Source organism: Streptomyces sp. NPDC052396, assembly GCF_044593195.1.
GTDB lineage: Bacteria > Actinomycetota > Actinomycetes > Streptomycetales > Streptomycetaceae > Streptomyces.
This window is the reverse complement of the sequence record NZ_JBIUAW010000011.1, coordinates 55,359-235,460: the sequence shown is the minus strand read 5'-3', so window position 1 is coordinate 235,460 and position 180,102 is coordinate 55,359. Positions and strand designations below refer to the sequence as shown.

The window sequence follows — 180,102 nt, the reverse complement described above, 5'->3', positions numbered from 1 at the left end:
CAGGACGCCACGATGTTGGCCACCGGGTCGTAGATGTCCCACGAGGTGCCGTCGACGTGGAACTCCTTGAACGTCGGGTCGATGATCTGCAGCAGGCCCTTGGAGGGGATGCCCATCTGGGCGTTGATGTCCCAGTTGTTGATCGCCTGCGGGTTGCCGGTGGACTCACGCATGATGTTGCGCTTGATGCCGTCGTAGGAGCCGGGGATGCCCTTGGCGTGCATGACGTCCAGCGCCTGGTTGATCCAGCCGTCCAGGTTGTCGGCGTACACCTTGGGCGCCGGGGCGACCGGGGCGACCGGGGCCTGGATGGGCGCGCGGGCCTCGGAACGGCTCGCGGCGGCCGCGGCGGCGCGCTCCTTGGCAGCCTTCTCGGCCTTGGCCTTGGCCTTGGCCTTGGCCTTCTCGGCCTTGACCTTGTCCGCCTTGGCCTTCTCGGCCCGCTCCTTGTCCGCACGCTCCCGCGCGGCCTTGGCGGCCTTCGCGGCGGCGTCGGCCTTCTTGCGCTCGGCGGCCTGCACCTTCGCCTGGGCGGCGGCGGCATCGGCCCGCTTGGCCAGCTCCGCGTCCTGGTCCTGGCCGAAGGACTTCGCGTTGAACGCCACCGGCTTGACCACACCCGACTGCTCGGCGGCGGACGCGCCACCCACCGCGGTGAACACCACGGCGGCCGCACCCGCGGCCGTCAGCGCGGCGGCGGAAATCTTGTGGACCTTGGACAGACGGGTATAGCCAGAGTGGTTGGAGCGCATAACGAAGCAGGACCTCGATTTCGATCGCGGGTGCCGCAGCGGCCGGAAGCCCGGCAATACGGAAGGCGCCGTATCCGATCCACGGCGCCCTGCGGCCCAGCCATTGTTAGCGGCCCGGAAAGCCCGGGACAAGACTGTGACCTACTACCGCAGACCGCATAGAAGCGCGCCAAAACCCGGAATACGGCCGAAATGCGAGGGACTACAGCACTAAGCACTTCAGTAAGTGATCTGCGTCCCATGGCCTGGCTCACAGCGCGCGCCGGCCGGGAGCCCCGTGGGGCACCCCTCAGGCAGCCGCCGGCAGCTCCGCGAAGGCGTGCAGGATGTGCCCGCCCGGGGAGTTCTCCGGGCCCAGGTACCGGCCGTAGCGTGCGGCGGCCTCGGTGGGGCTGATGGACTCGGCATGCCAGCCCATGCCGGCCAGCCGCTGGTCGGCCGGGGGCCGCCGGTCGCGGTGGACCAGCTGGGCGAGGTCGATGCGCGAGCCGGTGTCCCGGGAGGCCCGGGCGGTGGCGGCGACCGCCTTGTCGATCTCGCTGACCTGCTCGACGGCCAGCCGGCTGCCGGGGGCGGACAGGCGGTGGATCTCCTGGAAGAGGCGTTCCTCGGCGTCCGCGGGGAGGTAGGGCAGCAGTCCTTCGGCCAGCCAGACGGTGGGCAGGGAGCGGTCGAAGCCGGCCTCGCGCAGGGCCGTGGCCCAGTCGTCCCGCAAGTCGACGGGCACCGGCCGGTGTTCGCAGGCCGCTTCGGCGCCGCCCTCGCGCAGCACCCGGAGTTTGAAGTCCAGCACGGCGGGCTGGTCGATTTCGAAGACCATGGTCCCCTGCGGCCAGTCCAGGCGGTGGGTCCGGGTGTCCAACCCGGAGGCGAGGATGACCACTTGGCCGATTCCGGAGCGGGCGGCTTCCTGGAGGTAGTCGTCGAAGGCCCGTGAACGGACGCCTATGTAACGGGACATGGCGGCCCAGCCGCCGTTGGGCAGCTCTCTGACCTCGGGGTCGTCGGCCGAGCTGGGCATGGGTACCGGGGAGCGCGCCTCGGTCAGGAACCAGCCGGCGAACCGGTCAACTATCAAGGCGTCCGGGCGGCTTGTCTCGATCGCCCGGCCGGCCGCCACCGCCAGTGCGGTGATGCCGGCCCCGGTGACGATGTCCCACTGCCCGGTGTTGCGCACGTCTTCCACTGACAACCTCCCGTTACCCCTATACGCGAGAACGCTGGACGACCTACCCCACCCGAAGGCGAGGCATGTCGTCCAGCGTTCAGCGTGGGGCTGGAGCGTCAGTGGTGACGGCTGGCACGCGCCAGGGCGCGGACGAAGCGGTTGGCGTCCACGGTGCCGACGCCGGTGGCCATGTCGTAGCCCTTGACGGCGGTGTAGCCGGTGACACCGGCGTAGCTGTTGTTGGTGCCGTCGGCGACGTCCACGATGCCGGTGGAGCGGTCGTGGGCGGAGCGCGCGTTCAGCGCGTACAGGGCCTCGTTGATGTCACCCACCCGCTTGCCGGCGGCCTGGTCGGCCAGGGCGATCACGCCGGAGAACAGCGGGCTGGCCTCGCTGGTGCCGCCGGTGATCTCCCAGCCGACCGCGGTCGGGTCGTAGCTGGTGTAGATCCAGGCGCCACCGTCGACCGCGGCGGCCATGGAGACGTCCGGGGTGCCGCGGCGGTCACCGACGACCTTCTTCACGCTGTTCTGGAAGGAGGGGCGGGTGAACACGTGGGACTGGCCGCCGCCGCCCGCGCCGTGGTCGTTGTAGACGCTGTCCGGCTTGACGCGGTCGCCCTTGTCGTTGAGGTGCAGCTGGGTGCCGCCGATGGAGGTGACCAGCGGGTCGGAGGAGGGCCAGGAGTTGACGCGCTCCTTGTAGTAGCCCTTGCCGTCCGCGGTGTTGTCGGTGGCGCCGCCGTCACCGGAGGAGGCCAGCACGGTGACATGCTTGCGGGCGGCCTCCTGGAAGGCGTACCGCAGCTTCTTGATGCTGGAGAAGTCGCCCTTCTCGAAGCCCGGGAAGGTGTTCTCGGTGGCGCCGAAGCTCTGCGTGATCACATCGCCGACGCCCTTCTTGATCATGGCCTGCTCGGCGTCCATCATCTCCGGCAGACCGGTGGTGCCCTCGGTCTCGGCGACCGCGGTCTCCACCAGGACGATCTTGGCGTCCGGGGCCACCGCGTGGGCCATCTCCACGTCCAGGGTGGTCTCGCCGGCCCAGCCCGTCATGTCGGCGTTCTTGGGGTCGAACGTGGGGACGTTGCCCCACTTGACCACGTCGACCTTGGTGCTCTTGATGCCGAACTGCTTGCTGTACACGTCCAGGTCGTGCTGGATGGTCGGCGAACCGAAGGAGTCCACGATCACGATCGTGCGGCCCTTGCCGGTGATGTGCGACTTGTAGAGCGAGTTGAGGTTGTACGCCTGGCGGTACTGCAGCGGGTTGTAGCAGTTCAGCTTGAACTTGGCCTGGCACTCCGCGATGGACAGCGGGGTGCTTATCCCCTTGGCCAGCTCGTGCCCCGCGATGGCCGGCTTGGCGAAGGTGTGCGGGATGGTCGCGGCCTGCGCGGTCCCGGTCTGCGGGGCGGCGGTCAGCGCGGCGGCGGCGAGGGTGGCGGCGACAGCCGCGGTGGCGGCGGTACGCGGCCGGGGACGAGCAAGGCGCATGGAATCTCCCGTGAGTGGGCGGAGCCGCTGAGGCGGCTGGGCAAGATCCCATCGGGAGGTCATGAACAGAACAAGAGCCTTGGTCTCTTGATGGCGAACGTTTTACCTGAATACGAAGATGCTTACGACCGGCTTACCCGGGTACGCGCGGGCAAGTCCGCTTCGGCGGTCTCCCGAAAAGCACCAGACAGCACCAAAGGGTTGAATAACTCCATGGACGGAAGAAAGCCGCCAAAGCCCGGCCGCGCCGGATGGCAGCGAGAGAGCACTCCGGCCACCGACCGGCTGCTGCGCACCGTGCTGCGCCGCCGGAAGAGTCCGCTGAGCCTCGAAGAGGTCATGGTCACCGACCGCCCCGAGGTGCATCGCGCCGTCTCGGCCGCGGCGCTCGGCAACATGATGGAGTGGTTCGACTTCGGGGTGTACGCCTACCTGGCGGCGGTGCTGGGCAAGGTCTTCTTCCCCGGCAGCTCCCCCGGCGTCCAGGTGATCTCGGCCTTCGCCACCTTCGCCGCCGCCTTCCTGGTGCGCCCCCTGGGCGGACTGGCCTTCGGGCCGCTGGGCGACCGCATCGGACGGCAGAAGGTGCTGGCGGCCACCATGATCATGATGGCGGTGAGCACCTTCGCCGTGGGCCTGCTGCCCGGCTATGCCACGGCCGGCCTGGCGGCCCCCGTACTGCTGCTGGTCTGCCGCCTGGTGCAGGGCTTCTCCACCGGGGGCGAGTACGCCGGGGCCACCACCTACATTGCCGAGTACGCGCCCGACAAGCGCCGTGGTTTCCTGGGCAGTTGGCTGGACTTCGGCACCTTCGTCGGCTACTCCCTGGGCTCCGCGCTGGTGACCACGCTCACCGCCACCCTGGGTACGGACACCATGACCGACTGGGGCTGGCGGCTGCCCTTCCTGCTGTCCGGGCCGCTGGGGCTGATCGGGCTCTATATGCGGATGCGGCTGGAGGAGACCCCGGCGTTCCGGGCCGAGGCATCGGTGGGCATGGAGCCGGGCGGCGACGACACTGAGGCCGCCCACCGGGAGCACGCCGAGGAGGCCCGCCAGTCCGGGCACGGGCGGCTGAAGGAGACCTTCACCAAGCACTGGCACGCGGTGCTGATCTGCATGGGTCTGGTGGTGGTCTACAACGTCACCAACTACCTGGTCACCTCCTATCTGCCGACCTATATGACCGAGACGCTCGGCCGGGACGCCACCACCTCCCAGCTGCTGATCCTGGGCACCATGCTCGTGGTGGCGCTGACCATCACCACCGTGGGCCGCTATTCCGACCTATGGGGACGCCGGCCGGTGTTCATGACCGGCAGCGCCGCCCTGGTGGCCCTGGCGATCCCCGCGCTGCTGCTCATCCGGGCCCATGGCACCCTGCTGCCGGCCCTGGGCTGCCTGATCCTGGGGCTGCTGCTGGTCTGCTTCGCGGGCACCGCCGCCGCCACCCTGCCCGCGCTCTTCCCCACCCGGCTGCGCTATGGCGCCCTGTCGGTTTCCTACAACATCTCGGTCTCGCTGTTCGGCGGCACCACCCCGCTGGCGGTCTCCGCCCTGATCGAGAGCACCCACAACCAGATGATCCCGGCCTACTACCTGATGGTGGCCGGTGCCATCGGCTTCGCCTCCGCCTTCTTCCTGCACGAGACCGCCGGCCGGCCGCTGCGCGGCTCGGGGCCGATGGTGGAGAGCGAGGAGCAGGCCCGGCAGCTGGTCGCCCACAGCCGGATCGAGGCCGGGCGCCGGGCCCGGGAGACCTGGCTGCGGCTGCGCCACCCGGGACACCGGCACCACGACCGTCCGTGACCACCCGCCGCGCGGTGCGCGGGAGCCGCGCGGAGAATGGAAGAGGGGGCACCTCAGGCGTGGGCGACCACTCGGAGGCGAGGAGCGAAGAAGGAGGACCCATGTCCGATGACGCGATGGGCGACGAGGTCTATCAGCCGGTCCGGTCCGACGACCGGGACAACCCCTCCGACCTCGACCTGGAGAACGCGCTCGGCCGGGACGGCCTCGACAGCATTCTCGACGAGGGCTACTCGCCGCCGGAGCGGCCGCTGGCCGTGAATCACTACGGCACCACCGCGCGGGAACAGCGCGAGGGCGAGACCCTGGACCAGCGCCTGGCCGAGGAAGTGCCGGACATCACCGTGCCCGACGGCGACGGCATCGGCGACGAGAGCGACAAGGCGGGCGAGCCGCTGGACGAGGAGGTGGGCGATGCCCGGGCGGGCCGCCTCATCCCGGTGACCGACCGCATGCCGCCCCGCCGCAACGATGTCTTCGCCCGCGATGTGGGCATCAACGGCGGAGCGGCGTCCGCCGAGGAGGCGGCGATACACATCATCGACGAGGAGGCGGGCGCCGAAGGGGAGTTGTGAGCGCGCAGCCGCTTCCCCTTTGGCAACCTCTTTGCGGAATTCCGCCAACCACCGCCGCCGAGCGGGCAGTTCGCGGCCGCCCGTAACGCACCGCGCGCATATTTCGCTGGAAAATGCGGAAACCCACTCACCGTTGGCCAGGCTTCCCTACGCTTCCCCTTGTCACCGCGCAGTTGCCCGGATCAAGGGGATTTCCATGCCCGGAATCGAAGAGTGCCTGCTGGATGTCATGGCCCTGCCCGGAGCCCGTGGCGCGGCGGTACTCGACTGGGTCAGCGGTCTGGCCCTGGGCACGGCCGGCGACGCTCCCGACGACGACCGGGAGGCCGCCGCCGCGGAGACCGCCGAACTGGCCCGGCTGGCCGCCGAGCACCAGGCCATCGGGGCCCGCGGCGAATTCCCGGTGGAGGACGTCATCGTCACCACCGGCACCGACTTCCATGTGCTGCGGTTCGTGGAAACCGGCTTCGACAGCAGCGTCCTGATTCACTTATGGCTCGACCGGACGCACGCCAACCTGGCCCTGGCCCGATTACGGCTGGGCCACCTGGCGGCGGAACTGGTGCTCAGCTGATGCCCGGCCCCTGCGCCGTCCTGCTCGACCTGGCCGCCCGGCATGCCACCGGCGCCCTGCTGCGCGACTCCGGCACCCTCTACCTGGCCGACGGCGCCGTGGTGCACGCCGAGAGCCCCGCCGCGCCCGGGGTCGGCACCCTGCTGACCGTCGGCGGACGGCTCACCGACGACCACTGGCGCGGCGCCATCGACCGCGCCGGAGCCCTGCGGCAGGTGGGCCGCTTCCTGGTGGACAGCGGCCGGCTCTCCTGTGGCGAACTGGAGATCTGCCATCTGTCCGCCCTGTTCGACGCCAGCTACTTCGTCCTGGCGGCGGCCCGGGGCGGCCCCACCCGCTTCCGCCCCGGCGCACAGCACTGGTTCGGCCGGCTCCGCCCCATCACCGCCGGGGCCGTCGAGCGGGAGAGCCGGCGCCGCACCGCCCTGCTCAACGGGCTGTGGCCGCACCCCCAGGTGGACACCACACCCGTGGTGCGCCGTACCGCGCCCCACTCCCCCGCCCCCAGCCGCCGCCAGCGGGCCGTGCTCGGCCTGGCCGACGGCGTACGGACCCCCAGTGACATCGCCCGGCTGCTGGGCCGCCCGGCGTTCCACACCCTGGTCGACATAAGGCGGCTGGCGGCCGCCGGCCATATCGACACCCCGGCCCTCGCCCCGCCGTCACCTCCCGTCACCCCCCTCGTCCCCTGGAGCGCGGACGCGGCGGCCGTACCGGACATCGCGCTGCTGCGCCGCATTCGTGACGCCTTGGAGGCACGACTGTGAATCCCGGCCCGGACCGTGTCCACCCCCCGATACCCGCGATATCCGCAGCGTCATGAGGCGGATGCTGCGTCAGCGCGCTGGAAGGAACCGGCTGATGACCGTGGACGCCGAAGTAGGCAAGGAATTGCAGCGACTTCGGGCGAGAGTGCCCCATCTCACCGGTGCCCTGGCGGCCACCGTCGATGGTTTCGTGCTCGCCCATGACAGTGCGACGCCCGAGGCGGAGAGCGTGGCCGCATTGACCGCGGCCGCACTCGGCGTGGGAATGCGGCTCACCGACGCCACCGCCCAGGGAGAATTCCGCGAGTTGCTGGTACGCGGCGAGCGGGGCTATGTGGCCATCTATGCGGCCGGCCCCTCGGCGGTGGTGACGGTACTCGCCGAACCACGCGCCAATGTCGGCCGCCTCCAGCTGGAGGTCCGCCGGTGCAGCGCCCAGATAGCGCAGCTCGTGGAAAGTTCCCTGGGCCGCGCCGAACGCCGCTGAACTCCCCTTGATTCCCCCCATCGTTGACACATCCCAAGTGAAAGGAATCACCACAGCCATGGCCATGAACATCGAGACCGCGCTGAAGGAAGCGATGACCTCCATCGAGGGCACGATAGGCGCGGCTCTGGTCGACTACACCAGCGGCATGGCGCTGGGTACGGTCGGCGGCGGCAAGGACCTGGATCTGACGGTGGCCGCGGCCGGCAACACCGATGTGGTCCGGGCCAAGGTGCGCACCATGGAGATGCTGGGCCTGCAGGACGAGATCGAGGACATCCTCATCACCCTGGGCGGCCAGTACCACCTGATCCGGCTGCTGACCGGGCGCAACGGCAAGGGCATGTTCCTCTACCTCGCGCTGGACCGGTCCCGGGCCAATCTGGCCATGGCCCGGCACCAGTTGAAGTCCATCGAAGGGGGCCTGGAGGTCTGACGCCGGGCTGTGCGTCCGGCACCCGGCTCCCCTGGCAGCCCAGCGGCATCCGGCCCGGCGCACAGCCGTCGTCCTCGGCCGTCTTCGCTCCCCGTGTCCGCGCGGGAACGAAGGCGGCCCAAGTTGCGGGCCTATGGGGCGAGATACCGGTAACGTTCCGGCATGCGGCCAAGGCCCTGCACCAGTCTGCTGCTCATCCTCCTCGCCCTCGCCGGCTGTTCCTCCGGCGGTACGGCGCGGGTGCCCGCCACCCGTCCCCCGGACACGCCCATCTGGTCCAGGGAACGGCTGGCGCATGCCAGGCCGCTCGGTCACCACCCCGGGGTGTCCCACACCGCCCGGGCGACGCTGTCCAATTCCAGGGTGGGCGCGCTGTTCTCGCACGACACCTCGGGCGATCACTTCTGCACAGCCAGTGTGGTGTCCAGCCCCGGCAAGTCCCTGCTGATCACCGCGGCGCACTGTGTGCACACCGGGGCGGGCGGCGGCTACAGGCGGGACATCGTCTTCGCCCCCGGCTACCGGGACGGGCGGACCCCGGACGGCATCTGGCAGCCCGCCGCCCTGGTGGTGGACCCCCGGTGGACCGGCTCCGGGGACCCCGACCTCGATGTGGCCTTCATTGTGCTCAAACCGCTGGACGGCAAGCACATCGCCGATGTGCTGGGCACCAATCGGCTGGGCGTGGACCGGGGCTTCGGCCACGACGTACGGATCACCGGCTACCCGGAGGGCGGCAACGAGCCCATCACCTGCGGCAACCGGATCAGCCGGCAGAACGATCACCAGATGCGGATCGCCTGCACCGGCTACAGCGGCGGGACCAGCGGCAGTCCCTGGGTCACCGACTTCGACCCGGACACCCGCAAGGGCTCGGTGATCGGGGTCATCGGCGGCTACCAGAAGGGCGGCGACAGCGACGACGTCTCCTACAGCCCGTACTTCGACGCCGCCGTCCGCCGGCTCTACGACCGGGCCGTGGCCCAGGAGGGCAAGGGCTGAGCCGCGTCATCCCCCTCATACCGGGGTGCCAGAACCGCCTTGGCACCCCGGGGTGACGCGGACCGGCCGGCCGCGCCCCTAGCTTCCGCTCCGGACCTCACCCCCACCGGAAGGAAGCCCGGCCATGACCCTGCGCATATCCCGGCCGCCCGCGCCGCGCGCCCTGGCGCGGCGGGTGGCGGACCTGACCCCGCCCGGGCGTGACCGGGCCGTCGACGCCCTGCGGGCCTTCGCCATCCTGGGGGTGGTGCTGGGCCACTGGCTGGTCACCGCGCTGGTCTCGACCGGCGGCGGGGAACTGCACGGGGACAGCCCGCTGCGGCACATGCCCTGGCTGGCGCCGGTGTCCTGGGTGTGCCAGACGCTGGCGCTGTTCTTCTTCGTCGGCGGGCTCTGCGCGGTACGCGGCTACCGCTCCGCGCGCCGCCGGGGTGCCGGCTACCGGCAGTGGGCGGCCGGCCGGCTGGGCCGGCTGGCCCGCCCGGCCGCCGTGGTGCTGGTGGTATGGGCCCTGGTCACGGGGGTGCTGCTGGCGCTGGGTGTGCCCGGGGGAACGGTACGGACCCTGGTCAACCTGGTGATCTCCCCCATGTGGTTCCTGCTGGTGTTCGCGGCGCTCACCGCCGCGACCCCACTGGTGGCCCGGCTGCACCCGGGGTGGCCGCCGGCCGTGGTCGCCGTGGTCGACCTGGCGCGCTTCGCCCTGGGCGGACCGGCCTGGCTGGGCTGGGTCAATGTGGCCGCCGGCTGGCTGGTGCCCTTCACCCTCGGCGCGGTCTGTGCCCGGGGCGGGCTGGCCGAACGCTACGCGGGGCTGCCCCTGCTCCTGGGCGGGGGCGCGGCGACCGTGGCCCTGGTGCTGTGGGGCGGCTACCCGGCGAGCATGGTCGGGGTGCCGGGGGCCGCGGTCTCCAACCTCAGTCCACCCACGCTGGCCGCGGTGGCCTTCGGTCTGGCCCAGTGCGGGCTGGCCCTGCTGCTGATGGAGCCGCTGCGGCGGGCCCTGCGCAGGCCGCTGGCCTGGGCCGTGGTGGCCCTGGCCAACCTCTGTGCCATGACGGTCTTCCTCTGGCACCAGACGGCCATGATGGCGGTCACCGCCCTGGGCCTGGCGGTTGGGCCGCTGCCCGCCCTGCACACCGCGCCGGACGGTCCCGCCTGGGCGGCGCTCCGGCTGCTGTGGGTGCCGGTCTTCGGGCTGGCCCTGGCGGCCTGCTGGGCGGTGTTCCGGCGGTTCGAGCGGCCGTCCGGGCGGGGGCGCGGCATACGACGGACCGGTACGGTTCACGGCGCCCACCACGGCGGAGGTCTCCGGCCGGCGGTGCGGCTGCCGGCAGCCCGGCCGCTGTCTCCTCGACCGTCTCCGACGGCTCACTGACCGGGCGGGATGCCGCGCGAAAACCCCGCCGGGCGGCGGCGCCGGGACGGCCTGGGCCGGGCCGTTACCCGCGCCGGAGGTTCCCGGCCGGCAGTCCCGCTGCCAGCAGCTCGGCCACGGTCTCCTCGACCCGCTCCGACGGCCCGCTGACCAGGGCGAGGTGTCGCGAGAAGTCTCCTCTCCGGGCGGCCGCCGCCGTCTCCCGGGGTGGCACCAGCCGTGCCCAGGGCGAGCGTCGGCCGAGCGCGGCGGCGTCCGGGTCCAGTGGCCGCCCGGTGCCGGGGAACACCGGCACCGGGCGCCGGCGTACGGCCAGTTCCTCCAGCAGGGCCTGGGCCGACGCCCAGCCCCAGCCGCCCGCCACCAGCAGCACCGGCCGGGCCGGCGGCACATCCTGGAGGGTGGGTCCGCCGCCGGGCGGGCCCAGCCGCAGGATGTCGCCCGGCCTGGTGTGGTCCACCAGCGCCTCGCTCACCCCGCCGGGGCCCGCCCGGCGGATGTGGAACTCCAGCTCACCGTCCGGCCGGGGCGCACCGGCCACCGCGTACGGCCGCCATGCCTGGGGCAGCAGCGGGGACTCCAGGCCGGCGTACTGCCCGGCCCGGTAGGGGTAGGGCTCATGCGGCCTGACCCGCAGCCGCGCCCGGCCGGGGCCGGCCGGCTCATGGCCGGTCACCGTGGCCTGCCAGGCGGTGGGTTCGCCCACCGCCGCCTCGGCGCCCGCCACCATGGCGGCCACGGCGAAGCGCAGCATCCGCAGCCAGGCCCGCTCCATGGTCTCGGTCCACCGCGCCCCGGCCGTAGCGCGCAGCGCCTGGCACAGCGCGGTCTCGAAGGCGGCGAAGTGCGCGGGCCGCACGCCCAGTTTGCGGTGGTCACGGCCCAGCCGGGCGAAGGTGCGCTCGATCTCCTCCGGTTGGTGGAGCTGCTCGGTCAAGTAGCGGAAAATGTCGGCCAGATGCTGCCGCTGGAAGGCCATGGACTGGGGGAACAGCGTCCGCAGCGCGGGCCACTGCTCGAACAGCGCCGCATACAAGCGGGCGATCAGCTCCTCGAAGGGGGTGACCGTGTCCAGGTACCGGTGGATCACTGCCTGGTCGGCCGCCCCGTCGTAGGGCGGCCGGCCGCCGGCCGGGTCCGGGGCCGTGGACAGCAGGCGCCGGCGTAACCGCATGGCGTCATGCCGGGCCAGCAGGGCGTGGTACTCGGGTCTCACGGTGTTCATGAGGCGGCAGTATGGCACTGCCCCCGAGTGCCCTAAGGGCCCCGCCCACCAGGGCCGTTGGGCCCTGGACGGCCGACGCCGTTCACACCCCGCCCGGCTGGCGGGCCAGCGCCGCCCGGGCGGCCTTGTAGGCCGTGGCCGGGTCGGGTGACGGGCCGGGAGCGGGACGCCAGGTGCCCAGCCAGTCGGTGAAGGGGTACCAGCGGCCGTCCGGGCCCAGCCGGAGCTGGACGCGGGCGCCGCGGTCGGTGAGGCGGTTGTGGTCGCGTTCCAGGGTGGACAACTGGGCGGGGCGGAAGGGCTGGATGGCGGCCTCGGCCCGGGCCAGGGCCTCCGGGTCGGCCGGCAGGCGGTGCACGGTGACCTGGATGCCGTCCGGGCCGCCGTACTCGAAGGCGGCGCTCAGCCGGCGCAGTTGGCCCGGCGCCAGGCCGAGGCGGCCGGCCGCCTCGGCGGCCCAGGGCGCCCCCGGTGCGGTGGCCAGCAGGCGCACCGCGTCGGTGAACGGGTCCTCGGCCGGCGGGGAGTGGTCTCCCTGGAGCAGGGCCTGGGCGCGCCGGGCGGCGTCGCTGGCCAGGGCGCCCAGCACGGTCAGGGACGGGGCCGGGGCGGGCGGTTCCTGGAGGTCGCCGTCCAGTAGGGGTTCGCCCGGTGGGATGCCGGAGTCCGGGGGCGGCAGGGCGCGTTGCGGGCGGTCGCGCCAGTGCCGGTAGGCGTCCTCGGCCGGGATGCCGTCCTGGTCCGCCGTGGGTGCGGCGTCGTATCCGTCGAGGTGCCGGCGGAGGTGTTTATGAGCGCGCCCGCGCAGCGAGAACAGTACGGCCGGGGCGGTGCGCAGCCGCTGGGCCAGGGCATAGCCGAGCGCGGCGGTGTGCGGGCAGATGCCGGGCCCGGCACCGCAGTTGCACCGGAAGGAGAGGTCGGTGGCGGGCGGGACCAGGGGAATCCCGGCGGTGCGGGCGGGGTCGGTGAGGGCGTCGGGGAGGCGGTCGGTGCGCAGCACGGCGGCCAGTGCGGGGTCCTGGGCGAGGGCGTCGTGGATCCGGTCCCAGGCTTCGGTGCCGAGCACCAGGACGTCGATCACCGGGCGGATCCTGGCCTGGACGCCGGGGACGGGGATTTTGGTGGTGACCAGGCCGGCGCTGACGTTGAGCGGGCCCAGGGTGCCCAACTGGGCGCGGCCCTCGGCCAGTACGGCCGGGTTGCCGGCGGCGGTCTCCAGGGCCGTGGTCCAGGTGTCGGCCCAGCGGGCGGTGGGGGGCCGGCCGTCCGTGCTCATGTGTTCTTCCCCAGGGTGACGAGGTCGGCGAGTTCCCGGTCGGTCAGGGTGCCCAGGGCGCTTTCGCCAGTGGCCAGGACGGCGTGGTGCAGGGCGCGTTTGCTCTCCAGCAGGGCGGCGATCCGGTCCTCCACGGTGCCCTCGCTGATGAGTTGGTGGACATGGACGGTGCGGTGCTGGCCGATCCGGTGGGCGCGGTCGGTGGCCTGGTCCTCGATGGCGGGGTTCCAGGTGCGGTCGTAGTGGATGACATGGGTGGCGCGGGTGAGGTTGAGCCCGGTGCCGGCGGCCCGCAGGGAGAGGATCAGGATCCGGTGCCGGCCGTCCTGGAAGGCGTCCACCATCTCCTGGCGCCGGGCGGCCGGGGTGGCGCCGTGCAGGAACAGCGGGTCCAGGCCCAGGGTGTCCAGGTGGCTCTGGAGCAGCCGGCCCATCACCACATAGCTGGTGAACACCAGGGCGGATTCGCCGCGTTCGCCGATGGTGGTCAACAGCTCCTGGAGGGCCTTGAGTTTGGCGGACCGCTCGGCGAACGGCGGCTCGGCCGCCGCCGGGGGTGTGGTGCGGTGGTGCAGATAGTGGGCGGGGTGGTTGCAGATCTGTTTGAGGGAGGTGAGCAGTTGGAGCACCATCCGCTGCCGGCCAAGGCCGGCGGAGCCCCGTACGGCGGCCATCGCCTCGCGTACATTGGCCTCGTAGAGCGCGGCCTGTTCGGCGGTGAGCTGGACGATGCGTTCCTGGTGCACCTTGGGCGGGAGCTCGGGGGCGATACCCGGGTCGCTCTTGCGGCGCCTCAGCAGGAAGGGGCTGATCAGGCGGGTGAGCCGGCGGGCGGCCGGGGCGCTGGTGTCCCGTTCCACATCGCGTGCGTAGCGTTCGCGGAACCGGGGCAGGGTGCCGAACAGGCCGGGGTTGGCCCAGTCCAGGATCGCCCAGAGTTCGTCCAGGGTGTTCTCCACCGGTGTCCCGGTGAGCGCGACCCGTACACCGGAGTGCAGTTCGCGCAGGCAACGGGCGGTCTGGGTGCGGTGGTTCTTCACATGCTGGGCCTCGTCGGCCATCACCAGGCCCCAGTTGACGGCGGCCAGCCGCCGGTGGTCGCGGCGCAGGATGCCATAGGTGGTCACCACGATGGCCGCGTCGGTCAGTCCGGCCAGCGAGCGCTGGTGGCCGTGGTAGCGCAGCACGGGGGTGCCGGGGGCGAACCGGGCGGTTTCCCGGGCCCAGTTGGTGACCAGGGAGGATGGGCAGATCACCAGGGTGGGGCCGGTGTGGCCGTGTTCATGGCGGTGCAGGTGGAAGGCGAGGGAGGTGAGCGTCTTGCCCAGGCCCATGTCGTCAGCCAGGCAGACGCCGAAGCCCAGGTCGGTGGTGTGGGCGAGCCAGTTGAGCGCCCGGTGCTGGTAGTCGCGCAGCTGGGCGCGCAGGGCGCGGGGCGCGGGCACCGGGCGGGCGGCCTCTCCGCCACGCAGGGTGGCGACCACCTCGGCCAGGGCCCCGGCCGGCTCGCAGGCGTAGTCCCGGCCGTCCACGGTGACCGAGCCGGACAGTGCGGCGGTCAGCGCGGCGGCGCCGGTGAGCGGCTCCAGGCCGCGGTGCCGGGCGCGGCGGGCGGTGTCCGGGTCGACCAGGACCCATCGGTCGCGCAGTCTGACCAGCGGGCGGGCCGCCTCCACCAGCCGGTCCATCTCGGCCTCGGTGAGCGGCTGTCCGTCCAGCACCAACTGCCAGCGGAAGTCCAGCAGCTGGGTGAGTCCGAAGCCGCCGTGGGCCGTGGTGCCGACCACTGTGCGGGTGCCCAGCGCCTCGCGCAGTTCCGCCGGCCACTGGACGCGCAGGCCGTGCCCGTCCAGCAGGGTGCCGGTCTCGCCGAGGAGTTCCAGGATGTCGGTGGCGGTCAGGGACAGGCTGTCCGGGGGGTGTTGGTCGGCGAGCCGTTTGAGCGGGGGCCAGTCCTGGGCGGCGCGGCGCAGCGCGCGCACCGCCCGGCGCAGGGCCGGCTGGTCCAGGGCGGGTGTCCGGTGGCGGCCGGTGAGGAGTTCGGCGGCCGGTTCGGCCCGGTCCGTGCCGGGCGGCTGGAGCAGCAGGGTGGCGCGCAGCCGTCCGGCCTCGGCGTCCGCCGGGGCGGGGGGTTCGACCCGGAGGACCAGGTCGGGGGTGATGCCGCCCTCGCAGCGATCGGCCACCGCGTCGGCCCACAGCCGCAGTTGGGGGGCGGGGCGGGCGGTGGTTCCCAGGTAGGGCAGGTCGCCGAAGAGGGGGGTGGCGCCGGGGGTGCGCAGCAGGGCGTCGGCCAGGGCGTCCAGGAACTCCCGCAGGGCGCGGCCGGGTGACGGGATGTGCGGCTGGGGGCCGGCGGCCGTGCAGTGGGCATGCGGGGGCAGTTGGGCCGCGAGCCGGTCCAGGGCGAGCCGGGTGTCCTCGGGCAGTGGGCCGATGCGCCAGGTGTCCAGGCCGGCCGGGGTGAGGGCCGGGTGGACCAGCCGGGCGGCGATCAGGCGCAGTCCGGTACGGGCGGCCCGGGCCCAGGCGCGCACGGTGGGGTGGACCGCCGGTTGTCCGTCCAGGTCCAGCAGGATGGGTACGGCCTGGGCCAAGGGCAGGGCCCAGCCGTTGACTTGGGCCGTCCGGATGCCTTCGGGCCGTTCCAGGGCCAGCTGGTGGCGGGCCGGGGTGAGCGGCGCGGGCGGTGGCTCGCCGGGCATGGGGCTGCCGTCGGGCCGGTGGATCAGCAGGCGGGCCTGGGGCGGGGCCGGCGCCGGGACGAAGACCAGCGCGCATCCGGCTCGGAGCGCCTCCAGGGCGTGGGCTGCGGCGGGGCGGCCGGCCGCCGGGGTGCCGGACGGGGGTACGGCTCCGGGCGGCCGGCGGGGCGCGGGGGGGGGGGGTGCCGGACGGGCGGCGGGCACTGAACGGGAGTCGGGGGCCGGGGGGTTGGCGGCGGCCGGCGGTCCGGCGGTCTGGCTGAGCGCGCCGATCAGGGCGCGGGCGGCGGCGATCCGGGCCTCGGCCTTGGAGGCGGCCCGGCCCTGGGCCGAGACCTCCGCCCGGCGGCCCCGGTAGTCACAGGTGGCGGTGCAGGTGACGGCGGACCGGGAGCCCGGGCGGCCACGGCCGAAGGTATAGCCGGGCTTGGTGATGACTTCCAGCTGGGTGTACTTGTTGAGCAGCTTCAGCGGGTCGTCGCCGGCCTTCAGCGGGGCGACCTTCTTCTCGTTCTCCGGCCGGTCCGGGACCGTCACCCGGGGTGGCTCCAGTCCGGCCAGGCGCGCGAGCAGGTCGACGGCGGCATAGTGCCGGGCGACCTTGCGGCTGAGGGCCTGCCGGGGGCCGCCGGTGTGGGAGCCCAGGCGGGCGGTGACGGTGTACCCGGGTTCCGCGGCCTGCTGCCGGTAGTCGGCTCCGGGCCGGCCGTCCTGTTCGGCGTGCCAGGTGAGCAGGGTTTCGGCGGTGGGCGGCATTCTGGCCACCAGGGCCAGGGCCGCCGCCCGGGCCGCCGCCCAGGGCGGGCCGTCGGTGTGGAACAGCAGGAGTTCCAGGTCCCGGTGGCGCAGGCGGCTGGCGGAGGCGCGGCGCAGGATCTCCTCCAGCAGTTCCTCGCCCGGCCCGGTGCCGTCGGTGGCGCGTTGTCTCAGCAGGGCTTCGAACTCCTCGCCGGGCAGGCCGGGTTCCAGGGCGCGGGCGGTGCGGGCCGGGGTGGTGTCCGGGGCGGCCGGCCGTGGGGTGACCCCGGCCAGCCGGCACAGCAGGGCCAGCTGGGCACCCTGCCGGGCGGCCTTGCGGCTGTCCGCCCGGCAGTCGGGGCCGCGTACCGGACGGCCGGGCGGGCCGGTCAGGGCGGTGGCCCGGTGTTCGGGTGCTCCGTCTTTGGGCGCGTCGGTGACCACGGGCGGCGGCCAGGACTCCAGCTGCGCGTGCAGCAGCAGGAGTTGACCGGCCGCCTCGCTGTTCGCGGCGACCTGGTCGATGGCGGCCTGGCGGGCGGGGTGATCGGGTGCGACCAGGAGCAGCAGGCGCAGGTCCCGCAGGCTCAGCCGGCCCTCGGCCGCTCTGCGGACGACTTCGGCGGTGAGGGCCTGGGGGTAAGTGCGCCGGGTGCAGGCCGACTTGAGGGTGGCATGCCACCGCTCCGCGTCCAGGACGCGGTAGTCGGGATGGTGGTCGTTGTGCACAGAGGTCAAGGGCGACTCCTCTCCGGATTCCCGGAGGAGTCAACCAGAGCGGCGGTGGGGCCGGGGGCGGAACGGGAGGCCGTTCGTACGGAAGAGACACGCCCCGCAGGGGCGTTCGAACCCTTTCCCTGATGCCGACCGCCCTACGCGGCCGTCCTACGCGGCCGCCTCCGCGAGCACCCGCGCCCCGCGCCCCGGCGTCATATCCAGCGCGCCCAGCGCCCATGGCACCGTGATGCCCGGCATCACATGCCGGTAGAGCGCCGACACATGCCGTTCCAGGTCGTGCAGTTCATCCAGGGCCCGCGCCATCATATGGATCCCGGCGTAGCAGGCGACCACCAGCCTGGCCGTCTCGGTGGCGTCGACCTGGGGCTGCAGTTCCCCCTGCCGGCCGGCCTCCGCCAGCAGCTCGATGCCCCGGTGGGTCCAGTCCCGGTAGGGGCTGGTGCGGTTGAGTTCGCACTCGCCGCTCTCGCCGGTGAGCCGGATGCTGCCGCGCAGCAGGACGGAGTGGGTGAGGCGGTGGGCGAAGACCATGCCCAGGTCCACGAACTCCTGGGTGCGCAGGGCCTGCGGCACCGGCGGCGGGGCGTCGGCGGCCTGGGCGTCGATGACCGCGCGAGCCAGCTCTTCCTTGGAGTCGAAGTGGAAGTACAGCGCTCCCTTGGTGACCCCGGCCAGTTCCAGGATGTCGGCCACCTTGGCCGCCGCATAGCCGTGCTCGGAGAAGACCGTGGCCGCGGCCTCCAGAATCGCCCGCTTAGTGCGAATTGCACGACTCTGCATCGCCATCGGCTACTTCATCCCTCTCACCGGCCCACCACAGCCGGGACACCATCCCCGTCCCGGCGATGCTCCAAGGTTAAACCGATGCTTATGGTGATGTTTGACCGGGCTTATACAGGCCCATATTCAGACACGGGATCCAAGAACGGCGGGCGCCGCGCGCCCGCCGTCCCCCGGACCTCACATGGCCGTCACTTGGAGCGGAACACCGCCTCCTGCACATCGGCGGGACTGTCGAACCGGTCCTTCTTCAGGTCGGAGATCTTCTCCACCACGTCATTGCTCGCCCGGTTCTTCCTGGCGACTTCGACCAGGTGCTGCTTGTCGGTGGGGTAGTGCGCGTTCTTCAGCGCCTTCTGCAGCTCGATGGGGTTGGTGCCGGCCATGAAGACCTCCTGTGTCGTGTATCCACCGCCGCCCGAGAGAACGGCCGCGGCTACGCCGGGTACCCGGAAATATCCGGACTAATCACCCGACTTCTCCGACTCCCCCGGCTCCCCCGACGCCTCCAGCAGCCGTGGCGGCGCGGCCTGCCGCCAGGAGTCCCGCAGGATGTCCCGCAGCTCCGCCAGATCCTCCAGGGCGGCCAGCCGCACCCGCACCCAGGCCGAGCTCGCCTCGTGCGGCGGCACCCAGAACTTCTCCGGCTCGGCCGCGATCAGCTCGGCCCGTTCATGCCTGGGGCAGCGCACCGCGATGGAGCTCTGGTCGTCGGGAACGGTGAGGAACATCTTTCCGGCGACCCGGAAGGTGGGCATGTTCCATGCCTCCTTCTCCACCGTCTCCGGCAGGGACAGGGCGAAACGGCGCACGGCGCGGGCGTCGATGATCATGTCGCTACGGTAGTGGCAGCAGTCACGCAGGATCTTCCCGCGTTCGCGGCGGTGCGGGACGACCAGGCCGGTGTCGCGTAGCCGCCGGCCGCGACGACGACCTGGCGGCTGGTCCATTGAGGACGAGGGCGGCGCGGGTGATCCCGCCGATATTGATCCATGCCGCGGCCGTTGATTCGTGGTACCGGGAGCCACTGGCCGCCGAGTTGCGCGACCGGGGCCACGAGGTGGTTGCACCGGACCTGCCGTGCGATGACGAGTCGGCCGGGCTCGCAGAGTACGCCGACACGGTGGTCGAGGCGATCGGCAATCGGACCGAACTCGTCGTCGTCGCCCACTCATTCGGCGGTTTTACCGGTCCGCCGGTGTGCGACCGGGTGTCGGCGGACCTGCTGGTCATGCTCCAGGCCCAGGTTCCGGCTCCGGGCGAGTCACCGGGTCACTGGTGGGACAACACCGGTTACGGGCCGGCCCGGCAGGAATCCGACCGCAGCAGGGGCGTCCCGGAGGGGACCGAAGAAGACCCACTCCCCCTTGTGCTGACCGACACCCCGGCCGCCCTGGCCTCCGAGTTCATGCGAAGAATGGTCGCCGAACGGCTCGGCTTCCAGCCGGACGAAATGCCCGGCGACCACTGCCCCTTGCTCGGCCACCCGGAGGAACTGGCCGACGGGCTGGAGGCGTACCGCGCCGCACTGTGATCGACCCGCACTCGCCCTTGCCGCCTTGAAGGCATCCCGCGCCAACGAGCCGAGCCCCACCACAGGCTTTGGATGTTCCGTTGTCAGAGGCCGGTGGTATTCCTGATCCATTGCCGCTCGGTCATGCCGTTCATGGGAGCGAAGAGCGCATGAGCCCAGGTGTAACAGCTGCCTTCTTGCGTAGGGTCGGGCGGAAACCCATTTGGCCAAGAAGCGGTATCCGTGACCCCGATCACCTTTTCAGTCACAGTTACGTTTCCGTTGGCATCGCTCTCGGTATAGATTTTGGTCACCGGCCCGCCAGAGTCTCCGTACACTGCGCAACCACCGGCGATTCCACAGCCAGTCCCCTCACTCCCGATGGTGGATGAGTCATAGCTCATTACCTTCCGCCGCGCCGACCTCGGCTGCGTGAACTTTCCGCTGCCTGGCCCGTAGCCAGAGGCGGTGACAATATCGCCGATCGCAGGCTCTGGATCCGTTGCATCAGCCAGCTTCATATAGCCGCCTTGATGCTCGCCATCTCCACTGGGAACCGGCATTACATCAGCGGTTTTCAAGAGTGCCACATCCGCCCCGTCCGGAGAGCGGTCGATTTCAGTGACACTGTGCCAACTGGCACCACCGTCTTCACTGACGGACATGCTTACACTGGACTGGTTCTCCCCGGTGCAATGGTTCGCAGTCAGGATCCAATTCTGCCCGATCAGCGAGCCACTACAGCCCCACGCTCCAGTCGAGCTCTGGCCGTAGATTTCAACTACCGCGGTGGGAAGCGGCATTCCGCTTCCACCTTCGACCGCATCGGCTGAGTACCCCGTCCCAAAACATAGCGTGGCAGCGGCTCCTGCCATCAGCGCGACTTTTCCAGACTTACGCATACTTGCCCTCCTCTACCGTTGTTTTGAGTCCGGCTCTACGGGGTTGTATAGACAACCGTCCACGCCTGGCCAGCGGAATTATTTGGACTGTCTACCACCACCGTCGAGCCCACTGCGGTGCCACAGCTTTCAAGCGCCTTCCCTGTAGCCTGACTGACGATGGCGTAAACGGCCCGACCAAAGGCGTCGGTAGATGTCTGCGTTACGGTCCACTTTGTGTATTTGGCGTTCGCTTGGTTTGGATATGCCACCATCTTGACCGGACCAGTATCAGTCGGGGCTGCCAGCACAAGTACCGGGTTGCAGCTGTCACGGATGGTCGCAGTGCCGTCTCCGTTGTCGTCGAACATCCACCTCTGCGAAGCATGATCCGAGTCGAACGCACCCATATCCGCATAACCCGTGGCGTTGGCGCACGCACCCTCCCTTTCCAGGGCGGATACAGGGCCGGCGTCAGGGTTATTGTTACTGAGACTGTGATAGTGGTTGTCTCCGACAATAGAGTTGCCCAACTGCTGCGGCACGGCATTACCGGGCCCAACTGCCGTAGCCTGCGCGGTGACTCCGGCCCCCCAGAGCAAGCCGGCCATCACCATGGGGGCGAAAAAGAACCGCCTCCGCCGAACCAGATTTTTGAACATGCCAAACCTCCTGCTGATCGATGGGACATTGGCGTGCAGTACCCGAGCTGCGAGACTTCTCGGCCGCCGATACCGGCCACGCAATCGTTGCGACTTTCGCCGGCACCAACAGCCGCCCCGGGCACAGGAGTTCCGCATGAGTGACGGTGCCGGGCTCAGACGGATGCGCTTGCCCCGTCTCCGCGGGGTGCGACCACCGATGGATGTCGGATCAACCTCCCTGACAGGAAGGTGACTTCACAGTCGCCCCTCCGGGGCAGACAGGCTGTAGCTCTCGTCCACCACCATCCGGGTAAGTAGAGTTGGGCGATGCCCAAACTGGAGCAGCTGCGTGCCGGCCATGCCCCGGCCGTCCTGGCCTTCGAGCTGGCGAACCGCGCCTACTTCGCCGCTTCGGTCTCCGACCGCGGCGATGAGTTCTTCGACGAGTTCCCCGACCGGTACAGCGCCTTGCTGGCTGAGCAAGAGGCCGGCATCAGTGCCTTCTATGTGCTCGTCGCTGAAGATGGCTCGGTTCTGGGCCGGTTCAACCTGTACGACCTCGAAGACGGCACTGCCGAACTCGGCTACCGGGTCGCGCAGCAGGTCGCCGGCCGCGGCCTGGCGACCGCGACAGTCCGGGAGCTGTGCCGGCTAGCGGCGGTGCGGCACGGGCTGCGCATACTGCGGGCGGCCGCCTCCCACAACAATGCGGCGTCCCAGAAGGTGTTGACCAAGGCCGGGTTTGCCGTGGTTGGCCCCGCTGCGCCGGCCGATCTCGGCGGTAGGTCAGGTACCTGGTACCAGCGAGACCTCCAGTTGTAGACCGTGATCCGGCTGATGGGCCGGCCGCGCAAGAACTGCCGACGTCAGCCATACCAACGGCTGTCTGCCCCGCACGCCCATGTCTTACCCGAAGAATCTGTACGCGTGTCGCCGACGTTGTAGTACCTGCCTTCCCATGAGCAGCCACTTTCCTTGGCATGAGTAGCGAGACGGGCAGGCTCCTCGATGGCCGACGCGGGAGCGGCCGCAGCGGCCAGGGCACCCGTACAGGCAACCGCAGCCGCAAGGTGACGAAGTGAAAACATTGCATTTCCCTTCAGTTCATTGCCGATGAGAGCGGCAAAGCGGCGGGCCCGAAGCGTGTAGCCTCAAGCCCGCCACCAGCCCCAGTCATGAGGGCCGCAGGGTCTTAGATGCCTGATGTCGTCCTGATCCAATCCCGCACATCCGAGATTCGAACACCACCAGAGGTACAGTGAATTCGGTCATCAAGCGAGGCACCATTCACATACGGACTGCCATAGGAATGCACGGCCACCACCTTTTCAGTGCCATTAAAGTTGTGCACTACAGGACCGCCGGAGTCACCCCCCAGCGTGCATGTTCCTGCCCGGCAATCATTCCCTGAATAGGTGATGGCCTTATTGGTCGCGTCATACCCGGTGACCTTTGCATTTCCTTTGTGGAGCAAGCGGACATTATTCACCCATGGCTGGCCCCAGCCGTATACGGTCTCGGTATCACCGACAGCCGGCACTGCGTCATTTGCATCGGCTAGGGTCAAAAATCCACCCTGAGGCGCGGGAACTGCATTCTGCAGGTGGTACAGCGCCACGTCTGCATCCCCTGAGGTAACTGCTCTGTCATAGGCGTAAGGGGTGTTGGAGTCATACCCGCCATCACCGCCTCCCAGGTAGATACTGCCGGGATAGATTGTCCCGTCAGGCTCCCACTGGACGCAGTGCCTCGCTGTCAGCACCCACTGACCGCCGATGAGCGAACCACTGCAGTTGTAGCCACCTGGTGAGTTGATAAAGATGAACACAGCCGCACGATGCCCCGTTTCCAATTGCCCGCCACTCACCGCATAGGCGCCGACGGAGTTCTGGGTGCACAGGGCCACCGCAACCCCGGCGATCATCGCAGCGTTTCTGAGCTTACGTACAACAGCGCTCTTCGCTTGGAACATCACTACCTCCTGTAATCCGGCGAGCGTACGGAGATCAGCTCAGGACAGTCCACTGCTGACTGGCGGAATTATTGCTCGGGTCGACCACCACCACGTTGTTGCAAATATCCAGTACGCTCCCGGTGAGATTGCTGGTGATGGTGACAAGCATTCTATTCTGGGAATCGGTTCCCACCTGGCTGACCGTCCACTTCTGGGTGGAAGGGTTCGTGTCTGAGGTTTGCATGTAGACCGGGCCCCCGACTTGCAGGGGATTCGTGCCGGCAATATTGGAATTGACATAGTTGGGATCACTCAGTGTGCGCGGCGTGTTGGCGGTGCAGCCATCGGAGATGGTCACCGTGCCGTCCTGGTTGTCCTTGAACATCCAGTACTGTGAACCGTCGCCGGCCGGCGCGACGATGGCATAGCCGGAGACCGCTCCGGCGCATCCGCCCTCCCGTTGAAGCACCAAGTTACTGTTGCCCGCATTGGCGAGGACGTGCCACTTGCCGTCGGCCAACGGCGGTTGCGCGGGACTGCTTGAGCCGGCGGCGTGTGCGGCTCCGCCATTAACTGCCAGCAGGCATACGGCGAACACCGCGGGAAACACTCGGAATCTGCGCCAAGACGCTTGATCAGGCATGCGAGAACCTTTCTTGTATTTATCCTGTGTCGGTCCGGGCAGCGGGCAGGGCCGAAGGGCTGCCTCCCCGCTGCCTGGACAGGGAACACGGCACTGTGAGTTCAGGACTGGAATGTCCAACTCTGAGTGCTGGAACTGGAGTTGGCCGGGTTCACCACCACCTGCGCGTTCGCGTTCGCGTCCGGCGCACTGTCGAGGACATTGCCTGATGCCACATTGGTAAGGGTGAGCAGGCCGTTTTTGTGTGTGACGATCCGCCACTTCTGGCTGTTGTTGTTCGGATCGAGAGGAAGCACCTTCACCTGTGCGCCGGCGGACCCGGGGTCGGTCAGCGTGCCGGGGGTCTGACCGCTATAGGTGCAGTTGTCGGTGAAGCTCACGGTGCCGTCGGAGTTCGGGGTGGCCTTCCACTGCTCCGACGTGTACGTCGAGTTCCATGTGTCGAGCACGGCGAGGTCCGTCGGCTGGCTGCAGTTGAGGGCCGCCCTGACCGCCGTACTCGCCACACCCGATCCTGGCGAGGACCCTCCGGTCCTGTTGTTCGTGATACCGAAGTACCCGCTGTTGCCGGAGTTGCCGATCCGGTACATGGCCACGCCGTGCGCGTTCACATAGGCGCTGAGCTGGTTGTTCTGGATGTAGGTATTGGCGTGCTGCGCATCCCACAGTTCCGTGGGGACACTCGTGGTGTTGGGCACATTCAGTGCTGCGAGGTTGACCGAAACATACTTGCCCTGGCTGCTGGCCGGGTCATCCCCATTGATGAACAGCACAGCCGTATCACCGTTTGCCAGCGGTCGCTTCAGCACCCGCGTGGAGCCGGTGGCGGTAACTTCCGAATCGGCGACCTGCGTTGCCGGCACGCCGAGCGGGTCCTGGTCGACATTGATGACGTCTTGCTTCTTGTAAATGCCAAGGGAATTCGAATCGATACCGGTCAGGTCGACACCGGAGATGAGCGGGGAAGCCATCATCGAATAGACGGACATCTCCGTGCGCGACTGGTCATCGCTGACCTTGCTGCCGCCACTTCCCCCTTGGTAGCCGGCCCACATCATATCCATGTCGTTCCAGCTGGTGGGCCGGACGTTCTCGGGATACGCCAACGACTGGTCCAGCTGATTCATGATGCCGTTGTAGTCGCCGGCCGAGCGGTCACCGCCGGTGCGGCACAGATGTGCCACCTGGCCGCACCAGACTCCGGTGGGCGAGAAGCCAGGAGCGCGGTACTGATAGACCGAGTTCTGGTTGTCCGTATAGTCGATCACCGGGTCGCTGAAGGCGGGATCGCCGGGATTGACGCTCTGCAGAATGCTCTTGGAGCCATAGTGGTTGGGCTGAGCCGAGACGCTTACCGTCACCTTGTGCTTGCCCTGGGCCGCAGCGGCCCGGTCCAGCGCCTGCTGAAAGGCCTGGACCCGCGCGTACATGGACTGGCCCAGCTCCTTGCCCTCGCCATGGGTGGTTTCGGAGCCAACCGGAATGTCCGGGCCCGACCACACGGGGCACGAGTCGTACTTCACATAGTCCACCCCCCAGGACACGAAGTCCGTGGCGTCGGTGTCCTCATGGCCCAGGCTGCCGGGGTGGCCTTGGCAGGTCAGATATGTACTTGTGGAATAGAGGCCGAACTTCATGTTCTTGCTGTGCGCATAACTCGCCAGTGCCGCGATCCAGCCCTTCCCGTCGGGGAAGTTGGTCGCGCTGTTGGGGTCGTTGGGGTCGTATCGAGGAACAAGGTGCCCAGAGCTCAGATCGTTCCCGGTCCCGTCGGTACCCGGCACAGGGTTGTTATTGGCGTCGTACAGCTGCCTTCGGTGATCGGAGCTGCTCGTTTTGAGGGGATATCTTCCTGAGCTGTCATAGATGCTGCCGTCCGACTTGATCTGGTCGCCATCCCGGGCCGCCGCGGACCAGCCGTCGTCGATCGTCACCGTGTCATACCCGGCCTGCACCAGGCCGTTGGCGCTCATGTAGTCGATGATGTTCTTCACTTGCTGTTCGGTCACATTCGTACCGAAGGCATTCCAGGAGTTCCAGCCCATCGGCGGAGTAAGTGCCAGGCCATTGCCCAGCGCTGCGGCGGGTGTGGCGGCACCGAAGGTGGCCAGCCCCAGTCCGGACGCGGTCATGGCCGCGCTCAGCAGGAGGCTTCGCAGCCGGAATCTCGGTCGGCTGTGAACTCTCCTGAAAGGTTTCCAACTCATTGATCCTCCAAATCGCGACATAAGGCAGTTCACAGGTTTCATACGGCGGATCCGCCTACAGAACACCGGAGTCAGGAAGCCGTCCATGGACCGGGGCGCACCGCCCCAAGGATGGGATTGGCAGCGATCGGCGACACCTTGACAAACGCGCCGCGGTGCGGGGCTTGGATGACTTTGCCGTTGCCGATGTAGATCGCCACATGAGTGGCGTGTGCAAAGTAGACGACCAGATCGCCGGGGCGCAGGCCGGACAGCGGAACCTTGTGCAGCCTGCGCCATTGCTCCTGGCTTGTTCGTGGAATGGCTACTCCGGCATGCCGCCACGCCTGGGTGGTCAGCCCCGAGCAGTCGTAGGCTTCCGGGCCCTGTGCACCCCACTCGTATGGCTTTCCCAGCTGCTGGAATGCGTAGCCGATCGCCTCCCTTCCGCGCAGCGAGAGCTCACCGGGATGAAACCGACGGCGCGGGCGGGTGAGCCGGGCTGGAGCAACCATCGGACCCATGGTCCAATGCCCGTGCATTTCGCGGTAGTTGCCGGAGCCGACCGCCTGCTCCGGCATGGCGGCCACCGGCTGTACGGACATCCCGGCAAAGGCGGCCAGGGCTGACAGACAGCCGGCCACCTTGACCGGCAGTGTCCTTCTCATACGGGACATGCGCTCTCCTCCCCCTTGAAGCCCGACCTCGGCCGGCAGCCTCGGGCGACGGCATCGGATCCGGGGGTGTGCCGGGAGCAGGCGTAGGCCGCCACCGCCGATTCGCCGGTGGGGATCCCGCCCGGAGCGATGGCGGGCGCATCACAGGACCTTGATTACGTACTGTGACAGGGCCCCTTGTTCCCGCCAACCCTCCATTTTGATAGGGCCGGTCGCTGATGGGAGCCACATGATGATGCTGTGCATCGGTGCTGTCGGCTTCGTGGTCACCGTGTCGCCGGAGCGCACCGTTGTTGTCCCTCAATCTGTCGTAGGGAAAGGGACAGCGGAGACAATCGGCTTGACGAAGTTCACAAGCGCCGGTTTCCCGGCAGTCGTTTCATCTTCCGGTAATCGCCCGGCCGGTGCACCATGTCCCCCAAGTCCTGCCCGAATGCCCGTAGTTCGACATCGTTCAGGTCAAAGGGGTTGTAGCTCACCTTCACCTGCATCCCGGTGAGCGCCGGATCCACCTCGTAGGTGTTTCCGTGGAAGCTGATGGTGGCCTCCTTGGTCACCGTCTTCGTCTGGGATCGCAGAAACGCTTCGCGCAGGTCGGCCGGCGAAGGGAGCCGCGCCGGCTTCCCGATGGAGGCCAGCCAGCGCTCGATCGGAGGCTGTCCGGTCTCCGGATGGGCCGTACGGTGGTAGACGGACTCCACCCAGGCCGCGAACACCCTGTTCAGCTCGGCCGGATGGACAACGGCCTGGGCGACATGGCCGCTCAGGCCGGCCAGGAAGCGCTCGCACAGCAGGCGGGAGGAGGATTCGCCGCTGCCGTGCTCACATGGCCGCGCCGGCCGGGCGTGCGCCAGCCGGATCGTCAGGGTGACGCAGGCCTTGAGCAGCCAAATGTCCAGGGGTGCCGGTCCGTTGGGTACCTGGATGGATTCCGGGACCCCGTAGGCGGCGAGCGCGGGGCGCAGGGCGCCCGCCAGGCGAAGCGGGTCTTCCGCATAGCCGAAGCGGTACCCCACGACCGCACGGGAGTGGTCGTCGATGAAGGCGAAGAGCCGGGTGTCGCGTCCGCGGATCTTCGGTCCGGGACAGGCGATCCCGGTCCAGCGTTCGTTTCCGCCCGGGGTGTCATGCCGGGCGGACGGACCGCTCTTCCTCGGCCGGGAGACGGCCAATCCGGCGGCGGCGAAGTGTCGTTGCAGGGTGCGGTCGGTCGGTGACCAGCCATGCACTGTGCGCAGGATCTGCTGGACCTGGGCGGCGGTACGGGAGGGGTTCTCCCGTTTGAGTGCGATCGCCAGTTCCAGTACCTCTGCCGGAGTCCGTGGCACGGCTCTGCGGGGTTCGGGCACCAGCGCGGCGAAGCCGCCCTTGCGATAGGCCCGTGTCCAGCGGTCGATTGTGGCGCGTGAGATGCGGACTCGCCTGCCGGACAAGTCGGTGTGTTCTCGCCCGGCCAGCTCCCGGGCGAGTTTCCCGCGTTGGCGTGTCGTCAGTGCGGGGTCCATCAGCGCTTGGACCAGGGAGTAGCGGAAGAGACCCGCCTGCCGGGCCCTTTCGGTCCGCCGACAGGCTTCGTCCTCGCTCGACGACATCGGCACTCACACCCTTTCTCCTCATTCCGTCCACCTATCACGGACAGTCGCGATCAAGACTGGAGCCATCCCTCGGCTCCGCCCAGAGGCGGCATGTGTTGATCAACTTTTTGAAGCGGCGCATGCCAGGAGTCGCCCGCCCGTCACCCGGCCGGCGAACCGCCACCAGGACGACGCGCCGGCAGCACCCCCCTGGCGCACCGCGGCCAGATAGGCGGCCACGACGGCCAACACCGCGTCCAAGTCCGGCGAATTACCGGTGTCCCAGTGCGCCGGGACACCGGTGCGCACGGCTACGACGAGGCTGAAGAACCGGTGAATGGCCTTTGCCCGCCGGGCGAAGCGCCGGATCCAGCCACGGACCGTGCCCTCGGCCCGTCCCAGGCGTGCTGCGATCTTCCGGTGGCCCATCCCCAGTGCCGACAGCTCCAGCGCCGTCCCGATCACCTCCGCCGTGTCGGCTCGCCGGGGCCAGAGGCTGTCGGCCAGCAGCACATGCGTGGTCGCACACTTCGAGCAGCGTGCGCGGCGGGGCCGTACGGACAGCCGGGCACCATGGGCGCCTCTTACTTGCCTTCGCCGGCCGTACCCCCATGGCGCCAGGGCCGCCCCGCACCGCGGACATCTCATGTCGCCTTCCATCAACCGCCGTTCAACCAGCCGTGGATCGTCGTCAACCAACAGCACTCCGCACCTCCACTCCCTGCACACCGTGTCGTCGCACACAAAACAAATCGGAATTTCCAGCAAATCCACGGATGCTGCTCACCATGAATGTCGCCGGACCCGTTTACGTGCTCGGGCAGAAGGCGCACCGAGATCAATTACGGTGACGGACAGCTTTACCACACGATGTCGAACACAAGCCTTCTTGAATCACCGCAAAAATCGCAACACACGATCATCTAAGTTCTCTCTCGCCTATTGCACAAGCAGCCGGGCCGTGCTCCACTGTCGGTCGTCGAACGGGCGCCGCCCGAAGACCTGATTTCCACGTATTCCAGTCCGAGGATGCAATGTTGGAAAGAAAATTCATGTTCTGTGACGCGCACTCGGACGGTGCGCATGCCATGGTCAGGGCATGTGACCGTTGCCTGGAGAGAACTCGGGATCTCCTCAGTGAATTTCCCCGAACCTACGCGCATGTGCGCATGGAGCTGGAATCCCATCGTCCAGGCATTTCCGTGTCGACTCGTCGGCAGGTTTCCCTGCGCCACCCCAAGGGGCCGTCAACTCCTTTGAACATCGGTTTGCTTGACCTTGCCGACCGTATGGTGCATTCGCTCCGGCTCTGGGCTGATGACGCACTTCCGCCTGCCGCGGCACCCGGTACCGCGCAAGCCGGCCGCCTTGTGCCGAGTCTGTGCAGCATGCTGGCGACGGGCCTGCCCAAAACTCTGGGAAACGACAGATTCATTGCGCTCGCCGGAGATGTCTGGACCGTCCATGAGTCCGCCCGAACGGTGTTGGGATGGTCTGAAGCCACAGATCGGCTCGCAACGCCCTGTCCCGCGTGTGATCTGCGCTCGCTCGCCCGGACGCACGACTACCGCGTCCAGTGCCGATGCTGTCCGGCCTGGTGGACCAGACGGGAATGGGAAGCGTTCACCCAGCGAAGCTCCGCCTGACTCGGTCCCCGACGACTGGTGCCGGCCGTGCTCCGAGCACAGCCGGCACCCAATGCCTGAAGTACGCCGCAATCCCCGTGCATCACCGCAACGCCGCAGGGCGGGCCGGGCCCGGGCAGTGGCTGAGCGCCTCTCGCAGAGCCGGCAGAATCGACGCCGCATCCCGCAGCGGCAAGGGGACTCTGTCTCTGCCCGCCCATGGCGGTGTATCCCAGCGAACCCCGGGCGAGGGCGGCAGGGCGAGCCACTGCGTGGGTCCCGTGGTGACCCGGACTCGCTGGTCAAAACCGCGCAGTTGGACTGCGGACCCCGGGGCCACCAGCACCGTGACCGTCTTTTGGGACGTGGCCAGAGACGGCACCGGAACGCCTCGGTCCAGCTCGACCATCAGGGCCATGCCCACGGTGTGGGGCATGGTCAGGGCGTCGAACGCGGCGCAGGTGGCCACGACGGCCGTGGCCGGACCGGCGAACTCCGACCCGAATTCCGACGGCGCCAAAGGTTCAAGTCCGGCCAGCGGATGGGCCCCGGGAGTCGGGCACCGACCGGCCTCGGGGTCCTCTTGGCACGTACAGTCACCGCACGGCCAGACGCGGTGGCCGCGTACCAAGGACCAGCCCAGAAGGTCCGCATAGAGGTGTGCAGAGGTCTTTGCGCTGAGACGGTGCAAGCCGTCGCTCATAGGGATCACCTTTCCTGGAAGACCCTCATGCCATATCGGGCTTGTCTGACGGCGGTTTCGTGGGTTCGCCGGCACGCCGCGCCCGCCGGTCCCGTTCCACCGCAAGTACCTGGTCTTCTCGATAGAGGAGAGGACCGCTCCGTCCCTGCCTGCCCACCGGGGCGAGATACCCACGTCTGACCCACTGCCGAATGCAGGCAGCGGAAACCTTCGCGATTTCTCCGGCTTCTTCTCCGGTGACCAGCCGGTACTGCCACCAGCCGACCGGGAGTTCAGACGGAAGGAACGCCTCCGAGTTGCGCTTCATCACCGTGACCGATTCCTCTCCTGGCTTTCGTTCTGCGTATCAGCGATCTGCGCTACCAGGGAATCCATGAGTCTCTTCAGACTCTCCATACGGACAATGATCCTCTCCACCTCTCCGGACGACTGCGCAAAGCACTCGTCAGTGCCGGACGGCAGGTTGCATCTCTCATTCCTCACCTGCAGTGCAAGGTCCACCAGCCGGCCCAGCGACGCATCCAGTCGTGCCGCCGAGGTCTGGACCTCAGACAGTGTGGACAATGCGAACCGATGCAGAACCTGGCGTCGATCGAGAAGAATTTTCCGGCCCCGCCAGTTCAGGTAGCTTTCCACACTCGTGCGTTCAGGCATCGCTTCCCTTTCCAGGATCGTGACGCCTCGTCCGGTTGGCAACGCCTGTCCGCAGCGGTGGCACGGAGTCGGCGTCGTCCCGGTCGGCGGCCGGTTTCCCAATTCCTTCGCCGAATCCGGCGATTGGCCGGCCTGCCCGCGAGGGGGACGAGGTGGCTGCGCATGACCACGGAGGCCCGGACAGGAGCACACCCAAAACCGCGGAGCGAATACGGCGTCAGCCGCCTATCCACCGGGAAACATCATGGCCTGCGAAACGGTCCAGGGCGTGCGGGCACAACCGGCGGGAGCCTCGTGGCCGAATGTGACAGCTCACGCGCAGTACGTCAACCCACTCCTTGGGTTTCTCCGATACGGAACAGGCCCTCATTCCAGGGGCGTTCGAAACAGACTTCCATGCGGCCATCCGCTCGCATTGACACCCGGCATCCGGAGTGTCACACTCCGTACCGATGGTGGCTCTGTGTGCCTGGCCTCGCTGACATCGCGACAATCCCGGTGTACAGAGGCGGAGTTGAGTACCACCGCATCCTCTGCCCGGCCATGCCAGGCCACCACCTCGATTCCTGTGCCGGACCCGGCCGTCAACGCCTCCTGCGCTGCGCTTCCCGCGCGGCCTGTTCCGCATGCTTGCCGGTGTAACCGCCTCCGGACATCAGTCAACCGCTCCGCGGACAAGTGCTGTCCGCCCACCGGAAATTCCTTACAAGTCCTCAGCTGACGAGGGGAAATGATGACATGGATGCACGCACCATGCCGTTGTGGCGAGAACTGGCCCGGATGGACGATCTCCCGTCCGCCGCTACCTCAACCGTCGTCCATGCCCTGGTCAGTCCCGTTAACGGTTGCCACGGTTCCGGTCGCCATATGGAGCACTGGCGCCGGGAGGCCCTCGGTAAGGCGCTCGTCTCCCTCCTGCCCCGCGCTGCCTCACCGGACCTGCAGGCCCGGCTCATCAAAGCCAGTACCCGGGACGAGATCATCACGTTGATCGCCACCGGTGCCCTGCCCGCGGATGGCCTCCCCATCGTCACCGCGGTGCACGGTGTCTGGCCGGAGCTCATCGCCACACTCGCCGGTCAGAGCGGGCAACTGGCCAATGCCGTCCGTCTGCTGGCGAGCCTTGACTTCGCCCGACTCGGCGAAGTGCTCACCTGGTGGCATCTCACCGGATCAGAGGTTCCCCATCCTCTGGCCGAGGCAGTCTGCCGTCGTCTGCTCGAGCCCCTCACGGACGAATACCCCCCGCCCCAAACGCACCTGGACTGGGTGCAGCGCCTGGTCTACGGCCACGGAGACTGGCTGGGCACATACGACGACACCCCCTGGCGGATCCTGGAGGCCCACCCCGAGTTGTGGGCGCGCCTGGCCGTCCACTCCCGTTTCGGACGCTGGGTCCAGCATCTCCTCCTGGAACGCGCCGATACCGATCTGCTGGACGGGGCACTGCTGAGTACCTGCCTGCCCGTGGCCGTCTGTCCGGAGCTCACCGGCCTCCCACGACCGGGGCTCACCGCACGTGAGCGCCTCCGCCGGCTGGCACATCGGGTTCGCAGGCATCCACGGCTGCTGGCCCTGGTACCTCACGACATTCATGCCGCGGCCGCCGACTGTGTGACCCGTGGCCGGCTGCTCAGGCTGCCCCGCAAGCGGGCCCAGGACATCGTCGCCATCGCTGAGGACCTGGCCGTCGTCGGCGCCGAGCCACGGCATCTCACCCGGGCGGTCGCTCTGTTGGCCGGGCTCCCCCGGCCCGTCGTCGTCGCCGACCTCCCCAGTCTGCGCGGGACCGCTTGGTACACCTCCGCGGAGGAGGAGTCCCACCGGCTGCTCGAACACCGCGACCAGCACCTACGCGCCCGAGCGCTCGCTCATGTCGCAGCGAATCCAGCGGTTCCCAGCACGGTGATGACCGACGCCCTGACCTCCCTGCATCCTGCCGAACTCACCTGGATCCGCCGCTTTCCCGGCACTCCGGTCTGGTACGCGCAAGTCGCGGCGGCCATGCCCGTACCCGAGGACCAGGGCGTCCTGCGGATCGTCCCCGACCAAGAGCTCGACGCGCACCCGGCTCCAGCCGTTGTGCTCCAGTCCTGGCTGGACACAGCGCGCTCAACGAACTTCTGGGTACGGGAGCGTCTCTACTCGGCGGTGCTGCGGTCGCGCCACCGCACCGAGAGCCTGCTGCGGCAACTGCCCGCCCGGCACATCCTCACCATGGGTCCGCCCGAAGTGACCGCGGGCTTGGTGCTCGCCTTCTGCGGCAGCGACCCCGTCCGCTGGGCAGCTCTGGCCGAGGCGCTCAACTCACCGATGGGGGAAGCCCGGAGCTTCGGCGAATTCCTGGACCGAATCGCCCTGGCCGCCGCACGACAAGGACGAGGTGCTTCCCCGGCCGGCGGCCAGCCACCGGCCATCTCTTCGGGTGCGTCCGCGCAGTGCGCGTACCGCGGCGGCGATTCCGGCTCGGTGATTCCTCAACCCACCAGCCGGACCTAGGAGATCGGGGCATGCTCGCCGTTCCCGTCCCCTGGACCAGCCGCCAGCTGGAGATCGTCGCCGGGATGGCCCGCGGACTCTCCACCACGGAAATCGCGGCCGAGATCGGTGTACAGCCGTCGACGGTGAAATCCCATATCAAGAAGATCTCGCACAACATCGGGATGTCCACGCGCGCCGGCATCGTCGGCTACGCATGCCGCCACGATCTGCTGCGCGTGGCACCGCCTTGTCTGCCGCGCCTCCGGACGGTCCTCTCCCACCGGCAGAGACGGATCCTGGACGGAATAAGCCGCGGATTGACGAACAAAGAGATCGCTCGGGAGATGTATGTGTCCACGGACACGGTGCACACCCATGCGCGCCACCTCTACAAGGCCATCGGCGTCAAAACGAGAACCGAGGCCGTCGCAGTCGCTCACCAGTTGGGCCTGCTATGCCACGAGCAAACGGAGAACCGCGAACGATCGCCGGAAGGCTGAGAGTCGGATGGGCAGATGCGGACGCCCGCTGGGCGGGCTCAAGGGCAAGAACCGACAGGCAAACGAACTGGCCGGATTCCTGCGTGACTTGACCGCCGGTGTCACCACGCGGGAGCTGGCACAACGCTACAACACCGGAAGAACGATCTGGAGCGACTACCGCTCCGGTATCCGGCTCATCCCATTGCCACGACTCGAGCAGATCGTCGACGACCGGTTTTTCGGGGACCTGCCGGGACACGCCGTCTTCAAGGCCACGGCACGCCATCTCTACGCCGAGGCCGTCATCGCCCGGAAGGCATCACGGCTGAACGCCGGTGACCAGGGCGGCACCACCGGCCCGGAGGTGGGCGGAGCGGGCGAGTAAGGGCTGGGCATCGCCCCTGTCCGCCGCACCCACGCATGTTCCCTGCCCCTCGGACGGTCCTGAGGGCGTAACAAGGAGTGATTCGGCTATGAAGGCCATCCGTCAGCGCATGATCCAGGTATCCAGGTGGCCGGTCTGCCTCGGAATGCTCGTCGCCTGCCTGGCCGTCGGCACCTTCGGCAGGCCTGTGGTCCATGAGGCGCGTATGGGCAGTACACCATTTGAACGTGCGGGCGTTCCTCCCGGGGCTTCTCACCCCAGGCCATGGCCGCCCGCTGCCCCATCTCATGTCGCTACCGGGTCACCCGGCGAAATCACGGCAGAGGCCGATGAATCCGGGATCCCGGCCACGGCATTGGCCGCCTATCGTCATGCCGAGCGCCTCGAAGCGATCGCGCGCCCGGGCTGTCACCTGCCCTGGGAACTCCTGGCGGGAATCGGCGAGGTGGAGTCCGGTCACGCCCGGGGTTACGGTCTCCACCCGGACGGCTCGACCGATCGCCCGGTCCTCGGCCCTCGCCTGACCGGTGGCCCGTTCGCCGAGGTCAGGGACACCGACGAGGGGTACTGGGACGGCGACGACGCATACGACCGGGCGGTCGGGCCCATGCAGTTCCTCCCGGCTACCTGGATGGCATACGCCTTCGACGGCGAGGAGGAAGGGTTCAAGGATCCCGACAACTTCTTCGACGCGGCAGCAACGGCCGCTCATTACTTGTGTTCCGAGGGCGGCGACATAAGGAACGAGGCCGACCGTCACCGGGCCCTGTTGCGCTACAACCCCTCGGAAGACTATGCGCGTTGCGTTGTCGCCTGGATGCGAACCTATGCGGACGGCAAGGCGCGTCCGGCGTCCGGCGCTCCCGACGTCCAGCGCTCACCGCGCCGTCCCGCGCATTCCGTACCACGGCCCAAGTCCACACCCAAGCCCAAGTCCACGCCGATGCCGATGCCGATGCCGACGCCCACGCCCACGCCCACGCCCACGCCCACGCCCACGCCCACGCCCACGCCCACGCCCACGAACCGTACCGACCGACAACACCGCGGAGCCACGCCGCTTCACACCACGCGCCCCAAGCCGGCCGAGGCGGCCCCGTACACCCCCAAGCCCGCCGAGACCCCATCCAGCACGTCCAGGTGCGAGGAATCCCCCCTCGGCCGGGACGGTACCGAGCCGCCGGCGGACAAGTCCTCCCCCAGCCCGTCCACCGACAGCCCCCACACCGCTGTCACCGCTCCGCCGACCGCCTCACCCTCCCCAGCCGCTCAGGCTCCCAACGGCCCTGAGCCCGAGGGTGTCTGCCGAGTGCCCGGCGAGCGGTTCGTCCCGGCCCAGCCCACCGGGCGTCACCCCATGGCCCTCGAGGCCCCGAGTCGCACCGCACCCGACGCTACGACGGGCTTCCAGACCTCCCCCGGTCGTTCTGCAGCTCCCACAGCTCCCGGAACAGGCCCGGGGTGTCCACCAGTTCCCGGAAGGAACCCTGCTGGATGACCCGGCCCCGGTCCAGCACCACAATGCGGTCGGCGACGGCCACATTGGCCAGCCGGTGGGTGACCAGGACCACGGCCCGGTCCCGCGCCATGGCCCGCAACCCGGCGAAGATGCGGTGCTCGGCCCGGGCGTCCAGGGCGCTGGTGGGCTCGTCCATCACCAGCAGCCCGGCCGGCCGGTGGAAGGCGCGGGCGATGGCGACGCGCTGCCACTGGCCGCCGGACAGGTCCACTCCGCCGAACCACTCCCTGGCCAGCAGGGTGTCCAGACCGCTGCGCAGCCCGGAGACGACCTCGTCGGCGCCGGACTGCCGGGCCGCGCGCAGCACCGCCTCGTCACCGCCGTGCGGCTGGCCCAGGGTGATGTTCTCCCGGGCGGTCATCGGCCAGTGCGCGTAGTCCTGTGGCACCACCGCGGTCTGCCGCCACAGCGCGTATGGGTCCAGTTCCCTGGTGTCCACCCCGTCCCAGCAGACGCTGCCGTCGGTGGGCAGATAAAGGCCGGACAGCAGCTTGCTCAGGGTGCTCTTGCCGGAGCCGTTCTCCCCCACCAGCGCCAGCACCTCGCCCCGGCGCACGGCCAGGCTCACCTTCTCCAGGGCCGGGCGGTCGGTGCCGGGGTAGCGGTAGCCGACCGCCTCGGCCTCCACGGCGTACGGGGCGGCGGGCCGCACCGTGCCCCGGCGCACCCGGTGCCCGCCCGCCTCCTCGATGAACTCGGCCCAGTCGTCCAGGTAGAGCCCGGTACGGAACAGCCGGGTGCCGTAGGCGACCATGCCGCGCAGTGAGGAACCCACCGTGCGCAGCGCGAACACCGCGGTGCCCGCCGAGGCGACCGACATCCGTCCGGTGGCCAGCAGCATCGCCAGGGCCACCCACACCAGGGCGGAGGCCACTCCCCCGGCCAGCGCGCCGGCCAGCGCGTAGCGCGCGCCCCGGTTGACCGCCCGGTCGGTGGCGCAGTCGATGCGGGTGCCGATGGCCCGGTAGCGCTCCAGCAGGAAGTCCGCCATGGTGCCGGACCGCAGCTGATCGGCCGGGCGCTTGTCGGTGACGTACCAGCGCAGGTGGTTGAGCACCCGGCGTTCGGCGCTCAGTGCGCGGGAGGTCTGGTACTGGATGCGGGCGGCCTTGATGCCGGCGATGCCCTGCGGCAGGGTGGCCAGCGCCAGCAGCGGCAGCAGCACCGGGTGCAGCAGGGTGACCACCCCCGCGGCGGCCACCAGCGAGGCGACACAGGACATCAGGTCCTGGGCGTCGGTGAGCAGATCGCGGGTCGCCTCCGCGCCCCGGTCGGCGGCCTCGCGCTTGTCGTTGAAGCCGGGGTTGTCGTAGGCGGCGAGCTCGGCGTGGATGGCGGCGTCCAGCATCTGCATCTCCGCCTCCCGGGAGATGCGCGGGGCCAGCCGGCTGGAGATGTTGCCCACCGCGATGGCCAGCAGGGCGCGGGTGCCCGCGGCGGCGGTGAGGACCAGCAGGGAGGGCAGCGCCTCCCACAGCCGGTCCTGGATATGGCCGGAGGCGATCAGCGCGGTGATGGTACGGGTCGTGGCCAGCAGCCCGAATGCCTCCAGGGCCGCCGAGACCACCTGGCACACCAGCAGCAGGACCACCGCCTTGCGGTCCACCCGCCAGGCCAAGGACAAGGCTTTGCGCACCAGTTGGGGCAGCCGGCGGCTCATCGACCGGGCGGTCATGGGGTTGTTGGTGAAGAGGTTCAGGCTGTGGGAGTTGTACCGTAATTCTTCTCCCGGGTTCTCGGTGGTCGCGGATGCCACTGCATGCTCCCTTGTCTCTCGACCGGTTACGGCATGGGCGAGTGCACGATGCCGTACGGTGCCGGGAACGCACCGCCGAATGGATTCAATCCACTCGAACGTGGGCCGTGCGGTAGACATCTGGCATGGCTGCCGAAGAGCACGGAATGACGACCGAGGACATGCTGCGGGCCAACGCGGCCAACTGGGACGCCCGTACGCCGGTGCATGTCGCCAGTGAGTTCTACGGCCTGGACGGCTCACGCACCGCCGAAGACTGGTTCGCGCCCTTCGAGTGGGAGGACCTCGGCCCGCTGCGGGATCGCCGGGTACTGCATCTGCAGTGCCATCTGGGCACCGAGACCCAGGCTTTCGCCGAGCGCGGGGCGCTGCGCACGGTGGGGCTGGACTTCTCCGCGGCGTCCGTGGCGCAGGCCCGCCGGCTGGCGGCCGAGGCGGGGCGGCGGGTGGAGTTTGTGCTCGCCGACGTCCATGACGCCCAACAGGTCCTGCGGGGGCAGGAATTCGACGTGGTCTACACCGGTAAGGGCGCCCTCTGCTACCTGCCCGACCTCCTTCGCTGGGCGCGGATCGTCCAGGAACTGCTGCGGCCCGGCGGCATGCTGTACCTGGTGGAGTTCCACCCGATCCTCAACTCCCTGGGCCCGGTGCCGCGTCCGGGCGAGGACGGACTGCTGCTGCGGCACGACTATCTGGCGGGCCGCGGCGCCATCCGGGGCGACTCGCCGTACACCTACACCGACGGTCCGGCGCTGGCGGGCGCCACCACCAGTTATGAGTGGCGGCACGGCGTGGGCGAGATCTTCACCGCGCTCACGGCCGCCGGCCTGCGTCCGGACCTGCTGCGGGAGACGGACCTGCTGCCCTGGAAGCGCTTTGGGAGCATGGAGCCGGCGGAGGGCGGCTGGTGGCGTCTGCCCGAGTCACAGCCGCGGATCCCTTTGATGTTCGCGCTGCGGGCGGTCCGGCCCGCGTGATCGTCGCGTCCGCCGGCGGGCGGCTATGGCCGGCCCCCGAGGGGCCGCTCCACGGTCAGGCCGCCTGTTGTGGCGGCCGCACATACGGACGGTCCCGCTCGGCGACCGCCTCCCGGGGACCGGCCGCCCGTAGCACCACCTCCAGCGACCGGTCCGGGTCGGCGGTGTAAATCCCGCTGGCCCAGGCGGCGTTGGCCTCGACCACCGCCCACTCCCCCCGCACCAGCCCGATGTCCACCACGATGGCGGAGGGCAGCGTATGACCGTACCCGGCCAGCAGTCCGGCCCCGTGGGCGGCGGCCTCCGGCGACAGCGGGCCGGGGGCGAGCCTGCCGTGCTCGGCGTAGCGGCTGCCGGTGTGCACCCTTCCGTCCAGCAGGTGCAGCCGGTACTCGGCGGTGAACTCCACCACATCGCTGACCAGGACCAGGGTGTCCGGCTCCACCGCGTCAGGGCCGGGCAGCCGGGATCCATCGGCGTAGACCCGGGCCGGAATCCCCTTGTCATTGGGTGACTTGATGAAGGCGGGCCGGCGCAGCCGGTATGCCTCGTGGATGGGCATGGTCCGGATCTCGCGCCGGGTGCACTCGCGCGGCAGCCGGGACAGCCAGTCGGGCGGGGCCTCGAGCGGGGCGATCCCCAGCCGAGGCGCCACGGCGTCCGCGAAGCCGGGCCCCGCGTGCAGATGCCGGGCCCGCAGACCGGGCGGCACGGTGAAGTCGGCCAACTGCACGGTGCGCAGGCCGCATTGGCGGGCGGCGGCGCGCACGGCCCGGGCGGAGGCGGTGAGCCGGGGTGGCAGGAGCAGGGTCATGGCACCCGATGATGGTCCGGGGTCGACGGCCCTGACCAGCGAATTCTCCCGACGGGCGGGCGGTGCGGTCAGGCGCCCGCCACCGGCGCCGCCTCCCGCCCGCCGATCCGGGACGACACCACCCGGGCGGCCAGCGCCAGCGACGCCACCGTGGCGCCCGCGACAATGAAGGAGCCGCGCGGCGAGACATCGACCAGCAGGGGCAGCAGCAGTATCCCGACCACGCTGCCCAGGCGGGTCGCGGTGTGTTCCACCGCCATCAGCCGCAGCCGCTCGGCCGGGGGGAACAGTCCCAGGCGGGTGCGCAGGGTCACCGTGGCCATGGGGGCCACCAGGCCGGTGGCCAGCGACATCACCTCCAGAGCGGAGACCCGGCCGGCCAGGCCCATACAGGCCGTCGCGACTCCGTCCGCCGCCCAGGCCCCGCAGCACACCGCCAGCCAGCCGCCGGGCCGCCAGTTGCCGGCCAGGGGGTTGCCGATCAGGGCGCCGACCCCGACGGCGGCCGTGACCAGGCCATAGACGCCGGCGCCGGCATCGAAGCGGGTGGCCAGCAGCACCGGTATCCCCACGGTGGTCACCGCCGAGCAGAACGGCACCAGGCCGTGCACCGCGATGGCCAGGGCCACCTGGGGGTGGGTGCACAGCAGCGGCCAGGCCCGCACCGGCCGTACCGCGCCGGGCTGTTGGCCGTCGGCGGCCGGGGGGCCGCTCCCGGCCAGCAGCAGCAGGGAGAGAGCGGAGACGGCGAACACCGCCCCGTCCAGGACAAACAGCTGGATCTTGGAGAACCAGACCAGCAGTACCCCGGCGCCGGCCTTGCCCGTGATCCGGGCGATCCGGCTGGTGAGGTCGAACAGGCCGGTCACCTGCTGGACCCGGTCCGGCTCGGCCAGCCCGGGCACCAGGGCCTCCAGGTTGGGGTCGAAGAGCGCCCCCAGCGTCCCCAGCAGCAGCACGCCGGCCAGCAGGACGGCCAGGCCCCGGCCGCCGGGGGTCCATACGAAGGGCAGGGCGGCTGCAACGGCCGCCCGTACCGCGTCGAGTCCGGCCAGCGCGCGGTAGGACAGGAAGCGGACCACCGCCCGCCGCCCCACCGCGCCCAGGACCACATAGGGCACCGACTCGGCGACCGCCACCAGCCCCATCAGCGAGGCCGAGCCGGTGCCGGCGTAGACGCTCCATATGACGGCGACCGAGTAGAAGTGGTCGCCCAGCACCGACAGGCTGCGCGCCAGCCACAGCACCAGCACCCGTCGCCGTCGCAGTAGTCGCAGGTACTCCATGCGCCCTCCCGGCCGCACGACGCCAGACCGGGAACAGCGAGCGATCCCGGCCGAACCGCGCACCACAGTAAACGGACCAAGAGGGGCGAGTCCCAACTTTCGCTGATATCACGCCCGATCGTGGCACATCGCGGCGATTCGGTCAGTGGCCGGGCTTGGTCAGCAGCAGCTCCGTGTTGTGGTCGGCCGGGGCGCCCAGGCGCACCGCCGGGGTGCCATGGGGGTCGTTGTAGGACAGTTCGCGGTAGAGCGCGGCCAGGCCGGCGTCGGAGGTGTCGCCGAAGTCGGTCTCATAGTGGGCCGCCGACTCCACCAGGGTGGTGAACAGCGAGAGGGTGCCATCACCGTTGTCGGCGATCTCGATCAGCCGGGCGTGCTGCGGGAAGTCGATGTGCGAGGCGGTGTTGATCTCCCAGAAGGCGCGCTCGGGGGTCGCGTGCCCATGCGGCAGGATCCGGTTCTGGTGGGTGTGGCCATTGACCCAGGCCGCCACGTTGGGATAGCGCTGCAGCAGGTCCACCACGGCCTTGCCGTCATGGCGCTTCTCGAACAGGTGGTGCGGGTCGGGCAGCAGATTGCCCATGCTGGCGCTGGTGTGGTGGCTGAAGACCACGATCAGCTGGTCCGTCTGCCCGCCGCGCACCGCCCGGCCGTCGCTGTCGTACCAGTGACCGCTGTGGGCCCGCAGGACCGACTCCAGCCAGGTCAGTTGGGCGGTTCCAATGGAACCGTCCGCGAAACCGGCCGGGTTGGTGGTGTCCAGGCTGATGCCCAGGACTCCCTCCGCGATGGGGAAGGTGTAGTAGAGCCGTCCCTTGGCGACATCGGCGGCGGAGAAGCCGTGGCCCACCGGACCGGGGCCGGTGTGGGCGGGGTTGAGGTGGGCCTTGGCAAACTCGGTGGGCGAGAACGGAGCGCGCCGGGCGTCCGGGGTGATGTGCCGGACCGGGCCGCCGCTCTTCAGCAGCTTGGCGAGCCGCAGGATGGCCTGGGCGGGGTCGTTGCGCAGGGCGTCGGCCAGCTTGGCGGCCTCCGCGTCGTCACAGCCCTCCAGCTTGCGGTCGCCGGTGTAGAGGGAGTGCAGCAGACCGAGGTCGGGCAGGGTGCCCTCGATGCTGTCGTCATGGTTGCCGATGGTGGTGTACCAGGGGGTGCGCAGCCCGGGCGCGGTGAACGGCCGTCCGGCGGCACCGAGGAAGCCCGGCACCTCGGGGAAGCCCTTGGTCTTGAAGGAGTCCCGGAAGGAGGACTCCGGGTTCCAGAACTCCGCACTGCCGGAGTTCTGCACGCCCTCGTAGCGGGTGGTGTCACCGCTGTTGGGGGTGATCCGGCCGCCGCTCATCACCTGGAGATACCAGTCGAGTTCGACCAGCTCATGGTTGTCGGTGTTGTCACCGGTGGCCATCACCATGGAGAACGGCAGGCCGGTGAACGGGCCGCCGGACAGCGAGTTGATCCGCTCGACCAGGGCGGAGGCACCGCGCACGGTGAGGGCCTCCTGCGGGCGGTAGGCGGCGCCGTTGAACGGGGCCAGGTACTCGAAGCGCACCGGCGACTCGGTGTCATTGAGGTGCAGGTCGGTGAACTGGACAAAGGAGGCGAGCCCGGTGCGCCGCCCGTCGCGCGCCGCGCCGGCCTGCGCCAGGTCGGTACGGACCACCAGCGGCCAGCCCGGGCCGGAGCGCAGCCGCTTGTAGTCGCCGCTGCCGGTCGGCGTGGCCGCCTGCTCCAGGGTGGTGCCCTCGATGCGTACCGCCCGGGCGGCGGTGCGGGCCACCGCCCGGTCCAGTGCCGCCGCGGACGCGAACCGGCCGTCGGCGAACGCGAGCGCCGCCGCGGAGGCCGCGGCGGCGGTGCCGGTGAGGAAGTGGCGTCTGCTGTACGCGGGCATGGGAAGTCTCCTGGAATGCCTGGTTTGTCCGATGACAGGGCGCGCGGGCAGGCAGAACTCAGGCCAGACGCCCACTATTTACCGGTGAGTAATGATGGGCGGGCCAGGGTGGAGACGGCAGTCTGGATTATGTGAACGGTTGGCAAAGGAATCGTGTCGGTGACGGCTTGCGTCCGGGGTGCGCCGGTGGGTGACCGATGAGGTCCGGGGCGGCGACCGGACGGTCCGGGCCGGGGGCGCAGGCCGCCTCGGGGTGTCCCGCATCCGGTGCCATCGGGCGGGCCGGCCGCCGGTCCGCCCATGCCGGCCGCCGCCGGACCGCGGCGGCCCCGCACCGGCGACGCCGGCTCACCGCATCATCAGCGCCAAATCGGCCGCCCGGCCCACCGGTTGGGGCCGAACCGCCCCTTCCCTGGGACAATGCCCCTACGCACCGGCCCCGGGGGAATCCACCATGCCCACTCCTCGCCCACCCCTGCTCTTCCTCGATGTGGACGGCCCGCTCAATCCCTATGCCGCACACCGGACCCCCGTCGGATACACCGCACGGCGATTCGGGCGGACCGGGCCGGCCGGCCGTCATCTGCCGGGACAGGGCCGGCTCAACCCCGGGCACGGGCCCCGGCTGATGGCCCTCGGCTGTGAACTGTGCTGGGCCACGGCCTGGATGGACGAGGCCAACACCTGGATAGGGCCGGAGCTGGGGCTGCCCCGGCTGCCCTATGTGGACTTCGGCGGCGGGCTGTTCGCCGAGCGTCCCGACGGGGTGCACTGGAAGACCGCCGCACTGCTGGCCCATGCCGCGGGCCGGCCCTTCGTCTGGGTGGACGACGAGCAGACCGAGGCCGACCACGCCTATGTCGCCGCCCGCCATCCGGCGCCGGCGCTGCTGCACCATGTCGACCCGCGACGGGGCCTGGCCGATGCGGACTTCGCCGCCCTCGCCTCCTTCGCCGCTTCGCTGGGCAGTACCGCGAACCGTTAGCCTGAGGGCACAATGAACCGATTCTGCACGCCTTGGGGTGACCTCGAGCTCACCCGCTTTCCCGAGGACCCCCGCGACCCACTGCGCGCCTGGGACTCCGCCGACGAGTACCTGCTGCGCCATCTGAAGGGAATCGACGGCGAGCCCGTCGACATGTCCGGCACCGTGGTGGTGCTGGGCGACCGCTGGGGCGCGCTGGCCACCGCGCTGGCCGGCTTCGGCCCGGTGCAGATCAGCGACTCCTATCTGGCCCAGCAGGCGACCCGGGCCAATCTGGCCCGTAACGGCCGCCCGGCGGACGCGGTGCGGCTGCTGTCCACCCAGGACACCCCGCCGCCGCGGATCGACGTCCTGCTGGTGCGGGTGCCCAAGAGCCTGGCCCTGCTGGAGGACCAGTTGCACCGGCTGGCACCCCGGCTGCACGAGGGCAGCGTGGTGGTGGGCACCGGCCGGGTCACCGAGATCCACACCTCCACGCTCAAGCTGTTCGAGCGGATCCTGGGGCCGACCCGGACCTCGCTGGCGGTCCGCAAGTCCCGGCTGATCTTCTGCTCGCCCGGCGCCGTGGCCGAACGGGGCGACAACCCCTGGCCGTACCGCTACACCCTGGGCGCCGACGCCGGTGCGGCGGCGGGTCTGAGCGTGGTCAACCACGCCGGGGTGTTCTGCGCCGACCGCCTGGACATCGGCACCCGGTTCTTCCTCCAGCATCTGCCCCGGCACCGGGGCCCGGCGCGGGTGGTGGACCTGGGCTGTGGCAACGGCGTCGTCGGCACCGCCGCGGCGGTGGCCAACCCGGCGGCCGAGACGGTGTTCATCGACGAGTCCCACCAGGCAGTGGCCTCCGCCGAGGCCACCTTCGCCGCCAACACCACCGGCGGTAAGGCCGAGTTCATGGTGGGCGACGGCCTGTCCGCGCTGCCGGACGGTTCGGTGGACCTGGTGCTCAACAACCCGCCGTTCCACACCCATCAGTCGACCACCGACACCACCGCCTGGCGGATGTTCACCGGCGCCCGCCGGGTGCTGCGCCCCGGCGGCGAGCTCTGGGTGATCGGCAACCGTCACCTCGGCTACCACGCCAAGCTGCGCCGGCTCTTCGGCAACTGCCAACTGGTGGCCAGCGATCCCAAGTTCGTGGTGCTGCGCGCCGTCAGACGGTGACGTCCGCCCAGGGAACGCGCGTCAGGAGGTGACGCGCTCCCGCTCCCGCTCGCGTGGCCGCTCGGGCTGCTCCGGCCGCTGCGGCCGGGCCTTGGGCGGCCTGCGCATGGCGGCCATGGCCACCCCGGCCAGCACAATCAGTCCGCCCACCTGGGCCATCGGGGCGGGCAGCGTGCCCAGCAGCACCGCGTCCAGCAGCAGTGCCGCGACCGGCACCGCGTAGAGCACCAGACAGCTGGTGGAGGCGGTGGCCGCGTGCAGCACCCGGGACCAGGTGCAGAAGGCCAGCACCGTACAGCCCAGCCCCAGCCAGAGCACCGCCGCGCTCTGCTGCCCGCCGGCGGTGACCGCATGGGCCGCCGCGCCGGGGGCGCAGACCAGCAGGGGCAGCAGGCCGAAGAGGCTGCCGTAGAAGATGCAGTCCATGCCCGAATAGCGGGCCAGCAGGGGCTTTTGCAGGATGAAGGAGGTGGCCTGGGCGGCTGCGGCCAGGATGATCATGGCCATTCCGGTCTGCGATCCGCCTCCGCCGCCACTGGCCATCGCCACCACCAGGGCTCCGCCCAGGGCGACCGCCAGCCCGGCCAGCCCCCAGGCCCCCGGCCGTTCGCGCAGCACCAGCATGCCCAGCACGGTGGCGAAGACCGGGCTGGTGGCCACCAGCATGGCGGCGGTGCCACCCTCCACATGGCGCTCGCCGGCGTACAGCAGCAGCTGGTAGGCGGTCATTCCGGTGAGGCCGAAGCCGGCCATACGCAGTAGGTCCGGCCGGCGCAGCCGGCTGATGCGGCCGGTGCACAGACTGGGCAGCAGCAGCACCAGGGCGGTCGCCAGGCGCAGCACCGCGATATCGGTGGGGGCATAGTCGTGCAGGGCGATGCGTATCGCCGGAAACGCCGATCCCCACAGGATCGCTGTCGCGGCCATAAAGGCCCAAGGAGTCGCCGTCCGGCGCTCGCCCGCCACGGGAATACCGCCCCTCGGTCGAAGAGAGTTCGAAGAATGTCGGGAGACGTTCTCGAAGCTACCGAGCGGTGAGCCATAAGTCGAATAATGAATTCCGCTACGAAGCCAAAGAATTCCTTTGAGCATTGGGCCGCGCAGGGCGCCATGGGGAGGCGGGCCGGGGTCCGGCCGCCACTCGCCCGCAGGGCGGCGTGGTCCGGCGGGGCCCCGGCCCGGCCCATCGCCGGTGACCGCGCTCGTCCGCTCGCCGCCCGGCGGCACACACGGTGCGGTGGGGCGCCGGCGCCGGGGATGCGCCCGGCGCACCGGCTCCTCGACCGGCGGGTCTCCCCCTTGGCTTCGGGGGCGTCCCGGCGGTCGGCTGAGGCAGTGCTCCGTGGTGGCACACCCTCCCCTCCCGGAGCGCCGACGCTGCCCTTCGCGACCGTGCAACTCCTATGATTCCAGAGCGCATTCATTCAGTCACCTAGGGTAGTCGGGTGGTTGGGGTGCGGCTCGGTTCCGCGCGCCCCGGCGTGCGGTGGGGGCGCGCGATGGCACAACTCCCGCTGACGGGACGGCGATTCAACACCAAAACCGCCAATTCCGGACCGACATCAGCGAATCAGGCCCCTGGCCATGGCTCACGCCACCCCGGCCCCGTCCACCATCAGCCGCTCATCCAGAAAGCCGGTGATCTTGGCCGCAAAGCCGGCCGGGTCCTCGCCCGGGGCGCCATGCCCGGCGTCGATCTCGGCGTAGCGGGAGTTCGCTATCCCGGCCAGCAGGGCCTGCTGCTGCTCCGCGCCGATCAGCCGGTCGTGCGCGCTGGCCAGCACCAGCGTCGGGGCGGTGATCCGGCCCAGCGCCGGGCGCAGGTCCACGGTGCGGTCGACCGCGGTCTGCCGGTCCGTGCCCGGCGCCAGAACTCCGGCCAGGGTGTGCACCAGCTCCTCATGGGCCGCGGCGTCCACGCTCTCCCAGTAGCGGGGGCCGAAGGCCATCAACGGGACCGTCCGGGCGAACAGCCGGCTGCCATGCCGGGCGTCGGCCGCCAACAGCTCCAGCCAGTAACGGAATTCGGCGTCCATCCGGACGTCGGTGTGCACCCAGCCGGCGTGCATCACCAGCGAGCGCACCCGCTCGGGCACCGTCGCGGCGGCCTGGGCCGCGACCACCGCCCCCAGGGAGTGCCCCACCAGATGGAAGGAGTCCAGCCCGGCGTGGTCCGCCACGGCCAGGACCTGGCCGGCCAGGTCGTCCAGGGTGAGCGGGCCGCCGTGGTCGGTGGTGTCGCCCGAGCCCGAGTAGTCCAGCGCGACCACGGTGAAGCGGTCCGCGACCGCCTCGGTCAGCGGCTGCCACTGGGTGCGGTCGGCTGCGGTGCCATGCACCAGCAGCAGGCCGGGACCGGTGCCGGTGATGTCGTAGGCGACGGTGGACGGGCCGCCGCTGAGCTCAACGGTGGTCTGGCGCATGGTGGTTCTCCTTGTTCGTGCTTTCGCTCGCTGCCCCCACCTCATCGCGATCCGTGCCCGCGACCAAGGAGTGAATCGCGCATACACTCATCACCGATCAAGATCAACGGGATGTTCGACGGGGTGGCCATGGAGATTCGTCAGCTGCACTACTTCCTGACCGTGGCGGAGGAACTGCACTTCCGGCGGGCCGCCGAGCGGCTGCACATCGTGCAGTCGGCGGTGAGCCAGCAGGTGCGCCGGCTGGAACGGGAACTGGGCGTCGATCTGTTCGACCGCAGCACCCGCACCGTCCGGCTCACCGAGGCGGGCCGGCGTCTGCTGCCGCACGCCCGGGAGGTGCTGGCCGCCCAGTCGAGGGCCCGGGCCGCCATGGACGAGCTGCGCGGGGAGGCGGCCGCCACGCTGCGGCTGGGCACCAGCGAAGGGCTGGGCGACCGGCTGGAGACCGTGCTCGCCGAGTTCGCCCGGCTGGCCCCGCTCGCCCAGCTGGAACTGGTCACCGCACCCCAGCCGGACCGGCTGCGCGCGGTACGGTCCGGGGAACTGGACGCCACCCTGCTGCGCGGCGAGCGGCTGGAACCCGGCCTGGAACTGCTGCCGTTGTGGCAGGACACCCTGGTCGCCGGGTTGCCCGCCCGGCACGATCTGGCGGTGCGCGGCGAGATCAATCTGGCCGAACTCGCCGGACTGCCGCTGCGGCTGGCCACCATGGAGCGCAATCCGGCGCTCCATCAGCTGATGCTGCGCTGCTGCCGGGAGGCCGGCTTCGAGCCGGTGCTGGGGCCCGAGTTCACCACCGCCCAGGACACCCTGGCGACCATTGGATTCGGCAAGCCGTCCTGGACGGTCTTCTACGCCTCGCACGCCCGGCAACTGCCGGTGCCGGGCGTGGTGTTCCGGCCGCTGCGCAACCCCACGCCGGTGCTGCGCACCTGCCTGGCGGTCCGTCCGGACCCGCCCCGGGCGGAGCTGCGCGCGCTGATCGAAGCGTGCAACGCGGTGGACACCGCCGGGTCCACCGCCCCTCCGGAGCGTGCGAGGACCGCTGAGCAACCTGCGTAAGCGGGGCAACGCCTTTGGCCAGAACAGAACCCACGGACGACTCCGCGAGCGTGCCAGGCTGAGTGCTCGCCGCCGACCGGGCGGAGGACAACTGACGCCGGACAGCGAGAGGTTCGGAGCTTCAGGCGGGTCCCTCCCAGGGTCTGCTTGATCATCCGGACGGTGTGCGAGCGCCCGCCCTGCGGGGGCAAGATCCACGGGGGCCGGGACCGGCTTGCGCGTCACCCGGTCCGAGCGCATCCGGCCGAGACCTCCACCGGCAGACCGCGCAGGAGGTGAGCCATGCGCGGGGCGTCGTACCCGGCGTCGAAGACGATCAGGATGTCGCGGTCGCCGTAGTGCCACCGGCCCATCTCGATCAGGTCCTCGACCACCCGGCGGACCTGGGCGGCGGTGACCTCGGCGACGTCGTCGGCCGGGCCCAGGGCCACGGCGTCCAGCAGCCGGCACCAGGAGGTCCGGCCCGGTTCCAGGACGGCGACGAACGAGTAGGGCCGGCCGGGCAACCAACTGGTCCGAGGCTGATGTCCACCGCAAGGACCGGGCGATGAACGACAAGCTCAGCAGGCTCGTGCAAGCCAGTCGCTGTCCAGTCGACGGCAGTCGAGGGGCACGTACCCGTATGCCTGATGATCTACGGATGGACTTGGATGACATGCTGGTGGGCCACTGGAGCAGCCTTCCGTTCTCCTATGGCGTCATGGAAGCCTCCGAGCTCGGGTTCCTCGCCGACGGACGGGGATGGAGTTCGTGGTTCAACGTTGGCGGGCTGTGCGTTACACGCTTCACCTGGCGGTGCCCGGAACCCGGTGTGCTGGAACTGCGTACTCGGTGGATGGTGCAGGGAACGCCCGATCAGGAGGCCGATGCCCCGATGTTCGCCTCAATGGAGCCGGCCCTGCGGCTGGAGGAGGTCACCCGGCATGAGTACACCATCGCGCCTGCTGTACCCATGCCAGGTGCAGAGGCCCTGATGGCAGTCACCTTCAAGGAGCCGGTCGAGTTCTGCCATGAATTCGCCAGGGGGGAGACTCGGATCCGGCCCGAGGAAGACCCCACCCACCAAGTGTTGCCCTACCAGTAGCCAACTCGGCCGCATTCGATGAACGGACGACTGGATCGCAGGAGAACGGACATCTCTGCCTGGATGTGATCCAGCGACTGCTCCGGCCGTCGGAGCGGCGGAGGAGGTCGTCGTATTCACCGCAGGTGAGGGCGTAGTTGGTGTGGTAGCGGCTTGCTTGGCTCCGGGGCACCGGGCGACGGTACCGGCTGGGCCGCTTCGCGGCGGTAGCCGCCGGATCGCTGCACCGATACGCCGGCACATGCCCGGCCGCGTGCGTGGCCGCCATCACCGCCGCCGTCGCCGGCGGCGCGGTTCCCGTTGCCAAGGTCCTCAAGCTCAAGAAGTTCATGACGCCAAGGGCGAGGAGACGATCAGCGAACTGGGCCCCCACCTTGGTGGTTTGGCATCAGCCATGCTCGGTGTTGACTCGATAGGGAAGCAGTGCCGCCGACCGGGGAGCCCCCATCTCATGACAAGTACCAAGACACGCACGACAGCCCTGATCACACCGGTCACACAGGAAGCACAGAACGAGGCGAAGACCCTGGCGGGCCAAGGCCGCACGGCCCAGGCCGTCCGCCGGCTACGCAAGGACTCCGGCCTCGGCCTCCATGTGGCGCCCGTCGCCCTGGACTTGCTCACCCAGGGCCACACACTGCCCACCAACTACCGACAGGCAGTTGATGCACTGCGCCAGTGCGACGCCCAGCTGGTCGGCGAGATGGCGAACCTGCTGCACAACAAAAACCAGGACTCGGCCATCAAACTGCTCCGGGAACGGACCGACATCGACCTGGCCGGGGGCTACCACCTCGTCAGGGAACTGGCAGCGGAACCCGACACGCGCTGATGGGACCTGCCGGGTCGTAGAGACTCGGTGCCGTAGCCGCCAGCAGGTGAGCACTCACGACGCCGGAAGCTTCCGACTTCTGTGGTCAGACCGTGCCCCTGCTGGTCGGCCGGAAGGCCATGACCGCTGATGGGGTGGCGTGCCCGCCGCACCGGGCGTGAGCACTGGATCCATTAGGCCGCGCGCCGTGTCTTCCGCAGGCTGCACGCCAATGAAGTACCTGATCAGGGAGGCAGACTTGTTACTGATCGGCGACGACTGGGCCGAGGACCACCACGACGTCGAGGTCCAGGACGCCACCGGCCGCAGGCTGGCGACCGCGAGGCTGCCGGAAGGCGCGAACGGCATCACCAAGTTCCACGAACTCGTGGCCAAGCACGCCGAAGGGTACTTGATCCGGCCGACGTGGTCATCGGGGTCGAGACCGATCGCGGCACGTGGGTGCAGGCCCTGGTGGCCGCCGGCTACCAGGTCTACGCGATCAACCCGCGGCAGGTGGCCCGGTTCAAGGAGCGGTACGGCACCTCCGGTGCCAAGAGCGACAAGGGCGACGCCCACGCGCTGGCCGACATGGTCCGCATCGACCGTGCTCAGCTGCGGCCCATCGCCGGGGACAGCGCCCGGGCCCAGGCCGTCAAGGTCGTCGCCCGCGCCCACCAGACCCTGATCTGGGAACGCACCCGCACCTTCCAGCGGCTGCGCAACACCCTGCGCGAGCACTTCCCCGCCGCCCTGAGCGCCTACGCCAGCCTGGAGCTGACCAGCACCGACGCCCTGGAACTGCTGGTCCAGGCGCCCACCCCGGCCGCGGCCGCGAAGCTCACCCGCGACCAGATCGTCGCCGTCCTGGCCCGAGCCCGGCGCCGTGACCGGGACACCAAGGCCGGGGCGATCCAGACCCCACTGCGCGAGAAGCAGCTGGAGCTGCCCGGGCCGGTGGCCGCCACCACTGCCCACGCCCGACTCCTGCTCGCCCTGAACGAGCAGATAGCCGTGATGGAAGAGCAGGTGAAGACACATTTTCTCGCGCACCCGGATGCTGAGATCTACCTCTCCATGCCCGGCATCGGAGAGATCACCGGCGCCCGGGTGCTCGCCGAGTTCGGGGACGACCCCGCCCGCTACAGCTCTGCCAAGGCCCGCAAGAACTACGCCGGGACCAGCCCGGTCACCCGGGCCTCCGGCAAGAGCCACACCGTCCAGGCCCGCTACGTGCGCAACAACCGGCTCGCCGACGCTCTCCAGCGCCAGGCGTTCTCCGCCCTGCGCGCCTCACCCGGCGCCCGCCGCTACTACGACAAGCAGCGCGCCCGCGAGGCCGGCTACAACTCCGCGCTCCGTCACTCTCAGCTCGGCAACCGGCTCGTCGGCGTCCTCCACGGCTGCCTCAAGACCCGCACCCTCTACGACGAGGCCACCGCCTGGTCCCACCACGCCCCGCCGCAGGCCGCCTGACCGGCGTGAGGCGGTCAGGCCTCGTCGAGACGGAAGGCCAGGCAGACCACGGAAGTCTCGTCCTCAACCGGGGTGCCCAGGCGATTCCAGTAGCGGCGGTGCCCGGCGCGCCATGCCTCCAGCGAGGCGTCGCCCTCCCCCTCGGCTCGGGCATGCTCCCAGGTCACCTCGCTGAAGGGCTTGACCTCCACACCGGTGATCTCGATGACGGCGATGGATCGTCCCTGGTCGTCCAGCAGTGCCATCCGTTCGCCGAGGTACTCCAGGCCCTCGGTTTCCTTGGCGTAGTCCTCCAGCAGACCGGTGGTGGTGGTCTTCCGCCCGGCCAACACCAGGGAGTTCAGCTCTGCCCGCATCCCGTCCGGAGTACCGAGCTCCATCGAACGCATGCCGTTGACCCGCGGCCACACCTGTCATCACCTCTCTTGCCCGCCACCGACAGGCGGATCGTCTCCACCCGACGATAGGAGGAATCCGCCCCTGCGACCGACCGTCTCGCTCACGAAACCCCCAAGGTCACTTGCACAGCAGATCCGCTTGACGCCCGAACGACATGGGGTGTCTGACCACAGTGGCCAGCACTTCCAACCGGGTTCGGGCCGGCACCATGACGTGAGGCCCGTCTCCAGCGCGGGGACGAACGAGTACGGCCAGCCGGGGATGAACTGGTGAGCGTCCATAGACGCGGCAGAACAGGCGGTCCGGACTGGTCGGCGCGTCGGGACGCAGCCACGGGGAGACATCGACCGCCAGGATCAGGCGCCCGTCGGCGGCCTTGGGCTGCGGCAGCATGGCCAATGCCTTCCGCAGCCCGCCCATGTTGATGCGGCCGCAGTCCAGCGCGTCATACAACGCACCGTGCCCACGTCGGTGTTCAGCGAGCGGCGTCAGGTCAACCGGCGAGGTCACCGGCCCGCCCTCGCAGAGCATCGCGTCCGTGAGCTCGGGCAAGGTGTCAAGCGAAAGCCGCCCCCACGTCCGGCAGTTCCCTCCCTGAGCGATCAAGCTCGAGGGACCATTCGGCCAGCCGCACCCTTCCTCGGACACCGCCGTTGTCGAAACGGGCCGGCAGGCCGTACGTGACGATGGGCGCGTACGTACCGAGCTGCTGGAGGCGGCTTACGCGGAGCCGCGCTTGCGGCAGTTGTTCCCCTGCTCCCTGGTCGAGTCCCGCCGCTGACCGACTGCCGCGCCGGGCATGGGCGTTCACCGTTGGCACCATGTGCGTCCGGGCCGTACGCCGGATCCGCGCTCCCGGCGTGCGCCCGGGCCGGCGGCGCACACCACCGGCCTGGGTAAAGGACTGACCATTGGTGGCACAAGCAAGTCTTTTGCGGAGGGGTTGGCACGTGTCTCAGCCTGGCATTTGGCCTAGGCAGGACCGCAACCCGGTGGCAGGAAGTTCGACCACCATGGCGATGGCCTCTTGTGCTGTGCCTACCGGGCCCACTGTCTCGGTGCGGAGCGGTCCGGAGACCCAATAGGTTCCTTCGGCAGCGGGCTGGACGTAGGGCGGTCTGGTGGTCATGGGCGGACCGATGAACGCCGACGCCATTGATGAGTACCCGGGCCTGAAGCTGGAACGCGAACTGCTCGCCGAGGCGGTACACGCCTGGGTGCCGACCCTGGGCATCTGCCTGGGCGCCCAACTCCTCGCGCGTTCCCAGGGCTTGCCGGTGGTGGCGGGTGGCCCCCCGGAGATCGGCTGGGCGCCGCTGACCGAAGTGGACGCCGATGACCCGCTGGTGGGGCCGCTGGCCCCATGGGCTTTACCTCTTCTTGCCTCATCGCTCCCCAGCCGGCGGCGATTGCCCTCCGGAGCCGGGGGCACGTCCAGCAGGGTGCGGACCTCCTACACCCTCGCCAGGGCCCCCGGGGCGCTCCCGGTGGCCGGTCATGCGTTGCCGCTGCTGCGCGATCCGCTGCGTTTCTTCGCCTCGCTGCCCCGGGTCGGCGACCTGGTGCAGGTACGCGCGGGGCCATACCGGGCGGTGGTGGTGTGCGACCCCGAGCTGACCCGTCAAGTCCTCCTCAGCGACCGGCTGTTCGACAAGGGCGGGCCGCTGTACGACCGGATCCGGGAGGTGGCCGGGGACGGTCTGGCCAGTTGCCCGTACCGGGAGCACCGGCGCCAACGGCGGCTGCTCCAGCCCGCGTTCCATCCGGCGCGGCTGCCGGGCTACGCCCAGGTGGTGCTCCGTCACGTGGCCGGGGTGACCGGCCGCTGGCGTGATGGCCAGGTCATCGACGCGGTGACCGAGACGCTGATGATCAGCGCCCGGGTCACGGCGGCCGCCCTGTTCGGGGACCGGGTCTCCCCCGAGGTGCTCGGCCGGCTCATCGAGGACTTCGTCGTTGTGGTGGCCGGCATTCCGCGCCGTGCCCTGCTGCCCTGGCCGGTGGACCGGCTGCCCACGCCGGGCAACCGCCGCTACGAGCGGGCGCGTTCCCGGCTCCGTACCACGCTCCACCGGCTGATCGTCGAGGGCCGGGCCGGCGACGCCCGGGGCGGTGGCCTGCTGTCCCTGCTGCTGACGGCGGGCATCGACGGCCAACGGGGGCTGTCGGACGGGGAGATCGGCGACCAACTGGTCACCTTCTTCGCCGCCGCCATGGAGACCACCGGCTCCGCCCTGGCCTGGGCGCTGCACCTGCTGGCCGGCCACCCGGAGGTGGAACGGCGGCTGCGCGCGGAGGTGGCGTCCGTGACGGGTGACGGCCCGGTGGCCCCCGGGCATCTGCCCGGGCTGGAGCTGACCGGGCGGGTCATCACCGAGACCCTGCGGATCCGTCCGCCCGTATGGCTGCTCACCCGGACCACCACCGCCGACACCTGCCTGGGCGGTCATCCGCTGCCGGCCGGAACCACCGTGGTCTTCAGCCCCCATCTGCTGCACCACCGCGCCGACCTGTACCCGGAGCCCGAGCGCTTCCTGCCCGACCGCTGGCTGGGCACCGGTCTCCAGCGGCCCAATGGGGCCTATATCCCCTTCGGCGGCGGCCCCCGCAAGTGCATCGGCGACTCCTTCGCCCTGACCGAGGTGACGCTGGCGCTGGCCGCCGTCGTCTCCGCCTGGCGGCTGGAACCCCTGGACGGCCATCCGGCACGCCCGGTGGCGAGCGTGGTGCTCAGCCCTCGCCGGCTGCCGATGCGGGTGATCCGGGCGACGGGACGCTGACCGGGCGGGCCCGGTCAGGCGGTGCAGCGGGCCCAGCCCGAGGTCACCCGCACCTCGCCGTCCGGGCTGACGCACAGCGACTGGCAGTCGTCGCCGGCGATCGGACCGCCCTTGGCGAAGGCCGCCGTGGCATGGACATCGGCCCAGGTCAGGCTGGGGCCGACCACGGTGACGGAGAGCAGGGCGCGGGCCGGGCGGCCGGTGTGCGGGTCGGTGATGTGGTGGCCGCGTTCGGCGCTGCCGGAGGTGGCGACGGCCAGGTCGCGGCCGGTGACGGTGGTGAGCAGCCGGCCGGGCCGCCGGGGGTCGGCGATGCCGATCCGCCAGGGCACACCCGGTGCGGCCTCGCCGCTGAGCTGGAGGTCACCGCCGCCGTTGACACAGCTGTTGCGGGCCCCGGCCGCCCGGAGCATCCGTGCGGCGCGCTCCACCGCCCAGCCCTTGACCAGGCCGGAGGGGTCGAGCCGGCCGGCCGCGGTGGGGCTGAACCAGCCGTCGGTGCGCCGCTCGGCCCGGGCGCACAGGTCCAGGACCTCACCGACCTCGGCCGGACACTCCCCGACCGTGGTCTCGCCGCGCGCCAGCCGGCTGATGGCGCTGGCCGGGCGGTAGGTGGAGAAGACCTCGTCCACCCGGTGCAGCCAGCGGACCGCCTCGGCCAGGGCCCGGCCGATGGCCGGGGTGAGGGGGTCGCGCAGGTCGAAGGAGAAGACCGTGCCCATGACGTGCTCGATATGGCGCGTGCCGCGCGGGCGGTCAGACACCGGCCTGGTCCAGGGCGCTCTGCAGGGACTGGGCATAGCCCTCGCTGGTGTAGCTGGCCCCCGAGACGGCGTCGATGTGCGCGCTCTGGGCGCCCAGTGCCTCCTGGGTCAGCCGGGGCAGGGTATAGGAGGCGATCTCCTGGTCCCGGCCGTTGTCCGAGGGGGCCTGGAGCACCCTGACCCCGGTGAGCCGGCCCTGGCTGATGGTGGCGGCGACCTGGACCGGGCCGTAGCGGGTGTCGATCACCGAACCGGTGAAGGTGCCCGTACGGCTGCCGCCCGGAACATGAGCGGGCGGGGAACCGGCCGGGCGCGGTGCGGCGACGGGCGGCGGGGTGTGCTGGTGCGGCTTGAGTGACAGCAGCAGCACCACACCCGCCAGGGTGGACAGCGTGGTGATGACGGCTCGGCGCATGCTCGGTCTCCGGGCGGGTCTCGGCAGGATGCGGATCGCGGATGGGCGGGTGCGCCGGAAGGCGGCGGGTGCGTCAGAAGGCGAAGGACTCGTGGTGGATACGGCGGCGCGGTACGCCCGCGCCGCGCAGGGCCTTGGCCGCCGCGTCCGTCATGCCGGGCGGCCCGCACAGATAGACCTCGTGCTCGGGCAGGTCGGGCAGCAGGCGCAGCAGCGCGCGGGAGGTGAACGGGACGGGCGGGTGCGCCCCGGCCGCCGGTTCGTCCACCGCGTAGTGGACGCGGGCACCCCGCGCGGCGGCGATGGCGTCGAGTTCGCCGCGCAGCACCAGGTCCTCGGCGCGGCGGGCCCGGTACAGCAGCGTCACCTCGCCCGGGAGGGTTTCGAAGAGGGCGCGCAGCGGAGTGATGCCGACGCCGCCGCCCAGCAGCAGGGTCTTGCCGGTGCCGCGCCCGGCGGCCGCGGTGAAGCCGCCGTACGGGCCCTCGGCCCAGACCCGGGTGCCGGGTGCCAGGCGGGCCAGTGCCGCGCTGTGGGTACCGGCGGCCTTGACGGTGATGCGCAGCAGGCCGTCCTGGACGGGCGCGGAGAGCGAGTAGGGGTTGGCCGTCCACCGCAGGCCGCGGGCCAGGAACCGCCAGCGGAAGAACTGGCCGGGCTGGGCGCCGAGTTGGTCCAGATGTGCGCCGGTGAGGTACACCGAGACCACGCCGGGGCCCTCGGGCCGTACCTGGACCACCCGCAGCCGGTGCCGCAGGGCGCGCCGGACCGGCACCAGGAAGCGGTACCAGAGCAGCAGTGCGGCCACCGACAAGTACAGGCCGTACCAGCCGAGTTGGGCCTTCTGGTTGCCGACGAAGTCGGCTCCGTCGGCCAGTTGGTGGCCGAAGGCCAGGAAGACGGCCAGATAGGTGGCCCAGTGCAGATAGTGCCAGGTTTCATAGCTGAGCCTGCGGCGGGCGGCCCGGGCCGAGATCACGCCGGTGCCCAGCAGCAGCAGAAAGCCGGCGGTGCCCTTGAGCATCTCCGGATAGTCCAGGACCAGGGAGACCGTCTGGCCGGCGATCCCGGTGTGGGTGGTCAGGGAGTACCCCAGGATGATCAGCAGGGTGTGGGCGAGCGCCAGGCAGACCGTGTAGCGGCCTCCGGCGGCGTGCCAGCGGGCCAGCCGGTCGGTGCCCACCCCGCGGTCGATCATGGGCACCCGGGCCATCAGTGCCAGCAGGACCGCGCAGGAGTAGCCGGCCAGCAGCCCGGTGATGCGCCCGGCCCCGGTGAGCCAGCCGGCCGGGCCGACCACCGCTCCGGCGTCGGCCCACCACAGGCCGATGACCCCGGCGGCGCCGGCGGCTATCAGCAGCTGGGCGGCAGGCGGGGTGAGCCGGGCCCGGTGGGTGCGGTCGGCCATCTCGTCTCTCCCCTCGGCGGTGGCGGGCCGCCAGCTTGGCAGCGGTTTCTGTGAGTTCCCTCTGAGCCGGCGCCCCGGGCGGCGCTTCAGAGGGAACTCATAGGAACTCCGGCGCCGGCCACCCCTCGCGGCGGGGGATCCTGGAGGGACCATGGAGAACCACATCCCGCCCCCCGCCCTGCTGCGCCCCGACGGCGACCCGGTAAGAGTGCTGGTCGTCGACGATGAGGCGGACCTCACCGAGGTCCTCTCCCGGGCTCTCCGCTACGAGGGCTGGGCGGTGCGCACCGCCGGGGACGGGGCCGGGGCGGTGGCGGCCGCCCGTTCCTTCCGCCCGGACGCGGTGGTGCTGGACTGGATGCTGCCCGATGCCGACGGGCTGTGGGTGCTGCGCGAGATACGCGCCGAGCTGCCCCTGGTCTGTGTGCTCTTCCTCACCGCCCGGGACTCGGTGGAGGACCGCATCGCCGGGATCACGGCGGGCGGCGACGACTATGTGACCAAGCCGTTCAGCCTGGAGGAGGTGCTGGCCCGGCTGCGCGGGCTGCTGCGCCGGGCGGGCATGGCGGCCGAGCCGGGCGGCAGCCGGCTGGTGGTCGGCGATCTGGTGATGGACGAGGAGGCGCGGGAGGTCAGCCGGGCGGGCAGGCCGGTGGAGCTGTCCCGCACCGAGTTCGAGCTGCTGCGCTTTCTGATGCGCAATCCGCGCCGGGTGCTGTCCAAGGCGCAGATCCTGGACCGGGTCTGGTCCTATGACTTCGGCGGCCGGGCCCATGTGGTCGAGCTCTACATCAGCTATCTGCGCAAGAAGATCGATGCCGGCCGGGAGCCGCTGATCCACACCGTGCGCGGGGTGGGTTATGTGCTCAAGGCGGGGCCCCGGTGAGGCTGCCGCGCCCCGCCCTGCCCCGTACCCTGCGCGCCCGGCTGACCGCCGGCCTGGTGGTGCTGCTGGCGCTGGCCTGTGCGGCGGTCGGGGTGACCACCGCGGTGGCCCTGGAGAGCTTTCTGGTGAGCCGGCTGGACCAGCAACTGGCCGCCTCCCAGGGGAAGTTCGCGGCGAGCCTGGAGCACGAGGCGCGGCCGGACGCCGACAACCGGCCGGACACCCGGGGCCAGGCGGACGGCACCTTCGGGGCCCGGCTGCTGCGCGGCGAGCCGACCACGGCCGCGGTGGTGCGCGAGCAGAGTGACGCCGCCGTACCGCTCACCGGTGACGACCGGCGCGCGCTGGCCGCCCTGCCGCATGACGGCCGGGCACGCGGGGTGCGGCTGTCGGCGCTGGGCCACTACCGGGTGACCGCGGTCGCCGGTGATGACGGGGACGTGCTGGTGACCGGGCTGCCGCTGCACCGGGTGGAGGAGGCGGTGCACCGCCTGGAGCTGGTGGAGGGCGTGGTGTTCGGGACCGCGCTGGCCGTCACCGGGCTGGCCGGGGCGCTGTGGGTGCGGCTGTCGCTGCGGCCGCTGCGCCGGGTGGCCACCACCGCGACCGAGGTCACCCGGCTGCCGCTGGCCAGCGGCGAGGTGGCCATGCCGGCCCCGGTCCCGGACACCGATGTGCGCACCGAGGTGGGCCAGGTGGGCGCCGCGCTCAACCGGATGCTCGGCCATGTCGGGGACGCGCTGGCCCGACGGCACGCGGTGGAGGAGCGGCTGCGGCACTTCGCCGCGGACGCCAGCCATGAGCTGCGCACCCCGGTGGCCACCGTGCGGGCCCATACGGAGCTGGCGCTGCGCCACCCCGGGCCGGTGCCGGAGGAGGTGCGGCACGCCCTGGAGCGGATCCAGTCGGAGTCGCGGCGGATGTCCGGCCTGGTCGACGATCTGCTGCTGCTGGCCCGGCTGGACGCCGGCCGGCCGCTGGCCCGTGAACCGGTCGATCTCACCCGGCTGGCGCTGGACGCGGTGGACGATGCCCGGGTGGCCGCCCCCGGCCATCACTGGCTGCTGGATCTGCCGGAGGAGCCGGTCACCGTCACCGGTGACCCGCACCGCCTTTACCAGGTGATAGCCAATCTGCTGGCCAACGGGCGGGTGCACACCCCGTCCGGCACCTCGGTGGAGTTGCGTCTGGCCGTACTGGCGGAGGGCGTCGAGCTGACGGTGGCGGACGACGGGCCGGGGATCCCGGAGGCGCTGCGGCCGGAGGTCTTCCAGCGCTTCACCCGTGCCGACCACAACCGTTCGCGCCGCACCGGCAGCACCGGCCTGGGCCTGGCCATCGTGGAGGCGGTGGTCACCGCGCACCGGGGCGGGGTGGAGGTCACCAGCCGCCCGGGGCGCACGGTCTTCCGGGTCCGTTTCCCGTCCGGCGGCTGAGCGGACATGCGCGTCGCGCCCACCGGCGGGAGGATCAGGACAGAGGCCCGACAGCGCGGAGTTCACTCAGTGGAGGCGATGGCCACGTGACACGACCGGTATCCGCCGGGGTCGACGGCTCCCCGGAAAGCCTGGCCGCGGCCGTCTGGGCCGGGCAGGAGGCGGTGCTGCGCCGGGTGCCGCTGCATATCGTGCATGCCGACGGCGGCCCGGACCCGGCGCAGCGCGACTGGGCCGCGGCCCGGATCGAGGCGGTCTGGCAGGAGCTGGGCACCGCGCATCCCGGCCTGCCGGTGGAGGTGCGCCAGGAGTCGGGGGCGCCGGCGGAGGTGCTGCTGGCGGCGGCCGGGCGGTCGGAGCTGCTGGTGCTGGGCTCGCGGGCGCTGGCCGGGCAGCAGGGGTTTCTGCTGGGGCCGGTGAGCCTGTCGGTGCTGGGGCGGGCACCGGGGCCGGTCACGGTGGTGCATGAGCCGGAGGTGCCGCCCGGACCGGCCGCCGGCCGGCCGGTGCTGGTGGGCCTGGATCCGCAGGGGCCGGGCGAGGATGTGCTGGCCTTCGCCTTCGCGGCCGCCGCCCGGCGCGGCGTGGCGCTGCGGGTGGTCCGGGTCCGGCGTACGGAGCAGAGCACGGGCCTGGTCTGCGGGGAGGCCGAGGCGCTGGCGGAGACGCTGCGCGCGCACCGGGAGCACTGGCCGGCCGTGGAGGTGGACGAGTGGCTGCTCACCGGCTCCCCGGCCCAGCATCTGCTGACCGCCGCCGAGGACGCCGACCTGCTGGTGGTGGGCCGGCATGAGCACCGGCCGGCGCTGGGGGTGGGGCCGGTGACCCATGCGGTGCTGCACCATGCGCGGTGCCCCGTGGCCGTGGTGCCGCACAGCTGACCGTCCGATTCCCGCCAGCGGCCGTCCGGGCCGTCCGGTGAGACTGGCGCGGTGATGACAACTACCGTGGCCCATGAGCCCATTGAGCCCAGCATTCTGTACTTCGGCACCCCCGTGGTGCTGATCTCCACCCGGAGCGAGGACGGTTCGGCCAATCTGGCGCCCATGTCCTCCGCCTTCTGGCTCGGCTGGCGGGCCGTGCTGGGGCTGGGCCGCAGCTCCCAGACGGCCCGCAATCTGCTGCGCGAGCGGAGTTGTGTGCTCAACCTGCCCTCGGACGCGCAGGCCGGGGCGGTGGACCGGCTGGCGATGACCACCGGCGCCGATCCGGTGCCGGCGCGCAAGTACGAGCGCGGATACCGGTATGTGCCGGACAAGTTCGGCCGGGCCGGGCTCACCCCGGTGGCCTCGGAGACGGTGGCGCCGCCCCGGGCGGCCGAGTGCCCGGTGGCCATGGAGGCGGTCGTCGAGGCGGTGCACCCGGTCGCCGGGGACGATCCCCGGCAGCCGGGCTCCGTGCTGGCCTTCGAGGTACGGGTGCAACGGGTCCTGGTGCACCCGGAGATCAGGCTCGCCGGGACGGAGGACCGGATCGACCCGGACGCCTGGCGGCCGCTGATCATGAGCTTTCAGCGGCTGTACGGGCTCGGGGCCGAGGTTTATCCCTCGACCCTGGCCGGTATCCCGGAACGCTGGTACCGCAGCCCGGATGTGGACCGGGCCCGGGCGGTCACACCGCTGTCAGCCGCCACAGGGAGGTGATCTCCGCCGCCCGGGCCCGGTGCAGCGGGTCGGCGGGGTCCATGGCACGCGGGTGCCGGGGTCTGGTCTCCAGCCGGCCCAGCACCCGCAGGCCCGCCGCCCGGACGGCGTCCATCAGCTGTTCCCGGCTGCGCAGGCCCAGATGTTCGGCCAGGTCCGAGAGGATCAGCCAGCCTTCGCCGCCGGGTGCCAGATGAGCGGCCAGCCCGTCCAGGAAACCGTGCAGCATGGCGCCGCCCGGGTCGTAGACGCCTTCTTCCACGGCGGAGGCCGGACGGCCGGGCAGCCAGGGCGGGTTGCACACCACCAGGTCGGCCCGGCCCTCGGGGAACAGGACAGGGCCGCACACCTCGATCCGTCCGGCCAAGCCCAGCCGCTGAACGTTCTCCCGGGCGCAGGCCAGCGCCCGGGGGCCGGCGTCGGTGGCCACCACCTGGGGCACCCCACGCCGGGCGAGGATCGCGGCCAGCACTCCCGTTCCGGTGCCCAGGTCGAAGGCCGTTTGGTGCCGGGCCGGCAGCGGGGCACGGGCCACCAGGTCGGCGTACTCGCCGCGCACCGGGGCGAAGACGCCATAGTGGGGGTGGATCCTGGCGCCCAGGGCGGGCACCGGCACACCCTTGCGGCGCCATTCAAACGCCCCTATGACGCCCAGCAGTTCACTGAGCGCCACCGCCATGGGCCCGCCGGACGGGCCGTATGCCGCGGCGCAGGCCCGCCGGACGTCGGGGGCCCGGCGCAGGTCCAGGGTGTGGTCCTCGTCCAGCAGCACCAGCAGTCTGCTCAGGGTCCGGGCGCGGTGGCCGCGCGCCCGCCGGTGCAGATGGAAGGTCTGTGCCGGGTCGCCACCGGCCGGGACGGGCTTGCGGTCGACCCGTCGGCCCATGGCCGTCAGCAGCTGCCTGGCGTTGGGGTAGTCCCCGCGCCACAGCAGGGCGGTGCCTTCGCAGGCCAGCCGGTGGGCGGTGGCCGCCGTCAGCCGGTCGTCGGCGGCAATGACCCGCCGGGGAACGGGGATTCGGCTCTCCGAGTGCCAACGGGCGTGGTGGGGGAGGTGGTTCTCGGTCCAGTGCAGGATGGGAGTCGTCGGCGACGACACGGTGTACTCCTCGGAAGGGAACGTGCGGGGGCACGAAGAGCACTTCGAGGAGCGGGAACGGACTCTCAGACGGGCATGGGCCGCCGCTCCCGCGTCGAAGTGCGGGAGGAGTCACCGAGAACCAGTCCTGGGACCATGGAGATCATGGAATGGAAGCCTCCCACAGCGGGTGCCGGGCGGCAACTCGGGGGTATGGCGGGCTCAGGAGCCGGAGGTGCCGAAGGTCTGCCCCGAGAAGTTCTGTCCCTGGAAGACCGGCCCGTCATAGCTGCCGCCGCTGATGGTGTTGTTGACCGTGACCGAGCCGGCGGCCGGGCCGTCGTCCGGGGCCACCTCGTCGAGCAGCCGCCGCAGTTCGCGGGCCGCTTCCGGGTCGGTGCGCAGCACCCGGCGCAGCCGCAGCCGCCACTCCTCCTGGATGTCGGCCGCCGCCTCCTCGTCCCCGGCCTGCCGGGCGGCCACCAACTCGGTGCGGGACGCGGCCAGTTCCTCCTCGGCCCGCCGGGTGTCGCCGCCCCTGGAGACCAGGCGGGCCAGCCCTCCCTTGACCTGCTCCCAGGCATCGGTGGCCATGCTCCGCACCAGTGCCGTCGCCCCCGAGACCGCCAGTGCGGTCAGTTCCGCCTCCATGGGCTCCCCCATCTCGCTTGCCTGTGGCCCACCGTAGTGGCGTGGGCACAGTGCGTCGAGCGGATCTCCGCAACCCGCCCCAGGGCCAGGCGGTGGAGGTGATCCATGGGACCCGGGAGCCGGTGCGCGGAAGGACCCCGTCCGGGGCGCCGGTCAGTCGGCCGTCGGCCACTCCCAGCCCAGCTGGAGGAACATGCCCAACCGGTCGCTGACCGCCCGGATTTCGGCGATCCGGTCCTCGCGCACCGTGAAGATCCATATCTGCTCCACCTCGCAGGAGCGGCCGGTGGGCTCGGGCATCCGGGGGTGGTGGCCGGTGTGGGTACCGGTGACCAGCAGCCGGGCCACCACGGTGTCGTCCTCGGCGATGAGCTGCTGGGGCTCCATCCGGCCCTCGCCGAATGCCTCCAGTTGCTGCCGGAAGCCGTCGAAGGCCGCGCCCGGCTCGTCCGCCTCACCGTAAATGACCTTGTTGTGGTCGATCACATCCAGCGCCATGTGCTGCGGCAGATCGGCCAGCCGCCGCTCGTTGATGGCATCGAAGAAGTCCCTGACGACCTGCTTGGCGTCCCGCATCACGACCCCGCTTTCTTACGTTGTAAGTTTCCCTCGACGACTACGATGGCCTTACGGCGTAAGAAAGTCAAGAGACAAAGGAGCGGTGATGGTTGGCGGCAGAGGGCGGGGCCAACGGGCCGGGCTGAACCGCGAGCGGGTCCTGGATGTCGCGCTCGACCTGGTGGACCAGGACGGGACCGGCGCCCTGACCATGCGCCGGCTGGGCGCCGAGCTGGGCGTGGAGGCCATGACCCTCTACCACCATGTACCGGGCAAACAGGCCCTGTTGGACGGCCTGGTGGAACGGGTCCTCACCCAGGCACTGTCCCTGGACGGCCCGGACGCCGACTGGCGTCCGCTGCTGCGCTCCTACGCCCATGGCCTGCGGTCCACCCTGCTGCGCCACCCCGGGGTGCTGCCGCTGGTGGCGGCCCGTCCCGCCGTCACCCCGGCCGCCCTGGACGCGGTGGAGCACTGTCTGCGGGCGCTGACCGGCGCCGGATTCGAGCTGGGCCGGGCGCTGCACGCGCTGAACTCGCTGGCCCTGCTGGTGATCGGCCATGCCACGGCCGAGGCCGCCGGGACGGGCACCGAGGGGCCGGGCTCGGCCGACTGGCTGACCGCCGCCGACGCCGAGCGCTATCCGCTGCTCACCGAGGCGGCCCGCACCGGTGCCGGGGTGGACGACGCCGAGCGCTTCGATCTGGCGGTGGAGGCGCTGCTGGCCGGGCTCAGTCGGCCGGCCGCGCCTCGAGGATGACCTGGTCGAGCAGTTCGCGGGAGCGCAGCAGCCCCCGGATCAGGCCGTCGATCCGGGCCCGTTCCACCAGCAGGACCGTCACCAGCTCCGGGGAGGCGGAGCGGCTGCCGCCGTGCACCCGCGCACAGGGCAGCAGTTGGGCGATCTTGCCGCTGCACAGCCCGGCCGCGAACAGCTCCTGGATACGGACGACCCGGTCGACCTCGCTCTCCGGGAACTCCCGGTGGCCGCCGGCCGCGCCCTCGGCGGTGAGCAGCCCCTGCTGTGCGTAGTAGCGCAGGGAGCGCTCGCTCACGCCGGTCCTGCACGACAACTCCCCGATCAGCACGGCCATTCCCCCGACTTGAACCTGACTCCAAGATCAGATCTTACGGTCCCGGACGGGCCCGGCCGACGCCCTCGCCCCTCGTGGGCCACCGTCCGGCGGACGCACCGCCCCCTGCCCGACGGCCACGCCCGCCAGCACCACCAGGGCGCCCGCCGGCTGGTTCCAGGTGAGCCGCTCGCCCAGCAGCAGCACCCCGGCCGCAGCCGCCACCAGCGGCATCAGATAGGTGACCGTGGTGGCGGCCACCGCGCCGGCCCGGCGGATGACGCGGTAGTTGAGCAGATAGGCCACCCCGGTGCCCAGGGCGCCCAGGGCCAGCAGGGCGGCCAGGACGGCGGGCGAGGCCCAGCGTCCGGTCACCGCCGGCAGGCCCCCGCTGAGCACCGGGGCCACCAGGGCGCACTCCGCCGTACCGGCCAGCACCTGCGCGGCGGACAGCGCCACCGTGGACTCGGCGCGGCCCGCCAAGTGCCTCCTGGCATAGGGGAAGCCCACCGCATAGCAGGCCGCGGCGCCCAGGCAGGCGGCCTGCCCGGCCAGGTGCGGACCGTCCGGTGCCCGCCACACGCCCAGCACCACCAGCACCCCGGCGAAGCCCAGCGGGATGCCCAACAGCCGCCGCCGGTCCGGGCGTTCCTCGGGCAGCGCCACCAGAGCCACCCCCAGGGTGAGCAGCGGGGTGACCGCGTTGAAGATCCCGGCCAGCACCGAGGAGACCTGCCGCTCCCCCCAGGCGAAGAGGGTGAAGGGGGCGACATTCACCAGTGCCGCCACCACCGCCGAGTGGCCCCACACCGCCCGGCCCCGGGGCAGCCGCAGCCCCTTCAGCCGCAGCACCGTCAGCAGCGTCACCGACCCGATGCCCAGCCGGGCGAGCGTCACACAGGCCGGCGGCATCGCGCCCACCGCCACCTTCATCAGCAGGAAGCTGCTGCCCCAGATCAGGGCGAGCAGCACCAGGGCGTCCCACCAGCGCCGTCCCTTGTCCGTCGTCATGGACCGGAAAGCTAGCCGCGCGACCCTTCGGTCCCGGCCGAAACATCCGTCCCGCATGCTGGGGCCATGACGGCTCACGATGCGACAGGTCCCGGCACGGCGGATTCCGGGTCGGCAGGTCCCGGAGCGACGGGCCCCCGGCTGGCCGCCCTCGCCGCGCTGCTCGCCGATGACACCCGGGCGGCCATCTGTCTGGCCCTGCTGGACGGCCGGGCCTGGACCGCCGGTGAACTGGCCCGGCACGCCGGGGTGGCCCCCTCCACGGCCAGCGGCCATCTCGCCCGGCTGACGGCCGGCGGGCTGCTGGTCCAGGAGCGGCAGGGGCGCCATCGCTATGTACGCCTGGCCGACCCGGGCACGGCCCAGCTGATCGAGGACCTGGCCGCCTACGCCGGCCCCTCCCCCGCCGCACCGCGCGGTCTGCGGGCCGTCTCCGCCGGGGCGGCCATGGCCCGCGCCCGGACCTGCTATGACCACCTGGCCGGGCGGCTGGGCGTGCTGGTCACCGACGCCATGGACCGGCTGGGCCTGCTCCAGCGCTCCACCGGATTCGCCCTCACCGAGGCGGGCCTGGCCTGGTACGCCGGGCATGGCATCGCCCTGGCACCCGCCGGCCGGCGGCCGCTGGCCCGGCCCTGCCTGGACTGGACCGAGCGCCGCCCGCATCTGGCCGGGGCGGCCGGGGCCGCCCTGTGCCGCCATGTGCTGGAGTCCGGCTGGTGCGTACGCATCGGCAGCAGGCGTGCCCTGCGGGTCACCGAGGACGGACAACGCGCCCTTGAGGAACTGTTCGGCATCGTGCCCGGCGACTTCACCTGACCTCGGCGGCCCGGGCGACGCCTCTGTCTGAGAGATAAAATCGGGATATGCCAGCCGATACCACCTCGGTTCAGGCGGCCGAGGACCTGCTGGGCGCGGTGTCCGCGCTGCGGCGCGGTTCGCGGCGGGCAGCCGGGCCCGGGCCGGTGTTCGCCTCGCTGACCGGCGCCCAGGCCGATGTGCTGCGGCTGCTCTACCGGCAGCCGGGTCTGTCGGTGACCACGGCGGCCACCGAGCTGGGCATGGCCCCCAACTCGGTGAGCACCCTGGTGGGTTGCCTGTGCCGGGCGGGGCTGGTGCAGCGGGTGCGACGGGCGCCGGACCGGCGGGTGGTGCGGCTGGAACTGACCGCGGACGCCCGGAACCGGATGAGCGCCTGGCGGGACCGGCGCTGCGCCGCCCTGGCCGGGGCCCTGGAGCGGCTGGACCGGCCCGAGCGGGACCGGCTGCCCGAGGCCGTCGCCCTGCTGCGGCGGCTGGCCGACGCCATGGAGGCGGTATGACCCCGGAATCAAGCCCGGAATCAAGCCCGGAATCAAGCCCGGAATCGACCAAGCAACCGGCCGGGGAACCGGCCCCGGCCGAACGGGCCGTCGACTGCCGGGGGCTGAGCTACCGCTTCGGCGACCGGCTCGCGGTGGACGATGTCTCGCTGTGGATCGCACCCGGTGAGGTGTTCGGCCTGCTGGGCCCGAACGGCGCGGGCAAGACCACCACCATCCGGCTGCTCATCACCCTGCTGCCGCTGCAGCAGGGACGGGCCCGGGTTTTCGGGCTGGACCCCTCGCGGCGTCCGATGCGGGTACGGCGGCTGCTGGGCTATGTACCGCAGGAGCTGTCCGCCGACGGCACCCTCACCGGGCGGGAGAACGTCACCCTGTTCGCCCGGCTCTTCGATGTGCCGCGCGCCGAGCGCCGGCAGCGGGTGACCGAGGTGCTGGCGGCGATGGACCTGACCGAGGCCGCGGACCGGGTGGTGGCGGGCTACTCCGGCGGCATGGTGCGCCGCCTGGAGCTGGCCCAGGCGCTGGTCAACCGGCCGCGGCTGCTGGTGCTGGACGAGCCGACCATCGGCCTGGACCCGGTGGCCCGCTCCGGGGTGTGGGAGCGGATCACCGAACTGCGCGCGGCCACCGGCATGACGGTGCTGATGACCACGCACTACATGGACGAGGCGGACGCCCTGTGCGACCGCGTCGCCCTGATGCACCGGGGACGGCTGCGGGCGCTGGGCGCCCCGGCCGAACTCAAGGACCGACTGGGGCCGGGGGCCAGTCTGGAGGACGTCTTCCGGCATCACACCGGAGACCACCTGGGCGACACGGACCGGCAAGGAGGGCTGCGCGATGTCCGCCGTACCCGACGCACCGCGGGCCGCCTGGGGTGAGGCGCCCGTACCACCGTCCTGGCGCCGGCTGCCGGACCGGGTGTTCGCCCTGTGCCTGGTGGAGCTGGAGAAGCTGCGCCGGGACCGCACCGAGCTGATCACCCGCGCCGTCCAGCCCGCGCTCTGGCTGCTGGTCTTCGGGGAGACCTTCACCCGGCTGCGGGCCATCCCCACCGGCCCGGTCCCCTATCTGGACTATCTGGCCCCCGGCATCCTGGCGCAGTCCGCGCTGTTCATCGCCATCTTCTATGGCATCCAGATCATCTGGGAACGGGACGCCGGAGTGCTCACCAAGCTGCTGGTGACCCCCACGCCCCGGGCCGCCCTGGTCACCGGCAAGGCGTTCGCCGCCGGAGTGCGGGCACTGGCCCAGGCCGTGGTGGTGCTGGTGCTGTCGGCGCTGCTGGGCGTGGCACTGACCGCCAACCCGCTGCACCTGCTCGGGGTGGCGGCCGTCCTGATGCTCGGCGCGGCCTTCTTCTCCTGTCTGTCCATGACCATCGCGGGCCTGGTGCTCACCCGCGACCGGCTGCTGGGCATCGGCCAGGCCATCACCATGCCGCTGTTCTTCGGCTCCAACGCGCTCTACCCGATCGAGCTGATGCCGCACTGGCTGCAGACCGTCAGCCGCTTCAATCCGCTCAGCTACGAAGTGGACGCGCTGCGCGGCCTGCTGATCGGCACCCACGCCCATCTCCTGCTGGACTTCGGGGTGTTGACCGGCTCGGTGGTGATCGGTGTCACCGCTGCCTCGGCACTGCTGGGGCGGCTGGCGCGCTGAGGCCGGTCACAGGCCCTGGGAGGCCATATCCATCTGGGTGCGGTAGTCGTATGCCACGCCGACCACACAGGTGCGGTAGGTGCGGTTGCCCTTGACCGCCTGGAAGTAGTCGTAGAGGTTCTTGGCGTACTTCACCAGGTACCCCAGGCCCGGCACCCAGCCGGCCGGCCTGGGCACCGCGGAGAACGCCTCGGAGCACCTGAGGATCTCGTGGGTGGCCTGGGACAGTACATCGGCCACGGCGCTGTTCATGTCCCAGCCGTTGGCCAGGTCCGCTCCCCAGATGGCGGTGGCCACCTGGCGCAGGGCGGCCTGCTCGTCCGGCGTGGGATCGTCGGCGGGGGCCATGGCTCGGACCACGGCGGACGGGCTCGCGGACGGACTCGCCTGCGCGGTGCCCATCGTGCCGGCCGCCAGGGTGGCTGCGGCGACCAGCAGCGTCGTCGCCGACAGCGCATGGGCTGACCATCTCTTCACCGGACTCCCCTTCCTCGGGCTGGTGTTCCCCTGCGGTGTGCGCAAATGACGCTGGCAGGGCGGGAGTTGTCCGTCAACGATCCTCGCGGCCCGCGTTCAGACGGCCGGTGCGCGCCGCCCGATGAGCGACAGGGCGGCCGCCGCCCCCACGGCCGTCACCCCGGCGGCCACCAGCATCAGCTGGTCGAGGCCGGCCACGGTGTCACGGTGGGTGCGCAGCAGCGCGCCATAGACGGCGGTGGCCAGCGTCAGACCGGCCTGGCTCGCCGTGGTGTTGACGCCGGCGGCCATGCCCAGCCGCCGGTCGTCGGCCGCCGCCACCGCCAGCGCGCCCAGCGCGGGGAGGGTGAGGCCCAGGCCGGTACCGGCCACGGCCAGCCCGGGCGCCAGGTCCCGCCAGCCCGAGGCGGGGGTCAGTCCATGCATCAGCAGCAGACCGGCGGCGACCAGGAACAGTCCGGCACCCGGCAGCAGCCGGGCGGGCAGCCGGTCCATCACCGTGCCGGCCACCGGACTCACCAGCAGGATCGGCAGGTTGACGGCCAGAAAGCACAGTCCGGTCTTCATCGGCGAGTAGCCGAGCTGGTCCTGGAAGTACAGCGAGAGATAGAGCAGCAGGCCGAAGAAGCCGCCATGGGTGCACAGCGTGGCCAGCTGGGTGCCGGTGAAGGTGCGGTGACGGAACAGCGAGAGGTCCAGCATCGGGTCCGTCCGGCGCGCTTCGATCAGCGGGAAGGCGGCCAGGGCCGCGGCCGCCCCGGCGAACATCAGCAGTGTGGAGGTGCCGCACCAGCCGTGGTCACCGACGCGCAGCAGGACCAGGGTCAGCAGCAGGAGTCCGGTGGGCAGGGTCAGCAGGCCGCCCCAGTCGGGCCGTTGGCCGCCGCGCGGGGCCTGATCGGCGGGAATCCTGAGGCGGGTGACGGCCAGCACGGCCGCCGAGACGGGGAGGTTGACGAAGAAGACCCAGCGCCAGCCGAGCGTGGCGACCAGCGCCCCGCCCAGCAGCGGACTGAGCACCACCACCGCCCCGGCCACGGCGCCGCGGATCCCGAACGCCGTGCCGCGCGCCCGGCCGCGGTAGCACTGGGCGATCAGCGACAGCGTGGCCGCGAAGATCACCGCTCCCGAGGCACCCTGGGCGGCGCGTGCCGCGATCAGCACACCGGAGTCGGGGGCCAGTCCACAGGCCAGGGACGCCACGCCGAAGGCCAGCACGCCCCGGGCGAAGGTCCGGCGGCGGCCGAACCGGTCGCCCAGGAAACCGGCGATCAGCTGGCCGCAGGCCAGCGGGAGGGTGAAGGCGTTGAGCGTCCACTGGGCGTCGCCCAGGCCGGTGTTGAGGTCATGCCGGATGTCCGGGAGCGCCACCACGACCACGGTGGCGTCCAGCATCAGCATCGCCAGCGCCGCCGTGATGGCCGCCAGTGGCCACCACCCGTAGGGGGCCGGTATCGGGTGGGTGGGGGGAACGGCCTGATCCCGCACGGCCATAGGACCACATCCTTCATCAGGGGAACCCAGCGGTGACAGGGCGCGAGACTAGCGGTGCTAGACACTCCCTTGCAATGCTAGGGACATAGTGACTGGCCGACCCCCGGGACCGGCCGCACCATGGAGAGGAAGGGAAGGCGTCATGACCAAGCGAGCGCACCGGATCGACTGCCGGCGGGTGTACGAGGAGCCCCCCGCCGGGGAGGGCAAGCGGATCCTGGTGGACCGGGTCTGGCCGCGCGGCCTGCGCAAGGAGGACGCGCACCTGGACGAATGGCTGCGCGAGGTCGCCCCGTCCACGGATCTGCGCCGCTGGTACGGCCATCAGCCGGACCGCTTCCCGGAGTTCCGCCGCCGCTACCTGGACGAGCTGCGGGAGCCCGAGCGCCGGCAGGCCCTGGCCCACCTGCGGGAGCTGGCCGGCGAGGACAGGGTCACCCTGCTGACCGCGACCAAGGATGTGGCACACAGCCAGGCGGCGGTGCTGGCGGAGCGGTTGGGCCGGTAGGCCGGTATCCGGAACTGCCCGGTCCAGGTCCTGCGTCCACCACACAACGCCAACGGCCCGGGAGGAGCAGTCTCTCCTCCCGGGCCGTTCACCGTGCGGGCGTGCCTACTTCAGCGCACTGCGCTGCTGCCACTCGGCCCAGGTCTCCTGCCAGACCTCCAGGCCGTTGCCGACATCGGTCTTGTCGGGGTTGGAGGTGCCCTTGACCTCGACCGTGCCGCCGATGGGCAGGAAGTCGTAGACGGTCTTGGCGTCCGAGGTGGTCATGCCGAAGCAGCCATGGCTGTTGTTGACCACACCGATGTCATGGTTCCAGGGCGCCGAGTGCAGGAAGGTGCCGGACGCGGTCATATGCGTCACCCACTGCGAGTCCAGCATCCACTGGTCGCCGAAGCCGATGGTGGCGGAGTCCATGGTCTCGGCGGCGTTCTTGCTGCGCACCGTGTGGATACCGCCGCGGGTGGGGTTCTCCGGGGAGCCCGCGGAACCCATCACGCTGCCCACCGGCTTACCGTCCTCATACATGGTCAGCTTGTGCCCGGGCACATCGATGACGGCCTTGCGGTCGGCGCCGACGGTGAAGCCGAAGTCGTAGTCGCGGACCAGCCAGCCGCCCTCGCCCGTGTCGATGCCGGCCAGCGAGCCCTTCACCGAGACCTTGGTGCCGCTGGGCCAGAAGGTCTTGGGGCGCCAGTCGATGCGGTCCGCACCCGAGTAGTCGGTGACCCAGCCCCAGGCGCCTTCGACCTTGGTGGAGGTGGTCACCTTCAGGGCCTTCTCGACCTCGGCCCGCTTGGATTTGTCGATCTTGTGGTCGAAGAGGATCGAGATCGGCATGCCGGTGCCGACGGTCTGGCCGTTCTGCGGGGTGTTGGTGAGCTTGTTGACGCTCGGCGCCTCCTGGGTGCTGAAGGAGGCGCTGGACGAGGACTTGCGGCCCTTGGCCGACTCGGCCGCGGTCCGCACCGTGTAGGTGGTCTTCGGCCTGACCTTGCCCTCGGAGGTCCAGGAGGCGCCGTCGCCGGAGAGCTTCCCGGCCATCGCCTGGCCCTTGTCGTCCTTGACCTCCACCGAGGTCAGCCTGCCGCCGTCGGCCTTCACCGAGATCGGGGTGCCGAGCTTGACCTCCTTGCCGCCGGCGGCCGGGGTGACGGTGACCTTGGCCTCCGGACCGGCATCGGCACCACCACCGGACCCCCCGGAGGAGCACGCGGTCAGGGCGACGGACCCGACGAGAGCGGATATCAGCAGGACAGGGCGGCGGCCCAGCCGAGCGTGCACGTGCGCGACCTCCATGGAAAACGAAAAAATGGATGAACCTTGAACGCTGGAGGAACCGTTCTTGAACCCCCACTGATCCATACAGACGTGCTGGACCCGCCAGGGGTTCCGGGAGATGGCGACATTTGTCCAGCTAAAAAGCGGTACGGCGCCTTCCGGTCGCCGTACCGCATTCGCTTGGCTGGTCTAGCCGTTCACCAAAGATTCCGCTGCGCCCAGATGGGATCGCCTTCGTATGCCTGGTAGGCATCCAGGTTGTCCTGGGCCGGATGACTCCGCGCGGCCGGTCCGGCGGCGAAGGCGCGGAAAAGATTGGCGGTCACCCGTTCGGTAAAGCGGGCGGTCTCCGGCGGAATGCCATGGCTTCCGTCCCCGGTGAGCGACTCCACCCAGCGCATGGTGCCGGTGTTGAACACCCCCGCGCCGCCGGCGACCGTGTAGTAGGCGGAGTCGGCGTAGCTGTGCACGCCCCGGCACACCAGCGGGGAGTGGGCGACGATCTCCAGCGGGCGGGGCGTGGCCCGGCCGCCGTTGACCCGGTCGTACTCGGTGCCCACCAGGTTGGGGAAGGCGGTGCCGCGCCGGACGCCGGTGCCCTCGAACAGCCAGTGGCCGGGCCGGTCCACCACATAGGCGGCGCTGGTGGGGTTGGACTCGTAGAGGGTGCCGGTGAGCGAGTTCTCCGGGTCGGCGTGCGGGGGTTCCCGCCAGTCGGTGGTGACCGCCGCGTCGTCCTTGCCGTACAGCGGGTCCTGGGCGGCGTCGGTCTTGTAGCAGACCACCAGCCGCCGGTTGTCTTCCAGCCGGATCCGGCGGAAGCAGGCATTGGCCCCCAGGAAGGCCACATTGGTGCCGGCGTCCCGGGCGGCGGTCACCGCCCGGCGCATCGCCGGTGTCCAGTACTCGTCATGGCCCAGTGAGACCACGCCGTGCGCGCCGTGCAGCAGGCCCGGGTCGGCGTCGATGTCCATGGTGGTCAGATAGGCCAGCGGCAGGCCCAGCCGCTCGGCCAGCGCTATCGCCGGCTGCTCATAGGTGGTGAACAGGGGTGCGCCGTCGTCGTCATAGGGCCGGTCGCAGCTGACCACCAGGGAGCGGGAGGCGTAGTCGTCCTTGCCGCCGGGGCCGTGGTAAAGGCTGTGGCCGCCCCAGGTGTTGTACGCCTGCCAGGTGCCCACCGCGTTGACCAGCACCAGGCGGCCGGCGGTGGTCCGGGAGCGGACGGTCAGCGGAAGGTAGCGCTGCTCCCCGGAGTCGGCGGTGAGACGTATCAGGTAGGCGCCCTCCGGCCAGCCCCGGGTGGTGAGTTCCAGGGAGGGCGGCCAGCCGGCGGTGACGGTGCGGGTGGCGCCGGCGGCGGGGCCGATGGTGCGCGGGGCGCCGGCGGTCCGTTCGGAGGCCCACACCAGGCGGGCCTGCGCCCCGTTGTACCAGCCCATCCGGAAGGCCTCGGCCCGGAATCCCCTGGCGGTGGTGGAGACATGGAGGCGGACGGTCTCGCCGGGCAGTGCGCTGACCCGGTCGGCGTAGCCCTCCACCGCCCGGTCGGCGCCGCGGTGCCGCAGGCCCCAGTCGTGGTCGCCGGGCCGCTGGTTCTCCGCCTCGACCGTGGGCGCCCCGGTCACCGGCACCTTGACGCCCGCCCCGCCGCCGGCGGTGCACCCCGCGGCGAACGCACCCGCCCCCGCCCCGGCGGCGGCGCCGAGGAACTGCCGGCGATTCCATGGGCGGGTGGTCATGGTCATCTCATTACCGCCGCCCGGGACAGGCCCGGCAACCGCCCGGGGGTGGGTGTTGCTCCGTTCGGGCGGTGCGGGTCCGGTGGTGGGCCCATGGCCCGCGCCGGCCGCCGCCGTACCACCGACGGGAGCGCCTCCTCAGGGCGCGGGGCGGCTACGTCATGCGGCTCCGCCGCGTGGGCGCGACCAGCCATGGACGACGCGCAGGCCGGGAACGCCGTCCCCACCGCCCCGTTCACCCATGCGGCACCACCGTCACCGGGCACGCCGCGCGGTGCAGCGCGGTGTGGCTGACCCGGCCGAGCTGGAAACCCACGGCCCGGTGGCGGCGGGTGGCGCCGACCACCAGCAGGTCGGCGGTGCTGGAGTGGTCCACCAGCAGCCGGTGTGCCGGGCCCTCCAGGGTGGTGCGGCGCACCACCACGTCCGGGAACTGCTCATGCGGCTCGCGCAGCAGGTCGGACAGTTCACGGGCGGCCGCCTCCTCCTGGCCGAGGGTGGCGCCGGAGGGCAGCGGATAGTGCTCGACGGACTGCCGGGCCGGATGCCGCCAGGTGCGTACCGCCTCCACCTCGCAGCCGCGTGCCGCGCCCTCCCCAAGGGCGAACCGCAGGGCGGCCGGGGCCTCGGCGGGGTCGCCGACGCCCACCAGGACCCGCCCGTACTCGCCCCGGACATTGGGCGGCTCGCCGCGGACCACGGTCACCGGGCAGTGGGCCCGGCCCGCCACGGTCAGGCTGACGGAACCGAGCAGCAGCCCGGCCAGGGTGGAGTGCCCGGACGGGCCGATGACCAGGGCGGCCGCCTCATGGGCCTCCCGCAGCAGGGTGTTGACCGCCTCGTCCGGCACCACCTCGGCGCTGACCTCCAGGCCCGGGGCGCGCTCCAGAGCGCGCCGCTGGGCGGTGGCCACCACCCGTTCCTCGGCCAGCGCCTCGGCGGACAGGGCGCCCTCCGCGGGCGGCACCCGGCCCTCATAGCGCTCCCACAACGAGGCATAGACCAGCCGCAGCCGGACGCGATGCCGCCGGGCCTCGTCCGTCGCCCAGTCCAGGGCCCGCAGGCTGCCCTCGGATCCGTCGATGCCCACCACCAGGGGGAGATCCATGGTTGCCACCTCCTCTGGCACCCTCGCACCACTGGTGCCGCTCATCACGCCCGGAGGGCCGTTCGGGTCGCCGTCCCCGGACGGTACGGGGAGCATGGGGTGCATGACCGACAGCCGACGGACCCTGCTCGCCCGGCACCAGGAGGCGCTGGACCTGTTCTCCGACCGGGTGCACGCCATCCGGCCGGAACAGTGGGAGGCGGAGACCCCCTGTGCCGAGTGGACGGTGCGCGATCTGGTCAACCATCTGACGGTGGAACAGCTGTGGGTGCCACCGCTGTTGGAGGGTTCCTCCATCGGGGAGCTCGACGATTCGCTGCGGGGCGACCACCTCGGCAAGCACCCGGCGGCCGCCTGGGGCAAGGCGGCCGGGGCGGCCCATGCGGCGTTCGCCGCGTCCGGGGCCCTGGGCCGGACCGTCCAGCTGTCCTACGGCCCCACCGGCGCCGAGGCCTACTGCTCACAGATGACGGCCGACGCCATCGTGCACTCCTGGGACCTGTCCCGGGCGATCGGCGCCGAGGAGCGGCCGCCCAAGGCGCTCACCGACTTCGCGGTGCTGGAATTCGGGCCGTACGCAGGGGACTTGTCGGAGTCCGGGGTGTTCGGCGAACCGGTCCCCGCGCCGCCGGATGCCGATGCCTGGGAGGACCTGCTGGCCCGGCTGGGCCGGGAACCCCGCGCGTGATGGTCACCACTTGCCGCCGATCAGGTCTGGCCATGACTTGACCGGGTCCGTTATAAGGATCGGATGACCCGGTATGGTGAACTCACGCCACGGCGCGCCGTGTTGCGGATGATGACGGCTTTGGGGGTGGTGGCCACGTCCAGTGCCAGTGCCACGGCGGTGGCGGGTCCACGGTCGACGGCGGACACCATCATGATCATCCGCCATGGGGAGAAACCCGACGAGACCAGCGACAAGGCGCCCTTCGGCATTACCGAGGACGGTACGCACAACAGCCATGCCCTGCTGGTGCGCGGCTGGCAGCGGGCCGGTGCGCTGGTCGGGCTGTTCGCCCCGGACGGCGGTGCCGCGCCGCGCGCCGGACTGCTGCGTCCGACGGCCGTTTACGCGGCCGGGCCGCACCACGGCAACAAGGGGCTGCGTCCCAGTGAGACGGTCACCCCGCTGGCGGCGAAGCTGGGCGTCCGGCTGAATCTGTCCTACCGCACCGATGACGAGGCCGAGTTGGCCCGGGAGCTGGTCGCCCGGCGCGGGGTGACCCTGGTGTCCTGGGAGCACCACCGGATATCGGACATCGTGAAGGGCCTGGGCGCGGTGCACCCGGCCCCGCCCGCCGACTGGCCGGACGACCGGTTCGACCTGGTATGGGTGTTCACCCGGGAGGGGTCGGGCTGGCGCTTTCACCAGGTGCCCCAGCTGTTGCTGGCGGGGGACCGCAACAATCCCGCCTAGCCGGCCTGCGGCAGCATGGCCGGGGCTGACCGGACCCGCCGTCCGCCGGCCGGGGCCGGTGAACCCCGCAGCGGCGTGCGGGTGTTGATAGGGGCCGGCTCGTCGGCGTGGTGATGGACCAGGGACTCCGGGAGCGCGCCGGCGCCTTCCGGGGCGCCCCTCAGGGGCGCGGGACAGCTCCATCATGCGGCTCCGCCGCGTGGGCGCCACCAGCCACCAACGGCCCGCACCTGAAACGCACCCCGACCGGCCATGGCGCGGCCCAAGGTCCGTCAGACGCAACCCAGGCGCCGGCCCCGGGCCGGGCGGGGTGCGGCCGCTCGGCGGCTCCGGTGAAGCTCGGCTCCTCCGCCACGGCCACGGAGTATTCGAGTGGGCGCAGTTCCATGAGGAGCGGTGCTGATCCGGTAACGTCCGTGCCCCTGCCGCCCGCCGAGCGAAGGGACCGGGATGCACGCGGTACTGCATGCCTTGGCCATGGCCGGGTCCATGGCGTGGGAGATCGCCTGGGCGCTGATCCTGGGTTTCGCCCTGTCCGCCGTGGTCCAGGCGGTGGTGCGGCGGTCCACCGTGGTGGGTGCGCTGGGCGACGACCGTCCCCGCACCCTGGCCCTGGCCGCCGGGCTGGGCATCGCCTCCTCGTCCTGTTCGTACGCGGCCGTGGCGCTGGCGCGTTCGCTGTTCCGCAAGGGTGCCGGGTTCACCGCGGCCATGGCCTTTGAGATCGCGTCCACCAATCTGGTGGTCGAACTGGGCGTGATTCTGGCGCTGTTGATGGGCTGGCAGTTCACCCTGGCCGAGTTCACCGGCGGGCCGCTGATGATTGTGGTGCTGGCGCTGCTGTTCCGGCGGCTGCTGAGCGCTCAACTGCTGGGCGAGGCACGGCGGCAGGCGGACCGCGGGCTGGCCGGGGCGATGGAGGGGCATGCGGCGATGGACATGTCCGTCCGGCGGGAGGGCTCCTTTCTCGCCCGGCTGTGCTCGCCGGAGGGGTTCACCGCCACCGCGCATGTCTTTGTGATGGAGTGGGCGGCGATCCTGCGCGATCTGGTGCTGGGGCTGCTGATCGCCGGAGCCATCGCGGCCTGGGTGCCGGACTCCTTCTGGCAGGCGTTCTTCTTCGAGGGCCATCCGCTGGCGGCCCGCTTCTGGGGACCGCTGGTGGGCCCGCTGGTGGCGATGGCCTCGTTTGTCTGCTCGGTGGGCAATGTGCCGCTGGCGGTGGTGCTGTGGAAGGGCGGCATCAGCTTCGGCGGGGTGGTGTCCTTTATCTTCGCCGACCTGCTGATCCTGCCCATCCTCGCCATCTACCGGCGGTACTACGGGGCGCGGATGGCGCGCTTCCTGCTGGGCACCTTCTATGCGGCGATGGTGGTCGCCGGTGCGGTGGTGGAGTTCGTCTTCGCCGCCCTCGGCCTGGTGCCGGACCGGGCGGACGCCCGGCTGCCGTCCGGCGGGATCACCTGGGACCACACGACATTCCTCAACATCGCCTTCCTGCCGCTGGCGGCCGTACTGCTGGTGCGGTTCCTGCGGACCGGGGGCGCGGGGATGCTGCGCATGATGGGGGGCGCCCCGTAAGGGGCGCGGGGCGGCTGTGTCGGCCAGGCCCCGGCTAAGTCCTCTCGCTCTGCACCCTCGACAGCACCACCGTCCCCACGATCACCAGCGCGACCCCGGCCGCTTCCGGGAGCAGCCACCAGCCGGCTCGTACCTGTTCGCCGTAGAGCACCAGGCCCAGTGACAGGCTGACCAGGGCGTCGCCCAGGGTGAGGGCGGGCTGGGAGGCGACCAGGGGGCCGGCGGCCATGGCGTTGGAGAGCAGGAACAGGGCGGCCGCCCCGGCGATGAAGAAGCCATAGGTCTGCCAGGCGGTGAAGAAGGCCCTGGCGCCGTCCTCGGCGAAGGCGGTGGCGGCGGCCTTCATCAGGGCGGCGGTCAGTGCGTAGCCGATGGCGGCGGCGACGGCGAAGAGGGCGGCCCGGGCGCGGCCGAGGGAGCGGCCGAGGGCGGCGGTGACACAGCCGGCCATGGCACCGCCGGTGCAGATCAGCACCAGGGCCCATAGCGCCGGGGACTGCGGCGGGTGGCCGCCGGAGGGGGCCGCGCAGGCCAGGGCCAGGGCGACTCCCCCCGCGACCGAGAGCACGGCGGCCCAGCCCCGTGCGGGCAGCCGGCGCCGGAGGATCACCGTGCCGATCAGCAGGGCGAAGGGCAGTTCGATGACAAAGATCGGCTGGACCAGGGCCAGCGATCCCCAGGTGAGGGCCAGCGCCTGGCAGACGGCGGCACACAGCACCGCGCCGATGCCGGCCAGCCACACCGGCTGCCGCACCAGATCCAGCATCAGCCGCGGCCGTAGCCCCTCGGTCTGCGGCACCTCACGGGCGGCCTTGCGCTGCAGCACCGTGGCCAGGGCGTTGCTGACCGCCGTCAGCACCGCGAACAGCACGGCCGGCAGCACGGACACCGGCTCAGCCTCCCATCCCCGCGTTCCGGGCCGGCGGGGCGGCCCGCACCCGGTTGTGGCACGCCGGCCTGGCCGGGATCCGGCTGACACAGGTCTTCACAAGGGCCTCGCTCATCTGCGTGCGGCGCCCGGCGCCGGCGTGGGACAGCCCCTCGCCGAGCAGGGCCGGCACCCGCACCTCGCGGAGCGGGCGGTCCGGCCCAGCCAAGATGTCCGGCAGGACGACATCCACCCGGCTCCACCGCCTCCCGCCCGTCCGCGGCCTCCGCCACCGTCTCGACGCCGTGCGGGCCGCCGCCGGTCAGCCGCCGGCCGGGCCCAGCCAGGCCAACGCCCCGGCCACCAGCGCGGTCACCCCGGTGGCGAGGGTGGGTTCCACGACCGGTGAGAAGTGCGGCGAGTGATTGGCCGGGATGTCGCGGGCCGTGGTTCCGGCACGCTCCGCCCGGGCGTATTCCTCGGGGTCGGCGCCGCCGAACACCCAGTAGCACACCGGCGCCTTGGCCGCGCTGCCGAAGACGCCCACGTCCTCGGCGGCCGTCAGCGGCCCGGGATCGAGGAGTTGCTCGGTGCCCAGCACGGTGCCGATGGCGGTCATGGTGCGTTCGGTCGCCTCCGGGTCGTTGACCAGCACCGGGAAGGAGCCGGTCGACTCGAACTCCGGCTCCCGCAGCGCTCCGGAGGCGGCGGCCTCGGCCCGGACGATCCGTTCCACCGCGGCCAGCATCCGCTCCCGCACCCGGGGGTCATGGCTGCGGATGTCGACTTCCAGCTCCGCCTGGTCCGCCTCGGCCCGCAGGGCGCCGACCGTGAGCACCGCGCTGTCCACGGCCGCCACCTCGCGGGACACCACGGTCTGCAGCCGCAGCACGGCGGCGGCCGCCATCACCACCGGGTCGATCACCGCCTCCGGCGACCAGCCGTGGCCGCCCTCGCCGAACATCCGGATGCGCAGGGTGTCCGCCGCCGCGAAGGCCGGCCCCGGATGACAGCCGACCACCCCGGCCGGCAGCGGCACCACATGCTGCCCCAGCACCACTGTGGGCTTGCCGAACCGTTTGAACAGCCGGTCCTCCACCATCGCCCTGGCCCCCCGCCCCAGTTCCTCGGCGGGCTGGAAGACCGCCAGCACGGTGCCGGACCAGTGCCGGCGCCCCTCCGCCAGCAGCCGCAGCGCACCCAGCAGGCAGGCGGTGTGCATATCGTGGCCACAGGCGTGCATCACCCCCTCCGCGCCGGAGGCATAGGACAGTTCGGTGCGCTCCTGCAGCGGCAGGGCGTCCAGATCCGCGCGCAGCAGCACCACCGGGCCGGAGCCGCGCTTGAGCACGGCCACCACCCCGGTGCGGCCCACGCTCTCGGTCACCTCACAGCCATAGGAGCGGACCCGGCGGGCGACCTCGGCCGCCGTGCGATGCTCGGCGAAGGACAGCTCCGGATGGGCATGCAAGTCCCGGTAGAGCTCCGCCAGTTCCCTGCGGCGTGCCTCGTCGAGTCCGGTCAGCACCTGCGTGGTTGCGTCCGACATGCGTCACACCCTTCGCCTCGGCCCCTGGAGTCCCGCTGCCACCCTCCCTCGGCGGCCGCCCGCCCGCCACCGCTCGGCCGCAGTCCACCGGCCCGGGCCACCCGGCCGGTGGCGAGCGCCTCACGTCCCCTCAGGACCATGGAACGAGGCGCCACCGGTGCTCCGGACGAGGGACGCCAGCCAGGCCACCCCGGCCAGCGCCACGGCCAGCAGCCCGGCGCTGCACACCAGCAGCCGCAGCCGCTCCTGCTCCGGACCGCCGAGCACCCCGCCGGCCACCGGCAGCCGCACCAGCCAGCCGGCGATCCCGTTCATGGAATCCCACAGCGTGTGCAGCGTGGCCACCCCCGCATAGCAGGCGACCACCTGGTCGGTGAGCCGGAAACGGCCCTGCCGCCGGGCGGCCAGCAGCGCCCCGCCCAGGATCGCGGTCCACAGCCCATGGCCGAAGGGGGCCAGCAGCCCGCGCAGCACCTCGGTCTCGACCAGCGCGCGCAGCGACAGCCCCCGGTCGGCGATCAGCGCGCTGAAGGCGTAGCCGGAGCTCTCGAAGGCGGCGAAGCCGAAGCCGACCGCCGCGCCCAGCACAAGTCCGGTGCGCTGCCCGTGGATTCGCGGGTGCCCGCGCAACAGCCAGACGAGCGCCAGCGCCTTGACCGCCTCCTCGATGAGCCCCACCCCGACGGACAGCGTCATGGAGGGGGACAGCAGACAGTGCTCCAGCACCGACGCCCCCAGCACGCCCAGCACCCCGCCCGTCAGGAAGCACCCGGGCAGCAGGCCGAGGGCGCGCCGCCGCCCGTACCGCTCATGCGCCCACAGCGCGAAGCAGCCGGGGGCCAGAAAGCTGCCCAGCAGGATCACCGTGGGCAGCAGGCGGGAGTTGTGGGTGGCCCAGGTGACCAGGACGGTGGCCGGCCACAGCGCCAGCCCGGTGGTCAGACAGCGCAGCCACATGCGTCCATCAGAGCACTGGCCCGGCCGGTCCGGCACGGTGTACGGGCCGGCCGGGTGACCGTCCGTCCCCGCCTGATCGAAATCGCCGAAGCGGCCGGGCTGATGGAGCGAGGGGGCGGCTGGTGGCGGAGCGGCGCGACGGGCGGGCGCCTCAGGACCGGGAGGTTCCGGCGGCAGTGCCGTCGGCCGGGGGCCGGGGGCGGCGCCCGGCACGGGCCCGACGGCCGCGGCGTCCGCCCGTCGCCGGCCGCAGCAGTGCCACCCCCAGCAGCGCGAACCACAGCCCGGCCAGCGCCAGATGCGCCCGCTGTGGCACGCCATGCCAGCCGGGGTGCCCGAACAGCGGCCCCACCGTGGCCACCGCGGCCACCAGCGCCCCGGCCGGCACCCAGGGAATCCAGCGGCGCAGTGCCGACCACCGGCCCCGGTCGTCCCGGGCGGCCACCGCGAACAGCGCCATGGAGATGAACAGGGCGGCATGCACCAGGGCGCTGGTGGTGGTGTGCCAGGGGTTGACCGCCTCACAGCCGGCCTCCACCGAGGGCGCGCAGCGCATCGGCACCGCCACATCGGCCACCGAGGCGGCGCCGAAGGCGGCCAGGCACCAGCAGCCGGCGCCGGCCCAGCGGTCGCTCTCCGCGCTCCGGGCGAGCAGCGCTCCGGCCACCACCAGGACGGCGGCGGTGAGTTCGATGACCGCGAAGGCCCGGCGGAAGGGCTGGTCGGCGGCGTAGAGCTCGCTGACGTAGGAGTGCCGGGGGTCCAGTCCGGTGGGCAGCCAGAACTCCAGCAGCCAGTCGTTGTAGACCACGGCGGCCGTGACCAGCAGCAGTGCGGCGCAACGGCGGCGGTCATGGGCGCCGGCGGGCGGGGGCGCGCCGTGCGGCCTGTCCGGGGCGGCAGCGGCCTGCCGGAAGACGGAGGACGTCGGTTCGGGCGACACTGCCCTCCTTCTCGGCTCAGGGCGCTTCCCACCCTTTGGCTTATTCGCCCCTCTTTCACCACCCTTGCGCTCATTGTGTGTCGCAACCGGGTGCGGCCCGCAAGCGGACGTCCGTCCCCCGGGCGCCTGACCGGACGGGTGACCGGGCACGCCTCGGCTTAGCTTGGGCGGTGTGAGTCAGCCGCCGGAGGTACGCGCCTGGGGGTACGCCCTGGTCACGGTGGCCGGAGTGATGGCCGCCATGGTGTCGGCCGCGGCGCTGGGGCTGTCCGCGGCGGGCGCCGGTGGTCTGCCGCCGGGGGCGTTTCCGGCAGTGCTGGCGGCCACCCTGGTCGCGGCCGTTGGCGGTTCGCTGGAACTCACCGGCGGCGCGGGCTTTCTGGGCCGTACCGGCGCCACCCTGTCCGTGGTGCCGCTCTCGGTGACCCTGGCCGGGGCGCTGGCGGCCGCCGTCCTCTTCCGGCGGAGCCTGGGCGCGGGATTCCGCCCCTTGGGCATGGCGGTGCGTATCGCGGCGCCCTGGCTGGTGGCCCTGGGGCTGATCACGGCGGCCGCCCGGCACACCTTCCGGCTGAGCCTGGGCGGGGAGGTGCTCAATGACATCGGCGAGGCGCTGGGAGTGACCCCCACCGTGGGCTTCCGGGCGGCGGTGGCGCCCACCCTGGGCTTTGGACTGCTGTGGCTGCTGGTGCTGCTGGCGGTGGTGGCGCTCGCCTCCCGCCGGGTGCCGCTGCCGGAGGCGCTCCAGCCGGTGCGTCCGGCGGTCCGGGCGGTGCTGGGGCTGCTGCTGGGCTATGTGGCACTGGGGCTGCTGACCGGCCTGGTCACTCTGGTCACCCATGGCCATCCCGCCGAGACCGCCGCCGTGCTGCTGCTCGGCCTGCCCAATCTCGCCTGGCTCGCCCTGGGGGTGGGGCTGGGTGGCGCCTGGGACGGGCAGGTGCCGCACACCATCGGGCTGCCGGTGCCGCCGGCGCTGGCGGCGGTGCTGCGCGGCCGCCATGGCCGGACCGCGACCGTGGATCTGTCCTCGCTGTCCGAACAGGATGGCCGCGCCTGGGTGTTGGCCCTGGTCGCGGCGCTGGCCCTGCTGGTCGCCGGCTATTTCGCGGCCGGCCCGCCCCGGCCCTGGCGGCAGGCGGCCTGGCTGGCGATGGCCCTGGCGCTGGCCCTGCCGGCCGTGGGGCTGCTCACCCGGGTCTCGGCCCGTTACGGCCTGTCGCTGATCGGTGTGGGCGATATCGACGCCTTCGGCAGCGAAGTCAGCCTGCACGCCCGCCTGTTGCGCCTGGCCGGCCTGGGCGCCCTATGGGGCCTGCTGGCCGGCGCCCTCGGCGCCCTGCTCCCGCACGGTCCACCCGCGGACGTCCATGGCGCTCAACCCCCGCCGGAAACCTAGCCAATCCGGACAACCGCCATGAGTGAGGCGCGGGGTGGGGCTCCTCATACCCCGAAGGGGCGTGCCACCCTACGGCGGGACGCCGACCCCCAGGAGCCGCCGTGCCCCACCTCCCCGTATTTGTCTATGGCACCTTGCGCCCCGGCCAGCACAACTACGCCCGTTACCTCCGCGGTCACACCCTCACCGAACAACCCGCCCGCCTCCTCGGCGCCGCCCTCTACGCGGGTCCGGGCTACCCCTACGCCGTCCCCGCCGCCCACTCCACGGTCCACGGCGACCTGGTGACCCTCACTCTGGACCACTACGCCGCCACCCTCGCCGCCCTCGACGCCCTGGAGGGCTGCGCCCCCGGCGCCCCGGACAACCTCTACGACCGGGTGGCACGCGAAGTGGTCCAGGCCAACGGCGCCCATACCCAGGCCTGGGTCTACCTGGCCGCCCCCGCCCTCGCCCGGCGTCTCCGCTCCACCGGCACCCTCATCCCCAACGGCCGGTGGCCGATGGCCACATGACCGACACCACCCAGCAACACCCAGTGACGCTCCATCTCACATCCTGAGCACTCCGCCAACTCCGGCAACCCACAGGCCTCTTACCCCCTCCCCTTCCCCAAGTGGACGACGAGTCGCACCCCGTTCACAGTCCGTAGAGGCAACGGTCAAGAGTTCTTCAACTGCGGTTAACTCGGTGTTACGCGTCTTTTCATGAGCATGCCAATGCGTGCACAGTCAGCCCCGGGACCACAGGGTCCCGCGGTGCACAAGTGACAGCACCGCCCGCATCCGGGCGGACCGGCCCGCGCACGCCCACCGGCGCTCGCGCACCCCCGGACCGCCCTTATGACAAAGGGCGCTGAACCGTGCGTACATCCCCCACGACCTCCAACACCGCCGCCTCCCACAGATCGCGCGGTCGAATACTGACCGTCGCCGTCGCCGTGGCGGCGGCCGCCGCGACCACCGCCCAGGTGGCCCTGGCGTCCCCCGCGGCGACCACCCAGCACCGGGCGGCCACCGCCATCACCGCCCTCACGGCCCACCAGGCCGGTGCGAATGTGGTGAAGGCGGCCCGCAGCGCCGCCATCGCCCACGCCAAGGAGACCGGTGTGGGCAAGCAGGACACCCTCGTCGCCAAGGAAGCCCTGGTCGACCCCGAGGGCAAGCAGCACGTCCGCTTCGAGCGGGCCTACAAGAACGTTCCGGTGGTCGGCGGCGACCTCATCGTCCACCTGGACGCCAAGAGCAGGTACCTGGGCGTCACCCGTGCCATCCACCACCAGCTCGCCATGTCGTCCGTCGCCCCCAAGCTGACGCACAACCAGGCGGCGGCCAAGGCCGCCCAGTCCACCAAGGGCAAGGCCGGCAAGACGGAGCTGGTGGTGGATGCCACCTCGGGCAAGGCCGTCCTCGCCTACCGGGTGACCGTCACCGGCACCCGCGCGGCGGAGAAGGGCTCCACCCTCAGCGTCACCGTGGACGCCACCACCGGCAAGGTGCTGGCCAGCACCCCCGACAACGACGCCTTTATCTCCCCCCAGCTCAAGGACAAGCTGCACACGCAGGGCCGTACCGCCACCCCCAGCCTGGGCGGCGCCAAGTCCCCCAGCCGGGCGGGCTCTTCGGCCTCCGGCTCCTTCCCCGCGCAGGCCAGCGGCAGCGGTTCGGCGATATTCGACGGCAAGGTCTCGCTGACCACCACCCAGACCTCCTCGAGGTCCTTCACCCTCAAGGACCCCAGCCGCGGCAACTCCGAGACCCGGAACGCCAATTCGCAGGAGCTCAGCAGCTTCAGCAACGGCAAGGCCTTCACCAACAGCACCAACCAGTGGGGCAACGGCACCAACTCCGACCCCAGCAGCGCGGCGGTGGACGCCGAGTTCGGCATCACCGCCACCTACGACTTCTACAAGAAGACCTTCGGCCGCAACGGCATCAACAACGACGGTGTCGGCCCGCACGCCATGGTGCACTTCGGCAGCGGTGTGGGCAACGCCTTCTGGTCCCCGAACTGCCACTGCATGCTGTACGGCGACGGTGACGGCCAGACCTTCAAGCAGCCCCTGGTGGCCCTGGATGTCACCGGCCACGAGCTGACCCATGGCGTGGTCGAGCAGACCGCCAACTTCCAGCCCACCCGGGTGGACTCCAACGGCAACCAGTTCGGTGAGGCGGGCTCGCTCAACGAGTCCTACGCCGATGTCTTCGGCACCGCGGTGGAGTTCGCCACCAACAACCCCAACAACCCGCCGAACTACCTGATCGGCGAGAAGCTGGGCCTGGACCAGGGCTTCCTGCGCCGCCTGGACCAGCCGTCCCAGGACCAGCTGGAAGGCACCGTCGACTACTGGGACTCCGGCTCCTACGACCGTGAGGTGCACGCCGGCTCCGGCGTCTCCTCGCACGCCTTCTACCTGCTGTCCGAGGGCAGCGGCGCCAAGACCATCAACGGCGTGGACTACAACTCGCCCACCTATGACGGTTCCACGGTGACCGGCATCGGCCGGGACAAGGCCATCCAGATCTGGTACCGGGCCCTGACCAACTACCTGGTCTCGTCCTCGGACTTCCATGACGCCCGCACGGCCACCCTGCAGGCCGCCGCGGACATCTACGGCCAGAGCAGCACCGAGTACCAGACGGTCAACCAGGCCTGGGCGGCGGTCAATGTGACCCCGGACAACGCCCCGTCGGCCCAGCGCTGACCCACCCGGGGGCGTCCGGTGACGGGCGCCCTCTCACTCCGGTGGGGTGAAGGGCTGCTCGGACCAGATGGTCTTGCCGCCGGCCGTGAACCTGGTCCCCCACCGGCGGCTGAGCTGGGCCACCAGCAGCAGCCCGCGGCCGCCCTCGTCGAAGCTGCGCGCCCGGCGCATCCTCGGCGAGGTGCTGCTGCCGTCGGACACCTCGCAGATCAGCGCGCTGTCGCGGATCAGCCGCAGCCGGATGGGCGGCGCCGCATGCCGGATGGCATTGGTGACCAGCTCGCTGACCACCAGCTCGGTGGTGAAGCCCAGTTCGTCCAGCCCCCACTCCTCCAGCAGCGCCGCCACGTTCTTGCGCACCTCGGCCACCGCCGCCGGGTCGGCTGTCAGCTCCCAGCTGCGCACCCGGCTCTCGTCCAGCGCACGGGTACGGGCGACCAGCAGCGCGATGTCATCGGCGGGCTGCCCCGGCAGCAGCGCCGCCAGCACCTCGTCACACAGCCGGTCCAGCGAGCGGCCGGGCCGGCCGAGCACCTGGCACAGGGTCCGCAGCCCCTCGCCCATGTCATGGTGCTCCTCCACCAGCCCGTCGGTGTAGAGGGCCAGCAGACTGCCCTCGGGCAGTTCCACTTCCAGGGCCTCGAAGGGCAGCCCGCCCAGGCCCAGCGGCGGGCCGCCGGGTACGTCCAGCACCTCGGCGCTGCCGTCCGGACGTACCACCACCGGCGCCGGATGCCCGGCCCTGGCCAGCGCACAGCGGCGGGTCACCGGGTCGTAGACCGCGTAGAGACAGGACGCCCCCATGTCCCGGGCGATGGCCCGCACCGGATCGTCCGCCGCCTCGGCCACCTGTTCCTGGGCCAGCTGGATGACCAGATCGTCGAGGTGGGTGAGCAGTTCCTCCGGCGGCAGGTCGATATCGGCCAGGGTCCGCACGGCCGCCCGCAGCCGGCCCATGGTGGCCGATGCCTGCAGTCCATGGCCGACCACATCGCCGACCACCAGGGCCACCCGCGCCCCCGACAGCGGAATGACATCGAACCAGTCACCGCCCACCCCGGCCTGTGAACCGGCGGGCAGATAGCGGGAGGTGACCTCCACCGCGGCCTGGCTGGGCAGCCGCCCGGGCAGCAGACTGCGCTGCAGGGTGACCGCCACCGTGCGCTCGCCCGCGTAGCGGCGGGCGTTGGCGATGCACACCGCGGTGCGGGAGGCGATCTCCTCGGCGAGCAGCAGATCGTCGTCGTCAAAGGCCTCGACATCCGAGTGGCGCACAAACAGCGCCAGCCCCACCGGGGTGTCCCGGTCCCGCAGCGGCACGATCAGCACCGAATGCACGCCCCGCTCCCGTACCTCCACCGGCAGCGCCCGGCTGCCCGACAGCCAGGAGCTCAGCCCCGGGTCGTCGAGGCGGTGCAGCGAGGGCCGGCCGGAGGCCAGGGCCAGGGCGAGCGGGGAGTGCGCGGGGTAGGTGAAGGCGGTGCCGGGCCCCACCTCCGGATCGCGGTGCTCGCCGTCCATCGACCGCTGGGCGGTACGGCACAGGGTGACATCCGCGGTGGGCGGGCCGGCGGCCGGGATCTCGCCCTGGAGCACGGTGTCCAGCAGGTCCACGGCGACGAAGTGGGCGAACCGGGCCACGGTCCATTCGGCCAGCTCCTGGCTGGTGCGCACCGCGTCCAGGGTGGTGCCGATCCGGGCCCCGGCGTCATTGACCAGGGCCAGCCGCTGCTGGGCCCGGTACTGGTCGGTCACATCGAGGGCGGCCACGGACACGCCCCGGATACGGCCCCGCTCATCGGTGATCGGGGTGAAATATGACGCCCAGGCCCGCTCCCGGGGCTCGCCGGGCGGCCGGAAGTAGGTGTCGGTGCGAAGCGGCTCCCCGGTGCGCAGCACCCGCTCCATGGTCCGGGCGAACTCGTCGAAGGGCGGTTCGGGAAGGAAGTCGGACAGGCGCAGGCCCAGGATTTCCCCGGCGGTCCGGCCGATGAGCCGGATCATTTCATCATTGGCCTTCACCAGCCGGCATTCCCCGTCGTACACCGAGATTCCGATCGGGAACTGGGAGAACGCCCAGTCCCTGAGTTCGGCCGCCTCGTCGGGCTGCGACCCCTGTGCGACCGGGTCGGCATTCGGTTCCATGAGCTCATCCGTTCCGGTGCGGCAGACTTCTGTGATTCTTCCCGGCGGAATTCCCCCTTAAGCCGGTCAGGTGCCCCCGAAGTGGCGGCCGGGCCCGTCAGGGGCGTGGCACGACGGGCGGCTGTTCGGTGCCGCAGTACCGGCACTTGGCCGCGGCCGCCGACAGGTCCTCGGACAGACAGGCCGGGCACACCTTCACCGGCGTCGGATCGGCGAAGACGACCAGGCCACGGCGGGCCTGGTAGTGCTTGTAGGGCACGACCACGAAGAAGTAGACGACGGCCATGAAAAGGACGAAGTACACGACTGCCGAAATGAAGGAGCCGAGGTCGAGATAGGTCGCCTTGTTCCCGGCCCGGCCGAGTTGCCAGCCGAGCCCCAGCGAATGCCCGCCCTGGGCCCGGGCGATGATGGGATTGATCACGTTATCCGTGAACGCCTTGATGAGCGTGCTGAATGCCAGCGCGATGATGAGGCCGACGGCGATGGTGACGAGATCGCCGCGCATGAGGAAGTTCTTGAATCCCTTGAGCATGGCTGTTCCTCGGGTCGGGCGAAGAGCCGGGCAATGAGCCGGGCAAATGCGTACGGGTGCGCAGCACGCTACCTTTCCGCCCCCGGAAAACAGCGGAGCCGCCCGGAAATTCCGGGCGGCTCGCCGGGCCGCGGTCGGCTGGACGCTATCCGCGGGCGCGGATGGCGAAGGGCAACTGCCGCGAGTAGAAGGACTGGTCGCCGGTGGCCACCGTCACTCCGCTCTCCGCCGTGTTCACCTCGCGCGGCGCGGTGGCCGCGACCGACAGCCGCAGCCGCACCACGGCGGTGCCGCCCGGGGCGAGCGGCCGGTCGGCGGCCTTCAGCACCGCGCCCAGGCCCGGGTCACAGCCGTTGGCCAGCAGCGGCACGGTCTGCCAGCCCCGGCCCGACCGGTACTGCTGGAGCACCAGGTCCTTGGTGGTCAGGGCATGGCCCTTGGCCTCGCCATAGGCGTACCAGGCGGTGGTCAGGGCCGGGTAGGACCGGTTGGTGGTGTTCTTCACGGTGACGGTGAAGGGCTGCGCGGCACCGCCGCGGACCAGCGCGGTGCCCTTCTTCCAGCCGGCCACCGTGACCTGGGGCCGGGTGGCGGTGGCGGTACGGCCGTGGGCGCGGTAGGTGTGCCCGTGCCCGTCCTTGGCCGAGGCCGCCACGGTGAGGGTGCCGGGCCGGTCCAGGTCCTGCAGGCGCAGCGCCACGCTGTACGGCCGGGCGGCGCTCGCCTTGGCGGTCAGCGGGAAGGTGAACACCCCGTGGTGCGGCCAACTGCCGCCGCCGGGCTTGGTGTTGAGGTCCACCCAGCGGTGGCTGCCGGGCTCGTAGCGCTGCACGGCCACCGAGTCGGTGCTGAAGCCCCGGCTGCTGACGTCCAGTCGCACGGTGCCCTTGTCGACGGGGGTGCGCAGGGTGAGGGTCGCCGGGGACCACAGGCCGATGGGCAGCTGGGAGGCGACCTTGAAGGAGAGCTTCTGGGCGGCCTTGCCCACCGCTGCGGTGTCCGGCTCCTGTGCGGCGTCGGTACGCGCCCCGGCGGCCGCGGCGCCGCAGTTGGTCCGGGGCAGCACGGTGGCGGCGGCCGGGGCCGCCTGGGCCGGCCATGCCGTGCCCGCCAGCAGCAGTCCGGCAGTGAGCGCCACGGCGGTTCTGGCGGCGGTCGTCCGCACCCGCGACGTCCGCTGGCCTACGACTCTTGCTGTCATCAACTGCCCCCGCATTCGGGTCGTGTTCGCATTCGGTAGGTTTTGGCTTCTCAGAGGGAGTTCCCCAGCTGATGGTTCCCGCTGCAAGCGGAAATCCACGTGGTCTTCGGCAGGATTCGGGAAGGGGATGAACCCCTGTGGTTCCAGCCGCCGTTCGGAGACCGGCCGGGTGCCGGACTCGGCCCTCCGCGAAGCGTACGCCAACCGGCGCCGGACAGCGCTTCCGGGTCTGGCAGAGGAAGGTGCCGGGACGATCCCCCGGTGCCGCCCGGCTGTTGGAGACCGACCCGGGGCCGACCGCCTTGGGCCCCCGGCCCTCGGCTCTCGACGGAGTACGTCAATGCCCTGGAGACTCCCTGTAAGGGCGCGGGGAACGCGCGGCCGGCCGCGGACGGCCCGTGCTGGAAATCCGGCCGGGGCCCCCGAGCCGACGAGGGTGCGGCCCAGCCTCCGGCAGGCCCCGCCTGCTGGACGAGCCGAGGCGGCCTGCCGCTGCACCTGGCGGGCCGTCACCGGTACACACTCCCCGGAGGTCTTGGACGACGCCCACGCCGGCCGGCCGCCGCGCGGTGACTCCCCGGCCGAGCCGGCCAACGAGTTACGCCGGCTACCTGGCGCGGGTCGCCGGGAGTGGCGCTGGGCCGAGGTGACGGCCCATCAGCGTCTGGGAGTTGTCGTGGCCCCGCGCCCCATGAGAGGGGCGCCCGGTTTCCCGTCCCGCGGAGCCCGCATCAGCGCCAGGACCATCACCGCCGCCAGCCCCACGCAACCGGCCCCGGCCAGCACCGCCCCATGCAGGCCGGCGACAAAGGCGCGCGCGGCTTCCGGCGTTGTGGTCCCGGACATCGCCGGGGCGCGGGTGGTGACGATCGCGCCCAGGACCGCCACCCCGGCCACCCCGCCGACCTCCCGGAATGTATTGACCATGGCGGCGGCCATGCCGGCCCGCGCGGGCGGCACCGCGCCCAGCACGGCGATCGAGATCGGGGTGAAGGTCAGCCCCAGGCCGGCACCGAGGACCGGCATCAGCCAGGCGAACTCCGGGTAGCGGGCGCCGGCCCCGTAGCCGGTCAGGAAGGCGAGGCCGGTGGCGATCAGGGTCAGGCCGGCCGCCAGCGGCAGCCGGGGGCCATGGCGGGCGCAGAGGCGTCCCGCGGTCACGGCGGTGACTCCGGTGGCCACCGTGGCGGGGAGCATGGCCCAGCCCGCCCGGGCGGGCGAGAGGCCCAGCACATTCTGAAGGTAGAGGGTGAGGAACACGCCCAGGCCGAAGAAGCCGAAGCTGGCGGTGAAGCCCGCCCAGGCCGCGGTGCCGGTGATCCGGTGGGTGAGCACCCGGACGTCCAGCATGGGTGCGGGGGCGCGCAGTTCGACCACGGTGAAGGCGGACAGCGCCAGCAGCGCCAGGGCCGCCGCGCCCAGCACCAAGGGCGCCGACCAGCCGCGTACCGGGCCCTCGACCAGGGCGTAGACCAGCGCGCCCAGCCCCGCCGCGCCGGTGACCTGGCCGGCGAGGTCGAGATGGGCCCCGGCGGTCCTCGGCAGGCGGGGCAGCACCCGTGCGGCCAGGGCCAGTCCGGCCGCTCCCACCGGGACATTGATCCAGAAGACGCCGGCCCAGCCGAAGTGGCTGACCAGCGGTCCGCCCAGCGCCGGGCCGATGGCCAGCCCGGAGCCGGAGACGCCGCTCCAGATCCCGATCGCCCTGGCGCGTTCCCGGTCCTCGGGGAAGACCTGCCGCAGGATGGCCAGCGAGCCGGGGGTGAGCAGCGCCGCTCCCAGGCCCTGCACGGCTCGTCCGCCAATCAGTTCACCCAGGCCGGTGGCGAGCGCGCAGCCGGCGGAGCCGGCGGTGAACAGCCCCAGCCCGGCCAGATAGACCGGCCGGCGGCCCCAGCGGTCGCCCAGGGCGCCGCCGGTGAGCAGCAGCGCCGCGTACACCAGGCCGTATGCCTCGACCACCCATTGCAGGCCGGCGGTCCCGGTGTGCAGCCGGTCGCCGATGCTCGGCAGGGCGGTGCCGACCACCAGGTTGTCGAGCATGGCCATGAACAGTCCACTGCACAGGGCCGCCAGCACCAGCCATGGATGGCAAGCCGGCGAGTTGGTGGTGTCCGTATCCATATCCCCTCCCTAACAACGTTAGACATTCCCTAACGACGTTAGCTTGCGCCTAACAGTGTTAGATTCGCAAGCCGGGGCAACGGAAGGAATCCCATGGCGACTCGGCAAGGCACCGGACGCACCGCTCTGACCAGGGAAGCCCTGGCGGATGCGACCCTGCGGCTGCTGGAGCGGGAAGGGCCGGGCGGGCTGTCCATGCGCAAGGTGGCCGCCGAGGTCGGCGTTCAGGCCGCGTCGCTCTACTGGCACGTCCAGAACAAGGAGGAGCTGCTCGACCTGGCCAGCGACGCCCTGTGGGACGGCCTGGAGCCGGGGCCGCCCGGCGAGCCGGCCGCGCCCGGGGGCGGCTGGCGCGAGGAGGTGGCGGAGGCGAGCCGGCGGCTGCGGGCGCATCTGCTGGCGCACCACAGCGCGGTGCGGGTGCTGGCGGGCCACTTCGCCCCCGGTCCGCGCGCCCTGGCGCCGATGGAGCGGCTGCTCGCCGTCCTGCGCGGCGCGGGCTTCGGCGGACCGGACGCGGCCCATGCGGCCTACCTGCTGAGCACCTGGGTGCAGGGCTTTGTGATCCACGAGGCGGTGCCCATGTCGGCCGCCGAGGAACGCGGCGCCACCCCCGAGGAGGCGGCCGCCGAGGCACGCGAGCGGCTGGCCGCGCTGCCCGCCGATCGCTATCCGCACCTGGTGGAACTGGCGGCAGAGATCAGCGGGCCGGGCATGGACAGCCGTTTCGAGTTCGGCCTGGCCCGGCTGCTGGACGGTCTGGAGCAGCTCAGGGGCCGGGCCGGGGATTGATCAGTGCGCGGTGGGCGCACGGCCGGCGCGATCGGCCGGCCGTCGGACGGACCGTCAGAGACCGAGCCGGTCCAGCGCGGTGGTCCAGTCGGTGACGATGGCGTCGCGGGCCGCGTCCAGGGTCACCCGGCCGTCACAGACGGCGACCTTCAGCTTGTTCTCGACCTTGTCCTTGTCATCCGCGGTCTGGTCGCCGAAGTGCGGCTGGGGCCACAGGTTCTTGGGGTCCCGGGGCGCGCCGCCCAGCTCCAGCGGAACGAAGTGGTCCTCCTCGTAGTCGGAGAGGTTGGTGTCGCTGTAGCCGTACTCGGCGATCTGCTGTCTCTTCAGCTTGGTGGTGTACGAGGCGGGCGGGCGGACCGTCTTGGTCCAGCCGGGCACGCAGATGGTGTCGTCGATGGTGTCCTGGGTGACGTCCGGGTTGAACGCGCCGGGCTGGCACTTGGGGTCGGGCAGCGGCAGGTAGGACTGGCTGCACTTGGCCGCCAGGGGGGTGATGGCATGCGCCGCGGGGGCGGCATGCGCCGCGGCGCCGGTGGCCGCGACCAGGCCGGCCGTGCCGGCCAGCACCAGGGACGCCGCCGAGGCGGTCAGGCGGCGCCGCAGGGGGCGGGTGGAGGTCGGGATCAAGGGAAGCTCCCCGTCTTGGGGCCCGGAGCCGATTCCGGGCGACGTGAGCATGACACCATCTATGCGCGTCAACTTGGAGGGTCGAGCGGTGAACAGTGGGTTGCGCCCGGGTTTCTTTACCGCGGGTTGGGATCCGCTTGAGGTCTGTGATGTGCTGTGGCGTCCGCGTCCGCTGGATGATCGCGGATGATCGCCGGATCCACCTGCCGAGGGGGGCGCCCGACCATGGCCCGCATATCGATACCCCGCGCGCCCGCGCGGGCGCACCGGGCCGCCCCGGCCGCGGCGGCGTCGGACCGGCCGTCCCCGGCCCGCCTCCCCCGCCCCGCCGTCCTGGGCCGGCTGGCGCTCAGCCCCGGGGACCGGGCCGTGCTCGGGCTGTACGCCCTGACCAGAGTGGGCGTCTGGCTGACCGCCTACTGCGCCGCCTGGCTGTTCCCCGCGGACCCCGGAGCCAAGCGGGCCCCCTCCTACCTCTCCCTGTGGGACCGCTGGGACGTGGGCTTCTTCCGGCGGATAGCCGAGTACGGCTACTTCTCCGGCACCGGCGCCGCCGGCTCGGCCCGGCCGGACAACCGCGAGGCGTTCTTCCCCGGCTATCCGATGGCGCTGCGCGCCGTGCACTCGGTGGTCCCCGGCTGGACCCTGTCCGGCCTGCTGATCTCCTTCTTCGCCGGGGCGGTCGCGGTGCTGGCCCTGGCCAGGATCGCCCGGCTGCACACCCCGGACGAGGCGGCGGGCCAGCGCGCCGTGCTGTTCCTGCTGGCCTCCCCCTGCGCGGTGTTCCTGGCCGCCGGATACACCGAGGCGCTCTTCCTGGCCTTCGCCCTGCCCTCCTGGCTCGCCGCCAAGAAGGGCAACTGGGCCCTGGCGGCCGCCCTGGCCGCGGGCGCCACCACGGTCCGTATCAGCGGGCTGTTCCTGGCCGCGGGCCTGGCCGTGCAGTTCCTGGTGGCGGGCCGGGAGCGGCGCCAGTGGCGCTCGGCGCCCTGGCTGCTGCTGCCGGCCCTGCCCGCGCTGGCCTACACCTGGTACCTGCACTCCGGCACCGGCGACTGGATGGCCTGGCAGCACGCCCAGGAACGCGGCTGGTACCGGCAGTTCCACTGGCCCTGGGAGGCCTGGCACCACACCTGGCAGGGCGCCTTCTCACACGGCCAGACCACCGGCTACGCCGTGATGTTCCAGGCCGAGCTGCTGGCCATGGTGACCGGTGTGCTGCTGCTGGCCCTGCTGGTCATCCGCCGCCAGTGGCCGGAGGCCGTCTATATCGGGCTGAGCCTGTGGGCGCTGGGCACCTCCTACTGGTACATGTCGGTGCCCCGCTCCACCCTGCTGTGGTGGCCGCTGTGGATCACCCTGGCCGTCTGGAGCCTGCGCCGTCCCTGGCTGAAGACCGGCTATCTCTGCGTGGCCGCGCCCCTGATGACCGTGCTCACCCTGGTCTTCACCTCCGGCCGCTGGGCGGGCTGAACCGCCTCTCCCCCGCTCCGGCCGCGGTGCTAGGTTGTCCGCCAGACCGCGACCGGGGAGCCCTGGAGAGCATGACCGACCGACCCGCGGACGGCCCGCTGCCGCCCCGCCCGCGCCGCCGCGCCACCACGGACCCGGCACGGACCGAACCCCGGCTGACCCGGGCCGAGATCGTGCGCGCCGCGCTGCGGCTGCTGGCCGAGCAGGGGTACGAGGCGTTCAGCATGCGCCGGCTGGCCGCCGGGCTGGAGGTGAAGAACCCCTCGCTGTACTGGCACGTCCAGCACAAGGAGGAGCTCTTCGACCTGATCGCGGACGCGGTGGTGGGCGAGTGCCCGCTGCCCGCACCCGCCGGCGCCGAGGACTGGTCCGGGCAGCTCGCCGAGATCGCCCGCGGTCTGCGCCGCGCCATGCTCGCCCATGCCGCCGCCGTCCCCCTGCTCTCCGGCCGGCCCTTCCTCGGCCCCAACGGGCTGCGGCTGGCGGACCGGGTGGCCGGTCTGCTGCGCGGGGCGGGCTTCGACGACCGGACGGCAGGCCATGGCTATCTGCTCCTGCTCTACTACGTGGTCGGCTTCGTCGGCCAGGAGACCGCCTTCGGCCCCGGCGAGACCGGCGAGGCCCGGCTGCACGCCATGCACCGGACCCTCGCCGAACTGCCCGCCGGCGCCTACCCCCACCTCACCGCGCTGAGCACCGCGATCACCGAGCGCGGACTGGACGACCGCTTCGAACTCGGCCTGCGCGGGCTGCTGTCGGGGCTGGCCGCCGAGCTGCCCGCCCGCTGACGGGCGGCCCTCACCGCTCGCCGACGCGCGTCTGACCCCGCTCCCCCGCCGCCGGATCCAGGCTCCAACTGGCCAGCAGCCGCAGCGACTCGGCGGAGGCGGAGCCGGGCTCGGCGTGATAGGTCACCAGGTGCTGGTCCCGGTCCGCGGGCAGCACCAGCGTCTCGCAGGCCAGCGTCAGCGGCCCGACCACCGAATGCCGCAGCCGCTTGACCCCGAAGCACTTGTCCCGTACGTCATGGGCGGCCCACAGGGTGCCGAACTCCCCGCTCTTCACGGAGAGTTCACCCACCAGCGAGGCCAGCGCCGGGTCGTCGGGATAGCAGCCCGCCTGGCGCCGCAGCAGCGCCACCACATCCGCCGCCTTGCGCTCCCAGTCCAGGAACAGCTCGCGCATGGCCGGGTCCAGGAAGACCAGACGGGCCATGTTGCGCCGCTCCGGCGGCAGCGCGCCGAAGTCGCCCAGCAGCGCGCCGGCCATCCGGTTCCAGCCCAGGATGTCCAGCCGCCGGCCGACCACATAGGCGGGGACGTTCTCCATGGTGTCGATCAGGTCGCGCACGGCCGGGCGCAGCCGCCGCGCCGGGGCGCCGCCCTCGGGGCGCGCGGCCGGCCGGGCCAGCCGGTGCAGATGGCTCCGCTCGGCCGGGGTCAGCCGCAGCGCCTCGGCTATCGCGTCCAGCACGGCGTCCGAGACATTGCGACCGCGGCCCTGTTCGAGCCGGGTGTAGTAGGCCACGCTGACGCCGGCCAGCTGCGCCAGTTCCTCGCGCCGCAGCCCGGGCACCCGGCGCCGCCCGCCGTAGGGCGTCACATCCACGTCCTCCGGCCGCAGGCGAGCGCGGCGGGAGCGGAGGAACTCGCTCAGTTCGGTGCGCTGGTCCATGCCCTTCAGTATGCGGGCAGAGTACGGGCTGACCTGCGGCTCAAGGTGGTACTGCCAGTAGTAGGCACCGCAGACCTAGGTTGAACAGGGTGATGGCTGACCCCGGCGGTCCGGCGCAGGATCGGTGTCATGACGCACACCCACACCACTGTTGCCGCCTACGCCGCCCCCGCGCCGGGGGCTCCTCTGGAGAAGACCACCATCGCCCGCCGTGAGCCGGGCGCCCATGACGTTGTGATCGACATCAAGTACGCCGGCATCTGCCACTCGGACATCCACATGGTGCGCGGCCACTGGGGCGAGAGGCAGTACCCGATCGTGCCGGGCCACGAGATCGCGGGCGTGGTGGCCGCGGTGGGCCCGGGCGTGACCCGGTACGCGGTGGGCGACCGGGTCGGCGTGGGGTGCATGGTGGACTCCTGCCGGGAGTGCGAGAACTGCCGGGCGGGCCTGGAGCAGTACTGCACCGGCGAGCTGGGCATGGTCGGCACCTATGCGGCCCTCGGCCGGGACGGGCAGCACACCCAGGGCGGCTACTCCCGGCGCATCGTGGTCGACGAGAACTATGTGCTGCGCATCCCCGACTCCCTGCCGCTGGACGCCGCCGCCCCGCTGCTGTGCGCGGGCATCACCCTCTACTCCCCGCTGGTCCACTGGCAGGCCGGTCCCGGCCGCCGGGTCGCCGTGGTGGGCCTGGGCGGCCTGGGGCACCTCGGGGTGAAGATCGCCCATGCGATGGGCGCCGAGGTCACCGTGCTCAGCCAGTCGCTGCGCAAGCGGGAGGACGGCCTGCGGCTGGGCGCGGACCACTACCACGCCACCGCCGATCCGGCGACCTTCCGGGAGCTGGCCGGCCGCTTCGACCTGATCATCAACACCGTCTCCGCGGACCTGGACCTGGACGCCTATCTGGGCCTGCTGCGGACCGACGGCACCATGGTCCAGCTGGGCGTGCCGGAGACCCCCTACGCACTGCCCGCCTTCGCCCTGCTGGGCGGGCGCCGGTCGCTGGCCGGATCGATGATCGGCGGCATTCCGGAGACCCAGGAGATGCTGGACTTCTGCGCCCGGCACGGCATCACCGCCGAGATCGAGCGGATATCGGCGGAGCAGGTCAACGAGGCCTATGAGCGGGTTCTGGCCAGCGACGTCCGGTACCGCTTCGTCATCGACGCCGAGACCATCTGAGGCCCGCCGCAGAGTGCGGCCCCCGGACATCGGAAGGGTTCTGTCCGGGGGCCGCGCTCAGGGGGCCGGTCAGGGGATGTTGGCTCCCACGGCCGACAGAGCGTCGGGGACGGGCTGGAAGAAGGTCTCGCCACCCGAGCTGCAGTCGCCGCTGCCACCCGAAGTGAGGCCCAGCGCCGCGTCGTTGTCGAACAGCGCGCCACCGCTGTCACCCGGCTCGGCGCAGACGGAGGTGTCGATCAGCCCATTGACCGTTCCCTCCTGGTAGTTGACGGTGGCGTCCAGGCCGGTGACCTGGCCGCTCTGGACCTGGGTGGTGCTGCCGCTGCGCTGCACCTGCTCGCCCACGGTGGCGTTGGCGGCATGGCTGATGTTCTGCTGGCTGCCGTTGTAGAGGTCCACCGCGCTGGGGTGGTCGATGCCCGAGGTGTAGGTCACCAGCGCATAGTCATGGCCGGGGAAGGTGGAGGTGGTGGTGTGGCCGATCTCGCCGCCGCCCTGGCTGTCGGACCAGGTGTCGGAGATGTTGCCGCAGTGACCGGCGGTGAGGAAGGCGGCCTGCCCACCGCTGGTGGTCACATTGAAGCCCAGTGAACAGCGCGCGGTGGGTGCCCAGATGGCGTCCCCGCCCGCGATAAAGGGGCGCAGGGTGTTCGAGGTCCGCTTGAGGGTGACCCGGTCGCCGAGGGCGGCGATGGTCCTGCCGAGCTTGGCCAGTTTGGCGCCGTTGACCGTACGGTCGGCGGTGACGATCACCTTGTTGCTGCGGGGGTCGACGGACCAGGCGGTGCCCGGGATGGTGGCCTTGGCCGCCAGGGTCTTTCTGGCCGAGGTGAGTTGGGCCGTCGAGTGGCGTACGATCCTGGGCTCGGCCCCGGCGGCCCGTACCTTGGCCGCGGTCGCCCGGTCGAGGACATTGACGACCAGCTTCTTGTGCTTGGCGTCGTAGTACGACCCCGCGGTGTCCGGGCCCAGTCCGTGCTGGATCTTCTGGGCCAGTTGTCCCGCCTGAGCCGATGTCATGGCCGCGGGGGACGGTTCGGGGTGGGCCCCGGCGCTCTGTACGCCGAGAGTGGTCGCCGCGAGAACCACGGCGCCGACGCCGGCGATGGCCGAGCGCCGCCTGGATTTCCGTGCTGCTGTCACTCGGGGCCTCCTGTGAGGGGGGTGTGCCCACCGCCGCCGAAGTAGGCGATGGGCCCGGAGGGCGATCGGGCGGGGCCCGACTCGAAACAGACGTCGCGTCCATGCCAAATCGCTGTCGAGTATTCCCACCTGACGCCGCAATACACAAGAAGCGCACCCGGGTCAGCCGTTGCCGGCCATGGGAAAATCGACACCCCCGCGCCCCACCGGTCCACGCCGTCAACCTGCCTGAGCTGCAAGGGACTTCACCCATCGGGACTGGACGTCAACTCTTCACGGAGGTCCGGCACCCTCTGGCGGCGGGCAGGCGCACCCGGCACAGGCCTCCGGCACAATTCCGCCGCACAGGACGATCCGTCATAAATGGCCGGGACAGCCCCCCTGGCCGTCGGGTGCCCGACCGCAAGAGGTTACCGTCATCAGCACCGAACGCGGGCGCAGGGACCCACCCGGGGACGGCGCCCGGCTCCGCTGCCTCTACAGTTGCGCGGGCGTGCAACCTTTCGCGGGGTCCCGGCCTCCTTCAGTTGTGTGCCGGCCGTCCACGGCGGCACATGAGCGCAGGGTTCGCCGGAAGACGGCTCGTATGAAAACCGAGGGACACATGGGTGTGGGAGGAAGGGCTGCGGCCCGGATGGCACGGACGGACGTGGGGAGGGGGCGCAATGCCGAGCTGCTGATGCTGGGCTTCGCGGTGCTGCTCACGCTGTTCGGCTATGCCTCCGTGGATCTGGCCGCCAAGGGCGAGATGCCGAGCGAACTGCCCGGGTATGCCATCGGCCTGGTGGCGATCGCCGCGATCTCGACCGTCGCGATGCGCAGATTCGCTCCGCACGCCGATCCGCTGATCCTGCCGCTGGCCGTGGTGCTGAGCGGTCTGGGTCTGATCCTGATCCACCGCCTGGACCTGACCAAGCACAGCAAGCATCCGGTGATGGAGGCGTCCACCCAGCTGATGTGGGACGGCGTCGGCATCATCGTCTGCCTGGCCATCCTGGTCTTCCTCAAGGACTACCGGCATCTCCAGCGCTACACCTATGTGACGGTGGCCGCCGCGCTGGTGCTGCAGATCGCCCCGGTGTTCTCGCCCCAGGACACGTTCGGCGCCAAGCGGTGGATCCAGCTGGGCCCCGCCTCCTTCCAGCCCGGTGAGTTCGTCCGTATCGCCATGGCGGTGTTCTTCGCCGGCTACCTCACGGTCCACAAGGACGCCCTGGCCCTCGCCAGCCGGCGGGTGCTGGGCTTCTATCTGCCGCGCGGCCGGCAGTTCGGCCCGATCGCCGTGGTGTGGGTGATCAGCCTCTTTGTGCTGATCTTCGAGCGGGACCTGGGCACCGCGCTGATCTTCTTCGGCCTGTTTGTCATCGTGCTCTATGTGGCCACCGAGCGCGGCAGCTGGGTGATCTCCGGCCTGCTGATGTTCGCCATCGGAGCCGTTGTGGTGGCCTCCTTCGAGCCCCATGTGCATGGCCGGGTCTCGGCCTGGATGCACCCCTTCGCGGTCTTCGACCACCCCGGCGCCGGGGCCGGATCCGATCAGCTGGCCAAGGCCCTGTTCGGCTTCGGCAGCGGCGGCGTCCTGGGCACCGGGCTGGGCAATGGCCGCCCGGACCTGATCGGCTTCGCCGCCAACAGCGACTTCATCCTCACCAGCGTGGGTGAGGAGCTGGGCCTGGCCGGCATGATGGCCGCCCTGCTGATGTACGCCCTGATGGTGGAGCGGGGCCTGCGCAGCGCCCTGGACGCCCGGGATGCCTTCGGCAAGCTGCTGGCCACCGGCCTGGCGGGCGCCCTGATGCTCCAGGTGTTCGTGGTGATGGGCGGCGTCACCGGCCTGATCCCGCTCACCGGCAAGGCGCTGCCCTTCCTCTCCAAGGGCGGCTCCTCCCAGATCGGCAACTGGATCCTGGTCGGGCTGCTGCTCAAGATCAGTGACTTCGCCCGCCGGCCGGATCCGGAACCCAGCCCGAGCATCGACGACCAGGCGACCCAGCTGATCCGCGGCTGACGCGGCGGACCCATGGCGGCCGGACCCTGCACAGGGTCCGGCCGCCGTCGTTTTCCGCGCCATACAGGGATCCTTGCGGAGTTGTTCAACAATCCCTATTCTCGGGGCACTTGAGACCGGCGCCATCCGCCCTCCCCCTCCGTGAGGTGCCCATGGGAACCACCCCGCCCGCCAGTCTGACCCCGGCTGAGGCCCGTTCCGCGTTCCGGGCCGGCCGGTCCGGGCCCACCGCCGGCTGGGCCACCGGCCATACCCAGGCCAACCTGGTCGCTGTGCCGGCCGACTGGGCGTATGACGTCCTGCTGTTCGCCCAGCGCAATCCCAAGCCCTGCCCGGTGCTGGACGTCACCGAGCCCGGCGAGACCTCCACCGTGCTGGCACCCGGCGCCGATCTGCGCACCGATCTGCCCCGCTACCGCGTCTACCGCGACGGACAGCTGACCGCCGAGCCCACCGAGGTCACCGACTGGTGGCGCGAGGACCTGGTGGCCTTCCTCATCGGCTGCAGCTTCACCTTCGAGGGGGCCCTGGACGCGGCCGGGATCCCGCTGCGCCATATCGAGCAGTCCCGCAATGTCGCCATGTACCGCACCAACCGGCCGTGCCGTCCGGCCGGGCGGCTGCACGGTCCGCTGGTGGTCTCCATGCGCCCCATACCGGCCCCCCTGGTGGACCTCGCCTGGCGGCTGACAGCGCTGCTGCCCGCCGTGCACGGTGCCCCGGTGCACGCCGGGGATCCCGGCGAGCTGGGCATCAAGGACCTGGACGTCCCGGACTACGGCGACGCGGTGCGCCAACTCCCCGGTGACATACCGGTCTTCTGGGCCTGTGGCGTCACCCCGCAGGCCGCGCTGGCCGCCTCCGCCCCGCCGTTCGCCATCACCCACGCCCCGGGCCATATGTTCATCACTGACGCCCGGGACGCCGACTACCGGATCGCCTGACCGAGCGGGCCGTCCGCGATGCGTGGCCCCAGCTCCCTGGCCAGGGCCAGCGCCAGCGCCCGGAAGATCCTGACCTCGGGGTCGCGGTCGGCCGCCCGTACTGCCAGGTAGCTGCTCTCCCAGGGGGCGTCCAGGACCGGTACGAAGACCGCGCCGGGCCAGGCGTAGTAGCGGGCGAAGGACTTCAGCCCGGAGCCGGCCGCCCGCCCGGTCACCACTCCGGTGAGCACCTCCTGGGGGGTGAGCGCACAGGGGCCGCGGCGGCCGGAGTCGGCGCCGAAATAGAGATAGTCGGTGAAGACCCGGGGGGTGTGCGGCGGCACCCGGAAGTACGGCAGTCCGGTCACATCGGCCAGGTACGCGCCGCGGTCCCGGGCGTCGGCCAGCGGTGAGCCCTGCGGCACCACCACAATGCGCTGCTCGGTGGTCAGCACATCGGCCGTGATGCGCTCATCGTCCGGGGCGGGCCGGACAAAGGCGACGTCCACCCGGTCCCCGGTCAGCGCGCTGACATGTTCGGTGTAGTCCAGCTGCCGCACCTCGACCGGGACTTCCGGGCGGGCCCGCCGGTAGGCGTTGATAGCGGCAGGCGTCAGCTCCGCCGAGCCATGGCCCATGATGCCCACCCGCAGCGGCCGCACCGGGGCGGGCCGGGCCTCGACGGCCGCGGCCATGTCGTCCAGCGCGGCGTTCGCCGCGGCCAGCAGGGTACGGGCGTGGCCGGCCAGCCGCTCGCCGGCCGGCGTCGGGGAGACCGGGCTGCGGTACAGCAGCCGGGTGCCCAGCTCACTCTCCAGGCGACGGATGTGCTGGGTGACGGCGGGCGGAGAGAGGAACAGCCGTGCGGCGGCCCGGCCGAAGTGGCCCTCCTCGACCACCGCCAGGAAGGACGACAGCAGGCGCAGATCCATGACCGCCAGCCTAGGCGGGCGGCCGCGCCGCGCCCCAGGGCCGTTCACGACTCGTGAACGCGGGCGGCGCGGCAGCGGTGGCCGGCCCTACAACTGCCGCCATGAGCACGATCCTTCGTCACCGCCCCACCGCATCCGCCCCGGCCCGGCGGCGCCCCGGGCTGCGCGCGGCCTGGATGATGACCGCCTCCGGCTGGAGCGCCAACCAGTTCTCCTCCCTGCTGGGCGCCTACCGGCACGAACTGGGGCTGAGCGAGTCGGCGGTCACCGGTCTGTTCGCCGTCTATGTCGTCGGTCTGATACCCGGGCTGCTGCTGGGCGGCCCGCTGGCCGACCGCATCGGCCGCCGCCCGGTGGCGCTGGCCGCGCTGGCCGTCAACCTGTTCTCGACCGTGGTCCTGATGGCGGGCCCGGTCGCCACCTGGTGCCTGCTGCCCGGCCGGTTCCTCACCGGAGTGGGGGCGGGTGCCCTGCTGGCGGCGGGCAGCGCCTGGATCAAGGAGCTGTCCGCACCGCCCCATGCCACCGAGGCGGTTCCGGGGGCGGCGGCCCGCCGGGCGGGGCTGTTCGTCTCCGCGGGCTTCGCCTCCGGCGGGCTGGTGTCCGCGCTGATCGCCCAGTGGGCGCCACACCCCATGGTCACCGCCTATCTGCCGCATCTGGCGCTGGCCGCCGCGGCCTGGCTGGCCGCCTTCGGCGCACCGGAGACCCGCCGCCCGGACGCCGCCGCACGGCAGGCCGAGCCGGTGGACCGGCGGCGCTTCCGGCGAGCACTGCTTCCGGTGGCCCCCTGGGTGTTCGCCGCCCCCACCATCGGCTTCGCCACCCTGCCCGGGCTGGTGCACGGCCTGCCGGGCCTGCGGACGGTCTTCGCGGGGATCGCCACCGCGGTGGTTCCGGGCGCCGGGCTGCTGGTCCAGCCGCCGGCCCGGCGCCTGGTCGTCCGGCACCGCCCGGCCGCCGCGCTGACCGGACTGGCCGTCTGTGCCCTGGGCCTGGCCGTGGCCGTACCGGCGGCGGCCCTGGGGCAGCCCGTGGTGATCCTGATCGCCGCCGCGCTGCTGGGCATGGGCTATGGGCTGGTGCTGGCCTTCGGCCTGACCGAGGTCACCGCGCTGGCCCCGCCGGCCCGGCTGGCCCGTCTGACCTCGCTGTTCTGGACCACCGCCTATCTGGGCATGTTCGCGCCCTACCTCATCACCCTGCTCTCCGGCACCTTCACCACACCCGCCCTACTGGCGGCGGGGGCAGTGCTGGCGGCGCTGAGCGGTGTGCTGTTCGCGGCGCTCAACCGCCGTGACGGCTGAGGCCGTTCAGGACGAGCAGGGTGCGGGGTTTCCCCGGTCGCATCTCCAGGTGCGGGCCGTTCCTGGCTGGTCGCGCAGTTCCCCGCGCCCCTTATCGGGGCGCCCTCCATGAGGCACGGGGCTCACCGGCGTCGGCCTTTCGTCCGTCGGGCGGCCAGGCGGCACAGCAGCGAGGGCCGGGGCGGCTCCGCCGGCCCTTCCCGCCAGGCCCGCAGCAGGCCGAGCCGGGGCTCGGGCACGGCCTCACTGCGTATCAGGTGGGCGGCGAAGCGGTCGGCGTCCTGGCGGTGGCCGCCGGTCATCGGGCGGCCCCGGGCGTAGGCATGGAACAGCGACCGGTAGGAGTCGCCCAGGATTTCCGGGAGTTGGGGGGCCACCTTGGCAACCACGGTGGCCCGCTTGCCGATCAGGGCCCGGCGCTGTATGGCCAGTTGCCGCCGGTCGAAGCCCGGGGGCGGCGGGGCGTCCGCGAGCAGCGCGGCGAGCAGGGCGTACTGGGCACGGGCCAGGCGCTCCCGGGCCGCCGCCGGGTCCTCTTCCTCAGGCATCGGCATACGCCCCGTCAGCCCACGGGAGTGCCCTCCGCCAGCAGGTCCGCGTGGTAGCGCCGGGCGACCTCCGGGTGGGCACGCAGCCAGCCCTTGATCTCATTGCGGCCGTACTCGGCGAACAGCGGGTTGGCGCGGTCCTGGGTGACGCCGGGGGCGAGGTGGGTGTGCGGGAAGGGGACGGGCTCGATCCGGGCGTCCAGCCGCGGGTTGTAGAAGAAGGGGACGGAGAACCGCTCGCGGTTGCCGGGCGGGCTGACCACCCGGTGGTTGGTGGCCTTGAGGTAGCCGTTGGTGGCCACTTCCAGCAGCTCGCCCAGGTTGACCACAAAGGCGCCGGGCAGCGGCGGCACATCCAGGAAGGTACCGTCCGGGCCCTCCACCTGAAGGCCGCCGACCTCGTCCTGCAGCAGCAGGGTCAGGAAGCCGTAGTCCTTGTGCGCGCCCACGCCCTGACCCGCCCCGTCCGGCGAGCTGCCGGGGTAGCGGACCAGCTTCAGGTGCAGGTGGGGACGGTCGGCGAAGGCCTCGTCATAGAAGCCGGCAGGGGCTCCGATGGCGGTGAGCAGCTCGTGCAGCAGCCGCTGGGCCACCGAGCTCAGCCGCTCGATCCAGTGCAGCGCGGCGGTGCGCAGTTCGGGCAGGGCGGTGGGCCACTGGTTGGGGCCCTCCAGCCACCAGTAGCCGGGCTCGCCGGGGCCGGGGACGCGCGGTGCGCGCTCGGCGCCTATGTCGAGCTGGTCACGCCAGTCCTGGCTGCCGCCGGTGCGCTCATCACCTATGCGGGTGTAGCCGCGGAAGTGGGGGGAGTTGATGTTGCCGATGGCCAGCCGGTCGGCCTCCGGCAGGGCGAAGAAGGCGCGCAGCGCGCGCATCAGGTCGGCGGTCTCCTCCTGGCTGATGCCATGGCCGGTGAGGTGGAAGAAGCCCACGTCGCGGGCGGCGGAGTGCAGCGCTTCATGGAAGCGGGCGCGGGCCTGCGGGCCTGCGGAGGCGGTCGAGAGGTCAATGACGGGCAGCTTGTCGCTCATGAGATGTCCACAGCGTGAGTAACCCGGCCCGCCCGGGGGTAGCCGGGCGGCCCACGACGCTGCCGCAGGGTATACGGGCGTGGCGGGGCCGGGAAGAGGGTGATCAGAAGGTGCTGAGTGAAAACGCAAATGCCGTTCCGGCCCGGAGAACTCGACGGGCGGACGGAACGGGGGTCAGCCGAAGCGGCGACAGGACATGCTCGTGACGCGCACGTAGTCCACGTGGCGTCGCTTTACCAGCAGATTCACACCCCCGAGGGTATACGACCGGCGGGGCGGCGGCCGCCACGGTCCTCAGGAGCGGCTCTTGTCCACCACCAGGGTGCGCTCGTAGTGCTTCATCTCCTCGATGTCGGGGAGATAGGGCCTGATCTCGGCCAGGAAGGGCGCGAAGTGGGGGCCCCGGCGGAAGCCCTGCTCATGGTCCTCGACCGAGGTCCACTCGATGCGCAGGATGTAGCGCTCCGGTTCCTCCACCCCACGGGCCAGCTCATAGCCCAGGCACTGCGGTGCCGCGTAGAGGTGCTCGACGGCGGCGGCGTATGCCTTCTCGAAGGCCCGGCGCCGGTCGGGGTCGGCGATGCGGTAGCGGATGTACTCGACGGTCATGCGATCCGGTCTCCTCGGACACGGCGCCCGCCCGGACGCGTCATGTGGGGGCGCCGTCCGAGCGGGCCGACGGCTGAGAAACCCGCCGTAATTGCGCACGCTATCAGTAGGATCGACGGCCATCGCGCGGCGTCACTCACATGCCGTCACACTTGTCGATTCGCTGCGTCAAAGCGGTCGTTGGCCCTTGCATTCCTTCCGATGGCTCGAATGAGTGAAATCCCGGAACCAACTGAATAAGCCGGAGTTACTCAGTTCGCTTCCCGACGGGAAACCTCTTCGATCGAAAGGCATAGAAGTGCGCAAGAAGGTACTCGCCACGACGGTGATGGCGGCTTCCGCGGTCGGCGCCCTCGCCACCCCGGCGATGGCGTTCGGTCACGACGAGGATGTGGCCAACGCCAACGGCGCGGTGACCGGCTACGGCAACACCAGCACCGACGGTGTGGAGAGCCCGCAGATGAGCCTGATCCAGGGCAGCTTGAACAAGCTGTGCCTGGGTATCGGGAAGGTCGGCGTCCAGTCGCTGATCGGCGTGCTCAACGTCGGCCTCCAGGACATCCCGATCCTCAGCTCCGAGCAGCAGCAGCAGTGCACCGACAACTCGACCATCGACAACGGCGACAACCCGCTGTCGCACCTCGTCAACGACATTCCGATCTTGTCGGGGAATGGCTCGGGCAACGACGGCCCGCTCTTCGGGTAGGCCGCCGCACCGCCAGAGGCCCCTTGCCGCGCACCATAAGTGCACGGCAGGGGGTTTTTATATGCCTGCGGTCAAGTCCCCGGGATTTATGGCTACTTATGCTTCCGCATTCCCTGAGGGCGAATCCCGCGCCCGGTACGGGCGTTGGCACGCTCGATCGTCATGTCCGGCCTCTTGACGTGGAATTGGTCCAGTCCAACCATGGTGGCCGCGCACCCCCCAAGCCATCGGGAGCACCTGTGAGACGTCGCTCAAAACCTTGCATATCCGTCCGTACCATGGTGACCGCGCTGGCCACCCTGGCCGCCGGCGCGGGACTCGCGCTCGGTGGCGGCGGTACGGCGACCGCCGCCACCCCGCTGCCCCCGCACGTCTTCGCCCCCTACTTCGAGAGCTATGGCTCCGGCAATCCGGCCGAACTCGCCGCCCAGTCCGGGGCCAAGCACCTGACCATGGCCTTCCTGCAGACCGAGGCCCGCGGCTCCTGCACGCCGTACTGGAACGGTGACACCGCCAAGCCGGTGGCCTCCTCGGTCTTCGGCTCCGACATCGCGGCCATCCGGTCCAATGGCGGCGATGTGATCCCCTCCTTCGGCGGCTATGCGGCCGACAACGGCGGCACCGAACTCGCCGACAGCTGCACCGATGTGGACAGGATCGCCGCGGCCTTTGAGAACGTCATCACCACCTATGACGTCACCCGCCTCGATCTGGACACCGAGGACAACTCGCTGACCAACACCGCCGGCATCGACCGCCGAAACCAGGCGATCAAAAAGGTGCAGGACTGGGCGGCGAGCAAGGGCCGTACCGTGCGGTTCTCCTACACCCTGCCCTCCACCACCCATGGCCTGGCCGACAGCGGACTCGCCGTACTGCGCAGCGCGGTCGCCCAGGGCGCCCGGGTCGATGTGGTCAACATCATGACCTTTGACTACTACGACGGGGCCCAGCACGACATGGCCGCCGACACCATGACCGCCGCCGACGGGCTGCACGGCCAACTCGCCCAGCTCTACCCGGACAAGAGCTCCGACGAGCTGTGGGCGATGACCGGAGTCACCGAGATGCCCGGGATCGACGACTATGGGCCGGCCGAGACCTTCACCACCCAGGACGCGGCCAAGGTCTACGACTGGGCGGTGGCCAAGGGCATCAACACCCTCTCCTTCTGGGCCCTGCAGCGGGACAACGGCGGCTGCCCCGGTACCAAGGGTTCCGACACCTGCTCCGGAATCGCCCAGGACACCTGGTACTTCAGCCATGCCTTCGCCCCCTTCACCAGCGGCGGCGGACCGGCCAAGCCCGACTTCTCCCTGAGCCTGACCCCAGCCGGCGCGAGCACCGACCCGGGCGGCTCGGTGAGCACCACTGTGCGCACCACGGCCATCGGCGGCCCGGCGCAGACCGTCCAACTGTCCGCCGAGGGCGCGCCCAAGGGCGTCACAGCCACCCTCGACCCGTCCTCGGTCACCGCGGGCGGCTCGGCCAGGCTGACCGTCAGCACCGCCCCGGACACCCCGCCTGGCAGCTATCCGGTCACCGTCAAGGGCACCGCTCCCTCGGGCAGTCACACCGCCGTCTACACCCTGGCCGTGGGCGGCGGACCGGCCGGCGGCCTGGCCAACGGCGGTTTCGAGAGCGGCACCCTCAGCCCCTGGACCTGTGACGGGAACAGCGCGGTGGTCAAAAGCCCGGCCCACTCCGGCGGTTACGCGCTGCGGGTCTCCCCGGCCGGGCAGTCCACCGGCGAGTGCCGGCAGACGGTGACCGTCGCCCCCGGCAGCCACACCCTCACCGGCTGGGTGCGCGGCGACTACGCCTTCCTCACGGTGGGCGGCGGTGCGCAGGCCAGCGGGTGGACCAGCGCCGGCGACTGGACCCGGCTCTCGGTGCCCTTCACCGCCGACGCCACCGGCAAGGTGACCATCTCCGTCCACGGCTGGTACGGCCAGGGCGATGTCTTCGCCGACGACCTGGCGATCGGCTGAGCCGGCCCCGCTCCGGGGCGGCGGCGGCCGCCCCGGGCGGTCATTTGCGGATATGTGCAGCCAGCAGGCACACTGCTCGCGGCACGCCGGGAGGCGGTGCCCGGTCGACCAGTGAACCGCATCACGGAGCGGAGGCGGAGCCGTCCTGTGATGTCGTTCTCCCCGGCACGCCCCGGCCCGGTGGCACGCGGTGCCCGGCTGTGGGCGGAGGTGGCGGCCGCCGCCACGCTGCTGGTGCTGCTGCAGCCGGCCCTGCACCTGGGCCAGGGCACCACCGTCCGGTTCACCGCCGGGCCCTCGGCGCACACCGGCACCGACCCCTGGCAACTGCCCTATGACGCGCTGCGCAGCACCCTGCGGATGTTCGCCGCGCTGGCCGCGTCCACCGTCTTCACGCTGTGCTATGCCAGGGCCGCCGCCCGCAGCCGCCGGCTGGAGCGGATTCTGATCCCGGCGCTGGACATCCTGCAGTCGGTCCCGGTGCTGGGCTTCCTCACCGTGGCGGTGACCGGGTTCACGGCGCTGTTCCCCGGTTCCGCGCTCGGCCTGGAGTGCGCCTCGGTCTTCGCCATCTTCACCTCGCAGGCCTGGAACATGACCTTCGGCTTCTACCAGTCGCTGCTCTCGCTGCCGCCCGAACTGGACGAGCTGTCGCGGTCGTTCGGCTTCTCCCGCTGGATGCGCTTCTGGCGGGTGGAGCTGCCGCACGGTGCCATCGGCCTGGTGTGGAACGGGATGATGAGCTTTGGCGGCGGCTGGTTCTTCCTGGTCGCCTCGGAGGCCATCACCGTCGGCGGCACCGGCCGGGCGCTGCCCGGCGTCGGCTCCTACGCGGGGGCGGCGGTCGCCGACGGCGACCTGGGCCGGATGGGCTGGGCGGCGCTCACCATGGCGGCCCTGGTGACCGGGGTGAACTTCCTGTTCTGGCGGCCGCTGACCGCCTGGGCGGAGAAGTTCAAGTACGAGCAGGCCGAGGCGAGCGAGGTACACCGCAGCTGGGTGCTGGACCTGCTGCGGCGCACCGGCCTGTCCCGGCTGCCGGGCCGGGCGCTGGCTCCGGCGGGGCGGGCGCTGGCCCGTGCCGGGCGGGTCTTCGGCCGGGACGACCGGCCGCTGGCCGTGGACCGGGGCCGTCGCCGGGCCGGCGATCTGCTGTTCACCCTGGTGACCGGGGGGCTGCTGCTCTGGGCGCTGACCGGCCTGGGCCGTTATGTCTACCGGCAGGGCGGCCCTGGGGTGTTCACCGAACCGCTGCTGCTCGGGCTGGTCACCCTGGGCCGGGTGCTGCTGGTGGTCGCGGTGGCCACGGTGGTCTGGGTGCCGGTGGGGGTGCGGATCGGCTTCTCTCCCCGGCTGACCCGCATCGCCCAGCCGCTGGTCCAGCTGGCCGCGAGCTTCCCGGCCAACTTCCTTTTCCCGCTGGCCGTCTGGCTGTTTCTGCGTACCGGACTGTCGCTGAACCTCGGCGGCATTCTGCTGATGGCGCTGGGCGCCCAGTGGTACATCCTGTTCAACACCATCGCCGGGGCCATGGCCGTCCCCACCGATCTGCGCCAGGCCATGGACAGCCTGGGAGTGCGCGGACTGCTGCGCTGGCGGCGGCTGATCGTCCCCGCCATCCTCCCGGCCTATGTCACCGGCGGGATCACCGCCTCCGGCGGCGCCTGGAACGCCTCCATCGTCGCCGAGGTGGTCTCCTTCGGCGGCACCACCCTGACCGCCAGCGGCCTGGGCGCCTATATCGCCGAGGCCACCGCCCGGGGCGACCTGGCCCGCCTGATCGCGGGGGTGGCCGTGATGAGCCTGTATGTGGTGGTCCTCAACCGCCTGCTGTGGCGGCGGCTGTACCAGCTGGCCGAACGGCGGTACGCGCTGTGAACGGAGCCCGTCCATGCTGAACCCGCTGCGCAGATTCCGGGCCGTACGCCCCGTGCCGGGCCCGCCGCCCCCGGACGGCGAAGTGCTGCTGGACGCCCGGGGGCTGACCAAGTCCTATGCGGGCGCCGACGGGGAGCTGCCGGTGCTCGCCGGGGTCGACCTGCGGGTACGGGCCGGGGAGATCGTCGCCGTGCTGGGCCGGTCCGGCTCCGGCAAGTCCACCCTGCTGCGCTGCCTCGCCGGGCTGATAGCACCCAGCTCTGGCACGGTCAGCTACCGGGGCGCACCGCTGACCGGCGCCAACCAGGGCACCGCCATGGTCTTCCAGACCTTTGCCCTGCTGCCCTGGCTGACCGTCCAGCAGAATGTGGAACTCGGCCTGGAAGCACGGGGGATATCCGCCCGGCGGCGCACCGAGGCGGCCCGGCAGGCCATCGATCTGATCGGTCTGGACGGTTTCGAGTCCGCCTACCCCAAGGAGCTCTCCGGCGGGATGCGCCAACGGGTGGGTTTCGCCCGGGCGTTGGTGGTGGAGCCCGATGTGCTGCTGATGGACGAGCCGTTCTCCGCGCTGGATGTGCTCACCGCCGAGAACCTCCGTGGTGAGCTGCTGGAGCTGTGGGAGTCCGGGCTGTTCCCCACCCGGGCCATTGTGCTGGTGACCCACAACATCGAGGAGGCGGTGCTGCTGGCCGACCGCATCGTGGTCCTGGGGGCCAGGCCGGGCACCATCCACACCACCTTCGAGGCGGGCCTGGAGCGGCCCCGCGACCGCCAGTCGGCCGCCTTCGCCGGGCTGACCGACCGTGTCTACCGCACCATGACCGGCCGTACCGGTGGCGCGGAGGCCGCTCGCCCGGGCCTGGCCGGCACCCCGCTGCCGGAGGCCGGCGTGGACGGGCTGGCCGGGCTGGCCGATCTGCTGGCCCACCGGGGCGGCGGGTGCGAGCTGGTGGAGCTCGCCGAGGACCTGGGCCTGGAGCTCGACGGCCTGCTGCCGCTGGCGGATGCCCTGGAACTGCTGGGCCTGGCCGAGGCGGGCGAGACCGACCTGGTGCTCACCGGGCTGGGCACCGCCTTCGCCGAGGCCGATGTACGGGGCGCCAAGCGGATCTTCGCGGAGGCGGTGCGTGAGGTGCCACTGGTGCGGTTGATCATCACCAGCCTGCAGGAGAACCCCGGCGGCACCGTACGGGCCGCTGCCCTGACCGAGCTGCTGGGCCGCCACTACACCAGCGAGCAGGTGGTGCGGCAGCTGGAGACGGCCACCGACTGGGGCCGTTATGCGGAGCTGTTCGCCTATGACGCCGACCGGCGCGCCTACCGGCTGGAGGAACGCGGGCTCAGTGCTCCGTGACCGGCCGCCGCAGCCGGGCGCGCACCGTCCGGGGAGCCGGCGCCTGCTCCTGGGCGAGGACGGCGGGCTCCCGCCCGGTACGCCCGTCGGCGGTCTCCGCGGGCGCGGCCGAGGCCGAGGCCGCCAGCGCCGCCTCCGCCAGCAGATTGCTGACATGCGGGCCGGCCACCCGGTAGTAGATCCGGGTGCCCTCCCGGCGGGAGGCCACCAGACCGGCTGTGCGGAGCTTGGCCAGGTGCTGGGAGACCGCGGCCACATGGGCGCCCATCATCTCGGCCAGGCTGCCCACCGGGAGCTCCCGCCCGCTCAGCGCCCACAGCAACCGGTACCGGGTCGGGTCGGCCACCGCCTTCAGCATCGCCACCGCTCGTTCGGCACCTGCTGAATCCCATGCGTCGGCTGCTGATCCCATGCCGACATCGTAACCGCCGGTGGACCGGCGCCCCGGGGATCGTCACCGGAGGTGACCGGCCGGCGGCGCACCGGAAATCCCGCGGCGCGACAATCGTTTTAGCTATTGCGCAAGCGATGAACTGTACGCTGCATCCCTGTTCCGGAAGTTGAGTATGTGCACACCGTCGCGGAAGGGTCCGACCGTGGGAACCTCGCTTGTGCGATCGCCGATCGGCCGCCCCGCGCTGCGGGCGCTCGGCCGCTCCTCGCCGCTCTGGCGGCTGGACTGGGTGCTGCTGGGTGCCGTGGTGGCGCTGGGCTGCATCGGGGGGCTGCTGACCTGGTCGGCCACCATGCACCGGCAGGACATCACCGGCGGCGATCCCAATGGCTACCTCAAGCGTCATATGCTCAACCTGCTGATCGGGCTGGTGATCTGCGCGGCCGTCAGCATCGTGGACTACCGCAGGCTGCGTGGTTACGCCCCGTTCTTCTACGGCGCCTCGATACTGTTCCTGGCCACCGTGCTCACCCCGCTGGCCAGCACCATCAACGGGGCGCACTCCTGGATCGTGCTGGGCGGCGGTTTCTCGCTCCAGCCCTCGGAGTTCGTCAAGCTGGCGGTGGTGGTGATGCTCTCGGCGCTGCTGGCCGAGGCCCGGGACGCCCGGGACGCCACCGTGCCCAGCACCCGTCAAATGTTCATTGCCCTGGGCCTGTTCGGGGTCCCGGCCGTGGTGATCATGGCCAGTCATGAGCTGGGCACCAGTCTGGTGCTGGCCGCCATCACCGCCGGGCTGCTGTTCACTGCCGGAATCCCCGGGCGCCAGCTGGCCGTTCTGGCCACCGTGGCCACCGTGCTGGTGACCGCCGTCTTCGCGCTGCACTTGCTCAGCCCGTACCAGCTCAACCGGTTCGCGGCCTTCGCCGATCCCCAGCTGGACCCGTCGGGCGTCGGCTACAACACCCACCAGGCCCGGATCGCCATCGGCTCCGGCGGACTGCTGGGGCAGGGCCTGTTCCACGGCTACCAGACCAATGGCGGGTTCGTTCCCGAGCAGCAGACCGACTTTGTGTTCACCGTCGCGGGTGAGGAACTGGGCTTTCTGGGCGCGGGGTTGGTGATCGCGCTGATCGGGGTGGTGCTCTGGCGCGGGCTGTCCATCGCCCGCCGGGCCGGTGACACCTTCGGCATGCTGCTGGCCATCGGCGTGGTGTGCTGGCTGGCCTTCCAGTCCTTCGAGAACATCGGGATGACGCTGGGCATCATGCCGGTGGCCGGGATCCCGCTGCCGTTTGTCTCCTACGGGGGATCCTCGATGTTCGCCGTCTGCGGCGCCATGGGGATCCTGCAGTCCGTCCGGGTCGACTCCCGGCGCCCGCGCAGCGGCTGACGGACCTCCGTCCGGCCCGTCCGGCCAAGGCTCGTCCCCCCAAAGCCCGTACGCCCAAAGCCCGTTCACCCGAGCGGAGAGGAGAGCGGATGCCCGGCCCCATCCCGCCGCGGCCCGTCGCGGCGGCCGCACTGCTGCTGACGCTGATGACGCTGCCGGCGGTGCCGGCCGCGGCCGCCGCCAAGGGGGCCATGGAGATCACCACGGCCCCCTCGCACGCCACCCGGGTCGGCGAGCCGGTGCGGATCAGCGGCAGCGGTGACGAGGAGGCGGCGCGCTATCTGCGCGCCTGTGTCCAGGAGCGGGAGACCGGCCAGGCGGCCTGGCGCACCCTGGCCTGCGGCGCCACGGTCGGCGCCGGGGCGGGTGCCCGGGTGGAGGCCCGGGTACGGCCGCGCCGGCGCGGGGTGTTCCAGGTGCGCGGGGTGCTCTACGGGCTGGACCGGCCCGATGCCCCGCGCCCGGAGGTGCTGCGGGCCTCGCCGGTGCTGACCGTCCGGGTGCGCTGACCGTCCGGGTGCGCCGGGCTCAGGCGGCGGGCAGCGGCCCGGGCGTCGCCGGGTCCGGCAGCCGCAGCCAGCGGGTGCCGGACCCGGCGACGCCCAGAAACAGGGCCACCACATGGCCTGCGTCGGCCAGCTCCTGGTCCACCGTCCAGGCGCCGAGCAGCAGTACGGCGAGCGCGGGCACGCCATAGAGCCGGGCGCGCCGGCCGCCCAGCGCCAGCAGACAGCCCAGGGTGGCCACCAGGCCATAACTGATCCCCACGTCCCGGGCCCGGGTGAGGATGCCGGGCAGCAGATGGGCCAGCCGCATCAGCCACAGGGAGCCCTCGGTGATCAGCGTGGCCAGCAGATGGCCGGCCAGGAACACCCCGAAGGCGCGCACCGTTCCCCACCGCGACTCCGCCAGCCCCAGCACCACGGCCACGGCGGCGATGCCCAGCAGGGCGGGGACGCCGTCGACCACCAGCCCGCTGGTGAACAGCACCCACCACTTGCCCACTTCCAGGTGGTGCACATTGCTGCTGATGTGCCGCATAAAGCGGGCTTCCTCGGAGGGGGACTGGGTGGCCAGCCAGGAGGCCACGGTCAGCAGCAGGCCCACATAGGCGGTGGTCGCCGGCATCTGCCGCAATCGGAGCAGCCGCTGCCTGAGCCCCCGCAGTTCCCTTCCCATACCGTCCCGTTCACATGTTCTGAGATGTCATCGCACCCTAGCGCGGCGGGAGGTAGGGAGGAGATCAGCGCGGGCCGGGCAGCACCCGCTCCAGAGCCTGCCAGCCGCTGTCGTGGGCGCGCTCGGCCGCCTCGGCCCGGCCGCCGCCGCGCAGCCCGAACAGCCGCTTGGCGAACAGCAGATAGACCAGCACCGCCAGGTTGATCAACAGGGTGCAGATCTTCAACGGGCTGATGTGGTGGCTGAGTTCATAGACCTCGGGCACCAGCAGCACCGCGGTGGCGACAAAGGTGAGGTACTCGGCCCAGCGCGCGGCACGCCACAGGCCGATCGCCTCCACGCCCTCCAGCACCGCATACGCGGCGATGATCAGCCCTATCGCCCAGAGCGTCTTGGTGTGCGCGGAGAACGCCTTGTCCAGATCACCGAGCAGGCCATGGCCATGCAGCCCGCTGGGACCGCCGACACCGTTCTGCAGGTCGTCCATGATCCGGTAGAAGGGGCCCTTGATCCGGGCCCGTTCATGGGCGAACACAAACACGGCGACGGCCAGCACGCCCAGCACCAGGAAGTGCACCAGCCGGTCGATGGCGATCAGCCGCAGTACATAGCGGTCCCGCAGCACCTTGCCGCGCTGCGGGATCTCGATCTCGGCACGGGACGGCGGGACCTCGCGCTCCGGCCGCTCCGGTACCGGCAGCACCAGCCAGGCGTCGCAGCGCAGACAGCGGTGCCAGCGCATGCCGTCGGCCGCCTCGCGGACCAGCAGCGCGTCCTCGGGGCGCACCCGGGCGGCATCGGTGCCGACCAGGTGGTGGCCGTGGCGTGCGCAGCCGATCAGTTCATAGCTGAGCCGCCGTTTGCGCGGCCCCGTCCCCACAGCGGCTACCAGGCCCGATTCATCGGCCACCTGTCGTCCCCCTTATTCGATTCGTACCGGCCAGGAGTATGACCAGTGATCATTCCTGACGCGGGGGACTTGATGAGATCTGTACCGAAATTGGGTGTTTTTATGGTTCCGTCATGGTCCGGACTTGAGGAAATCCGGCCTTTCTTTTGAGTAGGCAAAGAGACCGAGCCCGCGTGTTGACCGTTTTCTGCCCTCACTACCCTGGTCGTCCGTGGCAATGGCAAACGGTGTTTTCGCGTCCGCGCTCCCCGCGCCGACGAGCGGCCGGCTGTTCAGCACCTGGCAGGCGGATCCATTCGGGCTGGCGCTGATCGCGGTGCTGGGCGGGCTCTACGCCTGGGGCGTGGTGCGGCTGGCGCGGCGCGGCGAGCGCTGGTCGCCGGTGCGTACGGCCGTCTTCGCGCTGCTCGGTCTGGGCACCATCGCGGGGGCCACCATGTCCTCGCTGGCGGTGTACGGCCGGGAGCTGTTCTGGCCCGCGGCCGTGCAGAACATCCTGCTGGACCTGGTGGCCCCGCTGGGGCTGGCACTGGGCGACCCGCTGGCCCTGGCCCGGCGCGCGCTTCCGGAGCGCGGCGCGGAGCGGCTGGGGCGGATGCTGCGCGGTCCGGTGGTGCGGCTGCTGACCTATCCGCTGGTGAGCACCTTCCTGGTGCTCGGCTCGGAGCTGGTGATCTACTTCACCCCCTACTTCGAGGCGGCGCTGCGCGATCAGACGGTGCACCGGCTGATGTATCTCCAGCTGCTGGCCGCCGGCTGCCTGTTCGTCCTGCCCATGCTCACCGGCGAGGAGCTGCTGCCCGCCTGGTGCAGCCATCCGGTGCGGGCACTGCTGGTATTCGTGGACGGGCTGGTGGACGCGGTGCCCGGCATCGTGGTGATGACCAGCGGGACGCTGATCGCGGGCGACTGGTACCGGGGACGGCAGCACGACTGGGGGCCCGCTCCCCACCAGGACCAGATGCTCGGCGGCGGACTGATGCTCTCCATCGCCGAGCTGATCGGGCTGCCGTTCCTGATCGCGGTGTTCATCGAGTGGCTGCGCGCCGAACGGGGGCGCACCGCCGAGCTGGACCGGCAGCTGGACGCGGAGCTGGAGCGGGTCCCCGCCCCGGCCGCCGCTTCCCCGGCGTCCCCGCACTCAGCGCCCGAGACCGCCGGGGCACCGGAGCCGGAGCTGACTCGGCCCTGGTGGGAGACCGACCAAGGCGTGATCGGCGAACGGTTCCGGCACGGCGGCTCCTGAGCGCGGGTTTGCCGGAGTCCGGCGCTGCCCCGCGACCCCGGAGGGGTGCGGGGCAGCCGCATCACCCCACTACCGGCGGAGCGCTCAGCGCCCGTCGGCGGCCTGGGCCGTCTCCACACTGGTGTGCAGATCGCCGGTGGCATCGACCACCGCCGCGCCGGACAGCACCACACACACGCCCAGCGCCGCCGCCACCCCACGGCGCGCCCATGCCCCGCCCCGGGGCGCGCCCGCGGCCCCCAGCAGGGCGGAGACCCGGCGCGGCACCGGGCCGGCCACCGCGGACAGCGCGGCCGCCGGGCGCCGGCCGGCCGGGGCGGCCGAGGCGGCCAGCGCGGCCCGTCCCACCGCACGGGCCACCACCTGCCGGTCGCCCACCGCGCGCACCGCGGCCTCATCCGCCCACCGCTCCAGCTGGAAGGCCAGCGGCTCGCGCAGCGCCCGCAGCACGGGGTGCACACAGCCCGCCAGGTCCGCCGCCAGCAGCAGCAGATGGTGCCGTCCCGCCAGGTGGGCGCGCTCATGGGCGAGCAGCGCGGCACGCTCGCCGGCGTCCAGGCTGCGCAGCATCCCGGCGGTGACCACCACCCGGCCGGGCCGGCCGGGCAGTGCGTAGGCGTCCGCACCGGGGTCGGGCAGCACGGCCAGATCCCCGGCGCCGGCCACGCGGGCCACCTCGGCCCGGGCCCGCAGCACCTGCCGGCCGTGGCCCAGCAGAATGCGCAGCGCCGCGGCCGTCCCGGCCAGCGCCAGCAGGGCGGCCAGCGTGCCCAGTGGCATCCCGAAAGCCACATCGTGCGGCAGCAGCGCCGTCTTCACATGGCCCAGCGCGGCCACAAAGGGCAGCTTCAGCAGCCCGGCCACGGCCAGCAGCACCAGAGCCGCACCGCTGAAGACCGCCAGCGCGGCGGCGCAGCCGGCCAGCAGCAGGGCGGCAGCGCGCGGCGGCAGCAGGGCGGCCAGCCGGCGGGCGACCGGCACGGCGGCCAGGGGCGCCAGCAGGGGTGCCCAGACGGCCCAGATCACCGGGTCTCCTTGGGGACGGCGGCCTGTGCCAGCAGGCCGCGCAGCAGTTCCTCGTCATCGGAGCTGAGGCGGGAGACAAAGCGGGCCAGCACACCGGGCCGGTCGCGCTCCTTGTCGAGTTCGGTGTGCATCCGGTGGGCGGCCAGCGCGGCGTGGTCCTCGACCGCCGGGCTGTAGGCATAGGCGCGGCCGGCCCGGGTGCGGCTCACGGTTCCCTTGTCATGCAACCGGGTCAGGATGGTGGCGACGGTGGTACGGGCCAGCACGCCCGGCAGCAACTGCTGGACCTCGGCGGGGGTCAGCGGGCGCTCGGCCGCCCAGAGTGCGCAGAGCACGGCGGCCTCGAGCTCGCCCGCAGGGCGGCGTATGGACTCGGTCACGGGAACCGCTCCCTCCCAGGGATCGTCTACAGTCACGTAGACCGTCTACTGATCTGTAGACGGTGGGGCCGTCCGCTGCAGCGCGACCGGCCCTGCCCTCGATTATGGGAGGCCCCGCGCCCGTGCTCGCACCGCCCGCCGTCCTGGCCGGTCCCTTGGCCGTCAACGTCCTGGACGCCTCGTCGCTGCTCTCGGCGTTTGGAGCGCTCGGCATCGCCGTGGTGCTGTTCGCCGAAACCGGTCTGCTTGTCGGCTTCTTCCTGCCGGGCGACTCGCTGCTGTTCACGGCCGGTCTGCTGTGCCGGACCGGGGCGCACTCCGGGCCGCACCTGGATCTGGCGCAGGTACTGGCCGCCGCCGTCGTCGGAGCGCTGGCCGGCGCCCAGGTCGGCTATGCGGTGGGGCGGCGCGGCGGACGTACGCTGCTCGCCCGCTCCCGCAACAAGCGGCTGCTGGAGGGCGCCGAGCGGGCCGAGGAGCTGCTGGGCCGCTATGGCCACGCCCGGGCGATCGTGCTGGCGCGGTTCGTCCCGGTGGTGCGCACCGTGCTCAATCCGCTGGCGGGCGCGCTGGGCGTGGCGCCGCGCACCTTCGCGCTGTGGCAGGCGGCGGGCGGTCTGGTGTGGACGGTCGGCCTGGTGCTGGGCGGTTTCGCGCTGGGCTCCGTGGTGCCCAATGTGGACAAGTACCTGCTGCCGATCGTGGCACTGGTGGTGCTGGTTTCCGTGCTGCCGCTGGCCCTGGAGCTGCTGCGCGGCCGGCGACGGCCGGGCCGGAGCAGCTGATGACCGTATCCGCCGTATCGGCCGTATCGACCGTACCGACGACAGGAACGACTACGCACATGACGGGCATAGCCCTCGCCTTCGACGGCTCGCACATCGACGGTGATCTCTACCGGAGCATCACCGACGAGGCGCGGCACGCGCCGCATATGTTCAATGACGTCGTCACCGCCTGGACCTCCTACGGTCTGGGGATCTTCGCCCTGCTGATGCTGGCCGCCTGGTGGCGTGCCCGGCGCACCGGGGCGCCGGTGATGGCCCGGGCGCTGGCGGTGCCGGTGGTGGTGGGCGTGGTGTTCGCGGTGGACTCGGTGCTCAAGTCGCTGGTGCGCGAGGACCGGCCCTGCCAGACGCTGGCCAACAGCTTCACTTTGGAAGCCTGCCCGGCCCATGGCGACTGGTCCTTCCCCAGCAACCATGCGGTGATCGCCTTCTCCGCGGCCGCCGCCCTGTGGCTGGTGGACCGGCGGATCGGCGCGCTGGCCCTGCCGGCGGCGGTGCTGATGGCCGCCTCCCGGGTCTGGGTGGGTGTGCACTATCCGCACGATGTGGCGGCCGGCGCCCTGGTGGGCATCGCGCTGGCCATTCCGCTGACCCTGCTGGCGACCCGTGCGGCGCCCCTGGTGGAGCGGGCGCGCGGCGGCAGGCTGCGCACGTTCCTGACCGCCTGACCGCGGTCGTCCGACGCGGAGGACGCCTCAGCACGGGAGCGGATACGGCACCTGGTCGCCGACCGCTCCGGTGTCCCGGCACAACTGGTAGCCCTGCTCATGGAGATCGCTGATGATCCCGGGCAGGGCTTCCTCGAAGTGGCTGAACAGGTGCCCGAGGATCACCCCGTTGCGTTTCTCCTCGGCCGTGGCCTCCCGCACCGTGGCGCGGATGGCGTCCGCGCTGCGCAAACTTCCCTGCACCGTCTGCCAGTCCAAGGTGTCAATGGTCCAATTGCACACCTTGAAGCCCAGGTTGGCGGCGATCTCGGTCTCCCGCGCCCCGGCATCGCCATAGGGCGGGCGGAGCATATTGCCGGCCACTCCGCCATGGATCTCGTCCTGTACCTCCTGGTCGGTCAGTTTGGTCAACTGCCGGTGCGACCAGGTGTGGTTGCCCACCCAGTGGCCCTGCTGGCGGAGGGTGGCGATGATCTGCGGGTAGTGGGTGGCGTACTCGTTGATGAGGAAGAACGCCGCCCGGATGCCCTGCGACTGCAGCTGGGCGCCGATACGCACGGCGCGTTCGGGGTCGCCGTAGGACCAGTCGTCGAAGGTGAGCAGCACCCGCCCGGAGGTGTTGCCGCAGCGCTCGCGGTCCCAGCCGCCCTCGCTCTCGGTGGGCGGGGCGGGAGCCGGCGCCATATGGGTCACCGCCGCTCCGGGGTGGCGGGCGGCGGATCCGTCATGGGATTCGGGGCTGGGCCGGGGGGCGCCGTTGGCCTGCTGGGCGCGCTCCTCGCACTGGCCCTCGCCCTGCGGCCGGCCCCGGCCGTCGGCCTTGGCCTGGGGCCGGCAGTCCTGGTGGTCGTCCTCCACCGCGATCACCACAAAGGCCGAGCAGGCCGCCAGCACGGTGACGGCCGCCGCCGCCTGCAAGGGGGTCCGCCGACGTCTGCGGTGGCGGCCCCGGCCGGGCCGGAGGACTCCAGGGAAACCCGACATGCTGTCTCCTCACGGTGACGGGCCGTCGGCCATGCGAGACGCCCGAGCCGGTTCGGTGATCTTGGCTCCAGCCTCGGCGCACCGCTGAGGTCGCGCAACCGAAGGGTCCGCCGAACGCCACGCGCCCGCCGCGCCAAGGGCGCGCCCGGCTACCGGGTCAGTTGATCCAGCTGCCGGCGCAGCACCCGGCGCATCTCGGTGGCGGTGACCAGCCCCGGGTAGAGCACCGCCTGCAGGGTGAGCCCGTCCAGCAGCGCGGCCAGCCGCAGACTCTCCAGCTCCGCGTCGAGCCGCTGCGGCACTCCGCCCATCCGCCGCGCCTCCGCCAGCACCTGGCCGATCAGGGTGCGCAGCCCTTCCTGGAGTTCCCGGGCGCAGGGCCGCAGCTCGGGCCGGGTACGGGCGGCGGTGGTGAAGGCCAGCCAGAGGGCGGCCTCCTGGTGGCGGGTGTCGTCCAGCGGCAGCAGTTCGGCGAACAGCTCCTCGGTGAGCGCCCGGCGGTCCAGGTCTACGGCCGGATGGAGCAGGGGTTCGGCGCGTTCCCGGACCCGCCGGCCGATCCGCCGGCCGAGGTCCTCCATGGCGAAGGTCAGCAGTTCGGTGTGGTCGGTGAAATAGTGCCGCACCGAACCGATGGCCAGCCCCGCCTCGGCGGCCACATTCCGCAGCGAGGCGGCCTCCAGGCTGCCGGCGCGGCTCACCACACGCTGCACCGCCTGGGCCACCTCCCGGCGCCGGGCCTGGGCATCGACGATTTTCGGCATGCGTTTTTATAGCATGTGCGGGTCAGGGCGGCTGGTGGCCGGATCCCGTCGTGGGCATCAACTCCCTTCAAAAGAACATCCGTTGGGGTGGTTCTTTCCGGGCTCCGGTCAGCACGCGCCCTCGGGACGAGCACCGGTGGTCCACCGTCCTGCCCGGCGCCTCGTGCCACCCCGGCCCCGGCGCTACCGGATCCGGCGGCCCCGCCGCGCCAAGCCCCGAAGGAGCCACGGACCGACCGAAACGCGCCCGGCGCGAGGTGTAACGCGCCGGGATCCGGCCCAGACTCTCTGAGCGACCCGGTTGCTCACCACCCCAGCGTCAATGGAGGAAAGCCAGCCATGCAGACCCCGCAGCGGGAGCGCGCCGAGTCGGCCGCCCGGCAGGAAGCCGCCCAGCTCACCGCGCGGGGGGTGTATGCCGTCGCCCTGACCTGGGTGGACAACTCGGGCATCACCCGGGTCAAGGCCGTGCCCACCACCCGGCTGGCGCACAGCGCGCGCTGGGGGGTGGGCATGTCGCCCGTCTTCGATGTCTACCTCTCCGACGACTCCGCCGTGACCAGCCCTCATATCGGCGGCCCGGACGGCGATCTGCGGCTGTTCCCCGATCTGAACCGGCTGACCGTGCTGGCCGCCCAGCCGGGCTGGGCCTGGGCTCCGGTGGACCGCTACCGGCAGGAGGGCCCGTCATACCCCGCCTGCCAGCGGCAGTTCGCGGGCCGGATGGCCGAGCGGGCGGCCGAGCGGGGGCTGCGGCTGCGGATGGGCTTCGAGACCGAATGGGTGGTCACCCGGGGCGGCGCCCAGAAGGGCGAACTGGAGTACGCCTGTGCCGGTCCGGCCTATGGCATGACCCGGCTGGTGGAGCTCTCGGGCTATCTGCGGGATGTGGTGGACGCGCTGGCCGCCCAGCAGGTCGATGTGCTGCAGATCCATCCCGAGTACTCCCCCGGCCAGTTCGAGGTGTCCATCGCCCCGTCCGATCCGGTGGGGGCGGCGGATCTGGCCGTGCTGGTCCGGGAGACCATCCGCGCGGTCTCCCTGCGACACGGTCTGGACGCCCTGTTCGGCCCGGTGGTCGAGGCGGGCGCGGTGGGCAATGGGGCGCATCTGCATCTGAGCCCCTGGCGGGAGGAGCGCAATCTGTTCCGGGGCGGTGACGGGCCCTGCGGGATGACGGCGGAGGGCGAGGCGTTCCTGGCCGGGGTGCTGCGGGAGCTGCCCGCCCTGCTCGCCCTGGGCGCGCCCTCCCCGGCGAGCTATCTGCGGCTGCAGCCCTCGCGCTGGGCCGGGGCCTTCGCCTGCTGGGGACCGGAGAACCGGGAGGCGGCCCTGCGCTTCGTCCCCGGGGCACCGGACGCCCCGGAGGCCGCCAATGCCGAGGTCAAGTGCTTTGATCCGGCGGCCAATCCCTATCTGGTGACCGGTGCGGTGCTGGCCGCCGGGCTGGCCGGGATGGAAGCCGGGCTGACCCTGCCGGACCCGGTGGCCGGGGATCCGGCCCTGACCGGCGGCCGGCCACGGCTGCCCCGGTCGCTGACCGCCGCGCTGGCCGCCTTCGAGGGCTCGGAGCTGCTGCGCGAGGCGCTGGGCGAGCCGCTCTTCGGGGCGATCGCGGCGGTCCGCCGGGCGGAGGCGGCCCGGTTCGAGGGGGCCGCGCCCCAGGACATCGCCGACGCGACCCGGCGGCGGTACTGATGACGGCCCCGTTGCCGCTGGTCGACCAGCACTGCCACGGGGTGCTCCGGGCCGACCTGGGCCCGCACACCTTCGCGGCCTACCTCAGCGAGTCGGACGCCCCCGCCCCGCCGGGCACCTCCTTCCTCGACAGCCAGCTCGGCTTCGCGGTACGGCGCTGGTGCCCGCCGCTGCTCGGCCTGGACCCGCACTGTCCGCCCGAGGAATATCTGGCGCGCCGCCGTGAGCTGGGCGCCCGGCAGGCGACCAGGCTGCTGCTGGGCGCCACCGGCATCACCGACTACCTGGTGGACACCGGCCTGCACAGCGTCGATATGACGACCCGTGGGGAACTGGCCGAGCTGGGCGGCGGCACCGCCCATGAGATCGTCCGGCTGGAGCGGCTGGCCGAGACGGTGGCCGACACCGCCGGCAGCAGCTCCGCCTTCCTGGACGGTCTGGCCCAGGCGGTGCGGGAGGCGGCGCGCACGGCCGTGGGTTTCAAGTCGATCGCCGCCTACCGGTACGGCCTGGACTTCGCCCCCAACCCGCCCGGCCCGGCCGAGGTACGCACCGCCGCCGGCCACTGGCTGGCCGAACGGCCCCCGGGCGGCCGGATCAGCGACCCGGTGCTGCTGCGCCATCTGCTGTGGACTGCCGCCGAGACCGCGCGGCCCATCCAGCTGCACACCGGTTTCGGCGACCCCGACCTGCGGCTCCAGCGCTGCGATCCGGCCCTGCTCACCGACTTCGCCCGGGCGGTGCGCCCCACCGGCTGCACCCTGATCCTGCTGCACTGCTACCCCTACCACCGCTCAGCCGCCTATCTGGCCCACGCCTTCCCGCATGTCTACGCCGATGTGGGGCTGGCCCTGTCCTACAGCGGCGTCCGGGCGGAGGCGGTGCTGGCCGAGGCCCTGGAGCTGGCCCCCTTCGGCAAGCTGCTGTTCTCCACCGATGCCCATGGCCTGCCCGAGCTGTTTGTGGTGGGTTCCGAGGTCTTCCGCCGGGGCCTCAGGCGCCTGTTGAAGGGCTGGGTGAACGAGGGCGCCTGGTCCCGTACGGACGCGGAGCGGGTGGCGCCCCTGATCGCCTCGGACAACGCCCGCCGGGTGTACGGGCTTTCCGCCCCTTAGGGCCCGGTATATCGGGCAAGGCCGGCCCAAGAATGCCTCCGCTCGCAGACCTTTTCCCGCCGACTCCGCTGTGTAAGGTGACGGCGTGAATTCCTCAGGTCCAGGCCGCCCGCGCGCCCTTTCCCGGTCACTGATCGTCACCGCGGCGCGCGGCATCGCCGAAGAGGAGGGCCTGGCGGCCCTGACGGTGCGCCGGGTGGCCCGGCGCCTGGGCACCGGGCAGGCATCGCTGTACCGCCACATCACGGACCGGGAGCAGCTGCTCGGCCTGCTGGCCGCGGAGGTGGCCGCCCAACTGCCCCCGGCCGCCGCGGACCCCGACCCCCGGCAGCGCGTCCGGCACCAGTGGCTGGCGGCCCATGACCACCTCTCCCGGCACCTCTGGGCGGCCGGGATCCTGGCCGAGGGCACTCATCTCCCCTCCGCCGCCGCCCACCTCACCGAGGACACCCTGGCCGCCCTCGCCGCGGCCGGCCTGCCCCCCGACGAGGCGGCTCGCACCCAGCGGGTGCTGTGGAAGCTGCTCCTGGGCCATGTACGGGGCGCCCGCCCGTCCCGGTTCGACTTCGACTGGGCGCTGTCCCACCTGCTGGACGGCGTACTGGGCGGGCGCGCCGTCACCCTGGCGGGCTGACGGTCCCGCCCTCCATCAGGGGGGTGGTACTGGTACCACCTCCAACACGGGCATTGGCGGGATCGTCCCCGTCCCCTGGTCACGGAAGGATTTGTGCCCTAGCCACTTCCTCCAGGAGGACCGATGTTCAAGTCTGTCTCGGGCGTGCTCACCGCCGCCATCGCCGTCGCGGCACTGCCCGCCGTCTCGGCGCACGCCCAGCAGGCCACCATTCCCGCCAGGTACACCCAGCAGCATCTCAACTGGCAGGCCTGTGACGACGCCCCGACCCTGGAGTGCGCGGCGATGACCGTGCCCCGGGACTGGCACCACCCGGAGGCGGGGCATGACCTGACCATCGCGGTCTCCCGGCACCAGGCGAGCGATCCGGCCAAGCGGCGCGGGGTGCTGATGATGGCCGCCGGCGGTCCGGGCGGGATGGGGCGCAAGCGGCCCGCCAACTTCGTCAAGCAGTCTCCCGCCGTGGGTGCCGCCTATGACGTGGTGAGCTTCGACCAGCGCGGGGTGGGGCGCAGCAGCAAGGCGACCTGTCAGACGGACGCGGAGATGACCGACTTCCTGGCGCATGACTACCGCGACCGCTCGGCTGCCGCCATCCGCCGGGTGCTGGACAACTCGCGCAAGCTGGCGGCCGATTGCGCCAAGCGCAGCGACGGTCTGCTGCCGTATATCACCACCGAGCAGACGGTCCGTGACATGGATCTCTTCCGTTCGCTGCTGGGTGAGCGGAAGATCTCCTACTACGGGCCCTCCTACGCCACCATGATCGGCGCCTACTACGCCACGCTCTTCCCCCAGCGCGTCGAACGGGCCGTGCTGGACAGCAACATCGCCTTCAACGGCAGCTGGCAGGATTTCGAGACCGGACAGCCCAAGAGCTTCCAGCGGCGCTTCGAACAGGACTTCCTGCCCTGGCTGGCCAAGTACGACGGGATCTACCACTACGGAAAGACCGCCGCCCAGGCCAAGGCCAACTGGGAGCGGCAGCGCGCGGCGCTGAGCAAGAAGCCGCTGACCGACGGCTCGGTCACCATCGGCGCCAACCAGTTCGACAACGCCACCATCAACGCCGTCTACGAGGCGCAGAACTTCCCGATGCTGGCCTCCTCGCTCTCCGCCTTCGGCCACTGGAAGAGCGCCACGCCCAAGGAGAAGGGCACCGCCGAGGCCCTGGCCGCCAACTATGGCACCGGCTTCCTCGCCGAGTACTTCTCGGTGACCTGCGCTGACACCTCGTGGAACCGCAGCACCGACTACTGGATCAAGCGCAGTGCCAAGGACAACGCCCAGCTGCCGCTGGCCGGTGCCCGGGAGCTGTCCTTCTCGGCGGTGTGCGCGAACTGGCCGACCGCCACCGCGCCCAAGGTGAAGGTCACCGGCGCCGGTCTGCCGGCCACCCTGATGCTCAACTCGGTGCACGACCCGGCCACTTACTACGAGGGCGCGGCGCGTGCGCACCGGGCGCTGCACAACTCCCGGCTGGTGACCGTGACCGGCGATGGTGACCACGGCCAGTACCAGAACGGCAACTCCTGTGTGGATCACGTGGTCGAGGACTACCTGCTGAACGGCAAGGCCCCGGCGCACGACATCACCTGCAAGGGCAAGCCGCTGCCGGTGCCCACCGCCGGCTGACCGGAACAATTCGGACCGCACCCGTGCCGTATCCGGCCCGGGTGCCGTCTCGTTGATGCGTCAGGCACTGGACTTGTTCACACGTCGGCCGGTCCCGGCGGGCGGGAAGGCCGGACATGCGCATCGACATCATCACGGCGGGCACCACCGGTTCCGTCGCTCCCTACACCGGTCTGGCGCACCGCCTGGCGGACGAGGGGCACGAGGTCGAGCTGGTCACCCATCGGAAGTTCGCCGGCCTGGTCACCTGCTGCGGGCTGCGCACACGCCCGCTGGAACCCGATCCCTTCGAGCAACTGATCGGTCTGCACAGCCGTATTGAGGGCGCGCGACAGTCACCGCGCGCCCTCCTTCAGTTGGCGCGCACCACCGAACGGGCCGCGCTGGCCCTGGTGGACGGCCTGCTCACCGCGGTGGACCCCAAGGCCGACCTGATCCTGCTGTCCACCCTGGTCGCCCCGGTGGGGCGGGTGATCGCCCGGCATCATGGCATCCGCAGCATGGGCGTCTTCCTCCAGCCCGACGTGCCCACCTCGGCGTTCGCCCCCTGTGTGCTCCCCTGGCGGCCACCGGGGCCCGGCAACCGGCTGCGCGGCCGCGCGGTGAACGCCGTGCTCGACCGGCTCTACGCGGCCGCCGGCCGCCGGCTGCACGCCCGGCTGGGCCTCACCCCCCGCAGCGCCGGGCTGCTGCGCGCCGAGCGGGAGCGCGGCCGCTGGCCGATCTGGCACGGCTTCAGCCCCTCGGTCATCCCCCGCCCCGCCGACTGGCGCCCCGGGCTGCATATCGCCGGCTACTGGTGGCCGCACCAGTGCCCGCACTGGCAACCACCCACCCTGGTCCGCGACTTCCTGGCGGCCGGACCGCCGCCGGTGTTCGTGGGCTTCGGCAGCATGATGCCCGGCGATCCGGCCCGGCTCGGCGACATCACCGCCCGGGCGCTGCGCCGGGCCGGGCAGCGCGGCATCGTCCAGTCCGGCTGGGCCGGGCTGTCGGTGGTCAATGACGAGGTGATCACCGTCGGTTCACTGCCGCACGGCTGGCTGCTGCCGCGCACCGCGGCCGTGGTGCACCACTCCGGCGCCGGAACCACCGCGGCCGGGCTGCGTGCCGGGGTGCCGGCCGTGCCGGTGCCCGTCTTCACCGACCAGCCGTGGTGGGCGGGCCGCCTGGTCGGCCTGGGGGTGAGCCCCAGGATCCTGCCGCATGCCCAGCTGACCGCGGCCCGGCTCGCCGAGGCGCTGACCCTGGCGCTGCGCGAACCCCGTTACGCGCGACGGGCCCGGGACCTGGCCGCCCGGCTGGGCCGGGAGGACGGGGCCGGTGCGGTGGCCCGTGCGGTGGCCCAGCTCCCCGCCCGCTCGTCCCAGCCATAACTCTCCTCACCAACGCCACCCTCCCCACACCGGAATCAAGGACAACTCGTGACCTCAGCGCCCCCGTTGACCCCGGCCCTGCTGACCGAGCCGGCCCCGACGGCCGATATGCCGCCGCTGGACGCCTGGTTGTACCGGCACCAGAGCAGCGGCGCCATGTGTATGACCGCCGGGCTGCTGGCCTGGTTCACCGGATCCCCGCCCGCCCTGCCGGAGTTGCGGGCGCTGGCCGAGGACCGCTGGAAACGCCATATGCGGCTCACCCTGACCCCTGCCTGTGAAGTCGCCCCGGACGCCTGGCCCCGCTGGGCCGGGGAGCCGGGCTTCGCCGTCGATCACCATGTGCTGGAGGAAAAGCCGGTCACCTCCCTTCGGATCCGCGTCGCCCAGCTGCTCGCCCAGCCGCTGGGCCCCGGCCGCCCGCCCTGGCAGCTGCACCTGCTGCCGACGGCGGGCGGTTTCGCACTGCTGCTGCGCACCCATCACGCCCTGCTGGACGGCAAGTCGATGGTCAGCCTGGTGTGCGGGCTGCTCGACGGCCGGCCGGAGCGGCCGGGTCTGTTGCGCCGCCCGCTGCCCGAGGGGACGTCCTCCCGGCGCGCGGCGCTGGCCCGCGCCCTGGCCGACGCACTGCCCCGGGCCCGGCCGCTGCCCTTCCACGGCCCGGTGGATGCCCGGCGGGCCGTCGGCTGGTCCCGGGTGACCAGGGACGAACTGGGCATCGCCCGCGACTCGCTGGCCTCCGGCCGGGCCTCGGCCAACGCGGTCTTCCTCGCCGCCACCGCCGGGGCGCTGCGCTCGGCCGGGCTGATGGGGCGGCTGCCCCTGCTGCCCGGGGTGTGCGCCATGGTGCCGGTGGATGTACGCGCCCCGGGCGAGGCGGTGGTGCTGGGCAACCACTACGCCACGGTCCGGGTGCCGCTGCCCGCCCGGCGCCGGCCCGAGCAACGGCTGGCCGCGCTGGACCGGTTCACCCGGCGGGCCGCCCTGCACCGGCGGGCGCGCGCCCAGGCGCTGCTGGTCTCCTCCCGGCCGCACCGGCCCAGCGCGCTGGGTGACGCGCTCGGCCGCTATGCCGACTCCCCGCTCTACTCCTCCCTGCTGTGCAGCAGCGTGGCCACCCATCTGGGGCCGCTTACCCTGAACGACGCCCAACTCACCGGAATGTCCGGCCTGTCACCGCTGAGCCCGGGGCATCCGCTGGCGCTGACCATGACGCTGCATGACACCGAGGTGACGGTCACCGCCGTCACCGATCACGCCCACCGCGACCTGGCCGCCCGCCTGCCCGCGCTGATCCGGGACGAGATCCGCGCCCTGCGGCCCTGACCGTGAGCAGTAACGTCCGCATCGCGACGGTCGTTTCACTGTTAAGGATGAAACCCCACAAAGGAGACCAACAGTGACTTCGCGTACCGCACTGCTGGAGGAGTGCATTCCTCTCACCCTCGGCGGTTACGCATACAGCGGTCGAATCGTCCACCAGCCGAACGCCACCATGGCGCCCGTCGCCCTGGTCGGCGGGGCGTTCCAACACCAGCGCGGCTGGGGCCGGTTGGAGCAGGGCCTGTTGCGCGAGGCCAGCGTGATCACGGTGGACCTGCCCGGCTGGGGCGGTGCCGACCGGCTGCCCGCCCGGCACGGTTTCGACTTCCTGGCCGAGGCGCTGGAGCAGCTGCTGTCCAAGGTGGCGCCGTCCACCGTCAATGTGATGGGCGCCTCCTATGGCAGCGGGGTGGCCTACCAGTGGGCGCACCACTGCCCCGACCGGGTCGAACGGCTGGCCCTGCTGGGCACCATGGCCCATCTGACCAGCCATATCCGCAGCCGGATCGCCCATCTGCTGCGGCTGGCCGAGGGGGACGACCGCACCGAGTTCGTGGAGAATGTGCTGGAGGTGATGATGTGCTCCGCACCGCAGGTCACGGTCTGCCGCCGGCCCACCGCGGTGCGCTGCCTGAGCCGGGCGCTGCACGAGCTGAGCGCGTCGGACATCGTCAAGTACCGTGACAACACCGAGCGTTTGCTGCGCATGTCCGGGCTGCCGCACACCCCGGCGATCCGGATGCCGGTGCTGGTGGCGACCGGGGAGCATGACCCGCTGACCACCCCGGCGCTCAGCCGGGAGGCCGCCTGCCGGTTCAGCGACGTACGGTTCACCACCTTCAAGGACGCCGACCACCTGGTGCACCTGGAACGCCCGGCCGAACTGGTGGACCTGCTCACCCGGTTCTTCGCCGGGGCGCCGCTGGCGGGCCTGGAGTACTGCCACCCCATCGAGTACCCGGGCCGGGCCGCCCGCCGTCCACTGCCCGCGCCGCGCGCCAGCGCCGAGAGCTGAACTCCCGCCCGGCCCCTGGACGATGGGGGCCGGGCGGGACCGTACCGTCAGTCCTCGTGGGCCGTCGGGGGCAGCCGGCGCAGGGTGAACTTGGTGTGCGTGTGGTAGGCGTAGTCCAGCATCCTGGCCGCGTCCTGGTAGCGGGTGGCCGGGTCGTTGAGCACCACGCCGATGACCGTCCGGCCCTGCCGCTTGGCGGCGAACACCAGGCAGGGTCCGGCCGCCCGGGTGGAGCCGGTCTTGACCCCGAACACGCCGTCGTAGGAGCCCAGCAGCTTATTGGTGTTGTACCAGGTGTAACGCCGGTTGACGTTGAGCGCCTTCTGCTGGGTGCTCATCGCCTTCATCACCGTGACCAGGGTGCTGTTGCCCAGGGCGTGCCGGGCCAGCAGCGCGAGGTCATGCGGGGTGGAGTGGTTGCCGCCGGAGGAGATTCCGTCGAAGGAGTCGAACACGGTGTTGCGCAGGTGCAGTTCGGCCGCCTTCCGGTTCATCTTGGCGATAAAGGACTTGGTGCGCTGGGCCTCGCTGCCGCCGCTGCCCAGGGAGTCGGCCAGTGCGTAGGCCGCGTCGCAGCCGGAGGGCAGCATCAGTCCGTAGAGCAGTTGCCGTACGGTCACCTTGTCCCCGGTGCGCAGATCGGCCGAGCTGGCGCCATGCCGGACCACATAGTCGCGGTAGGACTGCTTGATGGTGACCGGCTTGTTGAGGTCGGTGTGGCCGTCCAGCACCACCACCGCGGTCATGATCTTGGTTGTGCTGGCCACCTCCCGCCGCACCTCGGCGTCCTTGCCCCACAGCTGGCGGCCGGTGTTGGCATCGAGCAGATAGGCACCCCTGGCGCCGATCCCGGTGGGACCGGCGGCCTGGGGTTCGGCGCTCGCGTCGGCGGCCGGAAGCGCGACGGCCAGGGCAGCCGTGGACGCGGTCAGCGCCGCCGTCCAGCGGTGGACCGCATTTCCCCCACGTGGCTCCATTGAGTCTCCAGATTCGTCGTCGGTCAGGTGATGTTGAGGCGCGACCGCATGGTCGCACCCACTCCGCCGCGACGGGAAATCCATTGACCGCCTGGTTGACGCCTAGTTACCGCCGCCCTGGCGCTCGTGGTCGAACACGGCGGTGGCCCGCGAGTAGCGCCACTCCGGCTCCAGCAGGTTCTTCTCCAACTGGGCCGCGGCGGCCGGGCTCTCCACGAGGTAGCCGAAGTCCTGGAGCCAGGACGGGTAGAGGTTCTTGGAGCCGAGGTAGAAGGTCGAGCTGTCCACCAGCACCAGCTTGTGGTGCAGCGGATAGGCATGGCCGTCGGCCCACCGGCCGGCGTCCGAGCTGCGGAACGAGGCGAGTTGCAGATGCTCGTCCATGGCCCGCCGGGCGCTGGGCCCGTTCCCGGTGATCCGCTCCAGCCGGGCCCGCAGCACCTCGCTGATCTCCGACAGCGACCGGATCTGCGAGTACCCTCCACTGCCGACCGTGCCCCGGTTGGCGGGGTCGCTGACCACGATGCGGACCTTCACCCCGGCGGCCAGCTTGGCGGCCAGGGCGTCATAGAGCCGGATGTCATACCGGGCGATCGGCGGGCAGGTGGCGTTGAGGTCCTGCTGGGAGATCACCACGCTCTTGGTGGCGCTCTCCACCAGGGCGCGCAGCGCGCTCTCCTCCGGGTTGACCGTGTCGTAGTCGCGGTCCGCGTTGGTGTTGTCGTGCAGCCCGATGCCGCACCGGGCATCCGAGGCGGTGGGAAGCGCCGGCCGGAACGCGGACTTCTCGTCCCGGTCCTGGATGCCCACTCCCAGCCCGCCCACGGCGATCACCGGCACATCCCCGGTCCGCTGGTCCGTCCCCGGGCCGGCGTCCTTCATCAGCCCGGCCATACAGCCGGTGCCCTTGGAGGCCGCGTACCACACACTGGCCGCATTGCCCTTGTTCCGGCAGGTCCAGGCCCACAGCCGGTCCAGGTAGCGCCCGGCGGTGCCGGCCGCCGGGCCGGTGAGCGCCATGTCCGCATCCGTCACCGGATGGGCGGTGTTCAGGTAGTCGTCCTTCCAGCCGTTGATGCCACCGGTGATCGCCGACCGTCCGTCCACCACCAGCAGTTTGGAGTGGTTCCAGGAGAAGGCGGTCTTGGAGGTGGTCATCGAGGCGACGTTCAGCTCCACCTTGCCGGCCGCCTCCTTGCCCAGCTTGCGCCACAGGTCGTCCCGGTAGGCGGAGGGCCGCACATTGAGGTGGTAGACCGGCGCGGCCCCCACCAGCACCCGCACCTTCAGCCGGTTCCCCTTGCCGGCGGCCGACTTGAGTCCGGCCACCACGGCGTCCTGGAATCCGCCGTTGGGGAACGGCGCCAGGGTGGAGATGTCCACGGTGTGGCGTGCCGCCGCGATGTTCTCCGTCATCTTCGCCAGCAGCCGCTCGCTCCCCGGACGCTGGGCACAGCCGGCGTCCCCCCAGCAACCGGGCGTCTGCAGCAGCCAGTCGGCGGCTCCGTCCGCCGAGCCGTCCAGCTTGTTGCCCTCGGTGCGCTGCCAGACCTCCCCCTCCAGTCCCGGCGAGACCTGGCGCAAGGTGCGTTCGATGGCGTCCAGATGGGGCGTGCCCACGGAGTCATCGGCCAGCGCCGGCATGGCCGGGAGAGCACTGGCGGTGACGGCCGTCAGCACGGCGAGTGACGCCAAGCGGGCGGTCCTGCGGCGCGGCATGGTCGTTCCTTTGACGAGTCATGGGTGGTACGGGGTGACGAGTTGAACATTGAACGTCAAAGCGTCAACCCGTGATCAACTTCGCAGAAGGTACCAGCTGAGGGGGCGGGGTAGCGACGGGGCGGTCTGCCACCCCCGGCGACCTCGCCAACCAGGCGGCCTCCCGGGCCAGTTGGCCGGAAAATCCTTGTCCGCGGTCTGCGGCCGCCCTATAGTCCTTACCTATGCAACTAGATAAACAGTTAAGGCTGGTTCGGGATACGGGAGCGGCCAGGTGAACATCATCGAGACCTCCGGACTCGCCAAGCGCTATGGACGGCGCTGGGCGCTGCATGACTGCACCCTCGCCGTACCGGCGGGGCATGTGGTGGCCCTGGTCGGGCCCAATGGCTCCGGCAAGACCACCCTGCTGCACCTGGCGGTCGGCCTGACGACCCGGACCGACGGGAGCGTGACGGTGCTGGGTGGCCACTCCCCCGGCTCACCGCCCGCGCTGGACGGCATCGGCTTCATGGCCCAGAGCCTGGTGCTGGCGCTGGCCTGCGCCGCCGCCTCGCTGTGGTGGGTGCGCCGGCGAGCGGCCTGACCGGCCGTCAGGCCACCTCCCGGGACCGGAACTGCTGAAGGGTGCTGTTGATCAGTGCGGCGATGCCCTCGTCATCCAGTCCGGTCTGTGCCGCCTCGCGCAGCCACCGCTCCAGCCGCCGGCGCAGCGCGGTCTGTTCCCGCAGGCCGACGCCGCCCAGGGTGGCCTCGATAAAGGTGCCCTGGCCGGGACGGCCCACGGCCAGGCCCTTGTGCTCCAGCTCGCGATACGCCTTCAGTACCGTATTGGGGTTGATGGCCAGCGCGGCCACCACCTCCTTCACCTTGGGCAGCCGGTCGCCCACCGTCAGCTGCCCCAGGCGCAGCGCCTGTTCCGTCTGCTGCACCAGCTGGAGATAGGGCGGCACGCCGGATTTGGGGTCCAGCCGGAAGACAATGGGGGACTCGCCGGCGTTCTTATCTATCAACATAGTTAAGCAGTCTGGACGCGGCCATGGCGGCGGGGCAAGTCCGGCCGCGGCAGGGAGGGTTGCCCCCTGCCGTCCGGCCGGCTACCCGCCTTCCGCGATGCCCGGCATCGGCGCCCCGCCCGGGTGCCAGGCGTCCAGAAAGGCGGACTGGCGCCCGAGATCGACGAGTTCGATGCGGGCGCCGATGGAGGGCATGTGGTGGTAGGTGAAGGGACGGCCGAAGGGGCAGCCGGAGAAGTCCGGCGGCAGGCCCTGTTCGGTCAGTCGCCGGGAGCCCTGGTGGATGTCATCGGTCCAGAAACCGAGGTGGTCGAACCGGGCCCCGGCGGTGGCGTCCCAGGGGCTTCCCGCGGGGCCTTCGATGAGCTCGATAAAGGGCGGTCCGCCAGTGGTGAAGACGATCCGGAAGTCCCACTCGCCGATGCGGTCGGATACCGGTTCGCTCCACTCCAGGCCGGCGGCACGCCGGAAGTCGTGCATGGCCCGCTCGAGGTCCGGGACGACGAAACACACATGGTAGAAGGAGGTCATCCCAGCATGATCGGGCAAACGGGGCCGGGGAGTTGACCCCGGGGGCGACGGCGCCTCAGGCCGCGGTTCCCGGGAAGAACTCCTTCGCCTTGGTCAGCGCGCCCGAGTCCGCGTCGATGTCGCCCGGACGGTTGGCGTAACCCAGCAGGCCGCCGCCCCAGTTCATGCCCAGGTAGCGGGCCGACAGCCGGAGGGTGTCCAGCATGGGGTCGGCCACCGAGGGGTCCTCCTCGCTGAGGGCGCTGACCGCCCAGAGGGTCTTGCCGCCCATCCGCTTCCTGAAGTCCAGGCCCTCGCGGCGCATCCAGCCGGCCCAGTAGTCCATGTAGAGCTTGGTGTCGGCGGAGACGGTGTACCAGTAGAGCGGCGAGGCGATCACCAGGTCCGTCGCCTCCAGGGTGGCGTCCAGCAACAGCCGTTCGGGGCCGGCCGGTTCGGTGTAGGAGCGCTCGGCGGAGTGCCGCAGGTCCTCGAAGGCGGGCAGTTCCAGCTCGCTCAGCCGAAGCCAGCGCTGTTCCACCCCGGCGGGGAGGTGTTCGGCAGCCCGGCGGGCCAGCAGCTCGGTATTGCCCTCGGTACGCGCACTGCCGAGCAGGAACAGGAACGTGCGGGTCATGCTGGATCTCCTCCATTGAGAAACCGGCCAGGCACCGGCGACAGCCTTAACATCGAAGGGACGAGGTTCATTCCAACCCTGCACTCCAGTACTTCTCACAACTCCCGCCACTCGGGGCGCAGTCCGGCCAGGGTGGTGGCCAGCAGATAGGCCGCGCCGCCGGCCAGCAGGGCTGGAGTGAGTCCGATGCCGGCGATGGCGCCGCTCGCGAGCAGGCCGCCGAAGGGGATGCCCGCCCAGGCGATGCCGCTGCTCAAGGCCCGTACCCGGCCCAGCAGTGGCCGTGGCACCCGCTCGAAGGAGAGGGCGCCCAGAATGGGGTTGAGGAAGCCGGCCCCCAGGCCGGACACCGCGAAGAGCACGGCGATCAGCCAGAGCGGTGCGCCGGTGGTGAGGCTGAGATACATCAGCGGGCCGCTGAGCACATAGCCGGTGAGGAACACCGGGCGCCGCGGCAGCCGGTGTGCCAGCGCAGCGGCCACCAGGCCACCGCCCACCGCGGCGGCCCCGAAGGCGCTGTTGCCGATGCCGATGGCGGCCGGGCCATGGCCCGAGCGCTGGGCCCATACGGGCAACAGCACCTGCTGAAAGGCGGCGTTGAGCAGATTGGTGAAGCCAGATCGCCCGTCAGCCCGTGCTCACCGCCCCGTACGCGCCCAGTGTGATCCGGGCGAAGTTGTGCAACGACTCGGTGCCCGGGGCGAAGTAGCCGGTGTGGCCATGGGCGCCCGCGGAGGAGACCGGACGGGCGCCGAAGTCCTCGGCGGTGGGGTCGGCGCCATGGCCCAGGCCGAGAATTTCGACATGCGGGATGTCGCCGATCCAGTCGCCGTGGTCGCGGCGCACCGCCCAGACGCGGGCCCGGGTGTGCAGGCCGGCGGCGGATTCGGCGCGTACCCCGGGGCTGCCCAGCACCACCAGGTCGCCGGCCTCGGCGCGGTCGAGGGTGTGGGCGGCCAGGCCGCAGACCACCGAGCCATAGCTGTGGCAGAAGACGGCCGGTGCGGGCGTGCCGGTGGCGGCCAGGCCGCCCAGGAAGCGGTCCAGCCGGGGGGCGCCCGCTTGGGCCAGCCGGCCGGTGGCTGCGTCCAGGCCCAGGCCCACCGGGGTGGTGTAACCGGCCCAGGCGATCACCGCGGTGGGGGTGCCGGGCGCCTGCCGGGCCAGCTCGGCCCGCAGGGAGCGGGCCATTCCGGCCGGGGTGCCATAGGGGTCGCGGTCCCGGTCGAAGGAGCCCAGGTCGATGTCCGAGCCGGGCACCACCACCGCCGTGTGCCGGGCGGCGGCCAGGTCGCCGTACACCTCGGCGAGCTGGCCCCGCCCGCGCGGGTCAAAGGCCAGGATCTGCCGCCCGGGCGCCAGCAGCTTCCGGTAGCGCTCGGCCCGGTCGGCGGCGGCCTGCCGCTGGTAGGGAGCCTGCGATGAGTCGGCCGCCCGGGCCCGTTCCCCGGCCTCCTCGGCGCTGATCGCCCAGCGGTTGGCCTGGTAGCGCAGGGCCACCGGCGCACCGTCCAGGTTGCCGACCACCAAGGGGTGGCGGGCGGCCAGCTCTTGGCGTTGGGCTTCGCTGAGGGAGGCGAAGAACCGGGCGACGGTGGCCGGGCCGGCGCTCGCCGGGTCCGGCAGGTCGCGGTGCAGGACCTGGTCCGTCCGCCAGGCGGTGGTGCCCGGCGGCGGACCGGTGACGGCCTGCTGCTGGTTTCCGGTGGCCCAGCCCGCCGTGCCCGCGATGACGGTGGTCGTCAGCGCAGCGGCGACCAGCGTGCGCTTGAAACGGCGCATGGATTGTCTCCCTCGTTCCGTGCGATCGCGTTCCATGCGATGGCGGGGAGAAGGTAGGGAGACGGCCGGCGACCCGGCATCACCCCGCGGGGCCAACCGTCGGGTGATACCCGGGTAGGGGGTGGTCCGGTGGGCCGCTCACCGGCCCATCGGCCCAACTCGGGCGAAAACTTTGCCCGTTGTGCACCATGAGGACGCCACAGGACACTATCGACCCGTCCGGACCGGCCGTACCGTCTCGCCATGAGACAGCTGCGCAGACGAAGAGGTTTCACCGTCGCGGCACTCGCCATGGCCGCCGCGCTCACCTCCACGGCCGCCGCCGGGTCCATGGGCCACGGCGGCGGCTTCGGCAGGGACAAGGTCGACGGCACCGAGACGGCCAAGGGCATCCTGCTCCCGTCCAACCAGCGGATCAGCCCCTATGGCGCCCGCTACCGGGTCGACAACGGGCGGCTGCTGTCCAGTGCCATCAGCCCGGACGGGGCCCGGGTGGCCGCGGTGACCTGGAAGAGCTTCACCGGATTCCTCACCGTCTTCGACGCCCGCACCGGCAAGGTCCTCCAGCGGGTGGGCACCGGCGACGGCAAGGACAAGCGGTTCGGCGACGGGGCGGCGGGCACCGACGGCCCGCTGTACTCCCCCGACGGCAAGAACCTGTGGTTCCCGCAGGCCGCCGATGTGGTGCGGTTCCCCATCGGCCCGGACGGCAAGGCCGGCAAACCGGTGGTGATCAAGCTCACCGGCCCGCACGGCAGCGCCCTGCCGGGCGGGATGGCACTGGCCCCGGACGGCTCACGGCTGTATGTGGCCCTCAACGGCAGCAACACCCTGGGCGTGATCGACACCAGGACCGACAAACTGGTCCAGGAGATCAAGGTCGGCAATGCGCCCCGGCAGGTGGCCATCGCCGGCGGCCGGGCCTATGTCTCCAACGAGGGCGGCCGGCCGGCCACTCCGGAGGACTTCACCAACCTCTCCGACGGCACCCCGCTGGTCGCCGACCGCACCACCGGCGCCGCCAGCACCGGCACCGTCTCGGTGGTCGACCTGGCCACCGGCCGGCAGACCCGCACCCTCAAGGTCGGCCTGCAGCCCACCGCCCTGTGTCTGCAGGGGAGTTCGCTGCTGGTGGCCAACAGCAACGACGACTCGGTGTCGGTGATCGACACCCACGCCCAGCGGGTCACCCAGACCTTCAACGTCAACCCGCTGCCCGGCTCCAAGACCGGCAGCCACCCCAATGGCATCACCATGGCCGGCGACGGCCGCCTGCTGGTCTCGCTCGGCCGGGACAACGCGCTGGCCCAGTACCACTGGGGCGGTCCGCGCACCCCGGTGCACTACGAGGGGCTGATCCCCACCGACTGGTATCCGGTGACCGTCCAGTACGACCCGGCGCTGCGCCGGGTGCTGGTCACCAACGCCCGTGGGGTGGGCGCCCGGGGCCCCGTCACCACCGTGCACGACGGGCCGGACACCAAGCCCGCCACCGGGCACAACACCTATGGCGACACCGGCACCCTCACCTCCTTCCGGCCGCCCGGCCGCACCCAGCTGGGCCGGCTCACCCACCGGGTGTTCGTCAACAACGACTGGGAGAAGCTGCTGGGGCGCGGCAACCTGGCCGATCCGCTGGCCCGGCCGGTGCCGGTGCCGGCGCATCTGGGCGAGCGCTCCGCCATTGAGCATGTCTTCCTGGTCATCAAGGAGAACCGGACCTACGACCAGGTGAACGGCGACCAGGGCAAGGGGGACGGCGACCCCTCGCTGGCCCAGTTCGGCCGCCGGGTCACCCCCAACCAGCACGCGCTGTCCGAGCGGTTCGGCCTGTTCGACAACTTCTATGACGAGGGCACGCTCTCCGCGGACGGCCACAACTGGCTGACCCAGGCCGATGCCAACGACTACATCGAGAAGGAGTTCGGCGCCTTCTACCGCAGCTACCCCTCGCAGGGCGCCGACGCGCTGGCCTACCAGCGCACCGGGTTCCTGTGGGACGCGGCCCGGCGGGCCGGGCGCAGCGTGGAGAACTACGGCGAGTACGTCAATCTTCAGCTGCCGTCCAAGGGCGAGCCGAGCTGGTCGGACTGGTACCGGGCGTCGCGGATCCTGGAGGGGAAGGAGTCCGGCCCGCTGCCGGTGCCGACCGGCAAGTATCCGAGCACCTCGGACATTCCCTCGCTGACCGCGGTCAACAAGCCGGAGTTCCCCACCTTTGACACCGACATTCCGGACCAGTACCGCATCGACATCTGGCTGCAGCACTTCCGGCAGGCGGAGAAGTCCGGCAAACTGCCCGCCCTCACGCTGATGACCCTGCCCCAGGACCACACGGCCGGCACCAGCGGCAAGGACCCGTACCCGACCGCCATGGTGGCCGACAACGACCTGGCGGTGGGGCGGCTGGTGGACGCGCTCTCGCACAGCCGCTTCTGGAAGTCCTCGGCGGTGTTTGTGCTGGAGGACGACTCCCAGGACGGGGTGGACCATGTCGACGGACACCGGGCACCGCTGTGGATCGCCTCCCCCTATGCCCGGGGGTCCGTGGTGAACACCTACTACTCCCAGCTCAATGTGGTGCGCACCATCGAGCAGATCCTGGGCATCCAGCCGATGAACCAGCTGGACCGGGCGGCGGAGCCGATGTTCGACGCCTTCACCAACCACCCGGACAACCGGCCCTACGGCGCGCTGCCCAGCCAAGTGCCGCTGGACTACGGGCTGAAGAAGTCCGGCACCGTCGACGAGGTGGGCCCGGGGGTGCCCCATGGCAAGGAGCGGCTGGCACTTGAGTGGCAGCGGTGGAGCGCCCGGCAGTCCACCGGCGGCTCCGGTCCGGAACTCGACGAGGTCAACCCCGCCCAGATGAACCGGATCGCCTGGTATGAGTCGACCGGCTGGCGCCGTCCATATCCGGGTGATTCGCGCATTCTGGGCCCGGATGAGGTCCCCGGCCGGGACAAACCGGCCCAGGAACTGGACTGACACCATCCCGCGAACCCCGCCGGGGCCGCCGTGCGCACCCACCGCACGGCGGCCCCGGCCCCGGAACTCCCGGCGCAGCCCCTAGGGTGTGGCCCATGTCAACCATGATCATGGCCCTCACCCCCTCGGTGGTGCTGCGCCCGGTGACCGTCGAGGACGCCCCCGCGCTTGCCCGGGCCTATGACACCAACCGTGATCATCTGCGGCCCTGGGAACCCCGCCGGCCGGAGTCCTTCTTCACCGCCGAGGGCCAGGCGGCCCGGCTGACGGATCTGCTGGAACTACGGCGCGCGGGGCGGGTGATGCCCTGGGTGCTGGCGGACCAGGACGGCCGGATCGTGGGCGTGGTCAACCTCAACAACATCGTCCGCGGCGCCTTCCACAGCACCAATCTCGGCTACTGGGTCGCCGCCGGCCTGGCCGGCCAGGGCCTGGGCACCGCCGCGGTGCGCGCCGCCTGCCGGGCCGCCCATGAGCAGCTGCTCCTGCACCGGGTGGAGGCGGGCACCGTACTGTCCAACACCGCTTCCCAACGGGTACTGGCCAAGGCCGGTTTCGAGCTGATCGGCACCGCACCGCGCTATCTGCACATCGACGGCGAATGGCGGGACCACTACCTGTACCAGCGGATTCTCGGCGATCACGACCCCAACGCCGCCAACTGAGGCCGCACCGCGGCCCGCGTTGCCCAATCGCATCGCAATCTATGTTTCGCCGACGTACGGCTGTTACACGACCGACGGAAAACCGCGGAGCCGGAGTCGTAGGATCGTACCGCTTCGACTGCGGGGCGGTTCATTGAACTTTGCCCCAGCTCTTACTTGTTGTTTGCATTGTTTGCACTACCGCGCTCTGTCGGCGCAGGAAATGGGGGGTCCCCTGTGCCCGGGCGGATATCTCGGCGACGCATGCTCCAGTACACCGGCGGAGGTCTGGTCATGGGGTCCGCCGCGGTGGGCGCCTGGGAGTGGCTGACTCCGGGCCCGGCCAAGAAGCATCACACGGAGTTCCCGGCGCAGCCCGCCAAGGCGGTGACCTCGGAGTCCTTCCTCCAGGTGATCGCGCACCCCGATGACTCGCTCTACTTTATGAACCCGGAGCTGGAGCAGTCCATCCGCAGCGGCGCCCCCACCGTCACCGTCTGCCTGACCGGTGGCGAGTCCGACGGCCGCAACGCCCTGGCGCAGACGCCCGGTTACCCGCAGATGCCCGAGCGGCGCCCTGAGTTCGTCCGGGCCAGGATCAACGGCCTGCGCGAGGCGACCGCCCAGATGGCCACCGGTGACTGGCTCAGCCCCTGGAAGGTGGAGGCCACCAGCTTCCTCAAGGGCTTCCAGGTCGAGCTGCACACCCTGCGGGCCGCCCCCCAGGTCCAGTTGATCTTCATGGAGCTGGTGGAGGCGCGGTTCATCAAGACGCCCCGCGCCGAGAGCCTGCGCGGGCTGTGGCTGGGCGCCACCCAGACGCTGCCCACCCTGATCCCCACCGCCAGCCCGGTGCGACGCCAGTTCCACTACCAGCGCCAGCAGGTGATCGAGTCCCTGGTGGCCATCCTGGAGCGCTACCAGCCGACCGTGGTGCGCACCCTGGACCCCAACCCCACCCACCGGGCACAGCAGCAGCCCTACCCGGACGTTCCCCCGGTGCTGCGCGGGCTGTCCCACTACGACCACCAGGACCACACCACCTCCGCCTTCTTCATCCAGGCGGCGCTGGCCGAGTACTGGGGCCGCCGGCACTCCCGCCCCACCGCCGTGGAGAGCTACCTCGGCTACGAGGTCTCGCTGCTGCCCACCAATCTGGACACGGCGACCACCGCGCACAAGGTCAAGATCCTGGACACCTACGGCTGGTCCAGCGGCAAGGACTGCGGCGATCCCGCCGGCTGCGGCGACCGCAAGGTCGGCGCCCGGTCCAAGGATGTGCGCTGGTCCAACAACTGCCGCCACCGGGCGCCGGGCACCCAGCACTGGGTGCAGCCGCTGCCCGACGGCCGGCTGGCCGCCTTCGCGCTGCTGGACGGCGCGGTGCAGTGCTGGACGGAGAGCTCGGCCGGCAGCGGTGTCTGGTCCAAGCCGGCCAAGATCGGCGGCGCCATGCTGGAGGGCCAGGTCCAGGCGGTGCGGCACTCCGACGGCACGCTCCAGCTGTTCTCGGTGCGCACCGTGCTGCCCGTACGGGACCAGGACCACCGCCGGGAGATCGTCACCGCCCGGCAGGACGCCAGGACGGCTCCCGGCCGGACCCCGGCCTTCGGCCCCTGGGAGTCGCTGGGCTCCCCGGAGTCCGACCCGGAGCGGTCGATGGAGGTCGGCTACCCGGTGGCGGTGGTGGACCCCAAGGGCACCGTGCACCTCTTCGCCCGGGACTGGGCGGGCGGGATCATGTTCCGCACCGGGGAGCACGGCCAGAACTTCACCGACTGGGACCACCTCGCCGGGGCGGACGAGCCGGTGCATGTGCTGGACGGCCTGGACGCCGCGGTGGACGACAAGGGCCGCGTCCATGTGGTGGCCGCCGACACCAGAACCGTGCTGCACTGGATGTCCGACGCCCCCGGTGAGACCCCGCAGCCGGCCGATCCCACCCGGCTGCCCACCACCGCCGGCGAGCTGAGCCTGACCCCGCTGTCCGGCGGCGGCATGCGCCTGGCCGCCCGGGAGCCCGGCACCGTCCAGGCCCGGGTGCTGATCGCCGACCGGCTGGAGAACAAGGGCCGCTGGCAGCTGACCACCCAGTGCGCGCCCATCGGCGGCTATGGCCGGGTGGCGCTGGAGCAGGAGGGCGGCACCGTGGTGCTGGCCGGCCGTGATGACAAGGGCCAGGTACGGCTGTCGGTGGGCTCCGGCCGGCCGGGGCCGTGGCAGCGCCAGGGCGTTCCCTACCGGGGCACCCCGGGCATCGTCCGGGACGCCCGGGGCCGCACCACCGTGGTGGTGCTGGGCATGGACGGCCGGCTCAGCAGCGCCCGGGCCCGGGCCGCGGCCAAGGCGTCCTTCACCAGCTGGCTCTCCCACGAGGGCCAGGACCGCAGCGAGGTCCAGGCGAGCTGACCTCCGGCCCGCCGCCTTTACGGGCGGCGGGCCGGTGTCCGCCTCACCCCCGGGCCAGCCGCGCCGTGATCTCCCCGTTGATCTCCGCCTGGTGCTGCGCCGGGAAGAAGTGGCCGCCGGGGTAGACCTTCAGCTCAAAGGTGCCGGTGGTGTGTTCGGCCCAGGCGGTGGCCTCGTCCAGGGTGACCCGGGAGTCACTGTCCCCGGTCAGCGCGACCACCGGGCAGCGCAGCGGCTCGCCCGGCCGGTATGCATAGGTCTCCACCGCGCGGTAGTCGGCCCGGATGGCCGGCAGAACCATGCGCAGCAGCTCCTCGTCGCCCAGGATCTGGGCATCGGTGCCGCTGAGCGCCCGCATCTCCTGGACGATGCCCTCGTCGTCCCTGCGGTGCACCGAGTCCTCGCGGTGCCGGGACGGTGCCCGGCGTCCGGAGGCGAACAGGACGGTGGCCACCAGGTCCTTCTCCCGCTCGAAGCGCCGGGCCACCTCGAAGGCCAGGGTGGCCCCCATGCTGTGGCCGAAGAACGCCAGCGGCCGGTCCGACCAGGGCAGCAGGGCCTGGAACACCCGGTCGGCCAGCTCGTCCAGGCTGTCGATGAACGGCTCCTCCCGGCGGTCCTGGCGCCCGGGGTACTGCACCGCTATCACATCCACCCAGGACGGCATCGCCCTGGACAGCGGGAAGAAGAAGCTCGCCGAGCCGCCCGCGTGCGGCAGACAGACCAGGCGGACGGTGCCGTCCTCCTTGGGATGGAAGCGGCGAATCCACAGTCCGTTGTCATCGGTCCTGTCGGTCACGTGCGGTCGTTCCTTCCGGGTGGGTCCAACGGCTCGTAGGGTACGGCGAGATCAGCCGTGCCCCGTCGCGGGCTCCGGCACACCTGGTGCGACCGGTGTCACGCCCTGACGTCCTGGGCGATCACCCGCTCCGCGTTCCGCTCGGCCAGCGCCGTGATGGTGACAAAGGGGTTGACACCCACCGAACCGGGAATCAGCGCACCGTCGTTGACATAGAGGTTGGGGTAACCGCGCACCCGGCCGTAGTCGTCGGTGGCCCGGCCCAGCACACAGCCGCCCAGCGGGTGATAGCAGAAGTCATCGGCGAATGCCTTGGGCGGGGTGCCGAACAGGTCGTAGCGGTAGTGGGTGTGATTGGCCCGGTTGATCCGGCCGAAGAGCGACCGGGCGGCGGCCACCGCGGGGCCGTTCTGGTCCCGTGTCCAGCGCAGTCTGGCCCGGTCGGCGGCCTTGTCGTAGACCAGGGTGCCGCGCTCCGGGTTCCTGGTGATGGCCAGGTAGAGGCTTGCCCAGGTCTCCAGGCCGGCGGGCAGCGGGGCGATCTCCGCGAACACCGGGTTGTCCGGGTTGTCCCAGTCGTCGATGCCCAGCACCGGGATGCACGACTGGCTGGCCCCGGTGGGATGCCAGAGGTGGTTGGCCCGCGCGGTCATCACATTCCCATTGGGGCCCCAGCCGGCACCGATCTCGCCACTGAGGTCCGGCAGGGCGCCGGTCTCCCGGGCGCGCAGCAGCAGTTCGGTGGAGCCCAGGCTGCCGGCGCCCAGGAAGAGATGGCGGCAGCCGATCTCCTTCCGCCGCAGCACCGCGCCCCGTTCGTCCATCTGATCCACCGTCAGCACATAACTGCCGTCCCGCTGCCGATGGATGGCTCTGACCTGGTGCAGGGTCTCGATGGTGACCTTGCCGGTGCCCAGGGCGGCGGCCAGATAGGTCTTGTCCAGGCTGGACTTGCCATGGTTGTTGCCATAGATCACCTCCCCGGCCAGCGCGGACCGGGGCACCTGCCCGTCCGCCTCGCGGCGCATATACCCGAAGTCATAGACATTGGGGATGAACACCGTGCGCAGCCCCGCCCGGCCCGCCTGTTCCCGGGAGACCCGGGCGAAGCGGTACCACTCGGTGGACTCGAACCAGTCCCGGTCCACCTGGTTCACCCGGAGCATGGTGTTGGCGCGCGGGAAGTAACGCCCGTACATCTGCGCAGAGTCGACCCGGGGCAGCACCTGCCGGAGGTACTCGCGTCTGGGCACCACGGCCATACCGCCGTTGACCAGCGAGCCACCGCCCACGCCCCGTCCGACGTACACCGACATATGGTCGTAGTCCACCCGGTCCAGCACCCCCGGGTACCGCTCTATGTTCCGGTTGACCACATCCAGCCACAGAAAGGTGGACAGCGGCGCCTGGGTGCGGGTGCGGAACCAGCTGGAGCGCCGGTCCGGGCAGAGCATCGGACAGAAGACCTGCCCGTCCGGGCCCGGAGCGTTCCATAACCGCCCCATCTCCAGCACCAGGGTGGGCACGCCCGCCTCCCCCAGCCGCAGCGCGCTGACCGCCGCGCCATATCCGGTGCCCACCACCACGGCGGGGACGAACGAGCCGCTTCGCGACCGCTGTTGGGCCACGGCCTCGGGCAGGGCGCTCAGGGTACTCGCTCCGGCGAGCGCGGCCGCGCCCAGCACGGCCCGGCCGAGCAGACGACGACGGGACAGATTCTTTTGTGCCATGAGGGGTTCTGACCTCTCCAAGCCGGTGGACGATGGTCGGCCGTCATGGAAGCAGAAGGACCTTGAAATGACTGCGGACTTCGCCAAGCGGCACAAATCAGTGGCCCAACACCGGTAACCTGCCCCACCCTGGTCACGTGGAACAACCGAAACACCGCATACGCGCCCTGCACACCCCCTCGACCGTCACCGTCTACCAGGCCTACGCCCCCGAGATCGGCCTGCCCGCGGCCCGCGACGGCCGCTTCCCCGCCGCCTGGAAGCGGGACCGGATGACCTGGATCAAGCCGTCCTTCCTCTGGATGATGTACCGCTGCGGCTGGGGCACCAAGGAGGGGCAGCAGACGGTGCTGGCCGTCGAGATCAGCCGGGAGGGCTTCGAGTGGGCGCTCCGCCGCGCCTGCCTGTCGCACTACGAGCCCGCGCTGCACCCCTCCCGGGACGCATGGAAGGCGGAGCTGCGGCGCTCCCCCGCCCGGGTCCAGTGGGACCCCGAGCGCGATCCGCACCTGCGGCCGCTGCCCCATCGCTCCCTGCAACTGGGCCTGTCCGGCGAGGCCGCGGCCCGCTATGCGGACCAGTGGACGGTCGCCATCCGCGATGTCACCCCGCTGGCCGCCGAGGTGCACGCGCTGGTGCGCGCGGGCGACCTGGCGGGGGCGGCACGGCTGCTGCCCGAGGAGCGGCCCTACCCCGCCGGGGATGAGCTGCTGGCCCATCTGCGGCCGTGAACGGGTGAGTTGCGCGTCGTGACCCGTCAGGCGACGCCCCGGAAGGTCCGCCGGTAGGCGTCCGGCGGTACCCCGACCGTCCGGTTGAAATGCCGGCGCAGAGAGGCCGCGGTGCCCATGCCGGTGGCCGCGGCGATGGACTCCACACTGTCATCGGTGGTCTCCAGCAGCTCCTGGGCCCGGTGGATCCGCTGGGTCTGCAGCCAGCGCAGCGGGGTGGTGCCGGTGACCGCGGTGAAGTGCCGGGCCAGATTGCGGGAGCTCATATGCGCCTGCCGGGCCAGGTCCTCCACGGTGAGGGACCGGTCCAGCCGCTCCAGCGCCCAGGGCAGCAGGGTGGACAGCGCGTGGGCGCGGGGCTCGGGCACCGGGGTGGTGACGAACTGCGCCTGGCCGCCCGGCCGGTGGGGCGGGACGACCAGCCGCCGGGCGAGGTCGTTTGCCACCGCCGATCCATGGTCCAGCCGGACCAGGTGCAGACACAGGTCCATCGCGGCGGCCTTGCCGGCCGAGGTCAGCACCCTGCCCTCGTCCACATAGAGCACATCCGGATCGACCCGCACCGCGGGGTAGCGGGCGGCCAGCGCCGCGGCATGCGCCCAGTGGGTGGTGGCCCGGCGCCCGTCCAGCAGGCCGGCCGCGGCCAGCACAAAGGCCCCTGTGCACAGCGAGACCACCCGCGCACCGGCCCGGTGGGCCGCGCGCACCGCCGCCACCAGCTCGGCGGGCGGCTCCCGGTCGATGTCCGCACAGGCGGGGACGATCACCGTATGCGCCGCCGCCAGCCACTCGAGCCCCTGGCCGGGCTCCAGCCGGAGCCATCCGCCTTCGACCCGCGCTCCGGCCGGGCCGCACAGGGTGAACTCATACCAGGGGTCGGCCAGATGGGACCAATCACTCCCGAACACCTCGAAGGGGGCGGCGAGTTCAAAATGCGGCACCCCGTCGGTGACGGCCAGCGCGACAGTGTTCATGTCGGAAACTGTACGGGTCATGGCACTCCCGACACTCGTGGCCGCCGCCCGCCCCCGGGCACGATGTCCACCAGAGAGATCATTCGCACACCGCGGGAGAACCGATGAACACCAGCCGGACGGTGACCGTTTTCGGTGCCTATGGACACACCGGGCGCTTTGTGGTGGCCGAGCTGCTGGACCGGGGCCTGACACCGTTGCTCGTCGGCCGGGACGCCGGCCGGCTCGCCGCCTTCGCCGCCCGCCACCCGGGATGTGAGGCACGGCCGGCGTCGGCGGACGACCCCGCCGCCCTCGACCGGGCCCTGTCCGGCGCCGCCGCCGTGATCAACTGCGCGGGCCCCTTCGCCATGACGGCCGCCCCCGTGCTGGAGGCGGCGCTGCGCGCCGGCATCCCCTATGTGGATGTGACGGGCGAAGTGGAGGCCGCCGCCGACACCTTCGCCGCCTTCGCGGACCGGGCGGCGGCCGCCCGGTGCCCGGTCGTCCCCGCCATGGCCTTCTTCGGCGGGCTGGGCGATCTGCTGGTCACCGCGGCGGCGGGCGACTGGGCGGCGGCCGATGAGGTGTGCCTGGCCTATGCGTTGAGCGACTGGCGCCCCACCTCCGGCACCCGGGCCTCCTCCCGGGTCTCCCGGCAGCGCCGCGACGGCCGCCGCCCGGTGCACACCGACGGCGGCCTGCGGTACCGCACCGGAGAGGCCCCCACCGGCCGCTGGTCCTTCCCGCCGCCGGTCGGCGAGCAGACCGTGCTGATGGAGTGCACCACGGCCGACAGCATCACCGTGCCACGCCATCTGAAGGTCCCAGCCATCCATAGCTGTATGACGGTTGACGCGATCAGGGAGGTGCTGGACCCCGAGGCTCCGCTGCCCCGGGCGGTGGACGACCGGGGCCGCTCGGCGCAGACCTTCCTGGTGGAGGCGGTGGTGCGCGCGGGCGGCCGGGAACGCCGCGCGGTGGCCCGGGGCCAGGACATCTACGCGGTCAGCGCGCCGCTGGCGGTCGAGGCCGTCCAGCGCATGCTCGACGGACGGTCCCGGGTGGCTGGAATCGCCGCACCGGGCGAGATGTTCGACGCCGCCGGCTTCCTGGGCTCACTCTCGGGGCATCTGTCGGTGGAGCTTCCCTAATTGTCGACGGAGACCGTGACGGAGCCGGCCAGCACGCGGTGATCGGAGCAGAGCGCGCCCCCGCACTGGGTGTTGGGGGCGAGGGACTCGGCCGAGTACGGGCCCGCGATCTTGTCCTCGCGGACGAAGATGAAGTCAATCTTCGCTCCGGTGCCACAGGGACCGGCGTCACTGGGATCGGCCTTGCTGACCGTCGGCTCCCCGTAACCGGCGCAGTGGGCCGGGTCGTTGTCGTCCAGCTCATGGTAATGCCCGGTATTGCGGTCGTTGTTGGGCGTGTTCACACCGGCCGAATAGAAGTCGTCCAGCCGGCCCCAGTTGGGCTGCATATTGAAGTCGCCCGCGACAATGGCCGTGTCGCCCTTGGCGTGGTAATCCTCCAGCCGGTCGCGGACAAAGTCGGCCTGGCTCTTCCGGTATTCGTCCACATAGGTCAGATGCGTGGCGCAGAACCTCATATGCGGACTGTCCTGGAGGGCCGCGCACAGAAGCTTGCGCTTCTCCCGCTTGCCGTCGTCGGGAAGCGTGAACCGGTCCGCGGGGCCCAGGGGCCGCTTACTGAAGATCGCGATGCCCTCCTCCTCACCGCCGCACACCGAGTGCCCCGCGGGGTAAGCACCCTCGAAGCGCGCGAAGTTGGTGTCGTCCACCGGCCAGCCGGCGTTCCGGAGGTTGTCCTCCAGCGCCCGGAACTGGCCGGCGCACAGCTCATTGAGCGCGACAAAGTCGGCGTCGCGGTTGCGGATCGACTTGGCGGCCGCGCTGACCATTCCATTGGTGGCCGAGTTGTGGTTCATGGCGTCGCCGGCCACGTTCCATTCCCAGACGGTGTATGTGGCCGTATCGTCCTTGGCATCCGCGGCAAAGGCCGGAAAGGACAGACTCATCGCGGCGAGCACGGCCGCCGTCAAAACCCTCATTGTGCGCACAACGCCCCCCGGGCAGGTCAATTCGCATCAGGAATGCCAGGCATGCATGGTCCACCGGACAGGCAGGGGCGCCAGCACTGGAATGCGACGGGGGCCGGGCGCCGTCGACGGGAACCGGCCCCGTCGCAGGGCCGGTTGAACGACCGCTGATCACGCCGGTGACAGGCACCACCTTGGGCCACCGCGGCCCGGATCGGCAAGTGCGATTCGCCACCACGCCGGGCCGCGCATTTCTTCAAGAAGGCCGGCCCTGCCTCCGCATAGCTTCTGGGTGTGCCCCGGCGCCAAACCCCCATATGACCGCGCCAGGGCACCCATGAAGCAACAGCAGGCAAGAGGAGCGAACGTGTCCCGTATGCGACGGAGTATCCCCGCCCTCGGCGGGCTCGGTGGCCGCCGCTTCAGCCTGGCGGGCATTCCACGGAGCCTGATCCGCCGGGGCGGTCAGCGGATCGGCATTCCCGACACCGTCCTCGCGATCACCAGCCGCTGGATCTCGCTGGTGCCCTCGAAGATGGTGTAGATGGCCGCGTCCCGGTGCATCCGCTCCACCGGGTATTCGCGGGTGTAACCGTTGCCGCCGAGGATCTGCATCGCCTGGGCGGTCACGGACTTGGCGGTCTCGCCGGCGAAGAGCTTGGACATGGAGCCCTCCGCGGCGGTGAACGGCTTGCCCGTGGTGGCCATCCAGGAGGCGCGCCAGACCAGCAGGCGGGCCGCGTCGATGCGGGTGCGCATATCGGCGAGCTGGAAGGCGACGCCCTGGTTGTCGATGATGGGGCGGCCGAACTGGACGCGGGTCCTGGCGTAGTCCAGGGCGACCTCGTACGCGGCCCGGGCGATGCCCACCGCCTGGGCGCCGACCGCGGGGCGGGATGCCTCGAAGGTGGCCATGGCGGCGTTGCCGCCCCGGCCGCCCCGGGAGCCCTGGCCGCCGGCGCCCTCGCGGGCGCGGGCCAGCCGCTCGTCCAGCTTCTCCTTGCCGCCCAGCAGGCAGTGGCCGGGGACGCGCACATCCTCCAGCACCACCTCCGCGGTGTGCGAGGCGCGGATGCCGTGCTTCTTGAACTTCTGGCCCTGGGACAGACCGGGGGTGCCCGGCGGGATGATGAAGGAGGCGTGGCCCCGGGCGCCCAGGCCCGGTTCCACCACGGCCACCACCACATGGACATTGGCTATGCCGCCGTTGGTGGCCCAGGTCTTGGTGCCGTTGAGCACCCATTCGTCCTTGGCCTGGTCGTAGACGGCCCGGGTGCGCATGGCGGAGACGTCCGACCCGGCGTCGGGTTCGGAGGAGCAGAAGGCGGCCACCTTCACATCGCCGGCGTCGCCGTACATCTGCGGGATCCAGGTGCCGATCTGTTCGTCCGTGCCATTGGTGAGGACGCCCACCGCGGCCAGACCGGTGCCGGCGATGGCCAGCCCCAGGCCCGCGTCGCCCCAGAAGAGCTCCTCCAGGGTCATCGGGACGCCCAGCCCGGTGGGATCGAAGAACTGCTGGGCGTAGAAGTCCAGCGAATACAGGCCGATTTTGGCCGCCTCCTGGACCACCGGCCAGGGAAATTCCTCGCGCTCGTCCCACTCGGCGGCCGCGGGGCGCATGACGTCGGCGGCGAAGCCGTGGATCCAGTCGCGGACGGCCTTCTGGTCGTCGTTGAGATCGAGCGCGAATTGTGTCATCTGCCCTCCCGGCCCCACTTACTTGCGGTAACGGGAGTGTGTTACTGGTCAGTAGGTCATGTCAACTCCCCCGGCCCCATGGACTGCTGCCCGTCGGCCGGGTGTTACTTTGCGTTGGCGTTGAGTGAACAACAGGGCAAGGAAACAGGGGCGGGGAGGCACCGGATGGAGACCAGTCACCGGGAAGACCAGCAGCGGGCGACCCAACGGCGGCGCAGAGAACTGCTGGAGGCCGCGGACCGGGTGGTGCTCCGGGACGGGCCCGGTGCGTCGATGAACGCCATCGCCGCCGAGGCGGGCATCACCAAGCCCATCCTCTACCGGCACTTCGGCGACAAGGGCGGCCTCTACCGGGCCCTGGCGGTGCGGCACACCGACGCCCTGCTGTCGGGGCTGCGGGCCGCCCTGGACGCACCGACCGGGCGGCGCGAGCGAGTTGAGAAGACCCTGGACACCTATCTGGCCGCCATCGAGGCCCGGCCCCAGGTCTACCGCTTCCTGATGCACCCGGCCGATGAGGGCCAGCCGGCCGAGCAGAGCTTCGACGTGGGCCGCCACTCCGCCCCACTGCTGCGCAGGATGGGCGAGGAGCTGGCGGTGGTGATAGCCGAGCGGGTCGATCTGGGACCGGACGGGGCCGAGCTGGCCCGCGTCTGGGGCCATGGCATCGTCGGCATGATGCACGCCGCGGGCGACTGGTGGCTGCGCGAACGCCCCTGCCCGCGCGGCCAGTTGGTCAGCCACCTGGCCGACCTGCTGTGGGGGCGGCTGGCCGTCTCCGGCGACCTGGCGGGCGGTCCCGGGTTCTGACGGCCCGCGCGCACCGGCACGGCGCTCACCCTTTCAGGGACGTACGGAGCGCTCCGCCCAGGGCGCGCGCCGCGCCGCCCGCAGCGCCCGGCGCCGCCGCAGCCCGGTCAGCCGGTCGGTGAACAGGCCGCCGTCCAGGTGGTCGCACTCATGCTGCAGACAGCGGGCGAAGAACCCGGTGCCGCTGACCCGCACCGGGCTGCCGTCCAGGGTGAAGCCCTCCACCACGGCCTCGTCGAAGCGCTCGGTGCCCGCCTCGATGCCCGGCAGCGACAGACAGCCCTCCGGTCCGCGCACCCGCACCCCGCCGGTGTGCACCAGGCGGGGGTTGACCAGATGGCCCAGGTGCCGGCGGTCCTCGTCGTCCGGGCAGTCATAGACGAACACCCGCAGCCCGACGCCGATCTGATTGGCGGCAAGGCCCACGCCATGGGCCGCGTACATGCTGGCGAACATCGATTCCACCAGTGCGGCGAGGGAATCGTCGAAGGCGGTGACCTCCGCACAGGGCGTGCCCAGCACGGAATCTCCCAGCAGCCGGACCGGCTGTACAGGTCCGGAACCACCGGGAATCGAGCGTTTGCGCATACGCGCAACCCTACGTTGAGCCGACGGCAGGTTCGGGCCCACGGCCGGACCTCGATAGGCTGAGCCCAGACCGAAGCCTCCTGGCTGGCGATTCGGCGCGGAGGGGGGGCGTTCCAGCGTACGGACCAGGACAGGCTCGGCGCCGGATGCAAGGAGGATCTAGGACGATGGCAGGCAACACTGGGCCGCTGTCGCCGCGCGCCAAGCTGGCCGTAACGGCCGGCAAGGCAGCCGCGGCGGTCTCGCGGGCCGCGGGGCGCGGCAGCGGATCGGTGATCGGTGGCAAGGTAGCCCTCAAGCTCGACCCCGATCTGCTGGCCCGGCTGGCGACCCACCTGGACGTGGTCCTGGTCTCGGCCACCAACGGCAAGACGACCACGACCCGGCTGATCGCCGAGGCGCTGCGCGCCAGCGGCCCGGTGGTGTCCAACGCACTGGGCGCGAACATGCCCGCGGGCATCACCTCCGCCCTGGCCGGCGGCTCGGACGCCCGCTACGGCGTGATCGAGGTGGATGAGAAGTACCTGGCCATGGTCGCCCGGGACGTTTCGCCCAAGGCCATAGCGCTGCTCAACCTCTCCCGTGACCAGCTGGACCGGGCGGCGGAGACCCGGATGCTGGCCGAGAAGTGGCGGGAGGGGCTCACCGGCACCAAGGCCGTGGTGATCGCCAACGCGGACGACCCACTGATCGTGTGGGCCGCCTCCTCCTCGCCCAATGTGGTGTGGGTGGCGGCCGGCCAGGAATGGAAGGACGACGCCTGGTCCTGCCCGTCCTGCGGCGGTGTGCTGCAGCGGCCGGGCGACGACTGGTTCTGCGGTGACTGCGGTTTCCGCCGGCCCACCCCCAGCTGGGCGCTGTCCGGCGACTATGTGCTGGACCCGCATGGCTCGGCCTGGCCGATCCATCTGCAGCTGCCGGGCCGGGCCAACAAGGCCAACGCCACCACCTCGGCCGCGGTCGCCGCCACTTTCGGGGTGCCGCCGCAGGTGGCACTGGAGCGGATGTACCAGGTCCAGGCGGTCGCCGGCCGCTATGACGTGGTGAACTTCATGGGCCGCGAGCTGCGGCTGCTGCTGGCCAAGAACCCGGCCGGCTGGCTGGAGACCTTCTCGCTGATCGACGGCCCGCCCGCGCCGGTGCTGCTGTCGGTCAACGCCCGGGGCGCGGACGGCACCGACACCTCCTGGCTGTGGGACGTGGACTACCCGCGGCTGGCCGGGCACCCGATCTTCGTCATCGGTGACCGCCGGCTGGACCTGGCGGTCCGCCTGGAGGTCGCGGGCCTGGACTTCCGGGTGTGCGAGACCGTGGACGAGGCCGTGCAGGCCGCGCCGCCCGGGCGGATCGAGGTCATCGCCAACTACACCGCGTTCCAGGACCTCCGCCGCCGCGTCGGCAACTGAAGCTCAGGAGAATCACGAGCATGAGCCAGAACAGTCTGCGTGTGGTGTGGGTCTACCCGGACCTGCTCAGCACCTATGGCGACCAGGGCAACGTCCTGGTCCTGGAGCGGCGGGCGCACCAGCGCCGCCTGGACGTCCAGCGCCTGGACGTCCGCTCCGACCAGCAGATCCCCACCTCCGGGGACATCTACCTGATCGGCGGCGGCGAGGACCGTCCGCAGCGGCTGGCCGCCGAGCGGCTGCGCCGGGACGGCGGGCTGAACCGGGCGGTGGCCAATGGCGCCATCGTCTTCTCGGTCTGCGCCGGCTACCAGATCCTGGGCCATGAGTTCATCAACGACCTGGGCCAGCGGGAGCAGGGCCTGGGCCTGCTGGATGTGGTCAGCACCCGGGGCGAGGGCGAGCGCTGTGTCGGTGACGTACTGGCCGACATCGACCCCCAGCTGGGCCTGCCCCCGCTGACCGGCTTCGAGAACCACCAGGGCGTCACCCACCTCGGCCCGACCGCCCGCCCCTTCGCCCGGGTCCGCTACGGCAAGGGCAACGGCACCGGCGACGGCACCGAGGGCGCGTTCAACGACACCGTCTTCGGCACCTATATGCACGGCCCGGTGATGGCGCGCAACCCGCACATCGCCGACCTGCTGCTGAAGCTGGCGCTGGATGTCAACGCGCTGCCGCCGGTGGACGACCGCTGGTACGAGGCGCTGCGCAACGAGCGGATCGCCGCCGCCACGCAGTCCGCCTGACGGACGCCCGGCTCCCCCGCCGCCCTGCCCTTAGTAGGGTGGCGGGGATCCGGCCGGACGACGGGGTCCGGTAGCAGGCCCTGTTGTGAAGGTTTCCCTGTTATGCGCATCGGTGTGCTCACCTCCGGCGGCGACTGCCCCGGGCTCAATGCCGTCATCCGCTCCGTCGTGCACCGCGCGGTCGTCGACCATGGCGACGAGGTCATCGGCTTCCGCGACGGCTGGCGTGGTCTGCTGGAAGGCGATCACCGCCCGCTCGACCTGGAGGCGGTGGCCGGCATCCTGGCCGCCGGCGGCACCATTCTGGGCTCCTCCCGGGTACGGCCCGAGCAGCTGCGGGACGGTGTGCGGCAGGCCAGGGACCATATCGCCGAGCTGGGCATCGACGCGGTGATCCCGATCGGCGGCGAGGGCACCCTCAAGGCCGCCCGGCTGCTGTCCGACGCCGGTCTGCCCATCGTGGGCGTACCCAAGACCATCGACAACGACATAGCGTCCACCGATGTCACCTTTGGCTTCGACACCGCCGTGGGAGTGGCCACCGAGGCCCTGGACCGGCTGAAGACCACCGCCGAATCGCACCAGCGGGTGCTGATCGTCGAGGTGATGGGCCGGCACACCGGCTGGATCGCCCTGCACTCCGGCATGGCCGCCGGCGCGCATGCCATCGTTGTGCCCGAACGCCCCTTTGACATCGATGAGTTGACCGCCATCGTGGGCAAGCGCTTCGAGGCCGGCAAGCGGTTCGCCATTGTGGTGGCGGCCGAGGGCGCCAAGCCGCGCCAGGGCTCCATGGCCTTCGAGACCGGCGGCACCGATGTCTATGGGCATGAGCGGTTCGCCGGAGTGGCCCGTCAGCTGGCCGGTGAGCTGGAGCGGCGGCTGGAGAAGGAGGCCCGCCCGGTCATCCTGGGCCATGTGCAGCGCGGCGGCACCCCCACCGCCTATGACCGCGTCCTCGCCACCCGGTTCGGCTGGCACGCGGTGGAGGCGGCGCACGCGGGCGCCTTCGGGATGATGACGGCGCTGCGCGGCACCCGGATCACCCTGGTACCGCTGGCCGAGGCGGTGGAGCGGCTGAAGACGGTGCCGCACGAGCGGTACGACGAGGCCGAATGCGTGCTGTGAGCCACTGGCTCGGTTGACGCCCCCGGCCACAGCCCCGGCCGGGGGCGTCACTACTCTGGTCCCGGCGCATTGGTCCGAATTGGGAGAGAGTGGATGGATCACAGCGGGCATCACGGCATGATGATGGACATGCCGCCGTTCACGCTGGGACGGGGCCTGGAATTCAGCGGCGACCCGTTCTTCATGACCGGCTGCCTGCTGGGTGTGGCCCTGTACGGCTGGGCCGTGGTGCGGCTGTGGCGGCGCGGGGACAGATGGCCCATCGGCCGGGTGGTGGCGTTCGTGCTGGGCGTGGCCACGGTCTGGCTGGTGATGTGCACCAAGCTCAATGACTACGGCATGGTCATGTTTAGCGTGCACATGGTGCAGCACATGGTGATCAGCATGCTCTCGCCGATCCTGATCCTGCTGGGCGCGCCGGTGACGCTGACGCTGCGCGCCCTGCCGGCCGCCGGGCGCGGCCGTACCGGCCCGCGTGAGCTGCTGGTGAAGCTGCTGCACAGCCGCTATATGCGGATCATCACCCACCCGGCGTTCACCATCCCGCTGTTTATCGCCAGCCTCTACGCGCTGTACTTCTCCCCGATCTTCGACTTCCTGATGGAGAGCAAGGTCGGGCATATCGCGATGATGGTGCACTTCCTGGCGGTGGGCCTGGTCTTCTTCTGGCCGATCATGGGCGTGGACCCGGGTCCGCACCGGCCCGGCTATGTGATGCGGATGCTGGAGCTGTTCGCGGGAATGCCCTTCCACGCGTTCTTCGGCATCGCCCTGATGATGGCCTCGGAGCCGATGATCGGCACCTATAAGCACCCCATGGCCTCGCTGGGCATAGACGCGCTGGACGATCAGAAGGCGGGCGGCGGCATCGCCTGGGCGTTCAGCGAGATCCCCTCGGTGCTGGTGCTGCTGGCGCTGGTCTACCAGTGGTACCGCTCGGAACAGCGGCAGGCCAGGCGCTCCGACCGCGCCGCGGAGCGGAACGGTGACAAGGAGCTGGCCGAATACAACGCCTATCTGGCCTCGCTCCAGGCGCGCGGGCGGTGACGCGGTTCGCCCCCTGAGCGCTATGGCGGGACGGACCGCGGCGGGGAGACGATGTCCCCAGGCCGCGGTCCGCGCATATGTTCCCCCAGGAGGTGCTCGATGCCCGGCTCGACAAAGGCGATGGCATGGCTGACGGCGGGCGGTCTGGTCGTGGTGACCGCCTATTCGGTGGCGATGGGCAGCAACGGCTGGCTCTGGTTCGGCTGGGTGGTGCTGATGCTGACGACCATAGGGGCGCTGGTGGCCCAGCGGCCCTCCGGATGAGCTCTCGTCCGGCTCGCTGGAACCGGCCGGCTAGAAGCGGAAGACCGCCCCGGTCGCCGCGTCGAGTTCACAGGCGTTGGGGTAGTCCTTGCGCCAGTGCAGCGCCGCCCCGTGCCAGTCGCCGTCGGCGGTGGCGGTGACCGGCTCGTACTCCCGGGTGCACAGATGGTGGTCTCCGGCCAGCGCGTCCAGCCGGCCCTGGGCGGCGGTCAGGCTCGCACAGGCTTCGGCGGCGTGCGGGTGGTGGGCGCGGGGCGGGCTGGGGCACACCAGCTGCAGCCCGCGGATCCAGGTGTTCCGGGCCCCCGAGACGGTCAGGAAGAGCTTGTCCCGCTCCTGGCCGGCGGCGGCCGAGGGCCGGGCCGGGGCGAGCAGGACGGTGGCGGCCGCCGCCACGGCGACCGTGCGACGTACGGACATCTCCATGCCTCCTTTGTTCCGGGCGGACCGGCGCCGCGCGAGCCGTCGCGGGGCGGCCCGGCGCGCTCACCGGCCGCAGCGGCGGGATCCCGCCGCCCTTCGCCGCGTCAGGGCACCGCACCGCGCCCCGCCTCGGCCCGGCAAGCCGCCGCACCGGCCCATCGCCCGGCCGGCACCCGGCGGCCACTCGAACGGCCCTGGTCACCGGACGAAAATCCATTCCCCGGCGTATGAGGTGAACCCCGCCTCCCCGGCCCCCACCCACACCTCTCAGGAGGCACCCGCCCATGCGCAAGATCCCCACTCTCTTCCGCCGCGATCCCGACGACCGCCGCCATGTCCTGCCCGAGGTGGCTCCCGGCTGTGAGTGGGTGGTCGCCGGGGAGGGCATGGCCACCCGGAAGTACGACGGCACCTGTGTGCTGCTGGACGAGTGGGGCGCCTGGTGGGCACGGCGCGAGGTGAAGCCGGGCAGGACCGCGCCGCCGGAGTACCGGCCGGTGGAGACGGACGAGGTCACCGGCAAGACGGTCGGCTGGGAACCCATCGCCCGTTCCTCCTTCGCCCGCTTCCACGCCGAAGCCCTTGCGGGGCACGGTGGTTCACCGGCGCCCGGTACCTATGAGCTGGTGGGCCCGAAGATCAACGGAAACCCCGAGCGGGCCGGGAGCCACCGTCTGATCGCCCATATGACGGCCGAGGAGTACGCCCTGCCGGACCGCACCTTCGCCGTCATCCGGGACCGGGTCCGGGCGATGCACGCGCTGGACGGCTGCGAGGGGATCGTCTTCCACCATCCCGATGGCCGCATGGCCAAGATCAAGGCCCGGGACTTCCCTTCCCCCTGAGCACAACTCCCTTGAGGGTTACGGACGTTGCGCCAACTCCTTGATACCCACAAGGGGTCAGCGCACGGCCCGCCATCGCCGGAGAGGATGAACATACAGCTCTCCATCCCAACAACGGTTTTTCATACGCAAGACTCTCTCTTGCCAGAGCTTTTGCCTGGCTCCCCCCATCACCATGGAGAGAGCAATGAGCATCCGCAACGCCACCGCAGTGACCGTCATGGCCGCCGCCGCCCTCGGCGCCGGAGCCGCCGCCGCCACCGCCGACCAGGCCCATGGCGCCACCGAGAAGTCCCCGGGCGTGGCGGCCGGGAACGTGGTCCAGGTCGCGCCGCGCGTCTCTCCCAACGTCGGCGGCAATGTGATCTCGGTCGTCGGTATCGGCAACCTCTCGCACGGCAACACCCTGGTCAACAAGTAACCGACCTCGGTCCCAGCCGCCGAGGGCGCCGCGGGCGAGGAATCGTGCCTGCGCGCAGGCCGTGTGCTTCGGGTGCTTCCCCACCCGGGGCACACGGCCCCTCGCGCCTACTCCGGCAACTCCCTTACCACCCGGGCCGGATTGCCCACCGCCAGCACCCCCGCCGGCACATCCTTTGTCACCACGGACCCCGCACCCACCACAGCGTTCTCCCCGATGGTGACTCCGGGACAGACAATCACCCCGCCCCCGAGCCACACATTGTCCCCGACAACCACCGGCTCCGCCCGTTCCCAGCCGGCCCGGCGCCGCTCGGCGTCCAGCGCGTGCGAGGGCGTCAACAGCTGGACGTGGGGCCCGATCTGCACATCACGTCCAATGCTGATGGGCGCGGCATCCAGGAAAACCGCCCCGAAATTGACGAAGGTCCCGGTGCCAATGCTGATCCCGTACCCATAGTCACAGAAGAACGGCGCCCGGATCCGCACCCGTTCGCCCATGGCCCCGAGCAACCGCTCGAGAATATGCCTCGGTTGACCGGCCCCAGGCGCGTTATACGCATCACATAACTCAATCCGCCGCTGAGTGTCCTCCTTGAGCTCAGGATCGTCCGGCAGATACCAGTCACCGGCCAGCATGCGTTTCTTGTTCTCACCCATGCGACTCCTCTCGTTCGTCCTCATTGCTCCCCCAGCGGGTGGTAGGGCGATACCAGGAGGTATTCCGGCTCCTCCGCCCCGTCGTACCCACCTCCCCGCACCAGCATGAACTGGAACCCACGCGGACATGGACCATCAGCATGGTCACGCCGGACCGCGGCCGCCACGAACTCCCGGAGCACGCGGTAGACGGGAAGCGCCGTCACATCGGCCGATGTCCCCAGATGCGGTATGAGTTGAAGGGCGAGGTCGAACAACGCCTTGTCGCGGCGCCGTTCCGGGAACCATACGGTCTGGAGCCAGTCGCGCTCACGGATGCGGTTGGTCTCCGCCCAGGCCGAACGCTCCCGGTCGGCGGTGAGCACCCGGTACAGCAGGTGCATATCGTGCCGGGCCGGTTCCGGGGCGAAAAACCGCCAGTCGGGTATCACCACGCCGAATGGGTCATGCTTTCTGAACCGGTCGAACAGCCGGTTGGGGTGCTGACTGAGCAGGGTGACACCCAGCCAGGCGGCCACCGCGGCGATCACGGCCGGTTCCACCGTCCTGCCCAGGACATCACGGCGAAAGTCCTTACGGCATACGGGCATTGCCCGCCACCTCCGCCAGAAATTCGGTGATCAACCCGGCCACCGCACCCGCATGCCGGCGATCGGCCAGCACCCCGTGGTGGTCCGCCCCTTCGATCAGATGCACCTCGCCGAAGGGCGCGGACGCAGCCAGTTCCCGGTGCAACTCGGCATGGACCGGCTGCTCCTCGGCGGTACGGCCCGCGGTGACCACCAGCGCGGGAACGGCGACCTTCGGCTCCGTCCCGTCGAAGGCGCCGAACTCCCGTTCCACGGCCCGCCATTCCCGCCGGGCCGCCCTCCAGGTCCGGGCATCCCGGTAATGCGCCTCGGCGAACGGCCGGATGTCGTGCGGCAGTTGCCCCAGCCACGGGGGCGGTTCCAGCAGCGGGCCCAGCCCGGCCCGGAGCGACTGCGGCAGCAGCAGCCCGCCCTGTGTCAGCAGGGCCGCTCCCCGCGCCTGGCCCGGGGAGCGCCGCAGCTCGCCGGGGTGGCTGGTATCCACCAGCACCATGGCCCGCACCCGGTCCCCAAGCCGCTCGGCGGCGAGCATCGCCAGGTACCCGCCGAGCGAATGCCCCACCAGAACCACCGGCCGTCCGTCGGCCACATGCTCCGCCAGCTCGGCGAGGTCGGCGGCCGCGCCACCCGGGCTGAACTCCGCGCCGTGCCGCGCCCGGCTCGGCCCGTACCCCGCACGTTGGTAGGTGACCACACCACCCTGCCAACCCAACTCCCGGACCAGCCAGGCCCAGTGCGCCGACGAGGTACCGAGCCCGTTCTCCAGCACCAGCACCGGCTCGTCCCGGTTGCCCGCCGGGACCGCCGTCCCCGCCCACCGGTAGACCAGGGTGCCGCCCGACGATGTGACCAGCCGCCGCTCCCCGCCCAGCCCCCGGTCCACCAGGCGCTCGCCACGCCGGCGACGCACCTGCGCGGCCCCGAAACCGGCGACGGCAAGGGCGCCGAAGGCCACCGGAACCGCATCGCTGCGCCGCTCGGCCGGCCCGCCCCGCACCGACCGGGTCCTCGGCCCGGTCGCATAGAGTACGGCCGGATAGGTCGAGGAGAACGCCCAGAAGAACCGCCCCAGCCCCATGACCCGGGCGTTGACCAAGTGGAACGCGCCCATGGAGCCGCACAGCCAGGGCGCCAGGCGACCGCCTCGGAGGAAGACCGCGGGAAACCCGGCCTCCAGGGCCAGCACACCATGTGCCAATGCCCGGCTGAGCCGCGGGTGCCGGGTGAGGAACGCCCAGGTCCCCCGGTCGCCGTAGGTCAGCGTGCGGGTCACACCCGGCAGCGCTTCGCCGCTGCGCCAGGTCCGGCTGGGGAACTTGGCGAACCCCGAGACGGTGTATGACATCACCGACTGAAGCGCCACCGCCCATAGACAGGCGTCCACCACCCGGGGCCGCCGCTCACCGGCCCTGGCCACCGCCGACAAGGACTGGACCAGAAAGGAGACTTGATCGGCGCCATCGGTGCCGAAGAGCTGCCGGGGGTACAGCAGCACCTGCGTCCCCGCCAACGCCGCGTCGGCCACCGCCCGCGTCCGCCGCGGCAACGGCAGCCATAGCGCGGCCGCGGCCGTGGCCCGCCCGATGTGCAGTGCCCGTGTCACACCCGGCGCACTGACCACATCGAGCACGCGCCGCACCCCGGTGGGCATCCGGACGAACACATTCCGTGTGGTGGCCCAGTGGTTGACCCCGCCTGGCCCGCGGTCCGATTCCCGCGTGAGGTACTCCAGGCTCGCGATCAGCTGCGTCACGGCACTGATCCGCTCCATCGCGGTCACCGCCTGCGCCCTGCCCAACACCGCTGCGAACGGTCGGTGTCGGGCGCGTATCGGTCGGCGCATGGGCGTAGGGACTCCTCGTTCCTCGTCGCTTCCTGAACGGTTCCTCGGACGAAGCCGCGTGCCGGTGCGCATCGCCTCGCACACCGGCACGCGGTATACCGCTGTCGTCAGTAGTGGATCGGCACCCCGGCCGACGCGGTCGCGGCGACAAGGGCAGCCACATAGGCGACCTGCGCCTGGCTCGACAGCACCGGCACCGACGCCGTTTGGTGCAGGGCGGTCTCCGCGTTCTCCAGGGGGAGATCCGCGAGCGTATCGTCACCGTTCACTCTGTCCAGCAGCGGAGAAGACATGGCCACACCTCGCAATGCGCATACAGGGAAGGGGAGTACGCGCCGCTCCGGGAGCGGCGGCATGCGCCCGAGTATGGGAATGGCACAGGCGGGACGTCAACTGCCGGGAGCGACGGTCGGGTTGCGCAGCTCCCGGCCGAGCCGCTCACCCCGCGTGCCCGGCCCGGGCGGCCGGCCGGGCACCTTTACCTGTTCGAGGCTTCGGTGGCTGGCGCCGAACCGGCCATGCCGGGGGTGGAACGAGTCAATTCGCCGGTGCCTGGGGCGTCCTGTCATGGCGTGGACGGAAGTGAGGCCGTCCGCATGCCCGGCTTCAACAGGTGTCAAACAGGATCACCGAGCGGCTGATGCTTCCGCTGGTCCGCCCGGGGCCGACAGCGCGATACTCGCCCTGCTCACATGGTGGACCGGCTGTGCTGCGGCCGGGAAAACACCCTCCTGACGACACCGGGTGCCCGCCATGTGCAGGCGCGCTGGGCGCGGGTCCGCCTTGGTTCCGGGTCTTGGGTGACGGAGACGACGCGCATCGAGGAATGGCTCGGTGAGGACCTGCGGCTGATCGGCAACCGTGCCGGTCCTGCCCCCGTGACACGCGGCCTGAAGGCCGGCCGCGAGTGGACCCGGCACTGGCCAGGACTTCAGCGCTGCTGCGGCCCGTCGCTACCGCTACGACCCGCACGCGGTGGGCCCGGCCGGCCGCAATGCCTGCCGGGGCTCGCAACGCTGATCCGCGTCCTCCCCATATCCACCCATGTCCCATTGAATATGCGGGGCATCGCCACCGACATCCCGGGCCTGCCCATCGCCGTCGCCGTGATCGTGGCTGCCGCAACGCGCCCCGGCGGAAAAGGGGTTCAGCGCTTCTCAGACGGTGGAGGAAGGCGACCGGCAGCCCATGGCCCTGGCCCGGCGAGCGCGCCGGATGCCGGGGCTACCGGAGGCCATCACCCGCTGGCGGCGTCCCACCCCGGGACCGTCGGCAGTACCCTCTCGGCGACGCGGAGCAGCACCGCGTCGTCCGGCACCCCGCCGTCCGCGCGCCACAGGGCCACCTCGAAGGAGCCGCCGCTGTCCTTTGTGTCCCGGGCCACGGTGAGGCCGCGGGCCGGGACGCCGGGACCACTGCTGGTATCGCTCCCGTCGAGGCGGAACCTGATGCTGATGGTGCGGTCCGAGTAGAAGACCGCCGGGCGGCCCAGAACCGTCTGCTGCCGCGTGCCCTCTCTCAGCAGCGCGGTGGACCCGGCCACGGGAAGACGGTCGTAGGAGGCCGACAGCGCCACGGTGTAGGTCCCGAACTCGACCTGGGCCGAAGGCGTGGCGATCTCCTCGCCGTTGGCCAGCTTGACGGAGCCGCCGCTGCCGGCGGCGGTCTTCGCGGTCTCCCCCGGCATGCCCAGCAGTTCAGCGAGGTCGGGTCGGTTCAGCGCCTCGCACAGTTGCGCCCCGGAGACCCGCCGGGACGCCTTCCCGGGTTCTCCTGACGCCTTCTCGGACTCCCCGCCCGAGCATCTGGCAGGCCGCGGGTCACTGTCCGAAGACGATGTCTTCCCGAACGCCCACAGCCCAACGCAGAGCGCCCCTATCACCGCCACAGCCGCGACGGCCTGTCCCCACGCGCCCGCGCCCTTTCCGGGCGCGCCGATATCGTCCGCCATTCCCCCACCTGGCCTGATCCCCCGATACATGACCGGGGGACCCTAACCCGTGATCATCAGCCAGACAAGACTGATGGCCGTCGCCACGGTGCCAACCTCAGCCGGCGTACCAGACCCCAACTTGCCCTGGATTCCGGTGAACCGGCACAGCACATCCAGGCGAGAATCCTCCAGGTGGGGCGGCGCCATCACTAGATGACTGATTCCAAGGGCTGGGGAAGGCGGAAAGCCCGTGGCGGTGTCCTGAAGCAGCGAGTAGCGTCCAGGCTTTGATGACTGACTCCTGGGACACCATCGCCGATTGGTACGCGAGACTGCTGCGGGCCGGCTCCGCAATACACGACTTCAATCGTGACGTCCTGCTTGAGCACCTCCCCGAGGGACCCGGCGGTCGGCGCGTTCTCGATCTCGGCTGCGCCGAAAGCATCATCGCCCGCACAGTGGCCGCGCGCGGCGCCTCCGTCGTGGGTATCGACCCATCACCGCGCATGATCGAACATGCGAGGGCCGCCCACCGGGTCGTCGGCGACTACCTCGCCGAAGGATTCTGGCGCTCGGACAACCCTGAGGGCGCCCGCCGAGCCGGCAGCCAACACCGGACACTGTCCAGGTACCTCACGGCCCTGACCCGCCACGGTTTCATCTTGGAAGCCACCACCGAGCCGGTCCCAAATGCCCAAGTTGCGGCCGCGTAGCGCTGACTTGGGCTCCCTCACCACAGCGTCCCGCGCCCATGGCCGCGGCGGCACGCCGACACCTCACCCGCCAGACAGAGAAGGCACGCCCATGCTGACCCGTCCCGCGCACCGAGCCCCAGACCGCCGAGCCGTAGTGATCGGCAGCGGACTGGCCGGCATGCTCACCGCCGCCGCCCTCGCTGACCATGCCCAGGTCACCCTCCTGGAGCGGGACCGGCTACCCGAGGCCCCGGCACCCCGCAAGGGCCTTCCGCAAGCCCGGCATGCGCACCTTCTGTGGTCCGGCGGCGTCCGTGCCATCGAAGGAATTCTGCCCGGCATAACCGAGCATTGGATCAGGGCAGGAGCGCGCCGTATCCCCCTGCCCACCGGCCTGGTCAGTCTCTCCGCCCAGGGGTGGCTCCGGCGCTGGCCCGAGATGCAATACCTCATTGCCTGCTCCAGGGACCTGCTGGACTCCGTCGTCCGGGAGCAGATCCTGCATCTGGACATCACGGCTCGGGATGGCGTGGAGGCAGTCGGGCTCATCGGGAGCCCTCGCAACGTCACCGGAGTACGCATCCGGAACGTAGCGACCGGCCAGTTGGAGGACCTGGACGCGGATCTGGTCGTAGACGCCGGCGGCCGTGGATCGGCCGCTCCCAAGTGGCTTGCCGGTCTTGGGATTCCGGCCCCGCACGAGAAGACGGTGGACTCCGGCCTGACCTATGCCACCAGAGTCTTCCGCGCGCCTGTGGGCACCGATAACTTCCCTGTTGTCAACGTCCAGGCCGATGCCCGTCAGCCGGTACCCGGCAGAACAGCCACTCTGGTCCCCATTGAAAATGGTAGATGGCTGGTCACACTCTCCGGCACCAGGGGCGGCAACCCGCCCAAAGACAACGCACAGTTCGAGCAATTCGCGAGAAGTGAAGTGCGGCACCCCATCGTCGCCGATCTTATCGCCGCCGCCGAGCCACTCACCGATGTCCAGGTGACACACAGCACCGTCAACCGCCGGCGACACTTCGAACAACTCGGCTCATGGCCTGCCGGGTTCATCGTCCTGGGCGATGCCGTGGCAACCTACAACCCCATCTACGGGCAGGGCATGTCCGTCGCCGCACAGAGCGCGGCCGCCCTGCGAGACGCGGTGCGCTCGCGTGGCTTGGGAGACAGGAATCTGGCCCGTGTCATACAGAAGGCCATCGGCCGCCTGGTCAAAGGCCCCTGGGAGTTGGCGACCGGCCAGGACATCCTCTATCCCGGAGCCGTCGGCCCACAACCTCCCGTCGCGGCACGCCTGCTGCGCGGCTATATGGACCGGCTTATGCGTACTGCTACCGGCAGAGCGGCCACTTGCCACGCTCTCCTGGACACGATGACGCTCTCCGCTCCGATCTCCCGCCTGCTGGCGCCCACAGTGGCCATCGGAGTGCTGCGCGGCCCACGGCTGGATCCGCCGGCCGAGCCACCCCTGACGGCAGCCGAAATGAAGCGGGCCGGGCTCGGACTCCCCTCCACCGCCTAGGGCGCGTACCGGGCCGTGATCAATGAGCATCGCGGCTTGCGGGGCGGGTGTCCGCCTGGGGTACGGGGCCCGGCTATCTGCGGCTGCGCCGGGTGCGCGTGAGTGACCGCAAGTGCTGTCGCAGGCCGGCAGCGGCGGGGCCCGAGGGCCCCGGCCGGGTGCCCGCGGGGATGGTGTGTCAGACCATGGCGAGCCGGCTCACCAGCAGCTCCACCCTTGGCTCGGCGTCCCCCAGCGGCAGTCGTCCCGCCCGGGTCAGGGTGGCCAGCCCGTGCAGGGCCGCCCAGAACACCTCGGTGAACAGCCCCGGGTGGACGCCATCCCCGGCGACCTCGCCGAGGCTCTCCAGCAGGGCGGCGAAGGCATCCTTCAGCGGCTCGGGGGTGTCCTCCTTCGCGAACGCCAGGCCGCCGTCGAGCTCGAACATGGCGTCATAGACCGCCGGGTTGCGCTCGGCGAAGTCGAGGTAGGTGCGGGCTAGGGCGGTGACCCGGGCGCGAGGACCGTCCACGGCGGAGGTCGCGGCCCGCAGCGCCGCAGCCATCTCGGCGGCACCCTCGAGGGCGACGGCGCCGATGATCTCGCGCTTGCCGCGGAAATGGCTGTAGAGGACGGGCTGGCTGTATTCGATGCGCTCGGCGAGCCGGCGGGTGGTGACCGCGTCCCAGCCCTGCTGCTCGGCGAGTTCGCGGGCCGTCGCCACGATGAGGCGTTCCCGCTCCGCCCGTTCGCGCTGCTTGCGTTCCTGTACCGACATGAATCGATCCTAGCATTGCTAGATAATCGAGCAGCGGCAGTACTAGCGTTGCCTCATCTGCTAGCGGCGCTAGTTCTCAGGAGAGGTCATCATGCTCAACGCACTCGAGGTGTTCACCACCGTGGTCGTCGGCGTGATGGTGGGGGTGGAGTTCTCCGTCGCCTTCGTCATCAACCGGATCCTCGACGCACTCCCCGGAGACAGTGGCCAACTCGGCCGCGCCCACGGGGGCCGGATGCTCGGCGCCGTGATGCCGGTCTGGTACATCACCTCGCTCGTCCTCGTCGCGGTCTGGGCCATCGCCGGATGGCACCACCACGGCACCGGCCTCGTCGTCACCGCCGGCGCGCTGCTGATCCTCAGCGTGATCATGTCGATCCTGCTGCTCGTCCCGATCAACAACCGGGGCAAGACATGGACCCCCGAGAACCGGCCCGAGGACTGGAAGGAGCAGATGAACCGCTGGGACCGCTTCCACTACATCCGCGTCGCCGTCATCATCGCCGCCTTCGCCCTGCTGGCCGCCGCCCTCGCCTGAGCCCGCGGGCCGACACCGCGCAGGTGGCGCACGATCCCCACTTCCCGGGCGGCAGCGGGCCACCGAAATCCCGGCATCCGGGAATGCAGCTGCCGCTCAGAGCGCGCAGGATCCAGATCGCCGAAGGCGCGCGGGTGACGCCCGCGACACGTCCGGCGCCGGTGAGCCGATACCGACCAGCGTCACGCCGCTGGCGGAAACGATGGGACACCGCCGGACCGCGCCCTCGAACTGCCGGCGCAACCGCTCGGAGTACGGGCCATACTCGCCGACCGGCCGGTACGGATCGGGGACGGCTCGGTGAACTCCCGCTCCACATCGGTCAGTTGCGCACACGTCACGCAGGACGGTCCACCGAACCGAAGATCAGTCCGAGGGGAGAACCCGCTCATCAGGGTCACGGCCCATATGCCGCGAGCAAGGCACCGGCTTCCCCACACGCGACCGAGCTCGGGAGGCCGAGGAGTTGGCCGCAGCGTCACCCCGGATCGTTCCGGGTTCGCCGCGCAGCCCGCGCATGCGTGACTGAGTACCGAAGGTGCTCGGCCATGGGGCAGAGCCAACGGTTCAATGGCCGGAGGATCGGTTGCCAGCTCATAAACGAGCACAGGACAGGGTGATCCCAGCCGTGGCACCCGGACCGTCGTCCGGGGCCCGGTCCACACCCACGCTGGCGGCCCGACCGAAGTTGCCATCGGCCTGCGGGCCAACTTGGGGATCCTGTCGTTGTTCCTCCCCGACGGATCCGCTTATGTCTGCGAAGGCCGTCCCGGTGCTCCGCCCCGGTGTCAAGACGCGCCAGTGCAAGGGGCCATTTCCCCTGGGGTGACCGTCGTACCGAGCCGCTGGCTCGTCCACGGCTCGTCGGAGCCGGCCACTGCAGCCCAGGCGATGACTTGCGCCCAGGAAGTACACCTGACACCTCAGGAAGTGATCATGAAGAGACATATGAAGAAAGCCGCGAAACTCCTCACCACGCCGGCTGTTGCCCTGGCTCTCTTAGCGCCCTTCCTCACCGCCACCCCGGCAAGCGCCGCGACGACCGACGCCTATACCTTCACCAACCCGGACGGCACCCTCAACGCGACGGGCAACGGCGACGGAAACCAGATCTCCGTCACCCCCGACGGCACCAACTACACAAACTGGCGCTTGATCAAGCTCGGTGCCCCCGGCACGTTCAACATCGCCAGCACCTCTTCCGGGAAGTGCATCTACGCCTCCCAGCCCGCCATACAGCAGTCCTGCGGCCAGGACGGCGAGCAATGGCACTTCCGCCCCGTCGACGGCAAGCCCAACACCTTCGGCATCGTCCGCCGCGACGACAGCAGCGGCACAGAGTACTGCATGGACAACCGGGGTGGCCTCCATCTGTGGGGCATCCTCGCCCAGCCCAACGGGTGTGACGGCAGCGCGAGCCAGGAATGGACGATCCCCGCCTCGAAGGCGGCCGAGGCCAGGAGTCTCGCGCTCGACTACTACAGCGACCTGTGTTCCAAGAAGACCTCCACCTGCTCGTGGACGCAGAAGTCCGAGGGCCAGCCCGAGGTACTGCCCCGCCAGCCCGCCTCGTCGGTCTGGTACAACGACACCAGCACCACGATGAAACAGATTTTCACCACGATCTACCACTCCGGCTGGGCCCAGTCCTACTCGGTGGGACTGGCATCGTCGGTCGGTGTCTCCACCCCGGTCCAGGCCATGATCAGCAGCCAACTGACCGCGACGCAGACGTACATCTCGGACGAGTCGACGATCAACGGGATCGCAGTCGACGTCCCACCCAAGAATTACGCCTGGGTCGACTTCGCAGCCGTCGGCAAGAAGGTCACCGGCACCTGGACCTTCGACAACGACAACCAGCCGTGGACAACAGACGCCACCGTCACCGTCCCCGTCATCAACTCGTCGGCCGGCTCGACGATGTATGTCACCCACACCAGCACCAACCCGCCGGGCAGCGACACCACCAGCCCGGACGTGAAGCCTGCTGCCCTGGCGAAGACCGCTTCGGGCACCGTGGACCTTCCGGCAGGGGCAAAGCTGGCCACCGTACAGGGCGGCATCCGGGTCAGTGACGCGGACGGCGCCACCATCGCCACCGTGCAGCCCGGCACTGTCACGGACACGAACGGTACGGCCCACAAGGTCGACCTTGCGGTCAACGGCACCACCGTCACCCAAACCATCGAAGGCGTCACCGGCGAGACCGTCACCGGCACCATCTCGCCCCCGACCTTCTCCCTGGGTACCACTGCTGCCGCCTCCCCGGCCGCCGTGAAGAAGACGGTCAAGATGCTGATGACGGCGTCCTTCAAGGCATCGCCCACTTCCACGAGCAGCGATGCCCACGACAAGTGCATGGCCAAGCACATCGGCACCGGCATCGCCGGCGGAGCCCTCAAGGGCCTCTGGGGCGGTCCCGAGGCAGCAGCCGGCGGGATGCTCCTGGGTGCGGTCACGGGCATCGCCTCGGGCATCATCAACTGCCCGAAGTAGTCTGACCCGCATCACCTGAACCACTGACGTCCCCCGCCTGGTAAAGGCAGTTTGGGTGGTCGCCGAAAGCGGGCGGGCCGGGCGACGCAGTCGGCTGTTGCCGGCGCGGTTGGTCGTGTGCTTCGTGCCGGCGATGTACCTGTTCTTCGGGCAGGGCTATGAGGAGGTCGCACGGCTGCTGGGCGAGGAAATCGGGGCTGGGCGGCGGTCGTAGCGGGTGCCGACGACCGCCGCGATCGGCCGGGCCCGTCGGCAGCAGCCACTACACGCCACAGTGCCCCGGAGCAATAGCCCCGGGGCACTGACGGCAATCACTGACTAAGCGTCAGCTGGCAACCTTCGGCATCGGCGTGGCGTGCGGCGTGCACACCACGTCCTTGGCGTCGACCTTGCCGGTCAGCAGGTAGCTGTCCACGCGGTCGTTGATGCAGGGGTTGACCAGGCCGGTGACGCCGTGCGAACCGGCGCCCTTCTCGGTGATCAGGCGGGAGCCCTGGAAGCGCTTGTGCAGCTCGACGGCGCCGGCGTACGGGGTGGCGGCGTCACGGGTGGACTGGATGATCAGGGTCTGCGGCAGGCCCTTGTGGGTCTTGACATCCAGGGGGTTGAGCTGCGGACCCTTCCAGGTGGCGCAGGGCAGGTTCATCCAGGCGTTGGACCAGGTCATGAACGGGTACTTCTTGTTCAGCCGGGTGTTGTCCTGGTCCCACTTCTTCCAGCTGGTGGGCCACTTGGCGTCGGCGCACTCCACGGCGGTGTAGACCGCGTTGCCGTTCTCGGCGGTGGCGGCACCGGCCTGGTCCGGACCGGCGGCGTCCACCAGGGCCTTGGTGTCACCGGCGCGGAACTTCTGCCAGGTGGTGGCGACCGGGATCCAGGAGGAGTCGTAGTAGGCGGCGCTCTGGAAGAAGTTGATCAGCTCGGCCGGGCCGACCAGCCCGCCGATCGGCTTCTTCTTGGCCTGGGCGCGCAGCTTCAGCCACTCCTGGTGCACCTTGGCCTGGGTGTTGCCGATGTGGAAGAAGGAGTCGTACTTGGCGACCCAGCCCTCCCAGTCCTTGAAGCGGCCCTCGAAGGCGATGTCCTGCTCGAGGTTGGCCTGGTACCAGATGTTGCTCTGGGCCGGGTTGACCACGCTGTCCACGATCAGGCGGCGGACATGGGACGGGAAGAGGGTGCCGTAGACGGCGCCGAGGTAGGTGCCGTAGGAGACGCCCAGGTAGTTGAGCTTCTTCTCGCCGAGGGCGGCACGCACCACGTCCACGTCACGGGCGGTGTTCATGGTGGTCATGTACGGCAGCATCTTGCCGCTGCGCTTGGCGCAGCCGTCCGCGTACTGCTTGGCCAGCTTGCGCTGGGCGAGCTTGTCGGCCTCGCTGCCGGGCACCGGGTCGGCCTTGGGGGCCTTGACGAACTCCTGGGGGTCCACACAGGAGATCGGGGCGGACTTGCCCACACCGCGCGGGTCGAACCCGACGAAGTCATACGCCTTGGCGATCTTCGTGTAGATGGGGTTCTTGGTCGTGACCTTGCGCGGGAACTTCAGGCCCGAGCCGCCGGGGCCGCCCGGGTTGTAGACCAGGGAACCCTGGTGCTCATGGGCGGTGCCGGTGGCGCGCACCCGGTCGACGGCGATCTGGATGGTGGGACCGTTGGGCTTGGTGTAGTCCACCGGAACCGTGACAAAGCCACACTGGATGGGCTTCTCCAGTCCCCAAGCGGCCGGGCAGTCCTGCCACTTGATGCCCTTCTTGGCCGCCTTGGCGGCGGCGACGGCCACACCCTTGGCCTCGGCGGCACCACCGGGCACCTGGTCGGCGGCGCCGGCCGTCGGGGCGGCCAGGAATCCGGCGACGAGCGCGCCGGTCATCACCGTGCCGGCCGCGCCGAATATCGCTTTTGGTCTCACGTAGGAATCCCCCTGCTGGGTGCGCCGCGCACGGCGGCGATGATCACAGAGCTGCTGAGGAGGATCCTTCCTTCTCCACTGTCACGATGGACATACCGTCCGAGTGTTTCTTTACCAATCCGTAAGAATGACGGCACATCAGATGGGGCATGGGACGCCCCGCCCGACCCAGCCGCTTCATTGCGCCCATATCGCCCCATCCTTCGCAAATCGCTCCGGGTTCAGCAGGCCGCGCAAGGTCAGCGCGTCCCCCGCCACCGCGCTGACCACCACGGCCGGCCCGGCCAGCGGAATGACGGCAGCGGTCGGTCCGGGTGCGTCGGGCAAGGGTGGGGTGGCGTTGAATTCCGGGTCGACCACCAGGAGTTGGCCGACCGCCCGGTGTCCGCCGAGGACCGCGCCGCCGTCCCAGCCGGGGGCACCGGGACCGTAGCCGAGCTCCTGGTCGTACAGCGGCCGCCCGGCGCGGCGCACGGTCAGCCGGGTGGTGAGCCGCCCGGGTTGTTCGCCGGCCCGGCCCAGCACCTGTTCCTCGCGCAGCACCAGCCGGGCGGTGGGGGCCAGTTCGATCCGGGTGGTCATACGCAGATCGCTGCCCCGGGCGGAGATCAGGGGTTCCGGCAGCCAGTGCAGGGTGGCACCCTCGCCAACACTGATCCGGGTGTCATAGACGGCGGGTTCGCCGGTACGGCCGGGCAGGGCGAGGGTGGCGGCCGTGGTGGTGAAGCGCAGTTCGGCGCCGTCCTCGAGGTCGGCGGTCAGGCTCAGCAGGTCACCACCCAGGGGTGCGCTCATGGCGCCGACCAGGCAGACGCGCGCCTGGCGGCCGTGGGGGCGCAGCCGGCGCAGTGCGAACGGGCCGGCGCTCTCCAGCACCGGCAGCGCGGTGCCGCCCCGGCCGTCGGGGGCGGCGGCGATCCGGGCGGCGGCGCGCAGGGCGGTGACATGCGGGGCGGTGGCGTTGGTCATCGGGCGGTGGCGCGCCACTCGGCCAGTCGCTCGCGGACCCAGGTACGGACCGGGGCGATGCCATCCTCGGCGGTCAGCGAGGTGAAGGCGACGGGCAGGTCGCCGCGTTGGGCCTTGGCGTCCCGGGCCATGCCGGCCAGGTCCACCCCGACATGGGGCGCGAGATCGGTCTTGTTGACCACCAGCAGGTCGGCGGTGGTGATGCCCGGTCCGCCCTTGCGCGGGATGTCATCGCCGCCGGCCACGTCGATGACGAAGATCTGGGCGTCCACCAGGCCGCGGGAGAAGGTGGCGGTGAGGTTGTCGCCTCCGGACTCCACCAGTACCAGGTCCAGCGGGCCGACGCCGTCCTCCAGTTCCTCCACCGCTTCCAGGTTGGCGGAGATGTCGTCGCGGATGGCGGTGTGCGGGCAGGCGCCGGTCTCCACGGCGGTGATCCGCTCGGCGGGCAACACCGCGTTGCGCAGCAGGAATTCGGCGTCCTCGCGGGTGTAGATGTCATTGGTCACCACGGCGATGGACAGTTCCTCGCGCAGGGACCGGCACAGGGCGGCGACGGTGGCGGTCTTGCCGGATCCCACCGGGCCGCCGAGCCCGATGCGCAGGGCGCGGTCACGCCGGCCGGGTGCGCTCCAGGTGTGCCGCTCGGGGAAGGTGTGGTGGTCGTGGTCCAGGTGCATGGCCCCTCCGTGAGGTGTCGGGCGGCCCGGGAGGGCCGGGTGGCAGACAGGCGGGTCAGGAGGCGAACAGCCGTACCGGCCAGGCGGCGTGCTGCTCCGCGGTGATGTCCAGCAGCGGTCCGGCGGCCGCGGGCAGGGCGTCCGTCCCTTGGTACCGGGCCTGTTGGCCGGCCGCGGCGGCCCGCTCCGCGACGCGGTCCACTTCCGGTGCCAAGTGGGCCAGTGCGGCGGTGGCCTCGAAGGGGTCCAGGCTCAGCAGCCGGACCGCCGCCGTGGCCGGGCCGCTCACCGACTCGTACCCGGCCGCGTATGCCGCCTCGGCCGGCCCCAGTCCGGCGGCGCGGGCGGCCAGTCCCAGGACCACCGGCTGGTGCGCGCCGCGCGGCCGGGCGGCGGCGAGGGCATCCAGTTCGGGGGCGGGCCAGGCGGCCCGGGCGGCGCGCAGCAGTTGGCGGCCCAGCCGCCGGGCGGTGGCGCGTAGCGCCGGTGAGGGGGTGCGGGCGTCGGCGGCGGTGTCGAGTTCCAGCGGGTCGCATCCGGCGGCGGCCGCGGCGGCCAGTCCGGCCGCGGTGAGTCCGGCGGTGTGCAGCCGTCCCTGGCAGAACGCGCCGAGGGTGGCGGCGTCATGGACCCGTCCGGCGCGTACCGCCGCTTCCACGCCGCCGGAGTGCGCATGGCCGCCGGCCGGGAAGCGTCCGTCGGCCAGGACCAGCAGGGCTGCCAGCTGAGTGGCCATCAGAAGGTGGCCATCAGAAGAGGAAGTACCGCTGGGTCATGGGCAGTTCGCGGGCGGGTGCGGGTTCGACCGGATCGCCGTCGATGGTCACGGTGAAGGTGTCCGGATCGACCTGCACCCGGGGCCGTGCGTCGTTGTTGCGCATGTCCGCCTTGCTCACCCCGCGGGTGTCCCGGATGGGTACAAAGCGTTTGTCCAGTCCCAGCCGCTCGGGCAGTCCGTCGTCCAGGGCCCACTGGGTGGTGAAGTTCAGGGAGTTGGCGGCCGGTGCCCGTCCCACCGCGCCGAACATCGGCCTGGGCAGCACGGGCTGGGGCGTGGGTATGGAGGCGTTGGCGTCGCCCATCTGGGCAAGGGCGATCTGCCCGCCCTTGATCACCAGCAGTGGCTTCACCCCGAAGAACGCCGGTTCCCAGAGCACCAGGTCGGCCAGTTTGCCCTCGGCCACCGAGCCGATCTCGCCGTCGAGCCCTTGGGCCACCGCGGGGTTGATGGTGTATTTGGCGACATAGCGCCGGGCCCGGAGGTTGTCCGCGGCCCCGTCGCCGGGCAGCGCGCCACGTCGCCGCTTCATCACATGGGCGGTCTGCCAGGTGCGCAGCACGGTCTCCCCGATGCGGCCCATGGCCTGGGAGTCGGAGGAGATGATGGAGATGGCGCCCAGGTCGTGCAGGACATCCTCGGCGGCGATGGTGCCCGGCCGGATTCTGGACTCGGCGAAGGCGAGGTCCTCGGGCACGGTGGGGTTGAGGTGGTGGCAGACCATCAGCATGTCGAGGTGTTCCTCAACGGTGTTGACGGTGTGCGGCCGGGTGGGGTTGGTGGAACTGGGCAGGATATTGGGCTCGGAGACCACGGTGATGATGTCCGGTGCGTGGCCGCCGCCGGCGCCCTCGGTGTGGTACGCGTGAATGGAGCGCCCGGCGATGGCGGCCAGGGTGTCGCCCACGAAGCCGGCCTCGTTGAGGGTGTCGGTGTGGATGGCGAGCTGGGCGCCGCTCTCCTCGCAGACGGCCAGACAGGCGTCGATCACGGCCGGGGTGGCACCCCAGTCCTCGTGGATCTTGAACCCCACGGCGCCGCCGCGCAGTTGGGCCCGCATGGCGTCATGGGAGACGGTGTTGCCCTTGCCCAGCAGGCCGAGGTTGACCGGGTATGCCTCCATGGCCTCGAACATCCGGGCAAGGTGCCAGGAGCCGGGGGTGATGGTGGTGGCCTTGCTGCCCTCGGCGGGTCCGGTGCCGCCGCCGACCAGGGTGGTGACGCCGGAGGCGAGAGCGGTCTCGGCGGCCTGCGGGCAGATGAGGTGGACATGGGCGTCGATGGCGCCGGCCGTGAGGATGCGGCCGTTGCCGGAGATGACCTCGGTCTCCGGGCCGATCACCAGGTCCGGGTGCACCCCGTCCATGGTGTCGGGGTTGCCCGCCTTGCCGATGCCGGTGATCCGGCCGTCGCGGATGCCGACGTCGGCCTTGACGATGCCCCAGTGGTCCAGCACCACGGCACCGGTGATCACGGTGTCCGGGGCGCCGGCGGCCCGGGTGACCCGGGACTGGCCCATGGACTCCCGGATGACCTTGCCGCCGCCGAAGACCGCCTCGTCCCCGGCGTGGCCGGGGCCGCCGCAGCGGTCCTCCTCGATCTCGATCAGCAGATCGGTGTCGGCCAGCCGGACGCGGTCACCGGCCGTGGGGCCGTAGAGGTCGGCGTACGCGGCCCGGTCGAGCTCAGGCATCGAGCGGGCCCCCGCACTGCCCGCGCAGTCCCCCGACGATCCGCTTGCCGGCGATGGGCACCAGCGTCACCTCGGCCGGGATGCCCGGCTCGAAGCGCACCGCGGTGCCGGCCGCGATGTCCAGGCGTTTGCCGTGGGCGGCCGGACGGTCGAAGTCCAGGCCCGGGTTGGCCTCGGCGAAGTGGTAGTGGGAGCCGACCTGGACGGGCCGGTCGGCGGTGTTGAGCACGGTCAGCCGGGTGCGGTGCAGGCCCTCGTTGAGCCGCACCGGTGTGCCGGCGTACAGGATCTCTCCGGGAATCACCGTGGCCCCCTCAGGCTATGGGCTGGTGGACGGTGACCAGTTTGGTGCCGTCCGGGAAGGTGGCCTCCACCTGGACATCGCTGATCATTTCCGGAATGCCGGACATCACCTCGTCGCGGGTGAGCACCTTGCGCCCGGAGGACATCAGCTCGGCGACGGTGCGGCCGTCCCGGGCGCCTTCCAGGATGTGCGCGGTGATCAGGGCCACCGCCTCCGGGTGGTTGAGCAGCAGCCCTCGTTCACGGCGCTTCCCGGCGACATCGGCGGCCACATGGATAAGCAGGCGTTCCTGCTCATGCGGGGTCAGTTGCACGCGTCCCACCTCACCTGTCGTCCGAGTTCGGCGGCGTTCCACCCGGGGCCAACACGATGTTGACCTTGGTTCCCGCCGCCGGGAAGAGGTGATTGCACGTTAGTGCGGAAGCTTTTCCAACGCGTTAACTGACGCTTTGCCAGGCCATGGCAGGGGGTTGGAGCCGGTGCCGGAGCCGGGTGATGGTCGCTCAGTGACCGGTGGGGCCGCCGGGGTCACGGTGCTGGGCGGCGATGCCGAACCGGCCGGGCTCGCCGGGGGCGGAGGACAGGGACCGCACCGTGGAGACGGTGCTGATCACCTGCTCCTCGCCGGCCTCCGGGCCCTCCTCCAGCCGCCGCAGGTCGGCGGCGGACACCAGGGCGACCAGCGGCTTGCCATGGCGGGTGACAACCACCCGCTCGCCGCCGTACACCACACGGTTGATCAGCTCCGCCAGCTCGGCCCGGGCCTGCGTCACCGGAATCTCATAGGCCATGCACCCAGCATAGAGGGCGCCCCCTCCGCACCACCTGGGCCGGGAGGCATGGCCCGGGGCGGCTCAGGGGGTCAGCACCCACTTCTGATCGGGCAGCCCATTGCAGTCCCAGATGCCCGGCTGGGTGCTGTTCTCGGTGCTGAAGCCGAGGTCGTCCAGGCACTTGCCGGTCAGGCTGGGCGCCGGTGCCATTGCAGTTATAGATCTGCACGGGGGTGGCGGCCGTGGTGCGGCCATGGCGGATGTCCACGCACTTGTTGCCATAGCCGACCAGCCGGCCCTGCCGGCCGGCCACGCCCACGACCACCTCGCGGATGGTCCTGGTGGCCCAGGAGCGCGGAGAGCCGCACAGGGCGGACGAAGTGCCGTTGCCGGTAACGGCATTGCCGGTGGCCCAGTAGGTGACGGGCTGGTCGCCGATGAGGTGGAAGCAGGCCACCTCGGTCTGCCACCGCGCCCGTTCCCGTCCGGGGCGGGTCGGATACCATGCCGGTGCGAACGGAGGTGGGGCCGTGTCGGAAGCCGGGACCCAGTCACTGGCGGAGCGGATAGAGGCTCTCTTCCGGACGGTCCGCCGCCCGGACCGCTCCGCCTACAGCAATGAGGAAGTGGCCAGAGCGTGCCGCGAGTCCAGCGGCGAGACCTTCTCCGCCACCTATCTGTGGCAGCTGCGCACCGGCCGCCGGAACAATCCCACCAAACGCCATCTTGAGGCGCTGGCCGCCTTCTTCCAGGTGCCGGTGGCGTACTTCTTCGACGACACGGAGAGCGCCCGCATCGCCGAGGAGATCACCCTGCTCGCCGCGATGCGCGACGCGGGGGTACGCGATGTCGCCCTGCGCGCGGTGAACCTCTCCCCCGACGGGCTGGGGACGGTGCGCGACCTGATCGACTCCATCGCCCGCCGGGAAGCCGAGCGGCGCGGCTCAACCGGCCGATGACCCCAGGCCGTTGGGCCCGCCGCCGGCTGCTGCGCCGCTGCCGGGCCCTCGCCGGCTCGCTGGACCTCCCGGTCCCCTTCGACGCCGCCGAGCTGGCCGTCCGCGTCGCCGACCGGCGCCGCCGGCCGATCGAACTGATACCCACCCCCTGGCAACCCGGCCTGCCCTGCGGCCTGCTGGTCACCGCCGACCAGGCCGACTACATCGTCTACGCGGCCGACACCCCGCCCCTGCACCGGCAGCACATCCTGGCCCATGAACTGGCCCATCTGCTGTGCGAACACCGGGGCAGACCCTCCACCGGGCTGCTGCCGCACCTCTCACCACAGCTGGTGGGCCGGGTGCTGGGACGGACGGTCTACTCCGAACCCCAGGAGCAGGAGGCCGAGTTACTCGCCTCGCTCATGCTCCACCGCGCCCTCTGGTCCCGCCCCGCCCCGGCCACGGACCCCTTCTTCGACCCGGCGCCCCGCCGGGACGGCCATGACTGACCCCCTCCCCTATCTCAGCGGACCGGCCCTGCTGGCGTTCGGCGTCTACCGCTGGACGGTGCTGCGCGGCACCCGCCCCGACAGTGCCCAGCGCCATACCCACCGCTTCGCCTTCTGCCTGGGCGCCGCGCTGCTGGTCCTCGCTCCGGCCACGGCCCGGGCCGTGGAGAGTGCCATCACCCTGCCCGGCCTTCCCATGCTCCTCGGCGATCTGCTGCGCACCCTGGCGGTTTGCTGCCTGGGCCTGCTGGCCGCCCGCTCCCCGCGCCGTCAGGCCCTGGCGGCCGGCCTGACCCTGCTTGCCCTGGCCGTCCTCTTTGTCTCCGCCCGCCTGCACCACTCGGCCGGCGAACTCTTCGTCGACACCCGCCACCGCCCGGTGCTGGCCGGCTACGACCTGCTGCTCATCCTCTATCCGGCGCGGCAGTTGACGGCCCTGCGCCGGGCGCTCCGGGACCGCTCCCGGCGCGCCCGGCCGGGCGCGCCCCGGTGGGGCCTGCGCCTGCTCCATGCCGCCACCCTGCTCGGACTGGCCTGGACGGCCTGGGGCCTGGACGATGTCCGCCTCGCCCTGACCACCGGCCGCCAGAGCGACGGCGACGACACCCTCTCCATGACCCTGGGGCTGTTCTGCGCCGCCCTGGCCGTGGCCGGCGGGAGCACGGCGGCCTGGCCCCGGCTGCGCCACTGGTGGTGGTCGTACCGCACCTACCGGGCTCTGGCCCCGCTGTGGTCCGCACTGCACCGGACCTTC

At 71.3% G+C, this 180,102-nt stretch carries 171 protein-coding genes and 6 pseudogenes (1 of these 177 cut by a window edge); 84 read left to right on the top strand and 93 right to left on the bottom strand.

The genetic code is table 11. The features are described from left to right. From ACIHFE_RS27355 to ACIHFE_RS27345, 3 genes are all read right to left on the bottom strand, one after another. Nucleotides 1–752, bottom strand: a 752-nt coding sequence (locus ACIHFE_RS27355) for a lytic transglycosylase (protein WP_400110594.1), incomplete at its 3' end; no start/stop codon positions are given. A gap of 289 nt (nt 753–1,041) precedes the next feature. Beyond that, complete coding sequence (locus tag ACIHFE_RS27350) at nt 1,042–1,938, bottom strand: SAM-dependent methyltransferase (RefSeq protein WP_400110592.1); 897 nt, start codon at nt 1,936–1,938, stop codon at nt 1,042–1,044. Between the two features lie 98 nt (nt 1,939–2,036). Further along, entirely contained in the window at nt 2,037–3,416 is a 1,380-nt protein-coding gene (locus ACIHFE_RS27345) for a S8 family serine peptidase (protein WP_400110591.1), read from the bottom strand. 213 nt (nt 3,417–3,629) lie between these two features. Between ACIHFE_RS27345 and proP the strand changes: the two genes are divergently transcribed. The 8 genes from proP (at nt 3,630) to ACIHFE_RS27305 (ending at nt 10,444) form a co-directional block, all read left to right on the top strand. Further along, nucleotides 3,630–5,225, top strand: a complete 1,596-nt coding sequence (gene proP / locus ACIHFE_RS27340) for a glycine betaine/L-proline transporter ProP (RefSeq protein WP_400110589.1) — start codon at nt 3,630–3,632, stop codon at nt 5,223–5,225. A gap of 101 nt (nt 5,226–5,326) precedes the next feature. Continuing rightward, nucleotides 5,327–5,800 (top strand): DUF5709 domain-containing protein, encoded by a 474-nt coding sequence (locus ACIHFE_RS27335; RefSeq protein WP_400110587.1) that lies wholly within the window; start codon nt 5,327–5,329, stop codon nt 5,798–5,800. Between the two features lie 196 nt (nt 5,801–5,996). Continuing rightward, a complete protein-coding gene (locus tag ACIHFE_RS27330) occupies nt 5,997–6,374 on the top strand; it encodes a hypothetical protein (protein WP_400110585.1) in 378 nt (125 codons plus the stop codon). Further along, nucleotides 6,374–7,141 (top strand): transcriptional regulator, encoded by a 768-nt coding sequence (locus ACIHFE_RS27325; protein ID WP_400110583.1) that lies wholly within the window; start codon nt 6,374–6,376, stop codon nt 7,139–7,141. Before ACIHFE_RS27330 ends, ACIHFE_RS27325 begins: the two co-directional genes overlap by 1 nt. Nucleotides 7,142–7,235: 94 nt before the next feature. Further along, nucleotides 7,236–7,628 carry a roadblock/LC7 domain-containing protein gene (locus tag ACIHFE_RS27320; protein ID WP_400110582.1) on the top strand — a complete coding sequence of 131 codons (393 nt, stop codon included), beginning with the start codon at nt 7,236–7,238 and terminating at the stop codon, nt 7,626–7,628. A 58-nt stretch (nt 7,629–7,686) separates the two neighbouring features. Further along, on the top strand, nt 7,687–8,064 hold the full coding sequence (locus ACIHFE_RS27315) for a hypothetical protein (RefSeq protein WP_400110580.1): 378 nt from the start codon (nt 7,687–7,689) through the stop codon (nt 8,062–8,064). 162 nt (nt 8,065–8,226) lie between these two features. Beyond that, a complete protein-coding gene (locus ACIHFE_RS27310; RefSeq protein WP_400110578.1) occupies nt 8,227–9,066 on the top strand; it encodes a trypsin-like serine peptidase in 840 nt (279 codons plus the stop codon). Nucleotides 9,067–9,190: 124 nt separating this feature from the next. Next, nucleotides 9,191–10,444: an acyltransferase gene (locus ACIHFE_RS27305; protein ID WP_400110576.1), complete on the top strand. Its 1,254-nt coding sequence runs from the start codon at nt 9,191–9,193 to the stop codon at nt 10,442–10,444. Nucleotides 10,445–10,508: 64 nt separating this feature from the next. On the opposite strand, the gene ACIHFE_RS27300 is transcribed toward ACIHFE_RS27305, so the two are convergent. From ACIHFE_RS27300 to ACIHFE_RS27275, 6 genes are all read right to left on the bottom strand, one after another. Next, a complete protein-coding gene (locus ACIHFE_RS27300; protein ID WP_400110574.1) occupies nt 10,509–11,669 on the bottom strand; it encodes a globin domain-containing protein in 1,161 nt (386 codons plus the stop codon). Between the two features lie 82 nt (nt 11,670–11,751). After that, complete coding sequence (locus ACIHFE_RS27295; RefSeq protein ID WP_400110572.1) at nt 11,752–12,948, bottom strand: hypothetical protein; 1,197 nt, start codon at nt 12,946–12,948, stop codon at nt 11,752–11,754. After that, nucleotides 12,945–17,120 (bottom strand): SNF2-related protein, encoded by a 4,176-nt coding sequence (locus ACIHFE_RS27290; RefSeq protein WP_400110612.1) that lies wholly within the window; start codon nt 17,118–17,120, stop codon nt 12,945–12,947. The genes ACIHFE_RS27295 and ACIHFE_RS27290 overlap by 4 nt, the downstream gene beginning before the upstream one ends. 156 nt (nt 17,121–17,276) lie before the next feature. Beyond that, nucleotides 17,277–17,909, bottom strand: coding sequence for a ScbR family autoregulator-binding transcription factor (locus ACIHFE_RS27285; RefSeq protein ID WP_400110570.1), 633 nt, complete (start codon nt 17,907–17,909; stop codon nt 17,277–17,279). 191 nt (nt 17,910–18,100) lie between these two features. After that, entirely contained in the window at nt 18,101–18,295 is a 195-nt protein-coding gene (locus ACIHFE_RS27280) for a DUF2795 domain-containing protein (RefSeq protein ID WP_400110568.1), read from the bottom strand. Between the two features lie 78 nt (nt 18,296–18,373). Beyond that, nucleotides 18,374–18,742, bottom strand: a complete 369-nt coding sequence (locus tag ACIHFE_RS27275; protein WP_400110566.1) for an MmcQ/YjbR family DNA-binding protein — start codon at nt 18,740–18,742, stop codon at nt 18,374–18,376. A 137-nt stretch (nt 18,743–18,879) separates the two neighbouring features. Here ACIHFE_RS27275 and ACIHFE_RS27270 point away from each other — a divergent pair, with 137 nt between their 5' ends. After that, entirely contained in the window at nt 18,880–19,443 is a 564-nt protein-coding gene (locus ACIHFE_RS27270; protein WP_400110564.1) for an alpha/beta hydrolase, read from the top strand. A gap of 83 nt (nt 19,444–19,526) precedes the next feature. Here the strand turns inward: ACIHFE_RS27270 and ACIHFE_RS27265 are convergent, their stop codons facing one another. Together ACIHFE_RS27265 and ACIHFE_RS27260 are read right to left on the bottom strand one after the other, a co-directional pair. Further along, complete coding sequence (locus tag ACIHFE_RS27265; RefSeq protein ID WP_400110562.1) at nt 19,527–20,324, bottom strand: trypsin-like serine protease; 798 nt, start codon at nt 20,322–20,324, stop codon at nt 19,527–19,529. 35 nt (nt 20,325–20,359) lie between these two features. Beyond that, nucleotides 20,360–20,965, bottom strand: a complete 606-nt coding sequence (locus ACIHFE_RS27260) for an RICIN domain-containing protein (RefSeq protein ID WP_400110560.1) — start codon at nt 20,963–20,965, stop codon at nt 20,360–20,362. Between the two features lie 309 nt (nt 20,966–21,274). Here ACIHFE_RS27260 and ACIHFE_RS27255 point away from each other — a divergent pair, with 309 nt between their 5' ends. Continuing rightward, complete coding sequence (locus tag ACIHFE_RS27255; RefSeq protein WP_400110558.1) at nt 21,275–21,769, top strand: GNAT family N-acetyltransferase; 495 nt, start codon at nt 21,275–21,277, stop codon at nt 21,767–21,769. A 370-nt stretch (nt 21,770–22,139) separates the two neighbouring features. On the opposite strand, the gene ACIHFE_RS27250 is transcribed toward ACIHFE_RS27255, so the two are convergent. From ACIHFE_RS27250 to ACIHFE_RS27225, 6 genes and pseudogenes are all read right to left on the bottom strand, one after another. After that, nucleotides 22,140–22,919 carry a S1 family peptidase gene (locus tag ACIHFE_RS27250; protein ID WP_400110556.1) on the bottom strand — a complete coding sequence of 260 codons (780 nt, stop codon included), beginning with the start codon at nt 22,917–22,919 and terminating at the stop codon, nt 22,140–22,142. 34 nt (nt 22,920–22,953) lie between these two features. Further along, entirely contained in the window at nt 22,954–23,544 is a 591-nt protein-coding gene (locus tag ACIHFE_RS27245) for an RICIN domain-containing protein (RefSeq protein ID WP_400110554.1), read from the bottom strand. A gap of 101 nt (nt 23,545–23,645) precedes the next feature. Next, entirely contained in the window at nt 23,646–25,676 is a 2,031-nt protein-coding gene (locus tag ACIHFE_RS27240) for an RICIN domain-containing protein (protein WP_400110552.1), read from the bottom strand. Nucleotides 25,677–25,822: 146 nt separating this feature from the next. Next, nucleotides 25,823–26,170, bottom strand: a pseudogene (locus tag ACIHFE_RS27235) (C40 family peptidase); the annotation flags it as partial. Nucleotides 26,171–26,757: 587 nt separating this feature from the next. Beyond that, nucleotides 26,758–27,999: a helix-turn-helix domain-containing protein gene (locus ACIHFE_RS27230; protein ID WP_400110550.1), complete on the bottom strand. Its 1,242-nt coding sequence runs from the start codon at nt 27,997–27,999 to the stop codon at nt 26,758–26,760. 102 nt (nt 28,000–28,101) lie between these two features. Then, on the bottom strand, nt 28,102–28,629 hold the full coding sequence (locus ACIHFE_RS27225) for a DUF6431 domain-containing protein (protein ID WP_400110548.1): 528 nt from the start codon (nt 28,627–28,629) through the stop codon (nt 28,102–28,104). A gap of 3,201 nt (nt 28,630–31,830) precedes the next feature. Between ACIHFE_RS27225 and ACIHFE_RS27220 the strand changes: the two genes are divergently transcribed. The 4 genes and pseudogenes from ACIHFE_RS27220 to ACIHFE_RS27205 form a co-directional block, all read left to right on the top strand. Beyond that, nucleotides 31,831–33,462, top strand: coding sequence for a hypothetical protein (locus tag ACIHFE_RS27220; protein WP_400110546.1), 1,632 nt, complete (start codon nt 31,831–31,833; stop codon nt 33,460–33,462). An 11-nt stretch (nt 33,463–33,473) separates the two neighbouring features. Beyond that, nucleotides 33,474–33,944 carry a response regulator transcription factor gene (locus ACIHFE_RS27215; protein ID WP_400110544.1) on the top strand — a complete coding sequence of 157 codons (471 nt, stop codon included), beginning with the start codon at nt 33,474–33,476 and terminating at the stop codon, nt 33,942–33,944. A 7-nt stretch (nt 33,945–33,951) separates the two neighbouring features. Further along, entirely contained in the window at nt 33,952–34,311 is a 360-nt protein-coding gene (locus tag ACIHFE_RS27210) for a hypothetical protein (protein WP_400110542.1), read from the top strand. A gap of 88 nt (nt 34,312–34,399) precedes the next feature. Next, nucleotides 34,400–34,981, top strand: a pseudogene (locus tag ACIHFE_RS27205) (hypothetical protein); the annotation flags it as partial. Between the two features lie 155 nt (nt 34,982–35,136). On the opposite strand, the gene ACIHFE_RS27200 reads toward ACIHFE_RS27205, so the two are convergent. Beyond that, nucleotides 35,137–35,328 carry a hypothetical protein gene (locus ACIHFE_RS27200; RefSeq protein ID WP_400110613.1) on the bottom strand — a complete coding sequence of 64 codons (192 nt, stop codon included), beginning with the start codon at nt 35,326–35,328 and terminating at the stop codon, nt 35,137–35,139. A 377-nt stretch (nt 35,329–35,705) separates the two neighbouring features. Then, the gene (locus tag ACIHFE_RS27195) at nt 35,706–37,505 is read right to left on the bottom strand and encodes an ABC transporter ATP-binding protein (RefSeq protein ID WP_400110610.1); all 1,800 of its coding nucleotides are present in this window, start codon (nt 37,503–37,505) and stop codon (nt 35,706–35,708) included. A 206-nt stretch (nt 37,506–37,711) separates the two neighbouring features. On the opposite strand from ACIHFE_RS27195, the gene ACIHFE_RS27190 reads away from it, so the two are divergent. Next, entirely contained in the window at nt 37,712–38,563 is an 852-nt protein-coding gene (locus ACIHFE_RS27190; protein WP_400110540.1) for a class I SAM-dependent methyltransferase, read from the top strand. A gap of 55 nt (nt 38,564–38,618) precedes the next feature. Here the strand turns inward: ACIHFE_RS27190 and ACIHFE_RS27185 are convergent, their stop codons facing one another. From ACIHFE_RS27185 to ACIHFE_RS27175, 3 genes are all read right to left on the bottom strand, one after another. Then, on the bottom strand, nt 38,619–39,377 hold the full coding sequence (locus ACIHFE_RS27185; RefSeq protein ID WP_400110539.1) for an ATP-grasp domain-containing protein: 759 nt from the start codon (nt 39,375–39,377) through the stop codon (nt 38,619–38,621). A gap of 68 nt (nt 39,378–39,445) precedes the next feature. Then, nucleotides 39,446–40,663, bottom strand: coding sequence for an MFS transporter (locus ACIHFE_RS27180; protein WP_400110537.1), 1,218 nt, complete (start codon nt 40,661–40,663; stop codon nt 39,446–39,448). A 142-nt stretch (nt 40,664–40,805) separates the two neighbouring features. Next, nucleotides 40,806–42,554 carry a TIGR03767 family metallophosphoesterase gene (locus ACIHFE_RS27175; RefSeq protein ID WP_400110535.1) on the bottom strand — a complete coding sequence of 583 codons (1,749 nt, stop codon included), beginning with the start codon at nt 42,552–42,554 and terminating at the stop codon, nt 40,806–40,808. A gap of 454 nt (nt 42,555–43,008) precedes the next feature. Here ACIHFE_RS27175 and ACIHFE_RS27170 point away from each other — a divergent pair, with 454 nt between their 5' ends. Then, the gene (locus ACIHFE_RS27170; RefSeq protein ID WP_400110533.1) at nt 43,009–43,539 is read left to right on the top strand and encodes a hypothetical protein; all 531 of its coding nucleotides are present in this window, start codon (nt 43,009–43,011) and stop codon (nt 43,537–43,539) included. Between the two features lie 12 nt (nt 43,540–43,551). Further along, nucleotides 43,552–44,703: a methyltransferase gene (locus ACIHFE_RS27165; protein WP_400110532.1), complete on the top strand. Its 1,152-nt coding sequence runs from the start codon at nt 43,552–43,554 to the stop codon at nt 44,701–44,703. 21 nt (nt 44,704–44,724) lie between these two features. Here ACIHFE_RS27165 and ACIHFE_RS27160 read toward each other — a convergent pair whose 3' ends face one another. Together ACIHFE_RS27160 and ACIHFE_RS27155 are read right to left on the bottom strand one after the other, a co-directional pair. Continuing rightward, nucleotides 44,725–45,669 (bottom strand): DMT family transporter, encoded by a 945-nt coding sequence (locus ACIHFE_RS27160; RefSeq protein ID WP_400110530.1) that lies wholly within the window; start codon nt 45,667–45,669, stop codon nt 44,725–44,727. Between the two features lie 623 nt (nt 45,670–46,292). After that, on the bottom strand, nt 46,293–47,126 hold the full coding sequence (locus tag ACIHFE_RS27155; protein WP_400110528.1) for an alpha/beta fold hydrolase: 834 nt from the start codon (nt 47,124–47,126) through the stop codon (nt 46,293–46,295). A 129-nt stretch (nt 47,127–47,255) separates the two neighbouring features. Here ACIHFE_RS27155 and ACIHFE_RS27150 point away from each other — a divergent pair, with 129 nt between their 5' ends. Further along, nucleotides 47,256–48,191, top strand: a complete 936-nt coding sequence (locus ACIHFE_RS27150; RefSeq protein WP_400110608.1) for a LysR family transcriptional regulator — start codon at nt 47,256–47,258, stop codon at nt 48,189–48,191. Nucleotides 48,192–48,392: 201 nt separating this feature from the next. On the opposite strand, the pseudogene ACIHFE_RS27145 reads toward ACIHFE_RS27150, so the two are convergent. Further along, a pseudogene (locus tag ACIHFE_RS27145) lies at nt 48,393–48,694 on the bottom strand (transposase); the annotation flags it as partial. 44 nt (nt 48,695–48,738) lie between these two features. Here ACIHFE_RS27145 and ACIHFE_RS27140 point away from each other — a divergent pair. From ACIHFE_RS27140 to ACIHFE_RS27130, 3 genes and pseudogenes are all read left to right on the top strand, one after another. Beyond that, nucleotides 48,739–49,275, top strand: coding sequence for a hypothetical protein (locus tag ACIHFE_RS27140; RefSeq protein WP_400110526.1), 537 nt, complete (start codon nt 48,739–48,741; stop codon nt 49,273–49,275). A gap of 451 nt (nt 49,276–49,726) precedes the next feature. Further along, a complete protein-coding gene (locus ACIHFE_RS27135; RefSeq protein ID WP_400110524.1) occupies nt 49,727–50,107 on the top strand; it encodes a hypothetical protein in 381 nt (126 codons plus the stop codon). A gap of 238 nt (nt 50,108–50,345) precedes the next feature. Continuing rightward, nucleotides 50,346–51,562 (top strand): annotated as a pseudogene (locus tag ACIHFE_RS27130) (IS110 family transposase). Nucleotides 51,563–51,576: 14 nt separating this feature from the next. Here ACIHFE_RS27130 and ACIHFE_RS27125 read toward each other — a convergent pair. Both ACIHFE_RS27125 and ACIHFE_RS27120 read right to left on the bottom strand, forming a co-directional pair. Continuing rightward, on the bottom strand, nt 51,577–51,942 hold the full coding sequence (locus ACIHFE_RS27125; protein WP_400110522.1) for an ASCH domain-containing protein: 366 nt from the start codon (nt 51,940–51,942) through the stop codon (nt 51,577–51,579). Between the two features lie 219 nt (nt 51,943–52,161). Next, nucleotides 52,162–52,567: pseudogene (locus tag ACIHFE_RS27120) on the bottom strand (transposase); the annotation flags it as partial. On the opposite strand from ACIHFE_RS27120, the gene ACIHFE_RS27115 reads away from it, so the two are divergent. Next, nucleotides 52,563–52,742, top strand: coding sequence for a DUF6193 family natural product biosynthesis protein (locus ACIHFE_RS27115; RefSeq protein WP_400110607.1), 180 nt, complete (start codon nt 52,563–52,565; stop codon nt 52,740–52,742). The pseudogene ACIHFE_RS27120 and the gene ACIHFE_RS27115 sit on opposite strands and share 5 nt — an antisense overlap. 174 nt (nt 52,743–52,916) lie before the next feature. Here the strand turns inward: ACIHFE_RS27115 and ACIHFE_RS27110 are convergent, their stop codons facing one another. Next, complete coding sequence (locus tag ACIHFE_RS27110; RefSeq protein ID WP_400110521.1) at nt 52,917–53,090, bottom strand: DUF6193 family natural product biosynthesis protein; 174 nt, start codon at nt 53,088–53,090, stop codon at nt 52,917–52,919. On the opposite strand from ACIHFE_RS27110, the gene ACIHFE_RS27105 reads away from it, so the two are divergent. Next, entirely contained in the window at nt 53,089–54,741 is a 1,653-nt protein-coding gene (locus ACIHFE_RS27105; RefSeq protein ID WP_400110519.1) for a cytochrome P450, read from the top strand. The genes ACIHFE_RS27110 and ACIHFE_RS27105 overlap by 2 nt on opposite strands. 14 nt (nt 54,742–54,755) lie before the next feature. Here the strand turns inward: ACIHFE_RS27105 and ACIHFE_RS27100 are convergent, their stop codons facing one another. From ACIHFE_RS27100 to ACIHFE_RS27090, 3 genes are all read right to left on the bottom strand, one after another. Continuing rightward, on the bottom strand, nt 54,756–55,505 hold the full coding sequence (locus ACIHFE_RS27100; RefSeq protein WP_400110517.1) for an FAD:protein FMN transferase: 750 nt from the start codon (nt 55,503–55,505) through the stop codon (nt 54,756–54,758). Next, on the bottom strand, nt 55,498–55,920 hold the full coding sequence (locus tag ACIHFE_RS27095) for an FMN-binding protein (protein ID WP_400110515.1): 423 nt from the start codon (nt 55,918–55,920) through the stop codon (nt 55,498–55,500). The genes ACIHFE_RS27100 and ACIHFE_RS27095 overlap by 8 nt, the downstream gene beginning before the upstream one ends. A gap of 73 nt (nt 55,921–55,993) precedes the next feature. Beyond that, nucleotides 55,994–57,328 carry a ferric reductase-like transmembrane domain-containing protein gene (locus ACIHFE_RS27090; RefSeq protein WP_400110513.1) on the bottom strand — a complete coding sequence of 445 codons (1,335 nt, stop codon included), beginning with the start codon at nt 57,326–57,328 and terminating at the stop codon, nt 55,994–55,996. 151 nt (nt 57,329–57,479) lie between these two features. Between ACIHFE_RS27090 and ACIHFE_RS27085 the strand changes: the two genes are divergently transcribed. From ACIHFE_RS27085 to ACIHFE_RS27070, 4 genes are all read left to right on the top strand, one after another. Further along, nucleotides 57,480–58,214, top strand: coding sequence for a response regulator transcription factor (locus tag ACIHFE_RS27085; RefSeq protein ID WP_400110512.1), 735 nt, complete (start codon nt 57,480–57,482; stop codon nt 58,212–58,214). 2 nt (nt 58,215–58,216) lie between these two features. Then, the gene (locus ACIHFE_RS27080; protein WP_400110605.1) at nt 58,217–59,650 is read left to right on the top strand and encodes a sensor histidine kinase; all 1,434 of its coding nucleotides are present in this window, start codon (nt 58,217–58,219) and stop codon (nt 59,648–59,650) included. A gap of 86 nt (nt 59,651–59,736) precedes the next feature. Continuing rightward, complete coding sequence (locus tag ACIHFE_RS27075; protein WP_400110510.1) at nt 59,737–60,531, top strand: universal stress protein; 795 nt, start codon at nt 59,737–59,739, stop codon at nt 60,529–60,531. Nucleotides 60,532–60,585: 54 nt separating this feature from the next. Continuing rightward, a complete protein-coding gene (locus tag ACIHFE_RS27070) occupies nt 60,586–61,293 on the top strand; it encodes a flavin reductase family protein (protein WP_400110509.1) in 708 nt (235 codons plus the stop codon). Here the strand turns inward: ACIHFE_RS27070 and ACIHFE_RS27065 are convergent. The 3 genes from ACIHFE_RS27065 to ACIHFE_RS27055 all read right to left on the bottom strand — a co-directional run bounded on the left by ACIHFE_RS27065 (nt 61,262) and on the right by ACIHFE_RS27055 (nt 63,598). After that, on the bottom strand, nt 61,262–62,392 hold the full coding sequence (locus ACIHFE_RS27065; RefSeq protein WP_400110507.1) for a methyltransferase: 1,131 nt from the start codon (nt 62,390–62,392) through the stop codon (nt 61,262–61,264). The two genes, ACIHFE_RS27070 and ACIHFE_RS27065, sit on opposite strands and share 32 nt — an antisense overlap. Nucleotides 62,393–62,593: 201 nt before the next feature. Next, entirely contained in the window at nt 62,594–63,022 is a 429-nt protein-coding gene (locus tag ACIHFE_RS27060) for a hypothetical protein (protein WP_400110603.1), read from the bottom strand. A gap of 153 nt (nt 63,023–63,175) precedes the next feature. Continuing rightward, on the bottom strand, nt 63,176–63,598 hold the full coding sequence (locus ACIHFE_RS27055) for an ester cyclase (RefSeq protein WP_400110505.1): 423 nt from the start codon (nt 63,596–63,598) through the stop codon (nt 63,176–63,178). Between the two features lie 88 nt (nt 63,599–63,686). Between ACIHFE_RS27055 and ACIHFE_RS27050 the strand changes: the two genes are divergently transcribed. Continuing rightward, nucleotides 63,687–64,340, top strand: a complete 654-nt coding sequence (locus tag ACIHFE_RS27050) for a TetR/AcrR family transcriptional regulator C-terminal domain-containing protein (protein WP_400110503.1) — start codon at nt 63,687–63,689, stop codon at nt 64,338–64,340. Here the strand turns inward: ACIHFE_RS27050 and ACIHFE_RS27045 are convergent. Continuing rightward, nucleotides 64,312–64,668, bottom strand: coding sequence for a MerR family transcriptional regulator (locus tag ACIHFE_RS27045; RefSeq protein WP_400110601.1), 357 nt, complete (start codon nt 64,666–64,668; stop codon nt 64,312–64,314). The genes ACIHFE_RS27050 and ACIHFE_RS27045 overlap by 29 nt on opposite strands. Nucleotides 64,669–64,701: 33 nt before the next feature. Continuing rightward, entirely contained in the window at nt 64,702–65,664 is a 963-nt protein-coding gene (locus tag ACIHFE_RS27040) for a DMT family transporter (RefSeq protein WP_400110502.1), read from the bottom strand. A 66-nt stretch (nt 65,665–65,730) separates the two neighbouring features. Here ACIHFE_RS27040 and ACIHFE_RS27035 point away from each other — a divergent pair, with 66 nt between their 5' ends. From ACIHFE_RS27035 to ACIHFE_RS27020, 4 genes are read left to right on the top strand one after another with little or no spacing between them, the layout of a single operon-like run. Beyond that, a complete protein-coding gene (locus tag ACIHFE_RS27035) occupies nt 65,731–66,483 on the top strand; it encodes an ArsR/SmtB family transcription factor (protein WP_400110500.1) in 753 nt (250 codons plus the stop codon). Between the two features lie 47 nt (nt 66,484–66,530). Then, nucleotides 66,531–66,986, top strand: coding sequence for a MarR family winged helix-turn-helix transcriptional regulator (locus ACIHFE_RS27030; RefSeq protein ID WP_400110498.1), 456 nt, complete (start codon nt 66,531–66,533; stop codon nt 66,984–66,986). Further along, a complete protein-coding gene (locus tag ACIHFE_RS27025) occupies nt 66,983–67,870 on the top strand; it encodes an ABC transporter ATP-binding protein (protein ID WP_400110496.1) in 888 nt (295 codons plus the stop codon). The genes ACIHFE_RS27030 and ACIHFE_RS27025 overlap by 4 nt, the downstream gene beginning before the upstream one ends. Then, nucleotides 67,830–68,651, top strand: a complete 822-nt coding sequence (locus ACIHFE_RS27020) for an ABC transporter permease (RefSeq protein WP_400110494.1) — start codon at nt 67,830–67,832, stop codon at nt 68,649–68,651. Before ACIHFE_RS27025 ends, ACIHFE_RS27020 begins: the two co-directional genes overlap by 41 nt. A gap of 6 nt (nt 68,652–68,657) precedes the next feature. Here ACIHFE_RS27020 and ACIHFE_RS27015 read toward each other — a convergent pair whose 3' ends face one another. Beyond that, nucleotides 68,658–69,128 (bottom strand): hypothetical protein, encoded by a 471-nt coding sequence (locus ACIHFE_RS27015; protein ID WP_400110493.1) that lies wholly within the window; start codon nt 69,126–69,128, stop codon nt 68,658–68,660. A gap of 96 nt (nt 69,129–69,224) precedes the next feature. Next, a complete protein-coding gene (locus ACIHFE_RS27010; RefSeq protein ID WP_400110491.1) occupies nt 69,225–70,622 on the bottom strand; it encodes an MFS transporter in 1,398 nt (465 codons plus the stop codon). Between the two features lie 142 nt (nt 70,623–70,764). On the opposite strand from ACIHFE_RS27010, the gene ACIHFE_RS27005 reads away from it, so the two are divergent. Next, on the top strand, nt 70,765–71,130 hold the full coding sequence (locus ACIHFE_RS27005; protein WP_400110489.1) for a DUF488 domain-containing protein: 366 nt from the start codon (nt 70,765–70,767) through the stop codon (nt 71,128–71,130). Between the two features lie 105 nt (nt 71,131–71,235). Here ACIHFE_RS27005 and ACIHFE_RS27000 read toward each other — a convergent pair whose 3' ends face one another. The 3 genes from ACIHFE_RS27000 to ACIHFE_RS26990 form a co-directional block, all read right to left on the bottom strand. After that, nucleotides 71,236–72,411: an Ig-like domain-containing protein gene (locus tag ACIHFE_RS27000; protein ID WP_400110488.1), complete on the bottom strand. Its 1,176-nt coding sequence runs from the start codon at nt 72,409–72,411 to the stop codon at nt 71,236–71,238. Nucleotides 72,412–72,605: 194 nt separating this feature from the next. After that, nucleotides 72,606–74,150: a N,N-dimethylformamidase beta subunit family domain-containing protein gene (locus tag ACIHFE_RS26995; RefSeq protein WP_400110486.1), complete on the bottom strand. Its 1,545-nt coding sequence runs from the start codon at nt 74,148–74,150 to the stop codon at nt 72,606–72,608. Nucleotides 74,151–74,385: 235 nt separating this feature from the next. Continuing rightward, the gene (locus ACIHFE_RS26990) at nt 74,386–75,258 is read right to left on the bottom strand and encodes a universal stress protein (RefSeq protein ID WP_400110485.1); all 873 of its coding nucleotides are present in this window, start codon (nt 75,256–75,258) and stop codon (nt 74,386–74,388) included. Between the two features lie 103 nt (nt 75,259–75,361). Between ACIHFE_RS26990 and ACIHFE_RS26985 the strand changes: the two genes are divergently transcribed. From ACIHFE_RS26985 to ACIHFE_RS26975, 3 genes are all read left to right on the top strand, one after another. Next, nucleotides 75,362–75,946 (top strand): TIGR03086 family metal-binding protein, encoded by a 585-nt coding sequence (locus ACIHFE_RS26985; RefSeq protein ID WP_400110483.1) that lies wholly within the window; start codon nt 75,362–75,364, stop codon nt 75,944–75,946. Nucleotides 75,947–76,009: 63 nt separating this feature from the next. Beyond that, nucleotides 76,010–76,678: a hypothetical protein gene (locus ACIHFE_RS26980; RefSeq protein WP_400110482.1), complete on the top strand. Its 669-nt coding sequence runs from the start codon at nt 76,010–76,012 to the stop codon at nt 76,676–76,678. A 450-nt stretch (nt 76,679–77,128) separates the two neighbouring features. Continuing rightward, entirely contained in the window at nt 77,129–78,259 is a 1,131-nt protein-coding gene (locus ACIHFE_RS26975) for a permease (RefSeq protein ID WP_400110480.1), read from the top strand. Nucleotides 78,260–78,293: 34 nt separating this feature from the next. Here ACIHFE_RS26975 and ACIHFE_RS26970 read toward each other — a convergent pair whose 3' ends face one another. From ACIHFE_RS26970 to ACIHFE_RS26950, 5 genes are all read right to left on the bottom strand, one after another. Beyond that, the gene (locus tag ACIHFE_RS26970; RefSeq protein WP_400110479.1) at nt 78,294–79,148 is read right to left on the bottom strand and encodes a DMT family transporter; all 855 of its coding nucleotides are present in this window, start codon (nt 79,146–79,148) and stop codon (nt 78,294–78,296) included. Between the two features lie 4 nt (nt 79,149–79,152). Then, nucleotides 79,153–79,380, bottom strand: coding sequence for a hypothetical protein (locus tag ACIHFE_RS26965; protein ID WP_400110477.1), 228 nt, complete (start codon nt 79,378–79,380; stop codon nt 79,153–79,155). A gap of 69 nt (nt 79,381–79,449) precedes the next feature. Next, nucleotides 79,450–80,676 carry an amidohydrolase gene (locus ACIHFE_RS26960; RefSeq protein WP_400110475.1) on the bottom strand — a complete coding sequence of 409 codons (1,227 nt, stop codon included), beginning with the start codon at nt 80,674–80,676 and terminating at the stop codon, nt 79,450–79,452. 120 nt (nt 80,677–80,796) lie between these two features. Beyond that, nucleotides 80,797–81,633: a PrsW family intramembrane metalloprotease gene (locus tag ACIHFE_RS26955; protein ID WP_400110473.1), complete on the bottom strand. Its 837-nt coding sequence runs from the start codon at nt 81,631–81,633 to the stop codon at nt 80,797–80,799. Nucleotides 81,634–81,784: 151 nt separating this feature from the next. Next, nucleotides 81,785–82,576, bottom strand: coding sequence for a DUF998 domain-containing protein (locus ACIHFE_RS26950; RefSeq protein WP_400110471.1), 792 nt, complete (start codon nt 82,574–82,576; stop codon nt 81,785–81,787). A 172-nt stretch (nt 82,577–82,748) separates the two neighbouring features. Between ACIHFE_RS26950 and ACIHFE_RS26945 the strand changes: the two genes are divergently transcribed. The 3 genes from ACIHFE_RS26945 to ACIHFE_RS26935 all read left to right on the top strand — a co-directional run bounded on the left by ACIHFE_RS26945 (nt 82,749) and on the right by ACIHFE_RS26935 (nt 86,679). Continuing rightward, nucleotides 82,749–83,975 (top strand): streptophobe family protein, encoded by a 1,227-nt coding sequence (locus tag ACIHFE_RS26945; RefSeq protein WP_400110470.1) that lies wholly within the window; start codon nt 82,749–82,751, stop codon nt 83,973–83,975. A gap of 101 nt (nt 83,976–84,076) precedes the next feature. Next, nucleotides 84,077–84,490 (top strand): gamma-glutamylcyclotransferase family protein, encoded by a 414-nt coding sequence (locus ACIHFE_RS26940; protein WP_400110468.1) that lies wholly within the window; start codon nt 84,077–84,079, stop codon nt 84,488–84,490. Nucleotides 84,491–84,837: 347 nt separating this feature from the next. Next, on the top strand, nt 84,838–86,679 hold the full coding sequence (locus ACIHFE_RS26935; RefSeq protein ID WP_400110467.1) for a M4 family metallopeptidase: 1,842 nt from the start codon (nt 84,838–84,840) through the stop codon (nt 86,677–86,679). Nucleotides 86,680–86,712: 33 nt separating this feature from the next. Here ACIHFE_RS26935 and ACIHFE_RS26930 read toward each other — a convergent pair whose 3' ends face one another. The 4 genes from ACIHFE_RS26930 to ACIHFE_RS26915 form a co-directional block, all read right to left on the bottom strand. Continuing rightward, on the bottom strand, nt 86,713–88,824 hold the full coding sequence (locus tag ACIHFE_RS26930) for a SpoIIE family protein phosphatase (RefSeq protein ID WP_400110465.1): 2,112 nt from the start codon (nt 88,822–88,824) through the stop codon (nt 86,713–86,715). Nucleotides 88,825–88,921: 97 nt separating this feature from the next. Further along, nucleotides 88,922–89,359 carry an MscL family protein gene (locus tag ACIHFE_RS26925; protein ID WP_400110463.1) on the bottom strand — a complete coding sequence of 146 codons (438 nt, stop codon included), beginning with the start codon at nt 89,357–89,359 and terminating at the stop codon, nt 88,922–88,924. 145 nt (nt 89,360–89,504) lie between these two features. Next, nucleotides 89,505–90,524, bottom strand: coding sequence for a hypothetical protein (locus ACIHFE_RS26920; protein ID WP_400110461.1), 1,020 nt, complete (start codon nt 90,522–90,524; stop codon nt 89,505–89,507). A gap of 693 nt (nt 90,525–91,217) precedes the next feature. Further along, a complete protein-coding gene (locus ACIHFE_RS26915) occupies nt 91,218–92,684 on the bottom strand; it encodes an MFS transporter (RefSeq protein ID WP_400110459.1) in 1,467 nt (488 codons plus the stop codon). Nucleotides 92,685–92,777: 93 nt separating this feature from the next. Between ACIHFE_RS26915 and ACIHFE_RS26910 the strand changes: the two genes are divergently transcribed. Further along, the gene (locus tag ACIHFE_RS26910) at nt 92,778–93,476 is read left to right on the top strand and encodes a TetR/AcrR family transcriptional regulator (protein WP_400110457.1); all 699 of its coding nucleotides are present in this window, start codon (nt 92,778–92,780) and stop codon (nt 93,474–93,476) included. Between the two features lie 54 nt (nt 93,477–93,530). Here ACIHFE_RS26910 and ACIHFE_RS26905 read toward each other — a convergent pair whose 3' ends face one another. Next, entirely contained in the window at nt 93,531–94,106 is a 576-nt protein-coding gene (locus tag ACIHFE_RS26905) for a hypothetical protein (protein ID WP_400110455.1), read from the bottom strand. A gap of 225 nt (nt 94,107–94,331) precedes the next feature. Between ACIHFE_RS26905 and ACIHFE_RS26900 the strand changes: the two genes are divergently transcribed. Together ACIHFE_RS26900 and ACIHFE_RS26895 are read left to right on the top strand one after the other, a co-directional pair. Then, nucleotides 94,332–95,579 (top strand): mannosyltransferase family protein, encoded by a 1,248-nt coding sequence (locus ACIHFE_RS26900; RefSeq protein ID WP_400110454.1) that lies wholly within the window; start codon nt 94,332–94,334, stop codon nt 95,577–95,579. Nucleotides 95,580–95,650: 71 nt separating this feature from the next. Next, nucleotides 95,651–96,367, top strand: a complete 717-nt coding sequence (locus ACIHFE_RS26895) for a TetR/AcrR family transcriptional regulator C-terminal domain-containing protein (protein WP_400110453.1) — start codon at nt 95,651–95,653, stop codon at nt 96,365–96,367. 10 nt (nt 96,368–96,377) lie between these two features. On the opposite strand, the gene ACIHFE_RS26890 is transcribed toward ACIHFE_RS26895, so the two are convergent. Continuing rightward, nucleotides 96,378–97,253 carry a helix-turn-helix domain-containing protein gene (locus ACIHFE_RS26890; RefSeq protein WP_400110451.1) on the bottom strand — a complete coding sequence of 292 codons (876 nt, stop codon included), beginning with the start codon at nt 97,251–97,253 and terminating at the stop codon, nt 96,378–96,380. 129 nt (nt 97,254–97,382) lie between these two features. On the opposite strand from ACIHFE_RS26890, the gene ACIHFE_RS26885 reads away from it, so the two are divergent. Then, nucleotides 97,383–98,441, top strand: coding sequence for an NAD(P)-dependent alcohol dehydrogenase (locus ACIHFE_RS26885; RefSeq protein WP_400110449.1), 1,059 nt, complete (start codon nt 97,383–97,385; stop codon nt 98,439–98,441). A gap of 69 nt (nt 98,442–98,510) precedes the next feature. Here ACIHFE_RS26885 and ACIHFE_RS26880 read toward each other — a convergent pair whose 3' ends face one another. Beyond that, entirely contained in the window at nt 98,511–99,587 is a 1,077-nt protein-coding gene (locus ACIHFE_RS26880) for a S1 family peptidase (RefSeq protein WP_400110447.1), read from the bottom strand. Nucleotides 99,588–100,221: 634 nt separating this feature from the next. Here ACIHFE_RS26880 and ACIHFE_RS26875 point away from each other — a divergent pair. Beyond that, a complete protein-coding gene (locus ACIHFE_RS26875; RefSeq protein ID WP_400110445.1) occupies nt 100,222–101,595 on the top strand; it encodes an FtsW/RodA/SpoVE family cell cycle protein in 1,374 nt (457 codons plus the stop codon). Nucleotides 101,596–101,747: 152 nt separating this feature from the next. Next, nucleotides 101,748–102,539: a putative hydro-lyase gene (locus ACIHFE_RS26870; protein WP_400110444.1), complete on the top strand. Its 792-nt coding sequence runs from the start codon at nt 101,748–101,750 to the stop codon at nt 102,537–102,539. On the opposite strand, the gene ACIHFE_RS26865 is transcribed toward ACIHFE_RS26870, so the two are convergent. Further along, nucleotides 102,524–103,450: a LysR family transcriptional regulator gene (locus tag ACIHFE_RS26865; protein WP_400110442.1), complete on the bottom strand. Its 927-nt coding sequence runs from the start codon at nt 103,448–103,450 to the stop codon at nt 102,524–102,526. The two genes, ACIHFE_RS26870 and ACIHFE_RS26865, sit on opposite strands and share 16 nt — an antisense overlap. Before the next feature lie 101 nt (nt 103,451–103,551). Between ACIHFE_RS26865 and ACIHFE_RS26860 the strand changes: the two genes are divergently transcribed. After that, a complete protein-coding gene (locus ACIHFE_RS26860; protein ID WP_400110440.1) occupies nt 103,552–104,757 on the top strand; it encodes an MFS transporter in 1,206 nt (401 codons plus the stop codon). Nucleotides 104,758–104,879: 122 nt separating this feature from the next. On the opposite strand, the gene ACIHFE_RS26855 is transcribed toward ACIHFE_RS26860, so the two are convergent. The 3 genes from ACIHFE_RS26855 to ACIHFE_RS26845 all read right to left on the bottom strand — a co-directional run bounded on the left by ACIHFE_RS26855 (nt 104,880) and on the right by ACIHFE_RS26845 (nt 106,945). Continuing rightward, nucleotides 104,880–105,305, bottom strand: coding sequence for a hypothetical protein (locus ACIHFE_RS26855; protein WP_400110438.1), 426 nt, complete (start codon nt 105,303–105,305; stop codon nt 104,880–104,882). Between the two features lie 14 nt (nt 105,306–105,319). Beyond that, nucleotides 105,320–106,336, bottom strand: a complete 1,017-nt coding sequence (locus tag ACIHFE_RS26850) for an isopenicillin N synthase family dioxygenase (RefSeq protein ID WP_400110436.1) — start codon at nt 106,334–106,336, stop codon at nt 105,320–105,322. Between the two features lie 294 nt (nt 106,337–106,630). Then, nucleotides 106,631–106,945 carry a putative quinol monooxygenase gene (locus tag ACIHFE_RS26845; protein ID WP_400110434.1) on the bottom strand — a complete coding sequence of 105 codons (315 nt, stop codon included), beginning with the start codon at nt 106,943–106,945 and terminating at the stop codon, nt 106,631–106,633. Between the two features lie 298 nt (nt 106,946–107,243). Between ACIHFE_RS26845 and ACIHFE_RS26840 the strand changes: the two genes are divergently transcribed. From ACIHFE_RS26840 to ACIHFE_RS26825, 4 genes are all read left to right on the top strand, one after another. Then, nucleotides 107,244–107,651: a rodlin gene (locus ACIHFE_RS26840; protein WP_400110432.1), complete on the top strand. Its 408-nt coding sequence runs from the start codon at nt 107,244–107,246 to the stop codon at nt 107,649–107,651. 278 nt (nt 107,652–107,929) lie between these two features. After that, nucleotides 107,930–109,642, top strand: coding sequence for a glycosyl hydrolase family 18 protein (locus tag ACIHFE_RS26835; protein ID WP_400110430.1), 1,713 nt, complete (start codon nt 107,930–107,932; stop codon nt 109,640–109,642). Nucleotides 109,643–109,792: 150 nt separating this feature from the next. Next, nucleotides 109,793–111,520: an ABC transporter permease gene (locus ACIHFE_RS26830; RefSeq protein ID WP_400110428.1), complete on the top strand. Its 1,728-nt coding sequence runs from the start codon at nt 109,793–109,795 to the stop codon at nt 111,518–111,520. Between the two features lie 13 nt (nt 111,521–111,533). Continuing rightward, nucleotides 111,534–112,877, top strand: coding sequence for a nitrate/sulfonate/bicarbonate ABC transporter ATP-binding protein (locus ACIHFE_RS26825; protein ID WP_400110426.1), 1,344 nt, complete (start codon nt 111,534–111,536; stop codon nt 112,875–112,877). Here ACIHFE_RS26825 and ACIHFE_RS26820 read toward each other — a convergent pair. Beyond that, entirely contained in the window at nt 112,864–113,289 is a 426-nt protein-coding gene (locus ACIHFE_RS26820) for an ArsR/SmtB family transcription factor (RefSeq protein ID WP_400110425.1), read from the bottom strand. The genes ACIHFE_RS26825 and ACIHFE_RS26820 overlap by 14 nt on opposite strands. 154 nt (nt 113,290–113,443) lie before the next feature. Here ACIHFE_RS26820 and rodA point away from each other — a divergent pair, with 154 nt between their 5' ends. Together rodA and ACIHFE_RS26810 are read left to right on the top strand one after the other, a co-directional pair. Next, a complete protein-coding gene (gene rodA / locus ACIHFE_RS26815) occupies nt 113,444–114,664 on the top strand; it encodes a rod shape-determining protein RodA (RefSeq protein WP_400110423.1) in 1,221 nt (406 codons plus the stop codon). Nucleotides 114,665–114,753: 89 nt separating this feature from the next. Next, nucleotides 114,754–115,173, top strand: coding sequence for a hypothetical protein (locus ACIHFE_RS26810; RefSeq protein ID WP_400110421.1), 420 nt, complete (start codon nt 114,754–114,756; stop codon nt 115,171–115,173). Between the two features lie 19 nt (nt 115,174–115,192). On the opposite strand, the gene ACIHFE_RS26805 is transcribed toward ACIHFE_RS26810, so the two are convergent. Together ACIHFE_RS26805 and ACIHFE_RS26800 are read right to left on the bottom strand one after the other, a co-directional pair. Further along, nucleotides 115,193–115,792 carry a rhomboid-like protein gene (locus ACIHFE_RS26805; RefSeq protein WP_400110419.1) on the bottom strand — a complete coding sequence of 200 codons (600 nt, stop codon included), beginning with the start codon at nt 115,790–115,792 and terminating at the stop codon, nt 115,193–115,195. A 115-nt stretch (nt 115,793–115,907) separates the two neighbouring features. Further along, nucleotides 115,908–116,753, bottom strand: coding sequence for a DUF2127 domain-containing protein (locus ACIHFE_RS26800; protein ID WP_400110417.1), 846 nt, complete (start codon nt 116,751–116,753; stop codon nt 115,908–115,910). A 217-nt stretch (nt 116,754–116,970) separates the two neighbouring features. Here ACIHFE_RS26800 and ACIHFE_RS26795 point away from each other — a divergent pair, with 217 nt between their 5' ends. Next, a complete protein-coding gene (locus ACIHFE_RS26795) occupies nt 116,971–117,999 on the top strand; it encodes a cytochrome c oxidase assembly protein (protein WP_400110599.1) in 1,029 nt (342 codons plus the stop codon). Nucleotides 118,000–118,083: 84 nt separating this feature from the next. Here ACIHFE_RS26795 and ACIHFE_RS26790 read toward each other — a convergent pair whose 3' ends face one another. Together ACIHFE_RS26790 and ACIHFE_RS26785 are read right to left on the bottom strand one after the other, a co-directional pair. Further along, nucleotides 118,084–119,025 carry a M56 family metallopeptidase gene (locus tag ACIHFE_RS26790; RefSeq protein WP_400110416.1) on the bottom strand — a complete coding sequence of 314 codons (942 nt, stop codon included), beginning with the start codon at nt 119,023–119,025 and terminating at the stop codon, nt 118,084–118,086. Beyond that, nucleotides 119,022–119,405 (bottom strand): BlaI/MecI/CopY family transcriptional regulator, encoded by a 384-nt coding sequence (locus ACIHFE_RS26785; RefSeq protein ID WP_400110414.1) that lies wholly within the window; start codon nt 119,403–119,405, stop codon nt 119,022–119,024. The genes ACIHFE_RS26790 and ACIHFE_RS26785 overlap by 4 nt, the downstream gene beginning before the upstream one ends. Before the next feature lie 104 nt (nt 119,406–119,509). Between ACIHFE_RS26785 and ACIHFE_RS26780 the strand changes: the two genes are divergently transcribed. Both ACIHFE_RS26780 and ACIHFE_RS26775 read left to right on the top strand, forming a co-directional pair. After that, nucleotides 119,510–120,190, top strand: coding sequence for a DedA family protein (locus tag ACIHFE_RS26780; protein ID WP_400110412.1), 681 nt, complete (start codon nt 119,510–119,512; stop codon nt 120,188–120,190). A gap of 59 nt (nt 120,191–120,249) precedes the next feature. Then, nucleotides 120,250–120,861: a phosphatase PAP2 family protein gene (locus ACIHFE_RS26775; RefSeq protein ID WP_400110411.1), complete on the top strand. Its 612-nt coding sequence runs from the start codon at nt 120,250–120,252 to the stop codon at nt 120,859–120,861. A 27-nt stretch (nt 120,862–120,888) separates the two neighbouring features. Here the strand turns inward: ACIHFE_RS26775 and ACIHFE_RS26770 are convergent, their stop codons facing one another. Both ACIHFE_RS26770 and ACIHFE_RS26765 read right to left on the bottom strand, forming a co-directional pair. Then, complete coding sequence (locus tag ACIHFE_RS26770; RefSeq protein ID WP_400110409.1) at nt 120,889–121,845, bottom strand: polysaccharide deacetylase family protein; 957 nt, start codon at nt 121,843–121,845, stop codon at nt 120,889–120,891. A gap of 149 nt (nt 121,846–121,994) precedes the next feature. After that, nucleotides 121,995–122,609: a TetR/AcrR family transcriptional regulator gene (locus ACIHFE_RS26765; RefSeq protein WP_400110408.1), complete on the bottom strand. Its 615-nt coding sequence runs from the start codon at nt 122,607–122,609 to the stop codon at nt 121,995–121,997. Nucleotides 122,610–122,948: 339 nt separating this feature from the next. On the opposite strand from ACIHFE_RS26765, the gene ACIHFE_RS26760 reads away from it, so the two are divergent. From ACIHFE_RS26760 to ACIHFE_RS26730, 7 genes are all read left to right on the top strand, one after another. Then, nucleotides 122,949–124,307: a glutamine synthetase gene (locus ACIHFE_RS26760; RefSeq protein ID WP_400110407.1), complete on the top strand. Its 1,359-nt coding sequence runs from the start codon at nt 122,949–122,951 to the stop codon at nt 124,305–124,307. After that, nucleotides 124,307–125,422 carry an amidohydrolase family protein gene (locus ACIHFE_RS26755; RefSeq protein ID WP_400110405.1) on the top strand — a complete coding sequence of 372 codons (1,116 nt, stop codon included), beginning with the start codon at nt 124,307–124,309 and terminating at the stop codon, nt 125,420–125,422. The genes ACIHFE_RS26760 and ACIHFE_RS26755 overlap by 1 nt, the downstream gene beginning before the upstream one ends. Before the next feature lie 85 nt (nt 125,423–125,507). After that, a complete protein-coding gene (locus ACIHFE_RS26750) occupies nt 125,508–126,056 on the top strand; it encodes a TetR/AcrR family transcriptional regulator (RefSeq protein WP_400110403.1) in 549 nt (182 codons plus the stop codon). A gap of 123 nt (nt 126,057–126,179) precedes the next feature. Continuing rightward, a complete protein-coding gene (locus tag ACIHFE_RS26745) occupies nt 126,180–127,691 on the top strand; it encodes an alpha/beta hydrolase (protein WP_400110401.1) in 1,512 nt (503 codons plus the stop codon). A 116-nt stretch (nt 127,692–127,807) separates the two neighbouring features. Beyond that, nucleotides 127,808–129,067: a glycosyltransferase gene (locus ACIHFE_RS26740; RefSeq protein WP_400110399.1), complete on the top strand. Its 1,260-nt coding sequence runs from the start codon at nt 127,808–127,810 to the stop codon at nt 129,065–129,067. Between the two features lie 48 nt (nt 129,068–129,115). Further along, nucleotides 129,116–130,396: a wax ester/triacylglycerol synthase domain-containing protein gene (locus ACIHFE_RS26735; protein WP_400110397.1), complete on the top strand. Its 1,281-nt coding sequence runs from the start codon at nt 129,116–129,118 to the stop codon at nt 130,394–130,396. Nucleotides 130,397–130,469: 73 nt separating this feature from the next. Then, nucleotides 130,470–131,408: an alpha/beta fold hydrolase gene (locus ACIHFE_RS26730; RefSeq protein ID WP_400110396.1), complete on the top strand. Its 939-nt coding sequence runs from the start codon at nt 130,470–130,472 to the stop codon at nt 131,406–131,408. A 47-nt stretch (nt 131,409–131,455) separates the two neighbouring features. Here the strand turns inward: ACIHFE_RS26730 and ACIHFE_RS26725 are convergent, their stop codons facing one another. Next, on the bottom strand, nt 131,456–132,385 hold the full coding sequence (locus tag ACIHFE_RS26725; protein WP_400110394.1) for a D-alanyl-D-alanine carboxypeptidase family protein: 930 nt from the start codon (nt 132,383–132,385) through the stop codon (nt 131,456–131,458). Nucleotides 132,386–132,487: 102 nt separating this feature from the next. Beyond that, on the bottom strand, nt 132,488–134,104 hold the full coding sequence (locus ACIHFE_RS26720) for a phospholipase D-like domain-containing protein (RefSeq protein ID WP_400110393.1): 1,617 nt from the start codon (nt 134,102–134,104) through the stop codon (nt 132,488–132,490). 274 nt (nt 134,105–134,378) lie between these two features. Here ACIHFE_RS26720 and ACIHFE_RS26715 point away from each other — a divergent pair, with 274 nt between their 5' ends. After that, the gene (locus ACIHFE_RS26715) at nt 134,379–134,690 is read left to right on the top strand and encodes an ATP-binding cassette domain-containing protein (RefSeq protein ID WP_400110391.1); all 312 of its coding nucleotides are present in this window, start codon (nt 134,379–134,381) and stop codon (nt 134,688–134,690) included. Nucleotides 134,691–134,697: 7 nt separating this feature from the next. Here the strand turns inward: ACIHFE_RS26715 and ACIHFE_RS26710 are convergent, their stop codons facing one another. The 5 genes and pseudogenes from ACIHFE_RS26710 to ACIHFE_RS26690 all read right to left on the bottom strand — a co-directional run bounded on the left by ACIHFE_RS26710 (nt 134,698) and on the right by ACIHFE_RS26690 (nt 138,049). After that, complete coding sequence (locus ACIHFE_RS26710) at nt 134,698–135,120, bottom strand: GntR family transcriptional regulator (protein ID WP_400110390.1); 423 nt, start codon at nt 135,118–135,120, stop codon at nt 134,698–134,700. A gap of 81 nt (nt 135,121–135,201) precedes the next feature. Then, entirely contained in the window at nt 135,202–135,651 is a 450-nt protein-coding gene (locus tag ACIHFE_RS26705; RefSeq protein WP_400110388.1) for a VOC family protein, read from the bottom strand. Nucleotides 135,652–135,706: 55 nt separating this feature from the next. After that, entirely contained in the window at nt 135,707–136,267 is a 561-nt protein-coding gene (locus ACIHFE_RS26700; RefSeq protein WP_400110386.1) for a flavodoxin family protein, read from the bottom strand. A 95-nt stretch (nt 136,268–136,362) separates the two neighbouring features. Continuing rightward, nucleotides 136,363–136,884, bottom strand: a pseudogene (locus tag ACIHFE_RS26695) (MFS transporter); the annotation flags it as partial. 10 nt (nt 136,885–136,894) lie between these two features. Next, entirely contained in the window at nt 136,895–138,049 is a 1,155-nt protein-coding gene (locus tag ACIHFE_RS26690) for an alpha/beta hydrolase (RefSeq protein WP_400110384.1), read from the bottom strand. Between the two features lie 243 nt (nt 138,050–138,292). Here ACIHFE_RS26690 and ACIHFE_RS26685 point away from each other — a divergent pair, with 243 nt between their 5' ends. The 3 genes from ACIHFE_RS26685 to ACIHFE_RS26675 all read left to right on the top strand — a co-directional run bounded on the left by ACIHFE_RS26685 (nt 138,293) and on the right by ACIHFE_RS26675 (nt 144,090). Then, nucleotides 138,293–141,037: an alkaline phosphatase family protein gene (locus ACIHFE_RS26685; RefSeq protein ID WP_400110382.1), complete on the top strand. Its 2,745-nt coding sequence runs from the start codon at nt 138,293–138,295 to the stop codon at nt 141,035–141,037. A gap of 95 nt (nt 141,038–141,132) precedes the next feature. Then, nucleotides 141,133–141,702, top strand: coding sequence for a GNAT family N-acetyltransferase (locus ACIHFE_RS26680; RefSeq protein WP_400110380.1), 570 nt, complete (start codon nt 141,133–141,135; stop codon nt 141,700–141,702). A 243-nt stretch (nt 141,703–141,945) separates the two neighbouring features. After that, a complete protein-coding gene (locus tag ACIHFE_RS26675) occupies nt 141,946–144,090 on the top strand; it encodes a PIG-L family deacetylase (RefSeq protein ID WP_400110378.1) in 2,145 nt (714 codons plus the stop codon). A gap of 43 nt (nt 144,091–144,133) precedes the next feature. Here the strand turns inward: ACIHFE_RS26675 and ACIHFE_RS26670 are convergent, their stop codons facing one another. Both ACIHFE_RS26670 and ACIHFE_RS26665 read right to left on the bottom strand, forming a co-directional pair. Next, entirely contained in the window at nt 144,134–144,889 is a 756-nt protein-coding gene (locus tag ACIHFE_RS26670; RefSeq protein ID WP_400110376.1) for a thioesterase II family protein, read from the bottom strand. Between the two features lie 98 nt (nt 144,890–144,987). Next, nucleotides 144,988–146,619, bottom strand: coding sequence for a GMC oxidoreductase (locus tag ACIHFE_RS26665; protein ID WP_400110374.1), 1,632 nt, complete (start codon nt 146,617–146,619; stop codon nt 144,988–144,990). A gap of 137 nt (nt 146,620–146,756) precedes the next feature. Here ACIHFE_RS26665 and ACIHFE_RS26660 point away from each other — a divergent pair, with 137 nt between their 5' ends. After that, a complete protein-coding gene (locus ACIHFE_RS26660; protein ID WP_400110373.1) occupies nt 146,757–147,350 on the top strand; it encodes a DUF4291 domain-containing protein in 594 nt (197 codons plus the stop codon). 26 nt (nt 147,351–147,376) lie between these two features. Here ACIHFE_RS26660 and ACIHFE_RS26655 read toward each other — a convergent pair whose 3' ends face one another. Next, entirely contained in the window at nt 147,377–148,324 is a 948-nt protein-coding gene (locus ACIHFE_RS26655; RefSeq protein ID WP_400110371.1) for a helix-turn-helix domain-containing protein, read from the bottom strand. Between the two features lie 104 nt (nt 148,325–148,428). Between ACIHFE_RS26655 and ACIHFE_RS26650 the strand changes: the two genes are divergently transcribed. Continuing rightward, nucleotides 148,429–149,457: a saccharopine dehydrogenase NADP-binding domain-containing protein gene (locus ACIHFE_RS26650; protein ID WP_400110369.1), complete on the top strand. Its 1,029-nt coding sequence runs from the start codon at nt 148,429–148,431 to the stop codon at nt 149,455–149,457. On the opposite strand, the gene ACIHFE_RS26645 is transcribed toward ACIHFE_RS26650, so the two are convergent. Both ACIHFE_RS26645 and ACIHFE_RS26640 read right to left on the bottom strand, forming a co-directional pair. Next, on the bottom strand, nt 149,454–150,377 hold the full coding sequence (locus ACIHFE_RS26645) for an endonuclease/exonuclease/phosphatase family protein (RefSeq protein WP_400110367.1): 924 nt from the start codon (nt 150,375–150,377) through the stop codon (nt 149,454–149,456). The two genes, ACIHFE_RS26650 and ACIHFE_RS26645, sit on opposite strands and share 4 nt — an antisense overlap. A gap of 453 nt (nt 150,378–150,830) precedes the next feature. Then, the gene (locus ACIHFE_RS26640; protein WP_400110365.1) at nt 150,831–152,066 is read right to left on the bottom strand and encodes an acyl-CoA dehydrogenase family protein; all 1,236 of its coding nucleotides are present in this window, start codon (nt 152,064–152,066) and stop codon (nt 150,831–150,833) included. 165 nt (nt 152,067–152,231) lie between these two features. Here ACIHFE_RS26640 and ACIHFE_RS26635 point away from each other — a divergent pair, with 165 nt between their 5' ends. Then, nucleotides 152,232–152,876: a TetR family transcriptional regulator gene (locus ACIHFE_RS26635; RefSeq protein ID WP_400110364.1), complete on the top strand. Its 645-nt coding sequence runs from the start codon at nt 152,232–152,234 to the stop codon at nt 152,874–152,876. 33 nt (nt 152,877–152,909) lie between these two features. On the opposite strand, the gene def is transcribed toward ACIHFE_RS26635, so the two are convergent. Beyond that, nucleotides 152,910–153,464, bottom strand: a complete 555-nt coding sequence (def, locus tag ACIHFE_RS26630; protein ID WP_400110362.1) for a peptide deformylase — start codon at nt 153,462–153,464, stop codon at nt 152,910–152,912. Nucleotides 153,465–153,631: 167 nt separating this feature from the next. Between def and ACIHFE_RS26625 the strand changes: the two genes are divergently transcribed. From ACIHFE_RS26625 to ACIHFE_RS26605, 5 genes are all read left to right on the top strand, one after another. Beyond that, complete coding sequence (locus ACIHFE_RS26625; protein WP_400110360.1) at nt 153,632–154,870, top strand: MurT ligase domain-containing protein; 1,239 nt, start codon at nt 153,632–153,634, stop codon at nt 154,868–154,870. Nucleotides 154,871–154,890: 20 nt separating this feature from the next. Then, entirely contained in the window at nt 154,891–155,619 is a 729-nt protein-coding gene (locus ACIHFE_RS26620) for a type 1 glutamine amidotransferase (protein WP_400110358.1), read from the top strand. Between the two features lie 102 nt (nt 155,620–155,721). Next, nucleotides 155,722–156,747, top strand: coding sequence for a 6-phosphofructokinase (locus ACIHFE_RS26615; protein WP_400110356.1), 1,026 nt, complete (start codon nt 155,722–155,724; stop codon nt 156,745–156,747). Nucleotides 156,748–156,840: 93 nt separating this feature from the next. Then, complete coding sequence (locus tag ACIHFE_RS26610) at nt 156,841–157,794, top strand: cytochrome c oxidase assembly protein (RefSeq protein WP_400110354.1); 954 nt, start codon at nt 156,841–156,843, stop codon at nt 157,792–157,794. A 99-nt stretch (nt 157,795–157,893) separates the two neighbouring features. Beyond that, nucleotides 157,894–158,058, top strand: a complete 165-nt coding sequence (locus tag ACIHFE_RS26605) for a hypothetical protein (protein WP_400110353.1) — start codon at nt 157,894–157,896, stop codon at nt 158,056–158,058. 30 nt (nt 158,059–158,088) lie between these two features. Here the strand turns inward: ACIHFE_RS26605 and ACIHFE_RS26600 are convergent, their stop codons facing one another. Next, complete coding sequence (locus tag ACIHFE_RS26600; protein WP_400110351.1) at nt 158,089–158,478, bottom strand: SSI family serine proteinase inhibitor; 390 nt, start codon at nt 158,476–158,478, stop codon at nt 158,089–158,091. Nucleotides 158,479–158,765: 287 nt separating this feature from the next. Here ACIHFE_RS26600 and ACIHFE_RS26595 point away from each other — a divergent pair, with 287 nt between their 5' ends. Both ACIHFE_RS26595 and ACIHFE_RS26590 read left to right on the top strand, forming a co-directional pair. After that, on the top strand, nt 158,766–159,326 hold the full coding sequence (locus tag ACIHFE_RS26595; RefSeq protein WP_400110350.1) for a hypothetical protein: 561 nt from the start codon (nt 158,766–158,768) through the stop codon (nt 159,324–159,326). A 187-nt stretch (nt 159,327–159,513) separates the two neighbouring features. Continuing rightward, nucleotides 159,514–159,747 (top strand): chaplin family protein, encoded by a 234-nt coding sequence (locus ACIHFE_RS26590; protein WP_400110348.1) that lies wholly within the window; start codon nt 159,514–159,516, stop codon nt 159,745–159,747. A gap of 107 nt (nt 159,748–159,854) precedes the next feature. Here the strand turns inward: ACIHFE_RS26590 and ACIHFE_RS26585 are convergent, their stop codons facing one another. The 5 genes from ACIHFE_RS26585 to ACIHFE_RS26565 all read right to left on the bottom strand — a co-directional run bounded on the left by ACIHFE_RS26585 (nt 159,855) and on the right by ACIHFE_RS26565 (nt 164,790). Next, on the bottom strand, nt 159,855–160,406 hold the full coding sequence (locus ACIHFE_RS26585; RefSeq protein WP_400110347.1) for a sugar O-acetyltransferase: 552 nt from the start codon (nt 160,404–160,406) through the stop codon (nt 159,855–159,857). Between the two features lie 20 nt (nt 160,407–160,426). Continuing rightward, entirely contained in the window at nt 160,427–160,996 is a 570-nt protein-coding gene (locus ACIHFE_RS26580; RefSeq protein ID WP_400110345.1) for a hypothetical protein, read from the bottom strand. Then, nucleotides 160,980–162,749, bottom strand: coding sequence for an alpha/beta fold hydrolase (locus tag ACIHFE_RS26575; RefSeq protein ID WP_400110343.1), 1,770 nt, complete (start codon nt 162,747–162,749; stop codon nt 160,980–160,982). The genes ACIHFE_RS26580 and ACIHFE_RS26575 overlap by 17 nt, the downstream gene beginning before the upstream one ends. Before the next feature lie 197 nt (nt 162,750–162,946). Further along, the gene (locus ACIHFE_RS26570) at nt 162,947–163,132 is read right to left on the bottom strand and encodes a hypothetical protein (RefSeq protein WP_400110341.1); all 186 of its coding nucleotides are present in this window, start codon (nt 163,130–163,132) and stop codon (nt 162,947–162,949) included. 944 nt (nt 163,133–164,076) lie between these two features. Then, on the bottom strand, nt 164,077–164,790 hold the full coding sequence (locus ACIHFE_RS26565; protein WP_400110340.1) for a DUF6215 domain-containing protein: 714 nt from the start codon (nt 164,788–164,790) through the stop codon (nt 164,077–164,079). 272 nt (nt 164,791–165,062) lie between these two features. Here ACIHFE_RS26565 and ACIHFE_RS26560 point away from each other — a divergent pair, with 272 nt between their 5' ends. Continuing rightward, complete coding sequence (locus ACIHFE_RS26560) at nt 165,063–165,485, top strand: class I SAM-dependent methyltransferase (RefSeq protein WP_400110338.1); 423 nt, start codon at nt 165,063–165,065, stop codon at nt 165,483–165,485. A 91-nt stretch (nt 165,486–165,576) separates the two neighbouring features. Continuing rightward, entirely contained in the window at nt 165,577–166,998 is a 1,422-nt protein-coding gene (locus ACIHFE_RS26555; protein WP_400110336.1) for an FAD-dependent oxidoreductase, read from the top strand. A gap of 178 nt (nt 166,999–167,176) precedes the next feature. On the opposite strand, the gene ACIHFE_RS26550 is transcribed toward ACIHFE_RS26555, so the two are convergent. Then, nucleotides 167,177–167,755, bottom strand: a complete 579-nt coding sequence (locus tag ACIHFE_RS26550; RefSeq protein ID WP_400110334.1) for a TetR/AcrR family transcriptional regulator — start codon at nt 167,753–167,755, stop codon at nt 167,177–167,179. Between the two features lie 91 nt (nt 167,756–167,846). Here ACIHFE_RS26550 and ACIHFE_RS26545 point away from each other — a divergent pair, with 91 nt between their 5' ends. The 3 genes from ACIHFE_RS26545 to ACIHFE_RS26535 all read left to right on the top strand — a co-directional run bounded on the left by ACIHFE_RS26545 (nt 167,847) and on the right by ACIHFE_RS26535 (nt 171,006). After that, on the top strand, nt 167,847–168,293 hold the full coding sequence (locus tag ACIHFE_RS26545; RefSeq protein ID WP_400110333.1) for an anthrone oxygenase family protein: 447 nt from the start codon (nt 167,847–167,849) through the stop codon (nt 168,291–168,293). An 825-nt stretch (nt 168,294–169,118) separates the two neighbouring features. Continuing rightward, nucleotides 169,119–170,792 (top strand): hypothetical protein, encoded by a 1,674-nt coding sequence (locus ACIHFE_RS26540; protein WP_400110330.1) that lies wholly within the window; start codon nt 169,119–169,121, stop codon nt 170,790–170,792. A gap of 55 nt (nt 170,793–170,847) precedes the next feature. Beyond that, nucleotides 170,848–171,006 (top strand): transposase domain-containing protein, encoded by a 159-nt coding sequence (locus tag ACIHFE_RS26535; RefSeq protein WP_400110328.1) that lies wholly within the window; start codon nt 170,848–170,850, stop codon nt 171,004–171,006. 111 nt (nt 171,007–171,117) lie between these two features. Here the strand turns inward: ACIHFE_RS26535 and ACIHFE_RS26530 are convergent, their stop codons facing one another. The 9 genes from ACIHFE_RS26530 to ACIHFE_RS26490 form a co-directional block, all read right to left on the bottom strand. Continuing rightward, on the bottom strand, nt 171,118–172,662 hold the full coding sequence (locus ACIHFE_RS26530; RefSeq protein WP_400110597.1) for an alpha/beta hydrolase: 1,545 nt from the start codon (nt 172,660–172,662) through the stop codon (nt 171,118–171,120). 216 nt (nt 172,663–172,878) lie between these two features. Then, complete coding sequence (locus tag ACIHFE_RS26525) at nt 172,879–173,670, bottom strand: urease accessory protein UreD (protein WP_400110327.1); 792 nt, start codon at nt 173,668–173,670, stop codon at nt 172,879–172,881. Then, nucleotides 173,667–174,350, bottom strand: coding sequence for an urease accessory protein UreG (gene ureG, locus ACIHFE_RS26520; protein WP_400110325.1), 684 nt, complete (start codon nt 174,348–174,350; stop codon nt 173,667–173,669). Before ureG ends, ACIHFE_RS26525 begins: the two co-directional genes overlap by 4 nt. 55 nt (nt 174,351–174,405) lie before the next feature. Further along, a complete protein-coding gene (locus tag ACIHFE_RS26515; RefSeq protein WP_400110323.1) occupies nt 174,406–175,086 on the bottom strand; it encodes an urease accessory protein UreF in 681 nt (226 codons plus the stop codon). Nucleotides 175,087–175,099: 13 nt separating this feature from the next. After that, complete coding sequence (locus ACIHFE_RS26510; protein ID WP_400110322.1) at nt 175,100–176,821, bottom strand: urease subunit alpha; 1,722 nt, start codon at nt 176,819–176,821, stop codon at nt 175,100–175,102. Further along, on the bottom strand, nt 176,814–177,125 hold the full coding sequence (locus ACIHFE_RS26505; RefSeq protein ID WP_400110321.1) for an urease subunit beta: 312 nt from the start codon (nt 177,123–177,125) through the stop codon (nt 176,814–176,816). The genes ACIHFE_RS26510 and ACIHFE_RS26505 overlap by 8 nt, the downstream gene beginning before the upstream one ends. Before the next feature lie 10 nt (nt 177,126–177,135). Further along, a complete protein-coding gene (locus tag ACIHFE_RS26500; RefSeq protein WP_400110319.1) occupies nt 177,136–177,438 on the bottom strand; it encodes an urease subunit gamma in 303 nt (100 codons plus the stop codon). Nucleotides 177,439–177,628: 190 nt separating this feature from the next. Then, a complete protein-coding gene (locus tag ACIHFE_RS26495) occupies nt 177,629–177,916 on the bottom strand; it encodes a type II toxin-antitoxin system Phd/YefM family antitoxin (RefSeq protein ID WP_400110317.1) in 288 nt (95 codons plus the stop codon). A gap of 63 nt (nt 177,917–177,979) precedes the next feature. Beyond that, on the bottom strand, nt 177,980–178,108 hold the full coding sequence (locus ACIHFE_RS26490; protein WP_400110315.1) for an RICIN domain-containing protein: 129 nt from the start codon (nt 178,106–178,108) through the stop codon (nt 177,980–177,982). Between the two features lie 320 nt (nt 178,109–178,428). On the opposite strand from ACIHFE_RS26490, the gene ACIHFE_RS26485 reads away from it, so the two are divergent. The 3 genes in view from ACIHFE_RS26485 to ACIHFE_RS26475 are tightly spaced (each overlapping or abutting the next) and all read left to right on the top strand, a layout consistent with a single transcriptional unit that may run on beyond the window. Next, nucleotides 178,429–178,857 (top strand): XRE family transcriptional regulator, encoded by a 429-nt coding sequence (locus ACIHFE_RS26485; protein WP_400110314.1) that lies wholly within the window; start codon nt 178,429–178,431, stop codon nt 178,855–178,857. Beyond that, nucleotides 178,854–179,348, top strand: coding sequence for a ParH-like protein (locus ACIHFE_RS26480; RefSeq protein ID WP_400110312.1), 495 nt, complete (start codon nt 178,854–178,856; stop codon nt 179,346–179,348). Before ACIHFE_RS26485 ends, ACIHFE_RS26480 begins: the two co-directional genes overlap by 4 nt. Next, on the top strand, nt 179,341–180,102 hold the 5' portion of the coding sequence (locus ACIHFE_RS26475) for an MAB_1171c family putative transporter (RefSeq protein ID WP_400110310.1). The gene runs 300 nt beyond the window's last position; the window shows 762 of its 1,062 coding nt (coding positions 1–762); it begins with the start codon at nt 179,341–179,343; its stop codon lies beyond the right edge, outside the window. The genes ACIHFE_RS26480 and ACIHFE_RS26475 overlap by 8 nt, the downstream gene beginning before the upstream one ends.

Bases quoted from the DNA above. Each gene is read 5' to 3' on its own strand.
- ACIHFE_RS27170 (WP_400110533.1), top strand. From the start codon at position 43,009: ATGCCCACTCCTCGCCCACCCCTGCTCTTCCTCGATGTGGACGGCCCG.
- ACIHFE_RS26825 (WP_400110426.1), top strand. From the start codon at position 111,534: ATGCTGAACCCGCTGCGCAGATTCCGGGCCGTACGCCCCGTGCCGGGC.
- ACIHFE_RS26810 (WP_400110421.1), top strand. From the start codon at position 114,754: ATGCCCGGCCCCATCCCGCCGCGGCCCGTCGCGGCGGCCGCACTGCTG.
- ACIHFE_RS26835 (WP_400110430.1), top strand. From the start codon at position 107,930: ATGGTGACCGCGCTGGCCACCCTGGCCGCCGGCGCGGGACTCGCGCTC.
- ACIHFE_RS26915 (WP_400110459.1), bottom strand. From the start codon at position 92,684: ATGGATACGGACACCACCAACTCGCCGGCTTGCCATCCATGGCTGGTG.
- ACIHFE_RS27050 (WP_400110503.1), top strand. From the start codon at position 63,687: ATGGTTGGCGGCAGAGGGCGGGGCCAACGGGCCGGGCTGAACCGCGAG.
- ACIHFE_RS26780 (WP_400110412.1), top strand. From the start codon at position 119,510: ATGGGAGGCCCCGCGCCCGTGCTCGCACCGCCCGCCGTCCTGGCCGGT.
- ACIHFE_RS27135 (WP_400110524.1), top strand. From the start codon at position 49,727: ATGACAAGTACCAAGACACGCACGACAGCCCTGATCACACCGGTCACA.
- ACIHFE_RS27090 (WP_400110513.1), bottom strand. From the start codon at position 57,328: ATGGCCGACCGCACCCACCGGGCCCGGCTCACCCCGCCTGCCGCCCAG.
- ACIHFE_RS26740 (WP_400110399.1), top strand. From the start codon at position 127,808: ATGCGCATCGACATCATCACGGCGGGCACCACCGGTTCCGTCGCTCCC.
- ACIHFE_RS27315 (WP_400110580.1), top strand. From the start codon at position 7,687: ATGGCCATGAACATCGAGACCGCGCTGAAGGAAGCGATGACCTCCATC.
- ACIHFE_RS26745 (WP_400110401.1), top strand. From the start codon at position 126,180: ATGTTCAAGTCTGTCTCGGGCGTGCTCACCGCCGCCATCGCCGTCGCG.
- ACIHFE_RS27335 (WP_400110587.1), top strand. From the start codon at position 5,327: ATGTCCGATGACGCGATGGGCGACGAGGTCTATCAGCCGGTCCGGTCC.
- def (WP_400110362.1), bottom strand. From the start codon at position 153,464: ATGCGCAAACGCTCGATTCCCGGTGGTTCCGGACCTGTACAGCCGGTC.
- ACIHFE_RS27285 (WP_400110570.1), bottom strand. From the start codon at position 17,909: ATGCAGAGTCGTGCAATTCGCACTAAGCGGGCGATTCTGGAGGCCGCG.
- ACIHFE_RS27265 (WP_400110562.1), bottom strand. From the start codon at position 20,324: ATGCGTAAGTCTGGAAAAGTCGCGCTGATGGCAGGAGCCGCTGCCACG.
- ACIHFE_RS26570 (WP_400110341.1), bottom strand. From the start codon at position 163,132: ATGTCTTCTCCGCTGCTGGACAGAGTGAACGGTGACGATACGCTCGCG.
- ACIHFE_RS27345 (WP_400110591.1), bottom strand. From the start codon at position 3,416: ATGCGCCTTGCTCGTCCCCGGCCGCGTACCGCCGCCACCGCGGCTGTC.
- ACIHFE_RS27005 (WP_400110489.1), top strand. From the start codon at position 70,765: ATGACCAAGCGAGCGCACCGGATCGACTGCCGGCGGGTGTACGAGGAG.
- ACIHFE_RS27250 (WP_400110556.1), bottom strand. From the start codon at position 22,919: ATGTTCCAAGCGAAGAGCGCTGTTGTACGTAAGCTCAGAAACGCTGCG.
- ACIHFE_RS26665 (WP_400110374.1), bottom strand. From the start codon at position 146,619: ATGGCACAAAAGAATCTGTCCCGTCGTCGTCTGCTCGGCCGGGCCGTG.
- ACIHFE_RS26550 (WP_400110334.1), bottom strand. From the start codon at position 167,755: ATGTCGGTACAGGAACGCAAGCAGCGCGAACGGGCGGAGCGGGAACGC.
- ACIHFE_RS27105 (WP_400110519.1), top strand. From the start codon at position 53,089: ATGGGCGGACCGATGAACGCCGACGCCATTGATGAGTACCCGGGCCTG.
- ACIHFE_RS27310 (WP_400110578.1), top strand. From the start codon at position 8,227: ATGCGGCCAAGGCCCTGCACCAGTCTGCTGCTCATCCTCCTCGCCCTC.
- ACIHFE_RS27010 (WP_400110491.1), bottom strand. From the start codon at position 70,622: ATGGCCGTGCGGGATCAGGCCGTTCCCCCCACCCACCCGATACCGGCC.
- ACIHFE_RS26755 (WP_400110405.1), top strand. From the start codon at position 124,307: ATGACGGCCCCGTTGCCGCTGGTCGACCAGCACTGCCACGGGGTGCTC.
- ACIHFE_RS27260 (WP_400110560.1), bottom strand. From the start codon at position 20,965: ATGTTCAAAAATCTGGTTCGGCGGAGGCGGTTCTTTTTCGCCCCCATG.
- ACIHFE_RS27320 (WP_400110582.1), top strand. From the start codon at position 7,236: ATGACCGTGGACGCCGAAGTAGGCAAGGAATTGCAGCGACTTCGGGCG.
- ACIHFE_RS26640 (WP_400110365.1), bottom strand. From the start codon at position 152,066: ATGACACAATTCGCGCTCGATCTCAACGACGACCAGAAGGCCGTCCGC.
- ACIHFE_RS27150 (WP_400110608.1), top strand. From the start codon at position 47,256: ATGGAGATTCGTCAGCTGCACTACTTCCTGACCGTGGCGGAGGAACTG.
- ACIHFE_RS26725 (WP_400110394.1), bottom strand. From the start codon at position 132,385: ATGGAGCCACGTGGGGGAAATGCGGTCCACCGCTGGACGGCGGCGCTG.
- ACIHFE_RS27190 (WP_400110540.1), top strand. From the start codon at position 37,712: ATGGCTGCCGAAGAGCACGGAATGACGACCGAGGACATGCTGCGGGCC.
- ACIHFE_RS27165 (WP_400110532.1), top strand. From the start codon at position 43,552: ATGAACCGATTCTGCACGCCTTGGGGTGACCTCGAGCTCACCCGCTTT.
- ACIHFE_RS27245 (WP_400110554.1), bottom strand. From the start codon at position 23,544: ATGCCTGATCAAGCGTCTTGGCGCAGATTCCGAGTGTTTCCCGCGGTG.
- ACIHFE_RS26620 (WP_400110358.1), top strand. From the start codon at position 154,891: ATGAGCCAGAACAGTCTGCGTGTGGTGTGGGTCTACCCGGACCTGCTC.
- ACIHFE_RS27175 (WP_400110535.1), bottom strand. From the start codon at position 42,554: ATGCCCGCGTACAGCAGACGCCACTTCCTCACCGGCACCGCCGCCGCG.
- ACIHFE_RS27330 (WP_400110585.1), top strand. From the start codon at position 5,997: ATGCCCGGAATCGAAGAGTGCCTGCTGGATGTCATGGCCCTGCCCGGA.
- ACIHFE_RS26615 (WP_400110356.1), top strand. From the start codon at position 155,722: ATGCGCATCGGTGTGCTCACCTCCGGCGGCGACTGCCCCGGGCTCAAT.
- ACIHFE_RS26820 (WP_400110425.1), bottom strand. From the start codon at position 113,289: ATGGGATCAGCAGCCGACGCATGGGATTCAGCAGGTGCCGAACGAGCG.
- ACIHFE_RS26985 (WP_400110483.1), top strand. From the start codon at position 75,362: ATGACCGACAGCCGACGGACCCTGCTCGCCCGGCACCAGGAGGCGCTG.
- ACIHFE_RS26990 (WP_400110485.1), bottom strand. From the start codon at position 75,258: ATGGATCTCCCCCTGGTGGTGGGCATCGACGGATCCGAGGGCAGCCTG.
- ACIHFE_RS26595 (WP_400110350.1), top strand. From the start codon at position 158,766: ATGCGCAAGATCCCCACTCTCTTCCGCCGCGATCCCGACGACCGCCGC.
- ACIHFE_RS26625 (WP_400110360.1), top strand. From the start codon at position 153,632: ATGGCAGGCAACACTGGGCCGCTGTCGCCGCGCGCCAAGCTGGCCGTA.
- ACIHFE_RS27275 (WP_400110566.1), bottom strand. From the start codon at position 18,742: ATGATCATCGACGCCCGCGCCGTGCGCCGTTTCGCCCTGTCCCTGCCG.
- ACIHFE_RS26760 (WP_400110407.1), top strand. From the start codon at position 122,949: ATGCAGACCCCGCAGCGGGAGCGCGCCGAGTCGGCCGCCCGGCAGGAA.
- ACIHFE_RS26975 (WP_400110480.1), top strand. From the start codon at position 77,129: ATGCACGCGGTACTGCATGCCTTGGCCATGGCCGGGTCCATGGCGTGG.
- ACIHFE_RS27085 (WP_400110512.1), top strand. From the start codon at position 57,480: ATGGAGAACCACATCCCGCCCCCCGCCCTGCTGCGCCCCGACGGCGAC.
- ACIHFE_RS27325 (WP_400110583.1), top strand. From the start codon at position 6,374: ATGCCCGGCCCCTGCGCCGTCCTGCTCGACCTGGCCGCCCGGCATGCC.
- ACIHFE_RS27020 (WP_400110494.1), top strand. From the start codon at position 67,830: ATGTCCGCCGTACCCGACGCACCGCGGGCCGCCTGGGGTGAGGCGCCC.
- ACIHFE_RS26875 (WP_400110445.1), top strand. From the start codon at position 100,222: ATGGCACGGACGGACGTGGGGAGGGGGCGCAATGCCGAGCTGCTGATG.
- ACIHFE_RS26925 (WP_400110463.1), bottom strand. From the start codon at position 89,359: ATGCTCAAGGGATTCAAGAACTTCCTCATGCGCGGCGATCTCGTCACC.
- ACIHFE_RS26705 (WP_400110388.1), bottom strand. From the start codon at position 135,651: ATGACCTCCTTCTACCATGTGTGTTTCGTCGTCCCGGACCTCGAGCGG.
- ACIHFE_RS26510 (WP_400110322.1), bottom strand. From the start codon at position 176,821: ATGCCTGAGCTCGACCGGGCCGCGTACGCCGACCTCTACGGCCCCACG.
- ACIHFE_RS26980 (WP_400110482.1), top strand. From the start codon at position 76,010: ATGACCCGGTATGGTGAACTCACGCCACGGCGCGCCGTGTTGCGGATG.
- ACIHFE_RS26710 (WP_400110390.1), bottom strand. From the start codon at position 135,120: ATGTTGATAGATAAGAACGCCGGCGAGTCCCCCATTGTCTTCCGGCTG.
- ACIHFE_RS26580 (WP_400110345.1), bottom strand. From the start codon at position 160,996: ATGCCCGTATGCCGTAAGGACTTTCGCCGTGATGTCCTGGGCAGGACG.
- ACIHFE_RS27295 (WP_400110572.1), bottom strand. From the start codon at position 12,948: ATGAGCACGGACGGCCGGCCCCCCACCGCCCGCTGGGCCGACACCTGG.
- ACIHFE_RS26605 (WP_400110353.1), top strand. From the start codon at position 157,894: ATGCCCGGCTCGACAAAGGCGATGGCATGGCTGACGGCGGGCGGTCTG.
- ACIHFE_RS26635 (WP_400110364.1), top strand. From the start codon at position 152,232: ATGGAGACCAGTCACCGGGAAGACCAGCAGCGGGCGACCCAACGGCGG.
- ACIHFE_RS26895 (WP_400110453.1), top strand. From the start codon at position 95,651: ATGACCGACCGACCCGCGGACGGCCCGCTGCCGCCCCGCCCGCGCCGC.
- ACIHFE_RS27300 (WP_400110574.1), bottom strand. From the start codon at position 11,669: ATGAACACCGTGAGACCCGAGTACCACGCCCTGCTGGCCCGGCATGAC.
- ACIHFE_RS26720 (WP_400110393.1), bottom strand. From the start codon at position 134,104: ATGCCGCGCCGCAGGACCGCCCGCTTGGCGTCACTCGCCGTGCTGACG.
- ACIHFE_RS26860 (WP_400110440.1), top strand. From the start codon at position 103,552: ATGAGCACGATCCTTCGTCACCGCCCCACCGCATCCGCCCCGGCCCGG.
- ACIHFE_RS26960 (WP_400110475.1), bottom strand. From the start codon at position 80,676: ATGTCGGACGCAACCACGCAGGTGCTGACCGGACTCGACGAGGCACGC.
- ACIHFE_RS26770 (WP_400110409.1), bottom strand. From the start codon at position 121,845: ATGTCGGGTTTCCCTGGAGTCCTCCGGCCCGGCCGGGGCCGCCACCGC.
- ACIHFE_RS27280 (WP_400110568.1), bottom strand. From the start codon at position 18,295: ATGGCCGGCACCAACCCCATCGAGCTGCAGAAGGCGCTGAAGAACGCG.
- ACIHFE_RS27035 (WP_400110500.1), top strand. From the start codon at position 65,731: ATGACGGCTCACGATGCGACAGGTCCCGGCACGGCGGATTCCGGGTCG.
- ACIHFE_RS26765 (WP_400110408.1), bottom strand. From the start codon at position 122,609: ATGCCGAAAATCGTCGATGCCCAGGCCCGGCGCCGGGAGGTGGCCCAG.
- ACIHFE_RS26775 (WP_400110411.1), top strand. From the start codon at position 120,250: ATGACGGGCATAGCCCTCGCCTTCGACGGCTCGCACATCGACGGTGAT.
- ACIHFE_RS26560 (WP_400110338.1), top strand. From the start codon at position 165,063: ATGACTGACTCCTGGGACACCATCGCCGATTGGTACGCGAGACTGCTG.
- ACIHFE_RS26480 (WP_400110312.1), top strand. From the start codon at position 178,854: ATGACCCCAGGCCGTTGGGCCCGCCGCCGGCTGCTGCGCCGCTGCCGG.
- ACIHFE_RS26655 (WP_400110371.1), bottom strand. From the start codon at position 148,324: ATGAACACTGTCGCGCTGGCCGTCACCGACGGGGTGCCGCATTTTGAA.
- ACIHFE_RS27195 (WP_400110610.1), bottom strand. From the start codon at position 37,505: ATGACCGCCCGGTCGATGAGCCGCCGGCTGCCCCAACTGGTGCGCAAA.
- ACIHFE_RS27225 (WP_400110548.1), bottom strand. From the start codon at position 28,629: ATGAGATGTCCGCGGTGCGGGGCGGCCCTGGCGCCATGGGGGTACGGC.
- ACIHFE_RS26865 (WP_400110442.1), bottom strand. From the start codon at position 103,450: ATGGATCTGCGCCTGCTGTCGTCCTTCCTGGCGGTGGTCGAGGAGGGC.
- ACIHFE_RS26530 (WP_400110597.1), bottom strand. From the start codon at position 172,662: ATGACCGGCGCGCTCGTCGCCGGATTCCTGGCCGCCCCGACGGCCGGC.
- ACIHFE_RS27030 (WP_400110498.1), top strand. From the start codon at position 66,531: ATGCCAGCCGATACCACCTCGGTTCAGGCGGCCGAGGACCTGCTGGGC.
- ACIHFE_RS26795 (WP_400110599.1), top strand. From the start codon at position 116,971: ATGGCAAACGGTGTTTTCGCGTCCGCGCTCCCCGCGCCGACGAGCGGC.
- ACIHFE_RS26600 (WP_400110351.1), bottom strand. From the start codon at position 158,478: ATGTCCGTACGTCGCACGGTCGCCGTGGCGGCGGCCGCCACCGTCCTG.
- ACIHFE_RS26590 (WP_400110348.1), top strand. From the start codon at position 159,514: ATGAGCATCCGCAACGCCACCGCAGTGACCGTCATGGCCGCCGCCGCC.
- ACIHFE_RS27180 (WP_400110537.1), bottom strand. From the start codon at position 40,663: ATGGAGTACCTGCGACTACTGCGACGGCGACGGGTGCTGGTGCTGTGG.
- ACIHFE_RS26700 (WP_400110386.1), bottom strand. From the start codon at position 136,267: ATGACCCGCACGTTCCTGTTCCTGCTCGGCAGTGCGCGTACCGAGGGC.
- ACIHFE_RS27240 (WP_400110552.1), bottom strand. From the start codon at position 25,676: ATGACCGCGTCCGGACTGGGGCTGGCCACCTTCGGTGCCGCCACACCC.
- ACIHFE_RS27255 (WP_400110558.1), top strand. From the start codon at position 21,275: ATGCCCAAACTGGAGCAGCTGCGTGCCGGCCATGCCCCGGCCGTCCTG.
- ACIHFE_RS27055 (WP_400110505.1), bottom strand. From the start codon at position 63,598: ATGCGGGACGCCAAGCAGGTCGTCAGGGACTTCTTCGATGCCATCAAC.
- ACIHFE_RS27155 (WP_400110528.1), bottom strand. From the start codon at position 47,126: ATGCGCCAGACCACCGTTGAGCTCAGCGGCGGCCCGTCCACCGTCGCC.
- rodA (WP_400110423.1), top strand. From the start codon at position 113,444: ATGTGCACACCGTCGCGGAAGGGTCCGACCGTGGGAACCTCGCTTGTG.
- ACIHFE_RS26910 (WP_400110457.1), top strand. From the start codon at position 92,778: ATGGCGACTCGGCAAGGCACCGGACGCACCGCTCTGACCAGGGAAGCC.
- ACIHFE_RS26585 (WP_400110347.1), bottom strand. From the start codon at position 160,406: ATGGGTGAGAACAAGAAACGCATGCTGGCCGGTGACTGGTATCTGCCG.
- ureG (WP_400110325.1), bottom strand. From the start codon at position 174,350: ATGCACCTGGACCACGACCACCACACCTTCCCCGAGCGGCACACCTGG.
- ACIHFE_RS26870 (WP_400110444.1), top strand. From the start codon at position 101,748: ATGGGAACCACCCCGCCCGCCAGTCTGACCCCGGCTGAGGCCCGTTCC.
- ACIHFE_RS27125 (WP_400110522.1), bottom strand. From the start codon at position 51,942: ATGGAGCTCGGTACTCCGGACGGGATGCGGGCAGAGCTGAACTCCCTG.
- ACIHFE_RS26490 (WP_400110315.1), bottom strand. From the start codon at position 178,108: ATGGCACCGGCGCCCAGCCTGACCGGCAAGTGCCTGGACGACCTCGGC.
- ACIHFE_RS27060 (WP_400110603.1), bottom strand. From the start codon at position 63,022: ATGGAGGCGGAACTGACCGCACTGGCGGTCTCGGGGGCGACGGCACTG.
- ACIHFE_RS26850 (WP_400110436.1), bottom strand. From the start codon at position 106,336: ATGAGCGACAAGCTGCCCGTCATTGACCTCTCGACCGCCTCCGCAGGC.
- ACIHFE_RS26525 (WP_400110327.1), bottom strand. From the start codon at position 173,670: ATGACCAACGCCACCGCCCCGCATGTCACCGCCCTGCGCGCCGCCGCC.
- ACIHFE_RS26885 (WP_400110449.1), top strand. From the start codon at position 97,383: ATGACGCACACCCACACCACTGTTGCCGCCTACGCCGCCCCCGCGCCG.
- ACIHFE_RS27110 (WP_400110521.1), bottom strand. From the start codon at position 53,090: ATGACCACCAGACCGCCCTACGTCCAGCCCGCTGCCGAAGGAACCTAT.
- ACIHFE_RS27305 (WP_400110576.1), top strand. From the start codon at position 9,191: ATGACCCTGCGCATATCCCGGCCGCCCGCGCCGCGCGCCCTGGCGCGG.
- ACIHFE_RS27215 (WP_400110544.1), top strand. From the start codon at position 33,474: ATGCTCGCCGTTCCCGTCCCCTGGACCAGCCGCCAGCTGGAGATCGTC.
- ACIHFE_RS27185 (WP_400110539.1), bottom strand. From the start codon at position 39,377: ATGACCCTGCTCCTGCCACCCCGGCTCACCGCCTCCGCCCGGGCCGTG.
- ACIHFE_RS26680 (WP_400110380.1), top strand. From the start codon at position 141,133: ATGTCAACCATGATCATGGCCCTCACCCCCTCGGTGGTGCTGCGCCCG.
- ACIHFE_RS26855 (WP_400110438.1), bottom strand. From the start codon at position 105,305: ATGCCTGAGGAAGAGGACCCGGCGGCGGCCCGGGAGCGCCTGGCCCGT.
- ACIHFE_RS26650 (WP_400110369.1), top strand. From the start codon at position 148,429: ATGAACACCAGCCGGACGGTGACCGTTTTCGGTGCCTATGGACACACC.
- ACIHFE_RS27220 (WP_400110546.1), top strand. From the start codon at position 31,831: ATGGAGCACTGGCGCCGGGAGGCCCTCGGTAAGGCGCTCGTCTCCCTC.
- ACIHFE_RS26830 (WP_400110428.1), top strand. From the start codon at position 109,793: ATGTCGTTCTCCCCGGCACGCCCCGGCCCGGTGGCACGCGGTGCCCGG.
- ACIHFE_RS27095 (WP_400110515.1), bottom strand. From the start codon at position 55,920: ATGCGCCGAGCCGTCATCACCACGCTGTCCACCCTGGCGGGTGTGGTG.
- ACIHFE_RS26675 (WP_400110378.1), top strand. From the start codon at position 141,946: ATGCTCCAGTACACCGGCGGAGGTCTGGTCATGGGGTCCGCCGCGGTG.
- ACIHFE_RS26555 (WP_400110336.1), top strand. From the start codon at position 165,577: ATGCTGACCCGTCCCGCGCACCGAGCCCCAGACCGCCGAGCCGTAGTG.
- proP (WP_400110589.1), top strand. From the start codon at position 3,630: ATGGACGGAAGAAAGCCGCCAAAGCCCGGCCGCGCCGGATGGCAGCGA.
- ACIHFE_RS26610 (WP_400110354.1), top strand. From the start codon at position 156,841: ATGGATCACAGCGGGCATCACGGCATGATGATGGACATGCCGCCGTTC.
- ACIHFE_RS27070 (WP_400110509.1), top strand. From the start codon at position 60,586: ATGACAACTACCGTGGCCCATGAGCCCATTGAGCCCAGCATTCTGTAC.
- ACIHFE_RS26495 (WP_400110317.1), bottom strand. From the start codon at position 177,916: ATGGCCTATGAGATTCCGGTGACGCAGGCCCGGGCCGAGCTGGCGGAG.
- ACIHFE_RS27210 (WP_400110542.1), top strand. From the start codon at position 33,952: ATGGGCAGATGCGGACGCCCGCTGGGCGGGCTCAAGGGCAAGAACCGA.
- ACIHFE_RS26900 (WP_400110454.1), top strand. From the start codon at position 94,332: ATGGCCCGCATATCGATACCCCGCGCGCCCGCGCGGGCGCACCGGGCC.
- ACIHFE_RS26545 (WP_400110333.1), top strand. From the start codon at position 167,847: ATGCTCAACGCACTCGAGGTGTTCACCACCGTGGTCGTCGGCGTGATG.
- ACIHFE_RS26805 (WP_400110419.1), bottom strand. From the start codon at position 115,792: ATGCCGGCGACCACCGCCTATGTGGGCCTGCTGCTGACCGTGGCCTCC.
- ACIHFE_RS26955 (WP_400110473.1), bottom strand. From the start codon at position 81,633: ATGTGGCTGCGCTGTCTGACCACCGGGCTGGCGCTGTGGCCGGCCACC.
- ACIHFE_RS27230 (WP_400110550.1), bottom strand. From the start codon at position 27,999: ATGTCGTCGAGCGAGGACGAAGCCTGTCGGCGGACCGAAAGGGCCCGG.
- ACIHFE_RS26690 (WP_400110384.1), bottom strand. From the start codon at position 138,049: ATGCGCCGTTTCAAGCGCACGCTGGTCGCCGCTGCGCTGACGACCACC.
- ACIHFE_RS26565 (WP_400110340.1), bottom strand. From the start codon at position 164,790: ATGGCGGACGATATCGGCGCGCCCGGAAAGGGCGCGGGCGCGTGGGGA.
- ACIHFE_RS26685 (WP_400110382.1), top strand. From the start codon at position 138,293: ATGAGACAGCTGCGCAGACGAAGAGGTTTCACCGTCGCGGCACTCGCC.
- ACIHFE_RS26845 (WP_400110434.1), bottom strand. From the start codon at position 106,945: ATGACCGTCGAGTACATCCGCTACCGCATCGCCGACCCCGACCGGCGC.
- ACIHFE_RS26645 (WP_400110367.1), bottom strand. From the start codon at position 150,377: ATGAGGGTTTTGACGGCGGCCGTGCTCGCCGCGATGAGTCTGTCCTTT.
- ACIHFE_RS26515 (WP_400110323.1), bottom strand. From the start codon at position 175,086: ATGGCCACTCAGCTGGCAGCCCTGCTGGTCCTGGCCGACGGACGCTTC.
- ACIHFE_RS26930 (WP_400110465.1), bottom strand. From the start codon at position 88,824: ATGGAACCGAATGCCGACCCGGTCGCACAGGGGTCGCAGCCCGACGAG.
- ACIHFE_RS26995 (WP_400110486.1), bottom strand. From the start codon at position 74,150: ATGACCACCCGCCCATGGAATCGCCGGCAGTTCCTCGGCGCCGCCGCC.
- ACIHFE_RS27140 (WP_400110526.1), top strand. From the start codon at position 48,739: ATGAACGACAAGCTCAGCAGGCTCGTGCAAGCCAGTCGCTGTCCAGTC.
- ACIHFE_RS26890 (WP_400110451.1), bottom strand. From the start codon at position 97,253: ATGGACCAGCGCACCGAACTGAGCGAGTTCCTCCGCTCCCGCCGCGCT.
- ACIHFE_RS27040 (WP_400110502.1), bottom strand. From the start codon at position 65,664: ATGACGACGGACAAGGGACGGCGCTGGTGGGACGCCCTGGTGCTGCTC.
- ACIHFE_RS27025 (WP_400110496.1), top strand. From the start codon at position 66,983: ATGACCCCGGAATCAAGCCCGGAATCAAGCCCGGAATCAAGCCCGGAA.